A 183,563-nucleotide genomic window follows, 5' to 3' on the forward strand; every position below is an offset into this window, starting at 1 on the left:
CTTGGTGGGCGAAAAGGCATACCTGCACATATACTTACAAACGCGTCCGCGCATTTCCAACATCAACTATCATGGGCTAAAGAAAAGCGAACGTGAAGATATGGACCAGAAGTTGGGCATTATAAAAGGTGGACAGATAACACCTAACATGATAGACCGCGCAAGAATTCTCGCAAAAAAGTATTTTGACGATAAGGGATATAAAGATGCTACCGTGCAAATACGCCAGCGCGACGATATTACGGCAAAGAATCAAGTCATTCTTGATATAGAAGTAGACAAGAAAGAAAAGAAAAAAGTTCGCCACATCATTATAGATGGCAACGAACAACTGCACGACAAGAAGATAAAAGGTTCGCTCTTTAAGAAAGGTGCTTTCGCTAAAACAAACGAAGCAGGCAAGTTATCGACCATCTTCAAGGCGAAGAAGTTCACTCCCGAACGTTGGGAGGAAGACAAAAAGCACCTTATCGAAAAGTATTACGAGCACGGTTTCCGCGATGCGACTATCTTAAAGGACAGCATTTGGAACGAAGACAACAAGCACGTAAATGTGTATGTGAAGGTAGACGAAGGCAAGAAATACTACATTCGCAACATCAACTGGGTCGGAAATACGGTTTATACCACCGATTATCTTAATTCGTTGCTCGACATGAAGAAAGGCGACGTCTACAATCAGAAGTTCCTTAACAAGCGATTAACGGAAGACGAGTCGTCGGTTGGTAACCAATATTGGGACCACGGCTACCTCTTCTACAGCTTGCAACCTACGGAAGTAAACATTGTCGGCGACTCAGTAGACCTTGAAATGCGTATCTACGAAGGTCAGCAAGCACGCATCAAGCGTGTGCGCATCAATGGTAACGACCGCATTTACGAGAATGTTGTTCGCCGCGAATTGCGCACAAAGCCGGGCGACCTCTTCTCTAAAGCTGCCTTAATGCGTACTGCTCGCGACTTGGCATCTATGGGACACTTCGACCCGGAATCGGTTAATCCGGAACCAAAAGCCAACTATGAAGATGGTACGGTGGACATTAATTGGAACTTAAAACAAAAGTCTAACGACCAAATACAACTATCCTTAGGTTGGGGACAGATGGGTGCGCTGCTGCAAATGGGCTTAAAACTGAACAACTTCTCTATTGCAAACTTGCTCAAAAAGAACAAGGAGCACAGAGGTTTCCTGCCTATTGGCGATGGCGAAACAATGTCGTTGAATGCTCAAACCAACGGTAAATACTATCAGTCTTACGGTTTGCAATACGCAACAAACTGGTTTGGAGGCAAGCGTCCTATTCAGTTTACACTTGGTGCGAACTACTCTAAGTCTACCGACGTGAACACAAGCTACTACAGCCGCAGCTATATGCAGAACTACTACAACTACATGTACGGCGTAGGAAATTACAATTACAACAACTACGAGAACTATCTCGACCCCGACAAGTACATTCAAATCTGGGGTTTCTATGCAGGTTGGGGTAAGCGACTAAGCTGGCCGGACGACTATTTCCAGCTCTCTTTGCAGCTTTCTTATCAACGCTACATCTTGAAGAACTGGCGTTACTTCCCCTTAATGTCGAACGGTACAGCCAACAACTTGAGCCTGAACATCTCGCTCAACCGTACTTCAACCGACAACCAGCTATTCCCTCGCACGGGTTCGGAGTTCACTGTATCGCTCTCTATTACACCGCCATGGTCTAAGTTCGACAATAAAGACTACAAGAACCTTGCCAACGACCGTTTCTCGGCTACTTATCAACAAGAGCAACAAGAGAAATACCGTTGGGTGGAATACCACAAATGGAAGTTCAAGGCACGCACTTTCACAGCTCTTGGCAACGGCAGCAAGTGCTTCGTGCTGATGACCCGTGTTGAATTAGGCTTGTTGGGAAGCTACAACCGCTACAAGAAAAGCCCGTTTGAAACCTTCTATATGGGTGGCGACGGTATGAGCGGATACTCTTCAAGCTATGCGCAAGAAACCATTGGTCTGCGCGGTTACGACAACGGACAGCTCACGCAGTACGGCGAAGGCTACGCTTACGACCGCATGACGCTCGAGCTCCGCTATCCGTTCCTTTTGGGCAACACCACCATCTTTGGTCTTGGGTTCGTCGAAGCAGGTAACGCGTGGACAGAAACATCGAAGTTCAACCCATTCGACATGAAACGTTCGGCAGGTTTAGGTGTCCGTATCTTCCTCCAATGGTGGGTATGATGGGTATCGACTGGGCTTACGGTTTCGACAAAGTCTTTGGAAAAAGAGGTGGAAGCCAGTTCCACTTCATCTTAGGACAAGAGTTTTAACAACTTAACAATGCCACTCCCATACGGGTGGCGTATAGAAATAACAAGAAGAGAAATTGACAATGAAAAAGTTAATCGCATTATGCTTGGTGGCTGTTTTTGCAATAACAGCCCATGCACAGAAGTTTGCACTCCTCGATATGGAGTATGTGCTTAGCAACGTCCCTGCCTACGAACGTGCCAACGAGCAGTTGAACCAAGTCAGCAAGAAGTGGCAAGCAGAGGTGGAAGCCCTCAATACGGAGGCTGCCACGATGTATAAGAACTATCAGAACGAAGTTGTGTTCCTCTCACAGGAGCAGAAAAAGAAAAAGCAAGAGGCTATCATGACAAAGGAGAAGCAAGCTGCCGACCTGAAGCGCAAATACTTTGGTCCTGAAGGCGAGCTGTTCAAAAAGCGCACCAGCCTCATCACTCCTATTCAAGACGAAATATACAACGCCGTCAAAGACATTGCCGACCAACGCGGCTACAGCCTCATTATCGACCGTTCGAGCAGTACTGCAGGCATCATCTACGGCTCGCCAAAGGTCGATATAAGCAACGAGGTGTTGCAAAAGTTAGGCTACGGCAACCAATAACCGCTATGGCTGCAAAGCCATACGACAGGAAATAGATTTATAACAAACAGACAATTACAAACATTTTAAACAATAAGAAGAAAAATGAAAAAGCTAATTTTAATGTTGATGCTCTGTGCTCCTATGAGTTTGTTTGCACAGAAGTTCGGCCATCTCGATTCTCAGGCACTCTTGCAATCATTGCCGGAGGCTACCAACGTGCAGAAAGAACTTGAAGCCAAAGGCAAGGAATACGAGAAACAGCTCACCGATATGCAAGCTGAATTGCAGCGCAAGGCAGAAGAGTACGACAAGACCAAGAGTACAATGAATGCCACAAAGCAGGCTGAAACCGAGAAGGCACTTCAGGATATGTACACCAAAATTCAGCAAACTGCACAAGACAACCAAAAGGCTTTCAACGAACAGCAACAGCAAAAGCTCGGTCCTGTACTCGACAAGGTACGCAGTGCCATCGAAACAGTGGCAAAGAATGGCGGCTATATCTACATCATGGAGAAAGCAGCCGGCCAACCTCTCTACATCAACGAGGCTATCAGCAAGGACATCACCGCTGAAGTGAAGGCACAACTTGCCAAGATGAAGTAACAAAAAACGAAACTCGGGGTGGCTCGAACAGCCATTCCCGACAATCCTAAGGGCGGGTGTCTTTCCCCGTTAGCATTTCCCAACGCTACGAAAGCGAACGGAAAGAGTAAGACCACCGCAAGAATAAACTTGTTGCGGTGGTCTTTTTAACCCCAATCGGTCATTAGCGTCCTTGACCGGTTTTGTTCGATTGCTGAGCAACTGTGCCGACGTTTCATCGGAAGCGTAGCGGGTTACGGCGAGATGTAATGGCTGCACAGATGTCGGCAAGTGCACTAAACCGGTAAGGAAGCATAACGGTAATAACAAATATAAGCAAATGCGGCTTAATGACCGATTTGGGTTTAATTTACCCTTTTACAAGGATAAAAACCATATATTATAATGAAGAAAACTTTCTTATTCCTCCTTCTTGCAGCCTTGCCGCTTATGGCGAGTGCACAAAACGCAATGAAGTTTGCCTACTTCAACTACAACGAAGTATTGAAAGCAATGCCCGAGTACGCCATGGCTACACGAAGCATTGACGAACTACGGGCAAAATACGATGCAGAAACAAAGCGTTCGGAAAACGATTTCCACGCCAAATACGAAGACTTTCTTGAAGGTCAGCGCAACTTTGCACCCTCAATACTGAAGAAACGTCAAGCCGAACTGCAGGAAATGTTAGACAAGAACATTGCCTTTAAGAAGGAAGCCGACCGCCTGATAGAACAAGCCGAGAAGCAGGCATACGCTCCCGTGCACGCCAAACTGAAAAAAGTAATTGCCAAAATGGCGCAGGAAAGCGGCTACGCCTTCATTCTCAACGCCGACAACAACGCGCTGCCATACGTGAACAATATGGTTGGCGAAGACATTACAATAGCTTTGAAAACAGCTTTACAATAAGCCTATGAACAAATTGCCTCCACAAGCAGCAGGTCCGATAGGTGTCTTCGACTCGGGATATGGCGGACTCACCATTCTGAAAGCCATTCGCGAACTGTTGCCACAATACGATTACGTTTATCTTGGCGACAATGCGCGTGCCCCGTATGGCTCTCGTTCGTTCGACGTAGTTTACCAATTCACGCGCCAAGCCGTGCTGAAACTCTTCGATATGGGCTGCCAATTGGTGATACTCGGTTGCAACACGGCATCGGCAAAAGCCCTTCGCAGCATTCAGAAAAACGACCTGCCCGACATAGACCCACGTCGTCGTGTGCTGGGAGTTATACGTCCTACTGCTGAAATTGCCGGCAAACTGACCGAAACCAAACACATCGGCATTTTGGCTACGCCGGGAACGATAAAAAGCGAAAGCTACAATATGGAGATAAACAAGCTATGGCCCGACCTGAGTGTTACGGGGGTGGCTTGTCCGCTATGGGTGCCCATCGTTGAAAACAACGAGGCGGAAGGTGCAGGTGCCGACTATTTCGTGAAGAAACGCATCGACCACATCTTGTGGTTAGACCCCGACATCGACACACTTATATTGGGTTGCACCCACTACCCCATTCTTATGCCGAAGATAAAACAATACGTTCCCGACGGCATACAAATCGTATCGCAAGGCGAATATGTTGCCGACAGTCTGAAAGACTATCTTGCCCGCCACACCGAAATGGACGAACTTTGCACGAAAGGTGGTACGGTGAGCTACTATACCACCGAGAACGCCGACAAGTTTAAAGAGACTGCACGCATTTTCTGGGCAGAAAACATGAACGTAAAGCACATAGATTTAGAGTGATAGCCGGTATTTAGCTATCACTTTTTTTATGTCGCTGAAACAGAAAACAACAAAATACAGATTTCTCCGACAGTCTTTTCAAAGAGCCGTTATTGTTGTTCCCTCATACTTAAACCCCAATCTGTCGTTAGGACGCATCTGCTTAGATTTGTTACTACCGTCATGCTTCCTTACCGCTTTCGTCCGCTTGCCGCCATCTGCGCAGCCATTCCATCTCGCCGTAGCCCGCTACGCATTCGATGAAATGTCGGCACAGCTGCTCAACAATCGAACAAAACCGGTCAAGGACGCTAACGACGATTGGGGTTAAAATACGGCAAAATCTCTTATTTGATAAGCAGGAAAAAGGCGGGAATTTTGTAAATATTTTTCGGAAGCATATCTATTTCATAACTATCTTGCTGTCAGCGTATTACAAAACCTATTGTTTTGCATTGCAAAAGCGGCTGTTTTGCACGGTAAAACCGTAGGTTTTGCATCGCAAAACCTACGCTTTCGCAACGTCAAAGTGCAGTTATCACTTTTTAACAGAATAATGTTTACAAAATCAAAGCTGTTTTCTGCCCCTTCCGAAAGCAAGAAAAACAAAATCGTTTCCCCCGATAGCCTTCTACCGGACCGCCATAAAAACAATAGAAAGAATACACAATGAACCTACTTTGTGCGTACAGCTGCGCAGGCACAAAGTAGGTTTGTTGGTTTCGGATAACCGTTTTTACACTATTCCGCAATCTCCGGAATAACATAAGAGAGCGATTTCAGCACATCTTCGTGCGAACAACCCTCCTTGAAAACAATAAAAATGGTATCGTCGCCCGCTATTGTTCCCAATACTTCGGGCAAATCGCTGTTGTCCAAGTTGTAGGCAATGGCACTGGCATAGCCCGGACGCGTCTTCATAATAGCCATCTGCCCGGAGAACTGAATGGAAAGATAGCCGCTGTGGCGAAGCATTTCCGAGGCTATTCGTGGTGTTGAAACACGTTTATACATTGAGTCGTTAGGCAGCACATAAACATATTTTCCACCCATAGAGGCAGCTTTTGCCACCTTCAACTGCTTGAGGTCGCGACTCAATGTAGCCTGTGTCAGCTTAAAGCCTTCCTTCTCCAGTGCCTTGATAACTTCTTCTTGAGAACTCAGCTCCATACTTGAGATGAGCATCTTTATCGTTTCTAATCTTTTGGTTTTTACTTTCATACTACAGAATATCTATGCGTTATCTATATGCAAAAATATTCAATATTTTCCAATTATGCAAGAGTTATTTCAAAAAAGATTACTTTTTATACATTTTTATCGCTTTGCAGCACTTTAATTCCTATTATTCTTTCAATCTCCACGAGCAGCTCCGATGCTTTTGCTGCTGTAGTCTTGTATGCTACCCGAATGAAAGCCATTGTCTGATATTGCCCTTATATATAATAAGGTGTAAAGCTACTGAGAAGTAAAAAAGAAAGAAAAATATCGCTATTTTGCAAAAAAAGTTGCTCTAAAATTTGGAGGTTATCGAATTAATACATACTTTTGCAGTGTACTACATAAGTAATACAGTATAACGAAACATGATAATTAAAACAAAAATACAACTATGATTGAAATTAAGAACTTAGTATTCAACTATCCCGGAAACAAGAGAAAGGTGTTCGACGGATTGAATTTAACGCTCAGAGAAAACCATATTTATGGTCTTTTGGGCAAGAACGGTATGGGTAAAAGCACTTTGCTTTACTTAATATCAGGTTTGTTGCGCCCGAAGAGCGGAGAGGTTAGCATCGACGGAATGGAAACAAAGAATCGCCGTCCGGAAATGCTTCGCGAGATATATGTAGTGCCAGAAGAATATAATCTTCCAAATCTCACGCTGGAGCAGTATGTGAAAATCCATCAGGACTTTTACCCTCGCTTCAGCGATGAGATTTTAAAGAAGTGTCTGCAAGACTTTGAAATGCAGTCGGACGTAAACTTCAAGCACCTGTCAATGGGTCAGAAGAAGAAGATTTATATGAGTTTTGCCGTGGCTTCTTGCTGCCAACTCCTTTTAATGGACGAACCTACAAACGGGCTTGATATTCCTTCAAAGGCACTTTTCCGCAAGGTGATAGCCGGAAACCTGCCTGCCGACTCGTCGCTCATTATCTCTACGCACCAAGTGCACGATGTTGAGCAGTTGCTCGACCATGTTTTCATTCTCAATAACTCGGAGATGATAATCAACGCATCGGTAGAAGAGATTGCAAAACAGTACGAATTTACTTACCGCAACGCCAACGAAATGGACGAAAACGTGCTTTACGCCGAACCATCGCTGCAAGGCAACGCCGTAATTGCACGCAGAAAGGCAGACAGCCCCGAAACTACAATCAACTTGGAATTGCTCTTCAATGCAGCAACATTAGGTAAACTAAACAATCAATAAGGAGGAAAAGACATGAAAAAGATATTTGGTTTTACATTCAACGTATGCCTTTCAATATTGGTTTTCGCACTGTTGTTCACATCGTGCATACGCAAGAAAAGAGATATGGGTAAGGTAATAACAAAGGAAATAAAGGTTACGCCCTTCCAAGACCTTCGGTTGTTTGGCAACTCAACGGTGAACATCATTCCCGGCGACATATTTAAAGTAGTGGTAAAAGGCAAGGAAAAGTTGGTTGCTAACGTAAGTGCAAAAGTTGAGAACGGCGTACTGACAGTATCTGATACAAGGGAACTCTTCTCTAATAACAACGAATTAAACTTCGGAAGATTTACAAGAGAAGACTTCGTTACCGACATTTACATCACAATGCCTGCCTTGCGCAACATCTACCAAGAAGGGAATTCATATATAAACATCGACAAAGCGATGCAAGGAGACAGCATAAACATCGAGACACTTGGCAACGCCAGTCTTGACATCGCAGGACTTACAGCGAAAAGTCTAAAGATGGATATTCAAGGAAATGCCGATGTAGACTTGTCACACCTAACCGTAGACCTCACGAATGTGGATGTTTTGGGCAATGCGTCAATGGATTTAATGTTCGATTTAGGCGGCGATGTGAACTTAGGAGTACAAGGCAACGGTTCGGTAACGCTCACCGGTGTAACCCGCAACAAGCCTGTTTACAGTATGCAGGGCAATGGAAGTGTAGACGACCGTACCACTCGTGCACAGAAGTAATAAAGTAAAGAACTTGTAAAACAATAGAAATAAAACTGCAATATGGAAAATTTCAATATACAACGATTTGGCAATGTTTGCTCAAGACTCGTAATGATAAGAAAACAAGAATACCTCAGAACATTCTTGGAGCTGATGTTAGTTTTCACTTTCTTAAGTGTATTTGCTTGTAACCCTTTCAAATTAGAAGCCCTTAGCAATGAAGCTTATCAGCTTGCATTCCTCAACATATCAGGTCTTTTTGGCATTATATCAGTTATATATATAGTTCTTGGTGGCTCAATGATTATCAGCGACTTGAAGACAAAGCAACAAAAGATAGACGAACTTCTATTGCCGGCTAGCAATCTTGAGAAGTTTGTAGCACGTGCAATAGGTTCTACGCTTCTTGTGGTAGTAATTTTGGTTGTTGCTTTCTTTGTAGCCGACCTCCTGCAAATGCTCATCAACATGTTGTTGCACAAGGGAACGTTTGCTTCAATGACTGTCATGGCAAAGGATACAATAATGAAAACCAGAAACTTTGATATTACACCATATATGGGAGAGAGTGGCATGTCCATATCAATGACAATGACATTACTTATCTTAACTCCCAACGCCTTCTACATCTTGGGCGGTATGCTGTTCAGAAAGTCGGCTTGGCTGAAGACCTCCTTAGCACTCGTCCTCCTTTCAATCATCGTTTTCAGCTTATTTGTTGGCTATGGTTACCTCGTTTACAAGTACACCGACTACGTGGTATATATCCCTGAATGGATATCAAACAAATGGTTTTCTTTAATTTTCAACATCGTTCAAATAGTGGTTTGCTACTATTTTGCTTACCGCATCTACTGCAGACTGCAAGCCATAAATACTCGCTGGTTGAATATTTAAACAGTTATTGCTTGTGGATAGGGCTGTTCGCAGCCCTCCACAATCTCCCCTCTCAACTTTAAAAGAAAGGATTTAATTATGAATTTCAATAATAACAAGGCTATATACGAGCAGATGGCAGACCGCCTATGCGACGAGATAATTGCCGAAAACTACAAGGCAGACGACCGAATACCCTCGGTTAGGGAATACTCCGTCATGCTGGAGGTAAACACCAACACCGCCGTAAAGGCTTACGAACTACTCGCCCGCGATGCAATAATCTACAACAAGCGAGGATTAGGCTACTTCGTGTCGCCCAACGCACGCACGCAGATACTGACGCAACGCAAAAACGAGTTTATGAACGAGATGCTGCCGGAGGTTTTCCGACAGATGAAACTGCTCCAAATCGATATAAAGGACATCGAAAAGATGTGGAACGAAACGCACACTTCGTAACATAAAACAGAATATGACGTCATTTTCTACAAAATATGACGTCATATTTGCTGAAATATGACGTCATATTTACAAAGACCACATAAACAAACAAGCATATCGTACTTTAGCATTGAAAAACTTGCTACATATAAAAAATATTTATAATATTGCACTCCAATTGAAATATCACAATAAAAATAACAAGCAAAACATGAAAAAGAGAACATTAATAGCAGCCTGCCTGCTGGCAGGAATGTCTGTAAATGCACAAAACTTCTCATCAGGTATTGACAAGAAAAACATGAACCTGAACGTGAAACCCGGCACCGACTTCTACCAATATGCAGCCGGAGGTTGGCTAAAGAGCCACCCACTGGACGCCGAACACACCAGCAACGGTGCCTTTGTAGACCTTTTCGAAGAGAACCAAAAGCGCATTCAAGAGCTTATCTTAGAATACGCAGGCAAGCCGCAACAGAAAGGCACGCTCGGACAGAAGCTCGGAAGCCTCTACAACATGATGATGGACAGCGTACGCTTGAACCGTGAAGGCTGGGCACCGCTGAAACCGACACTCGCTCGCATTGCTGCCATCAAGAACAACAAAGAATATCAGGTTGTAACAGCACAGCTCGACCGCCGTGGCGAAAACACAATGATGTTCGGAGTAGGCGTAGGTGCCGACATGCGCAACGCATCTATGAACATCGTTTCCATCGGTCAGGGAGGCTTAGGTATGGGTACTCGCGACTACTACTTGAACGACGACCCACAAACCGTAAAGGTTCGCGAAGCCTACAAAACCTATATGAAGAACCTCTTCAAGATGGTTGGCAACGACGAAGCTACGGCTGCAAAGAAGGTGGAAGCCATTATGGCAATCGAAACACGCATAGCAAAAGCCAGCTATTCGAACGTTCAGCTCCGCGACATCGACAAGAACTACCACAAGATGAGCTACAACGAACTCGTGCTGAACTTCCCCGGCATCGACTGGGGCAACGTTTTCCTCCAGACAGGCTTCCCTCCTTTCGATGCAGTAGACGTCGGTCAGCCTGAACCAATACACGAAGTAGAGAAGATACTCGCCGAAACAGCCCTCGACGACCTCAAGGCATACGCCGAAATAAAGGTTATCTCAGGTGCATCAAGCCAGCTCAGCGATGCCTTCCGTGCCGAAAGCTTCAAGTACAACAGCGTGTTGAGCGGTGCACAGCAAGACCGTCCACGTTGGAAGCGTGCAGTAGGCGCAGTGTCAGGTGTGTTCGGCGAAGCTGTCGGAAAGCTCTATGTGGAGAAGTATTTCCCCGAAAGCAGCAAGCAACGTATGATAGAACTCGTGAAGAACCTGCAAGAAGCATTGGCACAACGCATTCAGGAAGCAACATGGATGAGCGCAGAAACCAAGGCACAAGCTAAGGACAAGCTCGACAACTTCATCGTAAAGATTGGCTATCCCGACAAGTGGCGCGACTACAGCGGGCTGCAAATCGACGAGAAACTCTCGCTCTACGAAAACATGCAGAACGTTAGCGAGTTCTTCCTCCAAGACGAATTGAACAGAAAAGTGAACAAGCCGGTAGACAAAATGGAATGGGGCATGACGCCACAGACCATCAACGCCTACTACAACCCTACAACAAACGAAATCTGTTTCCCTGCAGCTATCCTCCAACCTCCGTTCTTCGACCCTGAAGCCGACGATGCTGTGAACTACGGTGGCATCGGTGCAGTAATCGGACACGAAATGAGCCACGGATTCGACGACCAAGGTTCACAGTTCGACAAGACCGGTAACCAACGCGATTGGTGGACCGCACAAGACAAGAAGAACTTCCAAGAACGTTCAAAAGTATTGGTAGACCACTTCGGAAAAGTAGAAGTTGTAAACGGAAAGAAGGTAAACGGCCAACTCACATTAGGCGAAAACATCGGCGACAACGGTGGTCTGAACGTTGCCTTCCGTGCTTTACAAAACAGCATGAAGAAGAAACCATTGAAGGTATTGGACGGTTTCACACCCGAACAACGCTTCTTCCTCTCTTGGGCACGTGTATGGGCAGGCAACGCTCGCCCCGAATACTTGGAGTACATCATTACCGTAGACCCACACTCGCCTAACATGGCACGTGTAAATGCTGCACTCCCACAAATCGACGCGTGGTACGACGCATTTAAAATCAAGAAGGGCGATAAGCTCTTTATCCCTGCAAAGAAACGCGCACAGATTTGGTAAGCAACACGAAACCCGCAGCAGCAAATCGCTGACAAGCTGCTAAGGCAACATACAAAGTCCCTACAAACAGACTCAATGCTGATTGTAGGGATTTTCTGTGCACGATAAGAACAAGCACAAATATCCATCAGAAATATCTGTTAAAATATGGAAAAGATGCTCGAAGCAAAACAAACATTTTGGCAGAATAGTTCTGTACTGACGGTATAATGACTCTGTACGGTTGGCATAATAGCTCTATACGGTTGGTAGAATGGCTCTGTACGGTTGGTAGAATGGTACTGTAATATTGGTAGAAAAGCTCTGTACTAACGGCACCATCTAATAAAACAGTGAGATATTTTCCGTTTAATATTGTAAAGATAATTCTGTTAAAAAGTGATATAATCGCTTTGGCGTTGCGAAAGCGTAGGTTTTACAACGCAAAACCTACGGTTTTACCGTGCAAAACCTACGGTTTTGGAATGCAAAACAATAGGTTTTATAACACACTGGTGGATAGATGGTTACGCAACAGCTATACTTGCGAAAAATGTTTACGTTTTTATTGTCTTCTTTCCGTTCTTTTCTCGTTCCTCGAAAAGTGCATTTTCTCGCCATGACAATGCTTAAATTAATTTGGCATTGCTCATTTGGCTGAACGAAAACGTTCATAAATAACGTGGGGTCGGTGTAAGTATTTGCGGACGGAGATACTTCATTTCTTCTTGAGTATAGGCATATTAAATCATCATCAGTTCTTTCTTTAAGTATCTTAATGAATAATATACCGGCGTAACTCTTATGCCGAACGCACGTTACACCTCCACTTACCAGCCATGAAATGTATGCAATAAACGTACTTAAATTATACTATTCTTCTGTTTTATTGTTCTTTTACACCGACAAAAAGCAAAGGTTAAATCATAATAACTTCAAAATAATTTCCTTATATCATCAAAATTTACTATTTTTGCATTTATTAAAGGTGGACTAACGTTCGTGTTCACGAAAAGAAAAAGGACTATGCAGGCAAAATATCACTACGCAATACTCATACATGAGCAAGCCAAAAAATACGGCACAAAGCCGGCTATCACGTTCAGAAACTTTGGCAGTTTGACGTGGAAGTCGGTTTCTTGGAATCAGTTTTCCATGCGTGTTAAGCAAGTTTCAAACGCTTTGCTTAACTTCGGCTTAAAGCCACAAGAGAACATTGCTGTGTTTGCGCAGAACTGCATACAATATTTGTACACCGACTTCGGTGCGTATGGCGTTCGTGTTACTACAATTCCGTTCTACGCATCAAGCTCCGAACAACAGATACAATACATTATTCAAGATGCCAATGTGCGCTACATATTCGTGGGCGAGCAAGAACAATACGACAAGGCACACCGTATATTTGCGCTTTGTCCGTCGTTGGAGCGCATCATTATATTCGACCCGAGTGTACGCATCAGCTCGCACGACCCTTACGCAATCTTCTTTGAAGACTTTCTGAAGCTCGGCGAGGGACTTCCACGACAGTCGGAAGTGGAGCAACGTTGGGCAGAAGCAAGCGACAACGATATTTGCAACATACTCTACACCAGCGGTACAACCGGCGAGAGCAAGGGTGTTATCCTCACTCACGGTATGTATAATGCAGCCATGCTTGCCAACAGCCTTTGCGTACCTGTTTCCGACAAGGACAGAGCAATGGCTTTTCTGCCCTTCGCACACGTTTTCGAGCGTGCTTTCTCTTATTTGGTATTGGCGAATGGCGGCGAAGTGATAGTGAACACGTACCCGAAAGAAATTCAAGACAGTATGCGCGAAACCAACCCAACCTGCATGGCGTCGGTGCCACGCTTCTGGGAAAAGGTGTATATTGCTGTAAAGGAAAGAATAGAAAAGTCGAGTGCCGTACAGCGAAAGATATTCGAACACGCCTTGGAAGTAGGGCGCAAGCACAACGTGGTGTATCTTGGACGCGGCAAACGTCCGCCTTTGAACTTGCAATTGGAGTATAAACTCATCAACAAAACGATATTGAGCCTTGTCCGCAAGCAGTTGGGACTTATCAATCCGAACTTCTTTCCAACGGCAGGCGCATACGTTTCGCCGGAAGTAGAGGTGTTTGTGCATAGCATCGGACTTGATATGCTCGTGGGATACGGACTCACCGAGAGCCTTGCAACCGTAAGTTGCGACCACCGCGGCAAAGCCTTTACAGTGGGTTCGGTGGGCATTCCTATCGAGGGATTGCAAGTAAAAATCGGCGAAAACGACGAAATCTTGCTCAAGGGTCCCACAATTACACCGGGATACTACCGCCGTGAGCATATAAACGAAACGGCTTTCACCAAAGACGGCTTCTTCCGCACAGGCGATTCGGGCTACCTTAAAGACGGCGAACTGTATTTGAAGGAACGCATAAAAGACCTTTTCAAGACATCGAACGGCAAGTATATCGCGCCACAAATGATAGAAGGAATGCTCTTGGTAGACAAATTCATCGACCAAGTAGCCGTCATTGCCGACCAACGCAAATATGTTTCTGCGCTCATCGTGCCCGAATTCAGGGTCTTGGAGGAATGGGCGAGGGAGTACAACATAGCCTACGACAGCCGAGAGTCGCTTTGCAGCAACCACAAAGTAAACAAAATGATGAAAGAACGCATAGCAACCCTGTTGCAGTTGCTTGCCCCTTACGAGCAGATAAAGCAGTTCACGCTGTTGCCACACCACTTTTCGGCAGAGAATGGCGAACTTACAAACACGCTGAAACTGCGACGCCCGATAGTTTATAAGAACTATAAGGACGTTATCGAGCGCATGTACGAGGAATAAGAAACACTATCTAAAGACGAAAAAAGAAAGTGATTACAGCAGAACAACTGAAAGATGTGGTGGCACGTGTAGATGCTTTGCACCACTATTTGGGCATAGATAAGAAGAAAATAGAGTTCGAAGAGGAGCAGCTGCGCACGCAAGCACCCGACTTTTGGGAAGATGCCGACCGTGCAAGAGAGCAGATGAAGAAGGTGAAAGGCATAGAAAAGTGGCTGAAAGGCTACGACAACGTGCGCTCACAAGCCGAAGAATTGCAGCTTGCCTTCGATTTCTATAAGGACGAACTCGTTACCGAAGAAGAGGTAGACAGTGCCTATGCGAAAGTAATAGCCGACATCGAGAGTCTGGAACTTATGAATATGCTCCGCCAAGAGGAAGACCCTATGGAGTGTGTGATGAAGATTAACTCCGGCGCAGGGGGCACGGAGAGTCAAGATTGGGCTTCTATGCTGATGCGTATGTATATGCGCTACGGCGAAGCACATGGGCACAAAGTAACCATTTCCGATATTCAAGACGGCGACGAAGCGGGCATAAAGAGCGTAACGATGAAGTTTGAAGGCGGAGAATATGCTTACGGATTTCTTAAAAGCGAAAACGGCGTACACCGTTTGGTGCGTGTCAGCCCTTTCAACGCACAGGGAAAGCGCATGACAAGCTTTGCCAGCGTGTTTGTTTCGCCGCTCATCGACGACTCCATCGAAGTGTATGTAGACCCCGCACGAGTAAGTTGGGACACCTTTCGTTCGGGTGGTGCCGGCGGACAGAACGTGAACAAGGTGGAATCGGGTGTGCGTCTGCGCTATCAATACGAAGACCCCGACACGGGAGAACAAGAGGAAATACTCATAGAAAATACAGAAACGCGCGACCAACCCAAGAACCGGGCAAAGGCAATGCAGCTCTTGAAGTCGCAATTGTACGACCGTGCAATGAAGAAACGTATGGAGGCACAAGCCAAGGTTGAGGCTTCAAAGAAGAAAATAGAATGGGGAAGCCAGATAAGAAGCTATGTTTTCGACGACCGACGTGTGAAAGACCACCGCACAAACTATCAGACTTCTGATGTAGACGGTGTGATGGACGGCAACATAGACGCCTTTATAAAAGCCTACTTAATGGAGTTTCCGACCGAAGAAGAATAAAAAAGGTGGAGCTGAAAAGCCGATTTTCACCTTATTATATATAGTAACCTGCGAGAAGGAATAAAACTTCTCACGTAAAATAATATCATTATGAGCAACAAAAGCAAAATGCAGAAGAAAGCACGCGAAGCGCGTCAAGAACAGCAAGCAAAGTCTGTAATCAAGTGGATTGTCATCACGCTTGCCATCTTGGCTATCATCTTGATGGTCTGGGCTATGTATATCTGATAGTAATGAGCAGCGGATTAGAAATAGAACGCAAGTTTCTCGTTCATAAAGACATTGATTGGAAGAGCCGGGCGCACAGCGTAAGCCACGTTCGGCAGGGCTATTTTGCAGCCATCAACACTATTCGTGTGCGCATTCGCGACGACAAAGGCTACCTCACAATTAAAGGAAAGTCGAACGATGGCGGACTTTCGCGCTACGAATTTGAAAAGGAAATAACGCTCGAAGAAGCCCAACAACTTCTTGGTCTGTGCGAGAAAGGCATCATAGACAAGCACCGTTATCTCGTGAAAAGCGGCAACCACACCTTCGAGGTAGACGAATTTCACGGCGAAAACGACGGTCTCGTAATGGCAGAAGTCGAACTAAGCAGTGCAACAGAAACGTTTGAAAAGCCCGACTTCATAGGAATGGAGGTTACAGGCGATGCCCGCTTCTACAATCGGCAGATGCGCCACAATCCGTTTAGTGCTTGGAAAAATACCTTACCAGCAGAGTACCGATAATCAAAGCGAGGGTGGAACCCACCATATTGGCAACAAAGTCGAGCCATTCGCCACTTCTGTTTCCGTTGGTGCAATAGGCTTGCAATACTTCAACACCACCGCCTAAGAGCGTAGGCAGCAACCAAATGCCCAGAAACATGCCCTTTCGGGTTACGTGCTTGTGGTTGTGGAAATATTCGTGTGCGATTATCAACCCCAATGCTGCATACAAGCCGATGTGTGCCCACTTGTCTATGAGCGTAATATCGCTTAACGGAGTGTCGGGAATAGCAATCAACGAAACGATTAAAATGGCAACCGACATGCCTATCGACATGGGAAACTTGCGCAATATTTGAAGATTTTTATTCATAAGCCTATACTGTTTTAATGCAAAAATAGCAATATTTTTGTATATTTGCACCGTTTTAGCTGAATATTTTAAGAATAAACACAGCTCATACTATGAATATTCGTGAATTTTTCTATTTGCAAAAGTCTGACAGAAAGGTCATCGCTTTCTTGCTATGCCTTGGCATTGGCGTATTGGGAGCAATATTCCTGTTAGGCAACAAAACCTCCCGCACATTGCTGAACACTGCCGACAGCACGGCTTTTGCAGCAGAAAAAGGAAGTCAAATGGGCAGTAGGGCAGCCGATTTGCGCCACTACGAACCGGAAAACAGCAGAGAAGCAGAACTATTTCCTTTCGACCCCAACACAGCCGACAGTGCGCAGCTGCGCCGTTTAGGTCTTGCACCTTACCAAATACGCAACATCTACAAGTACAGAGCCAAGGGTGGTGTGTTCCGTTCGCCACAAGCGTTTGCCAAAGTCTATGGTCTGACACGCAAGCAGTATCGCGATTTAGAACCTACATTACCATTGGCGACGACTATCAGCCCGCTTTCACGATGGAAACCATTCGAGGTTACGAGCGCGAAAGGGCAGCAGAGCAGCGCAAACTGCACGAAGCCTACGAGGCTTATAAGCAGAACGATGCGTACAAACCCTACAAGAAATACGACAGAGACACCATTCGCTATCCCATTAAAATAAAGTTGGGAGAGCATATCAACCTTGCTCATGCCGACACCACTATGCTGAAGAAAGTTCCCGGCATTGGTTCAGGCTGGGCAAAAGCCATTGTCGGTTATGGTGAACGGCTTGGCGGATACGTTGCAGTGGGGCAGCTGAAGGAGATAGAAGACTTTCCTGTGGAGTCGCTGCCTTTTTTTGAAGTCCGCAACGCCCACACCAAGCGACTCAACCTGAACACGCTTTCGGTGTCGCAACTGCGCCGCCACCCTTACATAAACTTCTATATGGCACGCCAAATAGCAGATTACAGACGGCTAAAAGGCAAGCTAAGCAGTCTTTCGCAACTCCGTTTGCTCAAAGACTTCCCACCCGACGTAATCGAAAGACTGCAACCTTATGTTTGCTTCTAAGCATTCAGAAGAAGTTGATTAATGGGGTTGATTTCCTTCTTCCTGCTTGCAGACAAAAGCAAAAAGTACCCCTTGCATTGTAAAGATAATTCTGTTAAAAAGTGATATAATCGCTTTGGTGTTGCGAAACCGTAGGTTTTGCAGTGTAAAACATACGGTTTTGCAACATACTGATAACGAGATTGTTACGCAAGAGATACGCTTGCGAAAAATATTTACGCTTTTATTGTCTGATTATTCCTTCCTTTACACCAAATCTTCGTAGGCTTGGTTCATTTCGTTCATCAATACTTCAAAGTTGTCGGAATTAAGTGCCACACGGCGGAAGATAAGTTCCAAGTTGTCGCCTTCAAGCGAAATGGGTTCTTCGTGCAGCAAAGCCATTGTGCCGTGGAGCATCAGACGGAAGACGGTGGCTTGGTGCAAGGTTGCCAATTCCGGGTTGGCAGCTTTCAGAACCGTACCGTACGCCATCATCTGAGTGCGCACCATAGAGCGAATGGCAAGGGCTACATCGACCGCTTCGGTCGCTTCCGCACCGCGTTCGTAGTTTTCAAAGAACTCCGAAATGGTTTGCAATCGTCCCGAAAGTAAGGTCGCTATCTGCTGCTGATACTCTTTAATGGCGGTATCGTACACTTCTTTCGAGCCGCAAGCATAGCGGAGAAGTATTTTTGGCGATGTTGAATTACTGAAGTTCCTACGTTTCATATCCTCTGCAACAGCTTCTCCGTCAGCGTAATTCAGACGAATGAGAATTGGAAACATCACTGAAACGTAACAAGCCGACAACCTTTCGTAGTTGTCGGCTATCATTTTCTTGTACTCCAAGGGCGTTATGTCTGTCTTTCCGGGCTGTGTAGCGTCAATCTGACCACTTACAAAGGCTTGGAAAAATCCCCTTGTCATTGCTGCCACCACCTTGTGGCGACTGACAGTTGTTATGCGCATATATCTTATTTCTTATCTGTGTCCTCCGAAAGAACCGTTGTTTTGTGCAGGGCGTTCAATTGTTGGGCGTGGCTGCGGATTAGAACGTGGCGTGCTGTTGCCGAACGAACTCCTGCTGTTGCTGTTGTTGTTGAACCCGCTGCTCGGCGGTGTGGTGGGGCGACGGCTATCCGAACCAAACGTGTTTGCTCGCTCGGAGCTACTGTTTCTGTTATTATTATTTCCGAAACCCGAAGATTGCGACGTTGTTCCTTGCCGCGAACCGCCAAAGCTACCGCTTCCGAAATCGGAGCGTTGAGGCTTCTGCTGCGGTTGAACACCGAATGGACGGCCTTCTATCGAGCTGTTTCCGAAACTTCCCCTGTTAGGTCTTTCGTTATTGCGGCGTTGGTTTCCGAACGACGGTTGGCTGCCATTGTTTCCGTTTTGCGGTGTTTGTATGATGCGCGAATCGTTGTTATTGTAACTTCCGAAGTGCCCGCTGTCGCGATTAATCACCACCGGTTGCCCCGTGCGCCTGCCAAATCTGCCGGCATAATAGCTATTGGTGAGTTGGTTTCTGCCACCACGATAGGTGTCGTAGTAAACCGGGCGTGAACGATAATAGTAGCGTGGGTTGTCGTATCGGCTGTAAATGCTGAACACATATCGGTTGTCGTACCAATAAACCGGGCGATAGAAGTAGTCCATATTTACGAAGTAGTTGTATTGAGAAGCATTCAGCACGTAGAAAATATCGCTGTTGCGACGTGCCCAATAGTCGCCGTAGATAGAGCGTTCATCACGCATATTGAGCAAATAGTCGAGGTTTATTTCGTAGATAGCCTCGTATTGTGCATCGGTAAGTCCCAATTCGTAAGCCATTTTGTCGGACAAGAACAATGCCTCCCTACGTGCTTCTTCGTATCGCATGCCCGAATAAGCATAGCCGTCATCGTAACTTGAGCCGTAGCCTGCATTGTAAATTGTGCCGCCCGATGTGTAGATTGTACCGCCTGCTGTGTAAACTGTACCGGCAGGGCTGCTGTCTATTGCAAGCAAAGTGTCGCATGAAGTGAGAGACATCATCGTTGCGATGGCACTCATAAGGAAGATATATCGACGTTTCATGACTTTATACTTTTAAATTGTTATACTTATTTTTCATTGTTTCTGCTGCAAATATAGCGGTAATTCCCCACACTGCCAAAGGCGTATGCCTATAATTGGACGGGAAATCCCTACTCTTTCAAGTGTGCAGAAAGTTGTATTGTAATATAAAATCATCTTTTATAGGTATGTAATGTTTACAGGAAACATTGCGTATGCCCTTATTTTACTGTGTTCTTCATTATATTTGATACACAGAAACTGCTATTCACACCACATCAGTATCATAATGCTATCCGGAGAGGAATATATAATAACAAATTGACAGTATAATTATAACAGAATGAAGTAAAGGCGAAAAACACTTTATGACAATATTTTTACTAACTTTTGGGTATTGTCTGTTGCTTTATAAGTAAATACCTTTGCATGCACTAAATTAATATAACAAATATATGAAACGAGTTTTAATTCTATTTTCAGGATTGCTTTGTGCCATCATGTCTATGGCTCAAGGTACAGACGCTATGCTCTTTGGCGATGTTAAAGCCAAAGAAACAGGGCAACACCTCCCTCACGCAACCATTACCGTGAAAGGTACAACCTTAAAAACCAAATGCGATGCTTCGGGACACTTCAAGATGGCAGACTTGCCAATAGGCAAACAAATCGTTGTTGCCAACCTTGAAGGTTATCAGGAACAGGAAGTTGAAGTTGAAATGGTTAGCGGAAAGGGTACTGCTGTTTACTTTAAATTGGACAAAGACGCTTTAGAGCTTAGCCAAGTTGTGGTAACCGGCACACGCACCGAGCATTTCGTAAAGAACGTTCCTATCCGTACGGAAGTGCTTACGTCGCAGTCTATCAAGCGCAAAAATGCACTGAACCTCTTCGATGCATTGGAAGGAGTGCCCGGTATTCGCGTAGAACAGCAATGCCAATTCTGCAATTTCTCAATGGTTCGCATGCAGGGTCTCGGTGCCGAACATACACAGGTGCTGCTCGATGGCGAACCCGTGTACTCCGGTCTCGCCGGTGTTTATGGCTTGCAACAGATGGGTACGAACGACATAGACCGTCTTGAAGTGGTTAAAGGCGCAGGTTCTGCCCTCTATGGCAGTAGCGCAGTTGCCGGAGCAATTAACATTATATCAAAGGAACCAACCTTCGAGCCTTCAATAAATGCAGACATTCAGTATGGCAACTTCGGACACAAGAGCTACAAGGGTTCAGGTTCTATGCGCTACAAGAATATCGGTCTGTTGGTTACGGCACAGCGCACGGAAGAAGATGCTGTCGATGCAACACAAGACGGACTTACCCGCGACGAAGTAAAACATAAAGACCAAATCTCCGACCGTGTTTACAGCCTGATGAATAACGTTGGTGCAAGCATCTACGTGTATAGTCCTTTCGCTGTCAACGACAAGCTGGTGCTCCGTGCAAAGGCAATGGACGAACTTCGTTATGGCGGAAACATGAAGGATAACCTGTTCCTCAACCCTTATTCGGAAGGCACAGAGAATATCCGTACCAACCGTATCACGACCGACCTTGCCTACACTTTGCCCATCGGTTCGCACTCTGAACTGAACCTTGCAATGGCTTACGTTCACCATAAGCGCAATGCAACGAACGATACCTTCCTTTCCAACTACAAGGAAGCTACAACCGACGCTGCGCACCCCGAAGGTATCAGCCCCGATGTAGAGTTGATGCGACCTTACATTGCTAAGGAAAATACATTCACTCCTTCGCTTACGCTGACTTCTATCTTTGGCAACCACACTTTGCTTGCGGGTGTTCAAGGCTACTTTACCCGTTTGCGCGAAACCGGTCTTTACATTATCTCTGCCGAAGAAGAAAGAGGTAACCCATACTTCGGTATTCCTTACACATCTATCGGTAAGAAACATGCCAACGAATTTGGGCTCTTTGTTCAAGACGAATGGAACATATTGCCCAACCTTACTGTTGTGCCCGGTCTGCGTTTAGACACCCACTCTTCCGGCGAAGAGTATGCAACAAGTCAAAAGGTGTCTGACAACGCCTTCCCGAAAACCCACTTCAGCAAGACTTCGTTCAACCCGCGCCTTGCCATCAAGTATTCTGTCAGCCCTTCGTTCGTACTCCGTGCCAATATCGGTACAGGCTTCCGTGCTCCTTACGGATTCTCTGAAGACTTGCACTTATGCTCCGGTTCGCCACGCGTATGGAAGTCGTCAAGCCTCAAGGGCGAGCGTTCTATCAGCTACAACCTCTCTGCCGACTACTATGCAAAGAACGTTCAGTTGAGCGCAAACATCTTCCGCACCGACCTGAAGGACAAGATACAGTTTGCTCCTGCAAGCGACGACGTGAAGAAATTCGGCTATACATACCAGTGGGAGAACGTAGACGATGCGTACGTGCAAGGTATTGAACTCGGTATAAAGTGGAATCCATTCAGAGATTTCAAGGCCGGAGTGAACTGGACCATTAACCAAGGCAAGTTCAAACACGAACGTGCAGAATGGTCTGACCCGGAATCAGACGAATGTAAAGAAGCTCCTCAGCGTTTAGCTTACGCCAAAGACAGCAAGTACATCTCTCGTTTCCCTGCCATGACAGGCGACCTGACACTCGAATACACTCCCGGCACATGGTCGTTTGCACTCACAGGTTCTCTGCAAGGCAAGATGTACATCGACTATAACTCTGAAGATGCGCCAAAGACATCTAAGATTAAGAAGACAGACACTTTCACTTTGTGGAACCTCCGTGTGGCTAAGCGTTTCGGTTCGTTCAGCGTTTATGGTGGCGGAAAGAACATTTTCAGCTATCTTCAAGACGAAAAGCACGGCGACGATGCAGCATTTATGTATGCTCCCGTATATGGTGCAACGTGGTATGCAGGCGTCAGCTTCACGCTCTAAAGGGAGTTAAAGCCGACAAAATGCGGTTTCACAGCTCTTTGCACTTGCAGTAACGTGAGTTCGGTATAAAAGAATAATGCCGGTATATTATTGATAAGATACTTTAAGAAAGAGTTGATTATGATTTAATATGCTTATAATCAGAAAGGAGAAGAAGTGCCTTCGCCCGCAAATTCTTACACCGGACTCACGTTATTCATGAACGTTTCCGTTCAGCCAAATGAGTAATGACAAATTTATTTAAGCATTGCCATGGCGAGAAAATACACTTTTCGAAGAACGAGAAAAGAACGAAAAGAAGGCAACAAAAACGTAAATATTTTTCGCAGGAATAGATGTTACGTAACAATCTCTGCATCAACGTATTACAAAACCTATTGTTTTGCATTCCAAAACCGTAGGTTTTGCACGGTAAAAGCGTAGGTTTTACAACGCAAAACCTACGGTTTCGCAACGCCAAAGCGATTATATCACTTTTTAACGGAATTATCTTTACAATATTGAACAAAAAAATCTCTCATTATTTCATTAGCGGACTTGCTTGAAAACATCTGCGAGATTACTTGCTTAACTGCTTTCTTATGTCGAGTTCACGTTCAATACGGCAACAGTGCAGCCGCATTGTAGTGTTAATACAACTACTCTTTAAAAATCTGTAATGGTAGTTTAAGGATACGTTTTTCATTGATAATCTAAGTAAAAAGGTTCGCATACAATCTGTGTGCGAACCTTTTTCATACTTTTCAGGTGTATGTTTTAGCAACCGCCTTTATGTGTCATGATGTCTAAAACCATTATGTCCATTTCATTCATAGCGTCCTTGCCCAAGCTGGTAAGGTTGCGAATAGACTGGTCGATGTCTTTATCGATGATGCCTTCCGCCTCTGTTACGTGGTGATTTTCCATCGAAAGCATCGCAGAAAGTATGGCAGTAGATACGCCTGACGAAACTTTCAGGGCGCAACTTGGCTTTGCACCGTCGCAAACCATACCCGTAAGGTTGGCTATCATGTTCTTTACAGAATAGCAAATGTTGTTGTAGTCGCCACCCATCAGATAGGTAATGCCACAGCTTGAGCCCGTGCAGGCAACGATACAGCCACAAAGTGCCGACAAAGTGCCAAGGTTTTGCTTGATATAAATGGCAGTAAGGTGGCTCAACGTCAGCGCACGCACCAGCTCATCGGGTGTGTTTTCGTTCTCCTTGGCAAACACTACAACCGGATTTGTTGCGCAAATGCCTTGGTTTCCCGAACCGCTGTTGCTCATAACAGGCACCATTGCCCCACCCATACGTGCATCGCAAGCCGACGCAGTTTTGGAAAGAATGTGCGAATAGATACTGTTGCCGAACAAGCCGCGGCTCAATGGGCGGTCCATCGTTTTGCCGACACAGTGCCCATAGTTTCCTTTCAACGCTTCTTCTGCAGCATTCATATTGTAACGCTTAGCTTCGAGAATGAAATCAATCTCGTTTATGGGTGTCGTAGTGGCGAAATCCCACACCATTTTCAAGTTCAACTGAATGTCTTTGCTTTCGGTTGGCGCACCTTCTTCGGCAGCAACTTGCTTGTCGAACAGCACTTTGCCGTCTGTTTCCTCATAAACGAAGTTGGTGTGGGTCTTTGATATAATGGCAGTAGCTTTCTTTCCACCTGCCTCGCACGTCATTTCGATGTACAGTTTCTCGGTAATTCCCTCCTTCAGCTTTATGTCTATACGATTTTCGCTTACATATTGCTTGCCCTCTTCCAAAGTTTCGGGCGTCAGGTCTTTAATTACTTCAAGCTGATATTCCGACTTTCCTATGAGCGCACCCAAAGAAATGGCAATCGGCAAGCCTATCATTCCTGTACCCGGAATGCCCACTCCCATTGCGTTCTTTAAGATGTTTGCCGACAAGTGTGCACTTATTCTCTCAGGTTTCTGCCCCAACAGCTCTGTGGCACGTGCGGTACAGAGCGATACCGCCATAGGTTCGGTACAGCCGACGGCAGGAACAACCTGTCGATGAATCAAATCAATGATTTGTTCGCGTATGTTTTTCTCAAGCATTTCTATTATAAATTAGTAGTTGGATTGCAAATGTACGCAAATTTTGGCAAACCAAAAGGAAAATAAAAGAAAAATTATTGATGGAGAAAAACTTTGACTTAAATTTTGAAATAACAGAACATTGTTGTATCTTTGCACGCAGATAGACTTTCGGTTTGTCCGAAAAAGGGGTGCCACTCCATTGAGTGAGCTGAGATTATACCCGTATAACCTGATGCAGGTAATGCTGCCGTAGGAAGTGCGAATATACAGACATTTGCGTTTATCTATCCTTATTGGTGTATCTCCCCATATTTTGGTTATTCCGAAAAGTACCATTTGTTACTTTGATGGCTTATGATGCACTATGTAAAAACTTTGACGATAGCCGGTTCCGACAGCGGAGGAGGCGCAGGAATACAGGCAGATATTAAGACAATGTCGGCTTTAGGGTGTTACGCCTCATCGGTTGTTACGGCTGTTACGGCACAAAACACGAAGCAAGTATTCTGCGTTCAGAACATCGAAGCTGCGGTTGTAGAGGCTCAATTGCGTGCCGTTCTCACCGATTTGCGCCCCGATGCCATTAAAACAGGTATGGTGGGATGTGCCGAGAATATCGAAACAATTGCGCAGGTGTTGGCTCAATACAAAGATATTCCGCTTGTTATAGACCCCGTAATGGTTTCCACATCGGGCAATAACCTTATGGAAAAAGAAGCGGTAGGCACTTTCTGCCGACATCTTTTACCTATGGCAACTGTGCTTACGCCTAACATTGTCGAAGCAGAAACGTTGGCACGCCGTACAATTGCAACGGTAGCAGATATTGACGAAGCTGCCGAACAAATACTAAAACTTGGTTGCAAGGCACTATTAATAAAAGGTGGACACATAGAAGACAACACAAAAGCCGACCGCCTTTACTTTTCCGGCAACAGTAAACCGCTAATCTTTGAAACCGAAACCATCGATTCGTTCAACACACACGGCACAGGTTGCACGCTCTCCTCAGCGATTGCGACTTTCTTGGCTCGTGGTTTAAGGCTCGAAGAAGCCGTTTCAATGGCAAAAAACTATATCTCGCAAGCCATAAGAGAAGGTGCAAACGTGTGCATTGGCAGCGGACACGGAGCGGTAAACCATTTCTTTTATCCTGAAAAACTAATAAAACGATGAACAACATACAGTTTATTACACACGAGAACCAACGGTTCGACTACGTCGAAGGGGCTGAAATGGCACTCCGTGGCGGTTGTAAATGGGTGCAATTGCGTATGAAAGACGCTACCGACGACGAGTTTTTAGGCGTTGGACGCAAGGTTGCTGCGCTCTGCCGTAGTTATAATGCAACGTTTCTGCTCGACGACCGTGTGCATTTAGTTGCCGAACTCGATGCCGACGGTGTACATCTTGGCAAGAACGATATGCTCATCGGCGAAGCGCGGCGCATACTTGGCAACGAAAAAGTAATTGGTGGAACTGCCAATACCTTTGCCGATGTGCAGCATTTGTCAGCGCAAGGAGCCAACTACATAGGGTGCGGTCCTTTCAGATATACACCCACGAAACGCAACCTTGCCCCCGTACTTGGTTTGGAAGGCTACAAAAACATTCTAAAACAAATGCAGCAAACGGGCATCGACATACCATTAATAGCCATTGGCGGCATCGTCAGCACCGATATAGCAGCACTTCGGAACATAGGCGTAAGTGGAATGGCTGTCAGCGGAGCAGTACTCGGAGCAGCAGACCCCATTAAAGAAATGAAGAAACTAATAGAAATATAACATTATGAAGAACGAAAACATTAAGATTTCTTATCCTAATTCGGAGAAGATTTATAAGTATGGCACCATCTATCCTGAACTAAAGGTGGGTATGCGCCGCATTCTTCTTACACCAACGGTTATAAAAGAAGGTGGCAAGCGCATAGAACGACCCAACGAACCGGTAGTGGTTTACGACACGAGCGGGGCATATAGCGACCCGAACATAGAGATTGACCTCAACAAAGGCTTGCCGAAACTGCGCCAACCGTGGATAGAAAAGCGCAAAGGAACACAGATGTACTATGCCAAGAAGGGCATTATCACAGAGGAAATGGAGTATGTTGCCATTCGCGAAAATATGGATTGCGAGGCTTTGGGCATAAAAACGCACATCACACCGGAGTTCGTTCGCGACGAAATAGCAGCCGGGCGGGCGGTTATTCCTGCCAATATCAACCACCCTGAAAGCGAGCCAATGATTATCGGAACGAACTTTTGCGTGAAAATAAACACCAATATCGGCAACTCACACGAAAACTCGAGCATCGACGAAGAGGTGGAAAAGGCGGTTTGGAGCTGCAAATGGGGTGGCGATACCTTAATGGATTTATCGACAGGAACGAACATTCACGAAACAAGAGAGTGGATTTTACGCAACTGTCCTGTGCCAGTGGGCACCGTTCCTATGTACCAAGCCTTTGAAAAGGTGAACGGAAAGGCTGAAAAACTTACTTGGGAGATTTTCCGTGATACACTGATTGAACAGTGCGAGCAAGGCGTTGATTACTTCACAATTCACTGTGGAATCCGCTTAAAGATTGTTCATCTTGCCAACGGACGCCTCACGGGCATGGTGAGTCGCGGCGGAAGCATCATCTCCAAATGGTGTCAGGTGCACAACGAAGAAAGTTTTCTGTACAGCCACTTCGATGACATCTGCGATATTTGCAGCAAATACGATGTCGCAATATCGCTTGGCGATGGTCTGCGCCCCGGTTCTACCTACGATGCCAACGATGCTGCACAGTTTGCAGAGTTGGATACGATGGGCGAATTGGTGGAACGGGCATGGGCAAAAAACGTTCAGGCGTTCATAGAAGGTCCCGGGCACGTGCCGATGCACAAGATTAGGGAGAACATGGACAGGCAAATTGAGAAGTGCCACGGTGCGCCTTTCTACACATTAGGACCTCTTGTAACCGATATTGCACCTGCTTACGACCACATTACGAGTGCCATTGGTGCAGCAATGATAAGCTGGTACGGCACGGCAATGATTTGTTATGTTACACCAAAAGAACATTTGTCGCTGCCCAACAAGGACGATGTGCGTACCGGAGTCATCACTTACAAGATTGCTGCCCACGCTGCCGACTTGGCAAAAGGGCACCCCGGTGCTGCCGTAAGGGACAATGCGCTCAGCAAAGCCCGCTATGAATTCCGATGGAAAGACCAGTTCAACCTTGCCCTCGACCCTGAAAAGGCACTCGAATATTGGAAAACGTCGAACAAGGTAGGCGGAAAATACTGCACAATGTGTGGTCCGAACTTCTGCGCAATGCGCATCAGCCAGACATTGGAAGACTGCGAATGTGAGGAATAAACAAAATAAAAAGACCCAAAAACAATAATATTATGATTGAAAAAAAAGTATCAAAAGGAATTATCAGTACCTATTTTGCCAAGATGGAAAAGTGTCTCGAACTCGATGTTGCCATTGTTGGTGGCGGTCCTTCGGGCATTGCAGCAGCTTACTATATGGCAAAAGCCGGGCTTAAAGTGGCACTCTTCGACCGCAAACTGTCGCCGGGCGGTGGTATGTGGGGCGGTGCAATGATGTTCAACCAGTTGGTTATACAGCAAGAAGCCTTGGATATTATCAAGGATTTCGACATCAACTACGAGCCTTACGAAGACGGTTTATACACTGCCGACTCGGTGGAAAGCACCTCTGCCCTACTCTATAAGGCAACCCACGCAGGGGCAACCATCTTTAATTGCTATTCGGTGGAAGACGTTGTGTTTAAGAACAACATCGTGAGCGGTGTGGTTGTGAACTGGACACCCGTACTTCGCGAAGGGCTACATGTAGACCCTTTGAACATCATGGCAAAGTTTGTGGTGGACGGAACAGGGCACGACAGCGAGATGTGCCAAGTTGTTGCACGCAAAAACGGCATTAAACTCAACACCGCAACGGGCGATGTGATTGGCGAACGCTCGTTAGACGTAGTGGAAGGCGAACGCCAAGTGGTAGAAGGAACAAAGGAAATATACCCCGGACTGTATGTTTGCGGCATGGCGTCGTCGGCAGTTGGCGGTACGCCACGTATGGGTCCAATCTTCGGCGGTATGCTTCTTTCAGGCAAAAAGGTGGCAGAAGCCATTATCGAACGTTTGAAATAGAAAACAAAATGGGTGGCAATGGTTGCACGACAGCACCGGTTGCCACCTATTATTATATATATTCGGAAACAGAAGATATGCGTTTTTTAGTAATTACCGAACCGCAGTTTACCGATAACGAGGCAAGTACCATCGCACAGCTGCTGCATTGGGGCGCAGACCTTGTGCATCTGCGAAAACCCGAAAGCACTGCCGGCGAGTTGGCAAAACTAATCGAAGCCATTCCAACAGTGTATCATAACCGCCTTGTACTGCACGACCACTTCAGTTTAGCTGCCCATTTTACACTGCACGGACTACACTTAAACCGCCGAAACAGCGTGCTGCCACCGAAACACAAAGGTACGGTTTCGCAGTCGTGCCACACGTTAAACGAAGTAAAAGCCTGCAAAACAAGGTGCGACTACGTTTTTCTCAGTCCTATTTTCAACAGCATTTCAAAGCAGGGATATACCTCTGCATTCACACCGAAAACCCTTTCCGAAGCGAAAAAGCAAGGCATCATCAACCGGAAAGTAGTTGCCTTAGGCGGTATTACTGCCACCAACATCAACGAAACAAAACGCTACGGTTTCGGCGGCGTTGCACTTTTGGGCGATATTTGGGGCAGAACAGCCAACAGGAACTTTGAACAGTATGTACGCAAAATCATCGAAATGTGCCATACATAATATATAAAGGCATCGCAATCGCTTTACTGCAAAACCTTAAACAATACGTGAGTTCGGAAAAAGAAAACAGGTTAAGCAGGCTAATATCGCAGATGTTTTTCAGCAAATACCCTGATGAAACAGTGAGAGATTTTCAGTTTAATCTTGTAAAGATAATTCTGTTAAAAAAGTGATATAATCGCTTTGGTGTTGCGAAAGCGGCTGTTTTGCGTTGCAAAACCTACGGTTTTACCGTGCAAAACAGCCGCTTTTGGAATGCAAAACAATAGGTTTTGCAATACATTGATAACGAGATTGTTACGCAAGAGATACGCTTGCGAAAAATATTTACGTATTTATAGTCTTCTTTTTGTTTATAAACAACGTGAGTTCGGTGTAAGAATTAGAGAGCGAACAATCTATCGGAAATCAGAATAACAGCATTACCGAACATCGAAAAATATTATGCCTTGATTATAAAAACACGAATACTGCTATTCCAAAAACCTAAAACCACAAATAATACTGTTGCAAAAATAGAAATATACCAGACTTAAATGGTACCATTATAGCTATTTTGAATACTTCCTAATAGTTTACTTCCAAAATATCACAATAACCATTATCGAAACAACCCATTACCAATGCTTGTAAAGATGCACAAATGCGCCTACCTTTGCATCGTAAAAAGAAAATAAACAAACTTAAAATCAAAGAGATATGAATAGTCAAATTATCATCTGGAGTTCAGTAATGTTGTTGCTTTTAGTAGGTTTTGTATTGCGTGTAGCCATCACTGCCCGCCTCACAAGTGGCAACGGAAAGATATTTGAAGTAGCCGACGAATTCGATTTGTATGATTGGAGCGAAGATGAAGCATAGCCAACCCACTTCCCTTGTGAATGAAACAAGCGCATTCATTGCTGAATATGCAGCATGGCTTTATGGTTGTGGGGCTACTTGCACACGCATAAAGAAAAATGTAGAACGCATAGCCAAGAAATGGAACATAAACTGCCAACTCCTGATTATGCCCGGCAGCGTGCAGCTTATGGTGTTCGACCCCTCCGCAAACCAATCCTCGGTGGTGATAAGAAGAACGCCCCATACGGGCATCAGCTTCTACAAGAACACGCATTTAAGCCAATTGAGCTGGCACATAGCCGACGGATTAGTCGATTTAGACGAAGCAAACAATGTTCTTAAAGAGGTCAGCGCAGCACCTTTCACCAACAAATGGTTGGTGCTGTTGCTGACTTCGCTTGCCAACCTTTCGTTTTGCCGTATCTTCGGTGGCGATTTCGCAGCTATGGCGATTGTCTTTGTTGCCACCTTTGTAGGTTTCCGACTGAAACAAATACTGATAGAAGACGGCATGAACGTAAAGTTTGTTTTCCTGATTTGTGCATTCTTCTCCTCTGTAATCGCCGCTTCGGGGTATATTTTCGGCTTAGGAAACAAGCCCGAAGTTGCACTTGGAACGTGCGTGCTGTACCTAATACCGGGCATACCCTACATCAACAGCATCAGCGACCTGATGGCAGGCGAGTATCTTGTGTCTTTCAGCCGCTTCATGGACGCCATTGTGCTCACGTTTTGCCTGTCGGTTGGCTTGTCGGTAGGCATATTTCTTATGAATCTTCAATTAATTTCATAGTCCTCAATTATGGATTTTCCCTTTTCAATACTGCAAGATGCGTTCTTCGGCGGCTTAGCGGGCATCGGCTTTGCCAGCATCAGCAATCCTCCGAAAAATGCCTATAAATATTGTTTTATTATATCTGCCGTGGGTCATGCCATTCGTTTTGTTCTCATGAACAACGACTATCACCACTTCGGACTTATCGCTGCCAGCTTCATGGCAGCGTTAGCCATCGGTTTTATGACGGTGTTCATGGCACGAAAGGCGAAGTGTCCGCCCGAAACATTCTCGTTTCCGTCGCTTTTGCCCATGATTCCTGGAATGTATGCCTACCGCACTGTGGAGGGCTTGGTAATGTGTTTATCTACCGAAAATGAAGATTTATTCGAGCATTATTTGTATCTTTGCACATCGAACGGTTTTACTTGTGCTTTCGATATATTAGGAATGGTATTGGGCGCAACCATGCCCATCTTCATTTTAAATAAGATTTCCTATAAGGTAACAAGGTACACGAATTAACAAAAATAAAAGGATAATGGAGCTAAGACAACTACGATACTTCTTAAAGGTAGCAGAACTTTTAAACTTCTCGGAGGCTTCAAAAGCACTGTTCATAACACAAAGCACGCTGTCGCAACAAATAAAACAACTTGAAACAGAGCTTGACACTACGCTGTTTGAACGCAACAGCCACGAAGTTACGCTTACCGAAGCCGGGCAGAAACTTGTGAGATATGCACAGAAGGTGGTCGTAGATGCCGACATTTGCCAACAGAAAATGACCGATTTGAAGAGTTTGCTGACAGGCGAGCTCAATATTGGGGTTACGTTTACTTTCAGTTCGCTGCTCACCGAAACCGTGCTCGAATTTATGGAACACTATCCCGAGGTTCGCCTTAACATCATTTACAAGACGATGGCAGAACTTATGGATATGCTGCAACGCCACGAAGTAGACTTTGTTTTGGCATTCAAACCCACTGAAAAGAACGAAAGAGTGGAAAGCTACCTGTTGTTCAACAATAATCTTGTAGCCGTAATGAGTTCCACCCACCCATTTGCCAAACGCAAAAGCATATCGTTGGAAGACTTGAAAGCCTGTCAGATAGCTATGCCTGCATGCGGTTTGCAGGCTCGAAACGCATTCGACGATATGACAGAATCATCGGCAAATGACATAAAAACACGTTTAGAGATAAACGATATAAACATTCTGCTGAAGTTGGTACGCCAAAGCAAACTCGTAACAGTGCTTGCCGAAGCCACCATTCACAACGAAGAAGGACTTGTGGGAATACCGCTCGAAATGCACAACAACGACATGGAAGGCTGCATTCACATGCTGAAGAACGCTTACATCAAGAACTCTGCACGCGAGTTTTACCGTCTGTTGAGCCAATCGCGCGCCATTATGAAATACTCTTCGCTATCTCGGCTGCTGTAAAAAAGCATACTGTTTCGGGCGCATATCTATCTTATTCTATAAGTTTGACAGGCAAGAAAAAGGGCGAAAGATACGTAAATATTTTTCATAAACATATCTGTTGCTTAACTTGCTTACTGCCAACGCTTTACAAAACCTATTGTTTTGCATTCCAAAACCGTAGGTTTTGCACGGTAAAAGCGGCTGTTTTGCGTTGCAAAACCTACGGTTTCGCAACGCCAAATCGAAATTATCGTTTTCTTAACGAATTATCTTTACAAAGCAAGAGCGATTTTCTTGTAAAATCATCTTATATTTGCTGCGAATAAAAGGACGGATTGTAGGGGTGTGGTTTATCACGTTCCTACAATCCACGTTGCTGTTTCTTAGGTGTTGGGAACGTGATGAACCACGCTCCTACCTGCGTTGGAAAATGTAAAACCTATACTTAGCTGTTTAAAAACAAAAATCCACCAACTGCAACGGCTCTATACCAACCGCGAAGATGTGGCTGTGGTGGATTTCTTTCGTCCCTTTCTTACTGTACTTTCAGCGCAGCACGAATGCCTGCCTCAACATCTTTCATATCGGTAGTAGGCTCAAAGCGGTCTACGACATGCCCATCGCGGTCGATTAAGAACTTGGTGAAGTTCCACTTAATGCTTGGATTTTTCGCATAGTCGGGGTCTTCCTTGCTGAACTTTTCATCAAGAAACTTGCCTATCTTGGTGCTCGTATCGAAACCTTTAAAGCCTTGTTGCGCTTTCAGATAGGTGTAAAGGGGCAGTTCTTTCTTTCCATTCACCTCTATTTTGTCGAACTGTGGGAAAGTAACGCCGTAGTTTCCCGTGCAGAAAGCCTTTATTTCGCTGAGTGTTCCCGGAGCTTGCTCGCCGAATTGGTTGCATGGGAAGTCGAGAATTACGAGTCCTTGCGCCTTGTAAGTATCGTAAAGTTTCTGCAAAGCCTCGTATTGCGGCGTGAAACCGCACTTTGTGGCTGTGTTTACAATAAGCAATACCTTGCCTTTATAGTCTTTCAGCTTTACCGTACGCTCGTTGGCGTCCTTCACTTTAAAGTTATACACATTCTTTTGCGCCATAGCAGGGAATGCCAAAAGTGTGCAGAAAAGTGCTAATATTATTTTCTTCATAATATGTTTTTTAATTTTTGCATCGGTATGTTTTAAATTCTTTCCATCAGTTCGCGCATTCCTTCGCTTGCCCCTTTGCGAATAACAGTGATGTTGGGAGCGTGTCCCGATTGCACATCGTTAGGGTCTATCAGGTAGATGGGCACGCCTGCACGGACGTAATGCACCAATCCTGCAGCGGGATAAACGTTGAGCGAAGTGCCGACGATAACGAAAATATCGGCATCGCCCACTGCTCTTGCAGCGGGTTCTATCATCGGAACGCTTTCGCCGAAGAACACAATGAAGGGGCGAAGCAGACTTCCATCGGCTGCTTTCTCGCCCGGCAGCACGTCGGGATTGTCTTCTGTAAGTACCTTTATATATTGAGGGTTGTACGCATCGTTGCTCGAACAAGCCTTTTTCAACTCGCCGTGCAGATGGATAACGTTGGTAGAACCTGCCGACTCGTGCAAATCGTCTACATTCTGTGTAATCACGGTTACGTCGTAGTTGTCCTCCAACTTCTTTATGAGCTTATGCCCTTCGTTGGGTTTCGCCATGAACAGTTTCTTTCGCAACCGGTTGTAGAAGTTATTCACCAATACAGGGTCGCTTTCCCATGCCTCATGGGTGGCTACTTTCTCCACCGGATAATCCTCCCACAAGCCGTCGCTGCCACGGAAAGTTTTAAATCCGCTCTCTACCGACATACCCGCACCCGTCAGGAATACTATTTTCTTCATACTGATATTTTATTTGTTGATTTTACAAATTTAGTAATTTTAATTAGATAAATGCCAAACTATGTTCTAAAAATAGTATCTTTGCACATTAATAATATTTAAACAAGAAAAGAAAATCAATGGACAAATTAAGTTACGCTTTGGGTATCGGCATTGGTACACAGCTCAGTGGAATGGGTGCAAGCAACTTGAATATCGACAACTTTGCACAAGCAATTAAGGACGTAATAGCAGGCAACAAGTTACAGGTAAGCAACGAAGAAGCACAAATACTCGTAAACAACTTCTTTGCCGAACAACAGGCAAGGCAAGAGGCTGCCGCTGCCGAAGCAGGCAAAGTGGCTAAAGCCGTAAGCGAGGACTTCTTGGCTGAGAATGCAAAGAAAGAGGGCGTCGTAGTATTGCCTTCAGGGCTCCAATATGAAGTTATCACAGAAGGAAACGGCAAGAAACCAAGTGCAACAAGCAAGGTGAAGTGCCACTACGAAGGTACGCTCATAGACGGAACCAAGTTCGACAGCTCGTACGATCGCGGCGAACCTGCCACATTCGGCTTGAATCAAGTCATAGCAGGTTGGACAGAAGGACTTCAACTCATGGGTGAAGGCGCAAAATATCGCTTCTTTATTCCTTATAACCTTGGCTATGGAGAACGTGGGGCAGGCGCATCAATCCCTCCATACGCAGCTTTGGTATTCGTAGTAGAACTCATTGAAGTGCTTTAAGCGAAAGAATAACAACTTAAAAATAATAACACAATAAAGAAAATGAAGAAACTTACAGTTGTAGCCGCATTGGCTATCGCCGCAATCAGCTTTACGGCATGTGGCAATCAAACTCCAAAAGAAGACTTGAAATCGGACATCGATTCATTGAGCTACGCCTTTGGTATCGACCAAGGACAGGGCGTTAAGCAATATTTGCAGCAGATGAACATCGACACAGCTTACATCGATGAGTTCATTAAAGGTATGAACGATGGTGCAACGAACATGGACGACAAGAAGAAAGCTGCTTACAATGCCGGTATCGGTGTCGGAATGAACATGAACATGGTAATTAAAAACCAAATCAACAAGAGCATTTTCGGTGAAGATTCTACCCAGTCTATCTCGTTGAACAACTTCCTTGCAGGTTTTGCAGCAAGCGCAAAGGGCAACAACAAGAACATGACCATAGAGAAAGCTCGCCAAATTGAGCAAAGAGTACCACAAGCCATTCAGGCAAAAACAGCTGAAAAGAAGTTCGGCGACAATAAGAAAAAGAACGATGCCTATATGGCAAAGATTGCAAAGAACCCTGAAATGAAGGCTTTGAAGCAAGGCGTGTACTACAAGGAAATTAAAGCCGGAAGCGGTGCGAAGCCTACAGCGTCGCAGGTAGTGAAGATTAGCTACGAAGGAAAGACCATCGATGGTAAGGTATTCGATAAGAACGACGGTACAACAATGCAAATCGGACAAGCTGTTCCCGGTTTCAACGAAGCACTGCTGAATATGCCTGTGGGTGCAAAGTGGGAAGTTTACATTCCTTACGCAGCAGGTTACAACGCACAACAGCCAAGTCCTGACATCAAGCCTTTCTCTACTTTGATATTCACAATCGAAATGTTGTCTATCGAAAAGACAGAGAATGCAGGCGCAAGAATGCCAATGAATTAATCGGAAATAAAGTTCATAGTATAATTAATTAAGGTGGGTTGGGAAACTGTTTAGCCCAATCCACTTTTTCATTACTACACCATTTCATGGGAAACAACAAGGGAATGTAGCTTGTAAACATTCCTGCCTAAACACAAAAGACGATGAAAAAAATAGCAATTATGGCATTGCTCGTCATGGCAAGCGCAGGTTTCAACACTGCAAATGCACAGAGCAAGAAACAGAAAAAACAGAAAAAGCAAGAAGCAAGAGAAGTAATAACAGCCGTAAACCCTGTCGGCGATGAAGGCAAAATAGAAACAATGCGGTTCGATTCGCTAAGCTATGCAGCAGGTGTGAGCATGACACGTGGACTGGAAGACTATCTTTCAAGTCAGTTGGGTGTATCGAAAGAGCAACTGCCCGACTTTATGCGCGGACTGAAAGAGGGCTTTTCAAAACGCAAGGACGCCTCTTTCTCTGCCTACACAGCAGGTTTGCAAATCGCAGCACAGGTGGAACGGAACATGCTTCCTAATATGAAGAAGCAGTTTAAAGGAACATCTGCCGACATCAACGACAAGTTTTTCTTTGAAGGTTTCATTGCTGCCATGGAAAAAGACACAACCTTCTTGAAGCAGGAAGAAGCGCAAGAATATCTCAATAAGAAGCAGAAAGCATTGACAGAACACCGCAACGCACAAACAAAAGCTGCGGGCGAGAAGTTCCTTGCAGAAAACAAAAAGAAGCAGGGAGTAGTTACTTTGCCAAGCGGATTGCAATATAAGATACTCGTAAAGGGAGAAGGAGAGAAACCAACGAAGGACGATCAGGTTATAGTTGTGTACGAAGGACGCACCATCGACGGTAAAGTGTTCGATGCAACAGCCCGCCACGGCAAACCAAACGATACTTTCGGGGTGAGCAACCTCATCAAAGGCTGGACGGAAGCCCTCACGCTTATGCCGGTGGGCTCTAAGTGGGAGATTTACATTCCGCAAGAACTTGCCTACGGTGCACGCGGTGCCGGCGACGACATCGCACCTTATTCAGCCCTCATCTTCACACTCGAACTGCAAGGTATATCAGGAAAGGAAGAGAAAATACCGGCCGGAAAGTTTCCTTTGTTGAAAGAAAAGAAGAAGTAAAACAATGTTTGCCAAAGGAACGATAATAACTTGTTGGCAGAATTGATTGGGAAGAAACATTACAAAAACATCGTTTTGGTGAAGTCTTCGTAAGTATCTGACAATCAGTTACTACGTTTTTACGTTCCAAAAGCGTAGGTTTTGAAGAGTAAAAGCGTAGGTTTTGCAATGCGAAACCTACGCTTTTGAAATGCCAAACCGCAGGTTTCAAAAAACGAAAGCAAAACGGGGCTTTTTCCGTAATGTTTTTTTCAATTAAATCAATCGGCAGGTAACAATAAGTCTTGGAATATTCCTTAAAAAACGATTAACAAATGACAAAATGCGCATACAGACACATTTTGTCTTCTTTTTTATTGTCTAATCCATTTAAAATGCCTACTTTTGCTTTCAAATTGTAAATTAACTTTCTTGCTTACCATAGGCAAGTAAAACCCAAAATATTTATGGATAAGATTGATAAATTAGACAAACGAATTCTGAGCATCTTGTCGCAAAACGCTCGTATCCCATTTAAAGATGTAGCAGCAGAATGTGGCGTGTCGCGTGCAGCCATACACCAGCGTGTCCAGCACCTTATCGAAAACGGCGTAATCGTAGGCAGTGGCTTCCATGTAAACCCAAAGAGCCTCGGCTATACCACTTGCACTTACGTCGGCTTGAACCTCGAACGTGGCTCAATGTATCGCGATGTGGTGGAACGTATCAGTACCATTCCGGAAGTAATAGAATGCCATTTTACCACAGGTTCGTACACCATGCTCGTCAAACTCTTCGCAAAGGACAACGAACAGCTTATGGATTTGCTCAACAACAAAATTCAAAGCATTCCCGGCGTAGTATCTACCGAGACGCTTATCTCGCTCGAACAGAGTATCAAGCGCGAAATTCCAATCGCCGAAGAGCTATAAACGAAGCCGTTTAGCATTGTGTTTCAAGCGTTAAAATACAGGCATCGGCAACGTCAAGGAATAGCGGCTTTTGCCGTAACTCCGTTGCGACTTTGGCAGCTGTTCGGAAGGAGGCAATCATCGCATCTGCACCATTCTGAATTCGTTAAACTCACGTTATTATATAAATAAAGATTATGACACTAAACTATAATTTGGACGCCCATCTGGCAGAGCTTTACGAAAGCTATCCGGAGGGCAACAGCAAGCCTGTCATTGGTATTACCACCAATTTTTCGGGGCAAGATGTTACCATTCGTGAAGTTTTCCACAAGCAGGTGATAGAAGCCGGAGGCACACCGCTGCTTATTCCGCCCACTACCGATAAGCAAGTATTGACCAATATACTCGACCGCATCGACGGACTTCTGCTTTCGGGCGGTGCCGATGTAAATCCATTGTGGGCAGGCGAAGAGCCAACACCAAACGTAGGCAACATAAACGATAAGCGAGACCTGTCGGAACTGCTCACCACACGGTTGGCTTACAACCGCCAAATACCCATATTCGCCGTGTGCCGGGGCATGCAGGTCTTGGCGATAGCGTTAGACGGAAAAGTGCAACAGCACATTTACGACCCTTACATCGTTGAGGAAACAGAGGAAAAGAAACTCGCACGACTGAAAAGCGTTACTACTTTGCGCCCTGCAAAGCTAAAGCACGACCAGAGTGCAGCCTTCAACGAACCTACGCACAGCATTATGATAGAGCCTCGCTCCATACTTCATTCCATTTACAAGCAAGACAAAATCTTTGTAAACTCGTTCCATCACCAAGCTGTTTCCGACCCCGGAAAGCGGTTTAAAGCAACGGCTTACGCTCCCGACGGCGTTATAGAATGTATGGAAAGTGCCGAATTTAAACCCATCATAGGCGTTCAGTGGCACCCGGAATGGTTGGAAGACGAAGGCAGAAGCTGTTTAAATGGTTTGTAAACGAAGCCGGCAACTTCCGCACAGCCAAGCAACTGCACACACGCATACTCACGCTCGACACCCATTGCGACACTCCTATGTTCTTCCCGCAAGGTGTAGACTTTGCCAAACGCGACCCACGCATTCTTTACGACCTGCATAAGATGACCGAGGGACACCAAGATGCCGTTACAATGGCGGCTTACTTGCCGCAACCACGCATAGGCGAAACGTTCTCATCGAAGATAGATGTGGAAGGATTAAAGCATTTTAATCCCGACCTGACCGACGTGTTGGACAACCTTACGCCGACTTCCTACGCCGACTTAATATTCAATAAGATTGAGAAAATAGTAAAAGAAAACAGTCGCTACCTCAGTATTGCACGCACACCGTCCGACCTTTACGAAGACAAACGCAAGGGACGCAAGAGCATTATGTTCGCTATCGAAAACGGTTTAGCCTTGGAAGGAAAGCTATCAAACGTGAAATACTTTGCACAACGGGGGGTAACGTACATCACACTGTGCCATAACGGCGACAACGACATCTGCGATTCGGCACGAGGGAGCAACCTCCACGGCGGCGTGAGCAAGTTTGGCATTGAAGTAATTAAGGAAATGAACCGCAACGGCATTATGGTAGACCTCAGCCATGGCGGCGAAAAGAGTTTCTACGATGCGCTCGAAATAAGCAGCCAGCCATTGTGTGCAGTCATTCCAACAGCAAAGTGCTTTGCGATGTGCCTCGCAACCTCACCGACGACCAGATGAAAGCATTGGCAAAGAAAGGCGGCGTTGCACACATAACCCTTTATCAAGGCTTCTTGCGTAAAGGCGGAACAGCCTCAATACTCGATGCCATCGCCCATTTGGAGCACGCTATAAACGTTATGGGCATCGATTACGTAGGCATAGGAACCGACTTCGACGGCGACGGAACAGTGTGCGGAATGGCAGACGCCGGCGAAATGATAAACTTCACTCGCCATTTGCTTGCCCGCAAATACAGCGAACGCGACATAGAAAAGATATGGGGAGGCAACTGGTTGCGCGTAATGGCACAAGTGCAGGCAGCCAAACAAAAATAAAAAGAACAACAATGAACGGAAAAATAAAGTTTTTATGCAGTGGCATGGCAATGCTTTTGCTTGCTGCCCTTACCTTTAGTTGCAAGGGAAAAGCAACCAACAACAACACCGAAGACAGCGATACAGTGGCAACAGCAAAGCCTGTTGGTCCGAAGTTCAATCCCGATTCGGCATTCGCCTATACGGCAGCGCAATGCGATTTCGGTCCTCGCACAATGAATTCGTCGGCTCACGACAAGTGCGAACAATGGATTATCGGCAAGTTTAAGCAATACGGCTGCGAGGTTCAAACGCAGAAAGCCGACCTGAAAGCCTACGACGGCACAGTATTAAAATCGACAAACATCATCGCCCGCACCAATCCCGATGCACAACGACGTGTCTTGCTGTGTGCCCATTGGGACAGTCGGCCGTGGGCAGACAACGACCCTGACTCCACAAACCACAAGAAACCCGTTATGGCAGCCAACGACGGAGCGTCCGGTGTTGGCGTCATGATAGAAATAGCACGCCAATTACAAGCCGACAGCACGCTGAACATAGGTGTCGATTTCGTTTGTTTCGACGCTGAGGATTGGGGTGTGCCACAGTGGGAAACCAACTATCAAGAGCAGTCGGGCGATAGTTGGGCTTTGGGTTCTAACTATTTTGCAAAGAACTTGCCCCTCACCGTTCGTCCCCAATTTGGCATTCTGCTCGATATGGTAGGCGGCGAAGGTGCTCAATTCTATAAGGAAGGCATTTCCCTGCAATATGCGCCGGAGGTGGTAGACCGTGTTTGGGAAGCAGCAAAGAGTGCCGGTTTCGAGGCATACTTCCCAACAACGAACGGCGGAATGGTAACAGACGACCACTATCCGTTAAATAAAATCGCGGGTATTCCTACGACTGACATCATTCCTTACTATCCCGACTGCGCACAAAGTTCGTTCGGTCCCACGTGGCACACCATAAACGACACGATGGAACACATAGACCGCAGCACCTTGCAAGCCGTCGGACAAACCCTCATTCAGGTACTTTACAGCATGTAGACTTACTTTTGGGTGTCCGTTCCTACATAAGTTGCAAGCCGAAAATGAAGAAAACAGTACTCGCAATGGTTGTTTTGCTCCTCTTCGCGGGGTGTTCAAAACCACTTAAACTGCAATATTCTGCTCTCCGCTTCACCGATGAAGTGCGGTTGCGGACTACTCCTGTGAAAGACCAAGGGCGCAGTTCGCTATGCTGGGCGTACGCTATGCTTGCCACCATAGAGACCGAACACCTGATGAAAGGCGACTCCGTGAACCTCAGTCCCGACTATGTAGCACGTATGTATCTTATGGAACAAGTAAAGCAACGGTTACCGGCAAGGTTCGGAAGAAACGTTTCTGCAAGCAACGATGCAGCGATTACCACGCGCGGAATGTCCGGAATGCTGATAGACCTTATACAAAGATATGGCGTGCACCGCTTCGACGCCTACCATAAACGCGATGGTGCAGACTACGACATTATCGAACGCAAGCTGAACCAAGCAGTCTCGTTCGCTCAAACAGGCGATTTGGCTGCACAGATAAACAAAATCGAGGCACTGTTGGACGACGAAATCGGCTCTGTACCGCAGCAAGTGTTTCTCTACGGTGCCACCTATACCCCACAGGAATTTGCCCGCAGCGTATGCAAAAACAACGAATACTTGGGCTTAACGAGCTTTATGCATCACCCTTTCGGCACATACTTCCCCTTGGAAGTGCCCGACAACTACTTCCGCAACACGTTCTTGAACGTTCCTATCGACACGTTGATGCACCGCATTGAGCAGTCTGTCCGCTCCGGACACCCCGTTTGCTGGGAAGGCGACACGTCTGAAGATGGTTTCTCGTTTGCAGAGGGCGTGGCAAAATTGGAAAACGACAACGAGAAACCTACACAGGCGCAACGACAAAAAGCCTTTGAAACCTACCGGACCACCGACGACCATTGTATGGAAATAGTGGGAATAGCCCACGACAAAGCAGGCAACAAATATTTCTGCTGCAAGAACAGTTGGGGAAGAAACAACCGTTTCGGTGGTTTTATGTATTTAAGCTACAACTATGTACGGCTGAAAACCATTGCCGTGTACGTTGTAAGAAACTGAAAACCTACCGTTTCCGCTCTTCCAGATATTCCTTGAAGGGCGCAAGAAAAGCATCGGTAACGTGTATAATCTCGTTGCCTATGTAAATGCAATCGTTCCTATCTACCTTTCTTATTTTATCCAAAGCCACGATGTACGAGCGGTTTACACGCATAAAGCTGTTGGTTGGCAACAACTCTTCTACCGTCTTCATTGTCATGTGCGTAACCAATCGGCGGTCGGAAAGGTGGAAAACAACATAATCTTTCATACCTTCCACATATATAATATTGCTTATCGGCACTTGCTGCAATTCGCCGTCTACCTTCAGAAACACCGTTGTGTGCCGGTTGCTGACAGGCTGCGACGCCATATCGAACCACTTCTTCGCCTTTTCGGCAGCAGCAAGAAACTTGTTATAACGTATCGGTTTCAGCAGAAAGTCGAGCGCATTCACTTCGTAACTGTCGAAAGCATATTCCTTGAATGCCGTTGTAAAGATGATGCGGGTATGGGGCGGCACCATACGCGAAAGCTCCATACCGTCCATATCGGGCATTTGAATATCGAGAAACAGCACGTCGGCACTGTCGTCCCTTATGCTTTGCAAGGCGGCAACCGAGTCGGTGAACGATGCTTTGAGCGACAAAAACGGTGTGCGCTCTACAAATTTCTCTAATAAGCGTATAGCCAACGGTTCGTCATCGACGATGATACAAGACAAATTCATATATCGTTTTTACTTCTTTACATTTATTTTTATACGCAACTTGTAGATGCCCTGCTCTACCGTTTGGTGCATTTCGTAACGTTTGGCATACATCAGTTCCAAGCGTTTGCGCATGTTTTCTATGCCAATGCCGCTGCCACTGCGGTCGCAACCGTCTTTCGGATAGTTGCTGTTCCGGCACGAGAACACCAAAAAACCGTTCTCTTCGATAAGCGAAATGTCGATAAACGACGGCTTCCCACTACTCACGCCATGTTTGAAAGCGTTCTCGATGGGCGACAAGAACAGCATGGGCGGAATGGTTCGCACCGTATCGGGGGCGTCGAAATGCGTTGTTATCTTCACATTTTTGTCGCAACGCAGTGCCATAAGGGCGATATAGTTTTCCATAAAGGCAATTTCTCCACACAGCGGAACTTCCTTTTGCTGCGTTTCGTATAGCGCATAGCGCAACAAATCGGAGAGTTGCCCGATGGCATCTTGCGCTTCGTTGGCATCAATCTGCGTCAAAGACGAAATGTTGTTGAGCGTATTGAAAAGGAAATGCGGGTTCAGCTGGTTCTTCAGCCACGCCAATTCGGCTTCGGCATTGCGTTGTTTTTCCTCTAAAAGTTGCTTCCGAAGGTCGCTTTGCCGTATGAAATAGCGCACGGAAATGGCAGCAATCGCCACGACATAGTTGAGCACCAACCAAATAATGGAGAACTGATAGTAGTGCAAATGCGTCGCCGTCCCAATGCCGGCTCTATCGTTAGGGAAGAATATGGCATGGTTCAGCAGGAATATTAAAAGAAATTCTACCACCCAAAACAGGTATCGGCGCAACTTGCTTTTGGATTCATACAAGTACGGAACAAGCACATAGAAGTTTGCCATAAACACCATGAGGAGCAGAAAGAACATAACTGAATTGGTTCGCGCCGTAGCCGCTGCCACCAATGGGTCGTGCTCGGTGAAGTAAACCACTACACACCACGTTACAGAAGTCATCAGGTAGATACCTATCTGTGCAAGAAATATCGCTACGCTGCGCTTCTTTAACCACGCTTTCATTATTTCCATTATCTTCTTCATTGCTGCAAAGGTATTGCTAATGCGTACAAAGATAGTTCTATTCTACCATATCTACAAATTATTTTCGACGAGTAATCCCCCTTGTTTCGACGAAAATGGGAATGAACGAGTAATATAATAGCAAACATAAGGCGGAAGAGCCTGTTTAAAGGCAATTCCGCAAGGAACTCTATGAGATTTAAGATTTACCGGACAGCAATATTACCAAGCGTTGGTAATACGATTACCATAGGTCTGTAATCGGATTACCATCAATCTGTAATCGATTACCACCGATTGGTAATCCGATTATATGATGTGAGTAATCCGGCTGTTTGATGTAAGTAAGCCGATTATCTGATGTAAATAGTTCTTGAACCGATTGGGGTTTAAGATTTCCTGCCCATTTGGTTTTAAACGTCAGCAGCAGGGCAACCATGTCAGTGTATGTTTCGCTTTCATTGTTTCGTATCTTTACTTTATCTGTCTATATTCTTTTGCGCCTCGGCAGAATAGCGGTTACCTTGCAAGACAATGCGGTCGAGTTCGCGGTTTATCTCTTGCATCTCTTCTTGGGTGTAGCTAACTTCAGCCGCGGCGATATTGTCGGTCAGGTGTTTTGCACTGCGACTGCCCGGTATGGGCACGATAAAAGGTCGCCGGGCAATGAGCCACGACAGAGCCACTTGTGCCGGCGTAACCTGTTTGCGCCGGGCAATGCGCTCCACCAAGCGGACGATTACCATGTTGGCAGCGATGTTTTCTTGCGAGAAGCGGGGCACGGTGGAACGGAAATCGTTTGCGCCAAACTTCACGTCTTTTGTGATTGAACCCGTGAGGAAGCCCTTGCCCAGCGGACTGAACGGCACCAGACCGATGCCCAGACTTTCGAGTGTGGGCAACAATTGTTGCTCGGGTTCGCGCCAAAACATGGAATATTCGCTCTGTATGGCGGTAAGTGGCAGCACGGCATGGGCACGGCGAATATTGTCTACGCCTGCTTCTGACATGCCCCAATGCAGCACCTTGCCCTCTTTCACCAGCTGTGCCACGGTTTCTGCCACCTCCTCGATGGGCGTGTTCTTGTCTACGCGGTGTTGATAATACAGGTCGATGTGGTCGGTACGCAGTCGGCGCAACGAGCCTTCGACGCTTTGGCGGATGGTGGCAGGACTGCTGTCAAGCGTTTGCTTGAAGTCTTTTAGCTGTATGCCAAACTTCGTTGCAATCTTCACCTCGTTACGAATGGGCTGCAGAGCCTCGCCCACAAGTTCCTCGTTTATATACGGACCGTAGCATTCGGCGGTGTCGAAGAAATCAACGCCCCGGTCGTGCGCCTGCCTTATCAGCGCAATCATCTCGCCCTTGTCGCTTGCCGGGCCGTAGCCGTGGCTCATTCCCATACAGCCAAGGCCGATGGCCGACACTTGCAGACTGCTTCCTAATGTTCTTTTCTCCATCATCATTGTTTTTTTATTTCATATCGTCTACTATGGTAAACATAAAGTCAGACTCGCGTTTCTTAATCAACCAGCGTCCATTCTGCTTCACATAGGTGTCGTGATAGCGCACGCCGCTTTGGTTGCGCTTGCCATTGCCAATAAGCGTTACGTGGCAATAGGAGATACCTGTGGCCTTGTCGCCATCTATTTCTACGGTTTGTTGTCCGTTTAAATGATAAACCACATCGAAGCCGGCAAGAAATGCGGCAAAGGCCTTGCCTATCTCTTCGCGCCCTTTGCAGACAAACACCTGCCCGCCACTTTTGCTTATCACTTCGGCATCCTCGGTAAAGAGCAACACTTGCATCTACATCCTTCACGTCGGCAAGGTTAGAAAACGTGTCTACGAGTTTCTTCAATGCCAATTGGTCTTCTATTGTTTGTGCGTTCATAACTGTTATGCTTAATAATGTGAATAAAACGAGTGCAATCCTTTTCATGTTTGTTAGGTGTTTTATTGTTAAACATCGCCCGAACAAAAGGCGCGGGGCAACCATAAGCCAAGCCGCATGCTTAATGTGTGGCTTTTAGATATTGCAAATTGCCATACCAATAGCCGGCTGTTGTGCCGCCATCAATAAGAATGTCGGTGCCGCTGATAAACCGCCCGCGGCTCGACATAAGAAACTCCGCCAAGTCGCCCACTTCGTCGGGCGTGCCGGCGCGCCCTGCCGGACTCGCTGCTATCATCTCGCGATAGCCCTTTCCGCGCGGTCCGTTCAACTCGTCGTTGGCCAATGGCGTGATGATGATGCCGGGCGAAATAGAATTGATGGTTGCCCCTCGCTTGCCCCAGCGGTCGGCTTCGCCGGCCACGCGAAGCACATTACAGCGTTTGCTATACTGATATGCCTTCAACGTGTTGTCGATTTGCTTAACGAAGTCAAGCTCCAAGAGAGCCTCCGGGGCTGATGTTGCCAAGGCTTCGTTTTGCTCTTGCGGCAGTGCGGGCAGGCGATGTCCGCTTTGCGAAGATATGGTAACACCCGAACCGCCCTCGGCGATAACCTTTCCGAATGCCTCTAAGAGCATACTTGTGCCCACCATGTCTACCCGAAGGATTTCGTCTACCGAGGCTTGCGATGGCGAAACGCCTGCCGCATTGATGACATGCTTCACTTCTCCCCACTTCTGCGACTCGGCAACAACGGCCAATATGTCGGCCTTACTACCCAAATCGGCACGCATGGCAGTACACGCAAAGCCGGCATTCGCCAGCGTCTGCGCCACTCTTCGGGCGTTATCCTCGTTGTAATCTGCCAACACCACGTGCTTCCCCGCAGCCACACGGCGCACAATGCTTGCCCAATGCTTCCTGCGCCAAATAAAACTACCACTTCTTTCTTCATTGCTTCTGTCGTATTTGTTATTAGTGTTTATTCTTCCATGCCTTGGTTATGCGTCCCACATACTCATAATGTATGCCGTCGCGAAAGGCTTTATAAAACCCTTTCACCAGCGGGTCTTTAATGTTTTCGGCCTTAAACTGCGCGCTGTACATCACGCGGCACTCAATCACCATGTCGGCTTCGGCATAATAAGGCGTGCCCTTGTCGGTGTATTTTACGTGCAGCCCCAAGGCTTTGGCCTTGTCACCATCGCGTCCGCTGTGGCGACCCATGTACTCGAGCACGTCGTCGTTCTTGAATGTCATCACCGTGAAATAATCGTTGTTGTCCATAAAGGGGCGCGTGTGGCGTTTGTCGGCCACGTAAACCGTGAGCGAGGGGTTGAACCAATGCACACCAAGACTTATCCAACCGATGGTCATGGCGTTGCTGCCGTCTTTGTTGCCTGCGCAAAGCAGTAGCGGATTGTCGAACAATCCCGCCGTTGTTTTCAGCAAGCTGTCGCGAATGTCAATCTCGACTGCGCCCTCGGGGATACGTCCGCCATCTTGCGGACTCCTTAAATTCTGCGCAACGGCGTTGTTGCCTAATGCCAACAAGAGCAAAAGCAACAGGAAAAAACGAAATGCTTTCATACCGGTTCTCCTTTATCGTTACTTCAGTTTCGCCTTAAAAAAGGCGTATGCCTTTGCTGCAATGGCGTTCACATACTCCTTGACATAATAGGTTTTGATGTGGGTTGCGCCCGGAACGATAAACAACTCCTTGTCTACCGTGCCCGTTGCTTTGGCGAAAGCCTCTTCCGACATATAGCGGCTGTCGGCTTTTTCACCCGCCATCACTAGCAAGGGTTGGTCTATCAGGTCGCATGGTCGGTGGCGTCCCATGCCATCGTGTCCATGAGCGAGCTTTTAAGATAAGTGCCGGGCGCGTTGGGCGTTTTGTGGGTAACGGCATAATAGAAGTAACCTTCGCGATAAAGGTCAATGGGTAGCTTGCGCGCCTCGTCGGGCGACATATTGGCAAAGCCTGCCACTTCGGGTTCTGCGCCCGCTGCCTCTTTCTGTCTGGCTTGCGAAGCCTCAGCTTGCCGTTGGCCGATGGTTGCCCGTTGCGTGCGCATATAGCCGTTCCGGCGAACGTCGCCCGTGTTGAACAAACTCAACGTGGCAACAGCCTTGATGCGTTTGTCGGCTTGAGCCGCAGCAAAGGTGTAGCCACCGCCACCGCAGATGCCCAATGCACCGATGCGTTCGCGGTCTACGCCGGGATAGTTCTGAATGAAATCCACCGCCCCATAGATGTCGCCCATACGATAGGCAGGCTTATCCGTGCGGCGCGGTTGTCCGCCACTCTCGCCTTGGAAGCGGGCATCGAAAGCGATAGCAACGAAGCCGGCCTCCGCTAATCGCTGGGCATAAAGCCCCGCCACTTGGTCTTTGCTGCCCCCGTTTGGGTGAGCCACCACCACAGCCGCATACTTGCCGGTAGGCGTATAGCCTGCCGGAGTGTACACATTGGCTACAACGTCGATGCCATCTACCTTATAATTCACACGTTGGAAGTTCACTTTTCCGCGTTCGTTCTTTTCTATTGCGCCCTCGTAAACCAAGCCCAGACGGTTGGGCGTGAGTGTAGGACCTTCGTCGCCGTAGGCTTGCGCCTTAATGTTTGTTGTTGCCATAACAGCCAAAATTAGTGTTGCAATTGCTTTAAATGTTCTCATTCTCTTTACGGTTTTAATACATTTACCTCGGCACGAAACCCATAAACATCTTAGTTATCTCGGGATCATGATGGCTGGGCATGATAAGTGGCCGGGCTGTATCCAGCTTCAATATCTCTGCCATCTCGTCGTTGGTTAGTTCAAAGTCGAAAAGCTGCAGGTTCTGTTCCATACGTTCTTTGCGCACCGACTTCGGAATGACAATCACTCCGCGCTGCAACAAATAGCGCAGAGCCACCTGCGGTCCTGTCTTGCCGTGCTTTGCACCGATGGCTGCCAGCGTTTCGTTCGTGAAAAAGCCGTTTTTACCTTCCGCCAAAGGTCCCCACGACATGTGGCGCACGCCCAGTTCGTCCATATATTTGCGCGCTTCCACTTGCTGGAAGAACACGTGCGTTTCCACTTGGTTCACTGCCGGCACCACGTCCATAAAGTGGCACAAGTCGATGAGATGGTCGGGATAGAAGTTGCTCACGCCTATGGCTCGCACTTTTCCTGCCTCAAGGGCACGCTCTAATGCGCGGTAGGCGTTGTAGCGGTCGCCGAATGGCTGGTGCAACAGCATCAGATCGATGTAGTCTGTGCCTAATTTGCGCAAACTTTCGTCGATGCTTTGCATGGGTGCGTCGCCCTCGTAGTTGCTCATCCATATTTTGTCTACCACGAAAACCTCTTCTCTTGGCACACCGCTTTGGCGTATGGCGCGCCCCACACCCTCTTCGTTCCGGTAGGCTTGTGCCGTGTCAATCATGCGATAGCCTACGCTCAGCGCATCAGCCACGCAACGTTCCGCCTCGTCGGGCGATACTTGGAACACACCGTAGCCTAACTGTGGCATCTCCACTCCGTTATTCAATTTAATTGTTTGCATATTCTTATGTTTTATATTGTTGTTGTATATTCGTTGTTCTCGGGTGTAAAGCTTACGTCTTATCGTCTGTGCCTCATTGCCTGCGCAGTGCCTAATGCACGCTCATTTTAGAAAACAGGTTGATAACCACCACACCGGCCACTATCAGCAAGAGGCCCACGATAGCGGGAATGTCGGGCGTTTGCTTAAAGAAGAACACACCAACGAGCGTAATGAGCACGATGCCCAAACCTGCCCAGATGGCGTATGCAATGCCAACGGGTATCTCGCGCAGTGCGAAACTAAGTGCGTAGAACGACAGACCGTAACCGGCAAGCGACAAGAGAGTGGGGAGCAACCGTGTAAACTGTTCCGACTTGTTAAGCATCGAAGTGGCGAACGTTTCGAAAACGATGGCTGCAAAAAGGAATAAAAAATTTTTCATCTTTTTCTTTTCTATATTTAATATGAAACTAATGCCTTGTTTATCTGCCTTTAGCGTAGACAACTGCCTGCACCAAGGGCAACGCATAATATAGGCTTACAATCTTATCTCTATGTATCCAATCTAAATGACTTACATTGCAAAGATACACATTTATTTCGAAAAGGCAATGGTTTTCAAATTCTTATTCCGGCTGTAATCTTCTACGTTCCGCCAAATCATTATAGACAAACGGACAGCGTCTTTATCAATGCTACCTCGTGCAGGCTTACTGTATTGACTTGTCTACCCATTCATTCAATTCCTTGTCGTTCCATCGGTTCACACGCACGGCAGGTTTCCATGTTACGTTGTAATTAATAGACTTGTGCAAATGCTTGTCGGTTTCACCCGGTCCGCTGCTTGCCGACGTGAAGAACGGAATGATGGTTTTGCCTTTAAAGTCGTTGGTTTCGAAAAAAGTATTGATAATGTTCGGAGCGATGTACCACCAAATAGGGAAGCCTACGAACACTACATCGTATGTTTTCAGGTTATCAACTTTCTTTGCGATAGCCGGACGGCTGTCGGGGTTGGTCTTCATCTCGCGGTTCACGCGTGAATTGTCATCTCTCCAGTCCACGTCTGCATCGGTGTAAGGCTGTGCTGCCTGAATTTCAAAGAGGTCTGCATGAGCCTGTTTGGCTATTTTCTCTGCATAGCCTTTTGTTGTACCCGAATAAGAAAAATAAGCCACTAATACTTTCTTTTGCATGTTTTTATCCTCCCTGTTAATGTTTTGTTTTGCATTGCTTTTGCAACCTACCATCAGAAGTAAAGCTGCCATTGCTGTGATAATTCTGTTCATATACTTTTTGTTTTTATTATTTTGATGTAATGTTGATTGATACGGCAAAGATACGCTGTTTGTTTCTGATGTATTTTACACAAAAGTCGGCTGTTGAGAACAATTTTTCAGAAAACGAAAAAGTCGGCAACTTTTCCTCTCAATTGTTTTGTCGGTAGCCAATTAATTACATTATATATTGTAGGAATATATTGTAGGAGGGTTCTTTAAATGTACAAGAAAAAAGTAAAAAAGTTTGCAAATTAACGAAATAAACGCTATTTTTGCGACACACTAAGACGCTTAAATCATTTATTCACTAATATTATTATGTTATGAAACAAAAACTATTTACCATTAGAAACTTTAAGGGTTTCATCGCATTAGTATGTATGTTGCTATCGACATCGGTAGCTTTTGCACAGAAGACGGTGCACGTAGAAGAGGCAGGAACATTGAAAGACAAGCTGTCGGACGAGGAAATGCTTTCTCTTACGGAGCTTACGCTGACAGGAAATCTAAATGGCACGGATATTTTGTTTATTCGTGCAATGGGTGGAAGCACCATTGCGGGCGGAATAACCGATGGAAAATTGCAGGTGCTCGACCTTTCGGGGGCGAACATTGTGGCAGGCGGCGACGCTTATTACTATGTTGATGAGGATTTGGAATATGGCACAAAGGATAACACGCTCTCGGTGAATATGTTTTGCAGGTGCGGGCAGTTGCGTAAGATAACAATGCCCAATAGTGTTACATCGGTTGAGAAGAACGCTTTCTTGCTATGCGACAATCTTACGGATATTATTGCAAAGCCCGAAAACAAGAACTTTAAGACGGCAGACGGAGTGCTATTCGACAAGGATATGACTACGTTGCTGAAGTGTCCCGACGGCAAGACGGGCACGTACAATATTCCCGAAGGTACGCTGAAACTGTCGGACGAGGCTTTTTCCAATACCGAAAAGCTGGAAAAACTTGTTATTCCTGCATCGCTGAACAATATTGGCAGCAACAGCGCAGTGCCTTTCTATATCTGCAATGCTATGAAATCGTTTGAGGTTCATAAAGATAATAAGACTTTTGCGTCCGTAGACGGTGTGCTTTTCGATAAGAAAATAGAAACGCTTTTAAAGTATCCGAAAGGCAGAAGTGGCGAGTATGTCGTGCCCGAAACGGTGAAGAAGATAGGCAAATATTCGTTCTACGAGGCTACCGAGCTTGCGAAGGTAACCTTGCCGAAGTCGCTCAGCGAGATAGAAAGTTCGGCATTTGCCCACATCAAGAAGCTAACCACCCTTACTTTGCCCGAGAATCTTGAGCAAATTGGCTTCGGTGTGTTCATGAATTGTACGGGACTGACCGAAATTCATGCGCTTGCTGCCGTGCCTCCTTACTGCGGTACGATGGCTTTTTATAATGTAGACTTCGACCATTGCAAGCTGTTTGTTCCCCATGGCAAGGCAAACGACTACCGAATGACCACGCCTTGGTCGTCGTTCAAGCATATTGAAGAAGCCGCAGAGAAGGCTTATGTAACCTTTACGACAGGCAAAGATGTCGGCAGCGAGGTTATTTTCCGCATTGTTGGCGAAGATATGACGTTCGACGGAATTAAGTTCTTGAAGACGGAAGAAATACTGGGCGAGAAGTTTGACTACTATCAGGTTACGAAGAAAGATGTCAGAATAGAAGGTAATATTGCGGAAATGAGCGTCGATAACTTTGAAGTGGAAGCTCTCGACGTAAGCCATTGCCCTATGTTGAAGGTGCTAAGCTGTAAGAATGGCAAGTTGGCGAAGTTGGATTTGTCTAATAACAAAGAACTCGACAGCTTGAATTGCAGCTACTGCGGACTGACGGAATTGGACCTTACGCAGTGTGGAAAGCTGACATTCGTGGATTGCGACGAAAACAAAATAACGAAACTCGATGTCAGCAAGAACCTGCTTTTAAGTTATCTGTCGGCTAACAAGAACCAAATTGGCAGTATCGACGTGAGTGCGCAGAAATATCTTGAGACGCTTTCGCTGAACGGTGCAGGTATCGCGACGCTTGATATAAGGAACAATCCATATTTGCAGAATATGTATGTGAACGAGAATAAACTCGCCGAGCTTGACCTTACGAAGAATACCAACATACAGGAATTGCAGTTGGCAAAGAACAACTTCACGTCGTTCTCGCTCAATTCGTCTACGCTGAAGAAACTTTATATCAACGACAACAAGTTGAAATCGATGACGCTCGACCTTCCTGAGTTGGAATTGCTCTGTGCTTACAACAACGAGATGGCAGAACTTGACTTGTCGAAACTGAAGAACGTGAACACGCTTTCGCTTCATCACAACCTGCTGAGCGATGTAAATCTGAAGCCACTCGAAGAGTTGGAGTATATCTGGATAGACAACAACAAGCTGAAATCGTTGGATTTGTCGCAAAACCAAATGATTTTAACCGTAGTATGCTATTCCAATGAGCTTGCTGCCAACGCCTGCAAATCGCTTATGGAGGGACTTCCACAGCGCAACGAAAGCGACATAGCCGAAATAATCATCGTCGATACGAAGGGAACAGAGGGCAATGTCTGCACAAAATCGGCTGTGGCGATTGCAAAGGCAAAGCAGTGAACGTGATAGACTATGTTGGTGGCACGGAAGGTTATCCGGGTTTGCCTTACGAGGGCGTTGATGACCCGACGGGCGTGCAAGGCATCAGTGCTGACGGCAAGCAAGAAATGTTTACTATTACCAGCGGAAAGATACTGTTCAACGGCAATTGCGGACGGGTTGTGCTCTACAATGCGCAAGGTGCAGCGGTTCGTTCGCTCGACAATCCTGCAGTGATAGACCTCGCCGATATGCCGCACGGTGTCTACGTCGTAAACTTCAATGGAACTTCAACGAAGTTCGTTCATTAATATAAAGGTCTACTATTGTTTTTTGACGGCGGAACAAAGTAATATGGTTCCGCCATTGACAGAAACCGAAACGCCCCTTGCAACCGATAAGACTTGCAAGGGGCGTTCACTTAAAGTTTAACTTCTTGTTATCAGCATCGGCAGATACAGACGGATTTGAGTTTCCGTCAGCCAAGAAGAATGTTCTGCCAAGCTCTCTATTTCTTCAGAAGAAAGCGCAATCAGGTTAGTACCCACGCTTCTTGCCAATTGTTCTGTCTCTTGGCGAGGTATTTTCTTTTCCAATTCAGACCAATTGATTGCCTTCTTTACTTTTTCGATAATGACTTCTTTTGCTGCTTCTTTTTCCGAACCTTTCAGCTTGGCAATGTCTTCTTCCGTTATATCGTGAGCCTGCCATACATCGGGGTGAATATTTCCATCTTTCAGGTTCTTTACGAAACCTTGAATAAGTCGTGCGCTGCATTCCCATTCCAACGGAACATACGCAAAATGTTCTTTGCCTACATACGTTTCGTACAGATTGTCTATTCGTTGCATTTTCTTTATTCGTTCCAGCAGCAGGAATATTGTGGTGATGGTAAGCTTGAATATGTTTGTTGTTCCCGAAGCCGATATAGCACTGTTACCAGCATCGCTCACAATGATGAAGTCGGCATGAAACCTGCTTTTATCTTGGCTGAGCTTATGGGAACCTTGGTTGTCGTAGACTCCTCCGTCTATCAGTTTGGGAGCTTCGGGCTTATTGGGGCAGTTGTCGTATTCATCTGTCAGGTATTTCCTGTCGATGGTAATCGGCGTAAATCCGTAGGGAACACACGACGATGCCATGACTGCGCTTGCTATGGGGAAGTGCTCCGGATTGAATATCGACTTTCCTTCAACGCGGTAGGCATATTCGCCCATTGCCGTTTTCGAGAAATAGAAAGGCACTTGTGTGGCGATGTTTGTGGAGTTGATGCACAACGACGGACTGTCGGGCAGGTCGGCAAGCGTCTTTTTCTTGAAGAAAACCTTGTTGTATAAGCGTGAAATGAGCTTACTTGTGGGCAGCGTAACAAACGAGTATTTCAGGAAAAGAACGAGCAAGACGAAAAAGGTGATGACACCGCCCAGTGCCAAGCAGATGCCCGAGAGCGTGGGGCGGTCCGGGAAAAAGACTCTTGCAAGGTAGGCTGTCAGATGCCCTGTTGCCACAGACGCAGCCAACATCAGCAAGATGGCTGTGAAAAGGTACAGATAAGACGACCACAGAACGCCTTTCGAGAGGTTCTTCACAAATCCCTTTTCAAAATCGTCGTAGTTGTCTTTATTCAGCGCATAATATGCTGCCGTTATCGAACCACCCGACACGGAAGATATTACATCTAATTTGTCTAACACGCCGAGACGATGAAGCGCACGCAACGTACCGATGTGATACGCCGCCGCTCTGTAGCCTCCTCCGGAGAGGGCAAGCCCTATTTTCTTTCCAAAGATACTCATTACAAAAAAATATTAGTGAATTTCAAGTTACAGTTTAGGTTGATATTACCTATTTGCAGATATGCAATATCCGTTCCATAATGGAATAAACAAGAAAAAAAGGAGTGATTAATGCCGAAATATTACCGATATGCGACACATTGTCATACTTCGTTTCGCACTGCCGTTCCATAGTTTTTACCTATTCCTATTATTGCTTTTTAGAGGAACATCAGAACCTTTTAGGAAAAACGTCCGTACTTTTCGCTCAAAAAGTACGGACGTTTTACCGAAAAAGTACTATCGTTTTTCAAAGAAAGTATATAGGTTTTGCAATTCGCTTACTATCAGCGAGTTGCAAAAGAGGCAATTTTTAGGTAAAAACATGGCTGCGCCGGGCACTTTTTGGAGTGAGAAATGCCCGGTTTTGAAGCGATGAAATTGTCGTTATTTGTAGATAAGTGTGGTAAGTTTTTCCTTTGAAAACAAATCTTTTGCTACGTTCTGAATGTCAGCCGCCGTAACTTTGTCTATCTGTGCATAAAGGTTTGTAATGTCTTTCTGCCAACCGTAGTGCAGAAAGCTTTTTCCGAAGTCGAGGGCGAAACTTTCCCGGCTGTCGCAGGCTATGCCTATTTGTCCCTTAATCTGACGCTTCGCCGTGTCGAGTTCTTCGTCGGAAAGCGGGCGTTGCACCATGTTTTCAAGCTCTTCGTGCACCAACGCTATGCAGCGGGCAGTGTCTTGCGGGTCGCAACCGAAGTAGGTGCTCCACATACCTGTGGCACTGAACGATGCAAAGGTGCTTTCTACTGTGTAAACCAAGCCGTTCCGCTCGCGCAGCGATAGGTTCAAACGGGCACTCATGCCGGGTCCGCCCAGAATATTGTTGAGCAGGTAGAGGGCTATGCGTCGGCTGTCGTGAACCGAATAGCCGCGCGTACCAATCATTACGTGGGCTTGATGCGTCTTTTTATGCACCACAATATTCGATGCCCGGTACGTTTCCGCACCATTCACGACGGTTGCCGTAGCGTCTTCGGTATAGTCGAGCCGCAGAGGTTCGGCGGGAACAATGTCGCCCGTGTGCTGCTGCAAAAGCGCAACCACTTGGCTGAAATCTACATCGCCATAGACAAAGAAAACCGAATTGTCGGGACGGTAGTACCTGTTTGTAAACCGCTTTGCATCTTCCGAAGTAAACTGCCGCACCGTTTTGGCAGTTCCGAGAATGCTGTGCCCTAAGGGAAGATTTTTGAAAAGCAGGTTCTCGAACTCATCGTAGATAAGTTCGGCAGGACTGTCGTTGTACGATTCTATCTCGTCGCATATCACTTCCACCTCTTTTTCAATCTCCTTCTGCGGATAAACGCTGCGGAAGACAATGTCGGAAAGCAGGTCTGCCGCCAGCGGAAAATGCTCGCTGAGAATGGCAGAGTGGTAAACCGTAGATGTCTTCGTGGTGTAGGCATTCAAGTCGCCGCCCACATTTTCGAGGCAGCGGATAATGTCCAAGCTGTCCCGACGCCCTGTTCCCTTGAACGTTGCATGCTCGCAGAAGTGGGCAATACCCTCCTCGGTTGCCGTTTCGCTTGCTGCTCCCGCATTGATTTCATAACCGCAATAAACCACGGGCGAGGTGGAAGGCAGATGAATAATGCGTAAACCGTTCTCTAACCTTGTTGTGTTATATTTCATTATGGCTGCAAAATTAGTGATTTTCTTTTTGAAATGTGCCCGATTTGTGCTACATTTGCAAAACAAAAACTCAACAAACAATATGATAAAAATAACAAACAAGCTCTACTATGTAGGCGTAAACGACCGCAACAAGCAGCTTTTCGAAGGCTTGTGGCCATTGCCTGACGGAGTAAGCTACAACTCTTACCTCATCGACGACGAGAAAGTTGTACTGATGGACACAGTAGAAGTAGACTTCTTCGTGCAATTCATTGAAAACATACGAGAAGTAATTGGCGACAGAAAGATAGACTATCTTGTTATCCATCACATGGAACCCGACCATTCGGGCGGATTGGCACTATTGAAGCAGTATTATCCCGATATTAAAGTAATTGGAAATAAGAAGACATTCGACCTTATGTCGGGCTTTTACGGCATAAAGGAAAACACCATAGAAGTGAAGAATGGCGAAGTAATGGAGTTCGGAAACCACTCGCTTCAGTTCTTCATGACGCCTATGGTGCACTGGCCCGAAACGATGATGACGCTGTATAAAGGCGAAGAGTCGGCACTTTTCTCCGGCGACGGCTTCGGTTGCTTCGGCGCATTGAACGGCGGAATCAGCGACAGAGACATCAATCCGGAACCTTATTGGCTCGAAATGGTGCGCTACTACTCTAATATCGTCGGAAAATACGGCACACCCGTGCAGAACGCATTGAAGAAACTCGCCGGCGTTAAGTTCGATTACATCTGCTCTACACACGGTCCTGTATGGCACGACAATGTGGAAAAGGTGGTTGCCCTATATGATAAGATGTCGAAATACGAAACCGAACCGGGTCTTGTCATCTGTTACGGCACGATGTACGGCAACACCGAACGAGTAGCCGAGCAGATTGCGCGTGCCGCTTCGGCTGAAGGCGTGAAGAACATCGTGATGTACAACATATCGAAAACGCCACACAGCTATATACTTCGCGACATTTTCCGCTACAAAGGACTTATCGTGGGCGCGCCAACCTATAACAACGGCTTGTATCACGAAATGGAAGTGCTGCTCTCCGAAATAGCCAACCACGACATAAAGAACCACTATATCGGCTGGTTCGGGTCTTACGGCTGGGCAAGCAGAGCCGTTACAGCCATCGGAGAATGGAACGAAACACGCGGACACTTCGAGAAAGTGGGCGAGCCTGTAGAGATGCGACAAGCCTTGAACGAAGAGGTGAAAGCCGAATGTTGGCGATTAGGTCGCGAAATGGCAGCAAAATTGTTGGCTGACGAGGCTTAAACGATGCGCGTAAGTATGAACACTGCCGACATTCAGTCGCAAGTTATCAACTTCTTGCGACTACCTTTGGTAGTGTTGGTGCTCTTTGTTCACTCTGATTTTCGTGGCGTCAGTGCCGATTGGAACGTATTTTGGACAACCGATTTAACAGGAATAGGTCCGCAACTTCCAACTATCGGTGCTGTCATAGACTTTATATCGGGTTCGTTGGCACTGCTGGCGAACCCCTTTTTCTTTTTCATCAGTGGCGCATTGTTCTTTCGCGAGGGCACATTCTCTAAAGAATTGTATCTGCAAAAGCTGTCGAGACGTGTGTTTTCATTACTTTTACCCTATGTTCTTTGGATTTTCACGTTCTTGTTCCTACTGTCTATTGGGGAAGAACTTTTTCCGAACCGGACTGCCATTGTAGATAAACCCATCGTGAACTTTGCTTTTTCCGACTGGCTGCTCTGTTTTTGGGATATTAGCAGAATTGGTTCACAAGGCGGAATAGCCGCCCCTTTGGTGGTTCCGTTTTGGTTTCTCCGCGACTTAATGGTGCTTTGCATTTTTACACCTATTATATATAGGGTGCTACGTTGGTTTGCCGGCATGCGAAAAGAGGTGCCCATATTGCTGTTCGTTGCCTTGCTTTATGCTTCACGTTGGATAGACGACATGCCCGGACTTAGCTTTCAAGGGCTGTTGTTCTTCTCTTTTGGTGCATTCTTCAGCATTAAACGAGTGAAGTTTGTCGATGTTATGCGTCCGTTGAAGTGGGGCGGACTGCTTTTTGCCGTGTTTTCGTGGCAAATAGACAGTGCAAACTTAATGTATGCAGGCTTGATTGTCTTCACGGTTTCGATGGTAACACGGTTTTTAGAACGTCGAAAGCAACAAGGTAAAGTTCGTCTTCCACTGCCAACTACCTTAACCGATGCCGCTTTCTTTGTATTTGCTTACCATACCATTGTGCAGGGTGGCATACTTTTTTTGCTCAAGTGTGGCGTAATAATCCCGCACAATGCGCTTGAAGCCTTCACCATTTATCTGTTTAGTCCGCTCGTAATGCTCACTATCGGTGTGGCTTTGCATCGGTTGCTTAGTAAAATCGCCCCGCGAATACTGTCAGTTTATTGTGGTGGCAGATAGGAACGACAGACCAAATTCCTCTTTGTCGAAGGTGCAACAACTTTTCCGAGTAGGCTATCTTGCAGACTTTTTTAGCAAACATCTAATGAAACGGTGAGAGCTTTTTATTGTTTAATTTTGTAAAGATAATTCCGTTAAAAAGTGATATAATCGCTTTGGCGTTGCGAAACCGTAGGTTTTGCGTTGTAAAACCTACGGTTTTACCGTGCAAAACCTACGGTTTTGGAATGCAAAACAATAGGTTTTGTAATACACTGACAAAGAGATAGTTACACAGTCTCTACGGTTATGAAAAATATTTACGTTTTTATCGCTTTATTTTCGCCTATTTAATAAGGTGCGCAGAGGCTGTAACACGAGAGAGCAAAAAGTTCTTTTTACTCGGAAAGATGGAACTATATGGTTGCCTGCTTAGCTGTTCTATCTGTACTAATTATTCGTATCAAACTGTTAAACAGCAGAAAATATCAATCGATTAACATTTATTAGCGTGATAAATTTGCATCTACTACGAATTAATCGTAAGTTTGCAGCAGAAACATTTAAACCAAATTCGAATATGGAAAAGCTAACAAAGCAAGAAGAAGAAGTTATGTTGCATATATGGCGTCTTGGCAACTGCACTACAAAAGACGTACTGCAGCAAATGGAAGAACCAAAACCACCCTACACAACGGTGGCTTCTGTGATGAACAATCTGAAGCGCAAAGGGTATGTAACGGCGAAACAGCATCGCACGGTTTACCATTTTACGCCGAAGATAGCGCAAACCGAATATAAATCAGACTTCATGAGCAGCTTCGTAGGCAACTATTTCAAGAACTCGTTCCGCGAGATGGTGTCGTTCTTTGCGAAAGAAGACAAGATTTCGCCGGATGATTTGAAAGACATTATCAGCGAGATAGAAAAAGGAAAAGATACCGAATAAAAGGCAAAAACCATAAAGGCAACTTTCCGAACCTATCTGAAAGTATATATTCAACAACATTCAACTTAACACGTAACGGATATGACGATGTACCTATTTAAACTAAACATTGCACTCATCGTACTCTTCGGCTTTTACAAGCTGATGTTTTCGGGCGATACATTCTTCTCGTGGCGCAGAGCAACGCTTATCGGAATGTATTTTGTTGCGATGTTGGTGCCGGGGCTGAACTGCTCTTATTGGATAAACAAGAGCGTCGGAATGGTGTCGATGGCAAACGAATATGCTGCCATTGTGCTGCCTGCCATAACCATAACACCGGGTAACGGAGGTGCAATGAACTGGGAAAGCACGGCGATGGTTATATATAATATGGTGGTTTGCCTGTTGTTGCTGCGCTTTTTGTGGCAGCTGGTTTCCATCGTAAGGCTGAAAAACAAATGCAAAACAGCAGAGATAAACGGCACAAAGGTGTATTTATTGGAAAGCAACGAGGGACCGTTCTCGTTCTTCAACTGGATTTTTATTAATCCGACGAAGCATAAGAAACAGGAAATCGACGAAATAATGACACACGAATTGGCACATTGCAGGCAGCGACATTCCGTAGACATTCTCTTTACAGAACTGTTTGCCATTGCCTTTTGGGCAAATCCGTTTGTGTGGTTGCTGAAGCGTGAAGTGCGATTGAACCTTGAATTTCTTGCCGACAACAATGTCTTGGCAAGTGGAACGGACAGCAAGGAATACCAATACCATTTGCTTGGATTGGCATATAGAAAGAATGTAGCTACTATATCAAATAATTTTAATGTTTTACCTCTTAAAAAGCGTATCAAAATGATGAACAAAAAACGAACAAAGAGAATAGCAAAAGCAAAGTATGCACTTTACATTCCGTTGGCAGCAGCACTGCTTATTGTGAGCAACATCGAAACGGTTGCACGCGACATAGCAAAAGTTGCGAAGGCTATACCGATGGTAAAGGCGAGTGTTGAACAAGGAAAGAAGGCGGCTTTGCCATCTGACAACAAGCCGGCAGCAGTGGCAGAAAACCAAAAGAGCGTGCAGCCTGTTGAGCAAGTTGAAAGCACCGACGGCAAGATGGAAGCATTGGCAGAGAACAACAGCGAAGCAACAGTTCCTGAAGCAGTAGGAAATCAGACTGAAGAAGCGGTTGAAGAACTGTTAGAGCAAGCACCCAAGAAAGCTCCGAAGAAAGTGTATAACAGCACTGATGTTATGCCTACTTTCAATGGAAACATGCATAAATATTTGGCAGAAAACCTGCGCTATCCGACAGAAGCTGTTAAGAACAATGAGCAAGGAACTGTTGTTGTGAAGTTTATTGTATCGGCAGAAGGTGAAGTCGTAGAGCCTGCGATTGCGCGTTCCGTTTCTCCGGCACTCGATAAAGAAGCACTTCGTGTGATTTCTGCAATGCCCAAATGGACTCCGGGTAAGATGAAAGGAAAGCCGGTTGCCGTGTATTTCCAGTTGCCGGTTTCTTTTAAGTTAAATGGAAAATAAGCCGTGAATTGGCAAAAAATTAGTTCCCGTGGGGCTTTCAAGTGAATATAGCCTCACGGAAATAAGTATAAGAGCATATAAAACAAGCGAAAAGATACTTAAAGAAAGAGTTGATTATTATTTAATGCGCTTATAATCAAGAAAAAGTGAAGTGTTTTCGTCCGCAAATTCCTACACCAAACTCGCATTATTCATAAACGAAAAGAAGATAATAAAGGTATAAATATTTTTCACAAGCATAAGTATCGCTTAACTCTTTATCCACCGGTGTATTACAAAACCTATTGTTGTGCGTTCCAAAAGCGGCGGTTTTGCATCGCAAAACAGCCGCTTTCGCAATGTCAAAACGCAATTATCACTTTTTAACGGAATTATCTTTATAAGATTAAACGGAAAATCTCTCACGGCTTCATTAGCGGACCTGCTTAAACCCCAATCGCTCATTGGGACGCCTTTGCTTAGATGTGTTATTACCGTCATGCTTCCTTACCGGTTTCGTCCGCTTGCCGGCATCTGCACAGCCATTACATCTCGACGTAGCCCGCTACGCCTTCGATGAAATGCCGGCACAGTTGCTCAACAATCGAACAAAACCGGTAAAGGACACTGATGACCGATTGGAGTTAAAAACATCTGCAAGATTACCTTTTTAGTCTGTTTGCCTTATGCCGAACTCACATTATCCGAAACTTTACATACTTGATGTTATTAAATGCCACAATAGGCGTTTTGCCGTTAAAAATCAACATTTTAGCACCATTCTGTAAGTATAAAAGCAGAATAGCATACATATCGTGAGCATGCGCTCAAGGGCGAAACGTTTTTTATTTTGTTTTTTTATCGCTAAATATTTTGCCAATTCAATAATTATATAGACCTTTACACCAGAAATCTAACCATAAATAAAACAAGGAAATAATTCTATGGAGGAACAAATCGAAGTGAAAGAGTTGGAACACGTTGTAGTGTTGTTCTCCGGAGACTCGGGTGATGGTATGCAGCTGGCCGGTAACATTTTCTCAAATGTTTCTGCCACTGTGGGTAATGGCATCTCTACATTTCCGGACTATCCTGCCGACATTCGTGCCCCGCAAGGCTCACTCACGGGAGTTAGTGGATTTAGAGTTCACATCGGTGCCGGTAAGGTTTATACGCCGGGCGACAAATGCGATGTGTTGGTAGCAATGAATGCAGCTGCCCTTAAAACTCAGTACAAAAACTGTAAACCACAAGGAACGGTCATCATCGACACCGATTCTTTCAGTTCACGCGACTTGAAGAAAGCGGACTTTGCAACCGATGATTACTTGAAAGAAATGGGTATCGACCCGGACCGTGTGGTTGCTTGTCCTATCACAAAGATGGTAAAGGACTGCCTTGCTGACACAGGAATGGACAACAAGGCGATGCTAAAGTGCCGTAATATGTTCGCACTCGGCTTGGTTTGCTGGTTGTTCAACCGCGACCTTGAGTTGGTTAATAACTTCTTGACGGATAAATTTAAGAAGAAACCGGCCATTGCCGAAGCTAACATCAAAGTTGTTGCTGCCGGCTACAACTACGGACACAACGTTCACGCATCGGTTCCCAACACCTATCGCATTGAAACTAAGGAGAAGGTGGCAGGCCGTTACATGGACATTACAGGTAACAAGGCTACTGCTTACGGCTTAATGGCTGCTGCTGAAAAGGCCGGTTTGACCCTCTTCTTGGGTTCTTACCCTATTACACCTGCAACAGACATTCTTCACGAATTGGCAAAACACAAGTCGATGGGCGTTGTAACTGTGCAATGTGAAGACGAAATCTCAGGTGCAGCATCTGCAATCGGTGCATCGTTTGCCGGTGCATTGGCTGCCACTTCTACATCAGGTCCCGGTATCTGCTTGAAGAGTGAGGCTTTGAACCTTGCTGTTATCGACGAGTTGCCACTCGTTATTATCGACGTTCAGCGCGGTGGACCATCTACCGGTCTTCCTACAAAGAGCGAGCAGACTGACCTCTTGCAAGTGCTCTACGGTCGTAACGGCGAAAGCCCTATGCCTGTAATAGCCGCTACAAGTCCGACGGACTGCTTCGATGCAGCCTTTGCAGCTTGTAAGATGGCACTCGAATACATGACTCCTGTTGTATTGCTCACTGACGCTTTCATTGCAAACGGTTCTTCAGCTTGGAAGTTACCACAGTTTGAAGACCTTCCGGAAATCCGTCCTCACTATGCTACGGAAGCACAACGTTATAAATATACTCCTTACAAACGCGACGAATATAGCAACGTTCGCTATTGGGCTATTCCGGGAATGGAAGGCTACGAGCATATCCTTGGTGGTCTTGAGAAGGACGGAAAGACAGGTGCTATCTCGACTGACGCAGAAAACCATCACCTTATGGACAACTTGCGTTTCGACAAAGTTGCACGCATACCTGTTCCGGACTTGGAAGTACAAGGCGATAAGGACGATGCAGACTTGCTCATCGTAGGTTTCGGCAGTACATACGGCCACTTGTATTCAGCAATGCAGGAACTTCGTGCAAAGGGACACAAGATTGCACTCGCGCAGTTTAAGTATGTAAACCCATTGCCAAAGAACACCGCCGAAGTATTGTCTCGTTACAAAAAGGTGGTTGTAGCAGAGCAGAACCTCGGTCAGCTCGCAGCATTGCTTCGTATCCGCATTAACAACTTCGCTCCATATCAGTATAACCAAGTGAAGGGTCAGCCATTTGTTGTTCAAGAACTTGTACAAGGTTTCGAACGCTTACTGACACTTCCTGCACCAAAGGACGAAGGTGGTACGTTCTATTCAAGAATCTTACAATAATTAAGGAGGAAAACAAGATGACTCAGTATACAGACAAAGATTATAAGAAAGGTCAGCCAAGATGGTGCCCCGGTTGTGGCGACCATTTCTTCTTGGCGAGTTTACATAAAGCAATGGCAGAGTTAGGAGTTCCTCCATACGAAACTGCCGTTATCTCAGGTATCGGTTGTTCAAGCCGTTTGCCTTATTATGTCAGCACTTATGCCATGCAGACCATTCACGGTCGTGCAGCTGCGATTGCAACAGGTTTAAAGGTTGCAAATCCAAAACTTACGGTTTGGCAGGTTTCAGGCGACGGCGACGGATTGGCTATCGGTGGTAACCACTTCATTCATGCAATGAGAAGAAACATCGATATTAACATTATCCTTCTCAACAATCGCATATATGGTTTAACAAAAGGACAGTACTCTCCAACCAGCCCTCGTGGTTTCGTTTCTAAGTCAAGTCCTTACGGCACGGTGGAAGACCCATTCCGTCCGGCTGAACTCTGCTTCGGTGCACGCGGCAAGTTCTTCGCTCGTACAGTTGCTACCGATGCACCTGAAACCATTGCTGTATTGAAAGCTGCCAAGCAGCACAAAGGTGCAGCAGTCTGCGAAATTCTTCAGAACTGTGTAATCTTCAACGAAGGTTGCCACGATGCAGTTTACAACAAGGAAGGACGTAAGGCCAATGCTATCTATCTGGAGCACGGCAAACCGTTAATCTTCGGTGTAGACAACGAATTTGGCTTGGTACAAGAAGGCTTTGGCTTGAAGGTTGTGAAGATAGGTGAAGACGGTTACACCATCGACGATATTCTCGTTCATGATGCACACTGCGAAGACGATACCTTGCAGTTGAAGTTAGCAATGATGGATACAAAGGACGGCTTCCCTGTAGCATTGGGAATTATCCGCGATGTTGAAGCTCCTACCTACGATGAAGCAGTTTGGGAGCAGATAGAAGAGGTGAAGACGAAGAAGCCTTACCACAACTTTTCAGAGTTGCTCGAAACGAACGACATCTGGGAAGTTAAGTAAATTATCTTTGACAGAATTATATCAAACCCCAATCGGTCATTAGAGTCCTTGACTGATTTTGTTCGATTGTTGAGCAGATGTGCCGGCATTTCATCGAAGGCGTAGCGGGCTACGGCGAGATGGAATGGCTGCGCATCTGCCGGCAAGCGGACGAAAGCAGTAAGGAAGCACGACGGTAATGACAAATATAAGCAAAGGCGTCCTAATGACCTATTGGGGTTAAAATATCCGGAGAGGGTGTTCCCTGACACCAAGGGCATACCCTCTTTTGGGTTTCAGTCTAAGATTATGCGCCCATAAACATTATAAAAGTGGAACGTATAACATAATTTAGGCTTTTACAATTTTCATAACTGAAAGTAATTTCGTAAATTTGTTGCGTAAAAGGCATTACGCCTTGCACGATAAAAAACTAAGTACGCCTTATGCCGCATAAGCAATTCTTCCAATATAATTGCTGTCAAGCAAGGTGTTTCACTTTCAGAACATTCGGAAAAGACAATTAAAATAACAATATAGTATTAACTAATTACATTTACTATGAAAGTTCATGAATACCAGGCAAAAGAGTTTTTTGCAAGTTATGGGATTCCAGTACAACGCGGTATCGTTTGCCGCACACCGGAAGAAGCCGTAAAGGCATACGAAGAACTGGGTGTAGAACTGGCTGTTGTTAAAGCACAGGTACACACAGGTGGTCGTGGTAAGGCCGGTGGTGTGAAGTTGGGCAAGACTGCTGAAGAAGTTCGCACACATGCAAGTAATATCCTCGGCATGGATATTAAAGGTTTCATCGTAGACCGCGTACTTGTTTGTGCAGCACTCGACATCAAGTCAGAGTTCTACGTTAGTATCCTTCCCGACCGCAAGTCAAAGTCAGCTATCTTCATGGTTAGCCGCGAAGGTGGTATGGACATCGAGGCAGTGGCTAAGGAAACACCGGAAAAGATTGCCAAAATCGCAATCGACCCATTAGTTGGTTTGAACGACTACAAGGCTCGCGAGATTGCTTTCAAGCTCTTCGACGATAAGAAGTACGTTAATCAGGCTGTGCCTTTGTTCAAGAATTTGTATCGTCTCTTCGTAGAGAAAGATGCTTCTTTGACAGAAATCAACCCACTCGTTATTACCGGACAAGACGAACTCTCTGCAGTAGACGCAAAGATGACATTCGATAATAACGCACTCTTCCGTCACCCTGACGTGTTCGAACTCTTCGAACCAACAGAAGACGAAAAGAAAGAACAAGAAGCTAAGGAAAAAGGTTTCAGCTACGTAAACCTCGGTGGCGAAATTGGCTGCATGGTAAACGGTGCCGGTCTTGCTATGGCTACCATGGATATGATTAAGCTCTATGGTGGCAATCCTGCAAACTTCCTCGACATTGGTGGCAGCTCTAACCCAACAAAGATTGTAGAAGCAATGAAGCTCCTCCTTTCAGACAAACACGTAAAGGTAGTTCTCATCAATATCTTTGGTGGTATCACACGTTGCGACGACGTTGCCAAAGGACTTATCGAAGCCTTCAAATTCATTGAAACCGATATGCCTATCGTTATCCGCCTTACGGGTACCAACGAGGCTGAAGGACGCGAATTGCTCAAGGGTACCAAGTTCCACGTTGCTACAACAATGAGCGAAGCTGGCCACATGGCAGTAGACCTCTGCAAGTAATTTATTTCGTTTTTAAACATTGAGAAAAAATGAGTATTTTAATTAACAAAGATACACGCCTTATCGTTCAAGGCATTACAGGTCGCGACGGTAGTTTCCACGCTACCAAGATGAAAGAATACGGTACTAACGTTGTAGGTGGCACATCACCCGGCAAGGCCGGTCAAGAAGTAGCAGGCATTCCTGTGTTCAATACAGTTCGCGACGCAGTTGAAGCAACCAATGCCAATACATCAGTAATCTTCGTTCCTGCTGCTTTTGCAAAGGACGCTATGCTCGAAGCTGCTGATGCAGGCATCAAATTGATTATTTGTATTACCGAAGGCGTTCCCACACTCGACGTGGTTGAGGCTTACCGCTATATCCAGATTAAGGGCGCACAGCTTATCGGACCTAACTGTCCGGGCTTGATTTCTCCGGGAGAAAGCATGGTGGGTATTATGCCGACAAACATTTTCAAGAAGGGACATACAGGTGTCATCAGCCGTTCAGGAACTTTGACCTACCAAGTTGTTGCTGCACTAACTGCAGAAGGTATGGGACAATCTTCAGCTATCGGCGTAGGTGGCGACCCTATCGTAGGTCTCTACTTCCAAGAGTTGCTCGAAATGTTCCAGAACGACCCCGAAACCGACAGCATTGCAATCATCGGCGAAATCGGTGGCGATGCCGAAGAGCGTGCAGCTGAGTACATCAAGCAGTACGTAACAAAGCCCGTTGTAGCTTTCATCTCCGGTCGCGAAGCACCAAAGGGCAAGCAAATGGGTCATGCAGGTGCTATTATCTCAAGCGGTTCCGGTACTGCTGCAGAAAAGGTAGCTGCTTTCGAAGCTGCCGGTATTCCGGTTGCTCGTGAAACACACGAAATTCCAACACTCTTAAAGCAGAAGTTGGGCAAGTAATCGCCGGCGATTAGACTTCGATTCAATCATTTATATCCAAGAGGATATGCCAAGTTCCATTTGGCATATCCTCTTCTTATTTTCAATTATCTCCGTCCCCCAATAACACCCTCCTAAACAGCTGCCAAAGTCGTAACGGAGTTACGGCAATCATCGCAACGGAGTTACGACAATCATCGCAACGGAGTTACGGCAATCGTCGCAATGGAGTTACGGCAAATGCCGCTGCGTAGTACCGATAAATATAGCTGTTCTATCACAGATATTAAAATATGTGTCGGAAGATATAGCCCCGATAGAAGGACTTGAGGTCGCGGAAGCGGTGGGTATGGAACAGTACCGGAATGGTCATGATTTCACTGTCCGACCTGCGCGAAGCACGGTTACGGTGCCGTTTGCCAGGTACTTCAAGCGTTTTTCTTTAGGTTTTGCAATGTGCTGACAGCAAGCTTGTTAGACAACACATACGCTTCTGAAAAATATTTATGCCTTTATTATCTTCTTTTCGCCTGTATAATAAGCCATGTGGATATATCTGCACTGCCTCGATTGTGCACTTTGGGGCTTGTAAAAAAAGGAAGTGCTTTCCTTATATCATTAATTTATTTGAGTGTATTTTTTAATGTTTTCAATGACTTCTTTTACAGTTTGTTCTTTTCCATTGATATGTGCATAATTTGACCCATTGATGATATGTAGCCATGCATTATCTATAATTTGTATGCAGTCTCCGTGATAAATGTCATTATAGCTTTTTAGGTCTTGCGTTTTTTTGATGCGATATGTTTTAGAATGTAAAAAATCAACAGTTTTGGGGTCATATTCTTTAAACATTTTGAGATAATTCCCTCCTCCCGCATCTAAGAAGAAACCTTTTTGAAAGATAGGAAGAAAGTCTGGTTTCTTTTGAACTGCGTATTCATAGTTGTATATACTGAACCCAGGCCATAGATACCAGCCACCGTCTCTTAGACGTTCCACACCAATAAAGTTTTTTTCACCAATAGTCTCAGATAGGTTGTAGTTCTGAAAGGGTAATAGATCGTGATCGAGAAAAGTAAAGAAATTAGGCTTTATCGCATTGATAATATGATAAAAGACCCAATTGAGAGCTGCTCCATGCGACATTCCGTCCCAGAAAATTCTGTGAAATGCAAGCCTATGAATGTATCTTGGCAGTGCTATGTAATCAACACCTTCTTCTTGACATACATTTTTGATAAGCCCTCTTTTTTGTTTTTTCGCCGAATTGTCGGCGATAATGTGTTTAAATCCTTTATCGGTTATATGTTGCTTTATTAGTTGTATTTGTTTCTGAATTAGCTTTTCTTCATTGAAAGCTATCGTAACGATACACATATGTTGATGCTCAAACCTTTTATCATTATTATATTTAAAAGTTGTTTTTGATAATAAGACTAGCACTTTACGGTAAAGATTGAAAACTTTACTGTAGTATGGCATCACTAATTGGAGGATTTTCTTCTTTATAAGCATTTGATTTTTATTCTGCAAATATGTGTAAATCTATACAGTTGAGGGTGCAAGTGGCAGGCATTCATGTTTTCAGCCTTTACTGGAGAATAGAAGTTATCATAATCTGGCGTATTTTTAGCAAGGTCGTACACATATCCTGTCTTGTCAATGTACTTCCATTTCTCTTCAATAATGTTGGCAAAAGTTTGTATGCCAATAGGATAACGCAACATATACTTTATCTTTTGTTCTGCAAATATAGGCAAAAATCTTTGTACTTACAAATGTTTTACAACCCAAAGAGCATTATATCAGCACTGTGTCCTTACGCTCGTAGAAGTCGGAAGTGATGTTGGTAATGGCTTCCGACACGTCCTTGCTGACGTAAGAAAGGTTGCGTTGGCTCTGAATAGACTTGATGAAAGTAAGCAATTCGTAACGAATGCCTTCACCATCGAGCTGGTAGAAGTAGCGTTTGTTGTCACTTGAATTCTCCCGGCGCACCTCGAAATAGTCGGTTTTCCACCACGGTGCAGGCACGTAGATGTAGCCTTCTGTGCCCGAAATAACAAGTTCGCCCTCCGATTTTATGCCTTGTCCGACCTTCAACGATGCCACTGCGTGAGGGTAAATGAACGATATTTTGGTGAAAGTATCGAAGTTTGGCGCATCGTCGATAAGGTGTGTGCAGATGGTTTTATCGGTATAATCGGTTCCTAACAGCTGGAAGATGGGCAGAAGCGACGTCGGTGCCCATGCGCAAAAGCTATTCCATGTGTATGGTAGTTCGTCTTTATCTTCGGTGTTGTAGTGCGAAAGGCTTGTGCAGGTGGCATCAATGGAATATATTTTGCCAATTTTTCCACTCTTTGCAAGCAGACACAAGCGGTCGTATGCCATGGAATAAGCCGTTTTTATAGAGTCCATCAAGATGAGGCTCTGCTCTTCTGCAATACTGTTGAGTTCTTTCCACTCTTCGTTGTTGAGCGAAATGGGCGACTCACATAGCACATGCTTCCCCGATAGCAATGCTCCTTTTATGTGTGCATAATGCTTTTCCGGGTGCGAAACGATGTAAACGGCATCTGAAACTTCGAGCAGTTCGGTGTAAGTACGGGTAAACAGTGGCACTACATCGCGCAGATTACCCAGTTTTCGGTCGTTTTCGGTGTAGACACCGCTGATGTTTATGCCGTTTACGAACTTGCTTTCGTGTACGAATTTGTTGATAATGGGCGATTCGCCAACAAGTCCGATGCGTATTTCGCGTAAGTCTGAGCGCAGTTCGGTGCTGGAAATGCCTTTTGTTCTTTCGAGATAAACCACCTCGCAGTATTCGGAAAGATAGTCGAACTTGCCCCGCCAGTCTGAACCTACGGTGAAAATATCGACGTTCATACGTTTTATGTCGTCTATTTTCTGCCCTTCGTACTCCTCTATGACTATTTCGTCTGCCAAGCCGGTGGACTTTACGTTTTCTATTCGCTCCACAAGCGATTGCTGAACGTTTATCTTTCCGCGTTCACGGTCGAAGGTATCGGCTGTTACGCCCACTATCAGATAGTCGCCCAAAGCCTTTGCTCGTTTCAACAAACGCACGTGTCCTTCGTGCAATAGGTCGTAAGTTCCGTAGGTAATAACCTTTTTCATCGTTGTTTAAAGTTTGCCAATTCTATGTAATTCATCTAAGGCTGCTACAAGTGTAGAGTTGTCTGCGGGTGTCAGTGCACCGATGTGCCCTACTCGGAACACTGTGTCGCGCATGTCGCCACCGTTCGGACAAACCCAAATACCATATTCGTCTTTCAGTGTTTCAAATATGCTGAATGCCGAATTGTTCAACGGGTGTAGCGATGTTACGGCGTTCGAAGGCGATTGCGTAATAAGTTCCAAGGGCAGATGGGCTATTTTCCTGCGGAAGTCCATGGCTAAATTGCGCGTCCGCTCTATCTCGGCTGCTACGCCGCCATTGCGTTCTATCTCTTTCAAACGACAATGAATTTGCAGCAATATGCCCACGGCAGGGGTGTAAGGTGTTTGTCCGCGTTCGCCATTACGCAATGCGTCTTTCAGGTTTAAGTACATACAACGGACGTCATTGCGTTCGATGCGCTCGATTGCTCGTGGCGAAAGCACGATTATGGAAATACCCGGAGCAGGCTAAGGCTTTCTGCGAGCCTGTAATCATAACGTCGGCACCAAGTTGTTTCATATCGAACTCGTCGGCAAGGAAGGAGCTAATGGCATCGACAAGTAGGAAAAGGTTGTTGCGACGGCAGAATTTGCTGATTAAATCAATATCGTAATGCACTCCCGTAGAGGTTTCATGGACATTCACAAGGAAAGCTGTGTAACCCTGATTGTCGTATTGCTCGAGCATTTCGGCAGTGATTTGCTGACCTGTTTCCATCTTGATGACAGTGTGCGGAATAGCATACAGTTCGCACAAATCTACAAAACGTTGTCCGAAACTACCACCATTTACCACCAAAACTTTGTCGTCGGCAGTTAAAAGGTTCATTACCGAAGCCTCCATAGAAGCGGTGCCCGAACCTGTTATGAATACCACGCGAGCATTGTCGTCTGCTTTTGCAAACTCTTTCATAAGTTGTTCGTTCTCTTTCATCGTAGCGGAGAACTCAGAGGTGCGGAAATACGGCACTTGCTCTGCACCTATTTCTCTTACTGCGTCAGCCGACATTACGGGTCCTACTGTGAAATTAAGCATATTCATAACTACCTTATATTATTATATTCGTGCAAAGTTACAGCTTTTTTTTCGCTTTGTCGTTGAATTAAACTATCTTTGCACAAAAATATAACAACAATGCGCATTTTACTATTTTGCGAGAACAAATATGCCGTAGATATTCTGCAGCCTATTCAAACTGAAGCCGACAGAGAGGGCGGCAACGAAGTGTTGTGGTATGTACACCGAGAAAAGATACCCGAATTTCCATTAAAGGACAGTGTGAGGTGGACAAACAGCATGCAGGAGAGTTTCGATTTCAGTCCTGAAGCCATCTACGTGCCCGGCAATATTGTGCCTTACTACTTGCCGGGGGTGAAAATTCAGATATTCCACGGCTATGCTGCGGAGAAGAAAGACCATTGGGTGATACGCCGTTACTTCGATATTTATTGTACGCAAGGGGCTTACTTTACAAACCATTTCTCGGCATTGGCAAAGAAATATGGCGACTTCTCGGTGGTGGAAACCGGCTGGACGCGCCAAGACTACATATTTGCACATCGCCACGACTTCGACGACGAGCGTGCAGAACTGCTGCAACAGCACGCTTGCGAACGCATTGTTACTTATGCACCGACGTTTTCGCCCAAGCTGACATCGATACCTTTTATTCTCGATGACTTACGAAAACTTGCCGATACACGCAACGTTCTGATTATCATAAAACTGCACCCGCTTACGAAAACCGAATGGGTGGCAGCATGCCGGGCACTTGCCGACAGCCATAAAAATATAATAATGGTGGGCGAATTCGCTCTTACAAAGTACCTGCTGATGTCCGATGTGGTGGTGAGCGACACCTCGTCTGCCATCTACGAAGCACTGCTGATGGACAAACCCGTTATCACGCTCAACGCCATATCGAAAGATTTGTATTGGAAAAACATTACCGACGCTTCGCAACTGTGCGAGGCTTACGACGACGTACTTACAAACAAGGAGATTGCCGCCCTACGCAAATGGGTGATAAACAACTACGACCCTTACCTCGACGGGCAGTGTGCGCACCGCATGCTAAACGCTGCACGCGACTTTATACAGCGCAACGGTGTGCCACGGCAGCGCAAACTGAACCTTTGGCGTAAGTACACAAGCATTAAAACCTTTGGAAAAATAAAACGATAGATACTGCAATATTACAAGAGAATGGAGTAGAAAAAGGGTGCAAAATGTGTAAACATTTTTCACAAGCGCAACTATCGCTCAACTATCTTATTACCAATGCATTACAAAACCTATTGTTTTGCGTTCCAAAACCGTAGGTTTTGCACGGTAAAAGCGTAGGTTTTGCATCGCAAAACAGCCGCTTTCGCAACGTCAAAGCGCAATTATCACTTTTTAAGAGAATTATCTTTACAAAGTAAGCGTAATAGACTGCCATTGCTGCATCGGAAAACTTGCTTTAAAAAACAATGCGGGACTGTCCTTGAAAGGGCAATCCCACATTCTCTTTTATAATATTAAAGTTGTATCGAATTGTAATAACGATGAAACAAAGAAAGCATAGACTTACGCTTTCTTCATCGAAACAGAACCTTTATAGTCTTTGTAGGGCGACTTCATATCCATGTAGCGGAAGTTCTGTGGCGGTATTTCTTTGGGTATTTCCATATAGTTGCCATAACAATAAGAAAGGTAGGCGTCGGGCTTGGCTACGCCCATGAGTTCCACTCCTTCGAAGTTGATGGGTGTAGGCGTACCGTAGACTTCCTTGGGAAGTATGCCTCGTTCGGGTCGGTTGTCGTGGTCAGCTGCCAGTTTGCTATCTAAATATGAGTATTCCGACTGTATTTTGGTGAGCGTCCGATGTATTTTCTGTGGCGAAAGTATCTTTTGCAGGGTTTTATAGAACAGGCAGCCAATGCCTTTTCCGTGCTTGTAAGGGTCGCGCTGCGAGTAATAGAGGAACTTGTTCACGAAGTCGTAACGTAGATAATGGAACTTACGGGCGAGTTTATTCTCGGTCATTCCGTCGATAGGGAATACATCTACGGGAATGCCGCCTAAGAATTTGAAGCTGCGACGCAGTATGTAGGTGGTGCGTTTGTCTTGTATGCGTGCGAATTGGTAAGGGTAATGGCTTGCTTTCGTGTAGTCTACAAGTTCGTATTCTTCAGGCAGCCATTCGTTGGCGTGCGCTAACAACACCTCGTAGTCGTGGCGCGGCAGGGCTACATCGGCATCGTCGTCCCATGGAACAAAGCCGTGGTGGCGCACGGCTCCAAGCATTGTACCCGCAATCATAAAGTATTGCAGGTTGTGTTCGCGGCAAACCTTATCGATAGCTTTCAGTATGCCTAAGATAATGTGTTGCATTTCCTTTGTTTCTTCAGGACTTATGCGGTTCTCGTCTTTCGGTTGTGGTGTGTTCATTGTTGTTTTAAAACGATGTTGAATTAATCTGTTTGTTTCTTTCTCAATACTTTTCCGTCTACTTCTTCCCATTTCCGGTTAAACTCTTCTCGAGTTCGCTTCCAGCGGTTGTGGCTCCATAGGTAGTAGGCGGGAGCGTTTTTTATGTTTTCTTCAAGCATACGAAAGTAGATGTCGGTTATCTCGTATTCGGCTGCTTCGGTAGGAGTCTCGGTCATAAGCTGCATTTCGCACTCATAGTAGCCACGTTTGGGGCGTCGCATATAGCCGTAGAAGCAGATTTGATTGGTGTGTCGAACAATGCGTTCGGCACCTGTAAGCACGGGCGTATCGTGGTGAAGGAAGTCTACCCAGTGGTGTATGTTCCACCAAAGCGGTGCTTGGTCGGCAATGTATCCTACTACGAGCGACTTGCTGTTACGCTTGAAACCGATGATTTTGCGTAGCGATTCCTGCATGGGAATACAGAGAGCGTTTTGCCGTTCGCGCACGTTTTTGAACAAACGGTCTAAGGGTTCGTTCTCTAATGGGTGGTAAAGTTCGCAGCATTGCACGTGTTCGGGAATCCAATAAGGCAGCGAGGTAATCCATTCCCAATTGCAATAATGCCCTAAATATACGGCACACGAACCGCCGTTGTTCAGTATTTCGTTGAATTTTTCCATGCCCGTGAACTTCATTCGCTTGCGTAAGGCGTCAGGCGACATCGTCATTAGTTTGATGGTTTCTACAAGATAGTCGCAAAACCAATGGTAGAAGCCGCGCTCGATGGTATGCAATTCGGTTTCTGTCTTATCGGGAAAACTTTCTTTTAGGTTCTTCCAAATCACCTTATGGCGATATTTCACCACCTTTGCAACAAAGAAATAAAGACAGTCGGACAGTAAAAAAAGAAGACGGAATGGCAACAGCGATAGGGCGAACCAAAAGCTGTATGCCATTCCATAAAGTATTTTGTTTTTGATATTCATTCCTTTTTGTTCGTTAATGCTTCATACTATGGACACGTTTCAACAAAAGCTTGTGCTGCACAATATACAAGTATGGTTGGTGTTTATTTAAGTTTGTTGTTCACCATGCGGTACATGTACTGATAGATGACAGCCTTTAACTCGCGTTCCATCTTTGCTTGTTCGGGCACTTTGCCTACGAGATTGTGCTGCATAAGCAGGTCTTTCAGACTGTACATGCCTGTTACTCGGTTGCCGTCGAACTGCATTGTGTAGCCGTTCTTCGTGTATTGATACACTCCGTTTATATAGTTGAGTGCGTAAGTCTGTTGCGGTGGTGTGTTGAGAAGGTCGCACCCGAATGAGAGATAAGGCTTGTTGTAGCCCAAGATACCGAAGACGGTCGGCATAATGTCTGTTTGTTGTGCTATGCCGGCACGCTTTCCGGGCTTTATTTCTCCCGATGGGTCGTAGAGAATGAAGGGTGCGCTGAACTCTCCAATATCGGTTTTGTATTGTTGGTGGTTGCTTTGGTTCGTGTGGTCGCTTACCAATATAAAGATGGTATTCTTGAACCAAGGTTGCTTTCGGGCACTTTCGAAGAAACGACCGATAGCCATATCGGTGTAACGAATGCACTTGTGGATAGGCAGCTGCCCTTCCTTGAAATGTTCTTTGTATTTGTCCGGAACGATAAAAGGGTGATGACTTGAAACCGTAAACAAAGCCGTCATGAACGGTTGCTTCATTTCGCCCATCTTCGCGCAATAGTATTGCAGGAAAGGTTCGTCCCAAATGCCCCAGTTTCCATCGAAGTCGGAATCGCCGCCGAAGCGTTTATCCTGAGCATAATCCTGTCTGCCATAGTATTTTTGAAAGCCTATCTTATTGGCAAAAGCAAGAAATCCCATTGAACCGCGGTTGGCTCCGTGGAAGAAAGCCGTTTGGTAGCCCCACCTTGAAAGATGTCCGGGAATGCCAGTGTAGTCGTTCATAGACGCAGGTGTAAGTATGAAAGGTTCTATGAACATCGGAATGCCACACAAAGCAGACGGCATTCCGTCGATGCTCTTGTGTCCATTGGCATACGAATACTCAAAGACGGTGCTTTGCTCGATAAGTTTATCTATGTTTGGCGTATAACCTTTATAGCGTCCGCCTTCGAGTTGCGTGTTGTAAGCACCGATATATTCACGCCCGAAACTTTCAACAATCAGTATAACAACATTCTTTTTGTTGGCTTTTACTTTTGCATTTGGCGTGTGAATAGGATTGAAATACTTTGCAGACGCATCGAGAGAAGCGAACGTTGAAGGAACTTTAAAAATGCTTTTGCCAATGGTTCGCATCAGTGCAAAAGGCGTATTCAACACCAAAGCGCATTCAATGGGGCGTTTCACATATTCGTTGGCATTGCTAATCGTAATGGGGCGCACGCCGCTTTGCAATCCGCCACGTGCTCCGCCCACGCAAAAAACAGCAGCAAGAGCCAACAATAGGAAATTAATTCCTGCAAACTGCCACTTCTTTTGAGGCGTATTGAAGTCGGAAGCATGGCTCTGTGGCATTCTGTAAAGTCGATACATGCCCCATACTACGACGATGAAAAGCAACACAAAATACCAATGGTTCACAACTTCTGTGGTGAAAATGCCTCCCAAGTTGTTCTCGTTGTCGAACTCTCGGAATACGCTCGTTGTGGTTCGGCGCAGCGTAAAGGGGAAATAAACGGCATCGCAAAGGTTTAAGAACAACCCAATGCCATTCACGACAACGAACAACCAACGACAAAAACGATGATAACCGTTTGTTTCTTTCAGCCAAATCGGAAACAGCATCAGCAAGATATAGAGGGCATTGCTATACACAATGGCTGTGGTATCGAACATTAAGCCACCCCGGAACATTCTCGTCAAATGTCCAAAGTCTGACCCTTCTTTGAAGAAAGAATAGTTTTCAAGCAGATAAACCACCCGGGCAATGAAGTAAACCAAGTATGCCAACACAACATTTGCAACCAAAGAAAACATTGGTTGCAAAGTTTTTAATGCTATATCTTTCTTATTTGACGCTGCCATTGAATTATATTTCTTGCATATCGTGTAGCTTCTTGTAATATCCGTTGAGCTGCATTAACTCGTCGTGTGTACCTCTTTCCACGATTTCCCCTTCGTGCATAACGCATATTTCGTCGGAATTCTTAATGGTTGAAAGGCGGTGTGCCACAGCTATTGTTGTGCGTGTCTTCATTAATTTGTAGAGCGCATCTTGCACCAAACGTTCACTTTCGGTGTCGAGAGCCGACGTTGCCTCATCAAGAATAAGGATAGGAGGGTTCTTTAAGATAGCGCGTGCAATGCTGACACGTTGCCTTTGCCCTCCGGAAAGTCTGCTGCCACGGTCGCCAATGTTTGTTTCGTAACCTTTTTCTGTCTGCGAAATAAAGTCGTGGGCGTTTGCAATCTTCGCAGCTTCAACGATTCCGTTATCGTCTGAAGTTACTCCGAAGGTGATATTGTTTTTAAATGTATCGTTAAAAAGAATAGCTTCTTGGTTCACATTGCCGATAAGATGACGCAAATCGTGCAGCCCAAGTTCTTTTATATTGATGCCGTCAATCAGTATTTCACCTTCTTGCACATCATAATAGCGAGGGATAAGGTCAAGCAATGTAGACTTTCCGCTACCGCTTTGCCCCACAAGAGCTATCGTTTTGCCTTTCGGAATAATCAAATTAATGTTACGCAAAACCCACTTTGGCTCTGTTGTGCCATCTTCTTTTGTAATCGTATCGTATGCAAAACTGACGTTACGGAACTCTATTTGGTGGTTGAAAGCCTCGATATGCTTGGGTTGTTCCACTTCTTTAATGGTGTTTTCTGCCATCAATATCTTGTCAATTCGCTCCATCGAAGCCAATCCTTTTGCGATGTTATAGCCCGCTTTTGATATTTCTTTCAGCGGATTGAGAATGCTATACAGAATAACAAGATAATAAATAAAGGTTGGACCGCTTATGACAGGCGACTCTCCCAATACCAGCGTACCGCCAAACCACAGCACAACGATAATCATTATCGTGCCAAGAAATTCGCTCATAGGGTGCGCCATCTGCTGTCGAATGTTCACACGCATAATGTCGTTGCGGTACATAGAGTTTATTTTATGAAACCTTTGGTTCATTATGCCCTCCGCACAGAACGCCTTAATGATGCGCAAGCCGCCCAAAGTCTCTTCCACCTGACTCATTGTATCGCTCCAAAGAGCTTGTGCCGTAATGCTGCTCTGCTTTAATTTCCTGCCCACAATGCCCATAAACGAAGCAAAGAGCGGAACAAAAAGCAAGGTGAAAAGCGTCAATTGCCACGAAATAACCATCAAAGTAATGAAGTAAATCAATACAAGGATTGGATTTTTAAACAGCAAATCGAGCGAAGACATTACGGAAGTGTCTACTTCCTGCACATCGCCGCTCATTCTTGCAATAATGTCTCCCTTTCGTTCTTCGCTGAAAAAGCCAAGAGAAAGCGATGTTATCTTTTGGTAAAGCTGATTGCGAATATCGCGAACGACACCCGTTCTGACCGGAATAATGGAAGCCGACGACAGGAAATAGGCACCTGTTTTCAGGAATGTCATAAAGCCCATTATCAAACCGATGATAAGCAATGTTGTCGTTGGGCCCTTATCTGCGATGAACATCTGCGTGTAATAGTCGGCATTGTTTGCCAAAACATCTTTAAAAGAGCCGTCGCTCCATGCCATTACTTGCGTTGCTTTCACGCCCGTGTCTACTTTGAACAGTATTTGGAGCAACGGAATGAGTGCTGCAAACGAGAAGATGTTAAGCAAAGCAGAGAGGATATTGAAGGTAACCGACCCGATAAGATATTTCTTATAAGGTGGAACAAACCTGCGCAATATTTGGAGAAATTCTTTCATAACTTACAAAGTTATACGTTTCTGTTAAGACTTGCAACTTTATTCCACTACTTCTCCGATGAGCGTGGCAGAGCTTGAGCCTGTTATGCGCACTCGCACGGTGTCGCCTATATGGTGGTTGCCGCGTGGAATGATGACGGCTTTGTTTTGCTCGGTGCGTCCCATAAGTTGCTCGCGGCTACGTTTGCTGAAGCGTTCTATCAGCACATCGAACTCCTTTCCTTCGTCTTTCTTGTTCTGAATAGCCGAAATCTCGGTCTGAAGTTTTATGAGTTCATTCAGACGGCGTACCTTTTCTTCTTCCGAAATGTTGTCGGGCAAATGCTTTGCTGCGTAAGTTCCGGGACGTTCTGAATATTTAAACATGAAGGCGGAGTCGAACCGGCATTCACGAACCAACGAAAGTGTAAGCTCTTGGTCTTCCAACGTCTCGTTGTGGTAGCCCACAAAGATGTCGGTTGTGAGTCCGCAGTTCGGAATAATCCGGCGAATGGCTGCCACTTTCTCCAAGTAGTCTTCGCGAGTGTACTTGCGGTTCATGTTCTTCAGCACGGTGTTGCTGCCGCTTTGTGCAGGGAAGTGGATATGGTTGCAAAGGTTTGGCTCGTCGGCTACTGCATGCAGAATATCCTCCGTCATATCTTCGGGGTTGGAAGTAGAGAAGCGCACACGCATGTCGGGCACGCTTTGTGCCACTTTGCGCAACAGTTCGGCAAACGATGTTCCGTTTTCCGGACGTTTTCCGTTGGGCAACAGTCCGTAGGAATTTACGTTCTGACCTAACAGCGTAACCTCCTTGAAGCCTCTGTCGTGCAAGTCTTTCACCTCGCGCAATATGCTTTCCACGTCGCGCGAACGTTCTCTGCCTCGTGTAAACGGCACGATGCAGTAGTGGCAGAAGTTGTTGCAGCCGCGCATAATACTTACAAAGCCCGACACCCGGTTACCGCCGATGCGCTGTGGCACTATGTCGCGGTAGGTTTCGGTGGTAGAAAGGTCTACGTCCATTGCGCTGTACCCGTTTTCGCAACGTGCTATCATTTCGGGCAAGTTGAGATACGAGTCGGGACCGCATACGAGATTGGCATAATGATTGTCGATTAAGTCTTTGCGTACACGTTCTGCCATGCAGCCCAATACACCGAGAATAACCTTTCTACCCTTTCTTTTTTCGGCGTAAAGGGTTTCCAAACGGTTGTAAATCTTGGTTTCTGCATTTTCTCGTATCGAACAAGTATTAAGGAAAATAGCGTCAGCCTCGTCCTCATTCTCGCACACATCGTATCCTGCCATCTTCATAACGGAAGCAACAACTTCCGAGTCTGCCACGTTCATTTGGCAGCCGTATGTCTCTATATAGAGTTTTTTCATTAACTTTTCCTTGTTTTTGTCAGCGTGCAAAGGTACGTATTTGTTGGCAGAATAGCAAGTATTTACACATTACTTATTATAGTATAAACCTTAAAAACATCCTGCAAAGTAGATGCTCGGAAAAATATAACATCATATTCTCGCAAATATGACGTCATTTTATGTCAAATATGACATCATATTTTGGGAAATATGACGTCATATCCGAAAAAGACTGATGTCAGTTTCTTTGCCGTGTTGTTGAGTCGGCGTGTATAATGCGTTTCCCTTTGTACAAAATTCTGTGTCGTTGCGGTGCGCATCAAACAGCCAGAAGCACCATCAATCCTCCTACTGCGATGTAGAGAAGAGCGTACGGAAGGGCTGCCTTCAAAATCTCGCCGTCGCGTCCCTGCATATCGCAGGCAGCTGTTGCAATGGCTATGCTCTGCGGCGAAATCATCTTGCCACCCGTTGCTCCCGTGGTGTTTGCTGCCACAAGCCAGTCCGAATTGCCGTAATTCAGCTGGTGGGCAACGTTGGCTTGCAGTTTGGCAAACAAGATGTTGGACGATGTATCGCTACCTGTTACAAACGTTCCGATAGCCCCGATGAGCGGAGCAAATACAGGATAGAGCTGCCCCGTAACCGCTGCGAGGCTGAAGCAATGACTACTATCATGCCCGCGTAGTTCATTACCGATGCCAAAGAAACCAAACTGATAATGGTAATAACGGTTTTGCGCAGGTTTACCGTAGTACGAGCCAAGATAACCAAAAGCCGGCGAGGCGTTAAACCTTGTATCAGTCCGCCGATTACGGTTCCCAAGAGCAGCATTAGTCCTGCATTGCTAATCCAACCGAAGTTGAAAGTTGTGCCGTCAGCGTAGATTGGCAACGCCACACGCGATACAAGGTGCGACTTCAGGAAGCTGTTGATGTCGGGAAACAGTGGACCCGACAGCAAAATAAACAGCAATATGAAGAGGTAAACGCTCCACGCACGGAAGGTTTCGCCCGCCGTGTAGTGCTTCACGTTGCTGTTATCCTTCTTCGGTGCAAAGAGTTTGCTGTAAAGCAACAAGGCGACGATGGCTGCCACACTGCCGATAATGGCAGGTGTTTCGGCTCCAAGGAACATCGCAACAACATATTGCGTAGCAAACGAAATGCTACCTACCCACAAAGAAATAAGCAAATTGCGAACGATGGCACTGCGGCTGCGGTTGGTAAGCGTGAGAATGATGAAAGGCAAGATTACGAACAACGGCGAAAGCTGAACCACACAGTAAGTGGAAACCTCGCATATGAGTTCGGGCGAAGCCACGCCTCCTGCCGCCACCTCGTTGCAAAGTGTAATCACAGGCACACCCACAGCACCAAATCCCGTAGGCACAGTGTTGGCTATCAGTGCCACAAGAGCTGAGAACACAGGCTTGTAGCCCAACGAAATAAGGATAGCTGCCGGAATGGCAACGGCTGTTCCGAAACCTGCCATACCTTCGAGCAGTCCGCCAAAGCCCCACACCAACATAAGCACCGTTATGCCCTTGTCGTCGGAAAAAGACGTAAACTGGTTCTTTATTACTTCAATTTCCTTACTCTCCACCAGCACATTGTAACTGAAAATCGCCATCAAGATGATGATGAGAATAGGGAACACGGCTTTCAGCACGCCTTCCACGACAGCCCACCCCACACCTACAAGCGTGAAGTCTTTCGGCACAAAGCCCATAGCGGGCGCAACGAAAAGTGCCAGCGCAATGGTAACAAGCAACGTAAGGAATGCACTCTTGTGTCCTGCCATCTTCAAACCTAACATCAGAACGAAGAGCAAAACAATCGGGATAATCGCAACAATCGCACTCATAATCTATATTCTAAAAGTCTGTTTTATGTGTTGATAATTATTCAACCCCAATCTGTCATTAGGACGCATTTGCTTATATTTGTTATACCGTCATGCTTCCTTACCGGTTTCGTCCGCTTGCCGGCATCTGCGCAGCCGTTACATCTCGCCGTAGCCCGCTACGCCTTCGATGAAATGCCGGCACAGCTGTTCGACAATCGAACAAAACCGGTCAAGGACGCTAATGTCCGATTGGGGTTAAAATTGCTACAAAGATAGCTTTTTTACACACAAATTGCATAGAATTAATGTTAAAATATAGATAAAACAATTGTTTTTTCAGTTTCAACCGCCACTGTTGTTTCTGTGTAAGTGCATTTGAATTGGCTTTTCAGTGAGCCAAAAATATGTTATAGAAACAAAACCACGAGGAACTACTTTCGGTTTTTAAAACTTTTATTACCTTTGTCGTAAGTTTATGCTTTTACAGATAGAGTTATGATACGACAGGATTATTTCATTCGATTGATAGAAGAATTTGCAGCTGCGCTTGCCGATATGATGAAGAAAAAAGAAGACGAGCGCGACGACAACTTAAAGGATTTGTATCGCCAATATGTTGGCGACTACACCCTTTTGCGCAATATGAGCATAGAAGAACTGCTCGAATACGCAGCAAACGAATGGGACGACAGCGAAAGAACAGACCGACTGGAAATGCTTGCCGAACTATTATATGCCGAAGGTAGCTATAAAACCAATCCTTTGCGCAATATGTTGCTCGAAAAAGCCTATTTGCTGTTCTCTTACGTGGACGAAAGACAAAGCGTTTATTCGATTGAAAGAAAGGTGAAAATAAAGAAGTTGCACAGCATTCTCAAGGAATAGGTAAGCCAATCGTAAAACCATCTCGACGCAATGAAGATAACATTGGAACAGCTATCGGTAGGCTACAAGGGCTTTCCGCCCGTAGTTACCGACATCGACGTAGAAATAAAAAGTGGCGAGCTTACCTGTCTGATAGGTTCGAACGGCATCGGCAAGTCTACCTTGCTGAAGACTTTGACGGGCTTTCTGTCCAAACTCGGCGGACGGCTGTTGCTCGATGGGCGCGACATCGACTTGCTTTCGCAACACGAACGGGCAAAATACATCAGCATTGTGCTTACCTACAAAACCGATGTGCAGAACCTTAGCGTAACCGAAATGGTGGGAATGGGGCGTATGCCCTACACCGGATTTTGGGGAAAGCTCAACGCCGACGACCGGAAAATTGTGGCTGAAGCCATCAATATGGTGGGTATCGACCATCTGAAAGAGAGAATGGTGCAGACATTGTCCGACGGCGAGCGACAGAAAGTAATGATTGCAAGAGCGTTGGCACAGCAAACGCCCATCATCTTGTTAGACGAACCCACGTCGTTCTTGGACTTTCCGTCGAAGGTAGAGATGTTGCAACTGCTCCATCGCTTGGCAAAAGAAACCGACAAGGTGGTGTTTCTTTCCACACACGACTTGGAATTGGCTCTCCGCATTGCCGATTTGTTGGTAGAATTAGACAAGAACGGGCTGCACGTAGTGCCTGCCGAGAAAGTGAAAAACGAAATAAGCAGGCTGTTGGAATAGCCTTGCAGAAACGCCGACAGCGCATTATCGCTGTACGATGAAGGTTGGATTATTCGTTCGGATACCAACCTTTTTTCGGTTATTTGCGTACACAGCCGAATTTTCAACACATAGAGAAATATTTATTTACGTGTAAAGAAATTATTACTTACGTGTAGAAAAATATTTATTTACGTGTAAATAATTTGCCGTACTTTTCGTTTCGTGAGCCAAAATCGGCAGATACATCTTGCAATCGTATAGGATTTTTTAGAATGCGCCCTATTATATACAAGGTGTTGGTTGCCAAAAGTTGCAAAGTTTTTAGTACCTTTGCACCCAAATATAAATAAACAAACGATATGAAGATAGAAGACCAGATAACCGCTGCGGCATTGGCAGCAGTAAAAGAACTGTACGGTGCAGAGATTTCTGCACAGATGATACAGTTGCAAAAGACAAAGGCAAACTTTGAAGGCAACCTTACGCTGGTAACGTTTCCGTTGCTGAAGACTTCTCGAAAAAGCCCCGAAGCAACGGCACAGGAGATAGGCGAATATTTGAAAGCAAACTGCAAGGCTGTTGCCGACTTCAATGTTGTAAAGGGTTTCCTTAACCTTGTCATTGCTCCCGCAGCGTGGATAGGACTTCTTAACGATATTAATGCCGACGAGAAGTTTGGCGAACAGCAGGTAACGGCTGACAGTCCGCTCGCCATGGTGGAATATTCGTCGCCCAATACCAACAAACCGCTCCACTTAGGACACGTGCGCAACAACCTGTTAGGGTGGTCGCTATCGAAGATAATGGAGGCTAACGGCTACAAAGTAGTGAAGACCAACATCGTGAACGACCGTGGTATTCACATCTGTAAGTCGATGCTTGCATGGCAGAAGTGGGGCAACGGTATCACACCGGAACAAGCAGGAAAGAAGGGCGACCACCTTATCGGCGATTTCTACGTAGCGTTTGACAAACATTATCGTGAGGAACTCGCTGCGCTGACGGCTCAATTCAAGAGCGAAGGCTTGGACGACGAGGCTGCAAAGGCAAAAGCCGAACAAGCGTCGCCGCTGATGAAGGAGGCACGTGCTATGCTCGTGAATTGGGAAGCTAACGACCCCGAAGTGCGTGCGCTATGGGAGAAGATGAACAACTGGGTGTATGCAGGCTTCGACGAAACTTATAAGGCACTCGGAGTAGGCTTCGACAAGATATATTATGAAAGTGAAACCTACTTGGAAGGGAAGAAAAAGGTGGAAGAAGGCTTGGCTAAAGGCTTGTTCGTTCGTAAGGACGACAACTCTGTATGGGCTGACCTGACCAACGAGGGCTTAGACCAAAAGCTGCTTTTGAGAAGCGACGGCACGTCGGTGTATATGACACAGGACATCGGTACTGCTGAAATGCGTTTCAAGGACTATCCTATCGACAAGATGATTTACGTCGTAGGCAACGAGCAGAATTACCATTTCCAAGTGCTTTCCATTCTTTTAGACCGCCTTGGCTTTAAGTGGGGCAAGGATTTGGTGCACTTCTCTTACGGTATGGTGGAACTTCCAAACGGCAAGATGAAGAGCCGCGAGGGCACAGTGGTAGACGCCGACGAGCTTGTAGCTTCGATGATACAGAACGCTCGTGCACTTAGCGAAGACAAGGTGAACAAGTTGGACGACATTACCGAAGCGGAAAAGAACGAAATTGCACGCATCGTAGGCATGGGCGCATTGAAGTATTTCATTCTGAAAGTAGACGCTCGAAAGAATATGCTCTTCAATCCGGAAGAGTCAATCGACTTTAACGGCAATACGGGTCCGTTTATTCAATATACCTACGCTCGTATTCGCAGCATTCTGCGCAAGGCAGCTGCACAAGGCATCGCTATTCCAAAGGCACTTGCCGACGATGCTCCGCTCAACGAAAAGGAGATTGCGCTCGTTCAGAAGATGAACGATTTTGGCGCAGCCGTGGTACAGGCAGGCGTCGATTACAGTCCGAGCGGCATTGCGAACTACTGCTACGAACTTACAAAAGAGTTCAACCAGTTCTACCACGACTACAGCATTCTGAACGCAGACACCGAAGACGAAAAGACAACACGCCTTGTCTTGGCGCAGAATGTAGCTAAAATAATCAAGAACGGTATGGAGCTTTTGGGTATCGAAGTGCCGGAACGTATGTAGCATTCATTCTCAATCCCTTTCTGTTAGGGAAAGAAACTTGAGTTTGTTCGTTCGTAACAAAACGCAGGGACGTGATTTATTGCGTTCCTGCAAATACGACTAAGCACCTTTATTGAGAAACAAATGCAAACTTGCCAAAGCTCTTTGCTTTACACATTATTATATATAAGCCGATGAAACTGCAAAACCCACCCGAAAACAGACACGACACAGTGTTGCCTTTGCCCTTGTGCGTAAAGGCAAATGCGTGGGCGGTAGATGCTGCTTGTTCGGGAAATCCGGGACCAATGGAATACCGATGCATCGACCTTGCTACAGGTGCGCAGCTCTTTCATTTCGGTCCGACAATGGGAACGAACAACATTGGCGAATTTCTGGCAATAGTTCACGCTTTGGCATTGATGGAAAAGCAAGGCATTAAGGACAAGGTTATTTACAGCGACTCGTATAATGCCATATTGTGGGTGAACAAAAAGAAGTGTAAAACTACATTGGAGCATAACGAAACAACTGCCGAGCTGCACAATATAATAGCGCGGGCAGAACGATGGCTGCGCACCCACAACGTAACCACGCCCATTATAAAATGGGAAACAAAAGAGTGGGGAGAAATTCCTGCCGACTTCGGGCGCAAGTAATAATAGCCCCATCAAACTGAAGAAACAAAAAGTGGCAGATGCTTTTATTGAGCATCTGCCACTTTCTTTATTTATATGTGCCTGCGTTTATTCTTCTGCAGGAGCATTCTTCAAGCGGTTTTCAAGCTTCTTGCCCAATACCAAGTAAGCTACCGGAGAAGCGATGAAGATTGAAGACAATGTACCGAAGAACACACCGAGTATCATTGCAAATGCAAAGCTACGGATACTGTCGCCACCAAGGATAAAGATTGAAAGCAACACAATCATTGTAGAGAACGATGTATTGATGGTACGTGCCAGCGTTTGATTGATAGAATCGTTGAACAACGTCTGGTAATCCATCTTCGGATGTAGCTGCATATTCTCACGGATACGGTCGAACACCACCACTTTGTCGTTGATAGAGTAACCAATCACGGTCAAGATAGCACCGATGAAGGTTTGGTCGATTTCGAGAGAGAAACCAATCCAACCGTAGCAGACAGAGTAGAAACCTACTACTATCAATGTATCGAGTGCCAAAGCCACAACCGAACCCACAGAGAAACCGAGGTTACGGAAACGTAGCAAGATGTAGACGAAGATGAATATCAACGCCAATGCAACGCTTCGGATAGCTCCGTGCGTGATGTCCTTAGCAACTGAAGGACCTACTTTTGAAGAACTGATGATAGAACCGCCCTCGCGAATGTCCGGATTTTTAAAGCTATCCACATTTGCCTGACTTACGAAACCGCCCTTCTTCAATGCGTTGTAAAGCACTGTTTCTGCGTGGTCGTCTTCAGCCGGGTCGTTCGATTCGATGTTATAGTTGGTAGAAACACGAATGGTGTTGCCTTCTGTACCCAATGCAATTACAGTTGTTGTGGCTTGCTTGCCTGCATTTTCGCCAATGGTATTAACAAATGCGTTGTTCAAAACCTTACGAACGTCCTCTACATGGACTTTCTTGTTAAGGGTGATGACGTAGTTGCGACCACCGGTAAAGTCGATACTCTTGCTCAAACCTCTTACGAAGAAGATGCTAACGAGGAAGAGTACGGCAACAATCGCTGAAATAGTGAATGTCGTCTTGTAAAGGCTCATGAACTTAATGCGTGTGTTCTGCAACAAATTCTTGCTGATTGAAGTATAGAATTTTTGGTTCAACCACTTGTCTTTCTTCAAACGGTTTTCGTAAACAAGACGTGTCAAGAACACAGCTGTGAAGAATGAGCAGACAATACCAATAATCCACGTTGTAGCGAAACCACGGATAGGACCTGTACCCGTTACGAGAAGAATGATACCTGTAATGAGGGAAGTGAAGTTAGAGTCGAAGATTGCAGAGAAAGCATTGCTGTAACCGGCTCTCAACGCATCTTTAATACCCTTTCCGGCTCGCATTTCTTCCTTGATACGCTCATAGATAAGCACGTTTGCATCGACCGCCGTACCAAGCGTAAGCACGATACCCGCAATACCCGGCATAGTAAGTGCCGACTGGAACGAAGCCAAAATACCCAGTGTGAAGAACAAGTTGGCAAGCAAAGCGCAGTTAGCCAACATACCGGGAATAAGGTCGTACATAACAACCATGTAAATCATCAAGAGTACGAATGCGATGGCAAACGACCAAAGACCTTGCTGGATAGACTGTGCACCAAGTGTAGGACCAACCACTTCTTCCTGAACGATGCGTGCAGGAGCAGGCATACGACCGGACTTCAAGGTGTTAGCCAAGTCTTTTGTATCTTCGATGGTGAACGAACCTGAAATAGATGATGACCCACCTGTAATTTCTGAATTGATGCGTGGAGCTGTATAAACAAGTCCGTCGAGCACGATAGCAACTGCCTTACCAAGGTTAGCCTTTGTAATGGCTGCCCACAGACGAGCACCGTCAGAGTTCATTGTCATGCTAACCTCCGGGCGTCCGTACTGGTCGAACTGGTCTTTAGCATCTGTAATCACGTCGCCTTCCAACGGAGCACGGCCGTCAGATGTTGTAACCTTCAAGGCATGGAGTTCAAATATATTCTTTTGCTGCAAACCGTCAGCAGGTTTTGCACTCCAACGGAGGCGCAAATCGCTTGGCAATACTTGCTGTGCCAATTGGCTGTAAATGATTTTATTGATAGCAGCAGTATCGCGAACACTTGCATAACCTACTACGCTCAACGATTCACCCGGTATCAACTGCAACATAGAAAGCAATGGATTAGCCTTTTTCGCAGCCGCCATTTGTGCATCTTTGCCTGTGTTTGCACCAAGTTTATTGCCCTTCAACGAAAGTTTAGCTGCAGGCTTGTTTTGCGCCAACTGCTTTTTGGTAGAATCGTTCACCGTAGAATCGTTCGTTTCCACCTTTGTTTCGCCGTTAGCCAAACGCTGGTCGAGCTGTGTCAGATAAGGTGCTATTTCTTGATTGTTGTATGTTTCCCAGAATTCAAGGTTAGCAGAACCTTGCAATAACTTACGCATACGCTCGGGTTCGCGGATACCCGGCATCTCCACCATGAGGCGTCCTTCTTGTCCTTCCAGCTTCTGAATGTTCGGTTGAACAACACCAAACTGGTCGATACGGTTGCGCACTACGTTGTAAGAGTTGTCGATAGACGCTGTAACCTCCTCGCGAAGGGCTTTTTCAACCTCTTTGTCTGAACTCTGTGTACTAACTTTTCCCTTCAATTGTTGTGTTGCAAAGATTTCAGCCAGCTTTCTTCCCGGTGCTATCTTGTGGAAAGCATCAATGAAAAGCGTGATGAAATCGCTCTGACTTGTCATTTCTTGCTCTTTTGCCTCTTTCATTGCTTTGAGGTAAGCAGCATCGGTTTTGTGGTCGGCGAGTACATCTACAACGTCAGGAACTGAAATTTCGAGGATAACGTTCATACCACCCTTAAGGTCAAGACCCAAACCAATCTGTGTCTCTAAACACTTTTGATAAGAGTAAATGCCCAAGTACTTCACAGAATCTTTATAATCCTGCCGTGCAATAGGGTCTTTAATCTTCGCAGCTTGTCCGTCGTAGTAGCTTGTTGCTACCGAGAACGACAAGTAGAAAATGCTTGCGAGCGTCAGCAAGACGGCAACACAAATTACTAATCCTTTGTTTTGCATTTTATTATTTATTTTTAATTATTTCCTTTTTCAGGCACAGTTAGTCGTGCAAAGATAGTTATTTTTTCACATTTCGGAAAATTTAAGCGTGTTTATTCGCCTATTTTTAATATTTTGGGCGATATTTTAGCCATGCATATATAGGATAATGGTCGGAAGTTGATATTTTGTTATCAACTTTTGCTTCGTATGGTTCGAAATCGTTCGAGCAGAAAATGTTGTCTATGCGTACATACATTCCGCTTTTATGGTACGATATTCCGGGTCCGTTTCCACTTGCTATATAAGCATCGGTCAAATGGTTGGCAATGGTTTTGTGGGCATAACTAATCGGATTATCATTGAAGTCGCCACACAATATCACGGGTATTTTCTTGTCTAAGTGCTTTTTCACATAGGCTGCAACTGCATCTACCTGTGGTGCTCGTGTGATGGCAGCACGCCCGAGCTTGTCGAGTATGCGTTCGCTTTCCACTTTTGTGGTACTGCCTTCAAAGGGTGCGCGCACCATATCCTTGTATCCTTGCTTGTCGGCTTCGCTTAAATGGTTGCTTTCAAAATGGTTGTTTACCACCAATACTTCTTGGTTATTATAATTAATAAGGTAGGCGAAGCTGATGTTTCCTGCCGATTTGTACTTTATTTGCTCTTTCTTTAAAATCGGATAACGACTCAACAGCATCATGTGTTGGCTGCCCGGAGCAGGCATACTTACGAAATCGTGGTAGGGATAAGCCTTTCTGAAAGCCTTGTAAATGTTGTCTTGGTGCTTTCCGTAAACGTCTGTTTCCTGCAAACAAACAATGTCGGCATTGCTTTTCACGATGTAATCGACAATAGGATTGGTGGCTTCAGGCTCGAAATCCCAAATTGCAAACATAAAAACATTGTAGGAAAGCACCTTAATCGACCTGACGGGGTGTTCTTTCTTTATATTAAAAGGTGTGTATTTGCGTATGGGGACATAGCAAATAAGCAGTCCTAACAAGGGCAACCAAATGGTTTTGAAACGGAATATTGCCCAAAAGACAACAAAAAGCAGATTGATTGCCAACACGATGGGAAAGCCTAAGCCGAGATTAGACAGCCACGGGTGCTCGGCCGGCTGCAGTCTGTCTACGTTGCCAACCAGCAACAGCGCAACTATTGCTACGATGTTGGCAACCAAGGCAAACCAGTAGACCGTGCTTTTTATCTTGCGAAACATATATTTATGTGCCTTTTTTCCTCTTTTCGTTGGTTGTTTCGTTACTTACTGCTATCGAAAAGTTTTTGTTTTTCGTCTTTGCTCAGACTGTCATAGCCGTTCTTTCTTATTTTATCGAGTATGCGGTCTACTTCTTCTTGTTCCTTTTTCTTTCGTGCATTGTAGTCCCAATCGCTTTCAGGTTGCTGTGTTTGCTGCGTATGTGTGGTATTCCATTGGAAGCCGTCGTTGCCTCCTCTCTGATTGTTTCCTGCCGAACGATTTGTTCGGTTTTCCCAGTTGCTACGCATATTGTCGAAGAACCGACGACCCTTATCCATGCCAAAATCATTGCCGGAATAAGGGTGCTTACGCCAGTATCGTATGAGCAGATAGCCAAACAGCATACCGCCAAGGTGTGCCAAGTGTGCTACACCGTCGTTACTTGTGCTCATTGCCGAGAAAAGTTCCATGGCAATCGACCCCATGATTATCCATTTTGCTTTCAGCGGAATGGGGATTGGAATAATGAACATGCGTTCGTTAGGGAACGTAAGTCCGAATGCCAGCAGCACACCATACACTGCTCCCGAGGCACCCACGGTTGTCCAAAGGTTCAGATAGCTGTCCATTGGTATCCGTCCCATTTCGGTTGCCACATACTGATAGTGGCTCAACCCCTCCGCCACGTAGGTAGCGTATTGCGCAAGTTCCTGACAAAGACCGGCACCGATGCCCGTTACCATATAATATAATAGGAATTTCTTTGCCCCCCACACATTTTCCATCACCATGCCAAACATCCAAAGCATGAACATATTCATTAAAATGTGCATATAACCGCCATGCATGAACATATAGGTTACGAGCTGCCAAAGGTGGAAATCGTCGGAAAGGAAAAAGTGAAGACCCAATAAATTGTTAAGGTCGATGCCCATTTTGCCAAGCATAATGTAGGCAATGAAAGCCAGAACATTAAGAATGAGCAGATTTTTTGTTACTGTTGGTATATTGCGCATATTTTATACTTTTGTTTATAGAGATTTGGTGGTCTCCTTAATGATGTGAATAGCAAAGTCTTTGCCAACTTTCCGTTTCTTAGCAAGCAAGTGCAGGGAATGACAAACTTTCAGTTGTTTCTGCTTAACACCTGCAAAAATACTAATTTTTCTGCATTATGTAGTACGAAACAGCCTAATATAGAACTTTTTTTAGGTAAAAGTTTACATTTCTTTCTATTTTTGTTTGTTTTATGAAACTAAACAACTATATTTGCAAAAATGTTGGAATAATATTTTGTATAATATCAAACAATAATTCAAAAATTATGAACAAAACAGAACTAATCGAGAAAATCGCAGCCGGTGCAGGTCTAAGCAAGGCTGACTCTAAGAAAGCATTAGACGCTATGACCGCAGCTATCAAAGAAGCACTCGTAGCCGGTGATAAAGTTCAGTTGGTAGGTTTCGGTACTTACTCTGTAACAGAGCGTCCCGCACACGAAGGTATTAACCCTGCTACAAAGCAGAAAATACAGATTGCAGCTAAGAAGGTTGCTAAGTTCAAGCCGGGTGCTGAACTTGCTGATGCTGTAAATGCATAAAGCATATAGTGAAAAGCAAACGATAAAGGCGATACCTTTCAAAGGGTGTCGCCTTTATTGTTGTTCCATGTTCAACCAACGATTACATGAGTTCGGTATAAGATCACTTTTTAAGAGAATAATCTTTACAAGATTAAACAGAAAAGCTTGCGCTGTTTCATTAGAGAGCTTGCTAAAAAATATCTATGGGATTGTAAAAAGTATCTATAGAATTGCTTGCTTAACCTGCTTTCTTATGGCGAACTCACGTTAAGTATAGAAAAACAAGAAAGCGGCTGCTGCACTTTGTCCGTACAGCAAACCGCCATTCCGGCTTTTTATTTCAACATTTTTGCAAATAGCTCGTGAACACGAGTATCTGTGCCCAATTCAGGGTGGAAAGCCGTAACAAGCTGTTTGCCTTGGCGGGCTGCGACAATACGTCCGTCTACTTCGGCAAGCACTTCTACGCCTTCGCCTGCTTTTTCAATATAAGGTGCACGTATGAAAGTCATTGGAACAGGTTCTGCAATACCTTTCATCGGTGCATCGACTGCGAAACTTCCCATTTGTCTGCCGTATGCGTTGCGGCAGGTGCGAATGTTCATCGTAGCGAAACGAGCGTACGGACTTTGTGCATTTTCTACTTCTTTCGATAGCAGAATAAGTCCTGCGCAAGTGCCATAAACAGGCAGACCGCCCTCGATGTCTTTCTTTATAGGCTCAAACAAGTTCAACTCGTGTAGGAGTTTCAGCATTACGGTGCTTTCTCCGCCGGGAATAATAAGTCCGTCCTTGGGCTTGTTCCAGTCAGCAAGTTGGCGCACTTCAAAGGTTTCGTGCCCCAGTCGCTGCATCATTTTGGCGTGTTCGGCAAATGCTCCCTGTAAGGCTAATATGGCAATCTTCATGTTTTGCTCGATTATTTGCCACGTTCTGCCATCAAAATAGCAATCTCGCTTTCGTTGATACCTACCATTGCCTCGCCAAGGTCTTCGCTCAGTGCGGCAAGCATCTTCGCATCGTTGTAGTTGGTAACAGCCTGAACGATGGCGCGAGCACGCTTTTCAGGGTTGCCGGACTTGAAAATACCTGAACCGACGAATACGCCTTCAGCACCCAACTGCATCATAAGCGCAGCATCGGCAGGAGTAGCGACACCGCCCGCAGCGAAGTTTACAACAGGCAACTTGCCATTGTCGTGAACATACTTCACAAGTTCGTAAGGCGCACGCAGTTGCTTTGCTGCTTCATAGAGTTCGTCTTCGCCGAGCGATGTAAGGCGACGCATCTCTGTCTGTATCATACGCATGTGGCGGACAGCCTGAATAATGTCGCCTGTACCCGGTTCGCCCTTTGTGCGAATCATGGTTGCACCTTCTGCAATGCGGCGCAATGCCTCGCCAAGGTCTTTTGCTCCACAAACGAAAGGAACGTCGAACTTATCCTTATCAATATGGTAAACATCGTCAGCCGGTGAAAGCACTTCGCTCTCGTCGATATAATCGATTTCAATAGCTTGAAGTATCTGAGCCTCAACAAAGTGTCCGATGCGCACTTTTGCCATTACGGGAATGCTGACAGCCTCTTGAATGCCACGAATCATCTTAGGGTCGCTCATACGAGACACACCGCCTGCAGCACGAATATCGGCAGGAATGCGCTCCAATGCCATTACTGCGCAAGCACCGGCAGCCTCGGCTATGCGAGCTTGTTCGGGGGTTGTAACGTCCATGATAACACCGCCTTTAAGCATCTGTGCCAAGTTGCGGTTCAGTTCTTTTCTATTTTCTTCCATAGTTTTATGTTTTTTATTGTTTTGTTTTTTATTCTATACATTTAACCCCAATCGTTCATTAGGACGCATTTGCTTAGATTTGTTATTACCGTCATGCTTCCTTACCGGTTTCGTCTGCTTGCCGACATCTGCGCAGCCATTACATCTCGCCGTAGCCCGCTACGCCTTCGATGAAATGCCGGCACATCTACTCAACAATCGAACAAAACCGGTCAAAGACGCTAATGACCGATTTGGGTTTAAAATTATGGTGGCAAAGGTATGGTTTTTCGTCGTATTACCCAAATGTCCATTCCTGTATGGTAAAATATTACATACGAATAGGAAAAAGGAAAGGTAAAGACGGGCTGTGCAGAATTTATCAGTTCAAGAAACTATTTACATCAGATAATCGGGTTACTTACACCGAACAGCCGGGTTACTCACATCATATAATCGGATTACCAATCGGTGGTAATTCGATTACAGATTGATGGTAATCCGATTACAGACCTATGGTAATCGGATTACCATAGGTTGGTAAAAATGCAAGGAACGTACTGCGATGGTATGCAATCAGATATTTTCCCCGAAAAAATGAACGGGAAGCCGACTTTTGTGTAAAGGCGGCTTCCCGTTTTCGTGCTAACCAAATCGTATTTCGATGTGTCTTCTTGTTTGCAAATGCTTAAAGAGCCGGCTTTATTCGCCTGTTCCGCTGTTTTGATATGGCTGACTACCGAAGTCGTCGTCCATTTCCATATTGTTGTCTTTCTTCTTGTTCTTCGTTGTGTTTCCGAAGTTCCAAGTGAGTGTGAAGCGGAATGTACGGCCGGAACGCCAACTCTCTTGATGGCGTGTGAAGGAGTCGCTGCCGGTGTAAGTCTTCCATTTGCGTGTGTCGAGCAGGTCGCGGCAGTTTACGGACAGCACCAACATCTTATTGAGGAAGCTCTTTCTGAAACCGAAGTCTACACTGCCACTTGGCGACCTGTAGCCTTGTGCCAAACTCTGGCGGCTGTTGTAGCTGCCCGTCAGCTGTACCGACATATCGTAAGGCAACATCAGGCTGGCTTGCATGCGTGCATTCCACGTAAAATTGCTGTTGCCTTGCCCGGTGATGGTTTGTCCGTCGATGTCGAAATCAAAACCATTGAGCTTGTAATAGTAGAAGTTGGCAGAGGTAGAGAGGTTCAAAATGCGGAACAATCTGTTTCTTGCCGTAAGTTCCAAACCTGTCGATGTACTCTTGGCAACATTGAAGCCGGTTTGATAGAGTAAGCCATCGGTGGAACTGCGGTAGATAATGCGCTGCATGACATCGGTGGTCGGGCGGTAGTAAGCCGACACGAGCAAAGAGTGTTCGCGCCATGTGCGCAGATAGTTCAGCGAGAACGAATTGCTGTATTCGGGTGTCAGCTCCGGGTTACCAAACGATACGACGGTGGCATCGCTCGTGTTTCGGAACGAATTGAGCTCTCCGCCCCACGGACGACGCAAACGGCGAGTGTAGTTCAGTTGCAATTGGTCGTTCTCGGTGAGCTGATAACTCATGAAGATACTTGGGAAAAGTTGGAAGTAATCTTTCTTGAACGGCTTGTCGCGCAGACTTGCATCGTGTTCCTGCGCCCACGAATAGGTTTCCGTGTTCACCTTCCAGTATTCGCCGCGGAGTCCTGCCATCAAGCCGAACTTGCCCGAATTGTACGATAAGGTGGTATAGAGGGCGTGAATGTCGTTCTTGTATATGAAACGGTTGTAGTATAGCCGGTCTTCCACAAGGTTATAGCCTGCCCAACTGTTGCGGTCTACAAAGCTCTCTTGCGGTGTGTTTTCTTTCGACAGATTGCCTTGATAACCCGCCTGAAGTCGCATTGCTTTTGATATTTGGTTTTCGTAATCGAACTTTATTTCCCACGACCTGTTGTTCACGTACATCGGTCTGTACTGGTAGCTGCCGGTGGTGCCGGGCATTACAAGAGGATAGCCTGCTGCATCGAAGTAGGTGGTGGTGTCTTGGAAAATGTTTTCGTTGTCGGCTTTCCATTTGTTGTAACTCACGCTGAAATCCAAGTAATGTTTGTCGGAGAAGTTGTGCCGATAGTCTAATTCGACGTGCATCATACGCATATCGTTGTTGCTGCTCGTGCTGCGGTTCATTAAACGACTGTTCAGCAGAGAGCCGATGGTTCCGTATTCATACGGTGTAAGGCTGTTGTTCTTGTGGTTGCCGAGCGAGAACATACCGCTGAGCGAGATGTCGTCTTTCTTTGTGGCGTGCAATGTTATGCCTGCACGTGTGAAAAGATTGTTGCCTTGTCCGCTGTTCTTGGCTGAGTATCGTTGGTAAGTGTTCGTATTGATGTTGTTTTGCTCGCTCCAAGAGCCGCCTTCTCTTTTGCGATGATGATAGCCAACATTGGCGTAAGCGTCGATGAGAGAGCTGTTGTAGTTGATGTTGAACGATGTATTGGCACCGCCACGTGTATTGGCACCCGCCTGAACGCTGCCATAATAGCCGGCTTTGCGGTCTTTCTTCAGTACGATATTGATGATACCTGCCGACCCTTCAGCCGAGAATTTAGACGAAGGGTTGTCTATTACTTCAATGCGGTCGATGCTTTCGGCAGGCAATTGCTGCAGCACATTTGCGCGGTTGTCGGTCGTAAGTCCTGAAGCCTTGCCGTTTATCCATATCTCGACACTCGAATTGCCACGCAAGGAAACGTTGCCTTCGTTGTCTACTTCCACGCTCGGAATGTTTTCCAGAACGTCGGTTGCCACTCCGCCGGCGTTCGATATTTGTTGGTCTACGCTGAAAGTCTTGCGGTCTACCTCCAGTTTCATGTCTGCACGTTGTGCCGTTACCACCACTTCGTCGAGCGATTTGGCATCTTCGGATAGGTAAAGTGCTATGAAGTTCTTGTTGGGCGAGGTTGCCGTAAGGCTGAATGTCCTTACAATATCTTTATATCCCATGCTGCTTGCCGTGAGTGTGTAGTTGCCGTTGGGAACATCTGATATGATGAAATGCCCGTCGGTGTCGGTTATAGCACCTTTTAGAATTTTGTCGCTTCCTTCTTTTCTTATCACGACATTTATAAACTCTAATCCCATGTTAGACCTTTTGTCCAACACTCTGCTTCACAGAGCCTTGTGCAAACGCTACTGTCGCATTTAATACGAGGAGCAGCAAAAACGAAATAATCTTTTTCATAACATTATCTAAGACTTTTTTCGCGATTAAAAGTTTAACAAGAAACGAAAAAAAATATGCAAATAACTATTAAAACACTTTTTTTTTGCTATCTTTGCATATGAAATAGCTGCACTTGGCTATATCCGAAACACAATGCCCTTGTAGTTCAATGGATAGAACACGGCTCTCCTAAAGCTGAAATATGAGTTCGATTCTCATCGGGGGTACTTTTTTCTAAAGTCTAAACATTTTGATTTAACAATTCCGCAGTATGCTTGGAGCTATTATAGGAGATATTGTAGGTTCACGCTTTGAGTTCGGACCTGCGCCGGAAAAGGATTTTGAACTGTTCACCGACGAATGTTCTTACACCGACGATACCATCTGCACAGTTGCTGTTGCCGATGCAATCTTGAGCGAGCGTTCTTACAAAGATGCCTTGTTGGACTGGTGTCATCGTTATCCTGCTCCGATGGGGGGATATGGCAATATGTTTTACGATTGGTTGCACGAGGACAATCCGCAACCTAAAAATTCGTTTGGAAATGGTTCTGCCATGCGTGTCAGTCCGGTGGGTTGGCTTTTCTCTGATTGGGAAGAAGTAATGGCGGAAGCCAAGAAGACGGCGGAGGTTTCGCACAACCACGAAGAAGGCATAAAAGGCGCACAGTGTATAGCCGAAGTAATTTGTTGGTTGCGCCACATGCGCTTTACGAAACCCGATGTAGAACGAAAGATTGAGAAGTTCTATGGCTACGAATTGCCGCCGATGCGCGATATACGCAAAATTGGTGCGCAGAACCATTTCGATGCTACTTGTCAAGAAACTGTGCCCATGGCGTTGCGTTGCTTCATGGACGCCAATAGTTTTGAAGAAACCATACGGTTGGCTGTGCTTTGCGACGGCGATACCGATACGAAGGCATGTATAGCGGGTTCGGTTGCCGAAGCTTACTACGAAATTCCTGAATGGATAGCCGAGAAGGCTTTCAGTTATTTGCCCGATGATATTTTAGAAGTTCTTTCCCGATTTTATGATAGAATACAGTCGGATATAAACAGATAAAGCGGTAATGTATTTGGTTCGTGAAACTATTGGCAGGACAGAATGAAAACTATATGAATGCGAAAGAATTACTTGTTTAACCACCTTTCTTATGCCGAACTCACGGTTCTTTAGCTATGTGGAATAGTCATTAACATACCTATAATAATTAACCATAAGTAGGTATAGCTTTTATTACAACTCTGCTTTTTCGCAGATAATCTTATAGATTTTTATTCGTTTTTGTCTTTAAAAGTCTAACAAATGCAGCGTCCCCATATTAATTTACTCGGATAGAGAAATGCCTGTTTCCCTTATATTTACTTGGTTTCTCCTTTGTTTACATTTATTCTTGCAAATGGAAAGATGTTGGTTGAAAAGATAAATTCAATCCAATACCTACTATAAGATTGAAAAAATACTAATTACAAGGTATTGTGAAACAATTTCTTATTGGCTAATTTTGCACCCGATAAATTTAATACAACTACTTTAAACGCTATTATTTATGAAGTTTAAATCATTTATGGCATTATCATGCCTTGCGGTTTTATTATTCTCATCATGTAACAATGACGAGCCTACTCCAAAACCAAAGCCTGACGAACCGAAAGACGTACCGACAAAGACGCTTTCGTTTATTACGCAAGAAAAGGCACTTCAAGATTATGACAAGTGGGTATATGTAAATCTTGAAACAGGCGAAACTGTTATGAAAGAAGACGTTAGCGAGCAGGAATGGCGCACATATTCTGATGCCGGCAAGAAGAAAGACCGCTTCGGCAAATACGACGTAACGAAGACGGTGGAGGCAAGACCATCGAATGCACGAGAAGTGGCACTTGGCTTTCCACATTTTCGACGTGATGACCAACGGTGCAGAAGCCTGCATGACCGATACGACAGATATAGAAACCATCAAGACATTGCCGACAAACGTAAAATGGGAGAGCGACATAAAAGCTTATCTTATCTATGATATGAGCGGAATGATGAAAAATCCTGCCGTATTGGGTTATATGAAGAGCTACGTAAACATGGGACTTTACTATTGGATGCACAAAGTAAAGGGCACAATGGGCGAGTATGCGCTCACGATGTCGAAGTCAGACCCAAAGAAAGCTCCTGTATTCTTGGTGAAGTTTAAAGATGGCAGCTATGCCGTTATTCAGTTCACCGGTCTTAAAGACGCCACCGGCAAGAAGAAGGAAGTCAGCTTCAACTATAAGTTCGTTAAAAAGAACTAAGCAATAATCGCAGAAAGGAACTCTATAAAAGGGTTCCTTTCTTTGCCATAGCCCCATAGACAACACAAAAGAAAACGCGACAATCAAAGCGAAAACTATTTCAGAGACACAATATCATTATATATTCATCAACAACCAACATTAATTTTAAACAACAATGAAAAAGCTATTACGTTTTATCGTGGCAATCGTTATGTTTGCCACAGCGCAAGCAGCCACGGCGCAAGTAAAGATGGCTCCCAACTATTTCCGTGCAGACCCAGCTGTTTATAAGTACAGAATGGCGAAAGTGATTGACTGGAAGAATTCGGAAGACGAAGAGCTTACGCAGTACATCTACGACGAAAAGGGTTGTCTTATCAAAGAAGAGTACGGTTCGAGCGATAACCCCGGAACTTCGTTCTACAACTACAAGTACAACTCGCAGGGCTACATGATACTGAAAGAAGAGGAAGAGCTAAATGCCGACCAAACCTCGTTAATCATTTCTGCAAAACATGTATATACGCGCAACGAATATGGATACGTAACCGAATATACCCGCGCTACGCACCACGGTACTGAGCCTGAAGAAGAAATGCTTACCGAGGACGTTAAGATGAGCTTCGTATATGACGCCCAAATGCGCCTCATTCGTGTCGATATTCGCCAGTTCGACTATCCTTTGAATAAACTTGAAGAGAATGTGGGACGCATCTGCAAAGTAACATACGATGATGCAGGCCGTGTTATCTGTGTCAGTCAGGAATACCCCGACGGTGAACTCGTATGGAAAGAGGATTTCAAGTATGACGAAAAAGGACGTCGTACATCGATAGAGAAAGTGCCCGGTCCTAACTATACGGCTCAGAACAAAGGCATTTGGACGTGGCACTACGACAACGAAGGCGACATAGACAAGCAGAGTAGCAGCAACGGATTCGGCAAAGAGTTTGAGTACGACAAGAGCAAACTCGCTTCTGAAACATTCATGGTTCTCGAAGCCACCGAAGCCGAGTGGGTACTGCAAGGGCCGCTCAACTGCACGCTCTTTAAGGGTTTGCCGATGGAGAAATACTTCGTCCATGCTCCGATGGGCGAAACAACCGATGAATCGGAAATCACATACGAGCCTACCGGTACTCCCGGCAACATCGGCGATGCTCCAACCGTGGGCAAATCGCTCCAAGCGCATCTCGACGGCAATAAACTTACGGTAGACCTTCCCGCAGCTCTTATTGGAAAAACATTGCAGGTATTCAATACTACGGGTGCATGTATGAGCAGCTTTGTTGTAAACGGTTTGCAAGCTACATTCAACATCGACAACTTTACTCCCGGTATATATGTTGTAAGTATTGGCAATCAGACCGTGAAGTTTATCAAGCGATAAACCTTACTTTCATGGGTTTGATTTAACCTATTCCCCCAAAATATGACGTCATTTTCTTCCAAATATGACGTCATATTTTTTAGATTGAGACGTCATATAACGTGAGTTCGGCACAAGAAGGCACGTTAAGCAAGCTGTCTCGCAGATGTTTTTTAAAGCAAGTACCCTAATGAAACCGCGAGAGTTTTTCGGTTTAATCTTGTAAAGATAATTCCGTTAAAAACTGATAACTGCGTTTTGATGTTGCGAAAGCGGTTGTTTGGCAGGGTAAAAGCGTAGGTTTTACATCGCAAAACAGCCGCTTTCGGAATACAAAACAATAGGTTTTGTAATGCACTGATGGATAGATGGTTAAGTAATAGCTACGTTTGCGAAAAATATTTACGTTTTAATTCTCTTCTTTTCGTTCTTTTCTCGTTCCTCGAAAAGTGCGTTTTCTCGCCATGGCAATGCTTAAATAAATTTGGCATTGCTCATTTGGCTAAACGAAAACGTTCATAAATGATGCGAGCACGGTGTAAGAATTTGAGGACGAAAACACTTTATTTCTCATTGAATATAAGCATATTAAGTCATAATTACTTCTTTCTTTAAGTATCTTAATAAATAATACAACGGCGTAATTCTTATATCGAACTCACGTATATATAGCTTTCTTGTTTTTGCAAAAATACACTTTTTCGATGATAAAAACAAGAGATTACTACATTTTTTCGATGATATAAATAGAACAAAACTACATTTTTTCGAGGATAAACCTATACGGAAGGGTGATTATTGCTGAACTTTGACGCCTGCTTAAAAAACAAAAGACGCACTCATGGCGGTGCGTCTTTTAGGTTTGTATAATGCGTTTGCTATTATATATAATGTACCTGTTCTATATAATAAGGTATAGAATGTATAATCCGCAAAACGAAATGTTCGTGCCATTCAGAACGAGGCGTTATATTTCGTAAAACGAAACGTACCCAAGCACCTCTTTATTTTCTTTCTAAAAATCGACCGGCTTCGCCGGTATACCAATATTAGAACGGCGTTGGAATTATCCTCCAACGCCGTTCTTTCGCTTTGTCGCTTCGCTCCCGCTTTACGGCTTACGCCACCTCGCTGACCGACTTGTATGCTGCCACGCTCTGCGCTTTCACGATTTTACCGCGGAAGGCCAGACGCGAACCGACACTCGTGAACGAGCCCGAAGCATCGTAACTCGCATTCGTGTACGACACACCGCAGCTCGGGTCCGCGTAGTTGCCGCCACGATAGACAACACGGGAACTGCCACCATTGAACCAATAATAGTCCGAATAGGAGGTGGAAGACGAACCGGCTACATTTCCCACCGGTATGACGTCCATATATCTGCCATGGGCCACTGCGGTTATCCACGTGCTGCTCGTCATTCCCTTTACCATACGGACAGAGCCGTCAGGCATAAAGATGCGCCATTTACCGACATTGCCACTGTCGTTTGGTACATCCACACAGTCCATCATATCCCACTTATGCCCGTATATATCCTCATAGCCGAGGCAGCAGATGTTATTCACCTGCGTCACTGCGGCACCACCGTACTCGTCTGCACTCTTGTACCAAGCGAACTGGTGGACGGCATTGTCCACAAGGCTGTTCGTTACGTTGCCGTTTATGCTCTTCGCTTCTTCATAGCCTATTGTGTCAGTCATACCCCTTGACGCTGTACCCCCCGTTGTACGTGTATTCGTATGCTGTCCTGCTCCGCACTGCTCCTGCACATTCAGACGGCCGTACCACGCATAGAACAGGTTGGCAATTCGAGAGTGCATCAACGCATCTATCTGCTGCATACCGCGCTGAACGCTGTAATAATGGAAGTCCGTCCACGTCATGCTCGCAGTCGTGCTGCCGCCTGTAATGGCCGCCCGCAGCTTGGAGCCGATAACGGTCGAGCCTACCACGGCGCACAGGTGCTCATCACTGGCAACCCAATCAGGCTCCATATCCTCTATCCTGTCGCTATTACTCAGTACAACACAGTCGAACTCTGCCGTATTGAGGACAGTGAAGTGCAGGTTCACGGCTTTCTCAGGAATGTCGGCAATAAGGTACATACCTGCCTCGAACTTGTTGCCGATAGTCGGTACCACGACAGAACTGATAACTTTACCCTCTGCGTCCACGAATATGGAACCGATGAGGTTCGTGCCGGGAACGCTTGGAAAGCGTACCCGCTTGAAGCCCTCAACGCTCACCTTGCAGACGCTATATGCTGTATCGTTCGTGTAGGAGTCGCGCAAGGTTTTCTTGCCACTCATTATCTTCTTGTCGGACACAAAGCCATTCTGCGCATTCTTGACCTCTTTCACCATCAATACTGTAGCCTCCGGGCTGACCGGTCTGTGGGCACTGTCATTGCTGCTGTAACAGCTGTAGTGTCTGCCTTTGAGATAGTCATTGATACCCTTGTACCAGAAGAACGGCTCGTACATCATCCAGTCGCCTTCAGTGCCGTCCAGCTTCGCCTCCGTGCCGTCTGCATACTTGTTGCTGTCCCTGTCATCCAACGGATAGTAGATGACCTCACCGTCAAGGTTGGGAACGACCATGTCCTGTCCTGCCATGTTCACATTGCGCGTCGTGGCTTTCTTTATAACCTTGGCCAGTACCCTGTGCCGCTGCTTCATAATGGCCGAGATATGACCGCTCGGCTTGTATGGCGTGCTGCTCCGGTATCCTGTGCCGTTGTCGAGATTAGTTACATTGACGTCATCGGCTATGGAATCGTCAAACTCTATCATTGTATAGTCCGGCTGCCTGATGTTCAGTTCGGGGAAGTGGGCGCACAGCCTGCCGTACTCTTCTTCCTCCACATATTTGGTAAGCTGTACCGTACCGACCAGAGCACAGGTCTCGGTGGCATTGCCCTCTGCGTCCACACCGCCCATATTGGCAAATCGGTTCAGCCAAGTGCCGTCATCGGTCTTTTCAATACCGGTTACACGCAGACGCTCCACGCCAGTACAGCGCAGAAGCAGCGTTTCCCAGTTGATGTTCGGGCAGCCGTCCACGATGAGCGTCTTAACGCCTGAATAACTTTCAAGGCTCAGACCGTTTACCGTCAGCTTGGTCAGATATTCGAGCCTCAGTACATTCAGTGTGCCGGGAAGCAGGGCTGTCGTTACAGGCGCACCCTTGGCGAATGTAATGCTCTTTGGCTGTGTGCCGCGTGCATCGAGATACTCCAGCTTGGTCTGGTTGGAGAAATCAAGTTCCGTGGAGGTGCTGCCACCTGTCTTGGCTTGTCGCTGATTTCTTAGGTTCACCGTCCTGAGCTGACGGCAACTGCCGATGTTCAGCCACCATCGTGCTGCCCTCCGTGCCCGAATGGAGGTTCAACTCCCTAAGTGAGGTACACTTGCCGAGGTCAAGTCCGTTCTTCAGGTGGTCGGCTGCGTCCGTCATGTCCAAAACCTGCATGCGGCTTGCGCCATACACGCGCAGGGGGTCGTTCACCGTATAGGCACCAGTTATCTTCAGTTCAGCCGTCTTGCCCGCTTCCACGATTCCGCTGTTGCCGAGGTTCGGGCTGTTGTTCGTGCCGTAGCCGAATGCGTAAACCTCGCCGGCGGTTATCCTGAGCGTATCCGCCGCGTCCGCGTTTGTCCGGGACATATAGAGGTCAATGTTGTCAGAGGTAAAGCTGCTCGTGCCGTACTTCGCATCGAGCAGGGCGAAGCGGTTTCTGACGAAATAGGTCAGGAACGCCTTGTTGTTGCCTTGCAGGGCATAGATGAACGGCCACTTCTTGCCGTAGGTGTCCACCATAGCCGGGCGGATGTATTTCAGGTAGCCGCTCTTGTTGTAGGCCCTGTCGCTCCAGTTGCCCATCTGCTCCACGGTGAGCATGGACAACACGCGCTCTGGTGTCATCTTCGCGCGGTAGTTGGCTGCACAGCGTTTCAGGTCGTCGCCGAAGTTGGCCAGTACGAGGTTCCAAAGCCAGCTCTCCCTGCCCTCGAAGGCGTACTTGCTTGCCTCCGCGTCCCATGTGTTCCGGTCGAGGGTGTAGTCGTAGGCAAGGAAGCAGTCGTTGCGCTTGCCGTCCTGCGTGTCGCCGTCGTAATAGGTGATGTACCACAGCTTGCCGTTCCATGTGCGCAGCAGCATGTTCTTGGCACGCTGGTCCACACTGGCATGGTAGTCGGTATGGATATAATAGGTAAGCAGGAAGTCCTTGTCAAAGTATTGTTCTATTTCTGAAACGAACTTCGCGCTCCTGAATGTCGTGAGGTCGTCCGCCTTGGCTCCTTCCGGCACGCAAGCCTTATCCAAGCGAACAGGCGTTTCAGCGCAGTCTGCTGCGTCTCGGACAATCCTGCCCACTTCACGTCGTCCGGCACGTTGGTCTCCAAGCCTGCGTCGAAGTTGGCGGCAAGGTCCTCGTCGCTTTCGCTTTGGAACAAGCACGCTTTCTCTCCGTTGTTCAGCGTTTCCAAAGTCAGCGGGCATTCAGGGACAAATCCGTCCACGCCTTCCATGCCGAAGAGCTTCCCGCTCTTGGATTTCTCATTGTTGAAGTTGTACTGGCCGAAATAGGTACTCTCACCGTCTGCCGTCTCCGCGCTGAACACGTCGATAGGGAAGCCGTCGATAGCCGTGCGCACCGTTATGGCGTTGAGGCTCTTCCCGCCCTGCTCGTACTGGTAGCGCTGTGGAGGTGTCAGAAGTCCCAGTTCCTTCATCACGTCGTTGAAGAGCTTGGCACCGCCGGTGTTCAGACTCATCGACGAGTCCGAATAGTCGCTCTTCATACAGTAGAGGTTCATTGCCAAGGCTCCAGGGCGCATGCTGTACTTCCTGCTCTCCACAACCTGACCGTTCACCTCAAGGCTGAGGTTCGCACCGCCCTTGCTGAAGTAGATGCGGATATTCTTGCTCGGATACTTGGTGGAACTGGTACCCTGTATGCGGATATAGCAGTCGCGCAGGATGAAGTCATACTCCTTGCCGAAGGGACTGTAGAAATACACGTCGGCGGAGAAGTCAGTCTTCTTATTGTTGGTCTGGTTCACCTCGTCAAGTCCGCCTTTGCGCACGATGCGCAGCACGCCCTTGCCCTTGGCACGCAGCTTATCGATGTCGACATCTCCTGTCTCACCGATGATGTCGTTCTCCTCCCATATACGCATCATGTCCTCCGTGCTGCCCGCATCGACCATGCGGTTTTCCAACACCTCGTCATCGGTAAGAGGACGGTTGTAAATGCGTATGTTCCGCATCTCAAGGTCTGCCGCCTCGCTTGACAGGGTAATGCCCACGGGACTGTCCTGACGGAAGTAGTAGCTGCCGTCGTATATGTCCGCACCGGCACGGTTACCGTTCACGTACAATTCCATCAGCCGCCCATCTGTTCGTTTGCCGATGACAAAAGCGACCTTCAACCACTCTTCCGGGGCGAACTTCGTACCGATCTTTATCTCACGGCTTGCGTCGGCACCTTCCTCATTGGTGTAATGCAGGATGGTTCCGGTCTTGATACTTGCCTCCACAGGGGTTACGCTCAGTCCCTTGCCGCCGTTCATGCAGCTGATGACCTCAGCGGTACGGTCCATCACGTTTGTTACCTTGAACTCCATTTCAATAGTCATACCGTTTGCGCCGGCATCTTCCCTGAACAGCTCGTAGCCGATGATGGCCTTGGCACCGTTGGAGAGTTTCAGGCTGTCGCCTGTCCAGCCGTTGCTTGACCAGTCGAAGCCCTCGAATGCTGTTTTAACGCCGTTCGATTCCCATTTTGCAGGATTGCTCTCACCATTGCTCCTGCCGGCAGGACTCAGCCGTACCTGCAGACCGTATGAAGCCTCGCCTATATCGATTCCGCTCTCTTCCACGTCAATGTAAAGGGTATAGGTAGCAGTGCCTGTCGTGAACGCCATCGTCTGCCGTCCCTTCTCGGTAAACCTGTTCTGGTAGGTCTGCATCGTTCTCGGCACGCTGACGGTCTGAAGGAGCGTGTCATTCCGTTTTACTGAAAGGGTAGCCGGAGTCTGGTTGGGATCATAGGCAACGAACCTGAACCCGCACGGCTCGTACTGCCCCACGCTGATGACCGGTTTCAGATGCTCCTGTGCCGTCTGTATCCTACCGTCCGGGTGGGTAATCATCAGACCGATGAACGGCGAGTTGAGCCCGGCTTTCAGAATGTCGAAATAGACGCTCTCGCTCTTCAGGGTCAGCGTGCCAGCCTCTGCCTCTGCTACCATCTGTACCGTGTGCCGCCCCACGGACAGGCCACTCATGGACAGATTGAAGCTGCTGTTGGTCGTTCCGCTGCGGCTTATCGTCTCGGCGTTCCGCTGCGTGCCGTCCACATAGAGGAAGACCGTCTTCGTGCCGCTTCCGCTCACAGTGAACGGTATGCTCACCGTTTCCGAACTGCCGTATCCACCGGAGAACAGCCCCGACGCGAGGTTGTACGCGGTGGAGAGCGACAGGGTGACGGACTTGACCGACACATAGCTTTGCCTGCGCTGCGCTTGCCAGTGGTAGGGTCGGTGGTCGTGGCTATCACATAGATGTCGCTCGTACCCAGCAGCAGGTACTTGGTGAGGTCGAGGGTATAGGTGCCCTTGCCCACCTCCTTGATGGTTTCGCTGTATGTCGTTGTGGCTCCGCGCTTGATGGTTACCTGTACCGTGGCTTTCTGCCCCGTGCTCTCGCCGTCCGCCCCTTGGTGGTCGTAGGTGTAGGTCAGCTTTACGGCATCACCCTCCTTGATGGTGGTCTTGTCCACGCCGGCGGTAAGCACTATTTTCGTGGCGCTGCTGTCACCGCCACTGCCTCCACTGCCGCCTGCAGGAATGTCAGCCGAGGCTATTTCCGCGCCGCTCTTGTTGGTAAGCGCGAGGCGCACCGTATTCTCATCGTCGCTCAGTTCAGCCGTCATGCCGAAGACGGTACCTGCCTCCACCTCATTGAGTTTGGCTGCCACGGCCTTATTCTGGACAGGATTGGTACTGTCAGCGTCGAGGCTCTCGTCTACGTCGATATTGTCTATCGTGAGGCTCACGTTGCCCTCTGCGTCGGCTGTCTGCTTCCTGCCGTTCACCGTCAGGCTCTTTATCGTGCCTGCGCCGCCGAAGTCCTCCCAACTGGCTTCCTGCTCCCAGCTGTCGATGTTGGTTCCGACAAACTGCTTCGTGCGCCATTTACCCAGACTTTCCTCAAAGGTGATGCAGCAGCCTTTGGCACGCTTCTTTTCCTCAACCACCTTGATGGCTGCCCCTAACGTGTAATAGCCGCTCTCAAGGGGATAGGTTGCTGTTACATTGATAGTGTTTCCACCTCCGCTGCCAGTGATTTCCGAAAGTTCACCGCCTGCCTCGTTCCATACATAGAGCACGGAGCCCAGCAGATAGAGCTTATCCTTGCGTATCTCATTCCTGTTCTCGGTGAGGTAGAGGTCGGCACCCGGCCAGTTGCCGTAATACTTCCCCTCGTGTTTACCGGCAAACACCCCCTTGGAGGCAATGAAGTACACACCGGCTACCGTCGAGGCACTCTGTTGCTCAATAGCGGCGTCTGCCAGTATGCCGTCAAAGCGCGCCGTGGCTCCGTTCAGGGCTTGTACTGCCACATCTTCGTACTGGTCGATGACCTGCTGGGCGGAGGTCTTAACCTGTTCGAGTTCTTCCACGGCCTTTCCTGCTGCCTGCGCTGCCTCCTGTGCTGCCTGTGCCTTCGTGTCGGCATTGGTGGCTGCCTGCCCGGCCTTTCCCGCCGCGGTATCTGCCGCCTTCTTGGCTGCCTGAGCCTGCACTGCCGCATCAATGGCAGGCTTGCCCAGCAGACTTATCGGAACCGTTACCAGTTCCTCGCCGCGCATCGCTGGCAAGGTCTTCACACCGTCGAGGCTCTGCACCTCCTGCAGCTCGGTTACACTCTGGCTCTCGCTCTTGATTTGTGAGAGTATGTCCTGCTTCAAATCCTGTCTTTCTTGTTCTGTCAGTGCCATATCGTTATGATTTATATTTGTTATTTGTTGCTAATTCTGTCTGTTGATTATTCTCGCAGTATACTGAGTGCTGAAGCCATCTATCTGTGCAGTGCGCTCCGGATCATACACCAGTAGCAACTCCACAGTGTCTCCTTGTCCCATTGTCATATCCCCCCACTGTTCGCCATTCCAAGTGGTAAGCAGCGGATAGTTTTCTTTGTCCCAAGGTGTCTCCTGCTTGCTGTTTTTGGTCTTGTTACGGCCGAATATCACAAAGTCGCTCGCTCCTAAATCGGAGGTAATGATCAGTCGGAAGGCAAATGGTGTGTTCTGTCCTATACCCAGAGCAGAACGCATCGCAGAAAGACGGGGCAGTGCTATGCCGGAGTTGCCTACTGTACACGCAACAACCAGACGGTTGCTGTCTTTTATTTCTACATCATAGATGGTATTGGCATTGTCCACTTTCACCTTATCAAAGCGGAATCCGTCCACAAATCCATTTAGCGCACCGCTTCCCTTACCTGCAAAGGCGAAGTTTCCGTTCATGGAGTTCTCTATATCGAACACGATACCGTATTTTGGCAAGAAGCCCCATTTCTTGCGTCGCTGTCGGTATAGTCCGTTGCCGTGTCTACAAGCCTTGCGAGCATAGGCTGCCCAAGGCTGTTCCATGTTCCGAAAATTGCCTGCCGGTCTTTGGCGTTGAAACCTATCATCGTGTCATACAGGAACAAACCATCCCTGTCATCCACAACTTTATAGCTACCGTCCGGCTGCAATACACGGCTTGACACACCGATATGGTTTCCACTGATGGCAAATCCGCCAATGTATCCTGTCTCAGCATTGACATCGCCTCCAAACTTTCCGTTCTTTGCCTCAATGCTACCGTCGGGAAGTATTCTGAAATTGCCGTTCGCCGTTACCAGTCCCTCCAATTTGATGTTGTCGGCAAGCAACTTGATGACTGTATGCGTATTACCGTCTGCGTCGGCTTCTTCCACTGCCACACCAATAAGAGCGAGCTTGCCGTCGGGTCCCTGTGCGTAGATGCCGCTACCCTCAGCCTTTACCATGATGCCACTCTCGGCAAGCACACGCCCGTCCTTGTCGAAATTCTGGGCGGCAATCTTCACCAGTTTCTCGCTCTGCTCGAACAGCGTGCGGTACTTGTAGGTCAGGCTCTCAATCTTGTCCGTACTCAATATTAGCATATAAAGGTAGATGTCGCCCGTAAAGCTCAGCTTGAAGTCGCCCGTGCCGTTCCAAAGTCCGTTGCAGGTGTATTGCTTGTATCCCTCCGTCGGCGCAAGCACCTCCTTCACCTCCAGCGAGTTGAAGTTCTCAAAGCCGGTCTTGTCCACATTCTCGAATCGCACCTTCAGCGTGCCCTCTGTGGCACAGCGGTAGAAGAAGCTCAGATAGATTGGCAGGGCTTCTTTCTTTCCGTTACTATTTGTGCTCATCGGAGGAACACCCTTTAGACTCGCATTCTTTTGAGATATGTATTTGTTCCTGATACGCACCACAATACGCCCGTCATCTTTCGTAACGCTGGCACCGTCGCCTTTCTTAGTGAGCACTTTGTCGTTGGCCCATACCCATTTGTTGCCAACCATCCAAAATACAGTCTCGTTTTCGGTCAGCCATTTGGACAGTCCTTCGTCGAAGCTCGGATTGTTCAGGTATCCTTTCTCTGTAGCAAAGTCCTGACGCAGCGCACTCACGCTGCTTGCTATCTTGCCCTCGGTTATCTCGAACTTTGTCTTGATATCCTCACCTGTTACAAGTAGGAAAGTTCCCTTCAAATAGGCATTGTCACTATAAAGACCGTTGCCGTGAGGCTGCTGGTCTGCCGGGAACCGGTCATCATTGATACCGTCAAGGTTGCCAAGACGGGCACGCAGACAGTCCTTGAAGTTCTTTGCCTTCACGCCGTCCATCACGTCGATGCGTGGCTGGCCGTCTTCCGTGGCTGAAATGAGAATGATGTTCTGCCGTTGTCTATTCTCGGTATTTCCCATCAGCACAACCTCGTCGCTGACTTCCGGGAGTGCTCCTGTGAATTCCGTCTTGGCTATTTTCACACCCTTGGTATCCGTTTCAGCAACCTCTACCCAATAATGCTTCATCTGCCCACCACTGAAGGTTTGGCAGCGCATCAGGTCGTGTGCCTCGAAGGTGTTGTCCTGTTCAAACTCTATGTAATAGGAGCTGTCCTGTTCGCTGACTGCCTTTATCTTGCCATTGGCCGCGCTCACGCAGATCATACCGCCTAGCTGCGCATCTTCTCAATGAGCAGCTCCAGTACCGTCATGGTCTGCCGTACCGTCAGTTTGTCGATACAAAGATAGGTTACACCATCTTCATCTCTCCACAACTTAAAGCCCTCGCCAAGCAGTCCGTCAACAAATGTTCCGGCACTGCGGATGCTGTCCGTTTCCACGGAAGCAAACTGCACATGGTCACCTGTACGTACCGGCTGATCCATATAGTCATCAAACTGCCGGTTGTCCCACCGGTCGGAGTCATCTGCCATTTTTGCGTGGTCAGCTTCCTTGGCATGTCCTGCTTCTTCCGCATATTTGGCACGTTCCGCATTGCCTGACAGGTCAGCTTTCTTGGCATGGTCAGCCTCTGCCGCATGCGCTGCCTCCTTAGCCTGTTCCGCAATATCGGCCTTGGCTGCGTGCGCCGCTTCCTTCACCGCCATTCCCCCGTATGCGGTGCCACCCGTCTTGAGAGCTGAGGTCGTTCCCTCGTTTTTCGGCTTCCTGATTATCTTTACATCAATCATCGTTCTATCTCCTTTATTGTCATTTCCGCCTCGCCCGATTCAAGGTTCCGGCTGATACCCTGAACGAAGAATGTCCTGTCCATAGCCGGGTGCCGGTAATGGGCGAACATATCCACGATACCGCCTTCCGTGTCTACCAGTTTCTGAACCATTTGTATGCGTGGTTCGTGGTATTCGTTGTAGTAGCTGTCCACATAGAACTGCTCCGGCTTACCGGCTTCCCTGCGCACGTGGTCATACACGGACCGCACACCCTCGCCCGTGTCCGTATTCATCGGTGTACTCATCTTCACGCTGTCCGTAACTCCAAGGTTCCGGCTCTCCGAAGAAGTCAGCGCAGAACTTATCCTGAACTCCACGTCGTCTTTCCTGTTCACAAAACGTTCCTTCGTGTCGCTCATATACACGATATCGTTGTCCCCGGTGTTGTTCACCAGTCCGTTATCGCTATAAACCTTCACCTCGAACGACTCCACGAATATGCTGCTCACGTGTGCCAGCAGGGGTATCGTGCTGCTACCCCATTTCGTATGCCGGAAGAAGGTCGGATGCCTGCGTGTAATCACGTCCCACATGGAGTTCACAGGACCCAGTATCATGAACCTGACCTGCCCGCTCACTTTGTCTTTTTTTCTGATAGGGATAGCCGTGCCCTCCGCATCTATGCCCAGCTCGTAGCTGATGTTGTTCTGCAAGTCGAACTTCGTGCCGATAAGTTTGTCCCCGATTTTCGGGTCGAAGCCTATCGTGAAACTCTGCTGATAGTATTCGTCCTCGCTTGCGCATTTTTCCAACGGCTTGTATATTCTCCATTCAAAGTCGCCGGGTTGTCCGGCAGTTCCTTTCTCCACTACGCATTTGTCCCCGATAATCAGCATACAGGCAAACACGGCGATTTTCGATATTTGGTCGCTACTGTCGCCTATGGAACTGTATTTGAATTCATATTCCTCCGGTCCTGTTTCCGTAAAAGGCACCAGCGTGCGCTGTGGCTTCGTCCCACTGGGGTTCAGATCCAGGTGTCTCCGCGCGCCACCAACGCTGCGTGTAGTAACGCCCGTCGCTGTTGTCTCTGCTCGGAACAGTTCGGTGCCACCACTGATTGATACCACCTCCTAATAATGGATTATAATGGAAGGTCGGCTTGTAGTTGTATATAGCCTTAAAAGTGTCGGTTACGGCCATTACCGGATTCAGCACTATCTTTCCACTCAGCACGATATAGTTTGTCGTGTTCTCGTCCGATGGGGAAAAGACGCCACCCGTCGTGTTGCCGGTATACACTGCGCAGGGTATGCCCGCTTTCAGCGTGGCTTCATTTGGATATACCTTGTGCTCGTCCCGATCCTCACCATTGCCGTTCACGCTCACGACGAGGTAGTTAGTCATCGGCACTTTCGACACGGGTGAGTTGTCTGTACCTGCGCTCTTCCTTTCCACCTTCCCCAAGGCAACTATCGCCGTCCCCGGCTCCGTTCCAAGTATATTTGGAAGAACCTGTTGATTCCTATTGTCCGAGCAATACAGTTCCATCAGGTTTCCCTTGCCATTCCTCGGGAACGACCACTGCGCATTACCCATCACCTGCATAAACCAGTCCGTGGTTTTCGCACCGTCATAATCCGTCGGATTTCCGTGCGTTATAGCATCAAAAGCACCGATAGCCCTTTTTCCTTCGCCGTCGCAGCTGTACTCCGTCATATATTTCTGCTTATTGCTGAAAGGGCTTTTCAGCAGGTCATCGTCCAGAGGACTTTCGATAACGCTCTCCACGCTCTCTATCTTGCAGGTCAGCAGTATCTGGTTGAACACCTCGCCCACGCTGATGGTCGTGTCCGTGCCGGTAACATTCTTTGTGGAAATATCCACCGTCCGGCGGTTCATCGGCAAACGCTCGCCGCCCACAATGTCGCGCCAATATATGCTGTCGTTTCCTTTCACGCTCTCCCAAGAGAATATATAGAAAGTGAAACCGTCCTGAACGATGTGCAGGTTCAGGTATTTCAGCATTTCCTCCAGCACCTCGTCCTGCTGCCATACCTCGTCCTCGTCAGAGCCGAGGAACAGCAACTCACTCACCGAGAGCTGTCCGAACACGGCGTGTCTGTTCGCCGTCAGGCTGTCCACGGCACGGCTGCCGTCATAAAGAAAGCGCAGGGAATGACCGCCTTTGATGTCAAGCCCTGCCGTCATATCCGCCATTATCTCCTTGATGATGTCCAGCATCGTCCTCTGACTCGCAGAGGCTTTCACCACGCCGTAAAGCACGCCCAGCGCACCCACGTTGCCGTACTTGGCGTATTGCAGGGCTGTCAGCACGTCGATGCAGCTCAGCTCTATCTCGTCCTGTTCCTCGTTGTAGCCCTGCGAGTAGGTCTGTGGCTCCACGAAGCCGGCGAACAGGCACTTCCCTTCCCGGTAGATGTTCACCACTGCGTCCCGGCACGAGGCGCAGAAAAAGTCCGGCACGAAGTTGCGCACCAGCAGCCTCACGCTCGCCTGATGGCGTAGCAGCACATCGAAGGTGTCGCTCACCTCGCTCGTGATGTCCACGGGGTCGTCAGTCCAGTCTATCTCGCTGCCCTCGCCGATTTCCAACTCCTGCCCCCTGTCGCCGTGGGTCAGGATGTGAACCTCTATGCGGTCGTTCCACTCATTGTAGAAATGTCCGTGTATATACATTGCCTTATAGTTTTATGTTCGTCTTCTTTCGGTTGATGCGTGTTTCGTTGGCAAGTGCTATCACGATGTCGCGACCTTTCAGTCTTGCTTCAAGTCTGCCGCTGAAACCGCCCCCTGTATCACCTATCAAGGACTTCAGCTTATCAAGCGGTGCTATTACCTCAGGATTGGAACTTGCACCGCCATATTCTCCCATAAGGGCGAGAGTCGGTCCGTACACCAGACCTCCATTGGCAAACGGAGTGACGGCAACAGAAGCCACCAGTCCTTCCATCATAGCGATGAAGCCGGCAGCGATACCTGCACCTGCAAACGGTATATAGGCGTGGGCTGCCATAAACTCGGAAGCTGCAAGTTCCCGGTATGCCATAGCCTGAGCCTTGACCGCAATCGTGGATACCGTTGCAGCGGCAACCTCTTCAGGGGCAGCGGCGACCTTGGCTGCCGTGGCGGTAGCTGTCGCAACACCGCTGGCCGCCACAACGGTATTGGAAGTTGCCGTTGCTGCTGTCAGCGCATTGATGATTGCTATAATACTGTTTACCCCCTGATAAATCTGTATAGCCGCATCGACTACACTGGTAATGGTTTCCCAAGCCCCACGGTTACCCTGAAGCGCATCTGTCAATGAAGAGATACCGCCACCTATACCTTTGAGAGAACTCCACGATTTCTCTACCGTTACATTGCTCTTTTTAAGTATTTTCTGGTATTTCTCATAACTCCCAACCAGTTTGTTCACTTCGGCACGCTGGCTTTCGTCCATTGGGTTCTTCGTGTCCGAGAGCATATTCTGTAGCTCCTTGATACGCTTTTTCACTCCGTCCAGGCCCATTACCCGCAGCTCCATCGTAAGTTCCCTGCCGTTCATACCGTTAAGTTTGTCCACCTCGTCCTGCAGTTCTGGAATACGCGTCAGCTGTTTCATGGCATCACGCTTTTTCTCCAAGGTCATGATGGTGCGTTCTATCCCGGATATTTCCGAGGCACTTGCCTTTTTCTGTTTGGACTCGTAGTAGCTGATAGCCTTGTCCAGTTCTTCTATGCTGTCCAGCCTTGAAATATCTTCAGGCTTCTTCAACTCGTCCAGTGTATCGTCCCACTTCCTGCGCAGGTCATTCAGTGCATTGATCTGCTTCTGGATTTCGATACGTTCTTCCGCCGTAGCCGTCTTAAGCAGGTCAGAATAATACCGCACTTCCTCCTCCAGCTGCCTGTATGTCCTTATCTTGTCAATGCCGACATCAATGTGCGCATTGCGTTCGAAAGCTGTTTTAAGGTCGTTCAAACGGCTTATCTCTTTGTCAATTCCGGCAAGTTCCGATTTCGTGGCACGTTCCCGAAGCCCCTGCTGATAGCTAATCTCCTTGTTAATATCCTCAAGGGATTTCAGTTCAGATGGGTGTGCAGCCTGCTCCTGAATACGGCTGATGGCTTCCTGCTGCTTCTGAAGCAGGGCAATCTTTTTGGCATAAAGCGATATGGTCTTTGTCTCCGTCCCTTTTGTCGTTTCGAGCTTGTTCTGGTAATACTGGATATTGTTGCCAAGTTCCTTGTAGCTCGTGGCATTGGCTATGAGGTTCTTTCCGTCGTACGGGTCGGTTTCCTTCTTGGTCTTCTTTTTATCTTTCTTCTTTTTGTCGCCGACAGGGGCGTTGAACTTCTTGTTTCCTTTAAGCGCCGCCTGCGCATTGGCGGTCTTTGCTTTCGTGTTTTCTTTCAGTGCCTTGGTCTGCTTTTCTATTCCATCAGTCTGTTTTACCGGACCGCTGTCATCAATGCCGAAAAACTTCTTTACCCATTCCCATGCCGCTTTTATGACAGCACTTGCCCTTTCAAAGGCTTTGACAAGAAAGTCCCATACTGCTGAAGCCAAGTTCTTCACCACAGCCCATACTTGGCCGCATATATTGCGGAAGGTCTCACTGTTATTATAGGCTGCCACTAATATGGCAACAAGTCCGGCTATTGCATAATGACTATACCTATGGGATTGGCACTCAGTACGAAATTCAATGCTATCTGTGCAATTTTCCAAGCATTAGAAGCAAGTACGGCAATCTTTGAGGCTGCTGCCTGTGCGAGTGTGGCAATCTTGACAGCCCTCAATCCGGACACGACAGCTACCAGCCCACCCTTCAGTTGTGCCATACTCATTAACGCCAGTCCCGTGTTGGCTATCATCTCCATATAAGGGGCGGATGTACTGGCCAATGAGCCCGCCCAGTCAAGCATGGATTGTACTTGGTTCTTCAGCATCTGTCCGACGCTGTCCCCTGTACTTGACATTTCATTGAAGGCTGTATCTATTGTGCCTGCAGAATCTGCCATCGCACCAATATTCTCTGAAAACTTGTCTTTCTGCTCGCCAGTCAATGAACCGAGCAGGCGGAGTGCCTCCGCACTTCCGAACAGCTGTCCATAAATCGTTTCGCTAAGCTGTCCGGTCTTGCCCGAATATTCCTGAATGCTTGCGTCCAATCCCAGCAGGAAGTTCTCAAGACCTCCTGCAGCCTGCACACTTGCGGCATTGAATCCAATACCCATAGCCTCTGCTGCCTGTGTCGCTTCGGCAGACGGCTTGATAAGTGCGTTCAAGACTGCTGCCAGCTGGGTGGACACCTCTGCCGTATTACCGGTAACACCGGTAGTCGTCGCAAAGACGGCCATGAGTTCGTCCATTGAAACGCCCAGCTGCGAAGCACTTCCGCTGACACGGGGCAATGCCTGACCAAGTTGCTCGAAGCTGGTTACACCATTCTTGGCTGTCATCTGTATCTTGTCCTGAATAGCCCCGGCCTGATCCCAGCTCAGTCCATAGTTCTTGATAAGGGTTGAGGTTACGGTTACCGTCTGTCCCAAATCGGCAAGTCCGCCGACAGCAGCCTTGCTTGACTGCTCCAAGAAGCCTATCCAGTTATCCTCCGGCACACCATTGGAAATGGTCTGGTACAATCCGTTGGCAAGTTCCTCACGAGCCAATGGTATGTTTTTGCTCAGCCCGACAATCTTTTCTGAGAGCGCATCAAAATCCTCACCGCTTTTTCCTGCCATCGTATTGGCACTCCGCATAGCCGTCTCAAAGCTGTTGAAAGGTGCTGCCAGTCCGCCCACCATGTCGCGGAGGGTTTCTATGGAACGCATGGCACCCTCGAATATCATGCTCTTAGCTGCCATTTCCTTCAGCTGAGAGCCTGTGCTGCGCGCCGTTTCACCTACCTTTTCCAATGCCTCCTCAAGTCCGGTAGCTTCAACGGTCAGGTTTTTCAAGACGCTGCCGTCGCCGCTTTTTATCTTGATCTGAAATTCTACTGCCTTTGCCATCTTGGTTGTACTATTTTAATCCGTTGCGCCGTTTCGCTTCCTCGAAACGCCTGTTGAATTCTTCCTTGCTGATTTCCTCGCCCTTGGCATCGCTGTCTTCCTCGTCCCATGGAAGCGGAAGAACGTCATGTGCCGTCAGCTTGCCTTTTACGTATGGCTGAATAAAGAACATGGCCATTACTCTTGCCCGTTCCCATGCACCACGCTCGCTGTCCCTATGCTGCTGTCCCCATCGGTTCCATACTTCGTAGAACTCAAAAGGGGTACACCGTTCAAAGTCATCTCTGCCCATCCCGATGCACCCCAAGGCTATACCCAGCAGTTCGTCAATGCTTATCTGCCCGGCACAGGATTCTCCGTTTTTTTTGTGAGGCAGCCATGTCCTCGTAAAAGGAGTTGACACTGTCCGGCTCCAACGAGTCGGCAAACGTCTCGAAGTCCATATCGAAGTCCACGTGGTCCGCATGGCATGCACTCTGCACGCAGCAGAAGATGAACAGTACCAGTTCAGAAATATCGGTCTGCTTCAATTCGCTCACGTCCTTGCCTGCCGCGTTCTTGAAGCGTACCATTGCCCCCATGGTTACACGGCAGGGATATTCCTTGCCGGCAATCCTCAGCTTGTTGAGTTTGTTTTTGTCCATAATTTCCACTTTTAATGACCGCTGGCAGGTTTAGGACTACTGCCTGTCAATCCGGTAGCATTCTTTGTTATCGCACCGCTGTTCTGCAAGGTGATGGAGTACTTTGCATCATCACCTGCCTGACCGTCAAGATCCAATGACGTAATAAGATACTTGCCGTTATATCCGCCACTGGTCTTGCCCGTGCGTTTGTCACCATCACGAAGGTTATATGCCGCGTCGACGGGTTCTCCCTTCAGCATAGCATCTTTCAGCTGGTCATAACTCGGGACTTCATCACTACCATCCGTCAGCACGACACCGTCTGCAGTAATCTGTTCCGAGAAACTCTTGATGTAACTTTCCTTCCATTTACCACCGGAAGCCTCCTTGGTTACACGCTCTCCCGTTTCGGCAGAGGTTGAAACCTTGCAACCGGTGGAAAAGCCGAGCGCATTCCCCCCGATGGAGAGGATAAGGTCGGTTCCGTCTAAAACACTTTTTGCCATATCTTTCTTGTTAATAGGGTTGATACTATGCCGGTCGCCACTCCGACGATAAAGGCGATGAATACGGTTCTAAGACCGTTCGAGGAGCGTTCTTTTGACGTTTCCTTCAACTCGCTGTTCACCTTTTTAGCCTCTTTCAGCTGTCGCTTCAGTGTGCTGATGGTTTTTGAGTAACTTACCGCCACCAGTTCCAGAGAATCGCAGTTGGCTTCTATGACCAACTGCTCAGGCTCTTTCCCCGTCGCAGCCCTCCGTTTCACTTTCACGCTCGCCTGTCCCTGCTTCGCCGTGTAGGCTGCCCCTTGAGGCAGCAGATGGAGCTGTCCAGCGCAAGGGTCAGGCTCACCGACGACATCGGCACCTTCACGGGCGTTTGCCATGTTTCTACAACGCTCACCATGCTGTCCACGGCGTGCAGGCTCTCCTCGTGGCTCTCCTGTGTCACCGTGCTTGCGGTCTTTCTGCTCGACGCGCATCCGCTTAAGCACAGGACAGTCATCACTGTAACGGCAGCTGTTAGCATCATCGATTGCCTTGCGTAGCCGTGCCATCTCGCGCTTTGTCGCATTGAGGTCCTTTCTTGTTTCATTGAGTTCTTCCTTTAAGGGGTTTACGATGTTCTCTATCAGTATCCGGGTGGCTTTCTCAGTGTTGTCAATCCGGACTGCCTCGGCGTCAGCCAACGCTTTCTCTGCTTCCGCTTTCGCTTTCCTCACGGTCGATTTCATCGTGATGACGGCTGCCACCGTCGCCACAAGGCCGCCACCCAGCACCAGATTGATAATTTCACTGAGTTCCATACCTTTTGTTTTATTATTGTCTTATACCAATCTCGCGCAGCCACTTCTGCACATCGAAGCTCGGACACGCCTTGCCGATGTTCAATTCTTGGTGTCCCACGATGCGTATCTGCGGAAACCTACTGTGGAAATCCTGCACGTAGCGTTTCAGAGACTCCCGCTGGGCAGCCGTCCGCGTGTCCTTGGGTTTCATGGCTTTGTCGCAGCCACCCACGTACACGATGTGCCGGCTCACGCTGTTGTAGCCTGATGCCCCGTTGGTCACTTCCCACGGGTCCACTTGCGCGTCCTCGTTGTTCTTGACCAGCCGCTCCACACGCCCGTCGAGGTGGAAGAGGTCGGTATAGCCTACCTGCTTCCAGCCACGCCCGGCAGGTGGGGGCGAGGTATGCCACCGGCGTATTTCAGCCGAGCTCACCTCACGCCCCTCCGGGGTAGCCGTGCAGTGGATGACGAGGTACTTCATCGGTTTGCCCATTATGGAATCTCCTTATAGCCGCTTGCCATTACTACGCCTGCATCTGCTTTCTTCGGCATACAGATAAAGTAATGACGGAAGTTGATCTTGTTGCGCTGGTATTCCGGGTCGGTCGAAGCCTCGCTGTAATACATCTTGGTCGAACCCGTGGCCTTGAACACGCGTGGAGTATAGAACGCGAACGAACACTGGAACTCGCCCTTTGCAGCCGTCGAGCCCAACTCCTTCTTCACACCGGCAGTGGTATAAAGCGGTGTGTTGGCATATTCGAAGATGTCGAAGCCGTACAGCTTGCCTACCTTACCGGTGTTGCGGTCTATGTTGTACTGCTCACGGAAGTTTTGGCTGACGAGCAGCAGGTCGTTCACATGATCAGGACAGAGGACAAGGCGGCGATTCTCAGATGGCACCTTCATCTTATCCAGTGCACGCTTCATCTCCACAAGGTCGTTGGGTGTCAGACGCAGACGGCCTGTCTCCGCATCACGCTCACCGGTTGTTGTCAGTACGGGGGTCTTGGCGGTCTTGTTCTTGGCACACAGGGCATGGGCAGCCTTGGTGAACTTGGCATCGTTCAGCGCATTGCTGTGGCTTTCCTTCACACGGGCCATCTTGTCATAGCTGATGGCATACAGTTCATCGTCCGTGATAGGTGTCACCTTTGTTTGGAACTTGTCCAGCTTCACGGCAATATCCTTGTCTTCCAATGCCTGAAGGGGAATAGGGTATGTCGTGTTGTTCACAAGTACGTCAGGATCCACACCTACTTCTACGAGGTGTATCACGTCGTTGTTTGCAATGGAACTCTGGTCAGGTACTCCGTCCAGCCATGAGCCTTCAAGACCGGTGCGCAAGGACTTTACCAACTCGCCTGTCCATATTTCGGTATAGACACCCTCACGGAGACTGCCAGCGGGAGCAGCCTGTCCGATTACGGCAGCAAGCACATTCATGCCCAAGGCACCGGTTACCGGTGACAGTCCTACTGTCTGGGCTAACGTCGCACCTGCTATTGCATTGAACAGCAGGGCAGCAAACATCATCAAAATTCTGTTCATCTTTTCTATTTTAAGGGTTATACTTTCAGATCTCGCAATCGATACCGTACTCGGCCTTGTACAGACGCTTGTACTCATCAGGGCTTTCAGAACGCAGGGTCGCAATCTGGTCAGCCGGCACCTCACTCAACTTCGTGTACTTCTGCTCGCCGGCAGGAGCACCCCCTTGATGTCCCAATACGGAAGACAGCTTCACCGCAGGGTGCATCGCCTTCAGGGTCTTCTCCAACTCCTCTGCGCCAATCTTCTTGCCCAGCTCCACAAACTGGTCTTTGTCCTTCTCCTCAAGTCGCTTCTCGGCGATGGCTTGCGTGACGAGATTGGTGATATTCACCAAAGCAAGGTTCTCCTTCTCTTTCTGCAGAGATACGTTCTGTTCCTTCAGCCCTTTCAGCTCCGCGAGCTTTGCTGAGATCTCCGCATCCGTTGCCGTTTCCGGCAGCCCCAGTTGCAGGGCAATGGTCTTGTTTTCCATTTCTTCTGTTTTTTGTTGTTTGTTATTATTGTTCAAAAGTGGCAGGTCGCAGTCGCCGTCCCTGCGAGGGTTATCACCTTTCCATTTCTCTGAAGCACGAGCGCATCATCGTTGGCACCAACATCGGCTATACTGACCTCAAAGAGTTTGCTTCTCGTTATAGTCGGGCGTGTCTGTCCGGTTACAAGCAGGTCTTTGTCCTCGCTCGTTTCAAATATCTCCAGACCGGCACTCACCATCCTCAGGCTGCCGAACTCAAACTGCTTCTTGCAACGCTCACTCAACTCCGAGGCACAGTCGAACATCAGCTCACCGGTTACCTCATTGTTCTCCACTTTCAGGTCTTTCACATAACCCACCACGTTGCCGCGCTCATGCATATAGAGCAGTACGGGGTTACGGTTGTACTGAGCCACGTCCATGCCGCTCGTCAGCACTCTGAACCCGTAGCTGTTCAGGCTGTCATTTGATATTCTTACTCGCTTTCCCATTTGCGTTTTACATTCGATTTTCGACTGCAATATTACGTCATAAATCACTGACTACCAAAAAAGTATGAAACCACTGCACGCTTCTATGAAGCGGCTTCACCGTTTTTTTGCAGGCTCAATAAAATAAGGCAATTTTGCAGTGAGAACGAACTCCTAAGCAGACGTTTGAAAACGTCTGCTATGTAAAACCATACAAGCAGATTATGACAAAAGCAGAAACAGAAAAGAAAAAATCCCTTGCACGCTCTCTCTACCTTGCAGGAATGGAGCAGAACGAGATAGCGGAGAAAGTGGACGTGTCAAGGGTTACCATATCCAAGTGGTGCACTGCGGAAGGGTGGAAAGAGGCGCGGGCAGCAAAGAACGTGACACGGCCCGAACTGGTCAACAAACTGTTGCTCACCATCGACAAGCTCATTACCGAGGTGAATGAATCGGAAGACCCCTCGCTCATAGCAGGTCTGGGCGACAAGCTCGCCAAGCTGTCCTCCGTCATCGAGAAGCTCGACAAGAAGGCAAATGTCGTAGATGCGATAGAGGTCTTCATGGCATTCTCCAAATGGCTGGAGTACCGAGCCACCATCGACCCGACCGTAACGCCGGAACTCATCAAGACCATCAACAAATTTCAGGACATGTACCTCACCGAGCAGATGGGGATAAAATAGAAGGCGTATGGCAACAGCAGCAGAAAAGAAACTGGCATTCGAACAGTGGAAGGAACACTGCAAGCGCATACAGTCCATTACGGACACCACGGCACTTGCCAATGAAACACCTGCCCAGAAAGACAGGCGCAAGGAAAGACTGCTCAGCAACTATGCCGCCTTCTGCGAGTATTACTTCCCCCATTTCCTCACGCTGCGCGACAAGACTACTGGCGAGGTACTGCGTACTGTACACAACGCGCCGTTCCACAATCAGGCGGCACGAAAGGTCATGGAAACACCGAACCTGAAGGCAGTCTTCATGTGGCCGCGCGGTCATGCCAAGTCCACCCACTTTGACATCTTCATGCCTTTGTGGCTCATGCTCCGTCCAAAACGGCTCATCAACTTTATGGTAGTGGTGGGCAAGTCGCAGGATAGTGCGAACCGACTACTTGGCGACATTCAGGCGGAACTGGAATATAATCAACGTATCATCGCCGACTTCGGTCAGCAGAAGAACCTCGGACTGTGGACGGCAGGTGAGTTCAAGACAGCCTCCGGCGTGAAGTTCCTTGCCGTTGGCCGTGGTCAGTCGCCGCGTGGACTTCGTGAGCGCGAGGCACGTCCGGATTACATTGTCATCGATGACCTTGACGATGACGAACTCTGCCGTAACGAAAAGCGTGTGCACAATCTCACCGATTGGGTGAAGGAGGCTCTCTTCGGCGCGCTCGACGTGGGGCGAGGACGTTTCCTTATGGTGGGCAACCTCATATCAAAGACCTCCGTACTGGCCAATATCGCAGCAACGCATGGCGTGTTCGTGTCGAAGGTTCAGGCGGTCGATAAGAACGGTGAGCCGGTATGGAAAGAGAAATGGACCAAGGAAGACGCACAGGAGTACCGCGACTTCGTGGGCTATCGTGCGTGGGAGAAGGAGATGATGCACAATCCCATCGTGGACGGCACCATCTTCCGGGCCGACTGGATAAGGTACAAGCCCATGCCGTCGCTCCGCAAGTATGATATGCTCGTATGTTATACCGACCCGTCTTTCAAATCGACCACTGCCAATGACTACAAGGCTTCACGGCTGTGGGGCAAGATAGGGAATGAGCTGCATCTCATCGACTGCTATGTACGGCAGGACACGGTTGGGGGTATGGTACGGTGGCTCTATGACCTCTACGAAAGAACGAGGGACCAAGTTGCCATACTCTTCTTTATGGAGGCGAACTTCATGCAGGATGTCATTCTGGACGAGTTCGCCGTGGAGGGCAACCTGCGTGGATACCAGCTGCCTATTATGCCCGACAAGCGCAAGAAACCTGAGAAAATACAGCGTATAGAAGCTGTCAGCCCACTGTGGGAACGTGGCTACGTTTACTACAATGAGAAGCTCAAGGACTCACCCGATATGCAGGTGGGCATAGAGCAGACGCTGGCTCTCGAACGTGGCAGCCGTGTGCATGACGATGCACCGGACGCTGACGAGGGGGCGATATGGATCCTGCAGCGCAATGCAAGACAGGAAAGTTTTCAACCGGTGTTCGGCAAAAGACCGACCGCCAAAAATTCATGGTAGTATGATAAAACTGATAAAAAACATCATTTTCGCTTGGAAATACAAGCGTGCCGTCCGCAAAGCCAACAAACTGTCGACTTTGTTCGGAATGAAGTATTATGTGCTCAATATGAGTGGAGAACTCAAGGTTGTTCCAAAACAGAATATTCGCCACCTCGTGCGCACCCGTCGCTTCCGCAAGGCGTAAAGGTGTCGGACATAGAGAAGCACGCATTGTATGTAACTGTATAGAAAAGGAGGTGACAGATGTTTATTACAGACGAAGACTACAGGGTGGTCATAGGTGAGGCAGCCCTGAAGACCGTATCACAGACCTCTGCCGAAAACCGTGCCAATGCCGAGAGTGAGGCGCAGGAGGAGATTTCAAGCTATCTCAGACCTGTTTACGACTGCAAGGCAGTGTTCACAGCAGAGGGCAATGAGCGAAACAAGCTCATTGTCATGTACACCTGCGACATAGCCCTCTATCACATGGTATCGGCCATGCCCCAGAAGATGGGCAGTGAAATCCGGAAGGAACGCTACGAGCGTGCCGTGAAATGGCTGGAAGGTGTACAGGCGGGAAAGATAGTGCCTGACCTGCCCGTCTGCATGGATGCGACAGGGGAACCGTCCGGCATTGGGGTTGTTTTTCACTCACAGAAACCTTTAAGACATAACTGGTAATGGATATAAAGAGATTTTTCAGCGGACTAACAGGGCGTTCAGATACAAACACCCTTCGCACGCCTTACGGCAATTTCAATCTTGCCAAGGAGGAAGACCGCAAGCGTGTGAAGCACGTTGTAATGGCCCTGCAACGGACCACCGATGCGCTCACCCGTAAGGACATTGCGGATTGGCGCAAGGCGTGGCAGATGGCCATCAATGTAGATGAGCCGAACCGTCAGAGGCTCTACGACATCTATCGCGACTCTGACGCTGACGGCCACCTTTCTGGCTGTGTCCGCCAGCGTGAAGGCTTCGTCATGGCTAAGTCGTTCAAACTTGTGGACACAGCCGGGAACGAGAGCGACGAGGCACTGCATTACTTCGACCAGTCGTGGTTTAAGCAGCTGTGCCGTCTTGCCCTTGATTCCGTATACTGGGGGCACTCGCTCATAGAGCTGGGCGACATCGTGCAGGACGGTGACGGATTGCGCTGCTATGACTGCGTGAGGCTCATACCTCGCAAGCACGTCATTCCTGAATATGGGCGTGTGGTAAAGCAGATTGGTGATGACTGGAAGACAGGCATCGACTTCCACCAGCCGCCGTTCTCCGACTGGCTCATAGAGGCAGGACAGCCCGACAACCTCGGTCTGTTTCTGAAGGCTGCACAGCATACGATTCCTAAAAAGAACATGCTTGCATTCTGGGACACCTTCGGTGAGATATTCGGCATGCCCATGCGTATTGCCAAGACAGCATCACGGGACAGTAAGGAGATAGACCGGCTTAACCGTATGCTCGTCGAGGCTGGTGCCTCGCAGACTGCCGTCATGCCCCTCGACACGGAACTTGAGTTCATAGAATCTACGCGTGGCGATGCGTACAATGTCTATAACCAGCGCATAGACCGTGCGAACTCAGAACTGTCCAAGCTCATCATCGGGCAGACGATGACCATCGAAGACGGCAGCAGCCTCTCGCAAAGCCAGACGCACCTGCAGGTGTTCCAAAACCTTGTGGAGGATGACGCGATATGCTGCGTGACATTGTCAATAACCAGCTCATTCCCCGGATGGTCGCCCACGGCTTCCCGCTCAAGGGCTTTCGCTTCGACTGGGACGATTCCATCGACTATACGCCGGAGCAGCAGGTGGCATACGAGACGATGGTGGCAGACCGATATGATGTGGATCCGGCTTACTTCGCGGAGAAGTATTCCATGCCTGTGGGGGAACGACGGAACAATATGCCTATGATGGAACCGCAAGAAGACCCTGACGACAAAAAAGGGAAGACTGATGATAAGAACAAACAGCAAAAAAATGTACACCCTTTTTTCGATTGAGCCCCACTGACTACGTGGGGCTGCACAGCCGGTATGGGGAAATCCTACAGTCTGCCCACCACACACTGACACTCGACAAGGAAACCGAGGATAAAGTCCAAGCAAAACTTACCAAGGCTTTCAAAGATATGATGTCAGCACTTTTCAAACAGCAGGGGGCTACGCTCGACATCAATATCCTTGCCTCTGATGAGGCGCAGGAATTTATCGAAAGCCATGCCTCCGTTCTGGATACTTCTTTCAGACAGGTAAAGATGTCTGAGGGTATGCGCAGAAGGCTTGAACGCTCCAACTACATTTTCTCCGGACTGAAGACATTTCACGAACTGAACGAGGCTTTCCCGTCGCTCATCGATGAGAACGGCAATCGGAAGCCGTTTGAACGCTTTTTGAATGACGTTCAAACGATAGACGGCACATACAACCGGAACTATCTCCGTGCCGAGTATAACTTCGTCCGGTCATCTGCCGAGATGGCTGCCAAATGGGAGCAGTACACAGAGGACGGTGACCGCTACAACCTGCAGTACCGGACTGCCGGAGACAGCAAAGTGCGCCCGGAACACGCTGCCCTCAATGGCGTTACGCTGCCGATGTCCGACCCGTTCTGGGAGTCCTATTATCCGCCCAACGGCTGGGGCTGCCGGTGTACGGTCGTTCAGGTACGCAAGTCGAAGTATCCGACTACACCGCAGGACGAAGCGATGGCTCGTGGAGAGGAAGCCCTGCAGAGCGACACGAAAGGAATATTCCGCTTCAATGCCGGCAGGGAGCAGAAAGCCGTACCCGATTACAATCAATACACCATCAGACGGTGTAACGACTGCGACTTAGCAAAAGGCAGGACAAAACTCGCCTTTATCCCTGAGAACGAACTGTGTGCTGCCTGCAAGCTCATTAGAATGTGCGAGAGCCAGAGGTTTGAAACGAAAAGGCAATATCCCAATGGAGGCAGGGTACAGGTACATCAGTTGGTCAATCCCGCCGACAGCGACTATGATAAACTCATACAGGTTGCCGAATTCTTTGCCAAGCAGGGACAGCAGGCGAGGCTTACTCCCAAGATGTCCCGACCGCAGAAGTTCGTCTATCAGAATATCTACCACTCGCTCATGGGAACAAAGTACGAAGGCAAATGCCCTGACCTGCTCATCGATGGCAAGTGGTACGAACACGAGGGATTCACCTCCAGTAATCCAAAGCGGGCATTTCGAAATATGCTGAATGATGGATTGAAACAATCGGATAGACTAATTATTGACAAACCTGATTTGACCGAAGCGTACATGAAACGCATCATCCATCAGAGAATAAAGGATGGACAGCGTATCACAGAAGTGTGGTTGAAGAATGGAGAAAAATTAGAAGTATTGTATAAAAAGTTAGAGGAATGATTGCTCATTCCTCCTTCTGGCGAGGAATCGGTAGTCATTAGCTACGGAATCCTCACTGCAAATATAAACATTATTTCTCAAACTCCAAACAAAGAGCGAAGAAAATAACACAAAACAATTCAAAATATGATTAGAGTACAAGGAAATGCAGACGTCGCATTGCTTGAATGCACCAACCCGGCAAGAGGAAAATGGCGCGTGCGTTGGGACGTGCAGAAAAAGGATGATGGTTCCGCCGATTATATGGAACACGAGTTTGACCACCTGCCAGAACCGGAGGAGGTGAAGAGCCTCATAATAGCATGGTACAATGCCAAGGTAGATGAAGCCATACTTTCGGGATTCACCTACGAGGATATGGCTGTATGGCTGTCGTCCGAAAACCAGTTCAACTATAAATCGGCATACGACCTTGCCATACAGACCGCAGGGGCAACCCTGCCCGTTACCTTCAAATTCGGGACAGACGAGCAGCCGCAGTACCGCAAGTTTGAAACGCTCGACGAATTGACGGATTTCTACGTCAAGGCGATGACTTATATCCAGTCCTCTCTGGCCAATGGTTGGAAGGAAAAGGACGCCATCGACTGGTCGGCATACAGGAAGGAGGCTGACCATGAGTAAGGGCTGTGGTTGTCAGAGTGGAATCTTCAGGTGGTTCAAGCCACCCTATGCAAAGTTGTTCTATGCGGCATGCTGCATCCACGATAATGACTACGACCGTGGGGGCAGTGAAAGCGACCGCAAGGCTGCTGATATCCGCCTGTTCGTGAATTGCTTCCGGAAGATAGGAAAGTGCAGTTTTGCACCGGCAAAGGCTCTCTGGGTAGCTGTCATTGCACTATGCTACTATTGGAGCGTCCGCCTGCTTGGTGGAAACTATTTCAACTACCATCCATAAACAACAAGTCCGCAATCTCAACCGAGACAGCGGACTTGCTTTGTTTATTGTTTTTTCCCCTTCTTATCAATCTTCTTCATTTCTCTGAACTCCGATTTCAAGGCTTTCTTTACCTCTGGTATCTGCCGTTCTTGAGGCAGTTGCTCTGGCTTCCTGCCCGTGTTCTTTATGATAATGTCACGAACTTCACGCCCAACCTCAAAATGAGTTCCCTCTAAGCTTCTTGCCCATGTATTGACTGTGATTTTATCCTCTCTTCCGTCTGAGTGATGCGGAAGAGATTAGCTGCCAGTTCTGTTCTGCCCATCGTCTCAAAGAGCTTGTTTTTGTCAACGCCACGTCTGCGCGCAAGTTGCACGTTTAGCATATTATACATACCACGATAACCGGCATTCGTAAACTTGGCGTAGTCTTCTACTCCTGCTTGGTGGGCTGCGGAATTCAAAGACTTGTTACCCTCCTTAATCTCGTCGCGAAATAGAAGACGTTCAACGTCAGACTGCTTTTCTATATAGAGTTCAAACTGGCGCGTCTGAGTGGCAAAATAAGCCTGAACCATGGCAACCTCTGGTTTCTTGGGGTCACCGTTCATCGCTATCAGATAACAGGCAAAACGTGTGAGTTTATAGTCTGGAATACACTTTCCATCTATATCACGCTCTACTCGGATGATATTTTCATAGTGGTCAATATTCAAAGAAATGAAAGCCTTTGTCGCACGGTCTATCACTTTCTTGAACGAACCCATGTCGGCATAGCCAAGCATAAGCATAAATTCAGATGCCCACCAATAGGTAATGCCATTCTGGTTCTTGAAGTCCTCAAACGATAAGTCTGCTATATTGGGTAAATTTTCCATATCTCCACATTTCTTTATAGAACACGCTGCAAATATAGTCATTTTCCCCGAATTATCAGGTAATTATAGACAATAATTTCAAAAGAGCAAAATATAACGAAGAAAATAACACCAAAACAGTTAAAAACAACTATTTCAACTTCCATCAATAAAAAAAGTCCACAATCTCAACCGAGATTGTAGACTGGCTGTTTTTCTTTTTATCGTGTTGGGATTGAATCCCCCTGTTCTGTTTGGCTCTCGTGTATCGTTTCCAACACGGCTTTCGTCTTGTTTCTCAAATTGCTTTCAGTGGTGTAGCCCAATATAAAGACGATAACAAGGATGACAGAGAACAAAAAAGAACTTGCCATGTTCAGCCAAATCGTCTTCCAGTTGGACGAGGAGTGCTTCTCCACGGCAGTCTCGACAGAATCCGCATGTCGCTTCACTACGCTGTCAATGGATTTCTGAAAGTCTATGTCTATCCTTGACAACTCATCTTGAACGGCAGCCGCAACATTCTCAGACAATATCGCACAGGCACTCTCCCTGTATTTCGCAAGCTGGCTCGGTGCGATAGAGGACATAATGAAATATTCAAGGTCGCTGTCCTCAGGGGCTTTCCCTTTCTTTACCTTGAAGTCCTCAATAAACTCTATCTTGTGCTGCTTATAGATGCTGTAAGCCAGCATACCCACCACGTCATCCTTGCCCGTAATAAGTTTGCTGTAGATGAAATTGTACTGCTTCTCATTCATCACTTCTTGCCGTTTACAATGCGTGCGTATGACTCGCTGGCACGTTGGGCGATGGTGGCATGGGACATAACAACTTTCCGTACGCCAATGGGCGAACGATAACTGAATGATACTGACTTGCTGTCCGTAACAATTCCTCTCTTGGTTCTCACTTCGTTGGTCATAATCTTTGATGAATTACGTTCTATATAGAACACGCTGCAAATATAACCATTTTCCCCGAATTATTAGGTATTTGCGCACTAAATAATGCAAAAAGCCCCACTTAACGGCACTTCCATTAAGCGGGCTTCTCTACTTTGTCATTCACTTTTTCAAACCTTAGGCTGCAGGTGCACCACCTTGCAAGGCGCATTGCTTTCGCCATAGCCGGAGCGTTTCTCCATCCACCGTATTCGCTCCTCAAGCATGCCTATCTTCTCCCACAGCTCTATGTTCTGCTCCATATACAGCGTGTTCAGCTTCAGCAACTCTTCCATCACCTGCTCTCCTTTCCCCAGTGCTTTCTGGCATTTTGGTTACCAATCTTGCCGCCTTTCTTTCCACCAATCTGCACCGTCGGCAGCGAGTTGCCCATCGGCAAAGCCGCCTCGTGCCCCAGCAGACGCTCAGCCATCACGCCCGGCTGATGATACAGCAGGTTACGCTCACGGTTCTCACGAGCCTTACGATATAGTGCCATCAGTATTCGGCTGCTCCTGTTGTAGCCGTTCAATGTTCGGTTTACCGCAACACGGCTCACACCAAGTTCCAATGCAATCGCGCTCTGGTCGCCTTGTTCAAGGTTCTCGCCAATCAGCCACAACAAATTTGTCAGCTCCACGTTCACACCATCGCCACGAGTCTTCCTCACACCCCGCCGCTGTGCAGGTTGCTTCAACTCGTAACGCCCGGTCTTCCTGATGCTCGGCAGCACCTCGCCAGCCACCCAGTTCGTGAATTTGTCTGCACGCTCAGAACTTTGGCAGCGAAACGCCAACTTATACATTCCTGCTTCCGAAATCACGGTTAATTGCTGTTCGCCACCGGGGGTGCGGAATTTCCGCATCCCTTTCCAATCCTCTGGTATATAAGCTAATGTGTCACCACGCCAGCCTATACCTAATGCTTGGCATACATCCTTGGCAACAAACCATAGGTTATCGCTTCGGCATCTACACGAATTGTTTGATTGTTTTCGTTGAAGGTAAATACCTTCGTTTCTTTGTTTGACATAACTGATAATTTTTTAGCATGGGCACAAAAAAAACGGTGCGCCACTACCCGCTGCTAAAGTCTTATCAGAGGACTCGACACAGCCATTACAGCTGCATCACGGGGTGAGCGCACCGCTTATGTAGGCGTACCGCAGGGGCATAAAAAATGCCTGGATGCGGCGCATCAGGCGAACTCTCTCGCCCTCTGATATAAAACTTTAGCACCGCAAAGATACGCATTATTTCAATACCACCAAACTTTTCCACCGAAAAATTCAAAAAAATATCCCGAAAACAAGCTCCGTTTATACTATAAAGATACGAAAAATCTGCCTCTTACGCAAGCTTTTGATCCTTTTTTACCTCTGCCTGCGGTTGATTTCCCGCACTCTTCCCATTACCAGCCAGTACACCTGCCCCAACGTATACTGACCACGCTTCTTACTCATACGAACCAAACCCAAGGCGTACATCTTCCTGAACTCGTCAAAACTCATCCTTTCTGACTCGTCAGCCCCATCCACACAATCTGGAGCACATCTTCTGTCGTGGGCTTTCTGTAGATATACACCCTGCCCAGCACGCTCACCACGTTCTTCTCTTGTATCGAGTAGCTCACCTTCTCGCCCTCTATCGTCAGTTCCTGCTTCATCGCCTGTCCTCCTTTCTGCTAAGGATGAAGAGTGTACCTCACCGAGTAACTCTCGATACTTTCCAAAATCTCCTCGTGGTTGTGGTTCGTTTCGGTCTCCGAAAGTACCAAACCGTGGAAGCCTAAACCTTCCACGTACTCCATAACCGCACGAATCTTGCCTATGAGTTCCCATGCAGCCCCTTGACCGCCTTCCGTCCAGTCCGTAACGACGTGCAGCCGTACTAATCCCTTTCCTCGATAGCCACTGCCCACATTGGGCTCCCATGCTATCGATCCGAACTCCACAAACACGGCAGGGCGTTCCCAGCTCTCCTCCTGCTCGATGAACTCCACGTTGTGATTCCACAGATCGATGTGCGCCACTTCCGGCACGTCCGCATTCAGTTTCTCCTTGATGGTGTTGTATAATTCCTTTCTCATTTTTGTTTGATGTCTAAATGGTCAAAATACTCGGTCAGATTTTCCTCTATGATTTCGGTTACCGTTTTCTCCACTTCAGGTGCCGTGCCGAGGAACTGCCGCTTGGGTATCTTGATACTGCTGCCGACTTTCATCAGGGCAAGCAGTTTCCAGAACTCGGCCTCCGTACTCAGCTGCACCGTGCGTTTGTCCCGTCTTCGTTCCCCATTCTTCTTCCTGCCGAACGAGCCTGTCGCCTCGTAATACTTGTACCAGAAGTAAGACTTCATCTTCCTCGTTACCTTGATTTCGCCACCCTCGTTATGAATAGCTGCCGCCGGGTGGGAGGAGTAGAATGTAATGCTGCTGTCCGTACTCCGGCTCTGCACGCTGCGCCGCAGACCACCCGTATCAATCAATATTGAACCGCCGGGGCGCAATGGACTTTTTCTCCTTGCCCATTTCTGTGAGAAAAAGCCCTGCCGCTCAAAATTCCTGTCGAACTCGTCCGTAAGCTCGACCCGGATGTCCTTTAAAATTCGGGCAATTACCTCATGCAAATCATCCTTCATTGTCGTTACCGAAATCAAAGAGCAATAGCTGACGGGTATCGTCAGCTATCTTGTTCCTACTTTCCGCGCTCGCGTTGAGTATATTATAAAAGGTACGCTCCGTAATGGCATACACAGGATATACGTACCGTCGCCATATCTCCCGGTTGGAAATTCCGCTCTTGGCATGCAGGTCGTATATCCTGTTTATTTCCTCTACACGTTTCTGATAACTTACTCCGCGTCGCTTCTGCATATTTATCGCTCCTTTTGTTTATAAGGTCTGATGTCATATTCCATAACCGCACTCACCGTAACCCTGCCTGAACCCTCGCACTGGGAGCACTGCTCGACGGTGAACGTGCCGTCTTCTCTCTTTTGCCGCCATTGCCCCGTGCCACAGCACTTGCGGCACAGGGCTACCTTGGGGGCTTTCGTTACTTGGTGCTTCATGCCGTTTCCTCCTTCTTGGGTTCTACATAGAAGGCTTCGTCCTGTACCACCTGAATGCCGCATTTGGCCATGCTATCCGCCATCTGTTCGGCATCACGGTCTGCAAGCAGCTTATCCTTGGCGATGTCCCAAGTCTGGCGTGCATAGTCAGGAAGGAACTCCTTAACCAGTTGCAGCGCGCTTGCCCATGTAAAGCCTTTGAGGGTCTTCAGCTTCGGCGTGCCCGTGCGGAAGCCTATCACACCGTGCGCCATGTCGAGGCTCTTCTTCTTGGTGAACAGCTCGGATTGGTTCTCCGTGGCGAATGCCTGAAGAGTGTCGAACGCCTTGTCGCGCTCCTCCGAGAGGGTGGCTATCTTATCGGCATACTTCTCACGGTACTTGGCACATTGCAATTCGATGTCCGCATTGATTTTCTGCAACTGTGCATCGCTCTTGGCGTAGGTTGCAAACGCTTCATCGGCGGCTTCTCTTCTCACGCCGGTAATGATTACTTTTTTCTTTCTTGTTGCCATTGTATTTTCTTTTTTATAGGTTGATAAAACTAATCTTCTATGTCGGGCGACCAGTTCAACTGCTGGCGTTCCTCTTCAAGCTCAAAGGAGAGTTGCTCAAGGCAGTTGTCATACTCCGCTTCGCTTAAGCCCTCCGTGAGTTCCTTGATGTGCTCCATCGCACGCTTTACAAATTCTCTTGGTGTCATATTCATTAACTTTCTGCTATATTACCCATCGGGACATAAACAAATGAGGTCGCATTCTTCTGCTCTTCCCGTGCTTGCTGTGGTTTAAGGCCACCCTTGCGCTTGATTGTCCTCAGCTTTACGGAGAGGTCCTCAAGTTCCTCTATGCTGATATTCCTGAAAGGCTTGCCGGCAAGACGGGAATTCAGGCAGAAGTTATCCACTCGTGCCCAGTCCGTGGTATCGATACCGAGCTGCTGCATCAGCTTCAGGCACACGCTGCGCTTTTGGCGGAGTTCTTTCCGGATTGCCTCTCTGCGCTCGTCAAAACCTGCCACTCGTTCCATATCGTTGCACATCGCATCGTACTCCTGTATGGAAGTCTCGTGCAGATGGACCGTCCGACCGTGGGTATATTGCTCTACAAGCGTTTCCTTATCCGCTCCGGGCAGCTTTTTCAGCAGACAGTAGAAACGCGCGTAGTTCCGTTCCGCTCCCATAGCTTCTCCTCCTTCCAGTCCTTGTATGCCATGCGGCCACAGGCTACGACCTCGGCCACGCTGTTCTTGAAAATATCGATGTCGAACAGTGGTGTGCCGTGTACACAAATGTACAGCCTGCTGTTGAATTCCATTACCTGCACAGCTTCCCGTGCCTCTGCATCAAGTGCCGCCTGACGGTCTGCCTCGATACGCTCCGCACGCTGCTCGTGCCACACTTGAATACGCTTCTTGATTTCGTCTAAAAAATTGCTCATTGTCATATTGATTAAAGATTATACATTGTCTGATGCTCTCCACTCAACGGTTATCACTGCGTCGAGCCTGCCGCTGCCCTTGCATATCGGGCACTCTTGCTTGTAGCGTTCCTGCCACTCATCTTCCTGCCAATGGTAGCCGTTTCCTTGACAGTAAGGACAACTGTGCCCACGGCTCTCAATGCGGTCTGTCATACGCCCACCCGGACTCATACGTCCCGGAGTGATTTCAATCATCCGCCTTTCCTTACTCATAGCGATCTTGTTCTGATAGTCTTATTCTTTCGGGCAGTACCACGGTATAGTTGCAATATCGGCAGCACCGTCCTTCCGTTCTCACGGGATAGGGATTATTACCCATCCCCTCTATCTCTTTGCCGCAGATGCAGCATTTTTCTTTCTCGTCCATATCACAGATTGTTACTTGTTTTCAATATACCTTCTTTCCAGACTACATAATGGTTTCCGGCTTCACCGATTGACCTGCCCAAGCAGTAGGCTTTGTAACCCATCACACGAACCTTCATATCGCAGATATACCTGAGCCGTCGTGCCGGTTTGCCTGTTGGCTCACTTTTGTCTTCCTGACTGATGAAGATGAAGCACTTGCGATTGAAACGGCGCATCAAGGCAACAGCAGCAGGATAAGTCCATCCGAAATCGTCGTATGCCACTTGATAAGAGTCCACGATAATGAATTTCGGGGATTTGGGTTTGGCAAGCCGCTCGGAAAGCTCTTCTATCGAATCATCCGTTACAACCCGAAATCGTCCCTGTACCTCGTTCATGTTCAAATAGCCCATACGACGCTGGAAACTTTGGTTTACACGTTCCTCATAGCTCATATAGAGAACGGAACCGTACTTGCAGAGCTCCTTGCCCAGCTGCATTACGAATGAGCTTTTACCCTGCGCACTTGCCCCACTGATGAACCAAGAGGCGTTTTCGGCAGGGAAGCCGAACGGCTCACTCCACTGCTCACCCCAAGGCAATGTTACCCATTTCTTGGCTGCAATCTCTTTCGGACTGTACGCTCGCTTTGTCATACCTACTTTTTCAGAACCTCTATTAAGTAATCGGCAGCCACACGAGATAACCATGCCACACTTCGGAATACATCTGCTGCAGTATTATCACCCTCTAATTTTGTCTGTTGGCAAGTTTGAACATAAAGGTCTTTAGCTATCTCATACCTGCGCTGTTCCCAGTCTATCTCATTAGCCTTTGCCAATTCTTTTCGGATACCGATAACGGCTTCCATAGCCTCCATTTCTATTTTCGTCATATCACCCAAGTAAAATAGTTAGTCCCTTGTCTGTAATCTCCACATCATTGCGGTCAAAATCACATTCCTCATCATTATTTTCATCATAGTATCTGAAGAAATCGTTAATCTGACCTTCTGCGTATTCTCTCAATTCTCCAAGATTGGTATCCTCGGGAACATACCCTGTATACTTCATTACAATGCTTACACGTTTCATATCATGCTCCTTTCTTTAGTTTTTCTATTTCTGTATATACTCGCCTCAGACCGCCACCGCTCTTGCGTACTATCTGACCAATGTCCGTGCCTTTCGGTGCGTTCACGCTGGCCACGGCACGGGCTTGCTCCAACAGGAACTCCCTACGGTCATCTTCTTGGTCAGGCGTTACACGGCTGTACTTACCGCCATAGCGTGAGAATATCTCGCATAGCCCACTTTCTGATGTTCCACCATTCTGTTGATTTTGGCACGCAGTCCGTCTGCTCCCATCATATACCAGCCACAGCACATTTCCGTTGCGTTCCACAATGCCTTCAGTTCAAGGAAAGCCTCGTACTGCAAGTCCCCAGCTTCGTCCAGCACTACCAACGGACGCTCCATCGAGCGTAGATAATACACGAGATCCTCGTAGGTGTCCTGATACTTGCCGCTGATGCCGACACCGAACTCCTGTGCTATCTTCTTTACCAGCGCACGCTTGGTCTTTACCTGTGAGCAGTCCACATACACGGCATTGCGGTGCTCGTTCACATACCAGCGCGCTGTATAGGTCTTACCAATGTTGGGCAGGTCGCAGAGTATCACGCTTAGGCTACGCTCTTGACACGCCTCCATCTGCAGGCTGATATATTTGAAAGTCTCCGTCTGTGCACCTTTCCACTCAATCGTCTCTCGGAGGTTCACATCCAGCCTCCGGGCAATGTTCACCCAGTTGGCATCGCTCAGTGCTTTCTCCGTCTGACCTTTTTTCAATCCGTTATAGACACTTGGAGAGATACCCAGTGCCGATGCGTGTTTCGCATCGCTTGGATAATTCCTGCGGTTGGCTGCTATCGCCTCCAATATCCGCTGTTTTTGAGTCTCACTAATCATATTCTAATGGCATTTTAACGTTATTCTATATATCTGCGACTGCTCTGTCGGATGCGCTTGGCAATGGCATTTGGGGCTTGTATTCCGGAGGAACGGAGGCTTTTAGTTCCTGTACCTCCTGCTGTGCCTGTTGGCTCGGTTTCAGTATTCCCAGTCTGTCGATGGCGTTGTCCTCGATGTACTTGTTAAACTTGGCTATCTTCTTCTGTTGCTTCACAAAGGCAGCCTTGTCCTCTTCTGTTTGCTCGGCCATTACTCTGTTGAAGGTCTGTACCTTCTCCACTCTGTCGATGTACTTGTCGCCTTGAAAAATGAACACCTCGGTGACTTTGCCTTCCTCGTCGGGCAGCCAATAGGCGGTAACCTTGTAATTGTTAGGGGTAAGTTTCTCCAATACACTAGTATCGCTCAGCCACCAGTCCTCGTATGCTACCCTTACGGTAGAGTTCCTTCGGATGCTCGTATCGACGTGCTCCCCTATATGGCGGGCCAGCGTCAGCTTATCCAAAGGAAGCAGAGTAGGATTGATGCGTTCACAGAGAACGTCCCACCTCGTCATTCCGGGGAACTTCTTCTGGTTGGGGTGCAAGGCGTGGTTCCATTCGTAGGTGTCCGCCTTATCGTCGGCAACCAGCTGCTCATAGCTGAAGTATTCCTTGTCCTCGTACAGTTCGTTTGTCTCGTCGCTGATCTTCTTGTACTCCTGACGCCATTTGCCCTTGCCGTAGAAGCGGCCGATGCCCTCGTGGTTCTTGTGGATGATGCTGCGCTTCTTCGCACCGTTCAATGGCTCGGCATATTTCTCCTGAGAGTTCTGCGGAGCACAGAAACGTACGAACGGGAAGGCGACGCCGGCTTGCAGGAAGCCGTCCTTGTACTGTGTCATCAGATGGTTCTCCACCTCTATGCCTGCAGGCATTCCCCAGCCGTGCCTTTCTATCAGGCGGAACATATCCCGGAAGCAGTCCACAACGAGGATCTCGTCTTTCTTACGCGCATAGCTCGCACCAACCACGCACTGGCTTACCACATCGTAGGCATAGTAGGCGTGTACTCTCTGCTTCGTGTCCTTCAGCTTGCGCGTCAGGTCCACGTCGTCCATTGTTATCTGCGAGAGTGAGAAGTCGCCGCCATGACGGTGCATGTGGGGCATCTGCTCGTGCATAAACGTAGTGTACGACATCAGGGCATTGTTGATCAGCGTCTTGTTGTTCGGTTTGTTCAGCACGTTGTTTATGGTACTCTCGCTCAGGAATTTCGGCTCTCCGTTTTTGTCCGTGAAATCGTCAGGGTTGAACAGTTCACCAGTCTTCGGGTCAAATACATCAAGTTCACCGCAGACAAAGCTCAGGTACATCTCGTGTACGCTGCTGTTAAACGGTTTGTTCGGAAGCACGACGATACCGAGTATCAGGCGCTCAGTCTTGTAATCCACTTTCCTTGCGCTCTGATTGCCGAATTTGCCGCTAATAAGGCAGCCGTAGCCGTTGCGTTTGTAGTCGTTTACCTTCTTTCGGAAGCGTAGCGTACTGGCAGGGAGTGTGTGCCCCAGTTCCTCACGTAGGGTTTCAATGGTCTTGGTCATCATATCCCAGTTGTATTTACCACCGAAGAGGCGTTGGCTGTCTCTTGCTCGCTCATAGAGCTTGATGCAGCAGTTCAGCACCGAGGCATTGATGATGTACTCGCGTTTCTTTTTCTCGTCAAGGTCGATACCAGTTTTGCTGCGTTCATGGAAAAATGCAACGGCAGCTTGGTCCATTTCGTAATTGGAAAGTACCCACGTCTTGATGCGAACCTCGTCGCCACCGGGATACATTTCCTCAACAGCCTCCTTGTATTTTGTCGGCAAACTGTCTATGGCAATCAGAGCACAACAGCCGTTCGCACCACCTCCACGACGGACAACGTCTATCTGACCTTTCCAAGCCTTATATTTGTAATTAGGCTCGGTCATAATTCCGCTGTCCACAAGCTCGTGGTAGGATATGCAAAGTTTGTTACCGTAATACTCCATACTGCGCCTCCCTTACAAAGCCTTTGCGAATTCCTGCATAGAAGGAATCTCGCTCAGATAAACCTTGCTGTAATCCTTTCTTTTGGAACCCTTGAACAAGATGATCCCCGTGCCAGTTGTCATGTTGGCTTCCAAAACAGCACCATTGCCAAAATACTGGCGCATCAGCCTCATGCCGTTTTCGGTAACATCATAGAAGATTTCCTCCTCAGGTACAGAAGCCTCTATCCAGCCACCCTTCATTCTGACCGTGTGGCGGATTTTACGGGCAAGCTCGCTGTCGCTGTCAAAGCTCAACGCCCTGTTAACCATGCGTTCTGTTACTCCGAACGCTTTCATTAGCGTCCGTTTCACGTCCATTGTTGTTTGAATCTTACGTGCCATAATCTCACTTATTTTTAAGACTTAATATTTGCTAATCTCGGCTATTTTTCGTATTTTTGACCGCACGTTCCATTGGAACACGCTGCAAAGGTATAGAGATTTTCTCTAACTACAAAATATTTTTAGAGAATTTCTTTGTTAAAAATTAGAGTTATGACCGTAAAAGACAGAATAAAGGAATATTGTAAAGAACAGAAAACAACTGTTTCTGCATTTGAGGAAAGCATTGGAGTTTCTAATGGTTATGTCAATTCCATTAGTAAAAGCATAGGTATTGATAAAATTAGCACCATAATAGAGAAATACTCTAATATAAATATCGAATGGCTACTCACAGGTAAAGGAAATATGCTTAAGAGCAAGGACACTGTAGAGGCGGTATCTTCAATAGTCAGTTATGATCCTAAAGTGGGACAGCCTTATTATGATGTAGATTTCCTTGGTGGTTTTAGTGAGGTCTACAATTCGCAAGTATCATTACCAGACCGCAACATTATTGTACCAGGTTTTGACAGAGCAAATCTATGGTGTAATGTTACTGGACACTCTATGGAACCACAAATAAGCCATGGTGATATTATAGCTTTACGACCATGCACAATCAACGACATTCAATATGGCGAAATGTATGCTGTAGTTCTTGACACAATTCGTACTATTAAGATTCTACGGCGAGGTTCGTCTCCTAAGCATCTCCGATACGTTCCTATAAATCCTAATTTCGATGAACAGGAGTTTGAGGTTAAACGTATCATAAGTATTTTTGAGGTGGTTGGTAGTATCAGTAAATTTTTCTAAATACAACTATTTTATGGCTATAATTTTTATTATCATCGGTTGCTTGATTTTGTATGCCATATACAAGAATTTCAAAGCGAAAGGTCTTACGCATAAAGATGATGCAAATATAAAGGTGCATATTCTTACCTCAACTGATGGTGAAACTTTTCATGAATCCAAAGACAGCGACTATAAATCTCATCGAGAACAAATGAAGTTGAGAGATAAAAGACGTGAGAGGAAGCATACCATTTGGAGTGTGTTACGTTTCATGGTTACATACAAGTCTTTGATGGCTGAAACTACAAATTTCTATCAATTTAGGGACAATTACGCCGCCTTTAAGACAGCAAAAGGAGAAATGCGTAAAAGGCATCCGAACATAAACGCATTAAACACAGCCATTAGATTTTGCCGTATGGAATACTTTTATGAAACTTGTGATCACAAACTTACAGATAATGATATTGAATCCTTATATAAATGGAGAGAACTGAATATTAATGAAGAGGAACTATTGAACAATGTCCTTACTTCTTTCGAGATGTATTGGAAAGAGGTTCTCGACTCTTATGTTCGACCATCTGCGCGGACTAATCGTATAAACTACCTCATTCAGGAATTGGCAAATATTAGGGAAATGAAAGAGCTGCAACCGTATCCGATTATTCTAAGTCGAATAGACCAGATGCAACAGCAATACAATGATATACTGTATTCATAAAACAACGAGAAGTAACCCCAGCACTCCCTCAGTCCCTCTCACTTCTTACTCCCCCCCCCTGTTTTACACCAGAAAAACAGCAAACAACCTGATATATAGTTATTTAATAAGGTGAAACTAAAAAAGTAGTGGCATTTAGGGGGGGGCTATCAATACTAAAAACGCACTTATCTTTGAAAAAGTGGTATTTTACCACCCTTGTATCGCACCCTATCAAAACCTACTTTACTAACCCCAGTTATCGAAAAAACTAACCCCACTTTTTAACCCCACCTTTAACCCCAGTACCTAAAATTGTCCAAAAATGCATAAAAAAGAGTGGCAAAACCAGTATGATTTTACCACCCTCTCAAACGGCGTTTTAATGCCATTCTAAGCCCTTTCTTTCTTAATCTTTATACGTTGCCACGGAACCGCCTGAAATAAGCGTAGACTGCTTTATTACAGCCTGTTTCGTGATGATAGAGCCGTTGCCTGAAAGCCCGGCATGGAGCAAGTAATTGCGTGTAGCACCAACCTGTTCAGGCGTAAATACTGTATAAACGGCAGAAATACTGCTGAAATACCAGTCTTTCCGCTTCGTTCCCTTTAATCCATGTATCAAATGTACGTGTATAACTTTTGCCATAACTTATATTTTTATGATGCAAATATACTAAATAATGCTTATATGGAATAAAATAACTATTTATTTTTTTCATAAAGCACAAAAAAAGAGCGATAACACGCCCTCTATTTGTCCCACTACGCACCTATTTAAACCATTTGTAAGCTTGTGTAAACCTTTTGCCAATGTTTTACGCCTCAACACGCCTTAAATGTAAAGCAAAAGTAAAGCAATGTAAACGTTTCGTTTTACGGGCGCATAAACTGTCAATCCGTGTAACTCGTTGAAACATATAACAATACACCGTTTTTATCCTCAATCCATTTTATACGCTTCGTTCTGTGCCCCATAAATGCGTGCCAAAGAGCTGTTTAGCCCACTTGGCTGCCGGGTTTCACTTTGCCGAGCGTGGTGGTTACGTTGAGCGAACCGTCGAAGTTTACAGCCGAAAGAATCATGCCTTGACTTTCGATACCCATCATGTTGCGGGGTGGGAAGTTGGCTATGAAGAGCACATCTTTGCCTATGAGCTGTTCCGGTTCGTAGAATGCAGCAATGCCACTAAGGATTGTGCGCTCTTTGCCGGTACCGTCATTGATGGTAAACTTCAGAAGTTTCTTGCTTTTCTTCACCTTTTCGCAATGCAGAATGTGTCCGACACGAATGTCGAGCTTCTCGAAATCGTCGAAAGAAACTTCTTTCTTGATGGGTTCAGCCACATAGTTAGCCGCTTCGTTTGCCTTTTTTGTGTCTTCGAGCTTCTTGAGTTGAGCGTCGATAGCTTCGTCTTCAATCTTTTCGAACAGCAAGTGTGGGGCGTTCAGCTTGTGTCCTGCCGGAATAATATCGGTGCTACCGAGCTGTGTCCAATCGCATTCGGAAAGATTAATCATATTGCGAAGTTCCTTACTGCTGAAAGGAAGGAACGGTTCGAAGGCGATGCTGAGGTTGGCAACCAGTTGGAGCGAGATGTTCAAGATGGTTTCCACACGCTTCGGGTCGGTCTTCCAGACCTTCCAAGGCTCACATTCGGTAATGTAGCGGTTGCCTATTCGTGCCAAGTTCATTGCTTCTTTTTGTGCTTCACGGAACTTAAATACGTCGAGATAGCTTTCTACTTTCTCCTTCACATCTTTAAATTCCTGAATTGCCTGACGGTCTACGTCGTGCAGTTCGCCGCACGCCGGAACAACGCCGTCCCAATATTTATGTGTCAGTTGCAACGCTCGGTTTACGAAGTTGCCATAAACTGCCACGAGTTCGCTGTTGTTGCGCTCTTGGAAATCCTTCCAAGTAAGTTGTTGTCCTTCGTTTCCGGTGCATTGGCAGTAAGCACATAGCGCAGCACGTCTTGCTTGTTGGGGAAGTCCACCAAGTATTCGTGCAGCCATACCGCCCAGTTGCGGCTTGTCGAAATCTTGTCGTTCTCAAGGTTTAGGAACTCGTTTGAAGGCACGTTGTCGGGCAGAATATAGTCGCCGTGTGCCTTCAGCATGCTTGGGAAGATAAGGCAATGGAATACGATGTTGTCTTTTCCGATGAAGTGGATAAGGCGTGTTTCCGGGTCTTGCCACCACTTCTGCCAGCTACCGAACTTTTCGGGGTTGCTGTCGCAAAGTTCCTTGGTGTTTGAAATATAGCCGATGGGGGCATCGAACCATACGTAAAGCACTTTGCCTTCGGCTCCTTCGACAGGTACGGGAATACCCCAGTTCAGGTCGCGCGTCATCGCACGAGGCTGCAAATCCATATCGAGCCAGCTCTTGCACTGTCCGTAAACATTCGGACGCCACTCTTTGTGCTCGTTCAAAATCCATTGCTTCAACCATTCTTGGTAGTTGTTCAGTGGCAGATACCAGTTTTTTGTAGTCTTAACCACTGGTTTTGACCCCGAAATAGTAGATTGTGGATTGATAAGTTCCATCGGACTGAGGTCGCTGCCGCACTTCTCGCATTGGTCGCCGTAGGCGTGTTCGTTGTGGCAATGCGGACATTCGCCCACCACATAGCGGTCGGCTAAGAATTGCTTTGCTTCCTCGTCGTAGAGCTGTTCGGTTTCTTGTTCAATCAGTTTTCCGTCGTCGTAGAGCTTACGGAAGAAGTCGGAAGCAAACTTATGGTGGGTTTCGCTGGTGGTACGGCTATACACATCGAACGAAATACCAAACTCCCTGAACGAGTCTTTTATCATTTTGTGGTAACGGTCGCACACGTCTTGCGGTGTAACGCCCTCTTTCTTGGCACGCAAAGTGATAGGCACACCGTGCTCGTCGCTGCCTCCGATGAATACAACTTCTTCTTTTTTCAGTCGCAGATAGCGTGCATAAATATCTGAAGGAACGTACACTCCTGCAAGATGTCCTATATGTACACCACCATTTGCGTATGGCAATGCTGCCGTAACGGTGGTCCGTTTGAATTTCTTTTCTCCCATATATATTGTTTGTTTTTATTCAATTGCTAAATTACGGCAATTTGCCGAAACTTACAAAATTTATTGTATTCTCACTGTTTTCGCACCTTCGTAGCAACCTATGGTGCGCTCGCCCTTCTTGTATATATCCTCGTTTCCGGGCATATCGAGCACGAAGCCTGCAGTTTTCACCTGCGCAACAAGGTTGTCGTAGGCCGCTTGGTTGAATACACCAATAATAATTGCACCGTCTTTGAAAGCGATGTAGCTCGAAACACCCTTGCGTAAAGGCTTCGGATAGTCTTCGTATTTGTCTGCAGTAAGGATTTTGGCAAGACGGCAATTCTTGTAATACATCTTCGTGAACTTATCCAGACGATAAATTTCGTAGTTCTCCTTTAGCTTGTAGCCATACTTTTTCGTTATGCCTGCCACCTTTTCAGGAGTTTCAAACATATCTATGGCTTCTGCAATGCTTATAAATTCGGTACTTGCCTCTACCTTTTCGGGTACAACAGCAGGCGTGGGCGGTGCATCGGCAACCGTTGCATACTTCTGCATCGTGCCGCAACTCGCCAATACCAATGCCATTATTGTCATTGCAGCAGTTATCCATTGTTTTTGTTTCATACCTCTCTTTTTGTAGGTGGCTGCTGTTTTTCAGTGCCCACCCTGTATATAATAGGATGCAAAGGTACGATATTTTTTTATACTTGTGGCATAAAAGCAAAAATCTAAGCACGGTAACGCCCTTGAAGCTGCATTTGCAAGTCGTTTTCTTTATAAACTAATATTCTACCATTTGTGTCCATGCCTGTAGGATATTATCGTCTAACTGTGGGACGGAAGGGGGGATATTGAAAGTTAATGCGTGGTTCTTGGCTTTCTTGATGCGCTTCATTTCCTTTTCGGATATTGTTGTTCGGTCGATGATATAAAAGTCCGACCATACATCTATCTGCTCGTCTACATCTTCGCCACGGTAGCGCGCCATAAAGGTTTGGTGCTTGTGTGCGGAGAACAAATCGTTCAAAGTGTATGTTCCTGCGTGTTCTGCGTAAGTTTCCTGCTCGTCGAAGTGCGTCATACGGGCAACGATGCCATACATCTTGAGTTGGTTCATTTCTATTTCGTGGTTGGGTTGCCCCGTTAGATTGTCCATTTTAATGGTTATTCCGTTGGTTGTAACCTTTTGGTCGGGAAACTTGTGTCGGGTTATCGTGCCGCATTTGTCAGCCCAACGGTAAATGTCGCCGTTGTTTCGGGTGGAATATTCCTCGCTCTTAATACTCTCGATGAGTGGTACCGACTCTAATGCCGGCATGTTTATGCGGACAAAAGTTTCGTCTCCGTTGGCTTGTTTGGCTTTTCGGCGGCGTTCGCCAAGAAACTTGCGGTCTACGAAGATTGCTTTCTTGGCGGTTGTATCGAGCGGTACATACATTTCCACCATACCGTCGATGAAATAGCTAAGCATAAAATCGGTAGACTGATAAACACGGTAGTAGCCTTTCAGTCGAAGATATTGCTGCTCTTGCGCCTGTGCAGCAAATGCCATGAGCAGACAAACGATTGCTATTTCGAGTCGTTTCATCATCATTTACGTATTTATCTGCGTCTTTTCCGTGCCTTTGCCTGTCTGCCCGATTTGGTATTTGGGACTTCTTTCAAGGGCGTCTTGTCCTCTTTGTCGTCAGCCAAAGTAAAGTCGAGCTGCTTTCGTTCCAAGTTCGCCTTTGCTACCTGAATGCGTATAGGGTCGCCCAACCGGTACTTATGGTGGTGGCGTCGCCCTACAAGACAATAGTTTTTCTCGTCGAATTCGTAGTAATCGTCGTCCAAATCGCGCATCGGTATCATGCCTTCGCAGTGGTTTTCGTCTATTTCGGCATAGATACCATAGCTTTGAATGCCGCTGATGTGGGCATCGTAGCATTCGCCGAGGTGGTCGCCCATGAACTCTACCATCTTGTATTTAATGGAATCGCGTTCTGCATTCTGCGCCACCTGTTCCATATCCGAGCTGTGTTCGCAAAGCTCTTCAATGTAGTCTTGGTTGGCAGAATGCCCCCCTTGCTCGTAACGAGTGAGCAAACGGTGCACCATTGTATCGGGATAACGACGTATGGGCGATGTAAAGTGGGTATAATAGTCGAATGCAAGTCCGAAGTGCCCTATGTTGTGTGTGGTATATTTTGCTTTCATCATGGAGCGTAAGGCAACGATTTGAATTACCTTCTGTTCGCTCTTGCCCTCCACTTCGTCCATCAAGGCGTTCAACGCACGCGCTGTTGCACCCTTAGTACCCGACGATTTCAGCTTGTAACCGAACTTTGCAGAAAACTGGCGTAGGTTTTCGAACTTCTGCGGGTCGGGATTGTCGTGCACACGGTAGGGGAATGTCTTTGCTTTCTTGCCGCGTGCTACCTTTCCTACATGTTGTGCCACGTATTTATTGGCAAGCAACATAAACTCTTCGATGAGTTTATTGGCGTCTTTCGACCGCTTGAAATAGCAGCGAGTGGGCTTTCCGTGTTCGTCAATATCGAAGTGTAGTTCTTCCGAATCGAACTTCACGCTACCTTTTTCGATGCGTTTTGCACGCAGTTTCTTTGCTAAACCGTCGAGCGTAATAAGTTTTTCGGCATATTCGCCCTTATAGCCTTCCTTGCCCGGAGTGGGTGCCGGTTCGCCCGTTCCGTCTACAACACCGTTGTTTTCCAACAGCTGTTGCACTTCTTCGTAAGCATAACGGCGGTCGCTTTTTATAATGGTGTGTACTAAATGGAAGTGTTTTACTTCTGCATTATCGTCTAATTGGAAGATGGCACTGTATGCTAATTTCTCTTCATTAGGGCGGAGCGAACAGATGAAATTGCAAAGACGTTCGGGCAACATCGGTATGGTGCGGTCTACAAGATAGATAGATGTGGCACGCTTCTGTGCTTCCTTGTCGATTATATCGCCCTCTTTTACATAGTGAGAAACATCGGCTATGTGAACGCCAACCTCCCATAGACCGCTCTCTAACTTACGAATGGACAGCGCATCGTCGAAGTCTTTTGCATCTTCAGGGTCGATGGTGCAAGTCCAAATGTTGCGAAAGTCTTCGCGTTCGGCAATGTCTTGCGATGTTATTTCAGCACTAATCTTTTCTGCCGCTTCCTCTACCGCCTTCGGATACTTATAAGGCAATCCGTATTGAGCAAGGATTGTGTTCATCTCCACATCGTTGTTGCCAGCCTGTCCGAGTATGTCCACCACTTCGCCCACAAGGTTTTTGTGGTTTGCATCGGGCCATTTCGTAATTCTTACGACGGCTCTGTCGTCGGTCTTTCCGCCATTCAATGCTTTCTTTGGGATAAGAATGTCGTGGACAAAGAGGTTTTCCTGCGTTATAAGGAAAGCTATTTCGGGTTCTACTTGCAGTCTTCCTACGAAGGTTTCCTTCTTTCTTTGCAAGATTTCGATAACCATTGCTTCCTTAATATGGTTACGACGGCGCGCAAAGAACTGCACTTTTACCCTGTCGCCATTAAGTGCCGACATGGAGTTGCGCTCCGAAATGAAAACAGGAGTGCCGCCATCGTCGGGAAGGAAAGAGTTTTTGCCGTTCGATTTCCTGAGAAAGACACCCTCTTGCACCTGTCCTTTGGTGTTAAGCATGTAGGCATTCTCGCCGACTTTCGCAAGATAGTCGTCCCATGCCATTTCTTCCATCACATCAATGGCAAGCATTTTAAGGGGGTGCGTAGTTAGTTTTAAGGCTTTGAATATTTGCTTTAAACCAAAAGTCTTGTCCGGTTGCGTTTGGAAAAAAACGGTTATCTTTTCAGCAAGTTCTGCTTTAGTCAATCGTTTTTTACTCTTTTTTTCCTTTCCCATTGTCAATTGCGCTTTAATTATATTTACAAAGTAACAAAAAAGTTCGTATCTTTGCAAGCGTTTCACATTATTTTAATGAAAAAAAGAATATTAATAACAGGGGCTTCGGGTTTTATCGGCTCGTTCATCGTCGAGGAAGCATTGCGCAGAGATATGGAAGTGTGGGCAGCAATGCGTGCCACTTCGTCGCGCAAATACTTGCAAGACGAGCGCATTCATTTTATTGAGCTTGACTTTTCGTCGGAAGAACGGCTTACCGAACAGTTGCGACCGCACTGCTTCGACTATGTCGTGCATGCGGCAGGGGCTACGAAATGCGTGAAGAGAGAAGATTTCTTCCGCATCAACACACAAGGAACACGGAATTTTGCGAATGCGCTTTTATCGCTGAATATGCCGCTTGAGCGTTTTGTTTTCGTTTCAAGTCTTAGCGTTTACGGTGCCATTCACGAGCAACTGCCCTATGAGGACATTGTTGAAACCGATACGCCACACCCCAATACGGCTTACGGCGATAGTAAATTGCAGGCAGAGAAAGTATTGGCAAACGCTTCTTGCAACGGAAAAACGCTGCCTTACGTTATTCTTCGTCCTACCGGTGTGTACGGACCGAGGGAGAAAGACTACTTCCTAATGGCAAAATCGATAAAGGGACATACCGATTTCTCGGTGGGTTTTCAGCGTCAAGACATTACGTTTGTGTATGTAAAAGACCTTGTGCAAGCTGTTTTCCTTGCGCTTGATAGAGGGAAAACGGGGCGTGCATACTTCCTTACCGATGGAAAAGTGTATCAAAGCACCACTTTCAGCAATCTTATTCACGCTGAATTGGGCAAGCCTTGGTGGATTAGAATAAAGGCACCCATCGCCTTTTTGCGCATCGTTACTTTCTTCGGCGATATGTTAGGACGCATAACAGGCAAACTTTCGCCGCTGAACAACGATAAGTATCAAATACTGAAGCAACGAAACTGGCGTTGCAACATACAGCCAACCATCGACGAACTCGGCTATAAGCCGCAGTACGACTTAGAGCGAGGCGTGAAAGAAACGATGGATTGGTACAAAGAGAATGGTTGGATTTAAAAATAAGGATAACTGATATTAAGAATAAAAATGGTAAAATTCATACTCGACCTCTTCCGAATAGAGAAGAAACCGCTAAAGGGATTGATGGCAATAGAGTGGGCAGCAGCAGCTTATATGGTGTTCACGTTTGTGCTTATTCTGTTCTTTTACACGAAAATGGAAACGCCCGAAGCCATGATTTATGGGCGATTGCGCATCGTTGCCATAACGGCTGCACTGTGTTGGTGTACCGCATCTTCCCTTGTCGCTTCACTCGCTTTGCAAGAGTGGCTGCACAGCTTGGCTTGCTTGCGTGGTGGTATCCCGATACTTACGAATTTAACAGGCTTTTGCCCAATCTCGACCATGTTTTTGCACAGTGGGAACAAAACATTTTTGGCTATCAGCCCGCATTGTTGTTCTCCAAAGAGCTGCCCGATGCTGTTTTCAGCGAGCTTTTCGATATGGGTTATGCAGCTTATTATCCGATGATTGCGCTGACGGTATTTTACTTCTTTATATGGCGTTACAAGGAATTCGAGCGTGTAGCCTTCATCATGCTGGCTTCGTTTTTTATCTATTATGTGGTCTTTATCTTCGTTCCGGTGGCAGGTCCTACATTTTATTATAAGGCAGTAGGAATGGAAAAGATAGTAGCAGGCGTATTTCCTAACGTGCACGACTACTTCAATCTGCATCAAGACTGTTTGCCAAGTCCCGGTTATACCGATGGTTTTTTCTACCAATTAGTAGAAGATGCGAAGGCAGCAGGTGAGCGTCCGACGGCAGCTTTCCCAAGTTCGCACGTCGGAATCAGCACCATCTGTATGTTCTTGATATGGCATGCGCGCAATTATAAGTTACTTGCAGTGCTTGCTCCGTTCTACTTTTTCCTTTGCTGCGCTACGGTTTACATTCAAGCGCACTATCTTGTAGACGCCGTAGCAGGTGTTGTTTCGGCAGTTTTGGTATATCTCCCGTTGTTCTATTTTACGAGAGGAATGGTGAAAAAGGAGCGGTAAAGCTCCTTTTTATTTCTTGCCATACATCGCTGTTGAAGTGTATCAATTTTGTAAAGATAATTCTGTTAAAAAAGTGATATAATCGCTTTGGCGTTGCGAAAGCGTAGGTTTTGCATCGCAAAACCTACGCTTTTACCGTGCAAAACCTACGGTTTTGGAACGCAAAACAATAGGTTTTGTAATGTGCTGATGATTAGATAGTTAAGCAATAGATATTTCCGCGAAAAATATTTACATATTTATTGCCTCTTTTTTATTAATAGAATAGTGTGAGTTTGGTGTAAGAATTTACAGAAGATGCGTCGCTTCTTTCTCATTATAAGCATATCGAAACATCATCAATTCTTTCTTTAAGTATCTTACAAATAACATATTAGCGTTATTCTTACATCAAATTTACGTTTTGAATGTTGGCTATACAAATTGGTATCACACAAGTTTGTATCACACAAACTTGTGTGATTGCTTTTTTTTTGCTATATTTGCAAGCGTCAGACGAACTAAAAACATCATATTATGTGCAAGAGATTTGTTTACGGAGTCGCAGTTTCCGATTATAATTTCATCGGAAGAGAGCAGGAAACAAAGCGTCTATTGGATAATTTCAGAGGTGGTATCAATGTCATATTGATGTCGCCGAGACGATTGGGAAAGACCTCGTTGGTGAAGCATGTCTGCAATAAGCTCGACGAGGAAGATATTATTACGGTGTATTTGGACATATTTGGTTGTAAAAGCGAATACGATTTCTACAACAAATTGGCTGCGGAGGTGCTGAAACTGACTGCTTCTAAGCGCGAATTGTGGCTTGAAGAGGCGAAGGAATTCCTTTATCGGCTTACTCCTAAAATCTCTTTCAGCCCGGAACCTAACTCTGATTTTGCCATTTCTTTGGGCATTACGCCCAAGACGCATACGCCGGAAGAAGTGTTGGGAATGGCTGAAAAGATTGCCATAAAGAAGGGAAAACGCATCGTTATCTGCATAGACGAGTTTCAACAGATAGGAGAAATGGCGAACAGCAAGCAGATACAAGCCCGCTTGAGAACTGTATGGCAGCACCAAAAGCAGGTGTCGTATTGTCTTTTTGGGAGCAAACACCACCTTATGAGTGCCATATTCCTGCACCGCAGTATGCCTTTCTTCCAGTTTGGCGATATTATTTCATTGGATAAAATAGCAACAGCCGACTGGGTGGAATATATTGTCAGCCACTTTGCAGACGGCAAAAGAACGATTAATCGTGCCTTGGCAGAAGACATTTGCAACTTTACGGAGAACTACTCGGCATACGTTCAGCAGCTTTCTTGGCTTGTGTTCACACAGAAAGAAGAGGGAGAAACTGTAACCGAAGAAGATGTAAAACAGGCGATGAACGACCTTTTGGCAACGAATGACATTCTGTTTATGCAAATGATAGAACCGCTTTCGGAGTACCAATTGAACTTCCTGCGTGCCATAGCGTCCGGAGTTACGAAGGATTTCGGACTCTCCGAGGTGCGCGAAGAGTATAAATTGGGCAGCTATTCGAATATTAACCGACTGAAAACAGCTCTGTTGGAGCGCGATTTAATAGAGAAACGAGGAGCGGAAACGGTAATGACCGACCCCGTTTTTGCCAAGTGGCTGAAAAGAAAAATAATGCTATGAGGTTCTTTCTGCTAAGCCATCAACTTGTTGTTTGGAAGTGTTCGAGTTTAAAAAAGTAACTATGGCTTTGTGGAAACGCAATTATAAAATAAGAAAAACGTAATTACATCTTTATTTTGTAATTACGTTTTTCCTCTTTCCTATAACCTTTTATTTCAAAGAAGTTTTGGTTACGTCGTTTCTGACTTTCTTTTTAGCCTTCTCTACCAATCCGTTTCGTGGGTTATAATCTAATCCCAACTTCTTCGCACGGTCGTAGTTTCGCTTCCTTATCTTTTGTTTTTCTTCTGCCTTTTGCTTGGTTATCTTGGCAGGTTTTTGCTGATAGAGCGGTGTTTGGCGTGGATTCCACGTTATTCTGACGTCGCGTTTGGCTTTACATTCTATTTCTTTTGTGTAGTAGTACACAGCTTCTGGTTGCTGTTGCTTGCTGTAAAGTCCTGTATCCCAATGCCCGTTGTCGTTGTCGTCTACGATTAAGCGCAGATAAAACGTGCCCGGCTTCACGTAATAGAACGTTGCTTCGTTGCCTTTTGCCGTTACTTCCTTTATCGGTTTGTCCGATTCGTTGAGCAATTGCAGCAGACAGTTTTTGCCGTCCATACCTTGCAGCGACACTATAAGGGTGCTGTATTCTTCAGGCGAGCTTACTTTTATGCTCTGTTTTGTTTTTCCCGACACCTTGCCGTATATGTCTGTAAAGGCGGCAGAGTCGAGTTCGAGGCTGTATTCGCTGCCGAAGTTCCATTCGCCCACAAGTTTGTATTGCCGAGGAACGCCCGGCACGCTTCCAAACTGATACTTGGCATTTTGCCAAACCGTATCTACTTTTTCGTAAAGATGTATCTTCGATGTGTCGCAGACGGCTATCGGCGACGGCAAAATAAACGTAGGGTTTTCGTCGGGAGCCATTTGCGAAGCGACTTTTATCTTTACTTCCAACGGCGTTTTAGGGTATTCGGTCTGATAGGGCTTGCCTTTTTCCTTGTTCTTATTTTGTTGTTTTTTCCATTTATCGTAGTTCTCTTGGTGTTGTTTCAACCGTTTCTCATGCGAAATCTTCGCCAATACTTCCAAAGTATCGGTCTGTTGCACCAATGAACCTAATGAATCGGTTGCCATATAGGAAAGTTGCATGCGCAGCGTGTCCTGATTGACGAGCATCGTGTCGCGAAGCCAGTAGGTAATTGTGTCTTGGTTCTGGCTCGGTTCGGTAATGAAAGCATTCTTTTCATTAAAGTTCAAACCTTTAATCTCGGGCAATTCGGCGTGCCCATAACTATAAAACAGGGTGAAATGGTCGGCATCTTTGCGCTCCGACTTCAAGAAATGCCGGTTGGTTTGTACTTCGGTGAAAGCCGTAAGCACAACATCGTCGGGTAGAAAATGCGTATAGGGCACACGCTTAATGTCGGTAATATGCAGCGAATCGCTCCAAATTGTATCCTGACGCACGTCCGGTTTCCACGAAGGCATAATGATTTCGGGTGTGAAAGCCAACTTTTCGCTTTGCTGACTGAACATGTAATTGCCGTCCATATCCTGCAATGCGTAGATTCGATAGTCGCCTTTCGCCACACCTCTTATAATGAAACGCCCGCTGCCATCGGTTCTTGCAACACGCAACATCGGTTCGTGTTGGAAGGCAGTGTCGCTCTGATTGCTGTAAAGTCCTACCAAAATGCCTTTTACAGGCTCTAAGTTTTGCGCTTCAAGCACATATCCTGCTACCTCCATCGTGTCTATCCGATTGCCCGTAGAGAACGAATAGGTGTAGTTGCCCATGGGGTTCCCCTCGTTGTTGTCGGCAATAGCGTCCGAGAAATCAATTGTGTAGGTAGTATTTTCCTTCAGTTTATCTTGCAGTTCCACGGTGATTTTTCTGCCACTTACCTTTATTTCGGGTGTTTCCAACTGCGGCGGCGACACTACTACCTTTTCGGTTGGATTGTTCAGCGTTATGAATTCATCGAAAAGAATGGTAACTTTCTTGCTGTTTACATCGCTCGAACCGTCGGCAGGAGATGTGCCGAGAATGCGCGGCGGCGTCTCGTCGTACCAACCGCCATCAGGTTCTCCCATCTTCGCACACGAGAAAACAGTAAGCAAAAGCAGGCAAAAAGTCATTACACTTCCTGCTTTCCAACCCATGTTCTTTATGCTTTGTTTGTTCATAACCCTTTAAAATATTATTCGTTTAATATCGCTTTACAGCTTGAATACAGTCCTATGTGTTTCTATGAAGTTACCTTATGCTTCCTTTTCTTTATTCATCGACAACATCTCTTCGATGTTTTTACGGTTGTTCGACAGTCGTGGCACCTTGTGTTGTCCGCCAAGTTTGCCTTTCGATTTCAGCCAATCGTTGAACAAATCCTTTCTTGCCACCACCACTTCTAACTGCTGCAACGTTATATCGTGGAAGCGTTTAGCTTCGTAATCGGAGTTTATTTCTTGCAATTTACTGTCTAAGATGCGTTCAAAATCGTGAATATCGTCGGGTGCTTTCGTAAATTCGATGAGCCATTGGTGGCGGCATTTGGCATTGGCGTCCATGAAAATAGGTGCTGCCGTATATTCGGAAATCTGTGCACCGGTAGCCTTACAAGCTGTTTCCAAGCCTTTTTCGGCATTGTCCATAATAAGTTCTTCGCCGAAAGCATTGATGAAATACTTGGTGCGACCGGTGATAACGAACTTGTAAGGATGAATGGAAGTGAACCGAACCGTATCGCCGATTTCGTAACGCCACAGTCCGCAGGCTGTACTGATGAGCATTGCATAGTTGCGTCCCACCTCTACGCCTTCCAACGGAACGATGTTTGGCTTTTCGTTTTCAAACTCGTCCATCGGCAAGAACTCGTAGAACACACCGTAATCGAGCATCAACGACATGCTTTGATTGTTCGGGTCGTCCTGAATACCGAAGAAACCTTCCGACGCATTGTAGGTTTCCATGTACTTCATATCCGACTTCGTGATGAGCTGTTCGTACTGTTCGCGATACGGTGTAAACGCAATACCACCGTGGAAGAACACTTCCAAGTTGGGCCAGACCTCTTGCAGGTGTTGCTTTCCCGTCAGTTCCATCACCCGTACCAGCACCGAGAGCATCCACGACGGCACTCCCGAAATGTTGGTAACGTTCTGCGAGAGTGTATCATGGGCGATACGGTCGCGCTTTACCTCAAAATCGCTCAGCAGTGCCACTTCTTTCGATGGTACACGCACAAGGTTTGCCAACGGATTGATGTTCTCGATAAGGATTGCACTTAAATCTCCGACAAGCGAATTGGGCAGATTATAGTTGGGCGAATGGCTTCCGCCGAGTATAAGACCCTTACCGCTGAACAGCCTGCTGTCGGGATTGTTGCTCAAGTAGTAAGCCACAACGTCCTTACCGCCTTGATAATGCAGGGTCTGCAAGCCTTCGTGCGTGATGGGAATAAACTTACTCTTATCGTTTGTCGTGCCCGACGACTTTGCATACCACTTCACTTGTCCGGGCCACAACACGTCTTTTTCGCCGTGTCGCATACGGTCGATGTCGCCTTTCAGTTCTTCGTAGGTGTTTACAGGTATGTTTTGCGCAAAGTCTTCGTACGACTTGATAGTAGAAAACAAATGGTTTCTTCCGTATTCCGTATCTTTTCCGCGCTTTACCAAGTATTGTAATATTTCGTGTTGGATAGCTTCTCCCTCGTTAATATAGCGGTCTAATTCGCGACGACGAGGCTGGAAGTACACCTTATTTAATATGCTTGTAAGATTCATTTCTTATCCAATTATTTTAAATTACAAAAGTACTGCAAAATTACGGAATAGCCGTGCTTTTTAGTTATTTTTATTATAAGGTGGTTGTTCAAGGTTTATTTTAGTGAAGATGTTTAATCTTAGTGATGCAACAAAATAGCTTTTATGTTGTGTAATGGCATGTAGAGGTGCGTTTCATTACGTCCCTGACACGGAGGAAAAAGCAGATAGGGTATAAGGAACGTGATGGATTACGCCCCTATGGTGCAGCTGTGATTTTAGCTGAAAATAGTCCTTGTTTTGTAAAGATAGTTTTCTTGAAAAATGATAATTTCGATTTGGCATTGCAAAAGCGGCTGTTTTGCATCGCAAAACAGCCGCTTTTACCGTGTAAAACCTACGCTTTTGGAATGCAAAACAATAGGTTTTGTAATGCATTGATAAATAGAAAATTATGTTGTCGCTACGCTTGTGAAGAATATTTACACTTTTATTGTCTTCTTTCCGTCCATAGAGTAGGCTTTTCCCATTAAACTTTTACAGTTCCTTTATGGCATCTCTTGAACGTAGGTGTATATATACTTGCAGACGAAGGTGTGCTAACACTGAAAGAAAAGAGTGGGTCGTTCCTTGGCTAAACAAAGAACATTACCAGCACTTGGGCAATTATCACTCGGATAAACATTCCTAACGGATAGACCGTGGCGTAACTGATGTTAGATGTTTCGCCCTTGGTAGTGTCGTTTGCATAAACCAATGCCATTGGGTTTGCCATTGCACCGCAAAGTATTCCGCAAATAGTGCCAAAGTCGTATTTCTTCGTTCGCAAAGCAATAATGGCAATAATGATGATGGGCAACACGGTGAGCAGGAAGCCCAAGCCCACCCACATTAAGCCTTCGGGACGGATTACGGTGTCTAAGAAGTCTTTGCCGGCATCTAATCCGATACACGCCAAATAGAGCGAAAGCCCTAATTTGCGCAACATAAGCGATGCGCTTCGGGTGGTGTAAGATACCATATGAAAGCGTGGGGCAAATGTTCCGACCAAGATTCCCATAATGATGGGGCCGCCTGCGATGCCTAAACGGATAGGAGAATCCATACCGGGCAAATTGATTGGAATGGTTCCGAGGGCAAGTCCAAGTATCATTCCGAGGAAGATATTGCCGAGGTTGGGCTCGTTCAGGGTTTTTATGGAATTGCCAAGGAAGTGTTCGGCGTGGTCTACGGCTTTAGGAGTTCCGACAATAGTCAGGTGGTCGCCATATCGCAAACGCAGGTCTTCGGTGGCAAGCAGCTTGATGTCGCCACGCAACACGCGGCTCACGTTTACTCCGCATGTATCTCTGAGTTGGAGTTGCCCAAGTCGTTTGCCGTTCAGCTCGCCTTTTGTGAGCACGATAATGCGACTTTCAACATTCGAATCGATTTTGTTCCAGTCTATTTGGTCCTTGTTCCAGTCGCGTCGAACGGCTTGACCGAACAATATTTCTATACTCGTTACATCGTCTTTATTGGCAATGACGAGCAAATTGTCGTGGTTTTCCAATACCGTAGTGCCTTTTGGAAGTATTACTTCTTCGTCGCGCCAAATGCGGGAGATAATAAACTTAGTGTGAGAACCTTGCGATACTTCTGCAATAGTTTTGCCAATGATGGCAGGATTTACGACAACGTATTGTCCGACATAGGTATGGTTCTCCTCGTCGGTGCTTTTCAGTTCTAAATCTTCGGGCTTTACGAAGAGCTTTCGCAAAACAATCATTGCGAAGATAACACCTACAACACCGAGCGGATAGGTTACAGCCGTTGCAAGAGCTGCACGGCCGCCGCTCACGCCAATGTGCTCTAACGCCTGTTGTGCAGCACCGAGGGCCGGTGTGTTGGTTGTTGCACCGCTGAGAATGCCTACCATATCGCTCATTGGTATCTTAAGGGCGTATGTTAGTCCGACAGCCATTACCGTTCCAAGCAGAATAACGGCCAAAGACCACATATTTAACGCCTTGCCCTCGTGGAGTAGGGAACTAAAAAAGTTAGGACCGACGTGCAATCCTAACGTGTAGACGAATAATACAAGCCCAAAGGTCTCGCAGTATTTCATCATTTGTGTGTCCATACTGAGTCCGAAGTTTCCTACGGCAATGCCTACGAAGAACACGAAAGCAACGCCTAAAGACACTCCGCCGAACTTTATCTTACCTAAAGCAAGTCCGATAGCACATACAAGCGAAACAATAATTACTCCTTGAAGTGCCGAGTAAATGCTGAAAAGTCCGTTTATCCATTCCATATTCTAACTTTTTAAACTATTTTTAGTAGTTTAATGTGATTTGTTTCTTACGTATTTTATTGATATTTCAAGTGCAAAGGTACTGTAAACTAAGAAAATAGCAAAATAAAATCTATATTATCTTTCGCCCCAATCGCCTCGGTCGAGACTTCTGTAGCCAATAGCTTCGGCAATATGGTGGGCTTGTACCTTGGGCGATGCGTCAAGGTCGGCTATGGTACGTGCCACTTTTAGAATACGATTGTAGGCACGTGCCGATAGTTTGAGGCTTTCCATAGCTTTACGAAGTATATCGAGCGATTGCTCATCGGGTTCGGCAAACTCGTGAATCATGCGTTCCGACATCTGTGCATTGCAATGAATGTTGGGATAATCCTTAAATCTTTCGGTCTGAATGCTGCGTGCTTTCAATACACGTTCGCGAATATTGGCACTCGCTTCGCCTTTCTCGGCTTTCGAAAGGTCTTTAAATGGGAGTGGAGATATTTCGCATTGTATGTCGATACGGTCGAGTAGCGGGCCCGAAATCTTTGAAAGGTAACGCTGTATCTGCCCCGGCGTGCAGACACAGTGGTGCGTAATGTCGCCATAATAGCCGCAAGGACAAGGGTTCATACTCGCTACGAACATAAAACTGCAAGGGTAAGTAACGGTATATTTGGCTCTTGAGATGGTAATTATGCGGTCTTCTAATGGTTGGCGCAACACTTCGAGCGTGTGTTTGTTAAACTCAGGCAGCTCGTCGCAGAATAAAACTCCGTTGTGCGCTAAGGTTATTTCGCCCGGCATCGGGTTTGCTCCACCGCCTACCAAGGCTACTTCGGAGATGGTATGGTGGGGACTGCGGAACGGACGTTGCGTTATGAGCCTGTATCTTTCTTCAGCTTCCCGGCAATAGAGTGGATTTGCGTTGTTTCCAAACTCTCGGTAAGTGCCAGCGGCGGCAGTATGGAAGGCAGTCGTTTCGCCATCATACTCTTTCCGCTACCCGGAGGACCTATCATAATGACATTATGCGAACCGGCGGCGGCTACTTCTAATGCTCGTTTTACATTTTCTTGCCCGCGAACGTCGGCAAAATCCAAATCGCTGATATATTGGTTCTCGTAGAATTCTTTGCGTGTGTCTACCTTACACGGCTCTTGTGTATAGGCATCGTTAAGGAAACTGATGACTTCGCCTATGTCGTTCATGCCGTAGACTTCGAGTGTGTCTACCACGGCAGCTTCGTGCTCGTTCGCTTTCGGCACAATTAACCCCTTAAACTTTTCCGCTCGTGCCTTAATAGCTATGGGCAATGCACCTTTAATGGGTTGCAAAGTTCCGTCGAGGCTTAATTCTCCCACAAGCATATATTCGCTAAGGTGGTCGGAAACAATCTTTTCGGTTGCGCCAAGAATAGCAATGGCGAGTGGCAGGTCGAAACTTGAACCTTCCTTGCGCAAATCGGCAGGGGCAAGATTAGCCGTTATATCGGCTACCGGAAACTGATAGCCATTGTTCAACAGTGCTGCAGCAATGCGGTCGTGGCTTTCTTTTACAGCCACGTCAGCCAATCCTGTGAGGTGAAACATCACTCCCCTCGTTATGCTAACTTCCACTGTAACCGTTGTAACTTCCATACCGTTTACAGCAGCACAATAAGTTTTTACAAGCATTTATACGTCTAACTTTATCATTCTTCCTTGAGCGTGTTGGCATCTACCCTGCGTTCGGTTATCTTTCCGTTGTTTAGAATGATGTTGTCGGGTACCGATGTCAGCCCAAGTGTTTTTATTAGTTTGCTCTCCAACATCTCTCCGTCGCAGATATTGGGAACTATTATGTCGTTTTCCTTGATATATTGTCTTGCATCTTTTGCCGATGGGTCTACGCAAATGCCTATTACAGTGGCTAAACCTTTTTTCGCCATGTTGTTAAGCGTTGAGAGAATGTCTTTACTATCTTCGCTCCACGATGCCCATGTGCAAATAATAACGTTCTTGCCTTTCAGCTTTGAACCGGCAATAATATTTCCATTCAAGTCTTTTGCCGTGAATTTTGGTAGCAATTGCCCAACATTTCCATTCTGTAAGTTCTGTAAATGCTGTTTCAAACGTGCCAAAGAGCCATTCTTTGGTTGCTCTTTCTCCATTAGTTTTATAAGTTCGGCTGTCTGTTTATAGTCTGTTCCCTTATTATTAATAATGTAACGTTCTGTCAAATACACACTGACGGGAGATTCGGGGTGGGCTTCCACGAATCGGACGGCGTATTTTACAACCTCCGGAGGCGATGTCGATGCAATTTGTTTGCGGAATTTTCCCATCAGTTCGTTATCGTCTGTGCCCTTCACTTCCATTTCTTTCAGGTGTGAAGCATCGGCTTTTATTTCCACAGCTTCGCCCGGTTCGGCAAAAATAGCGTGTGTGGAATAGTTCGGGAATACAATTACAAGCGTGCCATTGAATTGGCAAGGTATTTCGTAAGCGAAGCGTCCACCTTTTATTTGTATGGTATCGAGCCCGTCAATCACCCCATCAGGACTATAAACAAATAGCTGTCCTTGATTGACGTGTAGCAATCTGCCGTCGATTTTAAAGTATCCGCTGCGTCCGCCGCAAGAAACCAATAGCAAAGATAGTAAGAAAAAATAGACTATTCGTTTCATTTGGACAATGTTTAATTGAATGTATAAAAGCAAAAAGCTAATCGGGAGCAACATGCTCGTCTATGCTTTTCATTTTTGTAAGCGCACCAACGCCTACCTTTAAAAGTGCCGCGAGCGGGACTTGAACCCGCACAGCCATTACTGGCCAAGGGATTTTAAGTCCCTCGTGTCTACCAATTCCACCATTGCGGCAAACCGTTTGCAAAGGTAATGCTAAAAAATGAAAGTTACAAACTATTCGATATTTTTTTCTTGATATATTTGTTGCATAGAGCAAAAATAGCTCTATCCAAAGGCAATATTGTCTTGAATAGTTTTCTCCCATTAACGTTAGTTCGGCATAAGAAAGCAGATTAAGCAGGCAATCTCGCAGCTACTTTTTAGCAAGACCGCTAATGAAAGCAAGAGCGTTATTCCGTTTCATTCTGTAAAAATAATTCCCTTAAAAAGTGATAAATGCGTTTTGACATTGCGAAAGCGTAGGTTTTGCAACGCAAAACAGCCGCTTTTACCGTGCAAAACCTACGGTTTTGGAACGCAAAACAATAGGTTTTGTAATGCGCTGATGTATAGAGTGTTATGTAATAGCTATGCTTGTGAAAAATATTTACACTTTTATAGCCTTCTTTTCGTTCATGGAATAGGGTGAGTTCGGTGTAATAATTGGAGGAAGAAGCTTCGCTTTTTTAAAGTTGTAGGCGTATTAAATCACAGTTTAAGCATCTTGATAACTAAAGATACTCGCATAATTCTTATGCCGAACTCACGTTAAAATAAAAGGAAAGACACTGAAAGGAAAAGCCGCACTGAAGCCACAACGTCTTCAGTGCGGCTTTTTTCTTTTGTTATACTTACTCTGTGCGGAAATATAAAAGTATGAAAAATATTAATTTCTTTCTTAAAACATTTGTGAAATAAGAATTATTTGAATACCTTTGACTATGTAAATAGAAAATCTATACATCTATGGAAATTACGGATAATAATAGTTACTGTGTCATTTTGGCTGGCGGAAAAGGTAAAAGATTGTGGCCGGTGAGTAGGGAAAAATATCCTAAGCAGTTTATTGACTTCTTCAGCGAGGGGCGAACACAGCTGCAACAGACTTTCGACCGCTTTCTTGATATTGTTCCAAAGGATAATATTTTTATTGTAACAAGCCAACTGTACTACGACATTGTGCGCGAACAGCTCCCCGAAATAGCTGAAAACAATATTATTTCCGAGCCTGTTTATCGGAATACCGCACCAAGTGTAGCATGGGCTGCCCGCCGTATTTCAAAGATAAACAGCCATGCAAATGTTATTATTTCGCCTTCCGACCAAAGTATTATGAAGCCCGAAATATTCAAAAGCAATATTCAGGAAGGATTAAACTTCACTGCCACACACGACTGTTTGCTGGCTTTGGGTGTCCAGCCCACACGTGCCGAGACCGCATACGGCTACATACAGAAAGGCAGCGCAAGCACAATGGGCGATATATATAAGGTGAAGGCATTCACCGAAAAGCCCGATGAAGAGTTTGCCCGAATGTTTGTAGACAGCAACGAATGGTTGTGGAACACGGGTATGTACTTAGGTAATGTGAAGTTCCTGAAAGAAAGCCTGCAACAAAGCCTTTCGGTTGCGCAAATAGATTTCGATGCTACACCACAAGAATTTGATACGGAAGACGAAGAAGAGTTTGCTCAGCACTTCTTCCCTGCTTTCCCTAATATGTCGATAGACTATGGCGTGCTTGAAAAGTCGCCCGATGTACACGTTCTGAAATGCGATTTCGGTTGGGTAGACCTTGGCACATGGTGCGGTATGTATGACTCGAAAAGTCGTGGAGAGGACGATAATGTGGTTGCCGGTGGCGAAGTATTGTTCGATGGTTCAAGCAACAACATCGTCAAATTGCCCAACGACAAGTTTGCCATTCTAAACGGACTCGATGGCTTTATCGTTGCCGAAAAAGGCAATTTGCTGCTTATTTGCAAGAAAGAAAACTCTTCGGCTTTCATTAGAAAGTATGTAAACGAGGCGCAACTAAAGAAGGGTGAAGAGTTTATTTAAAGGCTTGTACGTTCTAAATGAACCGTTATAAAAACCCACAAAGCAGGTTATAACAAACGCAAGACCAAGTTTTCGTTTTGTTCCCTCGCAAAACTAACACCCTATTAGTTTGCGAAACAAGCCGAAAACTTGGTCTTGCGCATCTTTTATAGTATGCCGCTGCATTGACAGCACAAAGCAAACAAACTATTTAACCTAATTTTTGGAAAGCGTCGAAAATGCGTGCTGCAATCTCCGTTTGCTCTTCTGCTGTCAGTTCGATGTGCTTATGGAAGTCTACATCGCTTTCTTTGTTGATGGGCAACAGGTGGATATGTGCGTGGTCTACTTCGAGTCCCAACACTATTTGTGCTACTTTCTTGCAAGGAAAGGCAATCTTTATGGCACGGGCAACCTTTTTTGCAAAGAGCTGGAACGCTGCCAAGTCGTCGTCTTCCATATCAAAAATGTAGTCTACCTCTTTACGAGGAATTACCAATGTGTGCGCTTTTCCGATAGGGTTGATGTCGAGAAAAGCATAAAACTTATCGTTCTCTGCACATTTATAGCTTGGTATTTCTCCGGCTGCAATCTTTGAAAATATCGTCATAGCCTTATTTCTTTGTTTTACACCTTAAAGATTGATAGAAATATTATCTATCCTCAACCTTATTTTACCGCGTGGTATTTCTATCTCCACCTCATCGCCCACCTTCTTGTTGAGCAGTCCTTGTGCAATAGGAGTTTTGATAGAAATCTTTCCTTGCTTCAGGTTTGCTTCCGATTCGCTGACAATCGTGTACTCCATTTTAGTGTTATTGCCCAAATTAGTCATTTGAACGGTAGACATAATCTGCACAGCTTCGTTGCTCAAACGCGATGTATCCACAATTTTTGCTTGCGCGATGGTCATCTTCATCTCGGTTATTTTCGCTTCGAGATGTGCTTGTGCTTCTTTTGCTGCGTCGTATTCCGAATTTTCGCTTAAATCGCCCTTGTCGGCTGCTTCTGCTATTGCTGCCGATGCTTTCGGACGTTCCACTGCTTCTAAACGTTGCAGTTCAGCCACGAGCTTGTCGTAGCCATCTTGTGACATGTAAGACATAATCTATATTTTTTGTTTATACGCTTTTCAAAATAAATATAAAAAAGACAGAATCCCAACATAATCCCGATGTCAGAATTCCATTACCGCTTTTTTAACTACTTTATTAGAACGTTGCAAAGATAGTCCTTATTTCCGATATTCCAAAGCAAAGGAGGTTAAAAATTATTAGTAGTCAAAAACGAAAGTTTATTCTATCGGTCATTCTGCATATTACCGCACGTCGCAAAAATCCGTTCTTGGCACTGCCGGCTATGGAATAATGGATATTTACCGAAGGCAGATGATTTCCTTTTTCCTGCTCAAGGCAAATGCCGTAAAACAGCTTTAATCTTGTAAAGATAATTCTCTTAAAAAACGATAATTTCGGTTTGGCGTTGCGAAACCGTAGGTTTTGCATCGCAAAACCTACGCTTTTACCGTGCAAAACCTACGGTTTTGGAATGCAAAACAATAGGTTTTGTAATGCGCTGACAGCGAGTTAGTTGAACGAGAGATATGCTTTGGAAAAATATTTACACTTTTATCGGTTTTCTTTCGAGGTATTTGCATAATCCTGTATTTGTTTTTACGGCACTGCAACCTAATGTTTTTAATATAGATTTAAATATCAACGACTTCTCCATTTTGGCTCATCTGCAACACAGCAGCGTTGTTTTGAGAACTGTAAATAAAGCAGAAGAAAAAGCTGTTTTTTACTTGATATTATAAAATAAAAGCCTTATCTTTGCAGTACAAAGTAAGAAGCAGCTAAAAATAACGTCCATATATAACCAAGAATTAGCAAACTTCTTAACTCTGTGGCAATGTAATACCAAAACAAAAAATATGATAAAAAGAAGTTTATTCATCACCGTTCTTCTTAGTTGTATATGTTTTTCAACATACGCACAGGAGAGTTATTATGGCAAAGTAGTCGATAGTAATCGGAAAGCTATTTCTTTTGCAAATGTAGTTTTACTCAATGACGCTGATTCTTCGTTTGTTACAGGTGTAGTAACAAGCGAAAAGGGTGAGTTTAAAATTGATAATGCATCAAAAGGATTGCTGAAGGTATCGTGTATTGGATACAATACTGAAATAATAAACGCAAGAACAAATGAACCTCTTGATATTTGCTTGACAGCCAATGCCGTAAATATGGAAGAAATAGTTGTTAAGTCGGATAAGCCCATAACGCGCATAGAAGGAGATGCACTGGTTACAATGGTGAAAGGAACGCTATTTGAACGATTGGGCAATGCGAAAGATGTCATTACTCGTTTACCGGGTGTAATCAGCAATCAAGGTGGTATCGAGGTATTTGGAAAAGGTGCACCGGTAATCTATATCAATGGTCGGAAAGTAAACAATGACAATTTGCTGGAACAACTTAAGTCGAATAAAATAAAGAAAGTGGAAGTTGTAACAAATCCCGGCGCACGCTACGATGCCACCGTAAAGGCGGTAATACGCATTACAGCCGAAAGGGAACAGGGCGAAGGGTTCGCATTTGACACCACCACCAAACTGGGTTATCGCGACTATCTTTATGGTTCTGAGATTGTCAATATGAACTATCGCATCAACAAACTTGATATATTTGCCGATTTGGAATATTCAAGAAGCAAGATGAAAGGGGCAAGTACCAACCTGCAAAATATATGGCTTTCCTCCCTATACATGCAAAATATCGACATACAGTCGAAGGAGCGTTCGCAAATGTATGATGGTCGAATAGGTTTCAACTATATGTTCTCTCCTTCTCATTCATTGGGTTTGTACTATAAAGTAACACACACGCCGCTCAAGGTCTGGGGAATGGCTCAGACAAAATCGTGGATAGACAACGCATTGGAAGATGAAAGTAATGTTTCCAGTGATGCCGAAAACCGCGCAACAACACATAACATCGATGGATATTATACCAATGCAATAGGCAAATGGTTGCTGGATGCGACCTTTGATGTGTTGTGGAAGAAAGGAAACACAAGAGACTATGTGGAGGAAGTAAATCGCAACACCGCCAATAAGACCCTTACATTGATTGATGACAACAATTCGCGCATGTTTGCAGGCGAGTTACATCTGTCAAGACCGCTATGGAAAGGACAGCTTCGTTTCGGAACAGAGTATTCTAACAGTCGGCGCGACGAGCATTTTTTCAATGTAGAACATATTCTGGCAAGCAACGTTCCCCTGATAAAAGAGAACAACACGGCGGTATATGTAGAGTTGCTACAACGATTGGGAAAGATAATCGTACAACTGGGCACCCGTTACGAGCATATAAACAGCAACTACTATCAGAACGGACAAAGAGTTGCAGATCAGTCCCGCATCTACAACAAATTCTTTCCAACGGCGATGTTGGTAATGCCGATAGGCGAAAGTATGCTGCAACTCAGCTATGCCAAGAAGTACAACCGTCCGCTGTATTCTCAATTGAGTGGTACTATCTCGTACGTAAACCGCTACCTCTACGAAAGTGGAAATCCGTTGCTACGCCCATCGTACATCGACAATGTTTCGCTCAATGCCCGTTACAGCTGGGCAATGATGATGGTAAGCTATATGCACACAACAGACAAAATAATAACGTCGGCTATAGATTATGGCAAAGATAATGCGACTTTATCTAAGAAAATGAACTCTGCTTATAACTTAGATGAATTGCAACTAATGGTGCAACTCGCCCCTCAATTCAAACGTTACTACCCTGCCTTGATGGTCGGTGTTGTAGCACCTTTCTATAAGGAAATCTACAAAGGTGAAGCAAAGCGGTTCAACAAGGCAATGGGTATTATCCGGTTCAACAACCTTCTCGTACTGTCTTCTACCTGTATGCTAAATGTTGATTTGAGCTGGAGAGGTAAAGGTAATGGTGAAAACATAGATGTGGGGCAAACGTGGCAAATCAATGCCGGTGCAACCAAGCAATGGGGGCAACACTGGAAGATGAAGTTTGCAGTCAATGATATTTTCAATACGGCTCGAAAAAATCAATTTACCTTTTATAGTGGTGTAAGGGAATTCGACATGGAGAAGCTGTCAAACACCCGTGCCATAGAGTGTACAGTAAGCTATAGCTTCAATGCCACCAAGTCGAAGTACAAGGGAAAGGGAGCAGGAAATAAAGAAAAAGAAAGATTATAGTTAATATCAAATAGTGCGAAGTGCATTCTTTAAAAACATAAACCTACTTTATGCCATACCATGATGTGCGTAAAGTAGGTTTATCGTATATTCTTTCTCTTGCTTTTATAGCGGTTCGGTAGAAGTTATCGGGGCAGATAATTTTCTTTCTCCTGCTCAAGGCAAATGCCGTAAAACAGCTTTAAACTTGTAAAGATAATTCTCTTAAAAAACGATAATTTCGGTTTGGCATTGCGAAACCGTAGGTTTTGCAATGTAAAACCTACGCTTTTACCGTGCAAAACCTACGGTTTTGGAACGCAACACAATAGGTTTTGTAATGCGCTGACAGTAAGATGATTAAGCAATAGATATATTTCTGAAAAATATTTACACTTTTATCGCCTGTATTTCGCCTTTAAAATGTGGTATGCAAGTGGAACGGAGTAGCGGAGGAACAAGTTCTTTTCTGTTCGGAAAGATGAAACGATGGGCTTCTTTGCACCAAGTTTTCATTGTTCCTTTATAGGTCTGCGAGTTCCTTTGCCAAGATGCTTTCAAGCTGTTCGGCAGACAAGCGCACTTGAAATTCGCCACGAATGGCTACCGAAATCTTGCCCGTTTCTTCTGAAACAACGATGGCAAGGGCGTCGGAAGATTGCGAGATGCCCAATGCAGCACGGTGGCGGAGTCCGAAATCTTTCGGAATGTCTTGGCTGTGGCTTACGGGAAGAATGCAGCCGGCAGCCTTTATGCGTTTTTTCGATATAATCATTGCGCCATCGTGGAGGGGCGAGTTCTTGAAGAAAATGTTTTCTATGAGTCGTTGGTTGATGCGTGCATCGATGTAGTCGCCTGTTTCTACGATGTCCTGCAAGATAACATTGCGTTCTATAACGATGAGTGCGCCCACTTTTCCCTTGCCCATATTCATGCACGCCATAACGATTGGGAGAATGGACTTGCGGTCTACGCCCTTCTTGTTCTTGTCGCTTCGGAACAGTTTCAGTATGTTCTTTGCTTTCTGGTGCGCACCAAGGTTATAGAGGAAGTAGCGTATTTCTTTTTGGAAGAGCACGATAAGACCGATTACTCCCACAGAGACCAACTTGTCCATAATGCTTCCCAAGAGTCGCATTTCCAATACCTGACTGACGATAAGCCAGATAACAACGAACACCATAATACCTGCGAACACGTTGAGCGAACGCGATTCTTTCATAATACGATAGAGGTAGTAGAGCATGAGTGCTACCAACACTATATCGATGATGTCTTTTAAGCCAAATTCAAAAAACATATTTCTTCCTTTCTGCTATTTCTTTTGTGCAACGAACAGTCTATTCTACCTTTCTTGCAGCCGCCAAACGTTCTTTTCTCGTTCCTCGAAAAGTGCGTTTTCTCGCCATGGCAATGCACAAATAAATTTGGCATTGCTCATTTGGCGGCTTGCAAACGTTCTTTTCTCGTTCCTCTAAAAGTGCGTTTTCTCGCCATGGCAATGCTCAAATAAATTTGGCATTGCTCATTTGGCTGAACGAAAACGTTCATAAATACGTACGGTTTCTACGGCTTCTTTCACATCGTGGACACGCAAAATGCTTGCACCTTTCATCAGGGAAATCATGTTCAGGGCTGTCGTTCCGTTCAGACTTTCCTGTGCCGTGATGCCCAATAGCCGGTGAATCATGCGCTTGCGACTGATGCCAACAAGTATGGGAAGTTCCAAAGCGTGCAGCTGTTCCATTACTCTCATCAGTGCATAGTTGCCATCTATGGGGTCTTTGCCGAAGCCGAAACCGGGGTCTAAGATGATGTCTTTCTGCCCAAGGGCACGCAATTCCTGCACTTCGCGCGACAGGTTGATAAGCATATCGTGCATATTGGCAGCTTTCGACATTAATATATAAGGTGTGCCCAACTCGGCAACGGTGCGAAACATGTCGGGGTCGGCACCTTCTTCCACATCGTTTATAATATCTGCATTGAACTCCTCGACCATGCGTCGGGCGATTGATGCGCGGAAAGTATCAATGGAAACAATGGCGTCGGGCTGTGCTTGGCGAATGATGGGCAACGCCATGGCGAGGCGGCGCATTTCTTCCGCCTCGTCTACAAACTCTCCGCCGGGACGTGTAGAGCATGCGCCGACGTCGATAATCTTTGCTCCTTCGGCTACAATCCGGTTGGCACGATTGTATATTTCTGCCTCTGTTTGCATGCGGCTGTCGGCATAAAACGAGTCGGGGGTAACGTTCAAGATGCCCATTACACAAGGCTTCGAGAGGTCGAAGAGCTGCCCCCTTACGTTCATTGTATAGTCTACCGGACTAAATTGTTGCGCAAAACTTTCTTGTTCCATATTGGCAAAGCTAATAAAAACTCTTTAGATTTCAAGATAAAACGTTTTGCAATCAACTGTTTTGCTTTACTCCCATACGGGCTTCAACAACGTTTACAACATAGTCGCCAAGCTTTTCGCACTCTTGTATAATGTCCATATACATTGTTCCGATGGCGTAAGTGTAGTTATGTTCGTTCACGTCTTGAATGTTCTGCGTGCGTAGCTGGTCGCGGTAGTTGTTTATTTCGTTTTCAATGTTGAACGAATGGTGCACGTCGTTGTCGTGCTTGTGGCCTACCAGCAAGCTGTTCATCTGTGTCAGAGCATCGTCGGTAAGTTCAAACATCTGCTCTATACGGCTGTATTGCTTTTCGGTGAAGTCTTCCTTTGCCGATATACGACGATTTATAGTGCGTGCGATGTTGTAGCATGAGTCGCCGATACTTTCGAGTTCGGATATTTCTCGTAGCATAGAGCGCACCTTTTCTTTTGTCTCATCGCTGAGATGGGCATTGCTTACTTGGTCCAAATACTTAGCAATTTCTATCTCCATGTTGTCCGAAATGCCTTCATATTTCTCTATCCGTGTGTACAGTTTCACAAAATTCGACTCTTCGGTGGTATTCAACAGTTCTCTTACCATACCGAACATACGTTGCATACGCTCGGCAAACGAATGTATTTCCTTGCTTGCTTCGAGCACAGAAAGTTCGGGCGTCTTCATGATGCCTGCCTGAATGAAACGCAGACGGAAATCTTCTTCGGTTTCGCTCTTGCGTGGTTTGATAAGCAGGCAAACCAATTTTTCGAGTTGAGGAATGAACCAAATCAACAAGAAAGTGTTGGCAATATTGAACGAAGTATGGAAGGCAGCCAAAACAATAGGCAGTTTTAGCTTAATATCAGCAGAAGCTGCGTTTGTAGAGGGGTCGTAATCAACAAATCCGCATACCATATTTACGAATGGATAGAATACTGCAAGCACCCAAATCACACCGATGACATTGAACATAAGGTGCGCCAAGGCGGCTCTTCGCGCCTGTGTGTTGGCAGCCAAAGCAGCCAAATTGGCTGTAATGGTTGTACCAATGTTTTCTCCCATTACCAAGGCAATGCGAGATAGATAGGCAATACGCCCGTAGAACACAGTAAAATGGTGATGGCCATGACGGCAGCGGACGATTGGACAATCATTGTGATGATGGATCCAATAGCAAGAAATATCAGAATAGTGAAGTAACTGTTTACGTCGAACGACTTAAAGAACTCTATTACCTCAGGTGTTGTGTCCAGATGAAGTGCTTTTCCGGCATCGCTCAGCAGCACAAGGCTGAAGAACATAAAAGAAAGACCGAACAGGAAGTCGCCTATATAGCGCATTTTTCGCGAGTAAATCAGCACAATACCTATAAGGAAGGCAGGGAAAACAAAACTCGTAAGGTCTACCGAATAGCCTAACGACATAATCCAAGCTGTGAGTGTGGTTCCAATATTGGCACCCATAATCACCGAAATGGCTTGAGCAAGTGTCAGCAGTCCTGCATTTACGAACGAAACGGTCATTACCGTTGTTGCTGAAGACGATTGAACGGCACAGGTAATGAACGTTCCTGTAAGCATACCTGTCAATCTGTTGGTTGTCATTGCGCCCAAAATGTGGCGCAATTGTGAGCCTGCCATCTTTTGCAATGCTTCGCTCATTACCTTCATACCATAGATAAGCAATGCCAATGAGCCTATAATCTTGAAAAGAATGGCTAAATAAACACCTGTTGTCATAAATTAATTGTTTTGTAATGCATTTTTTTTGCTCTTTAATGAGAACTTGCTAACTTTATACCCTGAATAAAATCGTTAAACGTTCATACAAGATGAAACAAGTATTACAAATCCGTTGCAAAAATAATAAAAAAACTTTAGAAGTCCCAATCGGCAGCACACTTTATGAAGTTTATGGTGCATTTAATTTGAAAATGGACTTCGGACCGGTGAGCGCAAAGGTGAACAACAAGGCGACAGGAATGAATTATCAGGTCTTTCAAAATAAAGACGTTGAGTTTCTCGACCTTCATGCAGCGTCGGGCTTACGTACTTACACCCGCTCGCTGTTTATGGTGCTGTGCAAAGCCGTACACGACCTTTATCCAAAGAGCAAAGTTGTGATAGATACTCCTGTGTCGAATGGCTACTACTGCAACATCAGTATAGGGCACACCGTTACCGAAGACGATGTAACAAGGATACGTCGGCAAATGCAAAGCATCATAGACAGAGCCTTGCCCATACGACACTACGACACTACAACCGAGCAAGCTATCAATATGTTCCGCGAGTTGGGCGACGAAGCGAAGGTGAAACTCCTTGAGAGTATGGGCTCGCTCTATACCACTTATTACAAGTTGGACGACTACGTGGACTACTACTACGGTTCGATGCTTACGAACACATCGCAGATTAAGCTCTTCGGAGTTGAGAAATTCTTCGACGGACTGCTGCTCCGCGTGCCCTCGGCGGAGAACCCTGCTAAGTTAGACGACTTTATAAACCAAGACAAAATGTTTGAAGTATTCAGGGTTCACCATCGTTGGCAAGACATTTTGGGTGTGCGGACGGTGGGCGATTTCAACGAAGCCGTGAAGCAAGGATATTCCAACGACCTTATAAACGTGAGCGAAGCATTGCAGGAAAAGAAGATTTCGCAAATGGCAGAAACCATTGCAAATAAAGAAGGTGTGCGGGTTGTGCTGATAGCCGGACCCTCATCGAGTGGGAAAACTACCTTCTGTAAACGCCTTTCGGTGCAGTTGCTGACGTGCGGAATAAAGCCGGTACAGATTTCCTTGGACGATTATTTCGTAAATCGCACAGACACTCCGAAGGACGAAACGGGCGAATACGACTACGAAAATCTGTATGCGCTGAATATTCCGCTCATCAACGAGCAATTTACAGCCTTGTTTCAAGGCGAAGAAGTGCAGCTGCCAAGCTATAATTTCCAAACCGGTAAAAGCGAGATGAAAGGCAAAAAGTTGCGTTTAAAGCCCAACAACGTGCTGATAGTGGAAGGCATACACGCACTGAATCCGATGCTGACGAAGGATATTGCCGACGAAAAGAAGTTCCGCATCTACGCTTCTGCACTGACAACCATTCTGTTAGACGACCATAATTACATTCCAACAACCGACAATCGACTTATTCGCCGCATTGTTCGCGACTACAAGTATCGCGGTTGTTCGGCGCAAGAAACCATACGTCGCTGGCCAAGTGTGCGCGCCGGCGAAAAGAAATGGATATTCCCATATCAGGAAAATGCCGATGCCATGTTCAACACAGCTATGCTCTACGAGGTTGCAGTGCTGAAAGCGCAGGCTGAAGCCGTATTGGAACAAGTGCCGGAAAAGTGCGATGAATATGCCGAAGCCTATCGTTTGCGCAAATTCTTAAGCTATTTTGCATCGCTGCCTTTCCGCAGTTTGCCGCCCACATCGTTGCTCCGAGAGTTTTTGGGAGGCTCGTCGTTCAAGTATTAAGCGTATTTCAAGAAGGTTGTATCGCAGTTTCCCATCACGACTTATAATCGTTGAACTTTCATTAAATATGCGAACGGTTTGGAATAATGAACGGACAACACTTTATTTTTATAATGTGAGTTCGGCAAATAAAGCAAGTTAAACAGGTCATCTCGCAGGCGTTTTTAAGCAAGTCCGCTAATGAAACAGTGCAAGCTTTTCGGTTCAATCTTGTAAAGATTATTCTCTTAAAAAATGATAATTGCGGTTTGACATTGCGAAACCGTAGGTTTTACAACGCAAAACCTACGGTTTTACCGTGCAAAACAGCCGCTTTCGCAATGCAAAACAATAGGTTTTGTAATACACTGACGGATAGATAGTTATACAATAGCGATGCTTGCGAAAAATGTTTACGTTTTTATTGCCTTCTTTTTGCCATAAAATAGCATAAGTTCGGTGTACGAATTTGAGGACGAAGGCACTTCATTTCTTTTCTTGATGACAAGCATGTTAAATCATAAACAGTTCTTTCTTTAAGCATATTATATAAACAATATACCGACATAATTCTTATATCGAACCCACGTTTTTATAAGAAAACCATTAAAAATTAAAGTTTTATTACTATATTTGCAGACTAAACATAATAACTTTCAACCATGAAACTAAACGAGTAGATAACTTCTGTCTCCAAAAGACTGTAATTTGAGTATATTCGCACCTTTGTTGTGGCAAGGGATAAGTTAGGAATATGAGTTGAAAGGGTTTACCGAATGGCGAATGAAAAATTATCTTATTTAAATTTTTAATATGAAGAAAATCTGTTTTTTACAACTATTTCTCGTGATAGCACTTGCCGTCCATGCGCAGCCAACAAAAATATTCGTGTGGCTTGCAACGGGCGAACAAGTAACGTACAATCTTGCCGACCGTCCCAAGATGGTGGTAGAGAACGACAACGTACATCTAACCACGACAACGGCAGACATCGTATATGCTGCCAAAGATATTAAGAAGGTTACCTTTGACGGACAAACCGATGGTATCGAACAAGCAACAACGGCCGGTAAAACCGGCGAAGCTACGCTCTCGCAAGAGTTTATGACGCTTACAGGATTTAAGTCTGGTGAAGCGGTACATATCTTTGATGCTGCCGGACGGCTCATTGTCAGCGATGCTATCAACTCAGACGGTAGCTTGACCATTATGCTCAGTACCTTTAAACAAGGTGTATATATCGTTAAAACACAGTACAAATCGTTTAAGTTTATTAAGAAATGAGAAAGCATTTTATCTCCAAAGCTCTCACCTTAGCTCTTCTTTTCTGTGCCACAACGGCATCTGCGCAAGGTGTTTACATTTACAAGAATGGCAAGAAGCAAGTGTTTAAGTCAGAAGAAGTAGATAGTTTGGTCTTCTTCTCTACTGCCGACAACAGTACACCGAGTGTTTCCGATGAAACGTTTGAACTTCCCGTTGCCGATTTTACCAAGACTCTTTCTGACCTCAAGCCCGAAGAAGAGGCACGAGGCTTCAGCGTTAATCAGCCGAATAGCACTAAACTGGTATTGGAAAAGACTGCCGATGGACAAACATACCATTGGGAATATAACGGCAACGGGCAAGGAGTGTACATGTATGCTAAATGTTTGATAGCATCGGAAAAGATTGATGCTTTCAAAGCATTCCTACGCAAACAGGGCTACGAACTCGAAGTGGGCGCATCGATGAACGATGATGTAAAGGTATATGTGAATAAGACAGCTAAGACCGTTGTATATATTAATAAGGAGGGGAGCAGAGCCGAATACTTCTTCGGGGCTTATGATGAAAGCTTTACTTCTTGGACGCGTGTATCATTCCTGAACGACAATACCACGGCTACATGGTTGCCATTCTACGGGCGCGGTGCCACTGTAGAACTGATGCAGCTTTTCGAGAAGCGCATGAACCACAAACTGAACGCTGAAAAGTCGAAACCGGATAATGGCGTCTATGTTTATGATACCGGCGAGACACGCTGGCCAAGTGTGAAATACTGGTTCGATGTTCATACGAAGAATAGTCTTGAAGAGGCTTCTATATTTGTTGATGTCAATAATATTCCTACTCCGGAGCAAGTTACAACTTATCTGAAAACTTCTAACCACATCTACACCGGTATGAACGATTCGGAAGGCGATGTCATTTACTACAACTATGACCAAAAGTCAGCTTGCTTTGTAAAGATGGAAGATAAGACAGGAGGAAAGACCGAATACCTTCCGCAAATGCACTACGCCTATGCAGATCTCAGCAAACAGCTTCCACCGCTCACTGTCGATTTCCCTATGCCGATAGTAACCTTCGGTACAAAGACATTGGAAGAGATTACGGCTGAGTATCGTAAGCAGTCTTATTACAAGAGCGAAGAAACCATTGACTTAGGAATAGTTATCAATACCACTTCTGAAGACTTCCCTAAGATACTTCTACTTGAAGATGGCGGCAAGTATTGCGCAGCTATGGTAATAACCTTCAACAACCTAACAGCTCGTTCACCTTATATCGTAGACCTCCTCCAAAAGAACGGATACGAGAACGCAGTGGGTGTGAGCGCACTTCCTACATTTATTAACAAGCAGAACAATGTGATGGTTCAGTTCGACCTGAATGATATTCTGCAAATGGGCTGGTTCACTATCTCGTTCCAGCCAAATGAATTTTAAGATGGGCAACAATAGATAAAGTACCATCGGTTTTTTCGGTTCAATCATGTAAAGATTATTCCGTTAAAAAGCGATAGCTGCGTTTTTGCATTTCGAAAGCGGCTGTTTTGCAACGTAAAACTTACGTTTTTACCTTGCAAAACAGCCGCTTTTGGAACGTCAAACAATAGGTTTTGCAATGCACTGATGGTTAGAGAGTTAAGCGAAAGCTATGTTTATGAAAAATGTTTATATGTTTATAACCTGCTTTTCGTTTATAAAACAACGTGGATTCGGTGTAATAATTCGCCGAAGAAACTTCGCTTCTTTCTGTTTGTAAGCATACTAAACCACAATCAGTTCTTCCTTTAAGCATCTTGTAAATTATATAATGGCGTAACTCTTATATCGAACTTACATCATTATTTCTTTCTATAAAGAGTATGTAATATTGTTAATTTAGCACAAATTCCTTAAAAGAGATTAAGTTTTTCCAAATTTACTTGTACCTTTACAAACTAATAATGCCTTGCTACAATAGCGTGTAAATGCTTTTCATGTACAAGGAATTATAAACGAAATCCGGAAAATCACGAAATAGAGAATTGGAAAATCTGAAATTATATAACTTAAACATTAACTTAAATATCAATCATTATGAAGAAAAGACTATTCTCAATTGTCGTAACAAGCATAATGACAATGGGCTTCTCGCAAGTTCATGCGCAGATGCAGCTCGTGGTTACACCACAATCGGGTGATGTCGGCAAGTATGCCATAACAGACATTCAGAAGATAACCTTTGCTGCTGATGGCTTGCACATCATTGGAAGTGCTTTTACAGTAGAACCTGTGTGGAAGTTATCTGCCATTAAAGACATTAGGTTTGTCAAGACGACAGATGGAATCGGTAAAGTAGGCAACAGCGAAACGGGGGGAATAAAGATTTCCCAACGTGGCGATATGCTTTACATCAACGGCTTAAATGCCGAACAAACAGATGTTGCCATCTACGACCTGAAGGGTCGCACAATGCTACGCACGAAAGTTGCTGACGGCGAAGGCATCGATGTATCAAGCCTGCAATATGGCGTATTTATTATCAAAGTTAAAAACACAACCTTTAAATTCGTAAAACAATGAAAAAGAATATATTACTTTGCCTTATGGCAATCTTTAGTCTGACAGCATTTGCACAGACAGAACCCAACCGTTTGGTAGTATTGGAAAAGACCAATTCTCACAAGGCGTTCATAGTAGACCGTATAGATAACATTTTCTTTGCAACTGTTGAAGGCAGAGTTGCAGCCGATGTAACCTTTAAAGACTACAAGACCGGTCCTACCGGCGATACTATTTGGGTGGCAGTAACGAAGACACCGGAATGTAAATCGTATAAGATTGCTTGTATCCCACAGTCTCTTTCAAGCAAGATAACTACCGATGAGATTGCCGTTTCTTACTTTGAGAGAACCAATCAGACCATGATGCAAGACGATTTCACGAATGCACAGATGACCGGTTTCGACCAACCGTTCAACGATAATACACCTTATACCATCATTACGCTTGGCTATGATAAGTACGGTGTAGCCTGCAGCATGTCGAAAGCAGAATTTACAACTCCCAAGAAACCGCTTGTAGGAACACCTAAGGTAACGGGCGAAATCTTAAATACAACTGCTACGACCATAAAAGCTAAGTTCACAGGCAATGCAGATGCTAAGGGCTATGCTTTCTGTATCTTCCTCAAGGGTGAAGCTCAAAAGCAGTTTGAACAGTTCGGTCCGATGATGGGATTGACCAATATGGGCGATATGATTAAGAAGTGGGGCGTTAAATGCACCGGCGAATACACATACGAATGGACCGGCATGCAGCCTAATACCGACTACGAAATCTATGTGCAAGCGTGGGACGTACAGGAAACCTATGCAGATATGGTTGTTGTTCCGGTTACAACAAAGAAACTTGGTGGCACCGGCGTTGCAAAAGTAAATATCGAAATCAAGGAGTTTGCAAAAAGTGGCGATAGTTACTACCAACGTGTAATATACACACCAAACGCCGAATGCTCGTTGCATAGAGACATTATCATTGAAAAGCAGGCGTTCGACAAATCCGATATGGGAGAAGCAGGTGTTATAGCACTATTGAAGGAAGACCACGATAAGGATCCATATTGGAACCAGTACGGTGTCGATGATGCAACTTGGAATGCCAATCCTTCAACAACATACTATGCTTGCTCTTTGGCTAAGAACATAAACGACGAATGGGGACCACTCGAAAAGGTAGAATTTACCACCCCGGCCGCTCCGGCCGGCAGCAAGGTTGCTCCGACTCGCATTGCACAAGGAACATCTAAAGGTGTAACGCAGATACCTTTTATAAATGCAGGAAAGAAGCAATCGGAGTTCCGGATAATTCAAAAGTAACATAAAAAAGACGAGCGTGTAAAGTAAACGACGTGTGTTAATGGTTTAACACAGTTTACTTCACACGCTTTTATAATTTCAGCCATTGGGTGTAAATTCATGCAATGGTTTTTATAAACAACTCTAAAACCAATATTATTTATGAAGAAGCTTTGTACATTCTTCTTGTTCTCCGTCCTTTTCGCAACTATGGCGGTGGCACAGGACGCTCCGACGGTCATCACACAACCGGCAGAGGGCAACACCATTAACCTTTATCGAACAACCACCGGTTTCGAATCAGTGTACTACCATGGGGTTCCTCATAAGGGCACAGGCGACTGGCAGCGACTCGTATTTGGTAATGACGGTGCCGTATATCTTGAAAATCCCATCAATTCGTTTTATGGGAAGACATGGATTAAGGGCGCACGCACCGAGGGAGACACTATTGCTTTTCAACTGCCGCAAGCCATTTTTTCCGAAAAAGATGTATCTACGGGGGAATTGAACTATGGCTTTCTCTATTGTATACATGCAGCCAAACAAGGCGGGAAGGATACTTTTGTACCCAACGAGGGCAAGGAAAACCAAGTCCTTAAGTATGTATGGCGCAATGATTCTCTCATAATGGTAGTCAAGGAGGGCGAAATGATTGGTATGTGCCGTGCCAATGGTGCTTGGACAAGCTATGCCGAAGCTACCTACAAAGCCACTCGTAAGGACGACAACAAACTTGCACCACCCGCATCAGCTAAGGTTTGGGACGGTCTTGTGCTCTATATGGACATGGCGGGGAAATCGCAACTCTATCCTGTGAAATATGCTATCGACGGCAACGATGTGTACTTGGGCGACTTGTCGGCAAACGTAAAGGGTTACTGGATAAAGGGAACGAAGAATGGTACCACCGTAACCTTCCCTCCAACATCGTATCTCGGCATCGACCGCACGACGGCTTGCTATGTTTATGTCTCATCAGCCGTCATGGGAAAAGGCAAGAACGAAATGGGTAACGAGTTTGACAAAGCGTGTATGAATAACGAACCTCTTGTTTTTACTTACGATGCTGAAAAGAACTCGCTGAGCACGAAAGGTATATTGATGGTACACAAGAGTGCTGACGACGACCGTAGCACTTACATCTTCGACACTTATCGCTATGCGCTTATCAATCAGTGGGACAAGAAGGCGGCTGCTCCAATGCCACCAAAACCTACAGCCTACCAACCTTACGACCCGAGTCCGTGGGGTGGTCCCGGAGGATTACAGTTCATGTTGAGCTACTACTCGGCTGACTTTGATTATCTTGACCCGGCGCATCTCTACTATAATCTCTACATAGACGGCGAGCGGCAAACTTTCGTACCTGCCACTTACAAGAACCTAAAGACAGAGATGACCGACATTCCTTACACTTTTTATGACCAATACGACTTCTACAGGTATGATGAGAACTCGCGTGCTATCTATTTCTACAAGGAAGTAAAAGAGAAAGTGGGTATAGAAGCTCTGTATATCGACGGCGATAAGCGGCTCAGCTCCGGCATTACAGAATACCAAATATCGCCTACCGGGATAAACTTCGCTACGGCAAAGCAGATAGAACGTATTGAGTTCTACGACCTATCAGGCCGTATCATCAGCCACCCGGAAAAAGGAATTTACGTGCAAACTACCATCTATACCGATGATTCTCGGGTATCAAAGAAGATAGTGAGATAGTTCCAATATAAGGCACAGTGGGTTTTCGAGGAACGAGAAAAGAACGAAAAGAAAGCAATAAAAACGTAAATATTTTTCACAAGAATACCTATTGTGTAATTATCTCTGCATCAGCGTATTACAAAACCTATTGTTTTGCATTCCAAAACCGTAGGTTTTGCACGGTAAAAGCGTAGGTTTTGCGTTGCAAAACCTACGCTTTCGCAACGCCAAAGCGATTATATCACTTTTTAACAGAATTATCTTTACAATATTAAGCCGAAAAGATCGTACCATTTCATCAGTGGGCTTGTTAAAAAATATCTGCGAGATGGTCTGCTTAATCTGCTTTTTTATACCGAACCAACATATCGTTATGGCGATATTCCATGTATAAACAATAAGCCTGTCCTTGAGGATATGTGCTAATAGCACGCCTTAAGGACAGGCTTTGCATTTCTGTTCAGCGCAGGTCGCTTGCAAGAATAAGTAGGTGTTCATAATTAATTGACATTGTATTTACGGCTATTTTCCGGTCAGTCTGCCGTCTTGAAGAAGGAGTGTAGCGGGCTACACGACGGATGAAAGGCGACAGAATGACGAAAAAGAGACGTGAAGACGATGGCAAAGTGAAAGCATAAAAGATAAAAGCAATATAGATACGTTTAATTTTGAACACCTACTTATCGATTAAACTTGCACTTGTCGGTTTTATTTTATAGGAAAGATAAACAGGCTTGGCTTTATTCTAAGCCACATTGTCGTTCCTTTTCCATCTTCAGCCTTTTGTGCCATAAAGTTACTTCACAATTACAAGGAAGTAGTTTTTCTTGCCTTTTTGCACCAATAAGTATTTACCATCAATAAGGTCTTCGGCAGTAATCACTTGGTCGAAGGCTTGCAACTTCTCCTTGTTAAGCGATACGCCACCGCCCTTAACAAGTTTGCGCATTTCGCTCTTGCTTGGGAAAATCTGCATGCCCTCTTGGTTGAAGATGTCTACCGCAGGCTGTCCGAGCAGGTCTTTAGACACCTCGTAGTGTGGAACATCTTTGAAAACGTCGTTGAAAGTCTGTTCGTCGAGCTGCAAAAGGTTCTCTTTGGTAGCCTTTCCGAAAAGAATGTTCGATGCCGCCATAGCCATATCAAGGTCTTCCTGCGAGTGAACCATACGCGTAACCTCTTCTGCCAGACGGCGTTGGAGCGTGCGACGCCCCGGGTCTTGGCGATGTTCGTCTACAAGAGCGTCGATAGTGGGTTTGTCGAGCGACGTAAATATCTTTATATACTTTTCTGCATCGTCGTCGCTGACGTTGAGCCAGAACTGATAGAACACGTATGGAGTGGTGCGGTTGCGGTCGAGCCAGATGTTTCCGCTTTCTGTTTTGCCGAACTTCTTGCCGTCTGCCTTTGTTATAAGTGGGCAAGTAAGACAGTAAGCCTCAGCTTCTTGTCCGAGTGTGCGGCGGATAAGCTCTGTGCCGGTGGTCATATTGCCCCATTGGTCGTTGCCGCCGAGCTGCAGTTTCACCCCAAACTTCTCGTATTGGTATAGAAAATCGTAGCCTTGCAATAGCTGATAGGTAAATTCAGTGAACGAAAGACCGTCGCTTGCTTCACCATTAAGGCGGCGTTTCACGCTGTCCTTCGCCATCATATAGTTCACGGTGATGTGCTTTCCGACTGTTCTGGCGAAGTCGAGGAAAGTAAAATCCTTCATCCAGTCATAGTTATTCACCATTTCTGCCTTGTTGGGCGCATCGCCATCGAAGTCGAGGAACTTGCCAACCTGCTTCTTTATCGCCTCTTGGTTGTGGTAAAGGGTTTCGGTATCAAGCAGATTGCGCTCTTGCTCTTGCCCGATGGGTCGCCAATCATACCTGTTGCGCCACCAATGAGCAAATAAGGCTTGTGTCCGCATAGCTGCAAATGGCGGAGCATCATAATTCCGCAAAGGTGTCCGATGTGTAAAGAGTCGGCAGTAGGGTCGGTTCCAAGGTATGCCGATACCATTTCTTTTTGCAGAAACTCCTCTGTACCGGGCATGATTTGCGCCAACATACCGCGCCATTTTAGTTCTTCAACAAAGTTCTTCATCAATTATTGTGTTTAAAGCCCGTATGGGCTGTATTATATATAATGTATTATCGGGGTGTTTTTATGTGTTGTTTAGGGAACCGGGTCGTACCCGCTCCCACCCCATGGGTTGCATCTTAGTATTCGCCAAATAGCCAATCCGAGTCCTTTTATCGGACCATGCTTCATCAATGCTTCCTTTGCATACTCCGAACAAGTAGGTGTAAACCTGCAAGAAGGAGGCGTAAAGGGCGTGATAAACCGTTGATAAAACAGAATTGGAATTATCAGTAGCCACGATAGCAGGCGCGAAACAGCGTGTAGAACCTTCTGAAATATCATTCTTGGATAGTTTCTTTTCTGTCTGTTTCTATCTTTTCCCCGATGCGTTGGAGCAGATTGCACACCTTGTTTTCTACATCGGCAGATGCGTGAAGCATATTATCGAGCCATATAAAAGCGAGTAATACCTCCTGATTTGGCATTGGTTGCAACTTGTCGAGCAAGATATACTTGTTTTTTCGATACGCTTCTCTCACCTGTCTCTTCACTCTGTTGCGCTTTACGGCACGTTTAAAGTGCTTCTTGGGTACGCTAACGAGTATCTTTACTTGTGGTAGTGTTGCGCCTTGCATTTCGTTGCGGTCTGTTATCACATATACTGCCCGCAGCGGAAAAGCAACCATAGAATGGCTATTTCCCCCATTAAAGAGCCGGTCTATGAGCAGTTTGCTGCATATTCGCTCCTCTTTACACAACGTAAATCT

The 183,563-nt window shown here is 46.3% G+C and carries 158 protein-coding genes, 2 tRNA genes and 16 pseudogenes (1 of these 176 only partly in view); 80 read left to right on the forward strand and 96 right to left on the reverse strand.

Going from position 1 to position 183,563, the window contains the following annotated elements; all coding sequences use genetic code 11:
• The 3 genes and pseudogenes from JCM15124_RS12610 to JCM15124_RS00255 form a co-directional block, all read left to right on the forward strand.
• Positions 1-2,319 (forward strand): annotated as a pseudogene (locus JCM15124_RS12610) (BamA/OMP85 family outer membrane protein) (it extends 299 nt beyond the left edge of the window).
• 62 nt (positions 2,320-2,381) lie between these two features.
• A complete protein-coding gene (locus JCM15124_RS00250; RefSeq protein ID WP_024997812.1) occupies positions 2,382-2,900 on the forward strand; it encodes an OmpH/Skp family outer membrane protein in 519 nt (172 codons plus the stop codon).
• Between the two features lie 84 nt (positions 2,901-2,984).
• The gene (locus JCM15124_RS00255; RefSeq protein WP_024997813.1) at positions 2,985-3,488 is read left to right on the forward strand and encodes an OmpH/Skp family outer membrane protein; all 504 of its coding nucleotides are present in this window, start codon (positions 2,985-2,987) and stop codon (positions 3,486-3,488) included.
• Between the two features lie 69 nt (positions 3,489-3,557).
• Here the strand turns inward: JCM15124_RS00255 and JCM15124_RS15620 are convergent, their stop codons facing one another.
• Positions 3,558-3,797 (reverse strand): hypothetical protein, encoded by a 240-nt coding sequence (locus JCM15124_RS15620; RefSeq protein WP_156930571.1) that lies wholly within the window; start codon positions 3,795-3,797, stop codon positions 3,558-3,560.
• A gap of 75 nt (positions 3,798-3,872) precedes the next feature.
• Here JCM15124_RS15620 and JCM15124_RS00260 point away from each other — a divergent pair, with 75 nt between their 5' ends.
• Genes JCM15124_RS00260 through JCM15124_RS15625 form a run of 3 tightly spaced genes read left to right on the forward strand, consistent with a single transcriptional unit; the run spans position 3,873 to position 5,536 of the window.
• A complete protein-coding gene (locus JCM15124_RS00260) occupies positions 3,873-4,379 on the forward strand; it encodes an OmpH family outer membrane protein (RefSeq protein ID WP_024997814.1) in 507 nt (168 codons plus the stop codon).
• Between the two features lie 4 nt (positions 4,380-4,383).
• Complete coding sequence (gene murI, locus JCM15124_RS00265; RefSeq protein WP_024997815.1) at positions 4,384-5,226, forward strand: glutamate racemase; 843 nt, start codon at positions 4,384-4,386, stop codon at positions 5,224-5,226.
• A gap of 28 nt (positions 5,227-5,254) precedes the next feature.
• Positions 5,255-5,536: a hypothetical protein gene (locus JCM15124_RS15625; protein WP_156930573.1), complete on the forward strand. Its 282-nt coding sequence runs from the start codon at positions 5,255-5,257 to the stop codon at positions 5,534-5,536.
• 410 nt (positions 5,537-5,946) lie between these two features.
• Here the strand turns inward: JCM15124_RS15625 and JCM15124_RS00270 are convergent, their stop codons facing one another.
• Positions 5,947-6,426, reverse strand: coding sequence for an arginine repressor (locus JCM15124_RS00270; protein ID WP_024997816.1), 480 nt, complete (start codon positions 6,424-6,426; stop codon positions 5,947-5,949).
• Positions 6,427-6,817: 391 nt separating this feature from the next.
• Between JCM15124_RS00270 and JCM15124_RS00280 the strand changes: the two genes are divergently transcribed.
• From JCM15124_RS00280 to JCM15124_RS00320, 9 genes are all read left to right on the forward strand, one after another.
• Positions 6,818-7,645: an ABC transporter ATP-binding protein gene (locus JCM15124_RS00280; protein WP_024997817.1), complete on the forward strand. Its 828-nt coding sequence runs from the start codon at positions 6,818-6,820 to the stop codon at positions 7,643-7,645.
• 12 nt (positions 7,646-7,657) lie between these two features.
• Complete coding sequence (locus tag JCM15124_RS00285) at positions 7,658-8,392, forward strand: GIN domain-containing protein (RefSeq protein ID WP_024997818.1); 735 nt, start codon at positions 7,658-7,660, stop codon at positions 8,390-8,392.
• 93 nt (positions 8,393-8,485) lie between these two features.
• Positions 8,486-9,271 (forward strand): hypothetical protein, encoded by a 786-nt coding sequence (locus JCM15124_RS00290; protein WP_232220019.1) that lies wholly within the window; start codon positions 8,486-8,488, stop codon positions 9,269-9,271.
• A gap of 78 nt (positions 9,272-9,349) precedes the next feature.
• Entirely contained in the window at positions 9,350-9,712 is a 363-nt protein-coding gene (locus tag JCM15124_RS00295; protein WP_024997820.1) for a GntR family transcriptional regulator, read from the forward strand.
• Positions 9,713-9,905: 193 nt separating this feature from the next.
• Positions 9,906-11,930, forward strand: coding sequence for a M13 family metallopeptidase (locus JCM15124_RS00300; protein ID WP_024997821.1), 2,025 nt, complete (start codon positions 9,906-9,908; stop codon positions 11,928-11,930).
• Positions 11,931-12,935: 1,005 nt separating this feature from the next.
• Positions 12,936-14,744, forward strand: coding sequence for an AMP-dependent synthetase/ligase (locus JCM15124_RS00305; protein ID WP_024997822.1), 1,809 nt, complete (start codon positions 12,936-12,938; stop codon positions 14,742-14,744).
• A gap of 29 nt (positions 14,745-14,773) precedes the next feature.
• Positions 14,774-15,892: a peptide chain release factor 2 gene (gene prfB / locus JCM15124_RS00310; protein ID WP_024997823.1), complete on the forward strand. Its 1,119-nt coding sequence runs from the start codon at positions 14,774-14,776 to the stop codon at positions 15,890-15,892.
• Positions 15,893-15,982: 90 nt separating this feature from the next.
• Complete coding sequence (locus tag JCM15124_RS16110; protein WP_198019100.1) at positions 15,983-16,120, forward strand: hypothetical protein; 138 nt, start codon at positions 15,983-15,985, stop codon at positions 16,118-16,120.
• Between the two features lie 5 nt (positions 16,121-16,125).
• Positions 16,126-16,626, forward strand: a complete 501-nt coding sequence (locus tag JCM15124_RS00320) for a CYTH domain-containing protein (RefSeq protein WP_024997824.1) — start codon at positions 16,126-16,128, stop codon at positions 16,624-16,626.
• On the opposite strand, the gene JCM15124_RS00325 is transcribed toward JCM15124_RS00320, so the two are convergent.
• A complete protein-coding gene (locus JCM15124_RS00325; protein WP_024997825.1) occupies positions 16,586-16,978 on the reverse strand; it encodes a VanZ family protein in 393 nt (130 codons plus the stop codon). The genes JCM15124_RS00320 and JCM15124_RS00325 overlap by 41 nt on opposite strands.
• 92 nt (positions 16,979-17,070) lie before the next feature.
• On the opposite strand from JCM15124_RS00325, the pseudogene JCM15124_RS12615 reads away from it, so the two are divergent.
• Positions 17,071-18,056: pseudogene (locus JCM15124_RS12615) on the forward strand (helix-hairpin-helix domain-containing protein).
• 246 nt (positions 18,057-18,302) lie between these two features.
• Here the strand turns inward: JCM15124_RS12615 and JCM15124_RS00335 are convergent.
• On the reverse strand, positions 18,303-19,007 hold the full coding sequence (locus JCM15124_RS00335; RefSeq protein WP_024997826.1) for a hypothetical protein: 705 nt from the start codon (positions 19,005-19,007) through the stop codon (positions 18,303-18,305).
• Between the two features lie 12 nt (positions 19,008-19,019).
• Positions 19,020-20,117, reverse strand: coding sequence for a hypothetical protein (locus tag JCM15124_RS00340; RefSeq protein WP_024997827.1), 1,098 nt, complete (start codon positions 20,115-20,117; stop codon positions 19,020-19,022).
• A 434-nt stretch (positions 20,118-20,551) separates the two neighbouring features.
• Here JCM15124_RS00340 and JCM15124_RS00345 point away from each other — a divergent pair, with 434 nt between their 5' ends.
• Positions 20,552-23,011 carry a TonB-dependent receptor gene (locus tag JCM15124_RS00345; protein ID WP_024997828.1) on the forward strand — a complete coding sequence of 820 codons (2,460 nt, stop codon included), beginning with the start codon at positions 20,552-20,554 and terminating at the stop codon, positions 23,009-23,011.
• 756 nt (positions 23,012-23,767) lie between these two features.
• On the opposite strand, the gene JCM15124_RS00350 is transcribed toward JCM15124_RS00345, so the two are convergent.
• Positions 23,768-25,066: an L-cysteine desulfidase family protein gene (locus tag JCM15124_RS00350; RefSeq protein WP_024997829.1), complete on the reverse strand. Its 1,299-nt coding sequence runs from the start codon at positions 25,064-25,066 to the stop codon at positions 23,768-23,770.
• A 336-nt stretch (positions 25,067-25,402) separates the two neighbouring features.
• On the opposite strand from JCM15124_RS00350, the gene thiD reads away from it, so the two are divergent.
• The 9 genes from thiD to JCM15124_RS00400 all read left to right on the forward strand — a co-directional run bounded on the left by thiD (position 25,403) and on the right by JCM15124_RS00400 (position 32,962).
• The gene (gene thiD, locus JCM15124_RS00355) at positions 25,403-26,224 is read left to right on the forward strand and encodes a bifunctional hydroxymethylpyrimidine kinase/phosphomethylpyrimidine kinase (protein WP_373277523.1); all 822 of its coding nucleotides are present in this window, start codon (positions 25,403-25,405) and stop codon (positions 26,222-26,224) included.
• Positions 26,221-26,835: a thiamine phosphate synthase gene (locus tag JCM15124_RS00360; RefSeq protein WP_024997831.1), complete on the forward strand. Its 615-nt coding sequence runs from the start codon at positions 26,221-26,223 to the stop codon at positions 26,833-26,835. The genes thiD and JCM15124_RS00360 overlap by 4 nt, the downstream gene beginning before the upstream one ends.
• 4 nt (positions 26,836-26,839) lie before the next feature.
• The gene (gene thiC, locus JCM15124_RS00365) at positions 26,840-28,420 is read left to right on the forward strand and encodes a phosphomethylpyrimidine synthase ThiC (protein WP_024997832.1); all 1,581 of its coding nucleotides are present in this window, start codon (positions 26,840-26,842) and stop codon (positions 28,418-28,420) included.
• Positions 28,421-28,452: 32 nt separating this feature from the next.
• Positions 28,453-29,223, forward strand: a complete 771-nt coding sequence (locus JCM15124_RS00370) for a sulfide-dependent adenosine diphosphate thiazole synthase (protein WP_024997833.1) — start codon at positions 28,453-28,455, stop codon at positions 29,221-29,223.
• A 77-nt stretch (positions 29,224-29,300) separates the two neighbouring features.
• A complete protein-coding gene (locus tag JCM15124_RS00375) occupies positions 29,301-29,894 on the forward strand; it encodes a thiamine phosphate synthase (protein ID WP_024997834.1) in 594 nt (197 codons plus the stop codon).
• Positions 29,895-30,593: 699 nt separating this feature from the next.
• Entirely contained in the window at positions 30,594-30,755 is a 162-nt protein-coding gene (locus JCM15124_RS16115) for a hypothetical protein (RefSeq protein WP_198019101.1), read from the forward strand.
• Entirely contained in the window at positions 30,745-31,530 is a 786-nt protein-coding gene (locus JCM15124_RS00390) for a threonine/serine exporter family protein (RefSeq protein ID WP_024997836.1), read from the forward strand. Before JCM15124_RS16115 ends, JCM15124_RS00390 begins: the two co-directional genes overlap by 11 nt.
• Before the next feature lie 9 nt (positions 31,531-31,539).
• Complete coding sequence (locus JCM15124_RS00395; protein WP_024997837.1) at positions 31,540-32,037, forward strand: threonine/serine exporter family protein; 498 nt, start codon at positions 31,540-31,542, stop codon at positions 32,035-32,037.
• Between the two features lie 16 nt (positions 32,038-32,053).
• A complete protein-coding gene (locus JCM15124_RS00400; RefSeq protein ID WP_024997838.1) occupies positions 32,054-32,962 on the forward strand; it encodes a LysR family transcriptional regulator in 909 nt (302 codons plus the stop codon).
• A 517-nt stretch (positions 32,963-33,479) separates the two neighbouring features.
• On the opposite strand, the gene JCM15124_RS00405 is transcribed toward JCM15124_RS00400, so the two are convergent.
• Together JCM15124_RS00405 and JCM15124_RS00410 are read right to left on the reverse strand one after the other, a co-directional pair.
• Positions 33,480-34,094 carry a glutathione peroxidase gene (locus JCM15124_RS00405; RefSeq protein WP_024997839.1) on the reverse strand — a complete coding sequence of 205 codons (615 nt, stop codon included), beginning with the start codon at positions 34,092-34,094 and terminating at the stop codon, positions 33,480-33,482.
• A gap of 32 nt (positions 34,095-34,126) precedes the next feature.
• Entirely contained in the window at positions 34,127-34,819 is a 693-nt protein-coding gene (locus JCM15124_RS00410; protein WP_024997840.1) for an SIR2 family NAD-dependent protein deacylase, read from the reverse strand.
• A 119-nt stretch (positions 34,820-34,938) separates the two neighbouring features.
• On the opposite strand from JCM15124_RS00410, the gene bamJ (JCM15124_RS00415) reads away from it, so the two are divergent.
• The 7 genes and pseudogenes from bamJ (JCM15124_RS00415) to JCM15124_RS00445 all read left to right on the forward strand — a co-directional run bounded on the left by bamJ (JCM15124_RS00415) (position 34,939) and on the right by JCM15124_RS00445 (position 42,686).
• Positions 34,939-35,544: a BamJ family beta-barrel-assembly machinery protein gene (gene bamJ, locus JCM15124_RS00415; RefSeq protein ID WP_024997841.1), complete on the forward strand. Its 606-nt coding sequence runs from the start codon at positions 34,939-34,941 to the stop codon at positions 35,542-35,544.
• Between the two features lie 42 nt (positions 35,545-35,586).
• Positions 35,587-36,480 (forward strand): FKBP-type peptidyl-prolyl cis-trans isomerase, encoded by an 894-nt coding sequence (locus JCM15124_RS00420; protein WP_024997842.1) that lies wholly within the window; start codon positions 35,587-35,589, stop codon positions 36,478-36,480.
• A 143-nt stretch (positions 36,481-36,623) separates the two neighbouring features.
• On the forward strand, positions 36,624-37,607 hold the full coding sequence (gene bamJ, locus JCM15124_RS00425; protein WP_024997843.1) for a BamJ family beta-barrel-assembly machinery protein: 984 nt from the start codon (positions 36,624-36,626) through the stop codon (positions 37,605-37,607).
• A gap of 446 nt (positions 37,608-38,053) precedes the next feature.
• The gene (locus tag JCM15124_RS00430) at positions 38,054-38,518 is read left to right on the forward strand and encodes an Lrp/AsnC family transcriptional regulator (protein WP_024997844.1); all 465 of its coding nucleotides are present in this window, start codon (positions 38,054-38,056) and stop codon (positions 38,516-38,518) included.
• A gap of 176 nt (positions 38,519-38,694) precedes the next feature.
• Positions 38,695-40,561: pseudogene (locus JCM15124_RS12620) on the forward strand (membrane dipeptidase).
• 11 nt (positions 40,562-40,572) lie between these two features.
• A complete protein-coding gene (locus JCM15124_RS00440; RefSeq protein ID WP_024997845.1) occupies positions 40,573-41,595 on the forward strand; it encodes a M28 family peptidase in 1,023 nt (340 codons plus the stop codon).
• 44 nt (positions 41,596-41,639) lie between these two features.
• Positions 41,640-42,686 (forward strand): C1 family peptidase, encoded by a 1,047-nt coding sequence (locus tag JCM15124_RS00445; protein ID WP_024997846.1) that lies wholly within the window; start codon positions 41,640-41,642, stop codon positions 42,684-42,686.
• A gap of 4 nt (positions 42,687-42,690) precedes the next feature.
• Here JCM15124_RS00445 and JCM15124_RS00450 read toward each other — a convergent pair whose 3' ends face one another.
• The 11 genes and pseudogenes from JCM15124_RS00450 to JCM15124_RS00495 form a co-directional block, all read right to left on the reverse strand.
• Positions 42,691-43,395 carry a LytR/AlgR family response regulator transcription factor gene (locus tag JCM15124_RS00450; RefSeq protein WP_024997847.1) on the reverse strand — a complete coding sequence of 235 codons (705 nt, stop codon included), beginning with the start codon at positions 43,393-43,395 and terminating at the stop codon, positions 42,691-42,693.
• 9 nt (positions 43,396-43,404) lie between these two features.
• Complete coding sequence (locus tag JCM15124_RS00455) at positions 43,405-44,469, reverse strand: sensor histidine kinase (protein ID WP_024997848.1); 1,065 nt, start codon at positions 44,467-44,469, stop codon at positions 43,405-43,407.
• A gap of 458 nt (positions 44,470-44,927) precedes the next feature.
• Complete coding sequence (locus JCM15124_RS00460) at positions 44,928-45,908, reverse strand: aldo/keto reductase (RefSeq protein WP_024997849.1); 981 nt, start codon at positions 45,906-45,908, stop codon at positions 44,928-44,930.
• 13 nt (positions 45,909-45,921) lie between these two features.
• Positions 45,922-46,257, reverse strand: coding sequence for a nuclear transport factor 2 family protein (locus JCM15124_RS12625; RefSeq protein WP_232220020.1), 336 nt, complete (start codon positions 46,255-46,257; stop codon positions 45,922-45,924).
• A gap of 206 nt (positions 46,258-46,463) precedes the next feature.
• A pseudogene (locus JCM15124_RS12630) lies at positions 46,464-47,299 on the reverse strand (SDR family oxidoreductase).
• A gap of 20 nt (positions 47,300-47,319) precedes the next feature.
• A complete protein-coding gene (locus JCM15124_RS12635; protein ID WP_024997850.1) occupies positions 47,320-47,934 on the reverse strand; it encodes a flavin reductase family protein in 615 nt (204 codons plus the stop codon).
• A gap of 18 nt (positions 47,935-47,952) precedes the next feature.
• A complete protein-coding gene (locus tag JCM15124_RS16260) occupies positions 47,953-48,186 on the reverse strand; it encodes an alpha/beta hydrolase family protein (protein ID WP_232220021.1) in 234 nt (77 codons plus the stop codon).
• Complete coding sequence (locus JCM15124_RS12640) at positions 48,159-49,025, reverse strand: alpha/beta hydrolase (RefSeq protein WP_232220022.1); 867 nt, start codon at positions 49,023-49,025, stop codon at positions 48,159-48,161. Before JCM15124_RS12640 ends, JCM15124_RS16260 begins: the two co-directional genes overlap by 28 nt.
• 22 nt (positions 49,026-49,047) lie before the next feature.
• Positions 49,048-49,896 carry an aldo/keto reductase gene (locus JCM15124_RS00485; protein WP_024997851.1) on the reverse strand — a complete coding sequence of 283 codons (849 nt, stop codon included), beginning with the start codon at positions 49,894-49,896 and terminating at the stop codon, positions 49,048-49,050.
• 91 nt (positions 49,897-49,987) lie between these two features.
• Positions 49,988-50,320, reverse strand: a complete 333-nt coding sequence (locus JCM15124_RS00490; RefSeq protein ID WP_024997852.1) for a DMT family transporter — start codon at positions 50,318-50,320, stop codon at positions 49,988-49,990.
• A gap of 268 nt (positions 50,321-50,588) precedes the next feature.
• The gene (locus JCM15124_RS00495; RefSeq protein WP_232220023.1) at positions 50,589-51,167 is read right to left on the reverse strand and encodes a flavodoxin; all 579 of its coding nucleotides are present in this window, start codon (positions 51,165-51,167) and stop codon (positions 50,589-50,591) included.
• A 314-nt stretch (positions 51,168-51,481) separates the two neighbouring features.
• Between JCM15124_RS00495 and JCM15124_RS12645 the strand changes: the two genes are divergently transcribed.
• Positions 51,482-53,776, forward strand: coding sequence for a leucine-rich repeat protein (locus JCM15124_RS12645; RefSeq protein ID WP_232220024.1), 2,295 nt, complete (start codon positions 51,482-51,484; stop codon positions 53,774-53,776).
• Positions 53,773-54,066, forward strand: a complete 294-nt coding sequence (locus JCM15124_RS16265; RefSeq protein ID WP_232220025.1) for a hypothetical protein — start codon at positions 53,773-53,775, stop codon at positions 54,064-54,066. The genes JCM15124_RS12645 and JCM15124_RS16265 overlap by 4 nt, the downstream gene beginning before the upstream one ends.
• Positions 54,067-54,183: 117 nt before the next feature.
• Here the strand turns inward: JCM15124_RS16265 and JCM15124_RS00505 are convergent, their stop codons facing one another.
• Both JCM15124_RS00505 and JCM15124_RS00510 read right to left on the reverse strand, forming a co-directional pair.
• Positions 54,184-55,551, reverse strand: coding sequence for a patatin-like phospholipase family protein (locus JCM15124_RS00505; RefSeq protein ID WP_024997854.1), 1,368 nt, complete (start codon positions 55,549-55,551; stop codon positions 54,184-54,186).
• Positions 55,552-55,977: 426 nt separating this feature from the next.
• The gene (locus JCM15124_RS00510) at positions 55,978-57,228 is read right to left on the reverse strand and encodes a M16 family metallopeptidase (RefSeq protein ID WP_024997855.1); all 1,251 of its coding nucleotides are present in this window, start codon (positions 57,226-57,228) and stop codon (positions 55,978-55,980) included.
• An 82-nt stretch (positions 57,229-57,310) separates the two neighbouring features.
• Here JCM15124_RS00510 and JCM15124_RS00515 point away from each other — a divergent pair, with 82 nt between their 5' ends.
• The 7 genes from JCM15124_RS00515 (at position 57,311) to JCM15124_RS00540 (ending at position 65,946) form a co-directional block, all read left to right on the forward strand.
• Positions 57,311-58,507, forward strand: a complete 1,197-nt coding sequence (locus tag JCM15124_RS00515) for an FprA family A-type flavoprotein (protein WP_024997856.1) — start codon at positions 57,311-57,313, stop codon at positions 58,505-58,507.
• A 3-nt stretch (positions 58,508-58,510) separates the two neighbouring features.
• Entirely contained in the window at positions 58,511-59,641 is a 1,131-nt protein-coding gene (locus JCM15124_RS00520) for an acyltransferase family protein (RefSeq protein ID WP_024997857.1), read from the forward strand.
• Between the two features lie 559 nt (positions 59,642-60,200).
• Entirely contained in the window at positions 60,201-60,569 is a 369-nt protein-coding gene (locus JCM15124_RS00525) for a BlaI/MecI/CopY family transcriptional regulator (protein WP_024997858.1), read from the forward strand.
• An 81-nt stretch (positions 60,570-60,650) separates the two neighbouring features.
• Entirely contained in the window at positions 60,651-62,099 is a 1,449-nt protein-coding gene (locus JCM15124_RS00530) for a M56 family metallopeptidase (protein WP_024997859.1), read from the forward strand.
• A 464-nt stretch (positions 62,100-62,563) separates the two neighbouring features.
• Positions 62,564-62,752, forward strand: coding sequence for a hypothetical protein (locus tag JCM15124_RS15630; protein ID WP_156930575.1), 189 nt, complete (start codon positions 62,564-62,566; stop codon positions 62,750-62,752).
• Between the two features lie 270 nt (positions 62,753-63,022).
• Entirely contained in the window at positions 63,023-64,921 is a 1,899-nt protein-coding gene (locus JCM15124_RS00535) for a 2-oxoacid:acceptor oxidoreductase subunit alpha (protein WP_024997860.1), read from the forward strand.
• A 17-nt stretch (positions 64,922-64,938) separates the two neighbouring features.
• Positions 64,939-65,946, forward strand: coding sequence for a 2-oxoacid:ferredoxin oxidoreductase subunit beta (locus tag JCM15124_RS00540; RefSeq protein WP_024997861.1), 1,008 nt, complete (start codon positions 64,939-64,941; stop codon positions 65,944-65,946).
• Here the strand turns inward: JCM15124_RS00540 and JCM15124_RS15635 are convergent.
• Complete coding sequence (locus tag JCM15124_RS15635; protein ID WP_156930577.1) at positions 65,892-66,206, reverse strand: hypothetical protein; 315 nt, start codon at positions 66,204-66,206, stop codon at positions 65,892-65,894. The two genes, JCM15124_RS00540 and JCM15124_RS15635, sit on opposite strands and share 55 nt — an antisense overlap.
• A gap of 280 nt (positions 66,207-66,486) precedes the next feature.
• On the opposite strand from JCM15124_RS15635, the gene sucC reads away from it, so the two are divergent.
• Both sucC and sucD read left to right on the forward strand, forming a co-directional pair.
• Complete coding sequence (gene sucC, locus JCM15124_RS00545) at positions 66,487-67,620, forward strand: ADP-forming succinate--CoA ligase subunit beta (protein ID WP_024997862.1); 1,134 nt, start codon at positions 66,487-66,489, stop codon at positions 67,618-67,620.
• A 29-nt stretch (positions 67,621-67,649) separates the two neighbouring features.
• On the forward strand, positions 67,650-68,522 hold the full coding sequence (gene sucD, locus JCM15124_RS00550; protein ID WP_024997863.1) for a succinate--CoA ligase subunit alpha: 873 nt from the start codon (positions 67,650-67,652) through the stop codon (positions 68,520-68,522).
• A 271-nt stretch (positions 68,523-68,793) separates the two neighbouring features.
• Here the strand turns inward: sucD and JCM15124_RS17030 are convergent.
• The 6 genes and pseudogenes from JCM15124_RS17030 to JCM15124_RS16275 form a co-directional block, all read right to left on the reverse strand.
• Positions 68,794-68,937, reverse strand: a pseudogene (locus JCM15124_RS17030) (IS982 family transposase); the annotation flags it as partial.
• 182 nt (positions 68,938-69,119) lie between these two features.
• Complete coding sequence (locus JCM15124_RS00555; RefSeq protein ID WP_024997864.1) at positions 69,120-70,019, reverse strand: hypothetical protein; 900 nt, start codon at positions 70,017-70,019, stop codon at positions 69,120-69,122.
• Positions 70,010-70,231: an AAA family ATPase gene (locus tag JCM15124_RS00560; RefSeq protein ID WP_024997865.1), complete on the reverse strand. Its 222-nt coding sequence runs from the start codon at positions 70,229-70,231 to the stop codon at positions 70,010-70,012. The genes JCM15124_RS00555 and JCM15124_RS00560 overlap by 10 nt, the downstream gene beginning before the upstream one ends.
• 73 nt (positions 70,232-70,304) lie before the next feature.
• Positions 70,305-71,648 (reverse strand): adenylyltransferase/cytidyltransferase family protein, encoded by a 1,344-nt coding sequence (locus JCM15124_RS00565; RefSeq protein ID WP_024997866.1) that lies wholly within the window; start codon positions 71,646-71,648, stop codon positions 70,305-70,307.
• 6 nt (positions 71,649-71,654) lie between these two features.
• Positions 71,655-72,083, reverse strand: a complete 429-nt coding sequence (locus JCM15124_RS16270) for a pyridoxal-phosphate-dependent aminotransferase family protein (RefSeq protein ID WP_232220026.1) — start codon at positions 72,081-72,083, stop codon at positions 71,655-71,657.
• Positions 72,084-72,093: 10 nt separating this feature from the next.
• Positions 72,094-72,732 (reverse strand): aminotransferase class V-fold PLP-dependent enzyme, encoded by a 639-nt coding sequence (locus JCM15124_RS16275; RefSeq protein ID WP_232220027.1) that lies wholly within the window; start codon positions 72,730-72,732, stop codon positions 72,094-72,096.
• 93 nt (positions 72,733-72,825) lie between these two features.
• On the opposite strand from JCM15124_RS16275, the gene JCM15124_RS00575 reads away from it, so the two are divergent.
• The gene (locus tag JCM15124_RS00575) at positions 72,826-73,875 is read left to right on the forward strand and encodes a CDP-glycerol glycerophosphotransferase family protein (protein WP_024997867.1); all 1,050 of its coding nucleotides are present in this window, start codon (positions 72,826-72,828) and stop codon (positions 73,873-73,875) included.
• A gap of 384 nt (positions 73,876-74,259) precedes the next feature.
• Here JCM15124_RS00575 and JCM15124_RS00580 read toward each other — a convergent pair whose 3' ends face one another.
• The 6 genes and pseudogenes from JCM15124_RS00580 to JCM15124_RS12655 form a co-directional block, all read right to left on the reverse strand.
• Complete coding sequence (locus JCM15124_RS00580; RefSeq protein ID WP_036884770.1) at positions 74,260-75,123, reverse strand: LicD family protein; 864 nt, start codon at positions 75,121-75,123, stop codon at positions 74,260-74,262.
• Positions 75,124-75,146: 23 nt separating this feature from the next.
• On the reverse strand, positions 75,147-76,094 hold the full coding sequence (locus JCM15124_RS00585) for a lysophospholipid acyltransferase family protein (protein WP_024997869.1): 948 nt from the start codon (positions 76,092-76,094) through the stop codon (positions 75,147-75,149).
• An 83-nt stretch (positions 76,095-76,177) separates the two neighbouring features.
• On the reverse strand, positions 76,178-78,151 hold the full coding sequence (locus tag JCM15124_RS00590) for an LTA synthase family protein (protein WP_024997870.1): 1,974 nt from the start codon (positions 78,149-78,151) through the stop codon (positions 76,178-76,180).
• A 4-nt stretch (positions 78,152-78,155) separates the two neighbouring features.
• Positions 78,156-80,015 (reverse strand): ABC transporter ATP-binding protein, encoded by a 1,860-nt coding sequence (locus JCM15124_RS00595; RefSeq protein WP_024997871.1) that lies wholly within the window; start codon positions 80,013-80,015, stop codon positions 78,156-78,158.
• Between the two features lie 39 nt (positions 80,016-80,054).
• A complete protein-coding gene (gene miaB / locus JCM15124_RS00600; protein ID WP_024997872.1) occupies positions 80,055-81,386 on the reverse strand; it encodes a tRNA (N6-isopentenyl adenosine(37)-C2)-methylthiotransferase MiaB in 1,332 nt (443 codons plus the stop codon).
• A 301-nt stretch (positions 81,387-81,687) separates the two neighbouring features.
• Positions 81,688-83,234: pseudogene (locus JCM15124_RS12655) on the reverse strand (L-lactate permease).
• A 69-nt stretch (positions 83,235-83,303) separates the two neighbouring features.
• On the opposite strand from JCM15124_RS12655, the gene JCM15124_RS15640 reads away from it, so the two are divergent.
• The 5 genes from JCM15124_RS15640 (at position 83,304) to JCM15124_RS00625 (ending at position 87,639) form a co-directional block, all read left to right on the forward strand.
• Entirely contained in the window at positions 83,304-83,492 is a 189-nt protein-coding gene (locus JCM15124_RS15640; protein ID WP_198019102.1) for a hypothetical protein, read from the forward strand.
• Positions 83,493-83,711: 219 nt separating this feature from the next.
• Complete coding sequence (locus JCM15124_RS00610) at positions 83,712-84,101, forward strand: hypothetical protein (RefSeq protein WP_024997873.1); 390 nt, start codon at positions 83,712-83,714, stop codon at positions 84,099-84,101.
• A gap of 30 nt (positions 84,102-84,131) precedes the next feature.
• Positions 84,132-84,839: an ABC transporter ATP-binding protein gene (locus tag JCM15124_RS00615; protein WP_024997874.1), complete on the forward strand. Its 708-nt coding sequence runs from the start codon at positions 84,132-84,134 to the stop codon at positions 84,837-84,839.
• Between the two features lie 341 nt (positions 84,840-85,180).
• Complete coding sequence (argS, locus tag JCM15124_RS00620; protein ID WP_024997875.1) at positions 85,181-87,001, forward strand: arginine--tRNA ligase; 1,821 nt, start codon at positions 85,181-85,183, stop codon at positions 86,999-87,001.
• Between the two features lie 173 nt (positions 87,002-87,174).
• Complete coding sequence (locus JCM15124_RS00625) at positions 87,175-87,639, forward strand: RNase H family protein (protein ID WP_024997876.1); 465 nt, start codon at positions 87,175-87,177, stop codon at positions 87,637-87,639.
• An 87-nt stretch (positions 87,640-87,726) separates the two neighbouring features.
• Here JCM15124_RS00625 and secDF read toward each other — a convergent pair whose 3' ends face one another.
• From secDF to JCM15124_RS00640, 3 genes are all read right to left on the reverse strand, one after another.
• The gene (gene secDF / locus JCM15124_RS00630; RefSeq protein WP_024997877.1) at positions 87,727-90,744 is read right to left on the reverse strand and encodes a protein translocase subunit SecDF; all 3,018 of its coding nucleotides are present in this window, start codon (positions 90,742-90,744) and stop codon (positions 87,727-87,729) included.
• 106 nt (positions 90,745-90,850) lie between these two features.
• The gene (locus tag JCM15124_RS00635; RefSeq protein ID WP_024997878.1) at positions 90,851-91,951 is read right to left on the reverse strand and encodes an endonuclease/exonuclease/phosphatase family protein; all 1,101 of its coding nucleotides are present in this window, start codon (positions 91,949-91,951) and stop codon (positions 90,851-90,853) included.
• Between the two features lie 41 nt (positions 91,952-91,992).
• On the reverse strand, positions 91,993-92,949 hold the full coding sequence (locus JCM15124_RS00640; RefSeq protein WP_024997879.1) for a rhomboid family intramembrane serine protease: 957 nt from the start codon (positions 92,947-92,949) through the stop codon (positions 91,993-91,995).
• A gap of 308 nt (positions 92,950-93,257) precedes the next feature.
• On the opposite strand from JCM15124_RS00640, the gene JCM15124_RS00645 reads away from it, so the two are divergent.
• Complete coding sequence (locus JCM15124_RS00645; protein WP_014709303.1) at positions 93,258-93,533, forward strand: HU family DNA-binding protein; 276 nt, start codon at positions 93,258-93,260, stop codon at positions 93,531-93,533.
• A 317-nt stretch (positions 93,534-93,850) separates the two neighbouring features.
• Here JCM15124_RS00645 and pdxT read toward each other — a convergent pair whose 3' ends face one another.
• Complete coding sequence (gene pdxT, locus JCM15124_RS00650) at positions 93,851-94,423, reverse strand: pyridoxal 5'-phosphate synthase glutaminase subunit PdxT (protein ID WP_024997880.1); 573 nt, start codon at positions 94,421-94,423, stop codon at positions 93,851-93,853.
• Positions 94,424-94,434: 11 nt separating this feature from the next.
• Entirely contained in the window at positions 94,435-95,310 is an 876-nt protein-coding gene (gene pdxS / locus JCM15124_RS00655) for a pyridoxal 5'-phosphate synthase lyase subunit PdxS (RefSeq protein ID WP_024997881.1), read from the reverse strand.
• Positions 95,311-95,389: 79 nt separating this feature from the next.
• Between pdxS and JCM15124_RS15645 the strand changes: the two genes are divergently transcribed.
• Positions 95,390-95,650: a hypothetical protein gene (locus tag JCM15124_RS15645; protein ID WP_156930581.1), complete on the forward strand. Its 261-nt coding sequence runs from the start codon at positions 95,390-95,392 to the stop codon at positions 95,648-95,650.
• 341 nt (positions 95,651-95,991) lie between these two features.
• Here JCM15124_RS15645 and JCM15124_RS12660 read toward each other — a convergent pair whose 3' ends face one another.
• On the reverse strand, positions 95,992-98,406 hold the full coding sequence (locus JCM15124_RS12660) for a TonB-dependent receptor (RefSeq protein WP_232220028.1): 2,415 nt from the start codon (positions 98,404-98,406) through the stop codon (positions 95,992-95,994).
• A gap of 237 nt (positions 98,407-98,643) precedes the next feature.
• Between JCM15124_RS12660 and JCM15124_RS00665 the strand changes: the two genes are divergently transcribed.
• The 5 genes from JCM15124_RS00665 (at position 98,644) to JCM15124_RS00680 (ending at position 102,152) form a co-directional block, all read left to right on the forward strand.
• A tRNA-Arg gene (locus JCM15124_RS00665) sits at positions 98,644-98,715 on the forward strand.
• 44 nt (positions 98,716-98,759) lie between these two features.
• Positions 98,760-99,554 (forward strand): ADP-ribosylglycohydrolase family protein, encoded by a 795-nt coding sequence (locus tag JCM15124_RS00670; RefSeq protein ID WP_024997882.1) that lies wholly within the window; start codon positions 98,760-98,762, stop codon positions 99,552-99,554.
• A 487-nt stretch (positions 99,555-100,041) separates the two neighbouring features.
• Positions 100,042-100,512, forward strand: a complete 471-nt coding sequence (locus tag JCM15124_RS16280; RefSeq protein WP_232220044.1) for a hypothetical protein — start codon at positions 100,042-100,044, stop codon at positions 100,510-100,512.
• Positions 100,400-100,780, forward strand: a complete 381-nt coding sequence (locus JCM15124_RS16285) for an HmuY family protein (protein ID WP_232220041.1) — start codon at positions 100,400-100,402, stop codon at positions 100,778-100,780. Before JCM15124_RS16280 ends, JCM15124_RS16285 begins: the two co-directional genes overlap by 113 nt.
• A 157-nt stretch (positions 100,781-100,937) precedes the next feature.
• Positions 100,938-102,152, forward strand: coding sequence for a T9SS type A sorting domain-containing protein (locus JCM15124_RS00680; protein WP_024997883.1), 1,215 nt, complete (start codon positions 100,938-100,940; stop codon positions 102,150-102,152).
• A gap of 1,097 nt (positions 102,153-103,249) precedes the next feature.
• Here JCM15124_RS00680 and JCM15124_RS17035 read toward each other — a convergent pair.
• Positions 103,250-109,827: pseudogene (locus JCM15124_RS17035) on the reverse strand (LamG-like jellyroll fold domain-containing protein).
• Here JCM15124_RS17035 and JCM15124_RS17125 point away from each other — a divergent pair.
• The gene (locus tag JCM15124_RS17125) at positions 109,756-110,097 is read left to right on the forward strand and encodes a hypothetical protein (RefSeq protein WP_232220031.1); all 342 of its coding nucleotides are present in this window, start codon (positions 109,756-109,758) and stop codon (positions 110,095-110,097) included. The pseudogene JCM15124_RS17035 and the gene JCM15124_RS17125 sit on opposite strands and share 72 nt — an antisense overlap.
• Positions 110,098-110,175: 78 nt before the next feature.
• On the opposite strand, the gene JCM15124_RS12675 is transcribed toward JCM15124_RS17125, so the two are convergent.
• The 14 genes and pseudogenes from JCM15124_RS12675 to JCM15124_RS17130 all read right to left on the reverse strand — a co-directional run bounded on the left by JCM15124_RS12675 (position 110,176) and on the right by JCM15124_RS17130 (position 123,367).
• Entirely contained in the window at positions 110,176-110,697 is a 522-nt protein-coding gene (locus JCM15124_RS12675; protein WP_036884778.1) for a hypothetical protein, read from the reverse strand.
• The gene (locus JCM15124_RS12680) at positions 110,685-112,391 is read right to left on the reverse strand and encodes a DUF3672 domain-containing protein (RefSeq protein ID WP_232220032.1); all 1,707 of its coding nucleotides are present in this window, start codon (positions 112,389-112,391) and stop codon (positions 110,685-110,687) included. Before JCM15124_RS12680 ends, JCM15124_RS12675 begins: the two co-directional genes overlap by 13 nt.
• Before the next feature lie 14 nt (positions 112,392-112,405).
• Complete coding sequence (locus JCM15124_RS16320) at positions 112,406-112,927, reverse strand: hypothetical protein (protein ID WP_232220033.1); 522 nt, start codon at positions 112,925-112,927, stop codon at positions 112,406-112,408.
• On the reverse strand, positions 112,924-113,904 hold the full coding sequence (locus JCM15124_RS16325) for a hypothetical protein (RefSeq protein ID WP_232220034.1): 981 nt from the start codon (positions 113,902-113,904) through the stop codon (positions 112,924-112,926). Before JCM15124_RS16325 ends, JCM15124_RS16320 begins: the two co-directional genes overlap by 4 nt.
• A complete protein-coding gene (locus JCM15124_RS16330; RefSeq protein WP_232220035.1) occupies positions 113,870-115,609 on the reverse strand; it encodes a hypothetical protein in 1,740 nt (579 codons plus the stop codon). Before JCM15124_RS16330 ends, JCM15124_RS16325 begins: the two co-directional genes overlap by 35 nt.
• A gap of 4 nt (positions 115,610-115,613) precedes the next feature.
• Complete coding sequence (locus JCM15124_RS00715) at positions 115,614-117,554, reverse strand: hypothetical protein (protein WP_024997888.1); 1,941 nt, start codon at positions 117,552-117,554, stop codon at positions 115,614-115,616.
• 20 nt (positions 117,555-117,574) lie between these two features.
• Entirely contained in the window at positions 117,575-118,933 is a 1,359-nt protein-coding gene (locus JCM15124_RS00720) for a phage tail tape measure protein (RefSeq protein ID WP_024997889.1), read from the reverse strand.
• Between the two features lie 10 nt (positions 118,934-118,943).
• Positions 118,944-119,225 (reverse strand): hypothetical protein, encoded by a 282-nt coding sequence (locus JCM15124_RS00725; protein WP_051527340.1) that lies wholly within the window; start codon positions 119,223-119,225, stop codon positions 118,944-118,946.
• Positions 119,226-119,259: 34 nt separating this feature from the next.
• Positions 119,260-119,577: a hypothetical protein gene (locus JCM15124_RS00730; RefSeq protein WP_024997891.1), complete on the reverse strand. Its 318-nt coding sequence runs from the start codon at positions 119,575-119,577 to the stop codon at positions 119,260-119,262.
• An 11-nt stretch (positions 119,578-119,588) separates the two neighbouring features.
• Entirely contained in the window at positions 119,589-120,065 is a 477-nt protein-coding gene (locus JCM15124_RS14500) for a phage tail tube protein (RefSeq protein ID WP_024997892.1), read from the reverse strand.
• Between the two features lie 421 nt (positions 120,066-120,486).
• Positions 120,487-120,865: pseudogene (locus JCM15124_RS17040) on the reverse strand (hypothetical protein); the annotation flags it as partial.
• Positions 120,866-120,878: 13 nt separating this feature from the next.
• Positions 120,879-121,343, reverse strand: coding sequence for an N-acetylmuramoyl-L-alanine amidase (locus JCM15124_RS00750; protein ID WP_024997893.1), 465 nt, complete (start codon positions 121,341-121,343; stop codon positions 120,879-120,881).
• Entirely contained in the window at positions 121,343-122,386 is a 1,044-nt protein-coding gene (locus JCM15124_RS00755; RefSeq protein ID WP_024997894.1) for a hypothetical protein, read from the reverse strand. Before JCM15124_RS00755 ends, JCM15124_RS00750 begins: the two co-directional genes overlap by 1 nt.
• Positions 122,387-122,426: 40 nt before the next feature.
• Positions 122,427-123,367: pseudogene (locus JCM15124_RS17130) on the reverse strand (HK97 family phage prohead protease).
• Positions 123,368-123,570: 203 nt separating this feature from the next.
• Here JCM15124_RS17130 and JCM15124_RS00765 point away from each other — a divergent pair.
• From JCM15124_RS00765 to JCM15124_RS12725, 8 genes and pseudogenes are all read left to right on the forward strand, one after another.
• Entirely contained in the window at positions 123,571-124,035 is a 465-nt protein-coding gene (locus JCM15124_RS00765; RefSeq protein WP_024997895.1) for a DUF1804 family protein, read from the forward strand.
• Between the two features lie 7 nt (positions 124,036-124,042).
• Positions 124,043-125,602: a hypothetical protein gene (locus JCM15124_RS00770; protein WP_024997896.1), complete on the forward strand. Its 1,560-nt coding sequence runs from the start codon at positions 124,043-124,045 to the stop codon at positions 125,600-125,602.
• A 1-nt stretch (position 125,603) separates the two neighbouring features.
• Positions 125,604-125,789: a hypothetical protein gene (locus tag JCM15124_RS12710; protein WP_232220039.1), complete on the forward strand. Its 186-nt coding sequence runs from the start codon at positions 125,604-125,606 to the stop codon at positions 125,787-125,789.
• A 59-nt stretch (positions 125,790-125,848) separates the two neighbouring features.
• On the forward strand, positions 125,849-126,268 hold the full coding sequence (locus JCM15124_RS00780) for a phage protein Gp36 family protein (protein WP_024997897.1): 420 nt from the start codon (positions 125,849-125,851) through the stop codon (positions 126,266-126,268).
• Positions 126,268-127,598: pseudogene (locus JCM15124_RS12715) on the forward strand (phage portal protein family protein). The gene JCM15124_RS00780 and the pseudogene JCM15124_RS12715 overlap by 1 nt, the downstream one beginning before the upstream one ends.
• A gap of 128 nt (positions 127,599-127,726) precedes the next feature.
• Positions 127,727-128,992, forward strand: a complete 1,266-nt coding sequence (locus tag JCM15124_RS12720; RefSeq protein WP_024997898.1) for a phage minor head protein — start codon at positions 127,727-127,729, stop codon at positions 128,990-128,992.
• A gap of 126 nt (positions 128,993-129,118) precedes the next feature.
• Positions 129,119-129,616: a DUF4376 domain-containing protein gene (locus JCM15124_RS00795; RefSeq protein WP_024997899.1), complete on the forward strand. Its 498-nt coding sequence runs from the start codon at positions 129,119-129,121 to the stop codon at positions 129,614-129,616.
• The gene (locus tag JCM15124_RS12725) at positions 129,609-129,893 is read left to right on the forward strand and encodes a hypothetical protein (RefSeq protein ID WP_024997900.1); all 285 of its coding nucleotides are present in this window, start codon (positions 129,609-129,611) and stop codon (positions 129,891-129,893) included. Before JCM15124_RS00795 ends, JCM15124_RS12725 begins: the two co-directional genes overlap by 8 nt.
• Positions 129,894-130,107: 214 nt before the next feature.
• Here JCM15124_RS12725 and JCM15124_RS12730 read toward each other — a convergent pair whose 3' ends face one another.
• From JCM15124_RS12730 to JCM15124_RS00910, 21 genes and pseudogenes are all read right to left on the reverse strand, one after another.
• On the reverse strand, positions 130,108-130,752 hold the full coding sequence (locus tag JCM15124_RS12730) for a BRO family protein (protein WP_232220040.1): 645 nt from the start codon (positions 130,750-130,752) through the stop codon (positions 130,108-130,110).
• A gap of 200 nt (positions 130,753-130,952) precedes the next feature.
• Complete coding sequence (locus JCM15124_RS00810) at positions 130,953-131,495, reverse strand: hypothetical protein (protein ID WP_156930585.1); 543 nt, start codon at positions 131,493-131,495, stop codon at positions 130,953-130,955.
• Positions 131,492-131,644: a hypothetical protein gene (locus JCM15124_RS00815; protein WP_198019103.1), complete on the reverse strand. Its 153-nt coding sequence runs from the start codon at positions 131,642-131,644 to the stop codon at positions 131,492-131,494. Before JCM15124_RS00815 ends, JCM15124_RS00810 begins: the two co-directional genes overlap by 4 nt.
• A 162-nt stretch (positions 131,645-131,806) precedes the next feature.
• Entirely contained in the window at positions 131,807-131,974 is a 168-nt protein-coding gene (locus JCM15124_RS15650; protein ID WP_156930587.1) for a hypothetical protein, read from the reverse strand.
• Positions 131,971-132,591, reverse strand: coding sequence for a BRO-N domain-containing protein (locus JCM15124_RS14505; RefSeq protein WP_232220043.1), 621 nt, complete (start codon positions 132,589-132,591; stop codon positions 131,971-131,973). Before JCM15124_RS14505 ends, JCM15124_RS15650 begins: the two co-directional genes overlap by 4 nt.
• Positions 132,592-133,181: 590 nt before the next feature.
• A complete protein-coding gene (locus tag JCM15124_RS16890; RefSeq protein WP_262499256.1) occupies positions 133,182-133,307 on the reverse strand; it encodes a hypothetical protein in 126 nt (41 codons plus the stop codon).
• 51 nt (positions 133,308-133,358) lie between these two features.
• Positions 133,359-133,763 carry a hypothetical protein gene (locus JCM15124_RS00840; protein ID WP_024997904.1) on the reverse strand — a complete coding sequence of 135 codons (405 nt, stop codon included), beginning with the start codon at positions 133,761-133,763 and terminating at the stop codon, positions 133,359-133,361.
• Positions 133,760-134,314 carry a phage virion morphogenesis family protein gene (locus tag JCM15124_RS00845; RefSeq protein WP_024997905.1) on the reverse strand — a complete coding sequence of 185 codons (555 nt, stop codon included), beginning with the start codon at positions 134,312-134,314 and terminating at the stop codon, positions 133,760-133,762. The genes JCM15124_RS00840 and JCM15124_RS00845 overlap by 4 nt, the downstream gene beginning before the upstream one ends.
• Entirely contained in the window at positions 134,304-134,549 is a 246-nt protein-coding gene (locus JCM15124_RS00850; protein ID WP_024997906.1) for a hypothetical protein, read from the reverse strand. The genes JCM15124_RS00845 and JCM15124_RS00850 overlap by 11 nt, the downstream gene beginning before the upstream one ends.
• Positions 134,550-134,551: 2 nt before the next feature.
• Positions 134,552-134,746: a hypothetical protein gene (locus JCM15124_RS00855; protein WP_024997907.1), complete on the reverse strand. Its 195-nt coding sequence runs from the start codon at positions 134,744-134,746 to the stop codon at positions 134,552-134,554.
• Complete coding sequence (locus JCM15124_RS00860; RefSeq protein ID WP_024997908.1) at positions 134,743-135,261, reverse strand: host-nuclease inhibitor Gam family protein; 519 nt, start codon at positions 135,259-135,261, stop codon at positions 134,743-134,745. The genes JCM15124_RS00855 and JCM15124_RS00860 overlap by 4 nt, the downstream gene beginning before the upstream one ends.
• A gap of 29 nt (positions 135,262-135,290) precedes the next feature.
• Complete coding sequence (locus JCM15124_RS15655; RefSeq protein ID WP_156930588.1) at positions 135,291-135,449, reverse strand: hypothetical protein; 159 nt, start codon at positions 135,447-135,449, stop codon at positions 135,291-135,293.
• 5 nt (positions 135,450-135,454) lie between these two features.
• Positions 135,455-135,928, reverse strand: coding sequence for a hypothetical protein (locus JCM15124_RS00870; protein ID WP_024997909.1), 474 nt, complete (start codon positions 135,926-135,928; stop codon positions 135,455-135,457).
• Positions 135,886-136,185, reverse strand: coding sequence for a hypothetical protein (locus JCM15124_RS00875; protein ID WP_024997910.1), 300 nt, complete (start codon positions 136,183-136,185; stop codon positions 135,886-135,888). The genes JCM15124_RS00870 and JCM15124_RS00875 overlap by 43 nt, the downstream gene beginning before the upstream one ends.
• A gap of 18 nt (positions 136,186-136,203) precedes the next feature.
• A complete protein-coding gene (locus tag JCM15124_RS00880; RefSeq protein WP_024997911.1) occupies positions 136,204-136,440 on the reverse strand; it encodes a hypothetical protein in 237 nt (78 codons plus the stop codon).
• A 155-nt stretch (positions 136,441-136,595) separates the two neighbouring features.
• Positions 136,596-137,231, reverse strand: coding sequence for a P-loop NTPase family protein (locus JCM15124_RS00885; protein WP_024997912.1), 636 nt, complete (start codon positions 137,229-137,231; stop codon positions 136,596-136,598).
• Positions 137,232-137,233: 2 nt separating this feature from the next.
• Positions 137,234-137,470 carry a hypothetical protein gene (locus JCM15124_RS00890; protein ID WP_024997913.1) on the reverse strand — a complete coding sequence of 79 codons (237 nt, stop codon included), beginning with the start codon at positions 137,468-137,470 and terminating at the stop codon, positions 137,234-137,236.
• Position 137,471: 1 nt separating this feature from the next.
• A complete protein-coding gene (locus JCM15124_RS00895; protein ID WP_024997914.1) occupies positions 137,472-137,669 on the reverse strand; it encodes a hypothetical protein in 198 nt (65 codons plus the stop codon).
• 1 nt (position 137,670) lies between these two features.
• Positions 137,671-138,545 (reverse strand): annotated as a pseudogene (locus JCM15124_RS12740) (AAA family ATPase).
• A gap of 25 nt (positions 138,546-138,570) precedes the next feature.
• Positions 138,571-140,562 carry a hypothetical protein gene (locus JCM15124_RS00905; RefSeq protein WP_024997915.1) on the reverse strand — a complete coding sequence of 664 codons (1,992 nt, stop codon included), beginning with the start codon at positions 140,560-140,562 and terminating at the stop codon, positions 138,571-138,573.
• A 12-nt stretch (positions 140,563-140,574) separates the two neighbouring features.
• Positions 140,575-140,946 carry a hypothetical protein gene (locus tag JCM15124_RS00910; protein ID WP_024997916.1) on the reverse strand — a complete coding sequence of 124 codons (372 nt, stop codon included), beginning with the start codon at positions 140,944-140,946 and terminating at the stop codon, positions 140,575-140,577.
• Between the two features lie 153 nt (positions 140,947-141,099).
• Between JCM15124_RS00910 and JCM15124_RS00915 the strand changes: the two genes are divergently transcribed.
• Both JCM15124_RS00915 and JCM15124_RS00920 read left to right on the forward strand, forming a co-directional pair.
• Entirely contained in the window at positions 141,100-141,744 is a 645-nt protein-coding gene (locus JCM15124_RS00915; protein WP_024997917.1) for a S24 family peptidase, read from the forward strand.
• Positions 141,745-141,757: 13 nt separating this feature from the next.
• Entirely contained in the window at positions 141,758-142,450 is a 693-nt protein-coding gene (locus JCM15124_RS00920; protein WP_024997918.1) for a hypothetical protein, read from the forward strand.
• A gap of 388 nt (positions 142,451-142,838) precedes the next feature.
• Here the strand turns inward: JCM15124_RS00920 and JCM15124_RS00925 are convergent, their stop codons facing one another.
• The 5 genes and pseudogenes from JCM15124_RS00925 to rnr form a co-directional block, all read right to left on the reverse strand.
• A complete protein-coding gene (locus tag JCM15124_RS00925) occupies positions 142,839-143,078 on the reverse strand; it encodes a hypothetical protein (protein ID WP_024997919.1) in 240 nt (79 codons plus the stop codon).
• 350 nt (positions 143,079-143,428) lie between these two features.
• A pseudogene (gene metG / locus JCM15124_RS12745) lies at positions 143,429-145,491 on the reverse strand (methionine--tRNA ligase).
• A gap of 60 nt (positions 145,492-145,551) precedes the next feature.
• Positions 145,552-146,100, reverse strand: a complete 549-nt coding sequence (locus tag JCM15124_RS00935; protein ID WP_024997920.1) for a hypothetical protein — start codon at positions 146,098-146,100, stop codon at positions 145,552-145,554.
• A gap of 157 nt (positions 146,101-146,257) precedes the next feature.
• Complete coding sequence (locus JCM15124_RS00940) at positions 146,258-147,070, reverse strand: hypothetical protein (protein ID WP_024997921.1); 813 nt, start codon at positions 147,068-147,070, stop codon at positions 146,258-146,260.
• A gap of 8 nt (positions 147,071-147,078) precedes the next feature.
• Positions 147,079-149,355, reverse strand: a complete 2,277-nt coding sequence (gene rnr / locus JCM15124_RS00945; RefSeq protein ID WP_024997922.1) for a ribonuclease R — start codon at positions 149,353-149,355, stop codon at positions 147,079-147,081.
• A gap of 75 nt (positions 149,356-149,430) precedes the next feature.
• Between rnr and JCM15124_RS00950 the strand changes: the two genes are divergently transcribed.
• From JCM15124_RS00950 to JCM15124_RS00960, 3 genes and pseudogenes are all read left to right on the forward strand, one after another.
• Positions 149,431-150,441, forward strand: coding sequence for an NAD-dependent epimerase/dehydratase family protein (locus JCM15124_RS00950; RefSeq protein ID WP_024997923.1), 1,011 nt, complete (start codon positions 149,431-149,433; stop codon positions 150,439-150,441).
• A gap of 30 nt (positions 150,442-150,471) precedes the next feature.
• Positions 150,472-151,445, forward strand: a pseudogene (locus tag JCM15124_RS12750) (phosphatase PAP2 family protein).
• 516 nt (positions 151,446-151,961) lie between these two features.
• Positions 151,962-153,095 carry an AAA family ATPase gene (locus tag JCM15124_RS00960; protein WP_024997924.1) on the forward strand — a complete coding sequence of 378 codons (1,134 nt, stop codon included), beginning with the start codon at positions 151,962-151,964 and terminating at the stop codon, positions 153,093-153,095.
• Positions 153,096-153,245: 150 nt separating this feature from the next.
• On the opposite strand, the gene JCM15124_RS00965 is transcribed toward JCM15124_RS00960, so the two are convergent.
• The 6 genes and pseudogenes from JCM15124_RS00965 to JCM15124_RS00995 all read right to left on the reverse strand — a co-directional run bounded on the left by JCM15124_RS00965 (position 153,246) and on the right by JCM15124_RS00995 (position 161,986).
• Positions 153,246-155,270 (reverse strand): Ig-like domain-containing protein, encoded by a 2,025-nt coding sequence (locus JCM15124_RS00965; protein WP_024997925.1) that lies wholly within the window; start codon positions 155,268-155,270, stop codon positions 153,246-153,248.
• A gap of 75 nt (positions 155,271-155,345) precedes the next feature.
• Positions 155,346-156,869 (reverse strand): GH3 auxin-responsive promoter family protein, encoded by a 1,524-nt coding sequence (locus JCM15124_RS00970; RefSeq protein WP_024997926.1) that lies wholly within the window; start codon positions 156,867-156,869, stop codon positions 155,346-155,348.
• Positions 156,870-157,482: 613 nt separating this feature from the next.
• Positions 157,483-159,144 (reverse strand): putative transporter, encoded by a 1,662-nt coding sequence (locus JCM15124_RS00980; RefSeq protein ID WP_024997927.1) that lies wholly within the window; start codon positions 159,142-159,144, stop codon positions 157,483-157,485.
• Between the two features lie 117 nt (positions 159,145-159,261).
• Positions 159,262-160,802, reverse strand: a pseudogene (locus JCM15124_RS12755) (YifB family Mg chelatase-like AAA ATPase).
• A 17-nt stretch (positions 160,803-160,819) separates the two neighbouring features.
• On the reverse strand, positions 160,820-161,794 hold the full coding sequence (locus JCM15124_RS00990; protein WP_024997928.1) for a TlpA disulfide reductase family protein: 975 nt from the start codon (positions 161,792-161,794) through the stop codon (positions 160,820-160,822).
• A gap of 106 nt (positions 161,795-161,900) precedes the next feature.
• A tRNA-Leu gene (locus JCM15124_RS00995) sits at positions 161,901-161,986 on the reverse strand.
• A 774-nt stretch (positions 161,987-162,760) separates the two neighbouring features.
• On the opposite strand from JCM15124_RS00995, the gene JCM15124_RS01005 reads away from it, so the two are divergent.
• Complete coding sequence (locus JCM15124_RS01005; RefSeq protein WP_024997929.1) at positions 162,761-163,855, forward strand: mannose-1-phosphate guanylyltransferase; 1,095 nt, start codon at positions 162,761-162,763, stop codon at positions 163,853-163,855.
• Positions 163,856-164,045: 190 nt separating this feature from the next.
• On the opposite strand, the gene JCM15124_RS01010 is transcribed toward JCM15124_RS01005, so the two are convergent.
• Together JCM15124_RS01010 and greA are read right to left on the reverse strand one after the other, a co-directional pair.
• Positions 164,046-164,444, reverse strand: a complete 399-nt coding sequence (locus JCM15124_RS01010) for an HIT family protein (RefSeq protein ID WP_024997930.1) — start codon at positions 164,442-164,444, stop codon at positions 164,046-164,048.
• Positions 164,445-164,468: 24 nt separating this feature from the next.
• Positions 164,469-164,939, reverse strand: coding sequence for a transcription elongation factor GreA (gene greA, locus JCM15124_RS01015; protein ID WP_024997931.1), 471 nt, complete (start codon positions 164,937-164,939; stop codon positions 164,469-164,471).
• Between the two features lie 498 nt (positions 164,940-165,437).
• On the opposite strand from greA, the gene JCM15124_RS16120 reads away from it, so the two are divergent.
• Positions 165,438-165,650 (forward strand): hypothetical protein, encoded by a 213-nt coding sequence (locus JCM15124_RS16120; RefSeq protein WP_024997933.1) that lies wholly within the window; start codon positions 165,438-165,440, stop codon positions 165,648-165,650.
• 117 nt (positions 165,651-165,767) lie between these two features.
• Positions 165,768-168,074, forward strand: a complete 2,307-nt coding sequence (locus JCM15124_RS01030) for a TonB-dependent receptor domain-containing protein (protein ID WP_024997934.1) — start codon at positions 165,768-165,770, stop codon at positions 168,072-168,074.
• Between the two features lie 502 nt (positions 168,075-168,576).
• On the opposite strand, the gene cdaA is transcribed toward JCM15124_RS01030, so the two are convergent.
• From cdaA to JCM15124_RS12760, 3 genes and pseudogenes are all read right to left on the reverse strand, one after another.
• Complete coding sequence (gene cdaA, locus JCM15124_RS01035) at positions 168,577-169,353, reverse strand: diadenylate cyclase CdaA (RefSeq protein WP_024997935.1); 777 nt, start codon at positions 169,351-169,353, stop codon at positions 168,577-168,579.
• A gap of 225 nt (positions 169,354-169,578) precedes the next feature.
• Complete coding sequence (gene folP / locus JCM15124_RS01045; protein WP_024997936.1) at positions 169,579-170,415, reverse strand: dihydropteroate synthase; 837 nt, start codon at positions 170,413-170,415, stop codon at positions 169,579-169,581.
• Between the two features lie 52 nt (positions 170,416-170,467).
• A pseudogene (locus tag JCM15124_RS12760) lies at positions 170,468-172,176 on the reverse strand (Na/Pi cotransporter family protein).
• Between the two features lie 92 nt (positions 172,177-172,268).
• On the opposite strand from JCM15124_RS12760, the gene JCM15124_RS01055 reads away from it, so the two are divergent.
• The 6 genes from JCM15124_RS01055 to JCM15124_RS01080 all read left to right on the forward strand — a co-directional run bounded on the left by JCM15124_RS01055 (position 172,269) and on the right by JCM15124_RS01080 (position 180,741).
• Positions 172,269-173,930 carry a nucleoside kinase gene (locus JCM15124_RS01055; RefSeq protein ID WP_024997937.1) on the forward strand — a complete coding sequence of 554 codons (1,662 nt, stop codon included), beginning with the start codon at positions 172,269-172,271 and terminating at the stop codon, positions 173,928-173,930.
• A 792-nt stretch (positions 173,931-174,722) separates the two neighbouring features.
• The gene (locus JCM15124_RS01060) at positions 174,723-175,193 is read left to right on the forward strand and encodes a T9SS type A sorting domain-containing protein (RefSeq protein WP_036884791.1); all 471 of its coding nucleotides are present in this window, start codon (positions 174,723-174,725) and stop codon (positions 175,191-175,193) included.
• Positions 175,190-176,620: a hypothetical protein gene (locus JCM15124_RS01065; protein WP_024997939.1), complete on the forward strand. Its 1,431-nt coding sequence runs from the start codon at positions 175,190-175,192 to the stop codon at positions 176,618-176,620. Before JCM15124_RS01060 ends, JCM15124_RS01065 begins: the two co-directional genes overlap by 4 nt.
• 636 nt (positions 176,621-177,256) lie before the next feature.
• Positions 177,257-177,742, forward strand: a complete 486-nt coding sequence (locus JCM15124_RS01070; RefSeq protein WP_024997940.1) for a T9SS type A sorting domain-containing protein — start codon at positions 177,257-177,259, stop codon at positions 177,740-177,742.
• A complete protein-coding gene (locus JCM15124_RS01075; RefSeq protein WP_024997941.1) occupies positions 177,739-179,037 on the forward strand; it encodes a hypothetical protein in 1,299 nt (432 codons plus the stop codon). Before JCM15124_RS01070 ends, JCM15124_RS01075 begins: the two co-directional genes overlap by 4 nt.
• Positions 179,038-179,178: 141 nt before the next feature.
• A complete protein-coding gene (locus tag JCM15124_RS01080; protein WP_024997942.1) occupies positions 179,179-180,741 on the forward strand; it encodes a hypothetical protein in 1,563 nt (520 codons plus the stop codon).
• 442 nt (positions 180,742-181,183) lie between these two features.
• Here JCM15124_RS01080 and JCM15124_RS15660 read toward each other — a convergent pair whose 3' ends face one another.
• The 4 genes and pseudogenes from JCM15124_RS15660 to JCM15124_RS01095 all read right to left on the reverse strand — a co-directional run.
• Complete coding sequence (locus JCM15124_RS15660) at positions 181,184-181,399, reverse strand: hypothetical protein (RefSeq protein ID WP_156930589.1); 216 nt, start codon at positions 181,397-181,399, stop codon at positions 181,184-181,186.
• A 120-nt stretch (positions 181,400-181,519) separates the two neighbouring features.
• Positions 181,520-182,817 (reverse strand): annotated as a pseudogene (tyrS, locus tag JCM15124_RS12765) (tyrosine--tRNA ligase).
• Between the two features lie 72 nt (positions 182,818-182,889).
• Positions 182,890-183,138, reverse strand: a complete 249-nt coding sequence (gene yidD, locus JCM15124_RS14700; RefSeq protein ID WP_084608746.1) for a membrane protein insertion efficiency factor YidD — start codon at positions 183,136-183,138, stop codon at positions 182,890-182,892.
• Positions 183,135-183,563 (reverse strand): ribonuclease P protein component (locus tag JCM15124_RS01095; protein ID WP_024997944.1); only part of this gene is annotated, 429 nt, incomplete at its 5' end. The genes JCM15124_RS01095 and yidD, both read right to left, overlap by 4 nt.

It is taken from the genome of Prevotella falsenii DSM 22864 = JCM 15124 (assembly GCF_000613945.1).
Taxonomy (GTDB): Bacteria; Bacteroidota; Bacteroidia; order Bacteroidales; family Bacteroidaceae; genus Prevotella; species Prevotella falsenii.

Bases quoted from the DNA above. Each gene is read 5' to 3' on its own strand.
- JCM15124_RS00250 (WP_024997812.1), top strand. From the start codon at position 2,382: ATGAAAAAGTTAATCGCATTATGCTTGGTGGCTGTTTTTGCAATAACA.
- JCM15124_RS00255 (WP_024997813.1), top strand. From the start codon at position 2,985: ATGAAAAAGCTAATTTTAATGTTGATGCTCTGTGCTCCTATGAGTTTG.
- JCM15124_RS00260 (WP_024997814.1), top strand. From the start codon at position 3,873: ATGAAGAAAACTTTCTTATTCCTCCTTCTTGCAGCCTTGCCGCTTATG.
- murI (WP_024997815.1), top strand. From the start codon at position 4,384: ATGAACAAATTGCCTCCACAAGCAGCAGGTCCGATAGGTGTCTTCGAC.
- JCM15124_RS15625 (WP_156930573.1), top strand. From the start codon at position 5,255: ATGTCGCTGAAACAGAAAACAACAAAATACAGATTTCTCCGACAGTCT.
- JCM15124_RS00270 (WP_024997816.1), bottom strand. From the start codon at position 6,426: ATGAAAGTAAAAACCAAAAGATTAGAAACGATAAAGATGCTCATCTCA.
- JCM15124_RS00280 (WP_024997817.1), top strand. From the start codon at position 6,818: ATGATTGAAATTAAGAACTTAGTATTCAACTATCCCGGAAACAAGAGA.
- JCM15124_RS00285 (WP_024997818.1), top strand. From the start codon at position 7,658: ATGAAAAAGATATTTGGTTTTACATTCAACGTATGCCTTTCAATATTG.
- JCM15124_RS00290 (WP_232220019.1), top strand. From the start codon at position 8,486: ATGATAAGAAAACAAGAATACCTCAGAACATTCTTGGAGCTGATGTTA.
- JCM15124_RS00295 (WP_024997820.1), top strand. From the start codon at position 9,350: ATGAATTTCAATAATAACAAGGCTATATACGAGCAGATGGCAGACCGC.
- JCM15124_RS00300 (WP_024997821.1), top strand. From the start codon at position 9,906: ATGAAAAAGAGAACATTAATAGCAGCCTGCCTGCTGGCAGGAATGTCT.
- JCM15124_RS00305 (WP_024997822.1), top strand. From the start codon at position 12,936: ATGCAGGCAAAATATCACTACGCAATACTCATACATGAGCAAGCCAAA.
- JCM15124_RS16110 (WP_198019100.1), top strand. From the start codon at position 15,983: ATGAGCAACAAAAGCAAAATGCAGAAGAAAGCACGCGAAGCGCGTCAA.
- JCM15124_RS00320 (WP_024997824.1), top strand. From the start codon at position 16,126: ATGAGCAGCGGATTAGAAATAGAACGCAAGTTTCTCGTTCATAAAGAC.
- JCM15124_RS00325 (WP_024997825.1), bottom strand. From the start codon at position 16,978: ATGAATAAAAATCTTCAAATATTGCGCAAGTTTCCCATGTCGATAGGC.
- JCM15124_RS00335 (WP_024997826.1), bottom strand. From the start codon at position 19,007: ATGCGCATAACAACTGTCAGTCGCCACAAGGTGGTGGCAGCAATGACA.
- JCM15124_RS00340 (WP_024997827.1), bottom strand. From the start codon at position 20,117: ATGAAACGTCGATATATCTTCCTTATGAGTGCCATCGCAACGATGATG.
- JCM15124_RS00345 (WP_024997828.1), top strand. From the start codon at position 20,552: ATGAAACGAGTTTTAATTCTATTTTCAGGATTGCTTTGTGCCATCATG.
- JCM15124_RS00350 (WP_024997829.1), bottom strand. From the start codon at position 25,066: ATGCTTGAGAAAAACATACGCGAACAAATCATTGATTTGATTCATCGA.
- thiD (WP_373277523.1), top strand. From the start codon at position 25,403: ATGATGCACTATGTAAAAACTTTGACGATAGCCGGTTCCGACAGCGGA.
- JCM15124_RS00360 (WP_024997831.1), top strand. From the start codon at position 26,221: ATGAACAACATACAGTTTATTACACACGAGAACCAACGGTTCGACTAC.
- thiC (WP_024997832.1), top strand. From the start codon at position 26,840: ATGAAGAACGAAAACATTAAGATTTCTTATCCTAATTCGGAGAAGATT.
- JCM15124_RS00370 (WP_024997833.1), top strand. From the start codon at position 28,453: ATGATTGAAAAAAAAGTATCAAAAGGAATTATCAGTACCTATTTTGCC.
- JCM15124_RS00375 (WP_024997834.1), top strand. From the start codon at position 29,301: ATGCGTTTTTTAGTAATTACCGAACCGCAGTTTACCGATAACGAGGCA.
- JCM15124_RS16115 (WP_198019101.1), top strand. From the start codon at position 30,594: ATGAATAGTCAAATTATCATCTGGAGTTCAGTAATGTTGTTGCTTTTA.
- JCM15124_RS00390 (WP_024997836.1), top strand. From the start codon at position 30,745: ATGAAGCATAGCCAACCCACTTCCCTTGTGAATGAAACAAGCGCATTC.
- JCM15124_RS00395 (WP_024997837.1), top strand. From the start codon at position 31,540: ATGGATTTTCCCTTTTCAATACTGCAAGATGCGTTCTTCGGCGGCTTA.
- JCM15124_RS00400 (WP_024997838.1), top strand. From the start codon at position 32,054: ATGGAGCTAAGACAACTACGATACTTCTTAAAGGTAGCAGAACTTTTA.
- JCM15124_RS00405 (WP_024997839.1), bottom strand. From the start codon at position 34,094: ATGAAGAAAATAATATTAGCACTTTTCTGCACACTTTTGGCATTCCCT.
- JCM15124_RS00410 (WP_024997840.1), bottom strand. From the start codon at position 34,819: ATGAAGAAAATAGTATTCCTGACGGGTGCGGGTATGTCGGTAGAGAGC.
- bamJ (WP_024997841.1), top strand. From the start codon at position 34,939: ATGGACAAATTAAGTTACGCTTTGGGTATCGGCATTGGTACACAGCTC.
- JCM15124_RS00420 (WP_024997842.1), top strand. From the start codon at position 35,587: ATGAAGAAACTTACAGTTGTAGCCGCATTGGCTATCGCCGCAATCAGC.
- bamJ (WP_024997843.1), top strand. From the start codon at position 36,624: ATGAAAAAAATAGCAATTATGGCATTGCTCGTCATGGCAAGCGCAGGT.
- JCM15124_RS00430 (WP_024997844.1), top strand. From the start codon at position 38,054: ATGGATAAGATTGATAAATTAGACAAACGAATTCTGAGCATCTTGTCG.
- JCM15124_RS00440 (WP_024997845.1), top strand. From the start codon at position 40,573: ATGAACGGAAAAATAAAGTTTTTATGCAGTGGCATGGCAATGCTTTTG.
- JCM15124_RS00445 (WP_024997846.1), top strand. From the start codon at position 41,640: ATGAAGAAAACAGTACTCGCAATGGTTGTTTTGCTCCTCTTCGCGGGG.
- JCM15124_RS00450 (WP_024997847.1), bottom strand. From the start codon at position 43,395: ATGAATTTGTCTTGTATCATCGTCGATGACGAACCGTTGGCTATACGC.
- JCM15124_RS00455 (WP_024997848.1), bottom strand. From the start codon at position 44,469: ATGAAGAAGATAATGGAAATAATGAAAGCGTGGTTAAAGAAGCGCAGC.
- JCM15124_RS00460 (WP_024997849.1), bottom strand. From the start codon at position 45,908: ATGGAGAAAAGAACATTAGGAAGCAGTCTGCAAGTGTCGGCCATCGGC.
- JCM15124_RS12625 (WP_232220020.1), bottom strand. From the start codon at position 46,257: ATGCAAGTGTTGCTCTTTACCGAGGATGCCGAAGTGATAAGCAAAAGT.
- JCM15124_RS12635 (WP_024997850.1), bottom strand. From the start codon at position 47,934: ATGAAAGCATTTCGTTTTTTCCTGTTGCTTTTGCTCTTGTTGGCATTA.
- JCM15124_RS16260 (WP_232220021.1), bottom strand. From the start codon at position 48,186: ATGGGACGCCACCGACCATGCGACCTGATAGACCAACCCTTGCTAGTG.
- JCM15124_RS12640 (WP_232220022.1), bottom strand. From the start codon at position 49,025: ATGAGAACATTTAAAGCAATTGCAACACTAATTTTGGCTGTTATGGCA.
- JCM15124_RS00485 (WP_024997851.1), bottom strand. From the start codon at position 49,896: ATGCAAACAATTAAATTGAATAACGGAGTGGAGATGCCACAGTTAGGC.
- JCM15124_RS00490 (WP_024997852.1), bottom strand. From the start codon at position 50,320: ATGAAAAATTTTTTATTCCTTTTTGCAGCCATCGTTTTCGAAACGTTC.
- JCM15124_RS00495 (WP_232220023.1), bottom strand. From the start codon at position 51,167: ATGAACAGAATTATCACAGCAATGGCAGCTTTACTTCTGATGGTAGGT.
- JCM15124_RS12645 (WP_232220024.1), top strand. From the start codon at position 51,482: ATGAAACAAAAACTATTTACCATTAGAAACTTTAAGGGTTTCATCGCA.
- JCM15124_RS00505 (WP_024997854.1), bottom strand. From the start codon at position 55,551: ATGAGTATCTTTGGAAAGAAAATAGGGCTTGCCCTCTCCGGAGGAGGC.
- JCM15124_RS00510 (WP_024997855.1), bottom strand. From the start codon at position 57,228: ATGAAATATAACACAACAAGGTTAGAGAACGGTTTACGCATTATTCAT.
- JCM15124_RS00515 (WP_024997856.1), top strand. From the start codon at position 57,311: ATGATAAAAATAACAAACAAGCTCTACTATGTAGGCGTAAACGACCGC.
- JCM15124_RS00520 (WP_024997857.1), top strand. From the start codon at position 58,511: ATGCGCGTAAGTATGAACACTGCCGACATTCAGTCGCAAGTTATCAAC.
- JCM15124_RS00525 (WP_024997858.1), top strand. From the start codon at position 60,201: ATGGAAAAGCTAACAAAGCAAGAAGAAGAAGTTATGTTGCATATATGG.
- JCM15124_RS00530 (WP_024997859.1), top strand. From the start codon at position 60,651: ATGACGATGTACCTATTTAAACTAAACATTGCACTCATCGTACTCTTC.
- JCM15124_RS00535 (WP_024997860.1), top strand. From the start codon at position 63,023: ATGGAGGAACAAATCGAAGTGAAAGAGTTGGAACACGTTGTAGTGTTG.
- JCM15124_RS00540 (WP_024997861.1), top strand. From the start codon at position 64,939: ATGACTCAGTATACAGACAAAGATTATAAGAAAGGTCAGCCAAGATGG.
- JCM15124_RS15635 (WP_156930577.1), bottom strand. From the start codon at position 66,206: ATGCCCTTGGTGTCAGGGAACACCCTCTCCGGATATTTTAACCCCAAT.
- sucC (WP_024997862.1), top strand. From the start codon at position 66,487: ATGAAAGTTCATGAATACCAGGCAAAAGAGTTTTTTGCAAGTTATGGG.
- sucD (WP_024997863.1), top strand. From the start codon at position 67,650: ATGAGTATTTTAATTAACAAAGATACACGCCTTATCGTTCAAGGCATT.
- JCM15124_RS00555 (WP_024997864.1), bottom strand. From the start codon at position 70,019: ATGCTTATAAAGAAGAAAATCCTCCAATTAGTGATGCCATACTACAGT.
- JCM15124_RS00560 (WP_024997865.1), bottom strand. From the start codon at position 70,231: ATGTTGCGTTATCCTATTGGCATACAAACTTTTGCCAACATTATTGAA.
- JCM15124_RS00565 (WP_024997866.1), bottom strand. From the start codon at position 71,648: ATGAAAAAGGTTATTACCTACGGAACTTACGACCTATTGCACGAAGGA.
- JCM15124_RS16270 (WP_232220026.1), bottom strand. From the start codon at position 72,083: ATGTACTTAAACCTGAAAGACGCATTGCGTAATGGCGAACGCGGACAA.
- JCM15124_RS16275 (WP_232220027.1), bottom strand. From the start codon at position 72,732: ATGAATATGCTTAATTTCACAGTAGGACCCGTAATGTCGGCTGACGCA.
- JCM15124_RS00575 (WP_024997867.1), top strand. From the start codon at position 72,826: ATGCGCATTTTACTATTTTGCGAGAACAAATATGCCGTAGATATTCTG.
- JCM15124_RS00580 (WP_036884770.1), bottom strand. From the start codon at position 75,123: ATGAACACACCACAACCGAAAGACGAGAACCGCATAAGTCCTGAAGAA.
- JCM15124_RS00585 (WP_024997869.1), bottom strand. From the start codon at position 76,094: ATGAATATCAAAAACAAAATACTTTATGGAATGGCATACAGCTTTTGG.
- JCM15124_RS00590 (WP_024997870.1), bottom strand. From the start codon at position 78,151: ATGGCAGCGTCAAATAAGAAAGATATAGCATTAAAAACTTTGCAACCA.
- JCM15124_RS00595 (WP_024997871.1), bottom strand. From the start codon at position 80,015: ATGAAAGAATTTCTCCAAATATTGCGCAGGTTTGTTCCACCTTATAAG.
- miaB (WP_024997872.1), bottom strand. From the start codon at position 81,386: ATGAAAAAACTCTATATAGAGACATACGGCTGCCAAATGAACGTGGCA.
- JCM15124_RS00610 (WP_024997873.1), top strand. From the start codon at position 83,712: ATGATACGACAGGATTATTTCATTCGATTGATAGAAGAATTTGCAGCT.
- JCM15124_RS00615 (WP_024997874.1), top strand. From the start codon at position 84,132: ATGAAGATAACATTGGAACAGCTATCGGTAGGCTACAAGGGCTTTCCG.
- argS (WP_024997875.1), top strand. From the start codon at position 85,181: ATGAAGATAGAAGACCAGATAACCGCTGCGGCATTGGCAGCAGTAAAA.
- JCM15124_RS00625 (WP_024997876.1), top strand. From the start codon at position 87,175: ATGAAACTGCAAAACCCACCCGAAAACAGACACGACACAGTGTTGCCT.
- secDF (WP_024997877.1), bottom strand. From the start codon at position 90,744: ATGCAAAACAAAGGATTAGTAATTTGTGTTGCCGTCTTGCTGACGCTC.
- JCM15124_RS00635 (WP_024997878.1), bottom strand. From the start codon at position 91,951: ATGTTTCGCAAGATAAAAAGCACGGTCTACTGGTTTGCCTTGGTTGCC.
- JCM15124_RS00640 (WP_024997879.1), bottom strand. From the start codon at position 92,949: ATGCGCAATATACCAACAGTAACAAAAAATCTGCTCATTCTTAATGTT.
- JCM15124_RS00645 (WP_014709303.1), top strand. From the start codon at position 93,258: ATGAACAAAACAGAACTAATCGAGAAAATCGCAGCCGGTGCAGGTCTA.
- pdxT (WP_024997880.1), bottom strand. From the start codon at position 94,423: ATGAAGATTGCCATATTAGCCTTACAGGGAGCATTTGCCGAACACGCC.
- pdxS (WP_024997881.1), bottom strand. From the start codon at position 95,310: ATGGAAGAAAATAGAAAAGAACTGAACCGCAACTTGGCACAGATGCTT.
- JCM15124_RS12660 (WP_232220028.1), bottom strand. From the start codon at position 98,406: ATGGGATTAGAGTTTATAAATGTCGTGATAAGAAAAGAAGGAAGCGAC.
- JCM15124_RS00670 (WP_024997882.1), top strand. From the start codon at position 98,760: ATGCTTGGAGCTATTATAGGAGATATTGTAGGTTCACGCTTTGAGTTC.
- JCM15124_RS16280 (WP_232220044.1), top strand. From the start codon at position 100,042: ATGAAGTTTAAATCATTTATGGCATTATCATGCCTTGCGGTTTTATTA.
- JCM15124_RS16285 (WP_232220041.1), top strand. From the start codon at position 100,400: ATGACCAACGGTGCAGAAGCCTGCATGACCGATACGACAGATATAGAA.
- JCM15124_RS00680 (WP_024997883.1), top strand. From the start codon at position 100,938: ATGAAAAAGCTATTACGTTTTATCGTGGCAATCGTTATGTTTGCCACA.
- JCM15124_RS16320 (WP_232220033.1), bottom strand. From the start codon at position 112,927: ATGATTGATGTAAAGATAATCAGGAAGCCGAAAAACGAGGGAACGACC.
- JCM15124_RS16330 (WP_232220035.1), bottom strand. From the start codon at position 115,609: ATGTATATACACGGACATTTCTACAATGAGTGGAACGACCGCATAGAG.
- JCM15124_RS00720 (WP_024997889.1), bottom strand. From the start codon at position 118,933: ATGGCAAAGGCAGTAGAATTTCAGATCAAGATAAAAAGCGGCGACGGC.
- JCM15124_RS00725 (WP_051527340.1), bottom strand. From the start codon at position 119,225: ATGGGCAGAGATGACTTTGAACGGTGTACCCCTTTTGAGTTCTACGAA.
- JCM15124_RS00730 (WP_024997891.1), bottom strand. From the start codon at position 119,577: ATGGACAAAAACAAACTCAACAAGCTGAGGATTGCCGGCAAGGAATAT.
- JCM15124_RS14500 (WP_024997892.1), bottom strand. From the start codon at position 120,065: ATGGCAAAAAGTGTTTTAGACGGAACCGACCTTATCCTCTCCATCGGG.
- JCM15124_RS00750 (WP_024997893.1), bottom strand. From the start codon at position 121,343: ATGGGCAAACCGATGAAGTACCTCGTCATCCACTGCACGGCTACCCCG.
- JCM15124_RS00755 (WP_024997894.1), bottom strand. From the start codon at position 122,386: ATGATGTTTGCTGCCCTGCTGTTCAATGCAATAGCAGGTGCGACGTTA.
- JCM15124_RS00765 (WP_024997895.1), top strand. From the start codon at position 123,571: ATGACAAAAGCAGAAACAGAAAAGAAAAAATCCCTTGCACGCTCTCTC.
- JCM15124_RS00770 (WP_024997896.1), top strand. From the start codon at position 124,043: ATGGCAACAGCAGCAGAAAAGAAACTGGCATTCGAACAGTGGAAGGAA.
- JCM15124_RS12710 (WP_232220039.1), top strand. From the start codon at position 125,604: ATGATAAAACTGATAAAAAACATCATTTTCGCTTGGAAATACAAGCGT.
- JCM15124_RS00780 (WP_024997897.1), top strand. From the start codon at position 125,849: ATGTTTATTACAGACGAAGACTACAGGGTGGTCATAGGTGAGGCAGCC.
- JCM15124_RS12720 (WP_024997898.1), top strand. From the start codon at position 127,727: ATGATGTCAGCACTTTTCAAACAGCAGGGGGCTACGCTCGACATCAAT.
- JCM15124_RS00795 (WP_024997899.1), top strand. From the start codon at position 129,119: ATGATTAGAGTACAAGGAAATGCAGACGTCGCATTGCTTGAATGCACC.
- JCM15124_RS12725 (WP_024997900.1), top strand. From the start codon at position 129,609: ATGAGTAAGGGCTGTGGTTGTCAGAGTGGAATCTTCAGGTGGTTCAAG.
- JCM15124_RS12730 (WP_232220040.1), bottom strand. From the start codon at position 130,752: ATGGAAAATTTACCCAATATAGCAGACTTATCGTTTGAGGACTTCAAG.
- JCM15124_RS00840 (WP_024997904.1), bottom strand. From the start codon at position 133,763: ATGAGAAAGGAATTATACAACACCATCAAGGAGAAACTGAATGCGGAC.
- JCM15124_RS00845 (WP_024997905.1), bottom strand. From the start codon at position 134,314: ATGAAGGATGATTTGCATGAGGTAATTGCCCGAATTTTAAAGGACATC.
- JCM15124_RS00850 (WP_024997906.1), bottom strand. From the start codon at position 134,549: ATGCAGAAGCGACGCGGAGTAAGTTATCAGAAACGTGTAGAGGAAATA.
- JCM15124_RS00855 (WP_024997907.1), bottom strand. From the start codon at position 134,746: ATGAAGCACCAAGTAACGAAAGCCCCCAAGGTAGCCCTGTGCCGCAAG.
- JCM15124_RS00860 (WP_024997908.1), bottom strand. From the start codon at position 135,261: ATGGCAACAAGAAAGAAAAAAGTAATCATTACCGGCGTGAGAAGAGAA.
- JCM15124_RS15655 (WP_156930588.1), bottom strand. From the start codon at position 135,449: ATGACACCAAGAGAATTTGTAAAGCGTGCGATGGAGCACATCAAGGAA.
- JCM15124_RS00870 (WP_024997909.1), bottom strand. From the start codon at position 135,928: ATGGGAGCGGAACGGAACTACGCGCGTTTCTACTGTCTGCTGAAAAAG.
- JCM15124_RS00875 (WP_024997910.1), bottom strand. From the start codon at position 136,185: ATGAGCAATTTTTTAGACGAAATCAAGAAGCGTATTCAAGTGTGGCAC.
- JCM15124_RS00880 (WP_024997911.1), bottom strand. From the start codon at position 136,440: ATGAGTAAGGAAAGGCGGATGATTGAAATCACTCCGGGACGTATGAGT.
- JCM15124_RS00885 (WP_024997912.1), bottom strand. From the start codon at position 137,231: ATGACAAAGCGAGCGTACAGTCCGAAAGAGATTGCAGCCAAGAAATGG.
- JCM15124_RS00890 (WP_024997913.1), bottom strand. From the start codon at position 137,470: ATGACGAAAATAGAAATGGAGGCTATGGAAGCCGTTATCGGTATCCGA.
- JCM15124_RS00895 (WP_024997914.1), bottom strand. From the start codon at position 137,669: ATGAAACGTGTAAGCATTGTAATGAAGTATACAGGGTATGTTCCCGAG.
- JCM15124_RS00905 (WP_024997915.1), bottom strand. From the start codon at position 140,562: ATGGAGTATTACGGTAACAAACTTTGCATATCCTACCACGAGCTTGTG.
- JCM15124_RS00910 (WP_024997916.1), bottom strand. From the start codon at position 140,946: ATGGCACGTAAGATTCAAACAACAATGGACGTGAAACGGACGCTAATG.
- JCM15124_RS00915 (WP_024997917.1), top strand. From the start codon at position 141,100: ATGACCGTAAAAGACAGAATAAAGGAATATTGTAAAGAACAGAAAACA.
- JCM15124_RS00920 (WP_024997918.1), top strand. From the start codon at position 141,758: ATGGCTATAATTTTTATTATCATCGGTTGCTTGATTTTGTATGCCATA.
- JCM15124_RS00925 (WP_024997919.1), bottom strand. From the start codon at position 143,078: ATGGCAAAAGTTATACACGTACATTTGATACATGGATTAAAGGGAACG.
- JCM15124_RS00935 (WP_024997920.1), bottom strand. From the start codon at position 146,100: ATGAAACAAAAACAATGGATAACTGCTGCAATGACAATAATGGCATTG.
- JCM15124_RS00940 (WP_024997921.1), bottom strand. From the start codon at position 147,070: ATGATGATGAAACGACTCGAAATAGCAATCGTTTGTCTGCTCATGGCA.
- rnr (WP_024997922.1), bottom strand. From the start codon at position 149,355: ATGGGAAAGGAAAAAAAGAGTAAAAAACGATTGACTAAAGCAGAACTT.
- JCM15124_RS00950 (WP_024997923.1), top strand. From the start codon at position 149,431: ATGAAAAAAAGAATATTAATAACAGGGGCTTCGGGTTTTATCGGCTCG.
- JCM15124_RS00960 (WP_024997924.1), top strand. From the start codon at position 151,962: ATGTGCAAGAGATTTGTTTACGGAGTCGCAGTTTCCGATTATAATTTC.
- JCM15124_RS00965 (WP_024997925.1), bottom strand. From the start codon at position 155,270: ATGAACAAACAAAGCATAAAGAACATGGGTTGGAAAGCAGGAAGTGTA.
- JCM15124_RS00970 (WP_024997926.1), bottom strand. From the start codon at position 156,869: ATGAATCTTACAAGCATATTAAATAAGGTGTACTTCCAGCCTCGTCGT.
- JCM15124_RS00980 (WP_024997927.1), bottom strand. From the start codon at position 159,144: ATGGAATGGATAAACGGACTTTTCAGCATTTACTCGGCACTTCAAGGA.
- JCM15124_RS00990 (WP_024997928.1), bottom strand. From the start codon at position 161,794: ATGAAACGAATAGTCTATTTTTTCTTACTATCTTTGCTATTGGTTTCT.
- JCM15124_RS01005 (WP_024997929.1), top strand. From the start codon at position 162,761: ATGGAAATTACGGATAATAATAGTTACTGTGTCATTTTGGCTGGCGGA.
- JCM15124_RS01010 (WP_024997930.1), bottom strand. From the start codon at position 164,444: ATGACGATATTTTCAAAGATTGCAGCCGGAGAAATACCAAGCTATAAA.
- greA (WP_024997931.1), bottom strand. From the start codon at position 164,939: ATGTCTTACATGTCACAAGATGGCTACGACAAGCTCGTGGCTGAACTG.
- JCM15124_RS16120 (WP_024997933.1), top strand. From the start codon at position 165,438: ATGCTTTGGAAAAATATTTACACTTTTATCGGTTTTCTTTCGAGGTAT.
- JCM15124_RS01030 (WP_024997934.1), top strand. From the start codon at position 165,768: ATGATAAAAAGAAGTTTATTCATCACCGTTCTTCTTAGTTGTATATGT.
- cdaA (WP_024997935.1), bottom strand. From the start codon at position 169,353: ATGTTTTTTGAATTTGGCTTAAAAGACATCATCGATATAGTGTTGGTA.
- folP (WP_024997936.1), bottom strand. From the start codon at position 170,415: ATGGAACAAGAAAGTTTTGCGCAACAATTTAGTCCGGTAGACTATACA.
- JCM15124_RS01055 (WP_024997937.1), top strand. From the start codon at position 172,269: ATGAAACAAGTATTACAAATCCGTTGCAAAAATAATAAAAAAACTTTA.
- JCM15124_RS01060 (WP_036884791.1), top strand. From the start codon at position 174,723: ATGAAGAAAATCTGTTTTTTACAACTATTTCTCGTGATAGCACTTGCC.
- JCM15124_RS01065 (WP_024997939.1), top strand. From the start codon at position 175,190: ATGAGAAAGCATTTTATCTCCAAAGCTCTCACCTTAGCTCTTCTTTTC.
- JCM15124_RS01070 (WP_024997940.1), top strand. From the start codon at position 177,257: ATGAAGAAAAGACTATTCTCAATTGTCGTAACAAGCATAATGACAATG.
- JCM15124_RS01075 (WP_024997941.1), top strand. From the start codon at position 177,739: ATGAAAAAGAATATATTACTTTGCCTTATGGCAATCTTTAGTCTGACA.
- JCM15124_RS01080 (WP_024997942.1), top strand. From the start codon at position 179,179: ATGAAGAAGCTTTGTACATTCTTCTTGTTCTCCGTCCTTTTCGCAACT.
- yidD (WP_084608746.1), bottom strand. From the start codon at position 183,138: ATGATATTTCAGAAGGTTCTACACGCTGTTTCGCGCCTGCTATCGTGG.